The organism is Actinomyces bouchesdurhonensis (genome assembly GCF_900128465.1).
Taxonomy (GTDB): domain Bacteria; phylum Actinomycetota; class Actinomycetes; order Actinomycetales; family Actinomycetaceae; genus Pauljensenia; species Pauljensenia bouchesdurhonensis.
Window position 1 is genome coordinate 188909 of sequence record NZ_LT635868.1, and the last position, 198084, is coordinate 386992.

Below are 198084 nucleotides of genomic sequence, written 5' to 3' on the forward strand. Positions count from 1 at the left end.
ACGATCACTGACGCGGTATGCGAGGCCGTCTTGGAGTGGCAGCACCGCCCCCTAGAAGCGTTCTACCCGGTGATCTACCTGGATGCGATCCGCATCAAAGTCCGATGCGATCACAGGGTGGAGAACCGGGCCGCTCACCTGGCGGTCGGAGTGGACATGGAGGGCGTCAAGCACGTGCTGGGCATCTGGGTCCAAGCCGATGAAGGCGCCTCCTTTTGGGCCCACGTGTGCGCCGAGCTGGCCAACCGAGGCCTACGCGATGTCCTGATCGTGTGCTGCGACGGGTTGACTGGCCTGCCCGAAGCCATCGAAGCGACCTGGCCCCAGTCCATGGTCCAAACCTGCGTCGTTCACTTAATCCGCGCCTCCATGCGTTTCGTGTCCTACAAGGACCGCAAGAGCGTCGCCACCGCTCTAAAGCGGGTCTACAGCGCGCCCAACGAGGAAACCGCCCGAGAGGCGCTGGAAGACTTCGCGGCCAGCGACCTGGGAGCGCGCTACCCCCAAACCGTTGCCACCTGGCAGCGCGCCTGGCAGCGCTTCACGCCGTTCCTGGCGTTCCCGCCCATGCTGCGCCGCGTCGTGTACACCACCAACGCTATCGAGTCCTTGAACTACCAGCTACGCAAAATCACCAAGAACCGCGGGCATTTCCCCAGCGAAGAAGCCGCCGTCAAACTCTTGTGGCTCGCCATCTGCAACATCGAAGACAAAAGAGCCGCCCAGCGCCTCACAGACGCCGGGAAACCCGCCAACAAACGAACAGGACACACCCGCCTCATCCAAGGACACACCACCACCAACTGGAAACAAGCCCTCGCCCAACTCACCACCGCCTACCCCGACCGAATCACCCCCTACCTCTAACCCCCATACACAGAAAAATTGACAGGCTNACGCCTGCTCCGAGGCTCGCATGCACGGGTTCGGTCGCGGGAGGCTCCGCTGGTGCGCCGGCCCTCCTAGGCCTCATCGGCGCTGGGGTGATCGCCCTGCGCAGGTGCCGCGCTTGATAGCAGGGGCCAGTTGCGGCCGATAGCATAGGTCTGTGCCTGACGCGATGCGAACGTGGCTCGGGTGCATCGCGTGAGGCCGAGGCCGGGGTTATCCACGAGGTGCCCCGGCCTCGTCGTCTGCGACGTACCCACCATCGCGCGCAGTTGACGTGCGCCGGTGACTCAACGGTCTATCCGCGAGCGAAGAGCTGTCTTGCGGTGCGCTCCGCGTCAACCCGATGGCAGGGTCGCCCAGGCGCACAATATAGGGCCCACGTGCGCGTTGGTAGCGCTCGCTCGGAGCAGTTTCGCATGCAATTTGATTTGGTGAACTTTCAACAGTTTCTACAAACGTTGCAATTCCAACGATGTGGATGTGTGGTGCGATGCGGTGCTGGGGGAATTGCATGCGAAACTTCTGGATAGACCGCCCGGTGGTGGCCTTGCGGTGCTGCTGGGGGCCATCGTGACGAAGGGTGTTCTGGCGGGAGTGCTGGTGCCGCATGCCGGGCCTCGAGGGCGTGTTTAATTGTCTGTGTATCCGTCTTCTTGTTTGAAAGGATTGATGCATGATGAATGATGATGATGTTGTTGTGGCTCGCGCTAGTGGGCGTGAGGCTGTGGAGGAGCTTCGCAGCTCGGGGGCGTTGGATGCGTTGTTTGAGCGTCTTGATGCTGGCGAGGTCGAGATGACGGGCAGCCAGGGCTTGTTGCCGGCGTTGCTCAAGGAGGCCTTGGAGCGCGGGTTGGCCGCTGAGCTGACCCAGCATTTGGGGTATGAGAAGGGCCAGACCAGTGGGCAGGCGCGCTCGAACACGAGGAACGGCACGACGAAGAAGACCGTGATATCGGAGGTGGGAGCCTTCGAGATCGAGGTCCCCCGGGACCGGGCAGGCTCGTTCACCCCGCGCCTGGTGCGTAAAGGACAGCGGCGCCTCGATGGCTTGGATTCGATGATTATCAGCTTGTATGCCGGGGGGATGACGGTACGCGATATCCGCCATCACCTGGCCTCCACCCTGGGCGTGGAGGTCAGTGCCGGGACGATTTCAACGATCACTGACGCGGTATGCGAGGCCGTCTTGGACTGGCAGCACCGCCCCCTAGAAGCGTTCTACCCGGTGATCTACCTGGACGCGATCCGCATCAAAGTCCGATGCGATCACAGGGTGGAGAACCGGGCCGCTCACCTGGCGGTCNCACACCGATCAGAAACGCCACGGAATCCCGGAAGGAACCCCCACCCCAGAAGAAGGACTCTGGCCACGCAAAGGCTGGGCCGGACGCGCCCACTAGACCCACGACACGCCGTCTAAAGCACCACGTTTGCGCCTATAGCCCGTCCTATAACCCCCTAATCCCGGGTGTGCGGTCTGTCGGCGGCCCCGACCGCCTGGGCTGGCCGGGCCGGGCATGCGAAAAGCCGACGACCTGAAGGCCGTCGGCTATCTGTGCGTCATGGGGGACTTGAACCCTCAACCCGCTGATTAAGAGTCAGCTGCTCTGCCAATTGAGCTAATGACGCGGGACTCTCGCCAGCCGAAGCCGGGAAAGCTGTGCGTCATGGGGGACTTGAACCCTCAACCCGCTGATTAAGAGTCAGCTGCTCTGCCAATTGAGCTAATGACGCGGGGGTCTTGCAACCGAGAAGTAAATATACAGGCCCGGTAGGGTCGGTGCAAGTCAGTGGGGGTGCTCGTGTCCTATGTCGCATCCTGCGCGGGCGACTAGGTCGGTCTTGCCTACAATGGGAGTTTGAGCGAAAGGGGAAGCCATGCCGGAGGCGTCGAGCGAATACTCAGCAGTCGTCGAGGACATCCTCAAGCTCGTGTGGAGCGCCGAGGAAGCTGGCCGTGATGGCGTTAAGCCGAAAGACATCGGCGAATACATGGGCGTGGTCCCTTCGACGACGACGGAGAATGTCCAGCGCCTCGCCCGGCAAGGACTCGTGACACACGAGCGCTATGGGCGTGTGCGTCTGACGGAGGAGGGGCGTGCCGTCGCCCTGGGCATGGTGCGACGCCACCGCCTGCTCGAAACCTACCTGCACGAGGCCCTCGGCTTTTCGTGGGATGAGGTGCACGAAGAAGCGGAGATCCTCGAGCATGCCGTCTCTGAGCGCCTGCTTGACCGCCTCGACAAGGTGCTCGGCTATCCGACTCGCGACCCTCACGGCGACCCCATCCCGCGCGCGGACGGTTGCAGCGATGAGGTCCCGGGNACTCTCGCCAGCCGAAGCCGGGAAAGCTGTGCGTCATGGGGGACTTGAACCCTCAACCCGCTGATTAAGAGTCAGCTGCTCTGCCAATTGAGCTAATGACGCGGGGGTCTTGCAACCGAGAAGTAAATATACAGGCCCGGTAGGGTCGGTGCAAGTCAGTGGGGGTGCTCGTGTCCTATGTCGCATCCTGCGCGGGCGACTAGGTCGGTCTTGCCTACAATGGGAGTTTGAGCGAAAGGGGAAGCCATGCCGGAGGCGTCGAGCGAATACTCAGCAGTCGTCGAGGACATCCTCAAGCTCGTGTGGAGCGCCGAGGAAGCTGGCCGTGATGGCGTTAAGCCGAAAGACATCGGCGAATACATGGGCGTGGTCCCTTCGACGACGACGGAGAATGTCCAGCGCCTCGCCCGGCAAGGACTCGTGACACACGAGCGCTATGGGCGTGTGCGTCTGACGGAGGAGGGGCGTGCCGTCGCCCTGGGCATGGTGCGACGCCACCGCCTGCTCGAAACCTACCTGCACGAGGCCCTCGGCTTTTCGTGGGATGAGGTGCACGAAGAAGCGGAGATCCTCGAGCATGCCGTCTCTGAGCGCCTGCTTGACCGCCTCGACAAGGTGCTCGGCTATCCGACTCGCGACCCTCACGGCGACCCCATCCCGCGCGCGGACGGTTGCAGCGATGAGGTCCCGGGAGTTCCCCTGGATAGCCTGGCGGTGGGGGACGGCGGCATGGTTGAGCGCCTGCCTGACCGTGACCCGCAGGCCCTGCGGGCCTGGGAGGAGGTCGGCCTCGTGCCGGGTGCCGACGTGGTCCTCGTTGGCCGCGCCCCGGGGGCGATCACCGTGGCCCTCGATGATGGGCAGATGGTGCAGTTGGGGGAGGCCCTGGCCTCGGGCATCGGCGTGCGCGCTTAGCGCGACCCGCGCGGGCGAGGTCGTGGTTGAGCGGTGGTCCTCCAGTTGTGCATCACCGATTAGCGTGACCCGCGCGGGCGAGGCCGTGACCCCGCCCCTGCGTTCCGCTCGATGCGGCGGGGCGATGCCACTGCCAGACGTCAGGGGAGGGTACTTAGTTCAGGTCCGCGCTACCCATCGCCGGGGGAACGTGGGCCTTGTGACCGGCGACGAGGAGGGCCTCGCGCAGGGATGTCATGGCGGCGTCGAGTTCCTCGTCAGTGGCGGGGGCTGCTTTGGAGAGGAGAATGTCGGTCTCGTCGCGCAGTGGGATGACGTGCAGGTGCGTGTGAGGCACCTCGAAGCCTGCGATGGCCATGCCTGCGCGCGGCACGCCGAAAGCCGCTTTCTGCGCCAGGCCAATCGCGCGTGCCACCTTCATCAGGTGCGCTGCCACGTCCGAGGGGGCGTCGGTCCACGCCTCGTAGGGGCAGCGCGGGACGACGAGGACGTGCCCGGGGGAGGTCGGTTCGATCGTGGCGAAGGCGACGCACAGGTCGTCGGCCCACACGAAGCGTCCGGGCCACACGCCCGAGATGATGTTTTCAAAGACAGTGCTCATGCGACTATTGTCACCTATTTGCGCTCGCTTCGGTAGGTGGGCGCGTCCGGCGGGGCGGGCGGGGGTGAACTACGCTGGTGGGGAGTATTGTTACGCGACCCATCGTTAAGCGAGGAACGCACAGATGAGCGAAAATCCGCAAGGTGCCCCGGCCCAGCGCTACACCGCGCAGCTTGCCGGTCAGATCGAGACGAAGTGGCAGGAACGCTGGGAGGAGCTGGGCACGTTCTACGCGGACAACCCGACGGGTGACCTAGCTGGCCCGCTGGCGTCCAGCAACCCCTACTTCATTCTCGACATGTTCCCCTATCCCTCGGGGAAGGGCTTGCACGTGGGGCACCCGCTCGGTTACATCGCGACCGACACGCTGGCGCGCTACCGCCGCATGAAGGGCGACAACGTCTTGTACACGATGGGCTATGACGCTTTTGGCCTGCCCGCTGAGCAGTACGCCGTCCAGACCGGTCAGCATCCGGCTATCACGACGAATCAGAACATCGCGAACATGCGCCGCCAGCTGCGCCGCATGGGTCTGTCTCACGACTCGCGCCGCTCGTTTGCGACGACCGACATTGAGTACGTGCACTGGACGCAGTGGATCTTCCTGCAGGTTTTCAACTCATGGTTCGACCCCGAGGCCACGGCACCCGACGGCTCTTCCGGCGCTGCCCGCCCGATCGGTGAGCTGATCGCCAAGCTCGAGTCAGGTGAGATCCGGCCGGAGGATGGCTCGGACTACAACTCCCTGGACCGCGCCTCCCAGGCCAAGGTCGTCGACTCCTACCGCCTCGCCTACGTTTCCGAGGCCCCCGTCAACTGGTGCCCCGGCCTCGGCACGGTCCTGGCCAACGAAGAGGTCACCGCGGACGGCCGCTCAGAGCGCGGCAACTACCCGGTGTTCAAGCGCAACCTGCGCCAGTGGATGATGCGTATCACCGCTTACGGCAAGCGTCTGGTCGACGACCTCGACACCATCAACTGGCCCGAGAAGGTGCGCACCATGCAGCGCAACTGGATTGGCCGGTCCGAGGGGGCTACCGTCCGCTTCGACGTGCCAGGCGCGCGTGAGGCTGGTGCCACCCCCGATTTCCTAGACGTGTACACGACGCGCCCCGATACCCTCTTCGGCGCGACCTTCATGGTCGTNTGGTTGAGCGGTGGTCCTCCAGTTGTGCATCACCGATTAGCGTGACCCGCGCGGGCGAGGCCGTGACCCCGCCCCTGCGTTCCGCTCGATGCGGCGGGGCGATGCCACTGCCAGACGTCAGGGGAGGGTACTTAGTTCAGGTCCGCGCTACCCATCGCCGGGGGAACGTGGGCCTTGTGACCGGCGACGAGGAGGGCCTCGCGCAGGGATGTCATGGCGGCGTCGAGTTCCTCGTCAGTGGCGGGGGCTGCTTTGGAGAGGAGAATGTCGGTCTCGTCGCGCAGTGGGATGACGTGCAGGTGCGTGTGAGGCACCTCGAAGNGTCGTGCGTACCATCGGCCCCGCGGACGACCCCTACGGCCCCGACCTCGAGGCCGGCGCCTACACGGGCGACGGCGTGGCCGTCGACTCCGCGAACGACGAGATCGACCTGAACGGCCTGGCCAAGGACGAGGCCAAGGCCGCCATGATCGAGTGGCTGGTCGCCAAGGGTCTGGGCCACGCCACCGTCACCTATCGCCTGCGCGACTGGCTCTTCAGCCGCCAGCGCTACTGGGGCGAGCCCTTCCCGATCGTGTGGGACGAGGACGGTGTCGCGCACGCCCTGCCCGAGGAGATGCTGCCCGTCGAGCTGCCCGAGGTCAGCGACTACAGCCCCCGCACCTTCGACGCCGACGACGCCGAATCCTCGCCCGAGGCGCCGCTGGGCCGCGCCGAAGAATGGGTGAACGTCACCCTCGACCTGGGCGACGGACCCAAGCGCTACCGCCGCGAGACCAACACGATGCCCCAGTGGGCCGGTTCGTGCTGGTACGAGATGCGCTACACCGACCCCACGAACTCCGATCGCTTCGCCGACGCGGAGAACCTGAACTATTGGATGGGGCCGCGCGAGGGTAAGGCTAGCGGCGGTACCGACATGTACGTCGGCGGCGTCGAGCACGCGGTCCTGCACCTGCTCTACGCCCGCTTCTGGCAGAAGGTCCTGTTCGACCTGGGCCACGTGCCCGACTCCGAGCCCTACCACACGCTCTTCAACCAGGGATACGTCCAGGCCTACGCCTACACGGACTCTCGCGGCCAGTATGTGCCCGCCGACGAGGTCGAGGGCGACGAGACCAGCGGCTTCACCTACAAGGGCGAGCCCGTGGGCCGCGAGTACGGCAAGATGGGCAAGTCCCTGAAGAACATCGTCACGCCCGACGAGATGTACGACGCCTACGGCGCCGACGTCTTCCGCGTGTACGAGATGAGCATGGGTCCCCTCGACCTGTCGCGCCCGTGGGAGACCCGCGCGGTCGTCGGCTCTCAGCGTTTCCTGCAGCGCCTGTGGCGTAACGCCGTCGACGAGGAGACCGGCGAGCTGACGGTCACTGACGAGCCCTCGGATGAGGCGACGCGCCGCCTGGTGGCGCGCACGATCGCCGAGGTCACTGACGAATACGAGAACCTGCGTATCAACACGGCGATCTCCAAGCTCATCGTCCTCAACAACCACCTGACCAGCCTGGATACTGTCCCGCGTGACGCGATCGAGCCGCTGGTCCTCATGCTCGCCCCCGTCGCCCCGCACGTGTGCGAGGAACTGTGGAGCCGCCTCGGCCATGAAAACTCCCTGGCCCGCGAGCCTTTCCCGGTCGTCGAGGACGCCTCGCTGCTGGTCGAAGACACGGTGACGGCCATCGTCCAGGTCAACGGCAAGGTGAAGGCCCGCATCGAGGTCGCCCCCTCCATCTCCGAGGAGGATCTCATCGCGGCAGCGCTGGCCGAGGCGCCGATCGTGAAGGCCCTCGGTGGGGCGCAGCCTCTCAAGGTGATCGCCCGCGTGCCGAAGCTGGTTAACGTCGTCGTCAAGAAGTGAGGTCTCATGCCTGAAGGCGATGCAGTCCGTCGCCTAGCCGGTACCCTCGACGAGCTTTTCGTCGGGGGTATCGTCTCGGCATCGTCCCCGCAGGGGCGCTTCGCGTCCTCGGCCGCCCTTCTGGACGGGTGGGTCATACAGCGTGTGCGCGTGCATGGCAAACACATGTTCATCGGTTTTGTCGCGCCCACCCCGGGTGAGGTGTACGAGGCCGGGGTGGACCTCCTCGAGGGCGCCGCGGCCGGCAGTGGTGAACCCCTCCTCGGCGAGGATGCTCCCTGGCCGGACCGGTGGGTGCACATCCACCTGGGCCTGTACGGCTGGTGGCGCTTCAACGGTGACGAAACTGTTGTTGATGAGGGGCACGGTGTCGCCCACCGCATCCCCAACGCCCAGAAGGGGGAGTGGAACGGACACTCCGAGACCCGCTGGGGCGAGGGGTTCGGCGAGGCCAAGGCGGGCGAGTGGGAGCCCCCGGAACCGGTCGGAGCCGTGCGCCTGCGCCTGTTCAACGACCACGCCGTCGCCGACCTCGTGGGTCCTAACCGCTGCGACCTCATCACGGATGAGGAACGAGTCGTAGCCGAATCGAAGCTGGGGCCCGACCCCCTGGACGCCGGGGCTCGCTCCGACGCCGAGGCTATGGAGCGTTTCGCCAAGGTCGCCCACTCGAAGAAGCGCGCGATCGGCGAGATCGTCATGGACCAGTCGATCATTGCGGGCGTGGGTAACATCTACCGTGCCGACGCCCTGTTCCTCGCGGGTATCTCACCGCACCGCAAGGGTGCCAACATCTCCCTCAAGCGCCTGCGGGAGTTGTGGGTCCTCATCTGTGACCTCATGAACCGCGGCCTGGCCGCCGGGCGCCTAGACACGATGGACCCGCAGGAGGCACCCAACCCGCCGATCGAAGGGGACGAGGAGGCCTCGCGCTGGTACGCCTACCACCGCACAGGCCGTCCGTGCCTGCGCTGCGGGACGCCGATCCGCGAAGCTCTCATGCAGAACCGACGCCTGTTCTGGTGTCCGTCCTGCCAGCGCTGAGCGCAAGGATTCCTGCGGGGGGAGCGCGGGCCGCGGCTCGCGCTCCTGCCCGTGCAGATCAGGCGATTTCCTCGAATCCGAGAACCGAGTAGAGTTCTCGAGCGCCGCCGTGGCGCCTATCCAAGCGCAGGGCAAGGGAATCGAAACCCCAGTTCGTGCACCTGGAGGCCACCTCTGAGATGAGTGCAGTCGCGATGCCCCGCCGACGGTAGTCCGGCGCAACGATCAGGTCAACGACGAAGGGGCCATCGGGGGCATCATCCCAGGGTGACTCACGCACGACGAGGATCGCGCCGACGAGTGTGCCGCCGTCCCATGCGCCGACGAAAGAATCTTCGGTTGTTTCGCCGAAGGCGCCTTCGAAGGTGAGACGGAGTTCCTCGGAGGTTTCAAGAAGTGCCTCGGGCGTGACAGCGTCGTCGTACGCCTCGAGGGTGAGCGCCGCAAGAGCGGGAATGTCGAATGTTGTGAGCGTGGCGATCTCAATACCCTGGGGCCGATCCGCCGCTGACAACGCGTCCAATGGGGCATGTAGAGTTCGAGCGTCCATAAACCAACTATAGGTGAGGGTGCTCACTTTGTCGCGGTTCGTGAACGAATTCTCGACGGGTATTGCCCCAGACGAGCCGACAGGCTCAGATGTAGAGCGCCGGCTCCTCAAAGAAATAGCTCGGATCGACGATCAGATCGCGGTCGCGGGTATCCTTTTCTGGCTTGGGCAGCAGACGCGCGGGCACGCCGATCGCTACGTTGCCGCAGGGTACATCCTTGACGACGACGGCGTTAGCGCCAATCTTGACGCCGGTCCCAACAGTGATAGGACCTAAGACTTTTGCTCCTGCGCCGATCATGACATGGTCACCGACTGTGGGGTGGCGCTTACCCGGCGTCATGGCGACGCCGCCCAGGGTGACACCGTGGAAAATGACGACGTCATTGCCGACCTGCGCGGTCTGGCCGATGACGACGCCCGTCGCGTGATCGATGAACACACGTCGACCGATCTGAGCCTCGGGGTGGATGTCCACCCCGGTGACAGCACGGACAACAGAAGACAAAGCGCGAGCAGGCGTGTGAGCGCCGAACTGCCACAGGGCGTGGGACACGCGGTGAGTCCACAGGGCGTGCACGCCCGGGTAGGTCAGGGCGATCTCCAGAGAGGACGTGGCCGCAGGGTCACGCCGACGCGCGGTCATCAGGTCTTCGTGGAACAAACCGAGCGCCCTCGTGGGGAACACGCCAGAAAAAATGCGCGACAGGGCGTGGACGGTGAGCTTCACGGGTTCCTCCTCCGGTGGATGGATACGGCGAGTGCGCAAGTGGCCCCGGACATTCTATCCGGGGCCACTCTAACGCGTCATGACGGGGTGTTCAGTCTTCAAGACCGGCGAACAGTGCCGTCGAGAGGTAACGCTCACCCGTGTCAGGCAGCAGTGTGACAATCTTCTTGCCGACCAGTTCGGGGCGAGCCGCGACCACGGCGGCCCCCGCCAGGGCAGCACCCGAGGAAATTCCCACGAGCAGGCCCTCTTCGGCGGCGGCGCGGCGCGCGAATTCAAGCGCGGTCGCGGTCTCGACGGAGACGACTTCGTCGATGAGAGCCGCGTCGAAGGTGTCGGGCACAAAGTTAGGCATGAGGCCCTGAATACCGTGAGGGCCGGGGGCGCCGCCGGTCAGCAGGGGAGACTCGGCGGGCTGCACGGCGACGATGTGCACGTTCGGGTTCTTGTCTTTCAGGACGCGCGCGACGCCCGAGATGGTGCCGCCCGTACCCACGCCGGCGACGAACACGTCGACCTGGCCGTCGGTGTCCGCCCAGATCTCCTCGCCCGTGTGAGCGATGTGCGCGGCGGGGTTCGCGGGGTTCGTGAACTGGGAGGCGATGATCGCTCCGGGGCGCTCGGACGCGATGCGCTCAGCCTCGGCGACCGCGGCGGAGACGCCGCCCTTCGGGTCGGTGAGGACCAGTTCGGCGCCGAAGGCGCGCACGATCGCGCGGCGCTCCAGGGACATGGAGGAGGGCATGACGATGACGACCTTGTAGCCCCGCGCCGCGCCCACCATCGACAGGGCGATGCCCGTGTTGCCGGAGGTAGCCTCGACGATCGTGCCGCCGGGGGCCAGGGCTCCCGAGGCCTCGGCAGCGTCGATGATTGAGCGCGCGATGCGGTCCTTGACGGAAGAAGCAGGGTTGAAGGACTCGACCTTCGCGACGACGTCCACGTCGTCGCCAGCGATGCGGTTAATGCGAACGAGGGGGGTGCCGCCAATCAGATCGGCGACGGTGGAGGCGATGCGAGCCATGAGGGGTCCTTCCAAGAAAGTGGTACCCCCGAATTGTTATCCCCCGCTCGGAGCCTCGTCTAGTTCAACCCGGCGCGTTTCCACGTAGCGAAACTTTGCAACACCCGACGAGGCCTGGGCCAGGCACGCGTCAAAGGCGTCACGCTGCGCGGGGTCGATACCAATCGTGAGCGTCACCTCTTGAGTCCACGTGGCGTCCAGGATTGAGGCTCCACGCGCGCGCAGCTCCGCTTCGATGCGACCAGCATCAGCGGGATTCAAGCATGTTTGCAGCACATCGCGTTCCACGAGGTAAGCGATGGGAGCTGCGGCCACCGCCTCGGACACGGAGGTTGAATAGGCGCGTACGAGGCCGCCCCCGCCGAGCAGAATCCCACCGAAGTAGCGAGTGACGATCGCCGTCGCATTCCACGTGTTGGAGGCGCGCAGAGCTTCCAGCATGGGGGTTCCCGCCGTCCCCGATGGTTCCCCGTCATCGGAGGAATGCTGCAGGGCGGCGGCGTCCGGCGGATCAATGAGGTACGCCGAGCAGTTGTGACGCGCCTGAGGATGCTTCGTTTTCACCTCGTCAATGAGCGCACGAGCCTCCTTCGGAGTGTCCGTCCTGGCCAGTGTCGTGATAAAGCGTGATCGCTTGATCTCGATCTCGTGTGTGAGGAGCGTGCCTTGGGCGAGGGTGCGAAGAATAGGCATGAGGAAAGTCTAGGGGAGCCCCGCCGTTCCCAGTCTGTAACCAGAATCGCAGCCATGCTCCTGCGCGCAATATGCCGCACGAGCGGGCTCCGTGGTAGTCTAGTCGGGTTGTCGCCGTGCGCCCGCGTGGCGCACCGATCAAAATAGTCGTCGAGAAAGAAGAGGAGCGGTAAGACATGGCAGTTCCGAAGCGCAAGATGTCCCGTGCGAACACCCGCACCCGCCGGTCTACTTGGAAGGCTGATCTTACCGAGCTGAACACCATCAAGGTTGCCGGCCGTGAGATCCGCGTGCCCCGCCGCCTGGCCAAGGCATACAAGAACGGTCTCCTGGACGTCGAGGGCTGACCTCGCATCCATGCACGGGCCCGGGACTCGTCGTCCCGGGCCTTCGTTATGCCCTACTCTCGTGCCACACGCCTGAGGGCACCGTGTGCCCGAGCGTGACACACGCAAAGGAACGCACATGAATCTGACGACCACAGTCCTCGCCGCGAGTTGGGGAGCGAGCCACGGCCTCGTCGCAGTGTCCGGAACCACCGACACCGGAGGGGCGATTGTGTCCCTCTTTGTCATCGCAGCAGTGGCAGCGCTCACACCATTGTTGGCCTCCCTCACACGCAAGCGCGTACCCGACGTTGTATGGCTCCTCATCCTAGGGGTTATCGTCGGCCCGGGCGTGCTCGGGCTAGCAACCCTGACAGAGCCGATCTCAGTGTTTCGTGAGGTCGGCATGGGCATGCTTTTCCTCATCGCCGGAACCGAGATCGACGTCGCACAGGTGCATGGGCAGGCCGGTCGGCGTGCCCTGGTTACGTGGCTCGCCTGCTTCGCCATCGGACTCGGCGCGTCGTGGGGCGCCGTCGCGGCCGCCGGGACGACGGGCGTGGAGAACTCAACTTACATCGCGCTGGCTATTGCACTCACCTCCACCGCGCTGGGCACCCTGCTGCCTATCCTCATGGAAGCCGGCGTCATGGGGACCACGATCGGCAAGGCCGTCCTAGTTCACGGGGCTATCGGCGAACTCGCGCCCATCATCGCGATGTCCCTGCTACTGTCAGCGCGCAGCCCCTGGCTTTCCTTCGCCGTGCTCATGTTCTTCGTGCTCGCCACCATCGTCGCCGTCGCGATCCCCACCCGCTTCGTGCTGCGCCACCCCGAGATTGGGCGCACTATCCTTCATGGCGCCCAGACCTCACAAAAGACCCTCATGCGCGTCGTCATGGTCATCCTGACAGGCCTCATGGCCCTGTCCGCCGTCTTGGATTTGGACATGGTGCTCGGCGCGTTCGCCGCCGGCGTCATCGTGCGCGCCCTGGCCCCCGGTAATTTCACGATGATCGAGGGAGAGTTGCGCACGCTCGGCTTTTCTTTCCTCATACCCCTCTTCTTCGTCACATCCGGCATGACGATTTCGCCGGGCGCCGTTACCACCCACCCGTTCCTGCTCGTCTCTTTCATCGGGGCGATCCTCCTCGTGCGCGGTCTGCCCATCGTTGTGTTAGAGCGCTTCCACGGGACCGTCGAGAGAGTTAACTGGGCCGATGCAACGCGCATCGGCCTGTACAGCGCGACTGGCCTACCTATCATTGTCGCTGTCACCGGCCTGGCCTCTTCCACGGGGATCATCCCGACCTGGCTGGCATCCCTGTTGGTCGTCGCCGGTGCACTGTCGGTGCTCCTCTTCCCGTTGCTGTCCTTCCTGTTGGGCCGCGCCGTTGGAAAGCGCGACTAACCTCCGCTAGTCTTACAAGCAGCGCACATGCGCCACGCCTCCGTAGCTCAATGGATAGAGCAAGGGCCTTCTAATCCCGAGGTTGCAGGTTCGAGTCCTGTCGGAGGCGCCACCGATCCACACCGCATGAGTGTCGCCGTGCACACGCCCGCGTGAGACGCGCCGACGACGAGCGTGGAGTCGATCATCCGACGTTGTCCGGATCCCCGGCTCTGTGTGCTCTCAACGCTGCTCAATGGGAACGATGGGCCGGGCGCGTCGCTGGTCCTCAGTCAGCGGAGTGATCACGTCGGCGAGGGTATCGGCCATCGGAGTGTGATCGTGGTAGTCCTGGAAGTAGTAGCGCGCCGCGACGAAACGTTCACGAACAGGGTTCGTGACGCCAGCCAGTCGATCCTCGCGACTCGGAGGTAGGAATGCTCTCGCATCCAGGTGGTAGCCAGCGTGGTGGGCGAGTTCGGAGAAGAACACGAGCTGCGAGCGCGTGTTTCCCTCGCGGAAGGAATGCACGACGTTGAGAGACACCCAGCGTAATGCTAGGTTGTCGACGAAGTCGCCCAGTGCCAGTCCGCGTAGATAATCGGCCTCCTTGAGGAGAGCGTACTCGTGTGTCGCGGCCTCGGTCAGCTCCCGCCCTGCTGACGTATATTCGTGCGGGACCGAATAGTCGCGCGGATCAAACTTGGGGAACGCTGACACATCGGGGCCGAACTTAATCATTGGCCCGCCCATGGGTGCGCTGCGTTCCTGGCCCGCCCACACGAAGGTGTCCTGGAAGATGTGACGATGAATTGCCTTCATGTGGTCGTAGTCGAAGCGGCCCAGGAGAGGGGAGCGTGTAAGTTCCATCAGACGCAGCCGCGCCCAATGCTCCTCCAACGCACCGACCACCACCATCGACGGTATGCCGTTGGGGAAACGTCCTCCGCGAGTGAACTTGTTACGCATCGTGTGGGTCCCTGGGATGAAATAGGCATCCCACGACGGATCACTCATGATCCACGCCAAACTTCGCGCAGAGGTATTCCTCACCGAGACGCCCCGCTTCCTCGACGGTGATCTCGCCGGTCGCTGCCTTTGCGTGAAGCTCACGCAGATAAGGATCCGAGACCGTATGCCCCGCGAGATACAGGGCAGCGTCAGCAAAATCCAAGCAGTCTTGCGGTGTCACAGACGCTACCGTGCGGATGTTGGACATATGAATCCTCCTCATCGGGTGACCGGCGTCCATACTGGAAAAGTTCTCAGAGGTTCGACAATAGCTCAGCCGTACGAGGTCGTGGCCCCCTTCGGGGGACACGTGCGGCGCTCGCACAGCGGCGTGGGGCGTTCCGTTGTCAGCTCTCCACATGATACTCGCGAACCAGGCCAGGAGAGTGAGTGGATGGGTACGAGACTGAGCCGCCGGGGCTGGACTTGCCGCTTAGGAAAACTCGTCGCCGGGGGAGCATGAGCGAACCAACTACTGGCAGGAGTCCATCTCGGGTCACGTGAAATCGCGCTGTCACAAACTCCCGTTACGTGGACTGCCCCTGCGTGACCTGCACGAAGGTGGAGATACTGGGGTCATGAACGCGCGAACGAACATCATCCGTCGCATGTGCGGGTCGATTCGTGCCCGAATGCGCAGCTGACAACGACGTCCGCCATCCATAGGCCCCGACCCGCCGTCACAACATCAGATGCACGCACGTGCACGCAGGCGGGACGATGCCGCGACCGAAGAGTTTATTGTGTCATTCTCCGACGACGATTACGCCTGTCCTTGCACCCACGACCACGAACCCACGCTCTTGTCCTTCGAGGTCATGCCTCCACGCAAGCCCTCCCTGGAAGCCTCGTTCTGGGACACGGTTGACCATCTCCTTCAGGTGCGTCCCGATTTCATGTCAGTGACCTACGGCGCGGGTGGCAAGGACCGCAATAATGCCCGCGCAACGGTTCAACGCCTCGTGCGCGACACCCCGATTCAGCCGATCGCTCACCTGACCTGCGTGGGCAATTCGACAGCCGAAGTCGTCTCGACCGTGTACGACTACTTAGAGTCGGGCGTACGAACCTTCCTCGCTCTGCGCGGCGATCCGCCGGCCGGTCAGGAGGACTGGACGCCCGGACCCGGCGGTGTCGCCAGCGCCACCGAACTCATTCACCTGATTCGCACGGTTGAAAAGCGCCGCTGCGACGCACACCCGGGCGAGGCTCTCCGCTCCGCCTTCAAACCCCTGACCATTGCCGTCGCCGCGTTCCCCGCGGGCAACCCCGCCGCAGGAACGACCCCTTCACAGGAGGTGGAGCGTCTCCTCGTCAAGCAAGCGGCAGGCGCGTCCTTTGCGATCACCCAACTATTCTGGGACGCCGACGTCTATTCCGCCTTCGTCGAGCGCGCCCGCCGGGCAGGCGTCACCATCCCGATTGTTCCGGGAATCCTTCCCGCGACCGACCCGGCGCGCCTGCGCCGCGTCCAGAGCCTCACAGGTATTGAAGTTCCCGAGCAACTCCTATCCACCCTCGCCGGATGGGATGACCAGGAACGCCGCAATGAATTCGGCGCTGCCTTTGGTTCCCGCCTCATTCACGCAGTCCTGGACGCGGGCGCCCCGGGCGTCCACCTGTACACCTTCAACAGGGCACGGCCTGTCCTCGACATTCTGGCTCTCATGGGAGTGACGCCGGACCCGCAGTGGTCCCCGGCCTCGCACCCCTTGACGCGCGACTGAACGCGCCCCTTTATCCACCCCGCGGCCGGGTGCGGGCCAAGCCCGCGTGCGCCGCACGAGTAGCACACCCAAGGAGAACACCATGTCCGCTGCCACCGCGCAGTTTCCCACCGCCACGATCCTGGCCTATCCGCGTATAGGCCGCGAACGTCAGCTCAAGCGTGCCCTCGAGGCCCGCTGGGCGGGTCGTATAACCGACGCCGAATTGCTTGACGCGGCAGACGAGCTGCGCAAGGAAAACCTGTCGCGCCTGGTCGCCCTTGGTCTTGACGCATCCGATGCTTCGCTTGCCGATGCGCCCTCCCTGTATGACCACGTCCTGGATGCCACGGTTCTCCTGGGTGCCGTCCCCCCGCGTTTCGCTGGACGTGAGGGCCTTGACCTCTACTTTGCTCTCGCTCGCGGCGACGACAAGGTCGGTCCCGAAGAAATGACGAAGTGGTTCGACACGAACTACCACTATCTGGTCCCCGAGATAGGACCCGACACGCCTCTGCGCTTCGCGGATGACACGGTCGTGCGCCGCTTCACGGACGCCCGTGAGTGGGGCTACGTGACCCGCCCCGTCCTGGTTGGTCCCGTCACCTACCTGGCCCTGGCTAAGGCCGACCCAGCTACCCCCGACTTCGATCCGCTCACCCGCATCGACGAGGCCGTGGCCGCATACGCGGAGGCACTGGCCTCCCTGCGCGCAGCGGGTGCCCCGTGGGTTCAGCTTGACGAACCCGCCTTGACATCCGACAACCTTTCGCACAGTCGCGCCGAGCTAGGCGAATTGGCTGTCCGCGTCTACGAGCGCCTCGCAGCCGCGACCGAGCGCCCCCAGATCCTGCTCACCACCCCCTACGGCGATGCCTCCCACGCGGTGGGCGCGCTGGCAAAGACTGGAGTCGAGGCCCTCCACGTCGACACGCTGCGCGGTTCCCTGCCCAAAGGAGCGGATCTGTCCGGGGTTACCCTCGTTGTCGGCGCTATCGACGGTCGTTACGTTTGGCGCGCCGACCTCGCCCAGGCGCGCGAGACCCTGAAGGCAGCGCAGGCCCTGAGCGCTGGCCGCGTCACCGTCGCCACCTCCAACTCCCTGCAGCACGTGCCCCACGACACCGCGCTGGAGACCTGGGACGACGCGACCCTCAACGAGAACCTGCACGCCTGGCTTGCTTTCGCTGATCAGAAGGTCGTCGAGGTGGTGACCCTGGCACGCGGACTGGATGAGGGATGGGAAGCCATCGACGACGAGGTCGCCGAGGCGTCTCGCGTCCTCGCCCAGCGCGCTGCCACTCCTGGCGTCGTGCGCCCCGAGGTCCGCGCGCGTGCAGCTGGACTGACTGAGGCTGACCGCACCCGCGAACCTTACTTGGAGCGTGAGGCCGCCCAGGCCGAGCGACTGCACCTGCCCCCGCTACCCACGACGACGATCGGGTCCTTCCCTCAGACCACCGACATCCGTAAGGTTCGCGCCGCCAACGCCCGTGGTGAGCTGTCTGACGCGGACTACGAGGCGCGCATGCGTGAGGAAATCGCCTCGGTGATCACCCTCCAGGAAGAGTTGGGCCTGGACGTTCTCGTCCACGGTGAGGCCGAGCGTAACGACATGGTCCAGTACTTTGCGGAACTGCTTGACGGTTTCGCTGCGACACGCAACGGCTGGGTACAGTCCTACGGCTCTCGTTGTACGCGTCCGTCCATCCTGTGGGGCGATGTGTCCCGCCCTGCACCCATGACCGTGAGCTGGACTACCTACGCTCAGTCTCTGTCGGATAAGCCCGTCAAGGGCATGCTCACGGGTCCGGTTACGATCATCGCGTGGTCCTTCCCGCGAAATGACCTGCCCCTGGGCGAGATCGCTGACCAGATCGGCCTGGCTCTGCGCGACGAGGTCGCCGACCTCGAGGCCGCCGGTATCGCCGCCATCCAGGTCGACGAGCCCGCCCTGCGTGAACTCCTGCCCCTGGATGCCGACCGTCACGCCGACTACCTGAACTGGTCGGTAGGGGCCTTCCGTCTTGCCACCTCTTCGGTACGACCCGACACTCAGATCCACACCCACCTGTGCTACTCCGAGTTCGGCCAGATCATCGACGCCATCAAGGGCCTGGACGCCGACGTGACCTCGATTGAGGCGGCGCGCTCGAAGATGGAGGTCGTCCCCGAGCTAGCGGAGGCCGGCTTTGATCACGGTATCGGCCCCGGCGTGTGGGACATTCACGCTCCCCGCGTGCCTAGCGTCGAAGAACTCGCTGAGCTGATCGGCCTGGCTGCTGACGCTGTTCCGGTCTCGCGCCTGTGGGTTAACCCCGACTGTGGCCTGAAGACGCGTGGCTATGCGGAAACGAAGGCGTCGCTGGACAACCTTGTCTGCGCTACTCGGCAAGTGCGTGCCCAGCGTGGCCTGGACGGCTGAAACGTCGCCTAGGCGTTGAGGTGAGGGGCGGGACCGAAAGGTCTCGCCCCTTGCCATAGCAGCATCATCGCAGGCCACCCACGGCAACGAGGCCGAGACGGAGTATGGGAGGTGGTAGTTCTCGTCATGCGCCGTGCGATGACATCGAAGAACACACACTCATCCGACGCACATGCCTGTTACACAATCTCACCTATTGAACATAGTGTTGCTGCCTTGGCCAGGCTTCGACAAACTAGAGCCATGACGACCTTCGCGAACCCTATGTGCTGCCCCTCCGGCGGCATGATCTCGCGAATGTGTATGTGATTGACGCCCCAGATACACCTGTCAATCACCGCCGCAGTGATATACCCACGTCGATAGTGGGAGTGCGGCCCCGAAGAATCGGATACACCCATGACTCTCGTCAACGCCCCCGCCCCCTCCGTCCGCAACGCCGACGACCGCCCCACCTCCTATGAGGAATTTCTGGATGTCCTAGCTGGCCTGCGTCTAAGTTCCTCCCGCATCGACATTGACATCGACCGCGGACAGGTCACTCTCGATGGGCGCGATGCGGGACTGTCCGCCAAAGAACACGACCTCCTCGCATACCTGGCCGCTAACGCCGACCGCGCTGTCACCCGCGACGAACTGTTCGCATCCGTGTGGGTCCACGCGGACCTCGGAGCCGACTCGCGCACCGTCGATGCTCACATTCGTCGCTTGCGCAAGAAGCTCTCCGCGGCTCCCGACCTCATCTCGACGGTGCGCGGCGAAGGCTACCGCTTCAACTCCANAGATACCCGAGGCCTGACTTCCCCCACGCATCAGCATTCGGCGGCATCCCGGTGAGGGGTGCCGCCACGCGCGAGTCCTGCATGCGCTGCGTGTCCACAGGGGATGGTTCGTGTCACGTTTTCCACAGGGGGTCGCGGGTGTCTGCATCTATCCACAGGACGCGTCTCCTGGCTTGAAAGACGGAGGATCGCGGGGTTTCCTGGAGGTATCCGGCACTCGCCGGGCAGTATCGGAAAGGGAAGCAATGATGCAGGACATTTCAACGACCCTCAAGGGGCGTATCGGTTCGGTCCCGACGATGAAACATATCAAGGGAGACACGTGCGTGACGACGTTTCGCCTGGCAATTCCCCGCTGGCGTTTCACGGTCGATGCGCGCACGGGCAACGCCTCCTACGTGGAGGATGGCGCCTACTGGTACACGATTGAGACGTGGGACAAGCTAGCCGACAACGTGGTTCGCTGCTGCTGCAAGGGCGATCCGGTGATCGTGGTGGCCCGACCTGTCCCGAACGCGTGGGTGGACGCGAACGGGCAGATCCGTTCGTCTATTGTGTTCCGTGCCAGCGCTGTTGGGCATGACATGGCGAAGGGCACGTCGCGGTACACGAAGAACGGGGCTCATTCGACGCAGGAGCCGGCTGCTGGCAGCCCGAATGATCCTTTTTCGACGAGGACCGAACATTCTGGGCGCGAGCCGCTTAGCGAGACGGAGACGGTGTGCTGTACCCCCGTGCCGGACGGAGACATAGCGGGTGAAGGGGCGCATGGGTTGGTTGGTGCGCAGCCGCAGCACACTTGCGCTCTGGCAGAGAACCCGGTCGATGCGCGAACTGGTGACGCAGGCCAGGAACCGGCTGCGGTGCAAGGAGTGCCGACCAGTACGGCCTTGCAGGTGCGCGACGGGTGCCCACCAGTCGCCCCTGCCCCGTATACGCACGACGGGTCCGAGGAGGACTCCTCGGACCCGTGTTGGCAGTCGGTGTCGCGTTTCGATTATTCGGCGGTGAAAGGGACCCCGAAGGCCTCGGATGAGACTGGAGAAGAGCCGGAGGAACCCGCGCCGCCCGAGGATCTTTATTAGCCTGGCGTGTCGGCGATGATCACTTGAGCGATCGCGGTTGGTCCGTCGTGGCTGATCGAGACGAGTGCCTTCCACGATGAGGAGGAACCCAGCGATTCCACGCAGGCGGCACTGACACGACCGTGTAACGCGATGGCGGGTCGGTTCCACTCATCGTGGATGACCTCGATCTCGCGCCAGTCGACCTCGTCTGTCCCGATGAGGGGAGACTGACCAAAGAGCGCGCACGACCACGCCTTGATGAAGGCTTCTTTCGCGGCCCACAGGCCGCCCGCGTGACGAGCCACGGCAGCGTCGTAGCGGGCGGAGCCGGGATGCGCGCCTGAGGTGGAGGCGGCGCGTGCGCGGACCCGGCGGGCCTCCCGGGGCGTCAGTACGCCCGCCAGGAAGGCCGAGCCTGGCTCCCTCACCTGAGCGGCAAACTCAGGGAGGGACACCAGGTCAACGCCGAGTCCGCGCATCACTCACTTGCTTTCCGGCATGTGATAGAAGCCGTCCTCGCCGAGGCGAGCGTTCGGATCCAGCAGGATCGCGGCCTCGACCTCGTGCGCATCACCCGCGACGCCGACAGCCGGATCGTCGGGCAGTCGTCGTGCATCAATCGAGGTGAACAACGGGGCGTGGCCCAGCATACCCATCTCGATGTGACGCTGACCGCTTCGTAGGCGACGATCGGAAGCAGCACGCCAGGCATCGAGTGCGTCGCGACCGAACTCGCGCTCCACGATGGCCTCGAAGGCCGCGGGGTTGACAAGGGCCAGGAAGCCGGAGACATGTCCGAAGCCGAGCGAGGTCGCGAACGCCGCGCGCACCGGACCGCGCGAGTTCAGATTCAGCGGGGAACGCAGCCACACGAGCGGGCTGTACTGTTCCATCGCGTCGTCAACGCAGTCGAGTGCGACGTTCGCGGGGATCATGCCCGTGCGGAACACGTCGATGATACCGCCGACCTGGAACACGCAGGCACCGCCCTTCGTGTGACCAGTGAGGGTCTTCTGCGAGACGACGAGCAGCGGGTTACCGGGGGTGCGGCCCAGCGCCTTGCCGACGCGGGTGTGCAGGTCCGACTCATTCGGGTCGTTGGCGTTCGTTGACGTATCGTGCNGCGTGCGCGCGGCCAGGTTCGCCAGGGTTGGGGCGGCGCCGAGGCCGACCTCAATGACCTGATCGACGCCCAGGCCGACAACGCCGGGGGCGGCCTCTTCGGTCGAGAGCAGTACGCGCTGCGTCTCGATCCAGCGCACCGGGGAGGCAAACTGCCAGCACAGCAGCTCGATGAGCAGTGTGCGGGTCAGAGCGCCTGGGTTGGCCAGAGCCGCGTCCCACGCGCCGGGAGCCTCAAGCAGCTCGCGCACCGTCTCGGAGGGGACCACGTCGAGGATGGACTGGGCGAACTCGCGGGTGAGTTCGAAGGGACGCGCCACCAGGTTGGGGATGTAGCGGCCCACGAGCTTCGCGGGATCGATCTCTGCGGGAATACGCTCGTCAAGCTTCGTGCGGAAGTCCGCCACGCCGCCTCGCAGAACGGTGGAGTGGAAGGGCACGTCGATGCCGGGAACATACATGAAGGGGCGCTTGCCGCCGCGCTCGGCGGCGCGCTTGGATGCGTCCCCCTCGAGAGCCTTCAGGCCCGCGACCGTACCCGCGACCGCGTACTGCTGGTCGGCCAGGTTGAAGTTCACGATCTGGAGGAACTCACCCGAGGCCTCGGCGATCGAGGCGACGTACTCCACGACGTGAGCGTCGTCCACGCCGAACTGGTTGGGACGCAGGGCGCCCATACGGTAGTTCGAACGGCCGTTCTCGTCGCGGGGCACGAGCNTCGGTGGCGAAGCGTGCGACGTCCTCACGAGCAGAGGCCCAGCGGTCGTCCAGGAGGACGGCACGGGCAGCATCGAAGCGAGGCTCGACCAGGTCAACCCAGCCGGACCCCAGTTCGGCGGTGACGGCGTCGATGACGCGCGCGTCGTCGTTGGATTCTTCGCCCGTGGGGGCGGGCGCATTCAGGCCCAGCTCGGACAGGATCGTGCGAGCCGTCTTGGCCAGGACACCGTTCTCGCCTGTCACGGATGCGGCGTAGGCGTCCAGTGCCGCGGAATCCACGACACCGCCACCACTTGTGCCACCGGTGCTGGGCAGGGACACGGCAATACCTTCGCGGGCAGCGACGGCGGCCACGGCCGCGTCGATGAGTGCATCGACACCCGCGCTGTTCGTCGGCGCATCCACCGGCAGGGTTGCCAGGTCACCATCGCGTGTCGAGGCACCCTCGCGGGTTCCCAGGACGATCTCGGCGGTGACGTGCTGGGCCCAGCCGGCACCGAGCTGCCACGTGCCGGTGACGCGCTCGGCGATGCGGGTGGCCTTAACACCAGCGGCACCGAATAGCTTGCGCGTGCGCTCCTTGACGGCTTCGGCCAGGACCGGACCGAAAGGCTTGTATCCCTTGGCGGCCTTGTCGACCGTGGCGGATAGGGTGGCCACGTCGGCCTCACCGGCGCCGTCGATAGAGTTCAGCCCCAGCTCGGAGGACATGTCCATGAGGAGCTGATTGCGACGCGAGGACACGCCNAGCTTCGTGCGGAAGTCCGCCACGCCGCCTCGCAGAACGGTGGAGTGGAAGGGCACGTCGATGCCGGGAACATACATGAAGGGGCGCTTGCCGCCGCGCTCGGCGGCGCGCTTGGATGCGTCCCCCTCGAGAGCCTTCAGGCCCGCGACCGTACCCGCGACCGCGTACTGCTGGTCGGCCAGGTTGAAGTTCACGATCTGGAGGAACTCACCCGAGGCCTCGGCGATCGAGGCGACGTACTCCACGACGTGAGCGTCGTCCACGCCGAACTGGTTGGGACGCAGGGCGCCCATACGGTAGTTCGAACGGCCGTTCTCGTCGCGGGGCACGAGCGAGTGCATCGTGGAACCGCGCTGGAAGACCAGGTCGAGGACCGTCTCGAGCGGGAAGACCTCGGCGTAGGCGGCCAGCGCGTCGTACTCGCCCAGCGAGTGACCGGCGAAGGCAGCGCCGGGGACCAGGACGCCCTCTTCGCGCAGGCGAGCCGTCTGGCCGATCGCCAGCGTCGCGAGCGCGACCTGCGTGAACTGGGTGAGGTTCAGGACGCCCTCGGGGTGGCGGTAGGTCACGCCACGCGCCACGATCTCGGTCGGGTTATCGCGCACAATCGCCAGGATGGAGAAGCCCATCGCCGAGCGCGTGTGCGCATCCGCGCGGCGCCAGACCTCGTCCACAGCCTTGGACTTAGCGCGCTCGTCCAACCCCATGCCGGCACTCTGGATGCCCTGTCCGGGGTAGACGTAGGCAACCTTCGGGGCGAAGGTGTAGGCCGACGCGCGAGACACAACCTGCTTGTCGATACGGCAGGTGACCTCGAGGGACAGACCGCCGCCGACGACGCGACCAACGCGCTCGACAGTGATCTCAACCTCGTCATTCAGGTCCACGGTGCCGTACATGTAGTAGGTCCAGCCGGCGATCTGGGCACCGCCCTGGTCACCAACAACGGCCTCGGCGGCGTGCTGAGCAGTGGCCGACAGCCACATGCCGTGCACGAGAGGCGCGTCCATGCCAGCGACCTTAGCGGCCGCGTAGGAGGTATGGATCGGGTTGTAGTCGCCAGAGACGATCGCAAAGGGCGTCATGTCGTCCGGGGCCTTCACGTTCACGCGGCGCAGGACCGAGCGGGGCGTGTCAACGACCTCGACAGTCGCGCCACCGAAGGGAGCGGCCTCGGAGGGGGCGCGGTTGCCGGTGGCGCGACCACGGATCGCGAAACGCTCCTGCGTGGAACCCACGTGCTCGCCGTTGGCGGTTAACTCGAGCGCGACTGTGACGATGCGACCGGAGGAGGATTCGTCGACAGCGGCCACGTAGCTGGTCACATCAATCGTGGTGATACCGCGATCAAGCATCTGCTCGGGCGTGCACTCCAGTGTGATCGAGTGATCGAGGTGGACGGCGTTCAGAAGACCCTCGATGACTGGGTAGTCATTGTGGATGGCCGAACCAAGAGCCGCGTAAATCGCGGGCCATGCGGGGCCGAGCAGGGCGTCGGGCGCCCAGGCGGCTAGCTCGTAGGTAGCGGGCAATGCGGCGCCGGTCGCCTCTGCGTGGTCAAAGCCCAGGGTCGGAGCCAGCGTGAAGGAGTAGTGGGCCTCGCCGAAGGCAGACTTGGTGGAGGAAATCATGAAGGGGAGCGCATCGACGGTGTCGCCCGCGACTGACACGGAGGTCACGCCCGCGGTGGCCGCGAGCATCGCGTACATGTGCTGAGGCAGCTTGGCCTCGTCGATGACGGGAACCGCGCCATCCTCACCGGACAGGACGAGCGGGAAGATCAGCTCGCGCACCGCGTGCTTCTCGGCGCCGCGCGGATCGGAGTCCCAGGCGGTGTCCAGGTGGATGACCATGTCCACGCCGGTGTCGGTCGCCTTCAAAGACACGCGCTCCTCGTCGAGGATGGCTGCAGGGTTGGTCATGAGGTGGCCGGTCCACGAAATGAACGGAACCTTACGCAGCCACTCCTCGCGGGTCGCGGCCGGTTTGCCGTTGCCCAGGCGCGAAGCGACGGGGGTTGCCACCACGCCGGAGTCGGCCAGACGAGAAGCAGCTGCGGCCTCGAAGCGGCCCAGCAGGGAGGCGACGGGTTCGTCGACACGATCGATACCGGCTACGGAGACCGGGCCGGGGATGATACGGACCTGATCGGCGGTGTAACGCTCGTCCTGCGCCNCCCCGCCCCGCACCGCCCCCGCCGCAGCACCCGACCCGGCCACCGCGCGCACGGCCCATGCGACAATCCCGGGCGGCTCCCATCCCAGACACGCGCCCGCGGACAGCAATAAAAGAGAGGGGCCACGGCCTCGTCCACCGAAGCCGCGCCCCTCTGCGACGCCGAGCCCTCTCTTAAATCACGAGCCGCGTGATCTCAGAATCCAGCGGCAGCTCCTCCACGTGCAGGGGAGAGGCCTCCATCCGATGCCGAAGCCCGTTGATGTCATCCGGGTTGGTCAGATCGATGCCTACGAGAGCGGGTCCGAGTTCACGGTTGTTCTTCTTCGTGTACTCGAAGTGCACGATGTCGTCCGCCGGTCCCAAAACATCCTCCAGGAACATGCGCAGCATGCCCGGCTGCTGAGGGAACGTCACGAGGAAATAGTGGCGCAGGCCTTCGTGGCGCAGCGAACGCTCCATGACCTCCGCGTAACGCGTCAAATCGTTGTTACCTCCTGACACAACGCACACGATCGCGCCGTCGCTGCGACCCAAAAGTGCCTTGCGATCGGACGGATCCGTCAAGAATACGTGCGCGGCTGTCGAAGCGAGGGCACCAGCGGGTTCGGCGATAACGCCGTCGGACTGGTAGAGCTCCAGCATTTCCGTGCAGACCGCACCCTCGGGTACGACAAGCACGCAGTCAACGAACTGAGAGGCAATGTGGAAGGGCAGTGCCCCCGCGCGACCCACTGCCGTACCGTCCACGAAAGGATCCACCTTCGCCAGAGACATCGGCTGGCCCGCCTCGAGGGCCGCATGCATCGACGCTGCGCCCGCAGGCTCCACACCGATGATCCTAACCTCCGGACGATTCGCACGCAGCCACGTCGCGATGCCCGCCACGAGGCCACCGCCGCCCACCGGGATCAGGACAGCCGCCGTATCCGTCGGCATCTGCTCTTCGAGTTCAACGCCGATCGTTCCCTGGCCCGCGATCGTGAATGGGTCGTCGTAGGGATGAACGTACGTGCGTCCCGTCGCGCGAGCCGCCTCCTGGGCGAGAGCATTGGCTCGATCAAAGGTACCGTCTACGATGACCTGCTCGACCCACTTTCCGCCGATCGTCGCAATGCGGCGACGCTTCTGTCGGGGAGTATTCGACGGCAAATAGATGGTGCCCCGCACGCCCAGATGCGCGCACGCATAAGCCAAGCCCTGCGCGTGGTTACCGGCCGAGGCACACACAACACCGCGTTCACGCTCAGCGGGTGACAGGAGCGACATACGCGCATACGCTCCGCGAACCTTGAAAGAACGGCACTTTTGCTGATCCTCACGTTTGAGGAGAATATCGACGCCGGCCTCGGAGGACAGGCGCTCCGAGCGCTCCAGGTTCGTACGCACGGCCACCCCTTCCAGGGCGGTCGCAGCCTGACGGATGTCCTTGGGTGTGGTCACGTGAGAACTAGCGGGCATGAAAACTCCTTCCAATACCCTTCCAGTGTAGTAGTGGCCACCGCAGCCGCGACCCGCCCAACCGTATGACGAGTCGCGCACTAACATAGAGGGCGTGAAAACTCTGAAAGACCCCCTGGTCTGGATTGACTGCGAAATGACAGGCCTTGATGTCGCGCGTGATGCCCTCATCGAAGTGGCGGTTGTTGTCACCGACGGCGACCTGACAATCGTCGACCCCGGCATGGACGTTCTCATCACACCTCCTGCGGACGCGTTGGAGAACATGAATGACTTCGTGCGCAACATGCATACCTCCTCCGGACTGCTTGATGACCTGCACACCTGTGGCGTGTCGATGGAAGAGGCAACCGAGCAGGTCCTGTCCTACATCAAGCGTTTCGTGCCCCAGCAAGGCAAGGCCCTCCTGGCTGGTAACTCGGTGGGCACCGACAAAATGTTCCTCGAAGCGAACATGCCTTCCGTCGTCAACCACCTGCATTATCGCCTCGTGGACGTCTCCTCCATCAAGGAGCTTGCTAAGCGCTGGTACCGCGCGGCCTTCGCCGAGTCGCCCGAGAAGCATGGTGGTCACCGTGCTCTGGCCGACATCCTGGAGTCTATTCAGGAGCTGGAGTACTACCGTCGCGTTCTGTTCCCCTCCGAGCCCGTCACAACGGAGCATGCCCGCGAGGTTGCACGCGAGGTCATTGCTCTGGGTATTCCAGCGACGTGCGAGATACCCGAGGCCTGACTTCCCCCACGCATCAGCATTCGGCGGCATCCCGGTGAGGGGTGCCGCCACGCGCGAGTCCTGCATGCGCTGCGTGTCCACAGGGGATGGTTCGTGTCACGTTTTCCACAGGGGGTCGCGGGTGTCTGCATCTATCCACAGGACGCGTCTCCTGGCTTGAAAGACGGAGGATCGCGGGGTTTCCTGGAGGTATCCGGCACTCGCCGGGCAGTATCGGAAAGGGAAGCAATGATGCAGGACATTTCAACGACCCTCAAGGGGCGTATCGGTTCGGTCCCGACGATGAAACATATCAAGGGAGACACGTGCGTGACGACGTTTCGCCTGGCAATTCCCCGCTGGCGTTTCACGGTCGATGCGCGCACGGGCAACGCCTCCTACGTGGAGGATGGCGCCTACTGGTACACGATTGAGACGTGGGACAAGCTAGCCGACAACGTGGTTCGCTGCTGCTGCAAGGGCGATCCGGTGATCGTGGTGGCCCGACCTGTCCCGAACGCGTGGGTGGACGCGAACGGGCAGATCCGTTCGTCTATTGTGTTCCGTGCCAGCGCTGTTGGGCATGACATGGCGAAGGGCACGTCGCGGTACACGAAGAACGGGGCTCATTCGACGCAGGAGCCGGCTGCTGGCAGCCCGAATGATCCTTTTTCGACGAGGACCGAACATTCTGGGCGCGAGCCGCTTAGCGAGACGGAGACGGTGTGCTGTACCCCCGTGCCGGACGGAGACATAGCGGGTGAAGGGGCGCATGGGTTGGTTGGTGCGCAGCCGCAGCACACTTGCGCTCTGGCAGAGAACCCGGTCGATGCGCGAACTGGTGACGCAGGCCAGGAACCGGCTGCGGTGCAAGGAGTGCCGACCAGTACGGCCTTGCAGGTGCGCGACGGGTGCCCACCAGTCGCCCCTGCCCCGTATACGCACGACGGGTCCGAGGAGGACTCCTCGGACCCGTGTTGGCAGTCGGTGTCGCGTTTCGATTATTCGGCGGTGAAAGGGACCCCGAAGGCCTCGGATGAGACTGGAGAAGAGCCGGAGGAACCCGCGCCGCCCGAGGATCTTTATTAGCCTGGCGTGTCGGCGATGATCACTTGAGCGATCGCGGTTGGTCCGTCGTGGCTGATCGAGACGAGTGCCTTCCACGATGAGGAGGAACCCAGCGATTCCACGCAGGCGGCACTGACACGACCGTGTAACGCGATGGCGGGTCGGTTCCACTCATCGTGGATGACCTCGATCTCGCGCCAGTCGACCTCGTCTGTCCCGATGAGGGGAGACTGACCAAAGAGCGCGCACGACCACGCCTTGATGAAGGCTTCTTTCGCGGCCCACAGGCCGCCCGCGTGACGAGCCACGGCAGCGTCGTAGCGGGCGGAGCCGGGATGCGCGCCTGAGGTGGAGGCGGCGCGTGCGCGGACCCGGCGGGCCTCCCGGGGCGTCAGTACGCCCGCCAGGAAGGCCGAGCCTGGCTCCCTCACCTGAGCGGCAAACTCAGGGAGGGACACCAGGTCAACGCCGAGTCCGCGCATCACTCACTTGCTTTCCGGCATGTGATAGAAGCCGTCCTCGCCGAGGCGAGCGTTCGGATCCAGCAGGATCGCGGCCTCGACCTCGTGCGCATCACCCGCGACGCCGACAGCCGGATCGTCGGGCAGTCGTCGTGCATCAATCGAGGTGAACAACGGGGCGTGGCCCAGCATACCCATCTCGATGTGACGCTGACCGCTTCGTAGGCGACGATCGGAAGCAGCACGCCAGGCATCGAGTGCGTCGCGACCGAACTCGCGCTCCACGATGGCCTCGAAGGCCGCGGGGTTGACAAGGGCCAGGAAGCCGGAGACATGTCCGAAGCCGAGCGAGGTCGCGAACGCCGCGCGCACCGGACCGCGCGAGTTCAGATTCAGCGGGGAACGCAGCCACACGAGCGGGCTGTACTGTTCCATCGCGTCGTCAACGCAGTCGAGTGCGACGTTCGCGGGGATCATGCCCGTGCGGAACACGTCGATGATACCGCCGACCTGGAACACGCAGGCACCGCCCTTCGTGTGACCAGTGAGGGTCTTCTGCGAGACGACGAGCAGCGGGTTACCGGGGGTGCGGCCCAGCGCCTTGCCGACGCGGGTGTGCAGGTCCGACTCATTCGGGTCGTTGGCGTTCGTTGACGTATCGTGCTTGGACACGAAGGACACATCGTCGATACCGACGCCGAGTTCAGCGAGGTTACGGGCGATAACGGAGTGTGCTCCGCCGCGTGCCACCGCGAGGGCACCCAGGCCGGGGGCCGGGATCGAGGTGTGTGCGCCGTCGCTGAAGGTCTGCGCGTGAGCGACGACCGCCAGGACCGGCAGGCCCATCTCGAGCGCGATCGAACCGCGGGTCAGCAGCACCGTTCCGCCACCCTGCGCCTCAACGAAGCCGCCGCGGCGGCGGTCGTTGGCGCGCGAGACGAAGCGCGGGGAGATTCCGCGAGCGAGCAGCTCGTTCGAGTTCGCGGTCGCGTTCATTGCTCCGAATCCCACGATGGACTCGACCTGGATGTCGTCGATGGCGCCAGCCACGACGAAGTCGGCCTTACCTGCCTTGATCTTGTCGAGGCCCTCCTCGATGGATACCGCGGCGGTCGCACAGGCGCCAACCGGGTTGATCATCGAGCCGTAGCCGCCCACGTAGGACTGCATGGTGTGGGCTGCGACCACGTTGGGCAAGGTCTCCTGCAGGATGTCCTGCGGGTAGTCTTCGCCCAGGAAGCGGTCAACGAAGAGCTTGTGCATCGACCTCATGCCACCGAAACCGGTGCCCTGCGTGGAGGCCACGGTCGCCGGGTGGACGATGCGCAGCAGTTCGGCGGGGCTGAATCCGGCGGACACGAAGGCGTCAACGGTGGAGACCAGATTCCACACGGCGATCGGGTCGATCGAGTCCAGCATAGAGGCCGGGATGCCCCAACGCGACGGGTCAAAGTCCGTGGGGAACAAGCCACCGATGCGGCGGTTGAGGGTCGCGCGACGCGGCACGCGCACCTGGGCGNGAACGGCACAGGGCCGGGAACCATGCGGCGTCGATCGGTGTAACGTGCGTGGTCGCCGCGTTCGGGTAGGCGGCCATCAGGCGATCGGCGGCGGCGTGGGCGTCGGCGACGTCCTCGACGGTCGGGAACAGAGTCTCAACCTCGCCGTGGTCCACGGGGGCCAGACGCGCCTCGACGCGCTGGAGCAGATCGTGGTAGCGGATCTGCCACGTCGGATCAACCCACGGGAAGGACAGGTCAGCGAAGCGACGCACCCAAGCCTCGTAGGTCATCTCTTCGAGGTCACCGAAGTAGGGCTTGGCCGTGTGGGAGAGGATTTCGATGATCTCGTCCTTGCGGGCTCGCACCTGTGCTCCGTCGGAGCCGATCTCCGCGATGATGCGGGCTGCAGCGGCAGCCGCGTTGGATACCTCGTGCATGTCGGCGCGCAGGTGGGACAGGCCCGACGTCATACCGCCGCGGGTCACGCCCTCGCCGACCCAGCCGTCGAACTCGTCGCCGGCGGGCACGCCCGGTGTGGCCACGAGCAGCTCCTTGACAGCCTTTGTCGTGTGCGCTTCTTTCGTCGTCATCGCGGCGGTGCCAACGAGAACGCCGTCGACGGGCATCGGCGGGCGACCGTAGCGTGCCGACCACTGTCCGGTCAGGAAGTCAGCGGCGCGTTCGGGTGTGCCGATGCCGCCGCCCACGGTCAGGACGATGTTGGACTGGGCGCGCAGCTGAGCGTAGGTGGCCAGCAGCAGGTCGGACAGGTCCTCCCAGNGGCCAGTCAACGGGGGTAGTCAGAACGGCAGCTGCCAGGCGGTGAGCGAGTTCAGCGTCGATGCCGCACTGCGCTGCCCACTCGTCAACCTGGGTGAGGGCGTCGGCCAGCATGGGGGAGTGGAAGGGCACGTAGACCGGAAGGTACTCGCACACAGGACTCAGCGGGCGACCGCCGCGCTCGTGCGCGTCGTGCGCCGCCTTGTCTTTAGCGGCCGCGCGCTCAATGGCGGCAACCAGCGACGCCAGGTCGTTCGGGGCGCCCGAGACGACGTGTGTGTCCGTATCGTTACGCAGCGCGATCGACAGCGGATGGGACGTTGAGGGCAGGGAAGAGACAATGCGCGATAGGACAGCATCCTTTACGCCCCGCACGGACACCATGTAGGTTGCGTCTCCCGCGTGGGGGGCGCGAGCACGGCGCGTCACGCGTGCAGCAGCCGCACCGATTAGGCGAGCGAGCGCGAAAACAGACGCAGCCCGCGCTTCGTCCCCTGCGATCCAGGCGCGCGCGATTTCCACACCGAGCACACCCTGCGAGTGACCTTCAAAAGCGGTGGGCCGGTTCGCCACGATGTTCAGGCCAGCGCGCGTCAGGTCGATGAGCGCGCCCAGCTGTGCGGCGACGATACCCGGAACCGACAGGGCGGCCTCGTCGGGGCCAGTTACCTCGCGGGTCACGGCCACTTCACCGTCAGGAGCGGGCAGCGCGAAGGGTAGAACCGACACGGACTGCGTGGCCAGCGAACGGCGCACGGGGGAGAGCACCTTATCCGACGCTTCGATGACGCCAGCGACGATCGCGGCGATCTCGGGATCGTGGGCAATCTCGTCGAGCGCGGCGCGCCACGGGGTCGCCTGACCGGCGAAGGTCAGCGCGTAGGGAGTCTCGTTCAGAGAGGACACAAACGACATGTTCATACTTTCGATCGGGAACAATACTTCTCAAACGGCAGCGGTCACAGGGGACCGTTGTCGTGACGCTTCACATGGGGGGCGCGCTGGTCCTTCGAGGCCAGCAGATGCAGGGAATCGATGATGGTCTGACGGGTGTCGGCGGGGGCGATAATGCCGTCGAGCTGGCCTGAGGACACGGACACCTCCGGGTTAACGGTCTCTTCCTCGTAGCGAGCGACCAGCTCAGCCTTCGTCTCCTCAAACGTGCCGTTCTCGCGGGCAGCGGCCAGCTCACGGCGATACATGATCGACGCTGCGCCTTCCGCACCCATGACAGCGATCTGCGCGTCCGGCCAGGCAAACGCCAGGTCTGCGCCTATCGACTTCGACCCCATGACGATGTAGGCGCCGCCGTAGGCCTTACGCAGGATCACGGTCACCATCGGAACCGTCGAGTTCGCGTAGGCGACGATCACCTTCGCGCCGCGGCGGATGATGCCCGCCTGCTCCTGCTCGGTGCCGGGACGGTAGCCGGGCACGTCCACGAAAGTAACGATCGGCAGGCCGAAGGCATCACAGAAGCGGACGAAACGCGCGGCTTTCTCCGACGCATCAACATCGAGGGTGCCCGCGTCGTTCATTGGCTGGTTTGCCACGACACCCACCGACTGGCCATCTACGCACGCGAAACCAATCGTCACGTTGGGGGCAAACAGGTCTTGGATTTCCACGTACTCGCCGTGATCGACCAGAGAACGCACGACATCTCGGACGTCGTAGGGCTGACGCGCTGAGGTCGGAACCAGGTCCGCGACCGCGCGTGCCGCAGCCTCGTCCTCCGGGTTTGTAATGTACTCGTACTTCGGGGGATCGACCTCGCACGAGGATGGGAGGTAATCCAGGAGCGAACGCACGTAGTCGATCGCTTCTTCCTCCGTGTCCGCCATGTGGTGGGCCACTCCGGAATGGAAGTTGTGGATAGCGGCACCACCGAGCTGGTCGAGCGTCACCTTCTCACCCGTCGTCGCGGCCACAACGTCCGGGCCGGTGACGAACATGTGCGAGTTTTCGCGCGTCATGACGATGAAGTCGGTCAGCGCCGGCTGGTAGACGGCGCCACCCGCGCACGGACCCAGGATGATCGAAATCTGAGGAACCAGCCCCGAAGCCTCGCACGTCTTCTTAAAAATGCGCCCGTACTGAGCCAAGGCGACGACGCCCTCCTGGATGCGAGCACCGCCCGAATCCTGAATGCCGACAATCGGGATGCGCATGCGAATACCCAGGTCGATCAGGTCGACGATCTTGTCGCCCTCGACTTTGCCCAGGGTTCCACCCATCACCGAGAAATCTTGCGCGTAGGCGGCCACCATTCGGCCCTGCACGCGACCGTATCCGGCGGCCACAGCCGACCCTATGCGTCCGGCGCGCACCGACCCGCCGATGAACTGACCGACCTCGTGCCACACGCCGTCGTCGAAGAACAGGGCGAGGCGCTCGCGGGCCGTCAGCTTGTGCTTGGCGTGCTGGCGCTGAGCGGCCTTTTCTTCAGCTGCTTGGGCGATCGCGTCTTGCGCCTGGATGAAACTGTCACGCGTGGCGGTATTTGTCGTGCTCATTTGGCCTCCTCGGTGGCGATGTGGGCGATGCGCGTCCCGGCCGTGACAGTGTCCCCCTGGGCGATGGCAAGGGAAGTGACGGTGCCAGCGCGGGGCGCCAGCAGCGGCTTTTCCATCTTCATGGCCTCGAGTACGGCCACGAGCTGGCCTTCCTCCACGCGGTCTCCTTCCGCGANTCGGCGGGCGACCGTAGCGTGCCGACCACTGTCCGGTCAGGAAGTCAGCGGCGCGTTCGGGTGTGCCGATGCCGCCGCCCACGGTCAGGACGATGTTGGACTGGGCGCGCAGCTGAGCGTAGGTGGCCAGCAGCAGGTCGGACAGGTCCTCCCAGGAGTGGTGGCCGCCGGAGTGGCCGTCTTCTACCTGGACGATGACCTTGATCGGGTCGGCCTCGCGGGCGATCGCAATCACCTTGCGGATCTGGTCGACCGTGCCGGGCTTGAAAGCTACGTAGGGGAAGCCGTCGGCGCGTAGCTGCTCAATGAGGGCCAGGGCCTCGTCCTTCTCGGGGATGCCCGCGGAGACGACGACACCGTCAATGGGGGCCCCGGACGCGCGTGAACGTGACACGATGCGGGCCTGGCCGAACTGCAGGTTCCACAGGTAACGGTCCAGGAACATGGAGTTGAACTCGGCGGTGTGGCCGGGGCGCAGCTGGGCGCGCAGGCCCGCCAGGTTCTCGTTGTAGACCTCTTCGGTCACCTGGCCGCCGCCCGCCATCTCGGCCCAGAAGCCGGCGTTCGCGGCGGCGGCAACGATCTCGGGATCGACGGTCGTGGGGGTCATGCCGGCCAGCAGGACGGGGGAGCGGCCGGTGAGGCGCGAGAAGGCGGTGTCCACGACGGTCTTGCCGTCGGGCAGGGTCACGAGGCCGGGGCGCAGGTGCGACCAGTCGGTGCCCGGCTCGGGGGTCCAGCCGGGGGTCGCAGCCTTGTCNCGCGTGGCGGTATTTGTCGTGCTCATTTGGCCTCCTCGGTGGCGATGTGGGCGATGCGCGTCCCGGCCGTGACAGTGTCCCCCTGGGCGATGGCAAGGGAAGTGACGGTGCCAGCGCGGGGCGCCAGCAGCGGCTTTTCCATCTTCATGGCCTCGAGTACGGCCACGAGCTGGCCTTCCTCCACGCGGTCTCCTTCCGCGACTGGCAGGGCGACGACGATGGCTTGCATGGGTGCAACAATGTCGCCGGGGGCACCCTGGTGGGGTCCAGAGTGGGTAGCGGTCGCGCTGGTGCGGCGCGGGGTTGAGCGCAGCGGTTGGGATGGGCGTGGCGCGTGGGCTGCAGGCGCGTTGAACATGCCGGCCGGCAGAGTCAGGGAGACTCGGCGCCCGTCGAGCTCGATGATGTAGGTTTGGCGCGGCAGGTCCGCCGTGGCTGAGGCTTCGTCGGGGGTCGCCAAGTCCGAATAGTCGTGGTGAGGCATGAACGTGGTCTCGAACCAGCGTGTCGAGACGTTAAAGCCGCCCACGCCGCAGAAGTCCGGGTCGTTGATGATGTCCTGGTAGACGGGGACGGGGGTGGCTACGCCCTGAACAGAGAACTCGGCGAGTGCGCGGCGCGAACGTGCCAGTGCCTGCTCACGGTCTGCGCCCGTCACGATGATCTTCGCAATCATGGAGTCGAAGGCCGTCTGGACGGAGTCGCCCTGGTCGATGCCGAGTTCGAGGCGAATGCCGGGTCCCAGGGGCCAGTGAACCTCGTCGAGGCGGCCCGCGGTGGGCGTCAGATCCTTCGAGGGATCTTCGGAAGTGACGCGGAATTCGAAGGAGTGACCGCGGGGCTCGGGGGGAGTCGTGAGTGCCAGGCCCTGAGCGATACGGATCTGCTCGCGCACCAGGTCGATACCCGTGACCTCTTCGGAGACAGGATGCTCGACCTGCAGGCGAGGATTCACCTCAAGGAACCAAATATTGCCATCCGGCTCGAGGAGGAATTCGACGGTGCCGACGCCGACGTAGTCCACGTGCTCGAAGAGTGCACGCGAAGCGGCGACGAGCGTCTCGTGGGCGCCCTCAGGTAGGAAGGGCGCGGGTGCCTCCTCAACGAGCTTCTGGTTGCGGCGCTGGACCGAGCAATCACGGGTCGAGATGACGTGGAAGTTACCTAGGGAGTCACGCGCGGACTGGGTTTCGACGTGGCGGGCAACCTCGACGAAACGTTCGACGAAGTAAGCGGCCAGATCCTCGGCGTCTGTGTGGCGAGCGAAGAAGAGATCAAGGTCGGATGCCGAACGGATGATGCTGATGCCTCGACCGCCGCCACCGTCGGCGCGCTTGAGCACCACGGGGTAACCTGCTGACGCGATGAATTCTTCAACCTCTGCTCGTGAGGACACGGGTTCGGACACTCCGGGAACCGGGGACACGCCACATTCGTGCGCGATACGGCGAGCGTTGATTTTGTCGCCCAGGGCATCGATGACGGAAGAAGAGGGGCCAAGCCACGCGATACCGGCATCCTCGACGGCGCGCGCAAACTCGGAGTTTTCGGAGAGGAATCCGTACCCGGGGTGAATCGCGTCAGCACCTGTTTCGAGGGCGATGGCCAGGATTTTTTCACCGTTTAGGTATGTGGACGCGGCGTCGTCTCCGCCCAGCGAGAGTGCCTCGTCGGCTTCGCGTGTGTGGGGCGCGGCCATGTCTTGATCGGCGTAAACGGCGATCGTGGAGATGCCCATGTCGGTGGCGGTGCGGCACACACGCAGGGCGATTTCGCCACGGTTAGCGACGAGGATTCGGTTAATTGTTCGCACGCTTCTCCTTGGTGTCGTGAACGAGAGTCAGGGGGGTGCCGGTCGTGAGGACGTCTCCGGCGTTGATTTCCTCGGTCGTACCGTCATCTGTGCGCAGCAGGAGTGCACCGGTGGGGGCCAGACCGAGCGCGATCCCTTCGCGCGCGGGCGTACCGTGCGCGTCTGTGGGGCTGGCGAGGACGATTCGTGTGCCGATGAGGGGCATGGCTTGCTCGGCTTCAGTGAGCAAGCCAGCGTTCGCGGCGTCACCGTGGGTGATGAGGGAGCGGATGCGTTCGTCTAGGCCTGTGAGGATTGAGCCGAGGAGTGCGTGGGCGACGCTCGTGGGGGCGGTTCCGGCCTGTTTGTCGCCTTCTGCCAGTAGGGAGGTGGCTTGGGCGGTGGGCATAGTCCCGGCTTCCTGGGCGATGTTGATGCCGTAGCCGAGAATCGCGGCGGTCATGTACGGGGACGAGGCTGGGGCGAGTTGGGCGAGGATGCCACAGATTTTCCGTGTCCCGTCTACTAGGACGTCGTTGGGCCATTTCAGGGTGACAGTGTGGCCGAGGGGTTCCAGGCGAGCTGTCAGGGCGTCGCGCACGGCGAGGGCGCAGGCGTGGACGGTCCATCCGAGGGCTTCGGCGGGAAGGGAGGAGGGGAGTGAGACGATGGTTGAGGCCAGGAGTGCTTGGCCGGGCGGGGTGATCCAGGAGCGCCCGAGGCGACCGCGTCCGGCGCTTTGACTATCGGCGATGATGGTCGTCAGGTGCGGGGTAGCTGTGGCGGTGTCGGCCAGGAGGGTGGCAGCCAGGTCGAGAGTGGAGGGAGTGTCGGTCACGTGATAGATGGGTGCGCGCACCGCGTCCATGGTGATGCGCGTCGGGGTGACCATGTGCGTTCCTTCCGGTGTGTGGCAGTTTGACGGGGGCACGCAGGTGCCCCGGTACTTAAAAGTTTGTCTTAAAAGTCGAAGAGATGCACGCACTTTTTAAAAAATTGCAATAGTTTCTAATGAATCATTACGGAGGCGTAACCAAGCACGATGCCCGTGACTGTGCGGAAGTGGCGAAATTCCCGCGATTTTGCCCTGAGATGAGGATCACCGACCTCGTCGTTGCTCTGGGCCTCGTCCTGGCGCGCGAGGGATCGGTACCATAGGGGAGATCCCGCGCGCGTGAGCGCGTCCCCAACCACCCGAACGGAGTAACGTGGCGGAGTTTATTTATCAGATGATCAAGGCCCGCAAGGCCATCGGTGACAAGGTCATCCTTGACGATGTCACCATGGCTTTCTATCCGGGCGCCAAGATCGGTATGGTTGGTCCCAACGGCGCCGGTAAGTCCTCGATCCTGAAGATCATGGCCGGTCTGGACGAGCCCAGTAATGGCGAGGCTCGTCTGACTCCCGGCTACTCGGTTGGAATCCTCATGCAGGAACCCATCCTGGATGAAACGAAGACGGTCATCGACAACGTGCGCCTGGGTGCCGCCGGTATTTTAGGCAAGCTCGCCCGCTTCAATGAGATTTCTGAAGAGATGGCCAACCCTGACGCTGACTTCGATGCCCTCATGGATGAGATGGGCAAGTTGCAGACTGAGATCGATGCCGCCAACGCATGGGATATTGACTCGCAGCTCGAGCAGGCGATGGATGCGCTGCGCTGCCCGCCGCCGGATCAGCCGGTCTCCGTGCTTTCCGGTGGTGAGCGTCGCCGTGTCGCCCTGTGTAAGCTCCTCATTGAAGCGCCCGACCTGCTGCTGCTCGATGAGCCGACGAACCACCTGGATGCTGAATCCGTTCTCTGGCTCGAAAAGCATCTGGCCTCCTATCCGGGGGCAGTTATCGCCGTCACCCACGACCGCTACTTCCTTGACCACGTCGCCGGCTGGATCGCTGAGGTTGACCGTGGCCACCTCTACCCCTATGAGGGCAACTATTCGACCTACCTGGAGACCAAGGAGAAGCGTCTGCAGGTTCAGGGGCAGAAGGATGCCAAGCTGGCCAAGCGCCTGAAGGAAGAGCTCGAGTGGGTTCGCTCGAACGCCAAGGGACGTCAGGCCAAGTCCAAGGCGCGCTTGGCCCGCTACGAGGAGATGGCCGCCGAGGCCGAACGTACCCGCAAGCTCGACTTCGAAGAAATCCAGATCCCGCCGGGTCCGCGCCTGGGTAACGTGGTCATCGAGGCCAAGGATCTTCAGAAGGGCTTTGGTGATCGCTCGCTCATCTCCGGCCTGTCGTTCTCCTTGCCGCGCAACGGTATCGTTGGTGTTATCGGCCCTAACGGCGTTGGTAAGACCACGTTGTTCAAGACCATCGTTGGTCTTGAACCTCTCGATGGCGGTGAGCTGACCATCGGCGAAACTGTGAAGATTAGCTATGTCGACCAGACTCGTGCCGGCATTGATCCGGACAAGACCCTCTGGCAGGTCGTTTCCGACGGACTCGACTTTATTCAGGTTGGCAATGTTGAGATGCCCTCTCGTGCGTATGTGTCGGCATTTGGTTTCAAGGGTCCAGATCAGCAGAAGCCGGCTGGTGTCCTCTCCGGCGGTGAGCGTAATCGCCTGAATCTGGCGCTGACCCTCAAGCAGGGTGGAAACCTACTGCTGCTTGATGAGCCCACCAATGACCTTGATGTTGAAACTCTGGGTTCTTTGGAGAATGCTCTACTTGCGTTCCCGGGCTGCGCCGTCGTTGTCACCCACGATCGTTGGTTCCTTGACCGCGTCGCCACTCACATTCTCGCCTGGGAGGGGACTGAGGAACAGCCTGACAAATGGTACTGGTTCGAAGGTAACTTCGAGGCGTACGAGAAGAACAAGGTGGAACGCCTGGGTGAGGCTGCTGCCAGCCCGCACCGTGTCACGCATCGTAAGCTGACGCGCGATTGATGTTCATCGCTCAAGCGGGGGAGGGTCTGTGGGCCTTCCCCCGCTTGAGCGTATGTCCGGGGTGTTGATGCCTCGGGGGCTGCGTTTTTGGTGAGAGTCGAAGGTTCACATTGAGATGTCACGTAACTTGACAGTATAATTTGTGAGTGTATTTGATCGTTGGGACCGTTGGGTTAATTATTTATTGAGCGGCTTGACAGTGTGGATGTTCATGTTGCGGACCCCACTTGCCTTTTGTGCAGGTCACATCTACTATGTGATACGAATCGCAAAAAGCCGATGGCGTGAAAGGGGCTCCGATGGCGATTGAACAAGCGCTCATCGACGCGCTGGGAGGATACCTCAACATCGTTGAGATCGAACCCTGCACGATGCGTATCCGTGTTCAGGTGAAGACTCAGCGGGCAGTTGATGAAGCCGCGCTGCGTGTCGATGGTGTGTTGGCCGTCGTTCGTTCGGGCGATGTTGTTCAGATTGTTTGCGGGGCTTCCTCCGACGATATTGCGAGCGCAATGATCGCCTCCATCAAGAGCGTGGCCCATGACACCCCCTTGGATTCTTTGTCACAGCGGGCACACGCATAAAATTGTTTGTGTCCTCAGCCCACAACGTAGAGAGCTTTGTTCCGTGGATACCCATTCCCCCGCATCTGACAATATTGATCTGCTGCGACATGTCGCCGATGTCAACGGTGTCGCGACCGGTTTCTGGGATTGGTACGGGAATTGGATAGGTGTCGGTGCGCCAACCCTCCTGAAAGTCCTCGGAGCACTTGGACTCCCCCTGGATGAGTCTTCGACAGTCGGAGACGTTGAGAACGCAATGCGCCTGACCGATGAACGCGAGTGGCGCCGTACTCTCCCGCCGACCATTGTGGCTCGCCAGGGAGGTGGCTACGAGTTCCGGGTGCACGTGCCCGATGGCTCGTGGGTCAATGTGCAGTGGGTTCTCGAGGACGGACGCAAAGGGCAGTGTGAGCAACTCGATCGCTATGTGCCGCCGCGCATGATTGATGGGCAGCTCGTGGGCCGCGCAACCTTCGACGTGCCTCACTGGCTGCCGCTGGGCTGGCATCGGCTCGTGGCCACCGTTGAGGGCGGCCACGTTGAATCTGCGACACTCATCATTGTGCCGAACTCTCTGTCTCTGCCGCTCCTGGAGTCATCGCGGCGCGTGTGGGGCGTCAATGCACAGCTCTATTCGACGCGCTCAGCTTGCTCCTGGGGAATCGGCGATGCGACCGACTTGGCTGATCTGGCTGCCGTCTGCGCAGACAAGGGGGCTCAATTTCTCCTGATCAACCCGGTGCATGCTTCGCAGCCTGTTTCTCCGCTGGAGGATTCGCCCTACCTGCCGGTGTCCCGACGCTGGGTCAACCCAATCTATATTCGTCCCGAGTCTATTGAGGAGTATGCGTCGCTGCCTCAGGCATCGCGTGACGCTATCGAGCAGCTGCGTGATGAGACCCGTCAATTCGCCATCCGTGAAGACCTCATCGACCGTGATCGTGCGTGGGAAGCCAAGCGTAAGGCTCTCGACATCATTTTCACCGCGCCGCGCTCCTATCACCGCCAGTCCCAGTTCGACCACTTCGTTGAAAACGGTGGTTCGGAGCTGTCCAACTACGCGCTGTGGTGTGCCCTCGTTGAACGAGAAGGTGCCATCAAGCTGCCCGAGGATCTTGAGCGTTCGTCCTCGCCGCGCGTCGAGCTCGAGCGCCTCGAGCTGGCGGACCGTGTGAACTTCTTCGAGTGGTGCCAGTGGATCGCCTCCGAGCAACTAGCTCACGCCCAAGAAGTCGCCCACGAGGTCGGCATGGAAATCGGTATCATGGCTGACTTGGCCGTGGGCGTGCATGGCTTCGGCTCTGAAAAATGGAGTCGTCCCGAGCTTTTCGCGACGGGCATGAGTGTGGGTGCGCCGCCGGATGTTTACTCTCAGCAGGGTCAAAACTGGTCACAGCCGCCGTGGTCGCCGCGTTCCCTCGCAGAGACGGGCTACACGCCGCTGCGTGACATGGTGCGCGCTGCGCTGGCTAACGCCGGTGCCGTCCGCATCGACCACATCTTGGGTATGTTCCGCCTGTGGTGGATCCCGGAGGGTTGCGCGGCCACCGAGGGGACGTACGTGTACTACGACCACGAGGCCATGATGGGCGTCATCCTGCTGGAGGCACAGCGTGCAGGCGCTGTCGTCATTGGCGAGGACCTCGGTGTCGTCGAGCCGTGGGTGCGTGACTACCTGCGCGACCGCGGCGTGTTGGGAACGTCGGTCGTGTGGTTTGAGAAGGACGGCGGCGGATGGCCGCTGCGCCCCGAGCACTACCGTGATCGCGCGCTCGCTGCAGTCAACATCCACGATTTGCCGCCGACTCTTGGATACATCCGAGGCATCCAGACGACGCTGCGTAGCGAGCTGGGCTTGCTGACGGATGACATCGAGATCGTGCGTGCAAGCGATCGACTAGAGCTTGAGCAGATTGTGGAGCGCCTGCACGAGTACGGGTGCATCGACGGATCGGAGCCAAGCGAGCGCGAGATCGTCGAGGGCCTGTACCGTTACGTCGCCAAGGTTCCGTCCAAGCTCGTCGTTGCTTCTCTCGTCGATGCGGTGGGAGACGTCCGGCCGCAGAATATGCCGGGCACGGGCGCGGATCAATACCCGAACTGGCGTGTGCCGCTGTGCGACTCTGATGGCGAAGAGGTTTTCATCGATGATCTGCCCAGCAACGAGCGCTTGACGTCGCTTTTCGCTCTGCTGACCGGATCGGTGAACTAGAAACGGACCAGCATGCGTGGCCCCGTACGCCCTGTTGGGCGTACGGGGCCATTCCATCCGTGAGGCGTTATCTCATCCCATCGCGGGCGGATGAGCTGTTCTTCGTACTGGTCTAGCAGAAGGTTGATTGATCGGGTTATAGGACAAAGTGTATTGGTCGGGATTCGGTCCCCGGCATCGTCGAGGGAGGCGTCGGTGGCGCTGGCGTTCTCGCGCCGCCGATGGGTGCTGGCTGCGGCGTGTGTTTCTGTCGTCCGTTAGGGTGCTTGCGCGGGCATGCCGCCGATGGGGGTCGGCCCCATCAGGATGATTCCATCTGATCGGGGTAGTCCTCGAACATGGCGGGGTCGGTGGGTGTTGGCTCTATTGGGAGGGTTCCATCTGATTGGGTGTAACACCTCATCGGTAATAAGCAATATGGTGGAATCGGTGCTTCTCGCTCCCTTCGGTGTGGTCTTGGTGCTGCCTGTCACTTGCCGTGTGGCACGATCGGCGCGAGGTCGAACGTGAAATCGGCACGTGTCACCTGCTGCTTCGTGTTACGTGAGAGAGTGTTGTAGTGCCGCTCAGGTCCGAGCGATTCGCGTCGCAGTTGGCTCGTGACTGGTGTGAGCGCCTCGGATCTGTGGATGTGTGGGGCTTCGTGGGGCTGGTGCGTGCTTGGCCTGTGGCGGCCTGGCCCCATGGGTGGCTGTGTCAACCCTTCAGTGCGCAGCTGGACCCTACTAGTGGAGTATGGGCACACCTGCCCACGCTCCACTTAAGGGGTTAACGTGCGCATTGAGGGGTTGAGGGTGCCAGTTGTCGGGTTAACAGGCTCTTCGCATTTAAGGGTGTAGGAGGTGTTGGAATCCGCCGGAGTGGAGGAGGCAGCGTAGGCGGTAGTTTCGGTGGTTGATGAATCCTTGGGCGATGCCGCGGAGGTGTTCGAGGCGTCCGTTGATGGCTTCGGTGGGGCCGCCTGTGGTGTGGGGGTGGTCGAAGTAGGCCAGGATGTCCCTGGCTCTGCGTTTGAGGGTTCTGCCCATGCGGGCTAGTTCGATGCATGTGTGTGGCAAGTCCGGGCGGGTGATCGTCGTGATGAGCTGGCGGAGGGTGTTTTTGCCGCGCCTGGGGTCACGATCACGGTAGGCTGCTAGGAGGTCCTGGTAGATTCTCCAGGTGGTGTGCACGTCAGCGTGGTTGGGGCAGGCGAATAAGGCATCCAAGCGCGCCTGGGATGTGTCGGTGAGGATGTCAGTGCCGGTCAGGAGCGTTTTACGCGCCGCGTACAAGGGGTCACCCTTGCGGCCGCGATGCCCCAGGGTTTCTTGCTGGACGCGCTGGCGGCACTGCTCTAGGGCGTCGATAGCGATATGAACAACATGGAAGGGATCCATCACCGCCACCGCCCCTGGAAGCTGGCTGACTGCTGCGCTTTTATAGCCGCTGAACCCATCCATCGCCACGATCTCGATGTTGTCCTTCCATTCTTGGGGGCGCGCGGCCAGCCAGGAAGACAAGACGCGTTTGGAGCGGCCTTGCGCCACGTCCAGGAGGCGGGCCGGGCCAGTATGGTCGCGTACAGGGGTCAAGTCCACGATCACCGTGGGGCGTGTTCAATTGTCTGTGTATCCGTCTTCTTGTTTGAAAGGATTGATGCATGATGAATGATGATGATGTTGTTGTGGCTGGCGCTAGTGGGCGTGAGACGGTGGAGGAGCTGCGTCGCTCGGGGGCGTTGGATGCGTTGTTTGAGCGTCTTGATGCTGGCGAGGTCGAGATGACGGGCAGCCAGGGCTTGTTGCCGGCGTTGCTCAAGGAGGCCTTGGAGCGCGGCCTGGCTGCGGAGCTTTCCGAGCATTTGGGGTATGAGAAGGGCCAGACCAGCGCGCAGGCGCGCTCGAACACGAGGAACGGCACGACGAAGAAGACCGTGATATCGGAGGTGGGTGCCTTCGAGATTGAGGTTCCCCGGGACCGGGCGGGCTCGTTCACCCCGCGCCTGGTGCGTAAAGGACAGCGGCGCCTCGATGGTTTGGATTCGATGATTATCAGCTTGTATGCCGGGGGGATGACGGTGCGCGATATTCGTCATCACCTGGCCTCCACCTTGGGCGTGGAGGTCAGCGCTGGGACGATTTCCACGATCACTGACGCGGTGTGCGAGGCCGTCTTGGAGTGGCAGCACCGCCCCTTAGAAGCGTTCTACCCGGTGATCTACCTGGACGCGATCCGCATCAAAGTCCGATGCGATCACAGGGTGGAGAACCGGGCCGCTCACCTGGCGGTAGGAGTGGACATGGAGGGCGTCAAGCATGTGCTGGGCATCTGGGTCCAAGCCGATGAAGGAGGGGCTTTTTGGGCCCACGTGTGCGCCGAGCTGGCCAACCGAGGCCTACGCGATGTCCTGATCGTGTGCTGCGACGGGTTGGCTGGCCTGCCCGAAGCCATCGAAGCGACCTGGCCCCAGTCCATGGTCCAAACCTGCGTGGTTCACTTAATCCGCGCGTCCATGCGTTTCGTGTCCTACAAGGACCGTAAGAGCGTCGCCGCGGCTTTGAAGCGGGTGTACAGTGCGCCCAACGAGGAAACCGCTCGAGGGGCGCTGGAGGACTTCGCGGCCAGTGACCTGGGAGCGCGCTACCCCCAAACGGTTGCGACCTGGCAGCGCGCCTGGCAGCGCTTCACGCCGTTCTTGGCGTTCCCTCCCATGCTGCGCCGCGTCGTGTACACCACCAACGCTATCGAGTCCTTGAACTACCAGCTGCGTAAAATCACCAAGAACCGCGGGCATTTCCCCAGCGAAGAAGCCGCCGTCAAACTCTTGTGGCTCGCCATCTGCGACATCGAAGACAAACGAGCCGCCCAGCGCCTCACAGACGCTGGCAAACCTGCCAACAAACGAACAGGACACACCCGCCTCATCCAAGGACACACCACCACCAACTGGAAACAAGCCCTCGCCCAACTCACCACCGCCTACCCCGACCGAATCACCCCCTACCTCTAACCCCCATACACAGAAAAATTGACAGGCTCTCACCGTGGCGTACTTGTCCCCACCCCGATGACGCCACACGTGCTCATCAACCCCAATGACGCGCACGTCTTCAAAGCGAGTTGAATCCGCGAGCAGGAGTTCGTCGCCATAGGCCAGTATCGCCTCGTTGGCAGTATGCCAGGCTACCGCCAGGTGAGCGGCGATCCGGTTCATGGACATATTGTCAGCGATCAAGCACACAAGCCCCCAGCGCAAGGCCCCAAAGGAGAGCTTGGCGCGTGGGGGAGCCGCCTGGCTGATGTCATCACACCAGGAACGAGAACACACGCGACAGCGGTACCGTCCCACATACACCACCGGCGTCATGGGCTGATGCCCCCGCGGTTCGTGCGCTAAGCGCCGGGTACGCGACCCCAGCGAATACCCCGGGCGCCCCACTCAACTCTGAAGAGCCGGATTAGCCGCACGGCACTTCAGGGCGAACCCGCCCTCCTGGCAGCGCATACCCACAGCCATCAAGCCCAGCTCCTCCAACCCGCAATAGGCCGTCATATCCACAGCGGAAAAGGTAGCATTAGATATGTCGGGGCCTCCCAGCGTTTGAAGTGTCGCAACCTCAATCATCGGGCAGCCCCCGACCCTATGCCAACACCACCCCCCACACCCCAAAATGCGAAGAGCCAGTAAACGCTCGACCGCGCCCACAAACATCGCAATACTAACGATTGAGATTCGCGCCGCACAAACCCCACGACAATCGCCTGCCCAATCAAGAGAGCCCGCCCAACAGGGAGCCTCGCGGCACTGCCGGGGGCACCGCCGACGTGTCGGGGTTCCGCCCACTGGATGCCGCCAACGATGACGGCGTCCGCCTCGCTGCCCAGCGAACCACCAGACCCCAACAGACGCGATCGCACGCGACGACTCGCGACGGTATCAATGGCGGGACACACCGACGTGCCCAGCCGACACAACGGCCCTCAGTGCCCGAAGGCGAGCGCCCCCAGGCACATCCGCCTGACGCCGACGCCTCACCAGCCACGCCACGAACACACCACGCTGCATCGCCCCGGAACTAATGCGGCTGACCTGGCCGATAGCTCACCAGCACACCGAAAAATCGGAACAAAACCAACACGTTTTGTCATATAACCCGATTGATCTCATCCCATCGCCGACGGAGGAGCTACTCACCGGAAGTCGAGGCCGTGAACAGCAGGTCGAGCGCAGCGCAGTCGCCGGGAGTCGCCCGACTGGCAATCGTTGGGCTGGGTACACTGACAACGATGACGGGTACGTGGGGAGACAGCGATGCTTCGCGCGCGGGTGCGAGGTCCCAGTGAATGAGCGGGTGACCTACCGGCACGATCTCCCCCTCATCGACGAGGGCGGCAAACCCTTTGCCGTGCAGACTCACTGTGTCGATCCCGAGGTGGATGAGGATCGACATGCCTCTCGTGGAGGTAACGATGACGGCGTGTGGCTTGAGCTTGGTGACGACGCCGTCGATGGGGGAGCGCACTGTTAGGCATCCTGTCCCGGCCTGTGGAACGAGCGCACAGCCGCCCCCGACGACGCCGCTCGCAAACACAGGGTCGGGTACCTCACTCAGAGGTACGATACGTGCTGCGAAGGGCGCACGAACGCTAAGCGTCACCGGCTCGCGAGCATCTCATCAACGAGGTCTTCGGAATCGGGTCCCATGACGACCTGCACTGCATCACCGACGATCACAACGTCGAAGGCTCCCGCGGCACGCAGCGCGGCCTCGTCGATGAGGTCGGTGTTCGCCGCGTCCAGGCGAATACGAGTGATGCACGCTTCGAGGTTGGAGATATTCTTCCAGCCGCCCAGGGCCTCGACAATGGTCGTTGCGGTGCTCATAGTGTCCTCCTTTGGCGTATGCGGCTTGTCTCACATATATGGTATCGCGGAGCATGCGGTGGTGGCACCAAACAAGCCTCGACGCGCATCACATTATGAGACCACCGGATCTGCGCTGGCGCCTCGAATGCGTGCAGCTGGAGTGAAACACATGGCGACTCCAGCCGCGATCGCCAGGGCGATAAAGGAAGTCATAGCGGCTTCGACCCCTATCCAGGACGCAACGACACCGGAGGCCAGGGAACCTAGCGGCATGACACCCCAGACCGCGAATCGAAAGATCGCGTTCATGCGCCCGAGCATGTCGGGTGGGCAGATCTCTTGGCGCAGGCTCATCTGGGTGATGTTGTAGATGGTGAGAAAGTAGGAGGAGACGATACCCGAGGCCGCGATGATCCATGAGGCCCAGTCAGGCACGTGAACGGCGGCTGGCTGGACAGCCAGGATAGCGACCCCGGCGATGTTGGTGATCACGATGCATCGTCCAATGCCTAGGTGGGCAATCCACGCGGGGCGAGTGAGTGCTCCGAGGATTCCACCGACGGCGCCGGCACTCAGTAAGAGACCGAGCTGTGTGGCGCTCATGCAAAGGGTTCTCAGGACCAGGAGTGGGAGCAGGACCTGGATGCCTGCGCTGGCGAAGGCGGCGATAGCGATGCAAGAAAAGAGGGGAAAAAGCAGACGCTGGCCGCGCACGAACGCCAGTCCCTCGCGAATCTGCGCGATGAGCGTGGCACCAGTGGGTTTGGGGACAGGCTCCTGAGTCGAGATATGCCAGATGGCCCACGTAGAGGTGACGTAGGTGGCGGCGGTGGCCAGGTAGACCAGGGGAGGAGCGACCACGCCGAGCAGCCACCCACCCAGGCCTGGTCCTCCTGCACGGCCCACCTGGTAGGAGGCTTCAAGGCGACCGTTTGCTGCTCCGATGTATTGCTTAGAGGCGATGAGTGGCACGTAAGACTGATAGGCGACATCGAAGAAAACGGTGGACAAACCTAGAGTAGCCGTGACTACCATCAGGTGGGCCAGGGTCAGGGAGCAACAGACGTAGGCGAGGGGAATCGACACTAAGGCGCCAATGCGCGCGAGGTTGGCTACGATCATGACTTGGCGCTTGCGCCACCCGTCCACCCACGCGCCCGCCGGTAGCCCGACGAGGAGGAATGCGAGCGTTTGCAGCGCGGAAAGTACTCCGATCTGCGTCTCGCTCGCGTGCAGAACCGTGATCGCGATCGCCGACGTGGCGAGCGTACCCACCTGGAAGCCCACTTGTGCGGCGGTTTGGCCGCCCCACAAGTGCATGAAGGCTGAGTTACGCGTGAGGGGGTGACTGAGCCAGGTTCGCAGGGTGGAGGTCATGCGTCATCGCCGAGGCCTAGGCAGGGTTCGAGGCCTCGTTGATGAGTCCGGCGGCGGCTAAAGCCCAGGCGAGGCCGTCGTCGGCGACCACAGGAGCGACGATGTCTGCGACGTTGACGAGGGCCTCACACCCGTTGCCGATACTGATACCAACCGCGGCACGAGCCACGGCCTCGACGTCGTTATTGGAGTCTCCGATGGCCACGGAGCGCGACAGGGGGATGCCGATGTGCTCGCAGACAGCTTCGATTCCTACTGCTTTGGAGAGGTGGGTGGGGAGGACTTCGAAGGGGACGTAACCGGCAGCACCCACGGATCCGATAATCGCCCGGTAGCCGGGTGGCAGTGCCGCGTTCACCCGTTCCACGGAGGCATTTTCCGGGGGAACGTAGGCCGTTACCTTGGTGAAAGACCCGCTCTCAATGTCGACGATGAAAGGCGTGATCGACGTAGCGTACTCGATCCAGTCCTCCGGTGAGATGCCTGCCCGCGGCACGAAAAAGTCGAGGTACCCCTCGGAGGGCCCCATCTGGTCGGGACCCTGCCATACATAGAAGGCATCGAGGTCCTCCCACAGGGCGGTGAGGACTCGGACGTGCTCGGTGGGCATGCGCTCGTCAAGCAGGACGGTTTCGCCCACGGCTACGTATCCCCCAGCACCGCCCACGATGCCTTCGAAGCCCAGGTCGATGAAGCGCGGGTAGACCTCCGGAACTGACCGTCCCGTGCAGATGAAGAGACGGTGACCGTTCTCGCGCGCCTGGGCGAGTGCTGATGCGGCAGAATCGGGTACACGCTGACGAGAGTCGCACAGCGTGCCATCCACGTCGACGAATACAGCGTGAGGAATGGCGTCTTCGTCTTGCTGGTAATTGACCTCGTCATTGTGTCGCATAGTGACATGGTAGCCCAGCCGGATCGCAACCAGGGACGCAAAATACGGCCCCGAAACGACAAATCGTGCCGACAGTCGATTATTGTCTCCGTCGGCAAGCCACACTAGAAGAACCAAGATCGGGCCGAGCACGAAAGGCAGTTCACGCCGATGGAACACCACACACTGACGGACGCCAATGACCTCACCCTCCTGCAGGCGGCAGCCCTTCTGTCGGGTGCCAGCGCCTGGGACTCGCGCGCGATCCCCGCAGCTCTCGTCCCCTCCTTCGTCATGAGCGATGGCCCCCACGGCGTGCGCCGCCAGCTCGGTGATGCGGATCACCTGGGCATCGCGGAGTCCGAGAAGGCGACCTGCTTCCCGACGGCCTCCGCGCTCGCGGCGACCTGGGACCCGGACCTGGCGCGCGAGATGGGCGAGGCGCTGGGCTTGGAGGCGCGCGGCCTCGGCGTGGATGTCCTGCTCGGTCCGGGCCTGAACATCAAGCGTTCACCCCTGTGTGGACGTAACTTCGAGTACTTCTCCGAGGACCCGATCCTTGCCGGACGCATGGCTGCGGGTCTCGTCGATGGCATTCAGTCGACGGGAACCGCCGCCTGCCCCAAGCACTTCGCAGTGAACTCTCAGGAGCTGCGTCGCATGGCGTCGGACTCGATCGTGGACGAGCGTACGATGCGCGAAATCTACCTGACTGGCTTTGAGATCGTGTGCCGGGACGCGGGGCCGCGCGTGATCATGAGCTCCTACAACCTCGTGAACGGTACCCACGCCCACGAGAATAGGCACTTGCTCACCGAAATCCTGCGCGACGAGTGGGGATTTGACGGCATGGTCGTCTCCGACNCCGGGCTCGCCGCCGCCACCGGTACGCACGTGCGCGTCGTTGATTCCGATGACTGGCTGGACCGCCGTGCGACGAACGCCGTGCTCGACGTCCTGCGCGAGGAACGCGAGGCCGGGCGCGACCTGGACCTGCTCGTCACCAACTACGTGTACGACAAGCAGGGCAAGGCTCACAAGGCCGTCATCCGCTACCGCAACGTCCTGCCGCGTGGGCGCACCTTCGGCTGGGTGGACCTGCGCCGCTGCCGCTACGACCAGTACCTCATGATGCACGCCCTGACGATGCGCACCGAGGTCGTTCGTGCCTCCGGCCTGGTCATGCCCGAGCACACGTTCTACGTGGACTATCTCTACTCGTTCGTGCCGCTGCCCTACATCTCCACGATCCGCTACCTGGACGTGGACCTGTACCACTACTTCATCGGCCGCGACGACCAGTCCGTCAACGAGAAGGTCATGATCACGCGCTTGGATCAGCTCGCGCGGGTGAACGAGGCGATGACCCGTGCGCTGCCCCCGCGCGCCGACGTCGAGGACAAGCTCTGGCGCTACATGGTCCACTACCTGCGCATCAACGCCGTCGTCTGCTCCGTCATGGCTCAGCTCTCGGGCACCCCCGAGCACCTGGCCCTCAAGGAACAGATCTGGGAGACCATGGACCAGATCAATCCCGAGGCAACGGATCGACTGCGCCAGGACCTGCTCGCCGGCCTCGTGCGCCACGCGTCGTCGAAGGTCGTTCGCGGCGGCTACAAGGTCGCGGCGGCGGTCCTCGGCTTCAACTAAGGGACGCCGTCAGCGCCCGGCGAGCACCAGCTCCGTCCAATGGACGGTCAGGCGCTTGCCGATGAGAGGGTATTCCACGTCCTCCTCGCGCTTGTGCCATGCAAAGNACGTCGCCTCCGCGAGCGCCGGCCTGCCCGCTCCCACGCCCTACGACGTCGATGAGCACCACAAGCTGGCCACGCGCATCGCCTCCGAGGCGATCACGCTCCTGCGCAACGAGGACGATCTCCTGCCTCTGAGCGCCGGCACGCGTGTCGCCCTCATCGGCGATCTCGCTGACACGCCGCGCTTCCAGGGATCGGGTTCCTCCCAGGTCAACCCCACGCGCGTCGAGGCTCCGCGTGAGCTGCTCGAGGCGCAGGGAGAGGATGCCCGAGGCCTCGTTGCGGCAGGGTACGCCCGCGGTTATGAGCGCCACGGGGGAACGAGCGACGCTCTCATCGCCGAGGCTGTGGACCTCGCGAAGAGTGCCGACGTTGCGCTCCTCTACGTGGGCCTTGACGAGCTCGCTGAATCCGAGGGGCTGGACCGGCCCCACATGCGCCTGCCCGAGGGACAGGATCGACTCATCGAGGCCGTCGTGGCCGCCAATCCGCATACCGTCGTTGTCCTGACCGGCGGTGCCAGCGTCGAAATGCCGTGGGCTGACTCGGTACCCGCGCTCGTCAACGGCTACCTGACCGGGCAGGGAGGGGCCGCCGCGATGCTCGACGTCCTCACCGGCGCCGTGAATCCCTCGGGGCGCCTGGCCGAAACCTACGCGCGGTCCTACGAAGACCATCCGACGGCCGCCTGGTACCCGGCAACCGGCCCGCTGTCCTACTACCGCGAAGGCCCCTTCGTCGGCTACCGCTACTTCACGACCGCGGGCATCGACGTCGCCTTCCCCTTCGGCTACGGACTGTCCTACTCGCGCTTCGAATACTCCGATCTCGAGGTGGACCAGGAGGGCGCGACCCTGACGGTCACCAATACGTCCGAGCGAGACGGCGCTGACGTCGTCCAGCTCTACGTGAGCGCTCCCGGCGGCGTGTTCGGCCCCTCCCGCGAGCTCAAGGGCTTCGCCAAGGTGGAGGTTCCCGCCGGTGGGTCGGTGCGCGTCACCATCCCCTTCGATCGCTACACCTTCCGCCACTGGGAGACCTTGCGCGGCGCATGGGAGACCGAGGCCGGGACGTGGACAATCTACGTCGGGCCCAATGTGGAGGACACACCGCTGAGCGCCACCCTCGACGTCGAAGGAACCACGCCCCCGCCAATCGACCCGGCCCTCGGCCACTATCTGAGCGCCGACGTCGCGGGCATCACCAACGGGGAGTTCGCAGTTCTCCTCGGCCGCACCATCCCCACCGCTCACCCGACGGATGAGATCACCGCGTCCGACCCAATGTCAGAGCTGATCCGCGCCAAGAGCTGGCTCGCGCGCCTGGCAGGCCGCAAACTCCACGCAGACAAAGCCAAGGCAGATGCCAAGGGCGATCCCGACCTCAACGTCCACTTCGCGCTGAACATGCCGCTGGGGTCGATCGCCAAGTTCACCAACGGAGCGGTGAGCGCAGACATGATCGATGCCGCCGTCGAGGTGATCAACGGCCACTTCTTGCGCGGTGTGACACGTACCGTGATTCGTTACATCGCCAACGCGCGGGCCAACAAGGCGACCCAGCGTGAACTCGACCAGGCCCGATGAGGCGGCCCCAGCCTCGTTACTCCGAACTGACGTAAAGGAACACTCATGCAGGCTCTTTCCCGCTGGTGGAAAAACTTTGAAACCAAGCATACGACGGTTGCCCAGTTCATCGTCTTTTTTGTCCTGTCCAACGGCATCACGGTCCTGCAGCTGATCCTCATGCCGGCCTTCAAGGCGGCGTTCGCGCACACGAGCCTCGTCGACACGCCCTTCCAGTTCCTACCCGTCGGCGTCTCGCACGGACACACGGTCTTCCTTTTTGACTATCCAGCGGGTGCCTTGTCGACCGGCGGTGGCGGGGGACTCGCTTACTTCCTGGCGGTCGAAATCACCCTGCTGATCGCGCAGGTCATCAACTTTTTCGCCCAGCGCAACGTCACTTTCAAATCCAACTCGTCGGTGGGCAAGGCGGCCTTCTGGTACGCGGTCGCCTACGTCGTCATCACGATTGCCGCTGCCGCCCTTCAGGTTCTCTACAAGGACCCGATCTACGCCTGGGCGATCTCGGCGATGGGGTCGGGTGGTGAAACCATTGCGGATGTGGTCACGATGATCATCAACGCAGCTATCTCCTTCTGGGTGTTCTTCCCCATCTTTAAGGTGATTTTCAAGCAGGACCCCTCGAAGGAGGACGCGCAGGCCAGCGACGCACAGTAGACTACTGGCAGACTTCACGAGAGGAGACGCCATGAGCGCGCCGCTGCTAACGGTGATCGTGCCCGCTTACAACTCCGAGGACTACCTCGACCGGGCGCTGACCACACTCGTCGGATACGGCGACGAACTCGAGACGATTATCGTCAATGATGGTTCCAAGGACAACACCGCCCAGATCGCCGACGAATGGGCCGCTCGCTACCCCTCCGTGAGGGTTATCCACCAGGAAAACAAGGGCCATGGCGGNGCCGCCGCGTCGGGCGTCGGGACCGCGCTCATCTTCGCGCTGGTCGCGCGGCTTTTCCTGCGCCTGACGCGCGGGGAGATCGCCTTGGGGGCCATGGCCTCGTCACTCAATAACGGCGCGTACATCGGCATCCCGATTGCCGTCTACGTGCTGAACGACGCCTCCGCGGTTGTTCCCATCCTGGTGTTTCAGTTGGGTTTTTTCACCCCGATGTTCTTCGTCCTGGCCGACCTGGTAGGGTCGTGTCAGCGGCCATCGATTGCCGGTATTGCCCGTGTTGTCGCGCGCAACCCCATGGTCATCGCGGCGGTGTGCGGCTTCTTGTTCTCCGCGGTGGGGTGGCCGATGCCCACGCTCGTGGACGTGTCGACGTCCATGCTGGGAGCTGCCGCGCCCCCGATGATTCTCCTGTCTTTCGGTGCCTCGCTCGTGGACCGCCGATCAGCCTCCGGCGACTCGGGTGCTGCAGCGACCGCCTGCGCCATCGTCGGCAAACTTGTCGTTCAACCCGCGATCGCGTGCGGCGTCGGAATCCTGCTCGGTCTCACCGGCCCTGCCCTCATGTCCGTCGCCATCATGGCGGCCCTGCCCTCCGCGCAGAACGCCTACATCGCGGCCACCCGCGCCAGGGCGGGGGAGCGCATCGCCCAGGGAACCGTCCTCGTCACAACCTTTGCGTCGTTGCCCGTCGTCGTCGGTATAGCCGCGATATTCCACGGCCTCGGCCTCATCCCCTAGTCCGCCTTCCTAGTGCCTGACTTTGGCCAGCGTGCCTCCTCACTCAGCCACAAACCCGCCATTGCCTCGGCAAAAAGAGGTCAAAAGAACAGTCTATATCGTGGACTGTGGCTGACATTTAGATACAACGGCCATAGTCTGACTGAGCATTATCCCAAATACATACGAATGCAAGGAACTCGATTCATGTCATCCTCCGCATCCAGCTCCGCGCCCCGCGCGCGCGACTCATGGAGCGGCCAGACAGGCTTCCTCCTGGCAGCCATCGGCTCAGCCATCGGCCTGGGCAACATCTGGCGTTTCCCCGGCGTCGCTTACTCCAACGGCGGCGGCGCCTTTCTGATCCCGTACCTGGTCGCACTGGTGTTTGTCGGCATTCCCATGCTTTGGCTCGACTATGCAGTCGGCCATAAATTCCGTGGCTCACCGCCGTGGGCGCTGCGCAAGATCATCGGGGGTGGCGAGTTCATCGGCTGGTTCCAGACCTTCGTTTGCTTCGTCATCATGGTGTACTACGGCGCTGTCCTCGCATGGGGTGTGCAGTACACGATCTACTCCATGAACGCCGCGTGGGGCGACGACCCGACGACCTTCTTCACGGAAACTTTCCTGCAGGTCGTCCCTGGTGATACCTTCTCGTGGGCGCCCGCGTGGGCGGTTATGATCCCCCTGACTCTCGTGTGGATTCTCGTCCTTTTCGTGATTGGACGTGGGCTGTCCAAGGGTGTTGAGGCGGCCAACAAGGTCTTCCTGCCCCTCCTTGTCATTTTGTTCCTGGCGCTCGTGGTCCGTGCACTCTTCCTGCCCGGTGCCACCGAGGGCCTCAACGCCTTCTTCACACCGAACTGGGCGGCCCTCGCTGACCCCAAGGTGTGGCTGGCCGCCTTCGCGCAGATCTTCTACTCCCTGTCCGTAGGCTTCGGTATCATGCTGACCTACGCTTCCTACCTGCAGCGCAGGTCGAACCTGACCGGAACGGCCCTCGTCGCAGGCTTCGCGAACTCGTCCTTCGAGATCCTTGCCGGCATCGGCGTGTTCTCAGCGGTCGGCTTCATGGCTCACCAGGGTGGTGTCAGCGTGTCCGAGGTCGAGGGCTTGTCCGGTCCGATCCTGTCCTTCGTGACCTTCCCGAAGATTATTTCGATGATGCCCGGCGGACCGATCTTCGGCGTTCTCTTCTTCTCCTCCCTGGTTCTGGCTGGCGTTACCTCGCTACTGTCCCTGCTTCAGGTAGTCTCCGGCGGCCTTCAGGACAAGTTCGGATGGTCGCCCGCTCGTTCGGCCCTCGTTCTCGGCGTTCCCGCAACCGTCATTTCGCTGCTTCTCTTCGGAACGCGCTCGGGCCTGAATAACCTGGACATCGTCGACAACTTCATCAACTCGATTGGTGTCGTTTCCTCTGCGATCATGTTCGCCGTCCTGTGCGCGGTCGCCGGCCCCCGTCTGGGCGTGCTGCGCGCTCACCTGAACTCGGTGTCCAGCGTGAAGGTGCCCAGGGCATGGGAACCCCTTGTCGGCATCGTCATCCCGGTCGTTCTCTTCATCATGATGGCAATGTCCATCGTGGACCTGTTGACCAACGGCTACGGCAAGTACCCGAGTGGTTACGTGCTCATTTTCGGGTGGGGTTCGGTGGCTGTGGCCCTCATCGCGTCGCTGGTCTTCACGCTTATCCCGTGGAAACACCGTCCTGTCGACGCACGTGCGACAGTTGCTGAGATCCTCGATCGTGACAATGATGAGACCCCTGTGACTGAAGGAGATGCCCAGTGACTGCTCCCGCTATCGCCCTGATGATCCTCACGATCCTACTTGTGTGGGGTGGCCTCGTAGCTTCCGTCGTCATGCTGCAGATCCTCTCCGTTCCGTCGGAGGAGGAAACGGAGGCAGCACAGGAAGCCATTGAAGCCCAGCTGACTCTGCGCGACGCGAAGGAACGCTATGAGGCTTATCGCATTTGACCTTGACGATACGCTGGCCCCCTCGAAGTCGCCGCTCCCACCCCAGATGGACGTGGCGCTGCGCTCCCTGCTGGACCACGTGGAGGTGTGCATCATCTCCGGCGGCCAGATGGGGCAGTTCCGCACGCAGGTGCTCGATAACCTCCATGCCTCTGACGAGGAGCTTTCGCGCCTGCATCTGATGCCCACCTGCGGGACGCGCTACTACCGCTTCGAGGACGGCGCGTGGGTCGAGCGTTACGCCCACGACCTGGACCCCGAGGTAGCCGCCCGCGTCATCGAATCCCTGGAGCGCCACGCTCGTGAGCTTGGCCTGTGGGAGGAGAATCCGTGGGGCAACATCATCGAGGACCGTGGCTCGCAGATCACCTTCTCTGCCCTGGGCCAGGAGGCGCCGCTGGACGCCAAGCGTGCCTGGGATCCGGATGGGACCAAGAAAGCTGCCCTGCGCGACGCGGTGCAGCCTGACGTGCCGGAGCTGGATGTCCGTGGGGGTGGCTCGACCTCGGTCGACATCACGACGCGCGGCATCGATAAGGCCTACGGAATGGGCAAGCTGGTCGAGGAGACCGGTATCCCCGCGTCCGACATGCTCTTCATCGGGGACCGCCTGGACCCCGAGGGCAACGACTACCCGGTGATGGCAGCGGGCTACGCGACGCGCGCCGTGTCCGGGTGGGAAGAGTGCGTTCAAGTGATCGATCAGCTCGTGGAGTCTATGAGCTGACCCGTTAGACCAACAACGACGAGGCCGGGGCTGGGACACCAGCTCCGGCCTCGTTTTGTTGTCCCTGCGCAGGGGGAGGGCGTCGTCGCGTGCGTGGCGCTAGGAGGCGCCGATGCCGCGCGTCGCCCAGAAGACGACAGCCGAGGCGGCTGCGACGTTGAGAGAGTCTACCCCGTGGTCCATCGGAATTTTGACGGTGTAGTCGGAGGCGGTGATGGTTCGCCGTGCCAGGCCATCGCCCTCGGTACCCATGACCATTGCCAGGCGGGCGCCCGGTCCTTGGAGGGCTGGCAGCGTGGCGAAGTCGTCGAGTGAGATGGAATCGTCCGAGAGGGCCAGGGAAGCGACGGTGAAGCCGGATTCCTGAAGCGTCGTGATGCCGGCCGGCCAGGTCTCCAGGCGCGTCCAGGGGACCTGGAAGACGGTTCCCATCGAGACCCGGACGGCTCGGCGGTAGAGCGGATCGGCGCAGGAGGGGGTCACGAGGACGGCGTCCACGCCCAGGGCGGCGGCGCTGCGGAAGGCCGCGCCGACGTTCGTGTGGTCGACGAGGTCTTCTAAGACCACGACGCGGCGCGCGGGCATTCCTCCTCGAGCCGTCGCGAGCAACTCCTCGAGGCTGGGCAGAACCGGTCGCTGCATGGCGGCCAGTGCGCCGCGGTGCAGGTGGAAGCCCGTCATCTGCTCCAGGATGTTCTCGGGTGCGACGAAGATGGGCAGGTCGGCCCCGTCTGCTTTTCCCGTCGCAGCTTCGATGAGGGGGGAGAGCGTGGGCAGCCACCGGCTGGACATGAGGAAGGAACGCGGGTTGTGGCCTGCGCGCAACGCCCTTTCGATGACGTTGGTGGACTCCGCCATGTACAGGCCGCGCTCCGGTTCGAGTTTCGAGCGGAGCTTGACGTCTTTGAGGCGCGTATAGTCATCCAGTCGCGGATCGGCGGACAGATCGGCGCTGGTCAGCTCGATGATCATGGTGTCCTCAGGCGCGCTGGAGAGCGCGCGAGACTTCGCCTGGCCAGGAGGGACCTTCGAATATGAAGGCAGAGAAAGCCTCGACCAGGTCGGCGCCCGCACCGATCATGCGCAGTGCATCCTCCGGGGAGGAGATGCCGCCCGTGCCGATGAGGATTTGCTCGTCATTCAGGTGGCGTGCCACCAGCGAGACGACCTCGAGGGCGCGGGACAGCAGGGGAGCACCCGAGACACCGCCTTCACCCAGGTCGTGGTTGATCGTCGTGTTCGTGGCGACGACTCCTGCCNGGCGCGCAGCTCGCGCAGCTTCTTCGCGGCCGCGTCCGCGCCCGCGTTGTTGAAGCCCATTCGATTGCGCAGTCCCCGTTCCTCCATGAGACGCCACAGGCGCGGCGCTTCGTTGCCCGGCTGAGGGCGTGGCGTCACGGTGCCGATTTCGACGAAGGCGTAGCCCAGGGCGCACATGCCCAAGACGGCTTCGGCATCCTTGTCCATTCCCGCGGCTAGGCCCAGACGAGAGGACAGGGGACGGGGACCCAGCATGAGCGGGACCTCGACGCCTCCGATGGTGCGAGTTGGACGGTGTAGGGGATTCAAGTATCCCAGGGTCGCCCGCATGAGTCCGCGCGTGGGGGCGAAGCGCCCGGCGAGGGAAATAGCCCCCAGACCCAGGTGGTGTGCTCGCTCCGGGTCGGATCGGGAAATAAAGTGTCGGAATGTCCAGTTGTAGGCGCGTCGGATCATGGTTCCAAGGGTAGTTGATTAGTCCCACCATGCCCACCACCAGCGCGTGGTCGATGTGTCTCGCGCGAGGATGCGCATGTCGTCGGGTGGAGTCGCGTCGTCGTCCAAGCCGAGTACGTCGGCGAGAATGAGCCAGTGCTGATAGGTCGGGAAGGCGGTCTCGTCAATTGGTTGTCCCGTCTGGGCGATGATCGCGTTTTCTGGCACGCATACGGTGTCGATGCTGACGCGTTCGTCCCAGCGTGGAGCTCGGATGATGTAGCCGTCAAGGGCGAGTCCGTCGATGCGGGAGGCGGCGCGCAAAAGGTCGGTGATGCGCGGTGCGTTGTTCTGACGGTCTTCGCGGGCCAGGGGCGGCAGGAGGCTACTGAGCGTTCGTGCGTCCGCCCCGGAGAGGTCGGCGAAGCGTGCGTAGTCTCCCGTATCCCACCCGTCGCAGATGTAGGGCGCGAGCAGGGAACTAATGTGGCGGTCGTCGAGCCAGTGCATCGGCCCATAAAGGCCCTCGCGTGCGGGTTCGTCGTCAGTTGTGTCCTCGAGGGGGTTTTGCTGTGTTGTTGGTTCGGGCGAAACCGTGGAGTGGTGTGCGGGAGGTGTCGGCTCGTCGGCGCCGTCGACGACCGGGGCTGGGATCCTGTCCTCCTCGTCGACTGTGACCTGCGAGAAAGCGCTGAGTGAAACTGAAACGTGCATGGGGTGTCCTTCCTTTCGAAAACGGCATCGGTGCCGTTTCTCTTCCAGGATGACGCCGATGCCTCGGCCAACACCAGCCGCGTGCAGTCCCCTGTGGATAGGGGAGGTAAGCGGCGCGTCCTTGTGGACACACAAGCCGCGGTCCCACACCCTGTGGACGGGTGTGGGACCGCGGAAAGACGGGCAGGAGTTTACTTGGGGAACTCTCCGCGGGCTACCTGCGGGCGTGGGGAGCGCCAGCGGCGCGGCATAATCATGCGCGAGAAGGCGTAGTAGCCGGTGCCACGCGGGATGTCCTCGCGCGGGTGCTTCTGTGCGAACTGTGTCTTGATCGCTCGCCACACGAGGAAGGCCTCAATACCGGTGACGATGAAGGAGCCGTACATGAGGATCGTGGATCCGTAGATGAAGACCATGAGCATCTGTTCGGATACGGCATCCTTGAATATGGATGGTGCCATGAGGAAGATCAGGGCTGCCATCATGAAGGCCAGAACCCACTCGGCGAAAGAATGGCGCGCGTCGACGTAATCGCGCACGAAGCGCCGCGCGCGTCCCTTGTCTCGCGCAGGCAGGTGCTTCTCGTCACCCGTTAGAAGTGCACGCTGTTCGGCATCCCATCTGGCGTTTCGTGCGGCCCTCGCGGCGCGCTTGGCTTCCTTGCGGTCGGCGGGTACCAGCGGGTGGATGCGTGCGGCCTCGGCCGCCTTACGCTTGGGCGTAGGGCGGCCTTTTTTACCGGTGGGAGTCGTGGAGGCGACCGCGGTGGTTGCCGCGTCGTCCTCGCTCTTGTTCTTGCTTCGTCCAAACACGCTCCCAGGCTAGCGGAAAGCCCACCCGCCGTGCACTGTCATGGTCTACCCTGGGCGTATGGCTGATACTTCACATGAGTTGTCGACATCCGTTCTGCGAGAGCGCCTCGAGGCCGCTTTCCCCTCTCTCCTCGAAGAACTTACCCAGCTGGTGGCTATTCCTTCTGTGTCCTCGGACCCCGCGCACGCTGCCGATGTGGAGCGCAGCGCCGAGCACCTGCGTGAGCGTTTCGCTGCCCTGGGACTTCAGGCTAAGGTCCTGCGTGAGAACGCGGAGGATGGCACGGAGGGTAAGCCCGCGCTGATTGCTCACACGCCCCACATCGAGGGAGCGCCGACTGTTCTCCTGTACGCTCACCACGATGTCCAGCCGGTGGGGGAGCTGCATCGCTGGAGCTTGGATCCCTACAGGGCTGAGGTGCGCGGGGACCGCATCTACGGACGTGGTTCCTCCGATGACGGTGCTGGCGTGACTGTTCACCTGGGGTCGCTGTCGATTCTTGGCAAAGACTTGCCCGTCAACGTTGTCGTTTTCATTGAGGGCGAGGAGGAGATCGGCTCCCCGTCTTTCACTGCGTTCTTGGATGCTCACCGCGATGAACTCGCGGCCGATGTTATCGTCGTGACGGATTCGTCGAACTGGAAGCCGGGCGAACCCGCTGTGACGACGACGCTGCGCGGCAACGCGATTGTGACCGTCGACGTGACCGTCGCGGACCACGCGGTGCACTCGGGCGCATTCGGTGGCCCGTTGCTTGACTCGGTCGCGATCTCCTCGATGCTGATTGCGTCTCTTTTTGATGGGAAGGGCGACGTCGTGGTGCCGGGTCTGGGCGGCTCGGATCACGCGGACGTGGCTTGGCCTGAGGATGAGCTGCGTGAAGCCGCGGGCATGGTTGAGGGCCTTCAGCTGGCCGGTTCGGGCGACATCGCCGCACGCATGTGGACCAAGCCCTCGATCTCGGTCATCGGCTTTGATGCGCGCCCGGTGGCCAATGCCTCGAATACGATCGCCCCGCACACGCGTTTCCGCCTGTCGATGCGCACGGTGCCGGGCGTGGATCCCACGCAGGCACAGGCCGCGCTCGTCGACTACCTGCTCGCGAACGTGCCCTTCGGCGCGCGCGTCGAGGTGACGGCTGAGGATGCGGGTGCGGGCTACCAGGCGGACATGGACTCTCCGGTTACCGCGATGTTGCACGAGTGCCTGACCGAGGCCTGGGGCGTGCCGTCCGTGAACATCGGGGTGGGCGGCTCGATCCCCTTCATTTCCGATTTCCAGCGTATTTTCCCGGGAGCGCAGGTTCTCGTTACGGGAGTCGAGGATCCGCTCACCAACGCGCATTCGGAGGACGAATCGCAGTCGATCCCGGATCTGAAGGCAGCGATCCTCGCCGAGGCGCTGCTGCTGACCCGCCTGGCTTCCCTGTGAGGCGAGTCGTCGTTGCCGGTCGGTGGGATGGGGCGCGTCCCCTCCTGCCGACCGGCGTCGCATTGGAGCAGATCGGGCGCGGCCTGAGGGCGGGGGGCGACGGCCTCGACGTCGTCCTCGTTCCCTTCGGCTCCGGACCCACGTTCGACGAGGCCGTGGCCGCCTGTCGCTCCCAGGCCTCGTTCGTGCGGGTGCCCACCGAGGCTTCCTCGACCCGCCAGGTCGGCGAGCGCGTGGCGGCTGCGCTGGGGGAGCCCAGGGTCGTCGTCGAGGGCGGACACGGCGCTTCCCCCGACTGCGGACTCGGGTTCCTCGCGGGGCTTCTTGGCGTCGCCGAGTCCGATGTGAGCGGCGAGGGACTGGGTCCCGCCCTGACGCGTGCAGAAGACATGCTCGGCGCGAGCGGCACCGACCTGGTGTGCGCAGCATCCACGCCGCGTCCTCTCCTTGGTTTTGACTCGGTGCTGGCGGTTGCTCCCGACCTTAACCCTATTGAGGAACAGGACACATCGCTGACGGGGAACCTCATGCAGGCTTTCGCGCACCGGCCTCTGGGGCGCCGTCTGCTCCTGGAAGACTCGCAGGCTCATCCGGGGCGCATGTGGGGGTCCGGTGCCGGTGGTGGTGTCGGCGCGGTCATCGCGGCGATCGGTGGTCGGATCGTAGGCACGGGAGAGGTCCTCGCCGATCTGACGAGGCTTGGTGCTGCGCTCACGCCAGCTGATCTTGTTATCGTGGTCGAACCGGAGCTGTCCTCGCCTCTGCTGGCACAATCGACGATGGACACGATCACCAACGCTGCCGCCGAACTGGCCCTGCCGGTCGTTGCGGTGACCGTACGCTCCAGCCTGTCCCGCTACGAGCGAGCGCAGTGGGGCCTGCATGGGGTCTTCGAGACAGAGGCGCGCATCACACTGGAGAAAGCTGGGCGGCGCATCGCGCGCACCTGGTTACGCTAAGCGCACACCCCACCCCTGGCGCCAGGTGCGAAGGGGGGAGTAGTGTGTCAAGCGCATACGTCTTTTCAGCATCGTAAGGAGCGCCATGTCCGAGTCCGCAACTCAGGCTCCCACCCACGAGGTTATCCTCACCGACGTCGCAGCTGCGAAGGTGAAGAGCCTCCTGACGCAGGAGGGTCGCGACGACCTGCGCCTGCGCATCGCTGTGCAGCCCGGCGGCTGTTCCGGCCTGATCTACCAGCTGTACTTCGACGACCGCACGCTCGACGGAGACGCTATCCGTTCCTTCGACGGCGTCGAGGTTGTTGTCGACCGTATGAGTGTTCCCTATCTGAGCGGTGCAACGATCGACTTCGCTGACACTATTGAGCGTCAGGGTTTCACGATCGACAACCCGAACGCCAAGAACACCTGCGCCTGCGGCGAATCCTTCCACTGAGCCGAAAGAGACTCCACCTCATGATGTTCACCCTGCGCCGTTTCGGCGCCCTCGCTGGTGCGGTCGCTCTTGCCCTGGGCATGTCCGCCTGCACGGATCTGACTGCGTCTTCCTCGTCGTCTGCTATCGATTATTCTGCCTGCTCGACGAACGATTCCTCGCAGCAGACCCAAAACGTCGACCGTAGCGGCACGGGGAATTTCCCTGCTGTGTCGGGCGACGATAAGCCTGTCATCTCGGCGGGCAAGGGAAATGAGCCGACCGACAAGGTCCTGGTCAAGACCCTCAAGCAGGGCGATGGAGCAGTTGTGTGCCCAGGTGCAACGATTAAGGCTAATTACGTTGGTGCGCTGTGGGACGGAACTGTTTTCGATTCTTCTTTCGATCGCGGGCAGGCTGCGACGTTTTCCCTCGACCGAGTTGTCAAGGGATGGAGCTATGGCCTGGCTCACGCGCATGTGGGTGATCGTGTTCAACTCGTGATCCCTGCCACCCTGGGCTACGGCAGCCAAGCTGCGGGCAGTATTCCCGCGAACTCGACGCTGGTTTTCGTCGTTGACATCGTCAGTGCGAGTGTGGAAAACATCGCTGACGAGTCTGTCCTGACGGGCGCGACCGCGACCGGTGAGGAGCTTCCGGCCGGAATTACCGTTACTGGAGATCCGGCCCAGGAGCCGACTCTGTCGATCGATGACAACGCGGCGGCCCCGACCGAGCGTAAGGTCTACGTCATCTACCAGGGCAGCGGTGAGGAACTCACCGACGATCAGGCATTCCTATACAAGGCTGTCGGCGGAGTGTGGGGTACCAATGGACACACTGAATCCACGTGGGGGGACAGCATTCAACAAGGCGGTGTCGCTCAGGCTGGCCTCGCTGGCTACACGGTGGGTTCTCGTCTCCTCCTCGTGTTGCCCTCCGATAACGGCGCCGATCAGTCCGGCCAGTCGGGTGAGCAGCAGTCCGGTCAGTCCGGCCAAGCACCGAATGTGAGTGTTCTGGTCATCGATATTGTTGGAACGCTTTCGATGCAGTAATCGCCTGCGTATCGAGACCGTGTGCGGGCGGCTCCCAGTGGGGGAGCCGCCCGCTACCCGTTAGAATGAGGCCAATGCGTCGATTACGCCACATACTCAAGGAGAGTTTTCATGAGCGACGAAACCGTGTCGATCCTGGTTTTCAGCGATGACAAGGACAAACGTGCCGCTGTCATCAACGGTATCGGCCTGCGTGCCTCCAAGGACACGCCTCCCATCGACTGGGTGGAGGCCGCTACGGCCTTTGGCGTGCGCGACGCTTTCGATCAGCAGGATTTCTCGGTGCTCATCCTTGACGCGGAGACAAAGAAGGAAGGCGGAATGTCCGTCGCTCGGGACCTTCTTGAAACGCGCGAAGGCGTCCCCCCGATGGTTTTTCTGACGGCGCGCGCGCAGGACGAGTGGCTGGCTACCTGGGCTGGTGCGGTGGCCGCTGTCGCTGACCCGATCGACCCGATCATCCTGCAAGAGACCGTTGCCGACATTCTGCGTGAGGCTAACTGATGAGCAACAAGGAATGGGCACCCATCATCGCTTCGCTCAACGCAGGTCGCTCACTCGACTACGAACAGTCGTACTGGCTGATGGACCAGGTGATGAGCGGTGACTTGGGTGAGGCACGCCTAGCTTCGTTTCTGACGTCCATGGCGATCAAGGGCGCCACTATTGAGGAGATTCACGGCCTTGCGGACGGCATGCGCGATCACGCCGCGAGCGTGGATCTGCCCAGCCGCGCGCTTGACATCGTGGGGACTGGCGGGGACGGCTTTAAGACCGTCAATATCTCGACCATGTCCGCGATTCTTCTGGCAGCGATGGGGATTCCTCTCGTCAAGCATGGCAATCGCGCGGCGACCTCGAAGTCTGGTTCGGCGGATGTTATCGAGGCTCTCGGTATCAACCTCGACCTTGACGCTGATTCCCTGCGTCGCGTGTTCGACCAGGTTGGTATCGCGTTCCTGTTTGCGAACAAGATGCACCCATCCATGCGTTTTGCGGCACCTGTGCGCCGTGCGCTCGGCTTCCCCACGGCATTCAACGTGTTGGGTCCGCTGACCAATCCCGCGAAGGTGCAGGCGCTGGCGATCGGTGCCTCACGCGAGGACAATGCGCGCCTCATGGCGGGTGTCTTTGCGTCGCGCGGCAACTCTGCCCTGGTTTTCCGTGGTGCGACAACGGGTCTGGATGAGCTGACAACCGCTGACTCGAACCAGATCTGGATTGTGTCGGACGGTAGGGTCAGTGAGGTCGCTTTCGACGCTCGTGAATCCCTGGACATGGCCCCGTCCTCGATCGGGGAACTCGCCGGTGGTGAGGCCTCGCACAATGCGGTCGTGGCCCGTGACGTCTTGTCGGGTGGGGGAGCGGATGCCATTCGTGACGCGGTTGCCCTTAACGTGGGTGCCGGTCTCCTGGCCTGGGAGAGCCTGGACAAGGCGGTGACGCGGGACAACTTCGAGGAACGCATGGCCTGTGCCGTTGAACGCGCCCTGGGCGCGCTGGCTGACGGTAGTGGCGTGCGACTCATTGATCGTTGGGTGGATGCTTCCAACGCATGACACGCCTGCGCTAGGAGCGCTGGGAACGGCACGGATTGGCGGTTGCCTGAGCCAAGAGTTCGCGCAGCCGTCCCTCGCGTAGCGGGCTGAACACTGGCTGGGTCCACGGCAGGGGAGAATTCCACTCGATCAAGCGAATACCGGGTTCGCACAGTTGGGCACTGATTAGCGCTGTCTCCGCCCACGATGCGACCGTCGCCGCGAGTCCATTCACTTCGAGTGGGATCGTCGAAGTCATGACCTTGATCCACGGAGTGGGGTCGGTGCGCGGCGGCACCACGACCGAAGCCACATGGCGCCCGTAGGATGCGGCGTGTATCAGCCAACCCGGCTCACCTGTGTCCCTGCGCATCCCCCACACGATGCGCGGTGCCGCTAGTACCGGACGCATGGTCGCACGCTCCACGCCAGCGACGTAGGCGCTCAACTCGTCGCGCACGGTGGCTGCCGACTCGAATAGTCCCCGCTCCGACAGGCGCGTCATGATCGCTGTGAGCGCTGTCGGAACGGCGAGTGAGGAGGCGGCCACGGCCTCGTCGATGAGGGTGCTTACCTCGCAGCTGCCATGCTCGCCGAGTGCCCGAGCGATCGCGTTTGCCGCCCGCGTTGCATGCGCCCGCGTACCGAAAGGGCCGAGGGCGCGGGGAAGATCCTCCAGGGCTACGGTGGGGGTGACGATTGCGCGGTGTCCGTTGCGCACCACCCAATGCTGGCAGGCCTGGCGGCGCGACGCTGAGTTGTACGGGGGAGCCAGGCTTGCGATGTCGCGCAGTTCCCGAATGCGGGCCTCCAGGATTGATGACGTGGGAAAGGTACGCACCCCGGAAGCCACAGACACCATGCGCTGGATTTTCTGTCGTTTCTCCGCGCGCGTGTAGTAGCTGCTCACGCGTGATCGCAGAGACGAGGCTGACCCGACGTAGAGCGTGTCGCCAGACGCATTGATGAAGTGGTAGACACCCGGGGTGGTGGGCATCTCCGACACGAAGGAGGGGACGGTCGGGCGTCGCGCGGGGGCCTCTTTGCTGAGGGCCACCAGGTCTTCCACGTCCGTTACGCCCGCCGAGGTGAGCAGGTCGATGAAACCGAGCAGCACCTCCGCCGTGGCGCGAGCGTCTCCTAGGGCGCGGTGCCCCGGAGTGGTCGCCGTGCCGAAATATGATGCAATGGTCGCGAGCTTGTGGTTGCGCACAAGGGGTCGTGGCAGCGCCAGTCGCGCGAGCGCCAGCGTATCGACAACTGGCGGCTTGGGCCAGTGACGCCCCGCGGCGCGTGCTGCCCGGCGCAGGAACCCCACGTCGAAGGATGCGTTGTGAGCCACGAGGACGGGCGCGCGCTCATCCTCCAGGCCCGCCCAGTCGATAAAACGCTCCAGCACGGCTGCGATCGGCTCTGCGTCTTTCACGATCGCCGGAGTAATCCCCGTCAGTGACGTGATGAAAGGAGGAATCGGGCGCGAAGGGCACACTAGGGAGGAAAACTCATCCGAGAGGTGACCGTCGCGCACCCGAACCGCTCCGATCTCCGTGATTTCTGCGTCCGCACTGAGTCCAGTAGTCTCCAGGTCAACGATCACCCAGTGCCCGCCCGAGGCCGGGGTTCCCACCTCGTCGAGGCTCGGTTGAAGTTCCGGTCTCGCACTACGAGACAGGGCGTCAGAAACAATCGCGCGAGCAAAGCGTTTGTCAGACTCTTCGGGCGCGATGGTTTCCCCACAATTGCGCACGGGAGTCTGTTTCGTCATAGAGTTGATACTAATTCCAACGCGCGCCCGCGCGCCCGCTGACAATCGAGGAGTCACAGTGGCGTTCTATCAGGCACTCAAGGCTACCGGCAGCCCGATCCTGAAGGCTGCGTATCACCCATGGATTCGCGGCAAGGAAAATATTCCCGCGCAAGGTGCTGCGATCCTGGCCTCCAACCATAACGCTGTGTGGGATTCCGTGTTCCTGCCGATGATGCTCGACCGTGAGGTCGTCTTCATGGGAAAGGCCGACTACTTCACCGGCACGGGCGTTAAGGGGTGGATGACGAAGGAATTCATGCGCGCGGTGGGTACCATCCCCGTGGATCGCAGCGGTGGTCGTGCCTCTGAGGCTGCGCTCAACGCCGGACTCAAACGGTTGCGCTCCGGGGAACTGTTCGGCATCTACCCCGAGGGCACGCGCAGCCCAGACGGGCGCCTCTACCGCGGCAAGACCGGCGTGGCCCGACTGGCTCTTCTGTCTGGCGCTCCCGTTATTCCTGTCGCCATGATCGGCACTCACGCTGCACAGCCGATCGGTCAGAAGATTCCATCACGCACCAACATCGGCATGGTGATTGGCGAGCCCCTCGATTTCTCGCGCTATAAGGGCCTGCACAAGGACCGCTACGTGCTGCGCGCGATCACCGACGAGATCATGTACAACCTGATGCTCCTGTCCGGCCAGGAGTACGTCGACCTGTACGCCGCCGACGTCAAAGCACAGCTGGCAGCCGAGGGCGCCTTCGAGGGGCCGGTTCCCTCCAACGGTCGCCCCGCGCCCGGCGGACGCACAGCTCCCGACGTACCCGTGCCGACCGCTCCCGAGGAGGAGAGCGTCAAGGAGGACAAGGGCGCCGGCAAGGAGTAATCGGCTCGGATTCAACGCGGCGGTTGGTGGCGCGCATCGGTGTTTCGTGGGACGGGCGTCCTTGGCGAAAGGCGATGTGGGCCGGGTAGAATGAACTGTGCCCTGCACACGCGCGCGCCAGTGCACTAGGCAGCCCCATCGGGCAGCCAGGGTGACGCGGGCCGCGCATGCATGCGCGGGGCCGTCCCCAACCAACCTGAGAAAGGTGACATTCATGTCGGTCCGTCGTGTTGCCCTGCTGACCGCAGGTGGCTTCGCCCCGTGCCTGTCCTCCGCCGTCGGCGGACTCATTGAGCGCTACAACGAAATTGATCCCACCGTTGAGATCATCGCCTACCAGAACGGCTACCACGGCCTGCTCACCGGCAACTACGTGCTGGTGGACGAGGAAGCGCGCAAGCACGCCGCCGTCCTGCACCGCTTCGGCGGCTCGCCGATCGGTAACTCCCGCGTCAAGCTGACGAACAAGAAGAACCTCGTCGAGCGCGGCCTCGTGTCTGAGGATGAAGATCCGCTGCAGAAGGCCGCCGAGCAGCTGCGCGCCGACGGCGTCGACGTCCTGCACACGATCGGTGGTGACGACACCAACACGACGGCCGCCGACCTGGCCGCCTACCTGGAGGAACACGACTACCACCTCACCGTCGTGGGTCTGCCTAAGACGATCGACAACGACGTTGTGCCGATCCGCCAGTCCCTGGGCGCGTGGACCGCCGCTGAAGAGGTTTCGGAATACTCCCAGAACGTCATCGGTGAGCATCGCTCCAATCCCCGCATGCTCATCATCCACGAGATCATGGGCCGCCACTGCGGTTGGCTGACCGCCGCGGGTTCGCTGCGCTATCATGAGTGGCTCAAGACCCAGGAGTGGGTGCCCTCGATCGGCCTGACCAAGGAGCGTTGGGACATCCACGCCATCTTCGTGCCCGAGATGAAGATCGACCTGGACGCCGAGGCGAAGCGCCTGAAGGCGATCATGGACGAGCAGGGCAACGTTAACATCTTCCTGTCCGAGGGCGCCGGCGTCCCCGAGATCATTGCGGAGATTGAGGCTGCCGGTGGCGAGGTTCAGCGTGATCCCTTCGGCCACGTCAAGCTCGACACGATCAACCCCGGCCAGTGGTTCGCCAAGCAGTTCGCCGAGAGAATCAACGCTGAGAAGGTCATGGTTCAAAAGTCCGGTTACTTCTCGCGTTCCTCGCGCGCGAACGCCGACGACCTGCGACTCATCAAGTCGATGACGGACCTGGCCGTCGAGTGTGCGTTCAAGGGCGAGTCTGGCGTGATCGGTCACGACGAAGAGGACAACGATCGTCTGAAGGCCATTGCGTTCCCGCGTATCGCGGGCGGTAAGCCTTTCGACGTCTCGGCTCCGTGGTTCCTCGAGATGATGGCCGAGATCGGCCAGAGCGTCGAGCCGGCTGGCGAGTGAGTCGCTTCGCGTGATTCCTTCTATTACTCCTGGACGCGGCGGCGAGCCTGTGCGTAAGCCTTACTCCCGCCGCGTCCCTGAGCGTTTGTGGTCGCCCGAGTCTGGGGAGCGTGCTCCCTGGGACACGTGGCGCGGCCTGGACGCTGCTCAGCAACCTTCGTATGCGGATGCCGAGTCCGTGTCCGAGGTGACGGCTCAGCTTCGCCGTCAGCCGCCTCTCGTGTTCGCGGGCGAGGTCGATGACCTGCGCACGTGGATGGGGGCCGCGTCGCGCGGCGAGGCTTTCGTCCTGATGGGGGGAGACTGCGCCGAGACGTTCGCAGAGGCGACGGCCGACCACGTGCGTTTGAAGATCCAGACGCTGCTGCAGATGGCTGTTGTGCTGACCTACGGTGCTTCGCTGCCCGTCGTAAAGGTGGGGCGCATCGCCGGCCAATACGCCAAGCCGCGTTCCTCCGACGTAGAGACGCGAGACGGCGTGACGCTGCCCAGTTACCGCGGTGACGCCGTGAATTCGTTCGAGTTCACCCCCGAGGCACGCGAGCCCGACCCGCAGCGTCTCCTCGCTCTGTACAACCATGCGGCCTCGACGCTTAACTTGATTCGCGCCTTCACGAAAGGTGGCTACGCGGACCTGCGTCAGGTGCACCGCTGGAACCAGGGTTTCATGTCGAATCCGGCGTACGCTCGTTATGAGTCGTTGGCCGCAGACATTCATCGGGCCATTAAGTTCATGGGTGCGGCGGGCGTTGATTTTGAGACGTTGCGCGATGTGGATCTGTTTTCGTCGCACGAGGCTCTGCTCTTGGAGTATGAGTCGGCGATGACGCGCATCGATTCGCGCACGGGCGAACCCTACAACACGTCCGCTCACTTCCTGTGGGTGGGGGAGCGGACGCGTGAGGAGGAGGGTGCTCACATCGAGTTGCTCTCACGCGTGCGTAACCCGATTGGGGTCAAGCTGGGTCCGTCGACGACGCGCGATCAGATGCTCTCGCTCATCGACCGGCTGAACCCGGATGGTGAGGATGGGCGCCTGTCGTTTATTACCCGAATGGGTGCTGATCGTATTCGTGAGGTTTTGCCGCCACTGCTTGAGGCTGCCCGCGAGGATGGCCGCCCGCTCACGTGGATGACGGATCCGATGCACGGCAACACGATCACGTCGTCGACCGGCTTCAAGACGCGCCGCTTTGAGACGGTCATGGATGAGGTTCGTGGCTTTTTTGAGGCGCATGAGGCAGTGGGCACAGTCCCGGGTGGCCTGCACGTGGAGCTGACGGGTGACGATGTCACCGAAGTGGTCGGCGGGTCGGAGCACATTGACGATGAATCTCTGCGCGATCGCTACGAGACGCTCGTGGATCCGCGGCTGAACCACCAGCAGAGCCTGGAGATGGCCTTCCAGGTCGCCCAGTATCTGGCGAAGGGGTCTGCTTCCAACGAGGGGTGAGTTTTCTACTGCTCATACGCGATCCCGGCCTCGTTTGTGATGAACGAGGCCGGGCTTCGTCAGTGCAGCGTCATCGGTGAGTCGGTGCGCGCGACTCCTCAGACGATTGTGATCGTGACCGTGGATCCTTTTTTGGCCATCGTGCCGCCTGCTGGGTCGGTGGAACGAACGGTTCCAAAGAACCCGCCGAGGATGGCTTCCTCTTTAACGGTAAAACCGGCGGTTTCGAGTCGGTTCTTGGCGTCTTCTCGCTGGAGGCCGACCACATCGGGGACGGCCACTTGTTCGGGCCCCTTCGACACGGTGTAGGCGACGGAGTCTCCGCGGTAAAGTGTGGAGCCTTCGCGGGTTTGCTGGGAGATGACTTGGCCGGCAGCAACGGTGTCGGAGTAGGCTTCGGAGGGTGAGGCCACGAGGCCGAGGGCTTCGATTGTGGCTTTGGCTGCGTCGGCGCCGAGTCCGCTCAGGGAGGGAACGGTCAAGGGCTCGCGGCCTTTGGACAGGACAATGTCGACGGTTGAATCGTGTGCGATGGAGGTTCCAGCGCTCACCGACTGGGAGACGACCTGTCCCTGGGGCACGTCCTCGGAGTATGCGTCGGTGACAGAACCGATTCCGAGCCCGGCGTCGCTCAGGGTACGCCCCGCCTCGTCCTGGCTCTTGCCAGTGACATCGGGGACGGTCTTCATGTCTACGCCTTTTGATACGTACAGTTGGACAGTTGCTCGCTTGTGCACGGACTGTCCACCTTGCGGGTCGGAGCGGGTAACGGCGCCGCTGGAAACGTCGTCGGAGAACTCTTCTTCGACTTGGGAGGTCAATCCGAGGGCGCCCAGGTCCGTTTGCACGTCGGTGAGGGGACGTCCCGTTGTCTCGGGCATTGTCAGGTAGGAGCCGGGACCGTATTCGGTCCACCACCAGCGCCCGCCGATGCCAGCGACGATGAGGAGCAGAGTGACGAGCGCGATCCAGGTGAGCGCACGGCGGCGACTCTTCATGGCGGTCCTGGGCGCAGGCGGGGGCGGGGGAGCGGATGTGTGAACTGTCGCGATGGTTCGTGACGCGGGCACCGGCAGCGGCCTCGTGAATTGGGAGGATAAAACCTCGGTGTTGAGTGCGCTCGTCTGGGCACCATCCTGTGTGTTCTTCATTGCGATGTCGGCGCGTCGGTTGCTCAGTTCAGAGGGAATGGCTGCGGCTGCGCGCGTTACAAGGTCGATAGCCTCGGATGCGTCAGCTGGGCGATTCGCTGGGTTGCGCGCTGTGAGAGCGGCGACGAGGTCGTCGATTTCTCGGGGAATCCACGGTTGGGCGGTTGATGGGCTGGGCACGTCGTCGGAGACGTGATGGGTGGCGATCTGCAGGGGAGTCTCGTCTGCCCACGGCACGGAACCCGTGAGCATCTCATAGAGCATGATGCCCACGGAATAGATGTCGGAGCGTGCATCCGCCTCAGTCGTTGTCGCGATCTCGGGGGCGATGTAGGCGACGGTGCCCAGCATGTTGCCTGTGGACGACATCGATACCTCCGAGGCGGCCCGGGCCAGACCAAAGTCGGTGACCTTCGCGGGTCCATCGGAGGGAACGAGGATGTTTTCAGGCTTGATGTCGCGGTGGATGACACCGACGCGGTGGGCGGCGCGCAGCGCCTCGAGCGTGTCGGTCGTATAGCGCAGCGCCTGGGGGATCGTGAACGCTCCTTGTGCGCGCAGAAGCTGACGCAGGTTGGTACCGTCGATGAGTTCCATGACGAGGAACCCCTGGCCGGTGACGACGCCCTGGTCGAAGACGGAGACCACCCCCGGGTGGACGATGCGAGCGGCGGCGCGTGCTTCACGGCGGAATCGTTCGACGAAGGCATCGGAGTCCGCCAGGTGTGGGTGCATGACCTTGAGGGCAACGGGGCGGTCAAGGCGTTCGTCTTGCGCGATGTACACGGTGGCCATTCCTCCGCGGGCGAGCCTGCGGGTGACCCGGTAGCGTTCGTCGACCAAGAGCCCGATCAGTGGATCAGTTTGGTCAAATGTCTTCTCGTCGCTCACTTGTTTGATTCTATGGGAGTTTTCGGCAAATCATTGGAGGTGCGTGCATCGGTGCGGCGCCGCGATGGGGTAGTGTTGCGATCATGAGCAGTACTGATATAACCCTGTTGTCTAGCGATGAGGTGTGCCGTTTGCTCGGTATCGAAGAACGACGCCTGAAGCAGCTCCTTCGTGACCGTGTCCTCATTGAGGTACGCGGCGAGGGCGGAGAGCGTGGGATTCCCCGCGAGGTCATCGTCAAGGGGCCTAACGGCTGGGAACCTCTGCCTGTGCTGCAGGGCACGCTCACTCTTCTGGCGGACGATGGATTTACGCCTGAGGAGTCTGTCGCCTGGCTTTACGCGATGCAGGACGAACTCGGTGAACGCCCGATCGACGCGATGACGTCTGGACGTCACCATCGGGTTAACCGGATTGCGTCGACGCTGGCGTTCTAGGGGAGTCTTCCTTGCCGGGGCCTCTAGGCGCGCCGAGCGGTGAGGATGTCACACAGCTCTTGCAGCATGATGGCTGCGTCTGCGTCGATGCCACTTGTCTCCAGGGCTTCGCGACCGTCACGGACCAGTCGTGCGATCTCTGCTTCGTGGGCAGCGAGGCCGTTGCGTTCAACAATCTGCTTTGCTTCCTCGATCTGCTCAGCCGAGGCCTCGGCGACCCCGAGCACATCAGTGAGCGCGCGGCGCTCGGTGGGGGAGGACGCTTCCCAGGTGAGGGCCAGTAACGCGGTACGTTTGCCTTCGCGTAGGTCGTCGCCGGCAGGCTTGCCCGTGAGAGCGGGGTCTCCGAAGACGCCTAGGTCGTCGTCACGGAGTTGGAAGGCCAGCCCCCAGGGCGTGAGGATCCTTTCGAGGACCTCGATGAGTCCGAGGGCTTCGCTCAGTGACGCTGCCCCGCAGATTGCTCCGAGAACCGCCGGGTGGACGACGGAATACCGCGCTGACTTGTGGAGTGCGACCTCCAGGGAGTCACAGGTGTTCAGCGCGTCCGTGCGCTCCGGATCGAGTGGGGTCTGCTCAGCGACGATGTCGAGGTATTGGCCGAGTGCAACCTCGGCGTGCATGTCGGCGAAACGACGGGTGAATGCCCGCACGGAGTCGCCACGCAGGGCCAGGGCCTGCTCATCCGCCGCATTGACGGCAGCTGAAAAGAGGAAATCACCGACAAGGATGGCCGCATGATCGCCGAAATCGGTGGGTGAACCAATCCATGCGCTGGATACGTGATGGTCGGCCAAGCGGCGGTGCGGCGTGGGTGTGCCTCGGCGCTCGTCAGCGTGATCAATGATGTCGTCGTGGACGAGAGCACTCGCCTGGTAGAGTTCGAGGGCCGCGGACAGGTGTGGCAGGGAAGCTTGCGTGAGAGGCAGGCCGGATGTCAAAGACCAGCCGACGTGTGCCATGAGCGCACGAAAACGCTTGCCTCCGGATGTTGAGGCCACCACCGCCTCGGCGAAATTCGTTGAGCGTTGCGTGGTTCCCACGCGGGTGAGGAGGCTGGCCAGCGCGGTGGTTGTGGCCTCGTCGATGTGGGGACGCAGCATTGAGAAACTCTCGCTCAGACTCATATGGTTACTCTAATGGACGGTTGTGGGCGGGCGCGGCGCAGCTGGGAAGATTCACACCTACCGTCAGGAAAACTCGCGGGTAACGCACTAAAATGGGCGTGGTATGCCGATTTGCAATCGGCTCTGTTGTGCATACCCATCAACGAAAGGGACCCGTGTGAGTGCATCGCGCGCTTCGGCAAAGGACTCTGCGACCAACGAGGAGACCCCGGAGGTGAAGGCCCCCGCGAAGAAGACGACGCGTGTCGCCAAGGCTGCGTCGGCGAAGAGTGGGGCTGCCTCGGGTGCCGAGGACAAGTCGCCTGCCGCCAAGAAGCCCGCTGCGAAGAAGTCCGCTGCGAAGAAGGCTCCCGCGAAGAAGACTGCGCCTCGCAAGAGTACGAAGAAGGCGAGCGGCGCCCCCGAGGAGAAGGCCAACGGGGAGGCTGCAGCCAAGAAGCCGCGCGGACGCAAGAAGAAGGACGTCGAGGTTGTCGAGGAGGTTACGCCTGATCTCGAGACATCCGAGGAGGAATTCGAACCCATCGGCGAAGACCTGGAGGATCCTGATCTTGGCGCCGGCAGCGACGACGAGGAGGTGGTAGAGGCTGAGGAAGAAGCAGAGGAAGAAGACGCCAAGGTTTCCGAAGGGGCGGCGTTGCGTGAACGCACAAACGCGGGTATTCACGTGAAGGGTGGTTTCGTCGTCTCCGACTCTGATGAGACCGACGAACCTGTCCAGCAAGTGACGGTCGCCGGCGCGACCGCCGATCCGGTGAAGGATTACCTGAAGCAGATTGGCAAGGTTTCTTTGCTCAACGCCGAGCAGGAGGTTGACCTGGCCAGGCGTATTGAGGCTGGCCTGTACGCTGAGTACAAGTTGAAGAACCAGGCTGACGAGATGACCAGCCGGAAGCGTCGCGAGCTGCACTTCCTCGCCCAGGACGGCCAGCAGGCGAAGAACCACCTGCTCGAAGCTAACCTGCGTCTGGTCGTGTCGCTAGCCAAGCGCTACACCGGTCGCGGTATGCAGTTCCTGGATCTGATCCAGGAGGGCAACCTGGGCCTTATCCGCGCGGTCGAAAAGTTCGACTACACGAAGGGTTACAAGTTCTCGACTTACGCCACGTGGTGGATTCGCCAGGCGATCACACGCGCGATGGCAGATCAAGCACGAACAATCCGTATCCCCGTGCACATGGTCGAGGTCATCAACAAGCTCGCCCGCGTCCAACGCCAGATGCTGCAGGACTTGGGCCGCGAGCCGACGCCTGAAGAGCTGGCCAAGGAACTCGACATGACCGCTGAGAAGGTCGTGGAGGTTCAAAAGTACGGTCGCGAACCCATCTCGCTTCACACGCCTCTGGGCGAGGATGGTGACTCAGAATTCGGTGACCTTATCGAGGATTCCGAAGCTATCGTGCCTGCTGATGCCGTGTCTTTCACGCTGCTTCAGGAGCAGCTCCACCACGTGCTTGACACACTGTCCGAACGTGAGGCGGGGGTTGTTTCAATGCGTTTCGGTCTTGGGGACGGCCAGCCTAAGACCCTCGACGAGATCGGCAAGGTCTACGGTGTTACGCGCGAGCGCATCCGTCAGATTGAATCCAAGACCATGTCGAAGCTGCGTCACCCCTCGCGTTCGCAGGTGCTTCGAGACTATCTCGACTGACCGTACCTCATACGCCACGCACGGGCCGGGACCATCGCGTTCCCGGCCCGTGACATTATTGTCACAATGCGGTCAGTATCGGGTGGCACTCTCGCCGCTGAGCGTGCGGTAGGGCAGGATGAAGACATGCTTGAGGGTGCACTGATTCTTGTCGTGACTATCGTCCTTGTTCTCGTCGTTGCGGGTGGTGTCGTTGCCGCGCTCGCACTGTCGAGGCGCAGTGCCGACGATTGGAAGGGGGTCATTAGGCGTGAGGGCGAAGAGCTGAAGGAGGACGTCAAGAGCCATTCCCTGCCCAAGCGCGCCTCTGGCTCGGGTGACGGACCCGTGACACCGCGCACTGCTTCTTTGCAATCCCTCCTGCTCAGCGCTGACACTTCCAATGCGTATTTCGATGCCGACCGCCTCCCGGGCGTGGATCGCCTCGAAAACGTTACCGAGCGGATGAGCGGTCGCTTCGACCGAGGGCGTAAGGGAGGCCACGCGGAGGGGCGTTAAGGAACCACGAACTCACTGCCTCTTTCATCCGAATGTGTCCATGGGGGATAATGACCCCATGGACGCATTTGTTTCATTCCTTCACACGCCGTGGGCGGTTGTCGTTGCTGTGGTGTTCGCTGTGCTTATCGGCGTGGTTATTCGCCTCGCCGTCAGCGCCCGACGCCCTTCCACCGACGACGTAACCATCACGGTTGAGTCCCGGGTGTCCGCCCAAGGCGAGAGCCCAACGCCTATCGAATCTGAGGAGGAGCCAGCCGAGCAGCCGCGCGCTGGCCCGACCGCTGAAAACGCGAGTCCGGTCGCCGAGGAAGATGAGAGCCCGGTCGCCGAAGAAGAAGTTGCGCAGGAGCCAAGTGTCGAGCGCCCCGAACCTGTGCGTTCGCGCATGCAGCGCCTGCGCGAACGGCTTGCCTCGTCCGGTTCCCTGGGCCGCGCCATCCTTGGAGTACTCAGTCGTGGTCAGCTCAGCGCCGCCGATTGGGAGGAGATTGAAGAATCCCTCCTGATCGCCGACCTCGGCCTCGAGGCCACTGATTCCCTCATGGAGGCCCTCAAGCGTCGCGTCGCCGTCGAGTCCACGAGCGACGAGGCACGCATCCGCGAGATCCTGCGTGAGGAACTCCTGGCCCTCGTCGGTCCCGACATGGATCGTTCCCTCGACCTGACCCGTCCAGAGGCCGATGATGTCACCAAGCCCGCCGTCGTCCTGATGGTCGGTGTTAACGGTACCGGCAAGACCACGACCGTGGGCAAGCTTGCCCGCATTCTTGTCGCGGAGGACAAGACCGTTCTTCTGGGCGCCGCTGACACTTTCCGCGCGGCCGCCGCCGATCAGCTCGCCACCTGGGGTGAGCGCGTGGGTGTCGACGTCGTCAGGAGTGATCGTGAGGGTGCCGACCCGGCATCCGTCGCCTTCGAGGCCGTGCGCGAGGGAATCTCGCGCGATGTGGACGTCGTCCTCGTCGACACCGCGGGCCGCCTGCAGAACAAGTCGACCCTGATGGACGAGCTCGGCAAGATCAAGCGCGTTATGGAAAAGCAAGCGCCCGTCTGCGAGGTCCTCCTCGTCTTGGACGCCACCACCGGCCAGAATGGTATGAAGCAGGCCGAAGTTTTCGCGGAGGCGACCGGCGTGACCGGCATCGTCTTGACGAAGCTTGATGGCTCCGCAAAGGGAGGTATCGTCGTCTCGGTTCAGCGTGCCCTGGGTGTTCCCGTGAAGTTTGTCGGTCTCGGTGAAGGCGCAGATGATCTGGCCCCCTTCGATCCGCAAGGCTTCGTTGACGCGATCGTGGGCAACGCCTAGAGTCCCCTCCATGCTGCTCTCCTCGGCCCCGGTCCTACGACCGGGGCCGAGGTGCGCTACTCTGGCCTAGTACTGTCGCCATCTTGGGAGAGATCACGTGTTTGGAAACCTGTCAGATCGCCTGACCCAATCCTTCCGCACCCTGCGCAGCCGCGGGGTCCTGACCGAGTCGGACGTCGACAAGGCGATTTCCGACATTCGTCGCGCCCTGATCGATGCGGATGTCGCCCTCCCTGTCGTTCGCCAGTTCACGTCCCAGGTGCGCGAGAAGGCTTACGGCGCGGCTCGTTCGAAGGCCTTGAACCCCGGCCAGCAGGTCGTTTCTATTGTTCATGACGAACTCGTGGAGATTCTGGGCGGTGCGACTCGTGAGCTCTCCTTTGCTGACTCCGGTCCGACTGTTTTTATGCTCGCCGGCCTCCAGGGTGCCGGTAAGACGACGCTCGCTGGAAAGCTTGGCAAATGGCTGCGTGAGGAAGGTAGGACTGTCCTGCTCGTGGCCTCCGATCTTCAGCGTCCGAACGCTGTCCAGCAGCTCCAGGTTGTCGGCGGGCGCGCCGGGGTCAAGGTGTGGGCCCCTGAGCCGGGCAACGGCGTGGGCAACCCCGTCGAGGTCGCGAGAAGCGGCGTCGAGTTCGCCCGCCAGAGCGGCATCAGTGTCGTCATCGTTGATACGGCTGGTCGGCTGGGCGTCGACCAGGAGATGATGGGCCAGGCGATCGCGATCCGTGATGCGGTGAAACCGCACGAGATTATGTTCGTCCTAGACGCAATGGTGGGCCAAGACGCCGTTTCGACGTCCACAGCCTTTCGTGACGGTGTCGGTTTCACTGGAGTCGTGCTGTCCAAGCTGGACGGTGACGCGCGAGGTGGCGCAGCGTTATCCGTGCGCGGCGTCACAGGGGCGCCTATCCTCTTCGCCTCCACGGGTGAGGGCCTTGACGATTTCGAGCGTTTCCACCCGGACCGCATGGCCGGGCGGATCCTCGACATGGGTGACATTCTCACCCTCATTGAGCAGGCCGAAAAGAAGATGGATGCCGAGGAAGCCGAGAAGGTCGCCGCTAAGGCACTGGCCGGTGAGCTGACCCTCGCAGACTTCCTCAGTCAACTCCAGCAGATCAAGAAGCTGGGTTCCATGAAGAAGATGCTCGGCATGATCCCGGGGGCCGCGCAGCTGCGGGACCAGATCGAGAACTTCGACGAGCGCGAGGTTGATCGCGTCGAGGCCATTGTTCGTTCGATGACTCCCGCGGAGCGTGAGGACGTTTCTATCCTTAACGGTTCGCGCCGTGCACGTATCGCCCGAGGCTCCGGTACGACCGTCGCTGAGGTCAACCAGCTCGTCCAACGCTTCGAGGCTGCGCGCGACATGATGGGCCAGATGGGTGCTGGCGTGCCTGGCATGGGTGCTCTTCCTGGGCGCGGCGGCAAGGCCAAACAGAAGGCGAATGCTCGCAAGGCGCAGGCTCAGCGTGCGCGCGTGAAGAAGAAGGCTCGCTCCGGTAATCCGGCGAAGCGCCGCCAGCAAGAACTCGAGGCGATGCTACCCCCGTCGGAACGCAACGCCGCTCAGGGATCCTCGTTTGGCGCACCGACTGGGGTCCCCGCTCCGCGTCCGACTTTTGACGATCTGCCCGACGACGTCAAGCGAATGCTTGGGCGGCTCTGATCGTATGCTCGTCAGCGGCGTGTGCCTGTGGGCCGATGATGCGTCTGTTCGCCCGCAGTGGGTGAAGGGTACGTGGTCCGTCTCCAATGGGATTATTCGGCGGGTATGCGCCGAGGGGGACACTCGCGGGCAGTGTTCGTGCTTCATCGTCCCTGGATTGGTCGATGCTCACTGTCACGTCGGGTATTCCAAGGATGGTCCGGTCGACGCCGACGAGATGGTGCGTCAGGCTCGGGCCACAGTAGCCAGTGGCGTCACTCTCGTGCGCGACTGTGGCGTGCCTGTCGATAATTCTTGCGTCGCTTCCCTGGTTGGACCTCGGCTGATCCGCTGTGGGCGTCACGTCGCTCGTCCGAAGCGCTACATGCGGGGGTTGCCCGTCGATGTCGGGGAACAACGCGAGCTACCTGCTGTCCTGTCCGACATGGCGGCGCGCTCGGATGGGTGGGTCAAAATTGTCGGCGACTGGATTGATCGCTCGGGTGGCGTGGAAGCGGACCTCATGCCCCTGTGGGATCCGTCAGTTCTTCGCGAGGCTGTGGCCGCCGTTCACGAGGCCGGGGCTCGCATCGCGGTCCATGCTTTCTCTCACCGCGTCATCGACTCGCTTATTGAGGCTGGTGTCGATGACATTGAACACGGCAGCGGTATTGACGCTGACCAGGCCGCCGAGATCGCTAAGCGTTGCATCGCCGTGACGCCGACGCTTCGCCAGGTGGAGCTTTTCGCGGATTTTGCTGCCCAGGCGGGCACCAAGTACCCCGTGTATGCCGCCACGATGCGGGCTATGTATGAGCGGCGTCGCGAGCACTTTTTAATGCTCCTCGACCAGGGCGTCCTCCTGCTCCAAGGTACAGATTCGGGAGGTTACCAGGAGCATGGGTCGATCGCGGGCGAGCTTGACCTGTGGAAGCGATGGGGAGCAACCTCTCAGGCCGTCATCGATGCGTCCACGTGGATCAGCCAGCGCTACCTGGGGGGGCAGGGTCTCGTTGAGGGAGGGGAAGCCGACCTGCTGATTCTCGACGAGGATCCGCGCACCGATCCTCTTGCGCTCGCTCGCCCAACCGCCGTCTACGTCGGGGGAGTTCTCGCTTGGCAGCGTCCCTGACTCACATCATCGTAGTGATTGATCTAACCGTATCGCTGGGGGAGAGTCAGGGGTCCCATGTGGGAATTCGGCCCAATCTGTGGCATAATCGCTAGCTGTACCCGACGGTTCGTAGACCCTCTCACTGCGTATCGTCGTGTCCCGGTCCGATGCGACCCCTGTGTTTCCCACCTTGGGACGCGAAGGTCCACACCAATTCTGAAATGGAGAGACCACACAAGTGGCAGTTCGAATTCGCCTGAAGCGCGTGGGTAAGATCCACGCCGCCCAGTACCGTGTCGTCGTCGTCGATTCCCGCAAGAAGCGCGACGGACGCGTCATCGAAGAGGTCGGCTACTACGATCCTCAGCCCAACCCGTCGATCATCCGCATCGACTCTGAGCGCGCCCAGTACTGGCTCGGTGTCGGCGCTCAGCCCTCCGACCAGGTCCGCAACCTGTTGGTCCTGACCGGTGACATCGCCAAGTTCAACGGCAAGGCCGACGCGGTTTCCCGCGTGGAGGTCTCCGAGGCTGACAAGGCCGCCCAGGCCGAGCAAGCCGTCAAGGACGCCGAGGCTGCGGCTGAGAAGTCCAAGGCCGCCGCTTCCGCGAAGAAAGCCGAGGAAGAGGCCGCTGCTGCCGCAGCCGCCGCCGAGGCCGAGCAGGCTTCCGAAGAGGCCGCCGGAGAGGATGCCTGAGCATGCTCGCCGACGCGTTGGAGCACCTGGTCAGCGGCATCGTTGACCACCCCGAAGATGTCGAGGTGACCCCTCGTTCGATGCGACGCGGTCAGCTTCTGGAGGTTCGTGTGAACCCCGAGGATCTGGGTCGAGTCATCGGGCGTGGCGGTCGGACGGCTCGCGCGCTGCGCACCGTCATGGGTGCGCTGTCGACGCGCGGCACAGTCCGAGTCGACGTTGTTGACACGGATCGCGAGTAAGACTCGCACACGTCACGAAGGGGTCCGGCGATGCCGGACCCCTTCGTTGTATCCTTCGGACAGATCCCAGTTCATGATGAGGAGATCCCATGCAGCTCACAGCCGCTATCGTCGGCCCCGCCCACGGTCTGCGCGGCGAGGTCATTCTCGACGTTCGCAGCGACGACCCGGAGATTTTGACACCGGGTGCGCGCCTGGACGTCGCGGGACGCGGTGCCGTGGTGACGGTCCGATCCATCCGCGTCCACAAGGATCGCGTCCTGGCGTCTTTCGAGGAGTGCGTGTCGCGCGAGGATGCTGAAGCGTTGCGTGGCGCTCGACTGCTCGTTGAGGAGCATGAGGAGGAGGGCGCCTGGTATCCGCATCAGCTCAAGGGTCTTGCAGCCCGCACACCGAGTGGTGAGGCGCTCGGTACCGTCAGCGGCTTGACCCCCGGTGCCGCCCAGGACCTGTTGCTCGTCACGACTGAGGCTGGCACCGTCATGGTTCCCTTCGTCACTCAGCTTGTGCCGACTGTCGACGTGGAGGGTGGTTTCGTCGTCATTGACGCGCCTCCAGGCTTGTTCGATGACCAGGCCGTATCCGAGCGGGACGGCAAGTAGCGTGCGTTTTGATCTCATCTCCATTTTCCCCGACTATTTCGCGCCCTTGACCCTCTCCCTCATGGGCAAGGCGAAGGACGCCGGCCTCGTGACCCTCGCCGCCCATGACCTGCGGCAGTGGGCTACCGGTAAGCACCGCAGCGTCGACGACACTCCCTATGGCGGTGGCGCCGGCATGGTCATGCGCGCGGACGTGTGGGCGCGTGCCCTCGATGAGGTGCTCGCCATCTCGCTGCGCGCCGGTGACGAGGACACCGCCCCGGCCTCGTCCCGACGTATTCTCGCGATCCCGACTCCGTCGGGCACACCGCTCACTCAGCCTTTGGTTGAGGACTTGGCTCGCGCCAATCAGATTATCGTCGCGTGCGGGCGTTATGAGGGGATCGATGCGCGCGTTGCCGAGCACTATCGGGGAGTGGGTATCGAGGTGTTGGAGTTCTCCATCGGCGACTATGTGCTCAACGGTGGCGAGGTCGCGGCGATGGTGCTCACCGAGGCGGTCGCGCGCCTCCTCGACGGATTCATGGGCAACCCGGACTCTCTTGTTGAGGAATCCTACTCGGGCGCAGGTCTGCTCGAATACCCCGTGTTTACAAAGCCCCGGGAGTACCGTTCCCGCCCGGTCCCCNTCGTGGAGGCGGCGGCGAGCGACGCCGCCCACCGTGGGCACGCCTCCCTCGCGCTCGGGACGAACCGCGCCAACAAGAAAGCCCAGGCTTTCTATAAGCGCCACGGCTTCCGCAGACGCTCCACCAGGACCTTCGACGTCGGTGGCGTCCTCAACCACGACATCGTCATGGTGCGTGATCTCACCCCGACGGGCGGCGCAACGCTCCCCTGAACAAGGGGTCGCGTGGGATAATTATCAAGATTGTGCGCGGTTAATCCTGCCGCAGGGGGACACCGAGGCGCACGATCGGACGACCGAATGAGCGGGCACAGGCCCGCCCAACCAGGCGCCCCCGACCTGCGGCGAAGGCGTCAAGGAGAAAAAATGCAGAAGCTGGACGCCGTTGATGCGGCTTCGCTGCGCGATGACATCCCGCCGTTCCGCGCGGGCGACACCCTCAAGGTGCACGTGAAGGTTATCGAAGGCAACCGCTCCCGTATCCAGGTCTTCCAGGGTGTCGTGATCGCTCGTCGCGGCCACGGCGTGTCCTCCACGTTCACCATCCGCAAGGTTTCCTTCGGCGTGGGCGTCGAGCGTACCTTCCCGGTTCACGCCCCCACGATCGACCACATCGAGGTCGTCACCAAGGGCGACGTGCGCCGCGCCAAGCTCTACTACCTGCGTGAGCGTCACGGCAAGGCCGCGAAGATCAAGGAGCACCGCTCCGGCAAGGCCGAGTGAGGCCAGCGGCCACGCGCCTTGGCATTTTTCACGGAAAGGCCCGACACCGCGCGCCGGTGTCGGGCCTCGCCGTATCCTTGGAACGTTGACGAATTCAGGAGGAGGACGCATGAGCCCGACCGCAGGAACCGAGCTCGGACCGGTGCATGCTCCCTCGTTACGCGATCGTGAACGCGCCGAAGCGCGCGCCCGGCGTAACCCCCTGGTATGGCTGCGCGAAATCCTGATGATCATCGTCGTCGCACTGGTGATTTCCTCCCTCCTGCGCGCCTTCGTTGTCCAGGTTTTCTGGATTCCCTCTCCCTCGATGCGCAACACGCTGGTCGAGGATGATCGCATCGCCGTGTCTCGCGTGGACGCGTTACGCTCTAATATTCATCGCGGCGATGTCGTCGTTTTCGACGACACACTCGGATGGCTCGGAACGACGTCGGTTACCTCGCCGTCGGCGGCGCGCAGACTCGGGGAGTTCACGGGCTTTGTGCCCGGCGGCGGCGAACAGACCCTTGTCAAACGCGTCATCGGTGTCGGAGGTGATCGCGTTACCTGCGAGAGCGCGAGCGGCAAAGTGAGCGTCAACGGGGTCGAAATCAACGAACCCTACGTCGCCAATGGGCAAAGTCCGTGCGGCGAACGATCATTCGACATCACGGTTCCGGAGGGACACCTGTGGGTCATGGGCGATAACCGTTCAAACTCCGCGGATTCGCGCTATCACATGGGCGAGGGGCAGTCGCCTTACGTGCCCGTGTCCTCGGTCGTGGGTACCGTCCAGGCAGTGATCTGGCCAATCTCGCGCTGGTCCAGTGACGTCGGGCATCCGGAGGTGTTCTCCTCCGTCCCCGACCCATCATGATTACAGCCTCACGCGATCTTGAACTCTCCCTCGCGAAGCGGTGGGGAGTCGTCGCCGGCATGGACGAAGTGGGACGCGGCGCCCTAGCCGGCCCCGTCGCCGTCGGTGTCGCCCTCATCGGTGCAGATGCGCCGCCCGTACCCGAGGGACTCACCGATTCCAAGGCACTGACCGCGCGCAGACGCGAGAGCCTCGTCAAGCCCATCCAGGCCTGGGTGCTAGCGTCGTTCGTCGGCTACGCGTCCCCACAGGAAATCGATCAATGGGGGATTATCGCTGCCCTGCGCCTCGCCGGACGACGTGCCCTGGCCGAGGTCGCCAGCCACGGCCTCGTCCCCGGAGGCGTCCTATTGGATGGATCACACGATTGGCTCAGTGCCCCCGTTGATCTATTCGGGACACTCGACGGTCCGGATGACCCTTTCGGCGTTGACCTGCCCGTGCACATGCAGGTCAAAGCTGACCTAACGTGCGCGGTCGTCGCCGCCGCCTCGGTTCTCGCCAAGGTTTCGCGTGATCGCCTCATGAGTGAGGTGGAGGACCCCGGATACGGGTGGGCCTCCAACAAAGGATACGGTTCGGCCGCGCATGCACGTGCCATCGCGCACCTGGGTGTCAGCGATTTTCATCGCCGCTCGTGGAAGATGCCGACAAACCCCACAAAGTAGGGCGCGCCGGGTCAGCTCGGCGAGATGCAGCGACGCGCCCGGCATGATGGGTCCGTGAGCGAAGAAATCGAAGGTTACGAAAACAACCTGGAGCTGGAGCTTTTCAAGGAGTACCGGGACGTCATCGGCTTGTTTAAGTTCGTCGTGGAAACTGAGAGGCGCTTCTACCTGTGCAACCACGTCGATGTCCAAGCACGACCGGTAGGAGGGGACGTGTTTTTTGAACTCACGCTCACCGACGCGTGGGTCTGGGACATCTATCGCTCGTCGCGTTTCGTGCGTTCGGTACGAGTCATCACCTACAAGGATGTCAACGTCGAAGAGCTGTCAAAGCCCGAGCTTGACATCCCCTGACTCTCCATATCCACAGGCCCGCCGTTGCTGCGGGCCTATCCACAGCCACTATTGTTCGCCGCCCCCTATCCACAGGGGGCGGTTTCCGCGTTGAAGGGCCGTCTATCCCCGATGCAGTGTGGTGGTGGAGGTGAGAGAACATGGAATACTCAACACGGCCCGATCGGAAGGTCTTGGGCGCGGCCGGGGAATATACGGCACGCCTCATGATCGAAGAGGCTGGACTGCGGGTTCTGGAATGCAATTGGCGCGATGGAAGACGAGGTGAACTCGACATCATCGCACTTGACGACACTGACTCGGCTCAAGCGTGGACGGTGATAGTTGAGGTGCGCACCCGGGTGGGACGGGGGAAGGGCAGCGCGTTAGCCTCAGTCGATCCACGTAAAGTCGCTCGTCTTCGTGCGCTCACTGGAGCGTGGTGTCGGCAACGAGGCCATCTCGGGTCTCGGGTCCGCATCGACGTTGTCGCCTTGACCCTTAACGCGCGGGCACTGCGCGACTGGCCGACAGCACCGGGATCCGGCGTGGACCTGCGCACACGTGGGGCACAGACCTTATGGCTGCGAGGCGTGCAATGAACGGGCCGGGTCTTGCCCGCACCTACTCAATCAGTGTCGTCGGCATCGAAGGGCACCTGGTTGATGTCGAAACCTACGCGGGGGCGGGGCTTGTGGCCTTTACACTCGTGGGCCTGCTGGACACGTCGGTTCGTGAGGCTCGCGATCGAGTGCGCGCGTCTTTCGAATCGTGTGGCCTGGACGTGCTGGATCAACGCATCACCGTCAATCTCTCTCCAGCTGGCATCCCCAAATCCGGCTCGGGCTTTGACCTGGCCATCGCTTCGTCCATCGCGCTGGCCACTGGCTTGGTTTCTCCGCTGGCCTTCGAGGACAGTGTGATCATCGGTGAACTCGCACTGGACGGCAGCATTCAAGCCGTCCGCGGGGTGCTACCCGCTGTGCTCGCCGCCCGCTCACGCGGGGTACGCCGCGTCATTGTCCCAGCCTCATGCGCCAGCGAAGCAAACCTTGTTACCGGTATCGAAGTTATCAGCTTTTCGCACCTGGCCGATCTGATCTCCTGGGGTGGGGGACAAGCGCTCAAAGCTCCGTTCCGCGGACGAATGGGAACGCGCAAGGTCGTTCGCTCTGTGGATGCGCAGCCTCCGCTCGACATGGCGGATGTACGTGGACAACCAGAGGCTGTCGCAGCAATGGAAGTCGCGGCAGCGGGGGGCCATCACGTCTTCCTCCTCGGAGAACCCGGCTCTGGCAAGACGATGCTGGCCTCGCGCCTTCCCACGATCCTGCCGAACCTTGACCCGGACACCGCACTGGTGACCACCTCCCTGCATTCCGTTGCAGGGCTAGTACCAGCTGGTGTCGGTCTGGTCACACACCCGCCCTTCCAAGCCCCCCATCATTCCGTCACCATGGCGGCCCTCATCGGCGGAGGATCGCGCACGCTCACGCCGGGCGCTGCCTCGCTGGCCCACGGTGGAATCCTCTTCCTCGACGAAGCCGCGGAGTTCGCTCCCTCGGTCCTCGATTCCCTGCGTGAACCCCTGGAGACAGGGGTCGTCAACCTGCATCGCTCAGGAATCCACACGCGCTACCCCGCCTCGTTTCAACTGGTAATGGCCTCAAACCCGTGCCCGTGTGGAGGACGCAAGGGCGGCCGACGATGTACGTGTTCCTCCATTGCAAAGAGGCGATACATGGCGCGCCTATCCGGTCCACTGCTCGATCGCATGGACATCCGTATCGACGTGCACACTCCGACGCGAGCCGATATGGCAGTAGGCACAGTGCACGATTCTGCCGCCATTAAAGACCGTGTCTGTGAGGCGCGTGAACGCTCGCGGCATCGTCTTGCCGCGACTCCGTGGGTCTGCAACGGGCAGCTGCCAGGCGCGTGGATCAGGCGTCATAGCGGCATTGATGCGGGCCTGGTGGCCTACCTTGACCGACTCGTTGATGCCGGAGAGTCGTCGATGCGCGGCATTGACCGCATGCTGCGCCTGGCATGGACGCTGGCTGACTTAGAAGGCACCCGCCGCCCAACACTCGACCATATCGTTGCAGCGCAACAGCTGCGGAACGGACACGATCATGACACATGACGCTCACACATGGGAGGCCGCCTGGTGGTCTGCCGTGGCCGAACCAGCCGAAAACTCAGCACGTGTCGTGCGCACTCTGCTCGGAGACCGTGCGGGACGCGAATGGCTCCAGAACGATTGGAAAGGCGTGCCCCGCGAATTGAACGCCTACGGACACGTTGACTGGCACCACCAATGGGGTCGGTGGCGCGAGCGAGCATTGTCGGTCGATGCTGACCGCGACCTTGCGCGCATCGAGCGCGCCGGCGGTTCCCTGATCACCCCCTCCGATCCTCGGTGGCCTTCGCAGCTGTCGTGCCTCGGAGACAACGAACCTCTCGGCCTGTGGGTGCTCGGAACCCTACCTGAAAGCGCCCGGAGTGACGGACATGTGTCGATCGTCGGCGCTCGCGCCTCGACAGGAGCCGGGGGCAGGTGCGCGCGCAACATTGCCTACCACCTGGCGCGCGTCGGCTACACCGTCGTATCGGGAGGAGCTATTGGTATCGACATCGAAGCACACCGCGGCGCGCTTGCGGGTGGCGGTGCGACGGTGTGCATCCTGGCCGGTGGTGTCCTCAACCCTTACCCGGCGAGTCACACGGAGGACTTCCGCGCGATGATCGCGGGCGGAGGGGCGCTCATCTCTGAGGTGTCTCCCACGGCCAGACCCGCGAAGTGGCGTTTCCTCACTCGTAACAGGCTTATCGCGGCCTGGAGTGCCGCAACGATCGTTGTCGAGGCCGGGGCACGATCAGGTGCTCTCGCAACGGCACGCTGGGCAATGGTTAGCGGACGCGAGCTGGGAGCCGTTCCAGGGGCCGTCGATGCCCCCATGTCGGTGGGATGCCTCGAGCTGGCGCGTAACGGCGCGACGATCATTCGTGACGGGAAAGACGCCGCGGAACTGGCCGGTCCCATTTCGGTCGATAGCGAGACACCTCTGTTTGGTATGCCGGTTGAGGAGGACCGCGGAATCAGCGCGCTGGCTTCCATTCCGCGTCGCGTGTGGGAGGCACTGCCTCGTAGTTCGCCGGCCGACGTGGCGGCGATTTGCGTGTCCGCGGGACTCGAACGAGGCGAAGTTAACCGCGCTCTGATGGACCTGTCAGTGGCCGGACTTGTCACGAGTTCGACCCGTGGGTGGGCACGCAGACCGGGACCTGACACCGTAGGATGAGCGCATGAGTGAGTCCGTTGGCGATCAGTGGGGGAGATACTTGCGCCTGAGCCGTCGGATGAGCGAGCATACCGTGGACGCCTATCTGGGGGACCTGCGTTCGCTCCTGGAATTCCTCGGGCTTAGCCCGGATGCGTCGGTCGTTCAGCTTCGAGCAGTGCTCACGCAGCGTCGCATCCGTTCGTGGCTAGCAGACACGCTGACCAGAGGGGGTGCCCGCTCAACGATTGCTCGCCACACTGCTGCCATCCGTAATTTCACAGCGTGGGCGGTGCGCGAGGAAATCCTGGCCAACGACCCTGCGGCGGCGCTCACGAGTGCGCGTGCCGACCAGCGTCTGCCGGTGCCTCTCGACGAATCGGACGCGCGCGCCCTCATTAATACGGCACGCGACGAAGCACTCGGTGGCAGCCCTGCCAAAATGCGAAGCTGGGCGATCCTCGAGCTAACCTACGCGTGCGGACTTCGTGTCTNCATCTATCCTGGCCAACGACCCTGCGGCGGCGCTCACGAGTGCGCGTGCCGACCAGCGTCTGCCGGTGCCTCTCGACGAATCGGACGCGCGCGCCCTCATTAATACGGCACGCGACGAAGCACTCGGTGGCAGCCCTGCCAAAATGCGAAGCTGGGCGATCCTCGAGCTAACCTACGCGTGCGGACTTCGTGTCTCCGAGGTGTGTGCCCTTGACGTGTCCTCACTGAACCGTGATGCGCTGACAGTGCGCGTCCTTGGGAAGGGGAACAAGGAACGGGTGGTGCCCTACGGTCCTCCTGCGGCTCGGGCGCTTGATCACTGGCTCGTGCGCGGTCGGCCTCAGCTCATGGGGGATACCAGTGGTAACGCGTTGTTCTTAGGAGACCGAGGGGGGCGCATCGATCCGCGTGTCATACGCACAATGGTCCACAAAATGGCCGCTAGAGCGGGCGTGCACGACATTGCTCCGCATGGGCTGAGGCATTCCACGGCGACTCACCTCCTCCAGGGAGGGGCTGATCTGCGTGCCGTTCAGGAAATGCTGGGGCATGCGTCGCTGTCGACAACCCAGCGGTACACGCACGTCGACACCGCCAGGCTGAGCGCAATCTACCAGCGCGCTCATCCGCGCGCCTGAGGCGTCCGCTGGCTCTACCCGTCCCAGGGGAGGAGCCGAGGTCTTGTCACCGTCAGGCGGATAGGATCGACGTACGTTTTCGGCCCGATTTTCGCCCCCCAGTGCAGAGTTTCCGATTCCTCCTCGACGAGGCCGATCTGCGAGCCCTTCGTGACGGTATCTCCGACGTTTACGCTCGGCGTTACCGGAAGATATGTCGACCAAACGGTGCGCCCGCGCACATCGTGCTGGATCGAGACGACCCAGTGTCCGCCCACTTGGCCCGCAAACGTTACCGTGCCGGAATCACACGCGTGCACGGGTGAGCCGCCCGGATATGCCAGGGTGACGCCGCGCCTACCTGGCATCCAATCGTGGACGGGCGCAGCGAAGGAGGACACAACGGGAACGGGTGAGCCGCTCGGCCACTGCCAGCGCTCGCCACGGCGCGCAGATCGGGCGGGCATGCACACGACAAGCAAGAGGCAGCACGATACACATGCGGCGAGGACAGCGCTCAGCCGACGGTGGTAACAACGTAATGAACTCATCTCTTCACTCTGCGTTCGCCACCAGGCCGAATCCACCCGAACGAGTAAGCCTGTGCACAGGCTGCGACAGGTCCGGGTCCCTGTGGATAGCGGTCAATGCCCACTTCCGACTGTGCGTGACGGAGACAACCAACCCACGCCTCGTTCATCGACGTGAAAGTCAGCACACTCACACCCCTCCCGTGATCAGACAACGAGTGCCTGTGCGGTAACATTGTTGGGCACTTGCCTTGTGCAGGTGACTTCGCGTGCCATTTATCGCTGTCCGCACGAAACCGAGAAGGCAGTGAGGCGTGGCGGCTTCGGTCCCTTCGGGGATGGTCGCTGGTCATGGCACCAGGGTGCGCCAAGCGCACAGAAAACCGATAAACCCGGGGGAGACCCCACTGATCACTCGCGACTTGCGGGGAAAGGACGAACCATGGCGATCGTTACCATGCGTCAGCTCCTCGAGTCCGGTGTCCACTTCGGTCACCAGACTCGCCGTTGGAACCCGAAGATGAAGCGTTTCATCCTCACCGAGCGCAACGGCATCTACATCATCGACCTGCAGCAGACTATTGCTGACATCGACATTGCTTTCGACTTCGTGAAGCAGACTGTCGCCCACGGTGGCACCCTGCTCTTCGTCGGCACCAAGAAGCAGGCCCAGGAAGCCGTGGCCGAGCAGGCCCAGCGTGTTGGCATGCCCTACGTGAACCACCGCTGGCTCGGCGGCATGCTCACCAACTTCTCTACCGTTGCGACCCGTCTGCAGCGCCTGAAGGAACTCGAGCAGATTGACTTCGATGATGTGGCCTCCTCCGGTCACACCAAGAAGGAACTGCTCATGATGCGCCGCGAGAAGGACAAGCTCTCGCGCACGCTCGGCGGCATCCGCGACATGACCAAGGTTCCCTCGGCCGTGTGGATTGTCGACCCCAAGAAGGAACACCTCGCGGTTTCTGAGGCTCGCAAGCTGCGCATCCCGATCGTCGCTATCCTCGACACCAACGCTGACCCGGACGAGGTCGATTACCGTATCCCCGGCAACGACGACGCCATCCGCGCCGTTTCCCTGCTGACCCGCGTGGTCGCCGACGCCGTCGCCGAGGGCCTCATCGCCCGCTCCGACGTGCGCAAAGGCAAGGGCGAAGAGACCGCCGCTGAGCCGCTGGCCGAGTGGGAGCGCGAGCTCCTCGAGGGCGAGATTCAGGCTGACGAAGCTGTCGCCGCCGAGGTCGCCGAAGAGTCGGCCACCAAGCAGGACTGAAGTTTTTACTGAGAGGAATCATCCGATGGCGAATTTCACCGCTGCAGATGTGAAGGCGCTGCGTGAGCAGACCGGCGCCGGCATGATGGATGTCAAGAAGGCTCTGACCGAGGCTGATGGCGACGCCGAGAAGGCTCTCGAGATCATCCGCCTGAAGGGCCTGAAGTCCCTGTCCAAGCGCGAGGGCCGCCAGGCCTCCGCCGGCCTGCTGGCCGCTCAGACCGACGGCACCGTCGGCGTGCTGGTTGAGGTCAACTCTGAGACCGACTTCGTCGCCAAGAACCAGAAGTTCATTGACTTCTCCAACGAGGTCCTGGCCGCCGCGGTCGCTTCCGGCGCCGCCGACCTGGACGCGCTGCTCGCCGCACCCATGGGTGAGGGCACCGTCAAGGATCGCCTGGACGCCTTCGCCGCCGTCATCGGCGAGAAGCTGCAGGTTGGCCGTATCGTGCGCGTTGAGGGCGAGAACGTCGACCTCTACCTGCACCAGACGAACCCCGACCTGCCCCCGCAGGTTGGCGTCTTCGTCGTCACCGATGCCGCTGGCAAGTCCGTTGCGCACGACATCGCGATGCACGTCGCTGCCTACATGCCCGCGTACCTTGACCGCGATTCGGTTCCGGCCGACGTGCTCGACAAGGAGCGCGCCACCCTCGAGAAGATCACGCTTGAGGAAGGCAAGCCCGCCAACATCGTTCCCAAGATCGTTCAGGGGCGCCTGAACGCGTTCTTCAAGGACAACTGCCTTGTCGACCAGGCTTTCGCGCGTGACCCTTCAAAGTCCGTCGGCCAGGTCCTGAAGGAGGCCGGTGCAACGGTGACCAACTTCGTGCGCGTGCACGTTGGCGCCTGATATGAGTCTCTCGTCAGCTTGCTGACAGTTGGAAGCGGCTCCGCCTAACGGCGGGGCCGCTTCCCTTTTACCAGGTAGTATGGTTCCGAACCGTTCCGCCCGCCCTGGGCCGTCATAAAGGAGAAGCGTCATGTCGACGAAGCGCCGCGTTTTGCTCAAGCTTTCCGGAGAGGCATTCGGAGGTGGGTCGATCGGCTTGGATCCCAAGGTCGTGCGAAACATTGCTGAGCAGGTGGCCACGGCGGTGCGTGAGGGCGTGCAGGTCGCGATTGTTGTCGGGGGAGGCAATTTCTTCCGTGGGGCGCAGCTGGCGCGTGAGGGCCTCGAGCGTTCCCGCGCGGACTACATGGGCATGCTCGGAACCGTGATGAACGCTCTCGCCCTGCAGGACTTTATCGACCAGGCCGGTGTTCCTGCGCGCGTCCAGACTGCGATCACGATGGCGCAGGTTGCTGAACCCTACCTACCGCTGCGGGCGATTCGTCACCTGGAGAAGGACCGCGTTGTCGTGTTCGGCGCAGGCGCGGGCCTGCCCTACTTCTCGACGGATACCGTCTCAGCTCAACGTGCCTTGGAAATTCACTGTGATGAACTGCTGGTTGCCAAGAACGGTGTGGACGGCGTCTATGATGACGACCCGAATAAGAACCCCAACGCGCATCGTTTTGACACGCTGACCTACTCGGAAGCGTTGCGTCGTGACCTGAAGGTGATCGACGGATCGGCTTTGGCTCTGTGTCGAGATAATGGACTCACGACGCGTATCTTCGGTATGAGCGGTGACGGAGCCGTCACCCGCGCGCTGATGGGCGCTGAAATCGGTACCCTAGTGACGGCGTGATATAACCTTCACAGACCACTGACGTTAAGGAGCACATAGTGATCGACGATATTCTCCTCGAGGCTGAGGACAAGATGGACAAGGCTGTCGAGTCGGCCAGGCACGAGTTTACGAACATCCGTACGGGACGAGCGACATCCGCGATGTTCGAGCAGTTGCCGGTGGACTACTACGGCGCGCCCACACCGATGCAACAGCTCGCGAGTTTCCAGATTCCTGAGGCTCGTACGGTCCTGATCTCTCCCTTTGACCGCACTGCGACACAGGAGATCATTCGCACGCTGCGCGAGTCCGACCTGGGTGTGAACCCCACGGATGACGGCAATGTCGTGCGCGTGGTCCTGCCCGCCCTCACTGAGGAGCGCCGTAAAGAGTACGTGAAGCAGGCTAAGAGCAAGGCAGAGGAAGGCCGTGTTTCTGTGCGCGGTGTGCGCCGCAAGGCAAAGGATCAGCTTGATCGTCTGAAGAAGGATGGCGAGGCTTCTGAGGACGATGTTGAGCGCGCAGAGAAGAACCTTGATGCGATGACGAAGTCACACACGGAGCAAATCGACAAGATGCTCGCGACGAAGGAAAGCGAACTGCTGACGATCTGATGGCGTCAACGGATCCTTCACTGCTTGCTCGCATTTTCTCCCCGGGCCCCACACGCGACGATCATCCCGCGAGTGGGGCGACGGGGAAGGCCGGGCGTAATCTTACGCAGGCGATCACAACGGCTGTTGTCCTGATCGCCGCCGTTGCGGTCCCCCTGTTTACGTCGCTTTCTGCGTTCGTCGGGGTGATCGGTTTTGTCTGCCTGATCGGCATTTGGGAGTTGGCGGGTGCGTTCGCGCGCATGGGCATCACCCTGGCTGTGACTCCTCTGTACGTGGGCGCGATCGGTATGGTGACGTGTGCCTGGTGGCTGGGCAGCGAGGGTATGCTTTTCGCCCTGTATATCACCGTGTTCGTCTGTGCGGCGTGGAGATTGCTCGATCGGCGCCGTGCGTCGCGCATGAGCGATGTCGTTTCGACGACGTTCACCGCCGTGTACGTGCCTTTCTTGGCTTCGTTTGTCGTGCTGATGCTGGCTGCGTGGCGTAATCCGTGGGTCTTCGTGGTCTTCGAACTGATGGTCATTGCCAACGATACGGGCGGCTGGGCTGCCGGAGTGATGTTCGGGAAGCATCCGATGGCTCCTGCGTTGTCTCCGAAGAAGTCGTGGGAGGGTTTCGCGGGTTCCGCATTGACTGCTGTCGGCGTTGGGTGCGTCGGTCTGTGGCTGCTGGGTGCCGCCTGGTGGTGGGGCATTATTGCTGGCGTGTCGATTGCTTTCGTTGGAACGATGGGAGACCTGACGGAGTCTCTTGTGAAGCGTGAGGCTGGCCTCAAAGACATGTCGCAGCTTCTGCCTGGGCATGGTGGTGTTCTCGACCGAGTGGACGCGCTGTTGATGAGTGCGCCGGTCGCTTACTTCATTTTTGCGTGGGCGCTGCCGGGTATTTCTTGGGAGTCCAGTCATTGAGCCAGTTGACTAAGGGGTGCCGCGCACCGCAGGGTTTTGATTCCGACGTTGCCACAGCCTCGTCTGCGTCCCGCCGGGGGACACGCCGCGAGGTCCGTCCGACGGACCAGCCGCCGGAGGGTGCGACGCATGAGGGCGCTAAGCCTGTTCTGTCTTTTACCGCTAAGCGCAGGGGTAAAGCTCCGTCGCACTTGGCGGATTTGGATGCGGCTGGGCGTAAGCAGGTGCTGAAAGACTTAGGACTGCCGGCGTTTAGGGCTGATCAGCTGTCGCGTCATTTTTTCACTCACTTTGAGGCGGATCCGGAGCGGATGAGTGACATCCCAGCTGGTATGCGCGCGCAGGTGCGTGAGGCGCTTCTGCCGGTGCTGGTGTCGAAGGTCGTTTCACTTCAGGCTGATGGTGGTCGAACGATCAAGGACCTGTGGAGTCTGTATGACGGAGCCCAGGTTGAGTCGGTCCTGATGCGCTACCCGCACCGCACGACACTGTGTGTCTCCTCTCAGGCTGGCTGCGGGATGGCGTGCCCGTTTTGTGCGACCGGGCAGATGGGGTTGACCCGTAACTTGTCGACGGCTGAGATTGTCGATCAGGTTCGTTATGCGCAGGCTTCGTGCCGTGACGGTGTGCTGGCAGGCGGCCCTACGACGCTGTCGAACGTTGTTTTCATGGGTATGGGTGAGCCGCTCGCTAACTACAAGACCGTCGTTGGTGCGCTTCATCGCTTGATTGATCCGGCTCCCGAGGGTTTTGGGATGAGTGCTCGCAACGTCACGGTGTCGACGGTTGGTTTGGTTCCTGCTATTAGGAAGCTGGCGCGGGAGGGGCTGGCGGTGACGCTGGCGGTGTCTTTGCACGCCCCGGATGATGACCTTCGTGATGAGCTGATTCCAATCAATTCGCGGTGGAAGGTGGGGGAGCTTTTGGATGCTGCTCGCGCTTACTTTTTGGCGACGGGGCGACGCGTATCGATTGAGTACGCTCTTATTAAGGACATGAATGATCAGGAGTGGCGTGCTCAGTTGTTGGCGGATGAGCTTAATAGACGAGGCCATGGCTGGGTTCACGTGAATCCGATTCCTTTAAATCCGACGCCGGGTTCCATTTGGACGGCGTCGACCAGGCGTGCTCAGGATGCGTTTGTTCAGTGTCTGCGCGACAACGGGATTGCGACCTCTATCCGTGATACGCGTGGGTCTGATATTGATGGTGCGTGTGGTCAGTTGGCAACGGCGGTGGCCCAGGGTAAGCGGGTCACCGGAAAGGGGCAGGTGTGATGGTGGCAGAGTTTTCGCGTACTTTTTTACGTGAGGGGTACGACATGAGCGAGGTTCGCGCGTTTCTCGCTGATGTTGAGCGCACTCTCGCGGGTCAGGCGACGGATGACGAGCACATCGTGACTGCTCAAAAAGCGACGGAGATCGAGTTTTCTGTTAAGTTCCGGGGCTTTGACATGGAGCAAGTCGATGCTGAGATTGATCGACTGATTGGCGTTTTACGTGGGCTGGATCGTGCGCGTGAGTGGGAAGGCGAGCGAGAGGATGACAGGGAAGCGAGTGCTGATGCCTCGGCCGCTGGTGTGGGCAAGCTCGCAGTGGCGTCTGCGGCCTCGTCCGCATCCGTCCAGCCCCCGTCCGTATCCGTCCAGCCCCCGTCCGTATCCGTCCAGCCCCCGTCCGTATCCGTCCAGCCCCCGTCCGTATCCGTCCAGCCCCCGTCCGTATCCGTCCAGCCCCCGAGTGTGGCCGGGGTCCCTGCGCCTGACGTTGGTGTGCCCGTTCCTGATGCACAGCAGGCGGGGACCCTGGCGGCTCCGGTGTCCATGCCCTCGCGCGAGTCGTTCGTCGTCCCCGTTCACAGCTCGGATGTGGGCGCGTCACTCGTTCCGGGGGCTTTCAAGGCGGACCGCGTGCGTGATGCGTTGGTGGACGATTCGCCGATCACGACTGTTGTGGATCAGGTGGCCGCGCAGTTTGGCACCCAGGAGGCTGTCGATGAGATTCTTCGTTCCATGACTCAAGGTAAGGAGCAATGATGACTGAGTTCCCTAAGGTTGGTTTTTTCTCGAAGGGCTACCACCGCGGTCAGGTTGATGCGTTCTTTGAGGATGCGCGCCGGGCGTACGAGGGTGGTGTTCCTCCCGAGCAGTTCAGCGCGGAGCAGGTTCGTTTGGCGACGTTCGAACTCACACGCCGTGGTTACGACATTGAGGCTGTGGACGGCGCGATGAATCGCTTGGAGGCGGCGTTCGTTAACCGTGACCGCGCTGATTCTGTGGCGGTTGAGGGTGAGGCTGCATGGTATGACCGTATCGCTGATCGCGCGACTACTCTGTATCCGCGCCTTCAGCGCCCCCGCGGGGAGCGTTTTGCTCATCCCACTAGTGGGCGCGGTTATGACTGCGAGGCGGTAGATGATTTGCTTGACCGCATTGCCGCTTACTTCGACGAGGCCGGGGAGCTGACTGCGAATGAGATTCGCATGGCGACCTTCCGCCCTAAGCGTGGCAAGAAGGCTTACGCCGAGGGGCCGGTGGACGCCTACCTGGGGCGCGCGGTCGAGATCTTGCTCGCGGTCGACTGATGTCTGACCATCACGTGTTCGGGGTGGATCCCATCCCCGTTGTTCTGTTGGGCTCGACCGGCTCGATCGGCACGCAGGCCCGCGAGGTCATCGAAGCGAACCGGGGCCGTTTCGACGTGTTGGGTGTGAGCGCTGGCGGTTCGTCGATCGCCGAGCTTGCCGCGCAGGTCCTTGCCTTGAATCCCGCGTTCGTCGGTGTGGCTCGAGACGTGCGCGCGGAACTGGCTGCTGCCGTGGAGTCGATGGGCGGCACGTGCCCGGAGGTGTTCGTCGGCGAGGACGCCTCGGTCGAGGTCGTGTGTGCTTCGGTGCAGCGTGCGGAGGAGCTGTATCCGAGCGCGACTCCCGTGGTCCTCAACGGCATTACGGGTGGCGTGGGGTTGTCGTCGACGCTCGCGGCGCTGCGCTGCGGCGCCCGCCTGGCGTTGGCGAACAAGGAGTCGCTGGTCGTGGGCGGCGCGCTGGTGAAGAACGCGATGCGTTTCCCTGGGCAGATCGTGCCGGTGGATTCGGAGCACTCGGCGATCGCGCAGGCCCTGGCTTCGGGCGTGCACGAGCGCGGTCTGACGTCGCCGGTGGTGTCGGGGCGCTCGGAGGTCGCTGACCTGGTGCTGACTGCTTCGGGCGGGCCTTTCCGCGGTCGTACGCGCGACCAGCTGCGTGGGGTGCGCGCGGAGCAGGCGCTGGCTCACCCGACCTGGGACATGGGGCCGGTGGTGACGATCAATTCCTCCACGCTCATCAACAAGGGCCTGGAGCTGATCGAGGCCCACTTGCTTTTTGACGTGGAGCCGGAGCATATTGTGGCGACGGTTCACCCGCAGTCGATCGTGCACTCGATGGTCACGTGGCGCGACGGGGCGACGACGCTGCAGGCCTCCCCTCCGGATATGCGCTTGCCGATCGCGTTGGGGCTGACGTGGCCCGAGCGCCTCGATGGCGTGGAGGAGCCCCTGACGTGGGGCAGTCCCTCGCGGTGGACGTTTGAGCCGGTGGATGACCAGACGTTCCCGGCGATTGATCTGGCGCGCTTTGCCGTGGGCGCCTCGGCTACGCACCCTGCGGTGCTCAACGCCGCGAATGAGGTGATGGTCGACGCCTTCATCAAGGGCATCGTTCCGTGGCTCGCGATCGTCGACACCGTCTCAGCGGTCGTGGGTGAGCATGAGGGGGTCGCGGACCCCTCGATGGAGGATATTGTGGCCGTGCAGCGCTGGGCGGATCGGCGCGCACGCGAGTGTGTCGCGGCTGGCCAATGGAAGGATTTGTGAGCGTGGGTTCTATCGTCGGTATCGTCGTCATCATCGTGGGGATTTTGGCGTCGGTGGCGTTGCACGAGGTGGGGCACATGCTGCCCGCTAAGAAGTTCGGCGTCCTGGTGCCGGATTATGCGGTTGGTTTTGGTCCGGCCCTGTGGAAGAAGAAGATCGGGGATACGACGTACGCGCTGCGTGCGATTCTGCTTGGCGGCTATGTGAAGATCGTCGGCATGTACGCGCCGGCGCGCCCGGGCACGCGCCTGGTGGGGCGGGGCGGTAAGCCGACGCTCGCTCAGGAGGCTCGCGAGGCCTCGGCGGAGGAGATCCCCGAGGGGCAGGAGCATCGCGCGTTCTACCTGCTCAGTGCGCCCAAGAAGATTGTCGTGATGCTGGGCGGGCCCCTCATGAACCTGCTGATCGCGATTGTGCTCAGCGCCGTGACGATGATCGGGATCGGTGCCCCCACCGCCTCGCGCACCATTGCGGCCGTGCCAGCGACAATCTCTACGTCCTCTGGTGAGGTTGCTTCTCCTGCCTACGAGGCGGGGGTGCGTCCCGGGGACACGGTGGAGGCGTGGAACGGGCAGCCGGTCACTACCTTCGCGGAGCTTCAGCAGGCCGTGGGCGCGACCCCCGAGGGCGAGTCCGCGACTCTGACCGTTGAGCGTGACGGTGGACGCGTGGATCTCACGGTCACGCCGGTGACGGGCGCCCAGGGTGCGCGTTACGTGGGTGTGACAGCGAGCTACGAGTATGTGTCGGCCTCGCCCGCGGATGTCATCCACGCTGACTGGCAGATGTTCACTGGAACGGCTTCGGTTGTTGTGCGTTTGCCCCAGGCTGTGTGGCAGGTGGCTCGCTCGGTGTTCACTGATGAGCAGCGTGACGCGAGTGGCGTTGTGTCGGTCGTGGGCGTGGGCCGTATGGCTGGAGAAGTAACCGGTGATTCGCAGGCGTTGGGTTTGCGTGACACTCGTCAGGTGATAGCTGTTCTACTGAGTTTGCTCGCGTCGTTGAACATGGCGCTCTTCGTTTTTAATTTGATCCCGTTGCCACCGTTGGATGGTGGACACATCCTGGGCGCTGTCTATGAGGGTGTACGGCGCCAGGTTGCGCGTGTGCGCGGCGCACAGGATCCTGGTCCCGCCGACACAGCTCGGCTGGTTCCCCTCACGTGGGTGGTTGGGGGTTTGCTTGTTGCTATGAGTGTGGTGTTGATCGTCGCTGACATCGTCAAGCCCGTTTCGATTGGCTAAGCGGGTGTCGCGCCCGCTGTGGTGGGAGTGGGGAAAGCGACCCTTCCCACGTGGCTGCCGTCCGCGTGGGAAGGAATCGCCCGGGTGCGCGATAATGGGCGGGTGAGTGAAATCAATCTTGGTATGCCTTCAGTGGCTTCGTCGCCGTTTCCGCGCAAGCAGACGCATCGCCTGATGGTGGGAGATGTTCCTGTGGGCGGGGGCGCGCCTGTGTCTGTTCAGTCCATGACGACGACGAAGACGCATGATGTTGGCGCGACGCTGCAGCAGATTGCGGAGCTGACTGCCGCGGGCTGTGACATTGTCCGCGTGGCGTGCCCGACGGATAAGGATGCCGAGGCGCTGCCGATTATCGCGAAGCAGTCCCGTATCCCCGTCATCGCGGACATCCACTTCAAACCGAAGTATGTGTTCCAGGCGATCGAGGCGGGCTGCGGCGCCGTGCGCGTGAACCCGGGCAATATTCGCAAGTTCGACGACCAGGTGAAGGACATTTGCAAGGCTGCGTCTGATCACGGTGTTTCGTTGCGTATCGGCGTGAACGCGGGATCGTTGGATCCGCGCCTGCTGAAGAAGTACGGTCGTGCCACGCCCGAGGCCTTGGTTGAGTCGGCAATCTGGGAGGCTTCCCTCTTCGAGGAGAATGATTTCCACGACTTCAAGATCTCGGTCAAGCACCACGACGTGCTGACGATGGTCCAGGCCTATCGCATGTTGTCGGAGGCGGGGGATTGGCCGTTGCACCTGGGCGTGACGGAGGCTGGTCCGGCTTTCCAAGGCACCATCAAGTCCGTGTCTGCTTTCTCGATCCTGCTCGCCGAGGGCATTGGTGACACGATCCGTGTTTCCCTGTCCGCCCCTCCCGTCGAGGAGGTGAAGGTGGGCACCAAGATGCTGGAGTTTTTGGGCCTGCGCGATAAGACACTCGAAATTGTGTCCTGCCCGTCGTGCGGACGCGCCCAGGTGGACGTGTGGACGTTGGCCGAAAACGTCACCGAGGGGTTGAAGGACTTGAGTGTTCCGCTGCGCGTGGCCGTCATGGGTTGTGTCGTCAATGGTCCGGGCGAGGCACGTGAGGCCGACCTGGGTGTTGCGTCCGGCAACGGCAAGGGTAAGATTTTTATCCGTGGCGAGGTCGTGGAGACCGTTCCCGAGGATCAGATCGTCGAAACACTGATCCGTCGCGCAAACGTGCTGGCTGAAGAACTTGGCCTCGAACCCGGGTCGGGTACCGTTGAGGTTGCCCCCATCGCCACTCCCGATGTTAAGCTTCCGGGCATTGACTGCTGAGAACTCTAAGGAATTTCCGATGCGTTTTCGTACTTTTGTGTGTCTGTCCCTGCTCGGCGGCGCGTGCGCTCTGGCAGCGAGTGGATTCCCGCGTCGCATTGGCCTGACGGCATCGCAGGCTGACGTGTCGCTGCCCGGTGATCTGCTGCTTCCGGGCGCGAATGTCGTCGTTGATCGCGGAGTCTCAATTGATGCCCCCGCTTCCGTTGTGTGGGATGTGTTGGGGCATGCCTTCGAGCCTGCGGATGAGTCAACGATCATCGACATTGAGGACGGGGACCACGTCCTTATGCGGGTGGCCGCACCCTCTGCACCCGAGGGAGCCCCGGCCTCGGGAACGTGCGTGATTGCCCTGCTGCCCCTGTCTCCTTCACGCACTTTGCTTCATATTCGCGAGCGTCACCAGGCCTTCGGGCGCGAACGCGCGCTTGTGTGGGCCGGTGTTGCCGCAGAGTCGCTTTCGTCGCTGTCCATGCTGCGAGATTTGCGCGACGCGTGCGTGGCGCACGTGTCCGGCGCCTGACTCGCTCGATGCCACTGCTCCTCGGATGGCGCGCTCATCCCCGCGGTGTTGTAGTATCGAACTACACGCAACGCCGATGGGGATGTTGCGCTCTTAGAAGGAGGGGGATGGGATGGTCCTCAGTTCCGCCGCGCTGCTCGCCGTTGTTGGTCTACTCATTGCGCTCTTGTGGGCATGGGTATGGTCGGGGCTTTTTGCGAGCGCAAGGCGTGTCGCGATGCGCCTGGATTTGCGCGGTGGATCGACCAACGCGGAAGTGAACCGTGTTGTCTGGCCGCTCGTGCCTCTTCTCTCCCTCGTGTGGTTCGTGACCGCCCACCTGGTGAGTCACGAGGTTGCTGGCACCGACACGACGGGGTCGTGCGCGCTTCTGCTCGGCCTCTTTGGCGTCATGATTGCGGTTGCGATTCAATCCCTGTACCTGGGTGGGCTTCCTGAGTGGGCGTACCCGGGCTGGATGGCGCGTCGCTATTATGCGGCCCACCCGCATGCGCGCGAGCGAGAGCTGGGGGCCGGTGCTCTGATCTGAGGGGTGGCGCCCTGATGCGTGTTGACACGGCTGTGCCAGTGGCCTTCAAAGCCGCGCGTGCCGTACTCTTGAACCATGCTTCGAAATCTCTCGACTTTCTTCTTGCGGACCCTGCGTGAAGACCCGGCCGACGCCGAAGTCAATTCGCATAAGCTTCTGGTTCGCGCCGGTTATATTCGCCGCTGTGCTCCGGGTATTTACACCTGGCTTCCTCTCGGTCTGCGCACGCTACGCAAGATCGAGGCGATTGTTCGTGAGGAGATGGACGCGATGGGCGCTCAGGAGGTGCACTTCCCGGGCCTGATCCCCGCCGAGCCCTACAAGGCGACGAACCGCTGGGAGGAGTACGGCCCGACGCTGTTCAAGCTCAACGACCGTAAGGGCGGCGACTACCTGCTGGCTCCCACCCACGAGGAGATGTTCACCCTCCTGGTCAAGGACATGTACTCCTCGTACAAGGACCTGCCCGCGACGCTCTACCAGATTCAGACGAAGTACCGCGACGAGGCGCGCCCCCGCGCTGGCCTGATCCGCGGCCGCGAGTTCGTCATGAAGGATGCCTACTCTTTCGACATTGACGACCAGGGCTTGGACGCCTCCTATCAGGCTGAGCGTGACACCTACGAGCGCATCTTCCAGCGCCTGGGCCTGCGCTACGTCATTGTTTCCGCGATGAGTGGCGCGATGGGCGGCTCTCGCTCCGAGGAGTTCTTGCACCCTTCGCCGATCGGCGAGGATACGTTCGTGGCGTCCCCGGGCGGCTACGCTGCCAACGCCGAGGCCGTGACGACTCCCGTCCCCGAGGCCGTCGATGCGTCCGGCGTGCCCGCGCCCGTGGAGGTCCCCACGCCCGATGCCCCCACGATCGAGGCGCTCGTCGATCTGCTCAACGTTTCGTACCCGCGCGATGATCGTCCCTGGACCGCTGCCGACACGCTGAAGAACGTCGTCGTGACGCTCACCCACCCGGACGGGCAGCGTGAGCTCCTCGTCGTGGGCGTGCCCGGCGACCGCGACGTCGACATGAAGCGCCTCGAGGCCGCGGTGGCCCCCGCCGAGGTCGAGATGGCGTCGGATTCGGACTTCGAGCCGCACCCCGAGCTGGTGCGCGGCTACATCGGCCCCACGGTGCTGGGCCCCAACTCGCCGAAGCGCGTTGTGGATGAGGAAGGTAACGCCTCCGGTTCCGTGCGCTACCTGGTCGATCCCCGCGTCGTTGAGGGAACCGCCTGGGTGACGGGCGCAAACGCCGAGCAGCGTCACGTCCTGAACCTGGTCATGGGCCGCGACTTCACGGCTGACGGGACGATCGAGGCCGCCGAGGTGCGCGAGGGTGACCTGGCCCCCGACGGTTCGGGTCCCCTCCATCTGGAGCGTGGCATCGAGATCGGCCACATCTTCCAGCTGGGCCGCAAGTACGCCAAGGCCCTGGGCCTGACCGTCCTCGACGAGAACGGCAAGACCCAGGTCGTGACCATGGGCTCCTACGGTATCGGCGTCACCCGCGTCATGGCGGCGCTGGCCGAGGCGAACTGCGACGACAAGGGCCTGAGCTGGCCCGCGCAGATCGCGCCCTTCGACGTGCACGTCCTGGCCACCGGCAAGGGCGACGAGGTCTTCGAGACCGCACAGTCTTTGGGCGAGCAGCTTGACGCGGCCGGCCTGGATGTCCTGGTGGACGACCGCCGTAAGGTCAGCGCGGGCGTGAAGTTCAAGGATTACGAGCTTGTGGGCGTGCCCTTCGGTCTGGTCGTGGGCCGGTCGCTGGCCGACGGCCAGGTCGAGATCCGCGTGCGCGCCACCGGTGAGACGATGGTGGTGCCCGTCGAGGAGGCCGTCGAGCGACTGCGCGAGGCCCACGCGGCGGCCCTGAAGGGGGAGTGACATGGCTATTCGTCCCATCCGCATTATCGGCGACCCGGTTCTGCGCACCGTGTGTGACCCGATCACGGAGATCACGCCGAGTGTGAAGGCTCTCGTCGAGGACCTGCTCGAGGGCGTCGACATGGACGGGCGCGCGGGTCTCGCCGCCAACCAGATCGGCGTGAGCCTGCGTGCCTTCTCCTGGAACATCGACGGGGACATCGGCTACGTACTCAACCCCCGCATCGTCGCACTGAGCGAAGATGAGTATCAGGACGGTGATGAGGGCTGCCTGTCGGTCCCTGACCTGTGGTACCCGACCGAGCGTGCCTGGTATGCGCGCTGCGAAGGCACAGACCTGGACGGCAAGAAGGTTGTCGTCGAGGGCGAGGAGCTCATGGCTCGCTGCATCCAGCACGAGTGCGACCACCTGGACGGCCACATCTACATCGATCGTCTGGATCGCCCGACTCGAAAGAAGGCGCTGCGAGACATTCGCAAAGCTGGCTTCTGAGCTAGTCCCAGCGGTCATAGCGTGAGAACGCGCCGAACAATGGAGTGCATTGTTTGGCGCGTTCCACTATCCTGTAAATACATCGTGTGTGCCGATTAGGCACAGTTCATTGCAACTCGCGGCTACCTAGGACGTAGGGGAAGACGATCCTGACAAAGCCAACAGGAGGAACAATGAGAGGGTCATACACCCGCGGTGTACTTTTCGTGCACTCAACACCGCCCGCTCTGTGCCCGCACATCGAGTGGGCGCTGGGTACCGCGCTCGGCCAGGAGGTTCGCCTCCAATGGTCGGATCAGGAAGCGGCGCCGGGCATGGTTCGCTGCGAGTTTTCGTGGGTGGGACCGATCGGCTCGGGCGCTCGTTTGGCGTCTGCTCTGCGCGGATGGGAACACCTGCGCTACGAGGTGACGGAGGAAGCCACGGCCTCGAGCGACGGCGGTCGCTGGTGTCATACTCCTTCGCTGGGTATCTTCCACTCGCAGATGGACACCGTCGGTAACGTGGTAGTCCCGGAGGATCGTATCCGTGCCGCTATGAAGTCCGCCACCAACTACCAGGAACTGCGCGAGGGCCTCGACCTGGCGCTCGGCCAGGCCTGGGATGACGAGCTGGAGTCTTTCCGCCATGCCGGAGCTGGAGCGCCCGTGCGCTGGCTCAACAACAGGGTGGGCTGATGGGGTCCATCGCTGACCTGTTGGGCGACCAGCTGCGTGCAGGCTTAGCGCAGCTGGTCGATCCCGCGCCGGATGGCGATGCTGTCAGCCCTACCCAGGCCTCGTCTATCGACGCGATGGGGGAGAGCGCGACCGCGGAGGAACGAGCACGCGAAGCGGCCATGGAGGCTGTTCTCGATGAAAGCGGCATAGACCCAGCGGATGCCCGCGCTGAGCTGACGCTGCGACGGGACCTGGACATGGACGACGTGGCGCTGTACGCCGTCGTTGCGCGCGTCGAACGCGAGGCGAAAGTGACGCTCACCGATGCACAGATCGAGGGGTGGCAGACCCTCGGGGACCTACTGGGCGCCGTCGCGAATGGTGCGTGTCATGACTGACGCAAGCGCTCGTTAGGGTAGCGTCAAGGACCTTCCCGAGATTCGTAAAGTGCCTGACAGTCAAGGACTTCCGGCCTACCATGGAGGCGGATCGCCGGGGAATCCCCGGCATACACTCCTACGGAAGGAACGACGTTGACCCGCACCGAAGAGGACCTGCTCGGCACACGCGAAGTACCTGATGACGCGTATTGGGGCATCCACACACTACGAGCCATTGAGAACTATCAGATCTCTGGCCGAACTATCAATGAAGCACCCGAATTGATTCGCGCATTCGCGCAAGTGAAAAAGGCATGCGCCTTAGCAAACATGCAACTCAAGGCGATGAAGCCTGTGAAGGCTGAGGCAATTATCGCCGCGTGCGATGAGATCATCGAAAACGGTCGCTGCATGGATCAGTTCCCCGTCGACCAGTTCCAGGGCGGCGCAGGAACCTCCGTGAACATGAACGCGAACGAGGTCATTGCGAATCTTGCACTTGAGATTCTGGGGGAGCCTAAGGGGCGCTACGACGTCATTAATCCAAACGATCACGTTAACCGCTCACAGTCGACGAACGATGCCTACCCGACGGCCTTTCGCATCGCCCTGTGGCGCAAGGTGAATCGCCTGCGCAAGGCCATCGACGAGCTTGCCGACGCTTTTGATGAGAAAGGCGCGGAGTTCCGTAACATCCTGACGATGGGACGCACGCAGCTCCAGGACGCCGTCCCGATGTCGCTGGGCAGAGAGTTCTCTGCGTTCGCGCACACGCTGCGTGAGGAGGACGAACGCCTTGTCAACAACGCGGAGCTGCTCCTGGAGACGAACTTGGGTGCCACCGCGATCGGTACTGGCCTGAACACTCCGGACGGCTACCAACAGGTTGTTGTGCGCCACCTGCGTCGCATCACGGGAGCGCGTGTTGTCGGCTCCCCGGACCTGCTCGAAGCGACATCCGATACGGGTGCCTACGTGTCCATGCACGCCACGATTAAGCGCAGCGCGGTGAAACTATCGAAGGTCTGCAACGATCTGCGTCTGCTCGCGTCGGGTCCGCGAGCTGGCCTCAACGAAATCAACTTGCCGAAGATGGCGGCTGGTTCATCGATCATGCCGGCGAAGGTCAATCCTGTGATTCCCGAGGTGGTTAACCAGGTGTGCTTCAAGGTGATCGGTAACGACCAGACCGTCACCATGGCGGCCGAGGCCGGCCAACTTCAGCTCAATGTCATGGAACCTGTCATCGCTCAGGCCCTTATTGAGTCGATCAACCTGTTGGTCAACGCCTGCGATACGCTGCGTGAGCGCTGCGTCACGGGAATCACGGCGAACGAAGAAGTGTGCCGCTCCTACGTGGAGAACTCCATCGGCATCGTCACCTACTTTAACGACGTGATCGGCCACCACCTGGGCGACGTCGTCGGTAAGCGGGCTGCGGCCGAGGGTAAGACGATCCGTGAGGTGATCCACGAGATGGAACTTCTCTCCGAGTCCGAGGTGGAGCGTATTCTCTCCCCTGAGAATCTCGCGCACCCGAAGTATGCGGGCAGTGAGGAGGAATAAGCCCTCCGTGGTGCCGTTGTGAATCGACGAGGCCGGGGAACCCGCGTGGGAACCCCGGCCTCGTCAGTTGTCGTTAGGCGCTTAGGTGGAGGAAGAGGCGCCTAGCGGCGCTCACTCCTCGCCGGCGTGATCTGAGCCTGCGATGGCGTAGTTGAACAGGTCGTACTTCGCGATCGCTTGGCCGACGACCGACGGGTCGACCTGGCCTTTGTCGGCGAGGGCAGCCAGTGTGCGCACGACCATCGACTCGGCGTCGATGTGGTACCAGCGGCGGGCAGCACGGCGCGTGTCTGAGAAACCGAAGCCGTCCGCACCGAGCACGTGGTAGTCGCCGGGGACCCACTGGCGGATCTGGTCGGGGAGCATACGGTCGAAGTCTGAGGAGGCGACGAAGGGGCCCTCGCGACCCGCGAGCTTGGCCGACACGTAGGGCGTGCGGCGCGGCTCGGTGGGGTGCAGGTAGTTGTGCTCCTCGGCGTCCAGGCCGTCGCGGCGCAGCTCGTTCCACGAGGTCACGGACCACACGGCGGCGTCCACGCCCCAGTCGCGGGCCAGGAGCTCGCGGGCCTCGCGCGCCCACGGCACGCCGACGCCGGAGGCGAGCAGCTGAGCCTTGGGGCCGCCGAAGTTCTGGTGCTCATCGACGTTGTAGATGCCCTTGATGATGCCCTCGACGTCCACGTTCTCCGGCTCGGCCGGCTGGTGGATCGGCTCGTTGTACACGGTGATGTAGTACATGACGTTCGGGTCGCGGCCGCCCGCGTCGCCGTACATGCGCTGCAGGCCGTCCGCCATGATGTGGCGGATTTCGTAGGCGTAGGCCGGGTCGTAGGACACGAACGCGTGGTTGGTGGCGGCCAGGACCTGAGAGTGGCCGTCCATGTGCTGCAGGCCCTCGCCCGCGAGCGTGGTGCGCCCGGCGGTGGCGCCGATGACGAAGCCCTTGGTGAGCTGGTCGCCGGCGGCCCAGAACTGGTCGCCCGTGCGCTGGAAGCCGAACATCGAGTAGAAGATGTAGATCGGCACCATCGGCAGGTCGTGCGTCGCGTATGCCGTGCCGACGACCTGGAAGGCGGCCGACGAGCCGGCCTCAGTGATGCCCGTGTGCAGGATGCGGCCCTGCTCGGATTCACGGTAGGACAGCATCATGTCGGCGTCGACGGGCGTGTAGGACTGGCCGGTTGTGTTGAAGATCTTCGCCGACGGGAAGATCGCGTCCAGGCCGAAGGTGCGTGCCTCGTCGGGGATGATCGGCACGAAGTACTTGCCGGCCTGCTTGTCCTTCATGAGGTCCTTGATGAGGCGCACGAGGGCCATGGTCGTGGCGACCTCGAGCTTGCCGGAGCCCTTGGACAGCGCTTCGAAGGGGCGGGTGGGCAGGGTGGGGAGCTTGGGCGCACGGTCGGCTCGGCGCTCGGGCACCCAGCCGCCGAGGATTTCGCGGCGCTCCTTCATGTACTGCAGGGCCGGGTGGTCGGCCGGCGGCATGTAGTACGGGGGCATGTAGGGGTCGCGTTCGAGTTCTTCGTCCGTGATCGGGATCTGGAGGCGGTCGCGCAGCTGCTTGGCGTCCCCGAGTGTCAGCTTCTTCATCTGGTGCGTGGAGTTACGGCCGGCGAAGTGCGTGCCGAGCGCGTAGCCCTTGATGGTGTGGGCGAGGATGACGGTGGGCTGGCCGGTGTGCTCCATGGCGGCCTTGTAGGCGGCGTAGACCTTGCGGTAGTCGTGGCCGCCGCGCTTGAGCTCCCAGAGTTGGTCGTCGGTCCAGTTCTTGACCATTTCTTTGGTGCGCGGGTCGCGGCCGAAGAAGTGTTCGCGCACGTAGGCGCCGTCGTTCGCGCCGAAGGTCTGGTAGTCGCCGTCCAGGGTTTCGTTCATGACGTGGACGAGGGCGTCGTCCTTGTCGGCGGCGAGGAGCTGGTCCCAGCCTCGTCCCCAGATGACTTTGATGACGTTCCAGCCGGCGCCCTTGAAGAAGGCTTCGAGTTCCTGGATGATCTTGCCGTTGCCGCGCACCGGTCCGTCGAGGCGCTGGAGGTTGCAGTTGATGACGAAGGTCAGGTTGTCGAGGCGCTGCTGGGCGGCGAGCTGGAGCATTCCGCGGGATTCGGGTTCGTCCATTTCGCCGTCGCCGATGAAGGCCCAGGTGTGTTGCTGGGAGGTGTCCTTGATGCCGTTCATGTGCAGGTAGCGGTCGAACCACGCCTGGTAGATGGCTTCGGCGGGGCCCAGGCCCAGCGATACGGTGGGGAATTCCCAGAAGTGGTCGAGTTGGCGCGGGTGCGGGTAGGAGGGCAGGCCGTGAGCGGTGGAGACCTGCTGGCGGAAGCCGTCCATTTCTTCTTCGGAGAGGCGTCCTTCGAGGAAGGCGCGCGCGTAGGGGCCGGGGGAGGCGTGGCCTTGGAAGAAGACGTGGTCTCCGCCGCCGGGGTGGTCTTTGCCGCGGAAGAAGTGGTTGAGGCCGACTTCGTAGAGGGTGGCGACGGATGCGTAGGAGGAGATGTGTCCGCCGACCTTGACGCCGGGCCGCTGGGCGCGCGTGACCTGGACGGCGGCGTTCCAGCGGATCCAGCGGCGGTATTCGCGTTCCATGGCTTCGTCGCCGGGGAAGTACGGTTCTTGGTCAACGGGGATGGTGTTGACGTAGGGGGTGGTGTATTCCTGGGGGAGTTGAACGCCGTTGCGTCGTGCTTCGTCCAGCATGTGCAGCAGGATGTAGCGCGCGCGGGGGCCGCCTTTTTCGTTGATGAGTCCGGTCAGGGACTCGACCCATTCGGCGGTCTCCTGGGGGTCGTTGTCGGGGACTTGGGGGATCAGTCCGTTGACGACGACGGGGCGTGACTCGTGGAGTTGGCTCACGGTGTACCTTCTCGCTTGACTCGGAGCTGCGACGTGCAGCGTTCGTGGGCAGTGTCTTCGATCGACACCGCGCATATCGGGACTATTGTCCCACTTCTGGTGTGGCTTTGCGAGCGTTTGCTAGTGAGCGCATGTATGAGGTGCATATCACCGCTGATGGCTGTGTTGTGTGGGAGTAAATGCGCTGGTCAGAGGGGTGATGCCGTGCGGGGCTGTTTCGGCTGGTGTTATCCCTTGCATTCGACCTGCTTTCATGCCCTAGGATGAAGGCGTGAACGTTGATATGACACTGAGCGCCAGCTCGTTGATGGGTGGTGCTGCGTGATGGCAGTGAGCCTGGGTTTTGCGTCCGATGCGATCGTGCAGGAGTTTTACGTCGATGACGACGTGGATCAGGGTGTGCGTGACGCGGTTGAAGGGGAGACGGGGCATCCGCTCGTTGACGTCGATTACGCGGACGTCGTGGATGGTGCGATCGTCTGGTGGCGCGCGGATGACGCCGAGGAAGAGGATCTCGCGGACGTCCTGGTGGACGCCATGTCGAACTTGGATGACGGTGGCTTGATTTGGGTCCTGATTCCTAAGCCGGGGCGTTCTAATTCGGTGCGCGTGGGCGACGTGGAGGAGGCCGCGGAGATCGCGGGCTTGCACGCGACGACGTCGACGGCGTTGGGGCAGGACTGGGCGGGTGTGCGCTTGACCGCGCGTCCGCGTTCGCGTCGCTAGTTTCATCGACGAGGCCTGGGCGGGGCGGCGCTGTCCTGCGTCGTGTCGCTCGGCTTCGGATGACCGTGCGTGCCTCTTCTGGTAGATTGGCGCGTGCGTGGGGCCTTTAGCTCAGTTGGTTAGAGCGTCTGGTTTACACCCAGAAGGTCATCGGTTCGAGTCCGGTAGGGCCCACAAACGGCGGGGGCCGGAAGCGACAGCTTCCGGCCCCAACGCGTATCTGCTCGCGTTACTCGGCGGGTGTCGCATTCTCCTGCTGCTCCAGCTTCTGCTTGGCTGCTTCGAGTCTATCCCGCACCTCTATTGTCGATTCGTGGTCGGCCCCATAAATTTGTATATAGTCGTTGTGCAGGTCTTCGTACATGCTGATGGCTTTGGGAAGATCGCCTGCTTGTTCGTATGTCTGCGCGAGATCGTTGCGCGTGATACGCGTGTGGTGATGCGTGTTACCTAGGGTGCGGATGCGTGCTTCTAACACGTACTCGTACATCTTGATGGCATCCGTGAGGCGGCCGACGGATTTGTATGCATCGGCGAGATTGTTGCGGGTCACGAGGGTATGTTTGTGGTCCGGTTTCAGGACGCTGTCGCGGTCTTTGACGACCTGCTCGCCCAGAGCGATGGCACGCTCAAGCTGGCCATCGTCCGCGTATGCGAGGGCAAGGTAGCTGCCTGTCATGAGCGTGTCCTCGTGGTCGCTGCTCTGGATGCGCGTGCGGTCGTCGAGGACCTGCTCGAAAAGATCAATAGCCTTGCCGGTGTCGCCCTCCCAGTAGTAGGCGTATGCGAGGTTGTTGCGTGAGGCCAGGGTGTCACGGTGGTCGTGGCCTTGAATAGCTGTCCGATCATCGATGACCTGCGCGTATAGGTTGAACGCTTTGTCGAACTGCTCTGCATACATGTACGTGTATGCGAGCTGTTCCTTCAAATTGAGAGCGGCTATCTCGTCTAGCTGTTGTGCCATATTCAGAGTTGCCAGTACGGGTTCTTCGAGAGCGAGCGCTTCGTAGAGAATCCCGAGATCGCGTGCGTGCGAGAGGGTGTGGGAAAGAATCAATGCGATCTGTTCATATTTGAAGAGAGATTTGGAATGCCTCTGCTCACTAATGGCACGAATCTGTTCGATGAGTGAACGGGTCTCACGGAGGCGTGATTCCGTATCGGTTCTGTCGAAGCTGTCGATGTTCACAGAACCGAGCAGGGTAGCAGCTGATTCGCATGCTTGTTCACGTTCTTCTTTGCTCCAGGATTCGCGGAAAGCTCTCGCCTGGAGGCGATGAAGCATCGTCGTCGCTTTGTCTGCGCTCTGCTGAACGATAGACCTGCGAATGAGCTTGGTTAAAGCCTTATGTGCATCTTCATCTGCGGCTCGGTCGTGGTCTTGGAATTCTGCGTCGTTAGGCTCCTCTGACATGGGGTCGAGCCAGTGTGTGGGTACGCCGGACTCCGCGAGCAGTGCAAGCGCTCCTAATTGACGTCGAGCCGCGCGCCTCGTGCCTTCATCCAGGTTGTTGAGAGTGCCTCTGATGGCCATCCGCAGTGCTCCGTAGACATCGTGCGGATATTCGTCTCCGGGAATCGAGCGGATAACTTGTTCGCTTCTGTATTTTTCCAAAAGCCTCAGATATTGCGTCAGTGTCCAATCTTCGTTAAGTGCTGTTGCTGCTGCTTGAGCAAGAGCCAGCGGCAAATCGCCGAGCCGGCGCGCCAACGTGTCTGCGGCGTCGTGATCAGTGGAGTTGGTGACCGTAAGGAGGTAGTCGATCGACTTCTCGCGATCAAAGACCCCAATCCTAACGGTGTCCCACTGAAAGTTCCAACCATTGTCGTTCGTCGTTGTCGCGACCACGCGCAGGCCGTCACCGGTCGGTACAAGTCCGCAAATGTCGTTGATGTCCTCGACGTTGTCGAAGACGATGAGTCTGTCTGAGGGAACCGCTGATTTCAAACGGGTGAAGAGCCGATGAATAATGGCCTCGGCAGTGGGCTGGCCACTCGTGTCAATCTTAAGTTCTCTGGCAAGTTCGACCAGATCGCTCGTGATGGATTCGGTCGAACTTGCATTCACCCACGCGACGAGGCTCCAGTGTGCGTCCTCGCATTGCTCAGCGAGAGCAGCGGCAAGCTGTGTCTTGCCGCAGCCGCGCATGCCCACCAGGACCGTGGGTTGTTTCGTTGGGTTGGTGATCAGCGCATTCAACTGTTCCTGCTCGCTACGCTCGACAAACCGGTTCTCCGTCACCACGTTCGGTCGACTACCGAAAAAGACGCGGCTCGGCTTACTCTCGCTGGAGACGAGCTCGGCGACCTTGTGTGGGACATCAACTATTGTCTCGTGCATCTGTGCCCACGTTTCGCGATTCTCTCTGTCACTCTTCAACAACTGCTTGAGGGCGAGCTGTTGGTAGTTGGATGATCGCTCCGCATAAGTAATGTAAAGCTCAGTGACCGCTGTAATCAGTTCGTCGAAATACGGAACCAGGCGCTCATCTACCTGAATTCGGCTGTTTTGTGCTTGTTGTTCAAAAAATGCGCGAACAGCATTAGGGTCATGTACAGCTTGTTCGAGGAGCTGCTCATGATCATCGATAGCGTTTAATATCTCTTCAACTTCCGCGCATGGACTCGCTAGTCGATCGGAATTAATACCGTCGCTGTGGCAGCGTTCGGACATTTCGCGCATGCGCAGAGTTAGATCTTTGTGGATGGTACGTTCGATGTCTTTCTTCGTGCCGCGTCGACCGAGAATCGCCTGAGTAAGCAAGATTATGGGATCACGAGCGTCAGTTACGATAGCTGCAGCCTGTTGCTGCTGGGTGGCGTTAAGCAGCATTGAGGTCAGTGCGAGACCGACGTTAACTAGAGAAGTTGCTACAGGATCAACCATGAGTCAAATTGTATATCACAAGGTTTGACAGTCCTGGTGAAGCAGAGCTGAAAGAGCTATCGTTCTCTGAGTAGGTGTGGGGCCGGAAGCCCTCGCTTCCGGCCCCACACCGTGCCTGTCTGCCTGTTTGTCAGCGCGCGCTTGCCGTGCCCGAACGCGCGCCAGAATTAACCGTCAGAGCGTGAGGCGCTCAGGCCTCGTGCATGCGCTCCTCGACGACGTCCTCGCCGGCGACGAGCTTGCCGGACGCGCCCGCACCCAGCTGCTCCATCGCCAGGCGGCCCACCATCTGCTGGTTCGTCGTCGTGCGCTGCGAGCGCGCACCCGACAGGAAACTGAAGAACCAATTCACCAGCGTGCCCACCTGCGACTTAAAGNGCGCCCCGCGCGGTCCACTTCGGCGCCCGTCGCCTCGCCCAGGGCCCGGCCCAGCGGGCTCGCGGACACGCCCGCGGCCCACACCTTGCACACGGACTCGATCCGCTCCTCCTCGCCGGACTTGTACTTCAGGGTCACGCCCTCGGCGTCCACGTCCGTCACGAAGGCGTTCATCTTCATCTCGACACCCAGCTTCGCCAGCGCCTCCTCGGTCTTATGGCCGAGCTTCTCGCCGAACGGGGGGAGTGGATGAGCTGCGCCGTCCACCAGGATGACGCGCGCCTTCGTCGGATCGATGTTGCGGAACTCGCCCTTGAGTGTGTGAGAGGCGAGCTCGCGGATCTGTCCTGCCATCTCGACGCCGGTGGGGCCTGCGCCCACGACGACGAAGGTGAGGAGCTTGCCCACCAGAGCGGGATCGGTCTCGATTTCGGCCAGCTCGAACGCGCCGAAAATACGCGCGCGCAGCTCGAGCGCGTCATCGATCGTCTTCATGCCCGGCGCGAACACCGCGAAGTGGTCGTTGCCGAAGTAGGACTGGCCCGCGCCCGCCGCCACGATCAGGGTGTCGTACTCGGTGCGCTCGTACTTGTTGTGGTTGCGCCACTTCACGACGCGAGCCTCGACGTCGATCTCCTCGACGAGCGCCTGCAAGACCGTGACGTTCTTCTGGCGGCGCAGGATCTCGCGCGTCGTGGGGGCGATGTCGCCCTCGGAGAGGATACCCGTGGCCACCTGGTAGAGCAGAGGTTGGAACAGGTGGTGCGACGTGCGGGCCAGGATGGTGATGTCGGCGTCTGCCTTCTTCAGTCGGCGAGCAGCCGTGAGGCCAGCGAAACCGGAGCCAATAATGACGATGCGATGGCGGGGCATAAGACTCTCCTTTGATAAAGCAAGGCTAATCTTACCTAAATGTGGCGCACGCAAACTGTGAGGTCACTCGCACACGTCTCTAGCGTTCCGACGCCGAAAACAGCTCCGCCGCCGCGAGNTCACGAGGCCGAGGCGGCCTTCGCGGCTGCCATGGCCGCGTGACGCTCCGAGCGCTCCTTCAGGCGCGCCAGCACCGAACCGGCCTCCTGGAGCGTCGAGCCGGAATTGGCGATGTGGCGCAGCTGCTCGGGGATCTCGAAGCCGCGGGCACGCATACCCTTGGCCCACAGCAGGCCCGCGCGGTACGAGGAACGCACGAGGGGGCCGGCCATGACACCGGCGAAGCCCATCTCCTCGGCCTCGGCCGCCAGCTCGACGAACTCCTCCGGATGCACCCAGCGGTCAATCGGGTGATGCAGGGGAGAGGGACGCAGGTACTGCGTGAGCGTCAGCAGGTCACAGCCCGACTCATGCAGATCGCGCATGGCGGCGCTGACTTCCTCGCGCGTCTCGCCCATGCCCAGGATCAGATTCGACTTGGTGACCATGCCGCCGTCGTGGGCGCGCTTGATCATCGCGAGCGAGCGATCGTAGTTGAAGGCGGGACGTATCTTCTTGAAGATGCGTGGCACCGTCTCCAGGTTGTGCGCGAAAACCTGCGGGCCGGCCTCGATGACCATGTCGATTGACTCGGCCTGACCACGGAAGTCGTCCACGAGGAGCTCCACGCCCGTGCCCGGGTTGAGCTCGTGGATGAGGCGGCACGTCTGCGCATACAGCCAAGCAGCGCCGTCGGGCAGATCGTCTCGGGTCACGCCCGTGATCGTCACGTAGCGCAGGTCCAGGTCACGCACCGACTCGGCGATGCGGCGGGGCTCGTCCTTGTCGTACTCCGTGGGACGCCCCGTCGCGATGTCACAGAAGTCGCAGCGGCGCGTGCACAGGGCGCCGCCGAGCAGGAACGTCGCCTCGCGGTCCTGCCAGCACTCGTAGATGTTGGGGCACCCCGCCTCAGCGCATACCGTGTGCAGGCCCTTCGCGTGGGAAAGTGAACGCATGTCCTGGTAGTTCTCGCCGGCTTTAGCGGTCGTGCGAATCCACTCAGGCTTCTTCTCGATCGGCGTTTGCGAGTTACGCACCTCGATGCGCAGGAGCTTGCGTCCTTCGGGATCAGGCAGGGTACTCATAGGGGTGACCTCGTCGTGTAGGAAACGGAAGCGGGCTGGGTGGCCAGGCACGGGGAGATGTGCTCCACCATGCGCGGGATGAGCTGCGTCGCGGCCTCGGCAACGCTCGTGTGGACGCCTTCCCACGACAGGGAGGTCACGTCCGCGTCGGTCAGGCCGCAGGGGATGATCCCCTCGAAGGCATGGGCCGGGTCGATGTCCACGTTCAGGGCGACGCCGTGCAGGGTTGCGCCGCGCGCGACCTTTAAACCAATCGCGCAGATCTTGCGGTCGCGGCGCCCCTCCTCGGTCAGCCACACGCCCGCGCGCCCCGCGACGCGATGCACCGGCAGGCCCCACGCCTCGCGCACCGTGTCGATGACCGAGGCCTCAACCGCGCGGATCCACTGCACGAGATCGACGGGCTCCTTCAGGCGCACGACGGGGTAGACGACGAGCTGACCCGGCCCGTGCCAGGTCGCCGACCCCGCGCGATCCGTGCGGATCACCGGGATCCTCGCGGAGGGAATATCCTGCGGCTTCGTGTGGCGCCCAGCCGTCCACGTGGGCGCGAACTGAGAAACGATCAGCGTGTCCTCGCCGCCTGCGAGCACGTCCTCGTGCAGGGAGCGCTGGAGCGCGTCAACCCGCGAATAATCGACCAACCCCCGGTCGAGTAAGCTCAAAATCTGCACGGATGTGATCATAGTCGCGGGCATGGTCCCTTGCTTGTTGGGGGTCCGGTATGCTTAGCGCATGCGATTGTCCTCTCATTTTTCCGCGCGCGATGCCCACGACTCAGCCCAAGCCTCGTGGCGTGTCCGCGACGTGATGGCCCTCATGGAGTCCTGGTACCCGCAAGCGACCGCGCAGCCCTGGGACCGCGTCGGCCTCATCGTCGGCGACCCCGACGCCCCGGTGCGCTCACTCCTCCTCGCCCTTGACCCCACCAACGCCATCGCCGAGCAGGCCGTCGCAGGACCGGATGGAGACGGGCAACCCTACGACATCGTCATCACANCGCAGGTCCAGGTCACGCACCGACTCGGCGATGCGGCGGGGCTCGTCCTTGTCGTACTCCGTGGGACGCCCCGTCGCGATGTCACAGAAGTCGCAGCGGCGCGTGCACAGGGCGCCGCCGAGCAGGAACGTCGCCTCGCGGTCCTGCCAGCACTCGTAGATGTTGGGGCACCCCGCCTCAGCGCATACCGTGTGCAGGCCCTTCGCGTGGGAAAGTGAACGCATGTCCTGGTAGTTCTCGCCGGCTTTAGCGGTCGTGCGAATCCACTCAGGCTTCTTCTCGATCGGCGTTTGCGAGTTACGCACCTCGATGCGCAGGAGCTTGCGTCCTTCGGGATCAGGCAGGGTACTCATAGGGGTGACCTCGTCGTGTAGGAAACGGAAGCGGGCTGGGTGGCCAGGCACGGGGAGATGTGCTCCACCATGCGCGGGATGAGCTGCGTCGCGGCCTCGGCAACGCTCGTGTGGACGCCTTCCCACGACAGGGAGGTCACGTCCGCGTCGGTCAGGCCGCAGGGGATGATCCCCTCGAAGGCATGGGCCGGGTCGATGTCCACGTTCAGGGCGACGCCGTGCAGGGTTGCGCCGCGCGCGACCTTTAAACCAATCGCGCAGATCTTGCGGTCGCGGCGNCCTGGGTGGCGCGGGGGACAGCGCACTGGACGCGGCGCGCGCCGCCGACGTCGACGTGTACCTGACTGCCGACCTGCGCCACCACCCGGCCTCCGAGCACCTCGAGGGTGGTTCCCCCGCGCTGCTGTGCGGCTCACACTGGGCCACCGAATACCCGTGGTTGCCCGTCCTCGCACGAAAGCTTCGTGAGGCCGCACGCAGCGCCAATGTGGAACTTCGCGTCGAAGTCTCTACGATTGTCACCGAGCCATGGACCAGCCACCGAGTCACTCAGGGAGAACTAGCGTGAAAGCGACGCACACCGACCAGCTCGACCTTCTCGAGCTGCAGAAGCTTGACCAGAAGGAATCGGCGCTGCGCCATAAGCGCGACTCTCACCCCGCCCACGCGACCGTTCGCGAATTCGCGGGCCGCATCGCCGATCTGAAACGTGCTGCGATCAGTCAGAACGCCCTCATTGCGGACAGTGGCCGCGAGGTTGCGCGCATCGAGGACGAGATCGCCAAAGTTTCCGAGCGCCGTAAGCGCCAGCAGGGTCGCATCGATGCCAACCAGGTACCTCTGCGTGACATCTCCGCCATGGAACACGAGATCGCGCAGATGGACCGCCGCCTGGCCAAGCTTGAAAACGACCAGGTGGAAGCTGAGGAACGCATTGAGACCGCCCAGACAGCGCAGGAGAAGATGAAGGTCGAGGCCCAAGCCATCGCCGACGACATCGAGCGGCTTAAAGCCGAATTTGAAGCAGATGTCGCCGAAGCTGACGATGAGCTTCGGCGCGTCATTGCGGCCCGCCGGGAGCTGGTCGAGCGTCTGCCGCACGCACTCTTGGAGGAATACGAGGAGGCGCGTCGCCTCAATGGCGCACTGGCGGTTATTGAGGTGCGCGACGGCTATGGCATCGGCGTTGCCGCCGACCTGAGTCCCATGGAGCTTGAGCGAATCCGCTTGACCCCCGCCGACGAACTCTACTTGACCGAGGACACTTCCCAAATCGTCGTAAGAACGTCGGCGAACACGCCCCGCTGAGGACGAGGACACGGATGACGTCGTCCATGCGCGACCAAACGTATGTTTAGCCTGCGTCGTGGGTTCCCCGGCCAGATACCGCCCCGCAGGTTTCCAGCACAGCTCGGCGGTTAATTGGTCACCAACGTGAGCGCGCGTGTCGTACCGCCGTCTTTTGTTTTCTTCTCAGCGCCGAATTCGACGTCCGTGACGCGGTGTTCGCCCCCGCGAGCATCGCGCAACGTCACGGAATGAGCAGCGTCCGTCAGTTGCTGTTCACATTCGACAGTGTCGGCAGCTGCGTAGCCGCCCGAGGCCAGGAGCCTGCCCGTGACAGCACCCCTCCAGCGCTTCGCGTCATGAGAGACGACTCTCCTCTTCCCGCCTGCTTCACGCACGACGCGCAGCTCCCACACGCGTGCCCAGGGAGCCTTGCATGCCGCCCGGTAGGGACCCGAGCGCGCGTCGAGGACGACCTGCCCCGAAGCCTCTTCACGCAGTGCCGCATCGAGCCGCGGTGCCCACCAGGTGGACAGTACGCCGAATCCAGGCAGAGACACGCCCATGGCTAGGCGGTGATCAGGAATGGCGTCAGTGGGGCACAGCACCCCGAAGAGACCGGAAAACACTGAGACGGCTTCCGTGCCCGTGCCCTCCCAGGCATCGGGCGCGGCAGCCATGATCGCTTCAAAAAGAACGCCGGTGAACAGGGACGAGGCCGGGGCGCAGGGTGCGCTCATGAGAGTCTCGTTCACGGAGAGGTCGATGCGATCGCCGACTTTGAGTGTGCTTGCCGCCTGCGAACCTGCGCCCAGCTCGATGAGAGCGTCGGCGACCTTGCGGCGATCGGCGGTCAAACCCGGGTGAGAGAGGGACTCCAGCGACAGGGCGGACCCGACCGCGGGCGCGTTCTTCCCCTCCGACGGGGGTAACCAGATCAACATGTATTCACCCTATCGCGCGCTGGTCGCTCGGCGCGCTAGAATCAATGCGGATCTGCCGGTCGGGCGGCCGCGCGCGGAAACGCTCGAGGAACGTCCGGGCTCCGTAGGGCAGGGTGATGGCTAACAGCCACCCGGGGTAACCCGCGGGAGAGTGCCACAGAAAAGAAACCACCTCCACGATTCGTGGGGGTAAGGGTGAAAAGGCGAGGTAAGAGCTCACCAGCGGCGCGGGCGACCGCGTCGGCTAGGTAAACCCCACCCGGAGCAAGATCGAGCAGCAGGCAGGGCGGCCCGCCTCACGCCTGCGGGTAGGTTGCTGGAGGCCGTCGGTAACGACGGTCCTAGATAGATGGTCGCCACCGCGTGTCCGGTAACGGCGCGAGGAACAGAACCCGGCGTATAGGCTGACAGATCCCGGAAGGACCCCGACGTGCGTCGAGGTCCTTCCGTTTGCGTGCACTGTGCGCGTGTGCTCAGGCGTGCTGCGCCGCGTAGTAGGCTGCGCCGACGATGCCAGCGGTGTTCAGTAACTTCGCCGGAATCATCGGGGTCTTGAGCTTTAGGAGCGGCATGAACTTTTCGTGGTTTTCCGATACTCCGCCGCCCACAACGAACAGATCGGGATTGAGTAAGAACTCCACGTGGCTGTAGTAGCGTTGCAGACGCTGTGCCCACTGTTCCCAGTTCAGCCCCTGCAAAGTCTTCTGGCCCGAGGACGCGTTCTTTTCCGCATCGGTGCCATCGATCTCCAGGTGCCCCAGCTCCGTGTTAGTTAGCAGCATGCCGTTCACGATGATCGCCGATCCAATGCCCGTGCCCTGGGTTGTGAAGACGATAACGCCGTCACGGCCTTTCGCTGCACCATAGGCGACCTCGGCGATGCCCGCGGCATCCGCGTCGTTGAGAGCGACGACAGCTCGTCCGAGGTAACGCTGCATGAGGTCGTCAACGTTGATGTTGACCCACGACTGATCGAGGTTCGCCATGTAGGGGATGACACCGTTAAAGACAGGGGCGGGGAAAGTAACGCCGATTGGTACGCCGACCTTGACGTCGAGCTTGTCGATGACTTGACGGCAGACCGCTGCGACTGCTTCAGGAGTGGCGGGATTGGGGGTGGGGATACGAATCTGGTCGCCGATATACTCACCGGTCTCCAGATCAACCAGCGCACCCTTCACGCCGGATCCGCCGATGTCGATGCCGCAAGCGACCTGAACCATGACCCCTCCTCGGGTAATGCGTATCTTTTTGAACGCGGGCCCCTGGGACCCGACGTATCTAAATTGTAACGGACGCCACCGCAAAAAGAACAATCCGTTGACGATATGAGCGCGGCCCGCCTCATATCGTGAGAAAACGAGGCGGGCCGTGGGGGAGTGGTACTCAGGGAAGGGTCAGGATCTCGGCCCCGTCCTCGGTCACGACGATCGTGTGCTCGAACTGCGCGGTGCGCGAGCGGTCGGCGGTCACGATCGTCCAATCGTCGTCCCAGCGCTCCCACTCGACGGTGCCCAGCGTCAGCATGGGCTCGATCGTGAAGACCATCCCGACCTCCATGACCGTGTCGTAGGCGGGGGCCGCGTCGTAATGGGGGACGATGAGGCCCGAGTGGAAGGCCTCGCCGACACCGTGGCCCGTGTAATCGCGCACGACCCCGTAGTCGAATCGTTTCGCGTATGCCTCGATGACGCGCCCGATCACGTTGATTTCGCGGCCCGGACCCACGGCCTTGATGCCGCGCATCATCGCGTTCTTGGTGCGCTCGATGAGCAGGTGCGACTCCTCGTCGACAGTGCCGACCTCGAACATAGCGCAGGTGTCACCGTGCACACCGTCCTTGAAGGCAGTGATGTCAATGTTGACGATGTCGCCGTCTTCGAGCGGACGGTCGTCGGGGATGCCGTGGCAGATAACCTCATTGATTGATGAGCACAGGGACTTGGGGAATCCCATGTAACCCAGGCACGAGGGATAGGCATCGTGGGCGATGAGGTACTCGTGACCGATGCGATCTAGTTCGTCCGTGGTCACGCCCGGGGCGATGGCGGCGCCCACGGCCTCGATGGCGCCCGCGGCGATGCGCCCGGCCTCGCGGATTTTCGCGATCGTCTCGGGGCTCTTGATGTCCGAGGTCGTGACGCGCTCGGGGCCGTCGTGGAACATGTATTCGGGGCGCGCGATGTGCTCAGGCACGGCGCGTCGGGCCGAGACACGTCCGGGCTTCAGCGTGCCCAGGGGTGCACGGCGTGCCAGCGGTGATGCTTCCATGGTTGCTTTCTCCTGTTTAGGTGTCGCGGTCAGGCGTTTTTGTAGTTCTCGGGTCCGGGGAAGGTACGTTCGCGTACCGCCTCGACGTAGTCGGAGGCGGCCTCGTGTAGGGCTGCTCCGAGCGTCCCGAACGTGCGTACAAATGAGGGCGTCCAGTCGGAGTAACCGGCCATGTCGGACCAGACCAGGACCTGGCCGTCTGTGTTCGGGCCGGCGCCAATGCCGATTGTCGCGATAGACAGTGTGCGCGTCAGCTCGGTGGCGATGGCTGCCGGCACCATTTCGAAGACAACGGCGAAAGCTCCGGCCTCCTGGACCGCGAGCGAGTCTCGTCGCAGTTGATCGGCTCCGTCTCCTCGGCCCTGCATACGCGGCCCACCCAGTGTGTTTTCGGACTGCGGCGTGTAACCCAGGTGGGCGCACACGGGGATGCCGGCGTCGGTCAGTGCGGAGATGATGTGCGCGCGTGCTTCGCCGCCCTCGAGCTTGACCGCGTGGGCGCCGGCCTTCATGAGGCGGGTGGCCGAGGCAAAGGCATGCTCGGGGGAGTCCTCGTAGGTACCGAAGGGTAGATCTGCGACGATCATTGCGCGCGAGGTCGAACGGGCCACTGCGCCCGTGGCGCGTTCCATATCTTCAAGAGTGACGGGAAGGGTGGATGAGTGTCCCAGGATGACGTTGCCCAGCGAGTCGCCGATGAGAAGCATGTCGACGCCGGAAGCTTCGAGAATCGGTGCGGTGAGTGCATCGTAGGCTGTGAGCATGGTCAACGGGATGCCCTCGGCCTTGGCTCGCGCAATGTGCTGGATGCGCACTCGGCGGGCGTTGAACAGGGGGGAGACGGAGGACGAGGTGGGAGCCGATCCGTCAGGATTCGTGATGTGAGACATGGACTTCCTGTCATGAGACAACGGGTGGCGCTGACGCGCATTCACGGCTTCCAGGGTAGCGCGGTGGCGAACCCAGTGAGCTGTGAGGATAGGCGAACAGGTAGGATGGAGGGCGGTGCGCGTGGTGCGCGCAGTAATGACCCCAGTAGGAAAGAAGGAAGCAGGACATGGCTGGCATTGCCCCTGACCTTGATCCTCTTGACGAGGCCGCCGTCGACGCGGTTCGCGCCCAGGGCCTCGTCGATATTGAAGAAGCCGATTCGCTGGACGCTCTCAAGACCGTCCGCGCTGCGCTTCTCGGAGATCAAGCACCGCTCGTGAGCGCGAACCGTACGATCGGTTCACTAGAGCCCTCCCAGCGTGGTCTGGCTGGCAGGAACCTTGGGCAGGCGCGCAAGGCGTTGACCGAGGCGCTCGAGGCCCGCAAGGAGGTTCTCGCCGCCGAGCACGAGGCCCGCATGCTCCTCGAGGAATCCGTGGATGTCACGGTTCCCACGCGTCGGCGTCACGCCGGTGCCCGTCATCCCCTGGAGACGCTCATGGAAGAGGTCGCTGACTTCTTTGTCGCCATGGGCTGGGACATTGCTGAAGGCCCCGAGATTGAACACGAATGGTTTAACTTTGACTCGCTGAACTTTGATATTGACCACCCTGCTCGTCAGATGCAGGACACCCTCTACATTGACGGCCGCAGCGTGGGCGGTGAGAAGGAGGAGGACGGCCACCTCGTCATGCGCACGCACACCTCGCCCGTGCAGTCCCACTCGATGCTGGCACGCGGCGTGCCGCTGTACGTGGCGTGCCCGGGCAAGGTGTTCCGCTCCGACGCGCTAGACGCGACGCACACGCCGGTGTTCCACCAGGTTGAGGGCCTCGCGGTCGACAAGGACCTGACGATGGCGCACCTGAAGGGTGTGTTGGACCACTTCGCCAAGGCCATGTTCGGCCCCGAGGCGAAGACCCGCCTGCGTCCCTCCTATTTTCCCTTCACCGAACCCAGTGCCGAAATGGACCTGTGGTTCCCGCAAAAGAAGGGTGGTCCTGGCTGGATCGAGTGGGGTGGCTGCGGCATGGTCAACCCCAACGTTCTGCGCGCCAACGGCATCGATCCTGAGGTCTACTCGGGCTTCGCGTTCGGTATGGGGATCGAACGCACGCTGATGCTGCGTCACGGCATCGCTGACATGCACGACATTGTCGAGGGAGACGTCCGTTTCTCCCAGCAGTTCGGCATCAATGGAAGGGGAAACTGACATGCCTATGGTTCCGCTGAGCTGGCTGGCCGAGCACGTCGACATCGTCGACGGCACGAACGCGCAGGCCCTTGCTGCTGCCCTGGTCAAGGTCGGTCTCGAGGAAGAAGAGATCCACCCCGCGCGCGTCATCGGCCCCCTCGTCGTGGGCCGCGTCCTGACGCGGGTGGAGGAGACCGCCTCGAACGGGAAGACTGTTAATTACTGCCGTGTGGATGTCGGCGAGTACAACGATGCCCCCGGCACGGGTAAGGAGCCTTCGGAGCTGCCCAGCCGTGGCATCATCTGCGGCGCGCACAACTTCGACGTGGGCGACCTGGTGGTCGTCTCGCTGCCGGGAGCCGTGCTGCCGGGCGACTTCCAGATCGCCGCGCGCAAGACCTACGGTCACGTCTCCGACGGCATGATCTGCTCCGCCCGAGAATTGGGCCTGGGCGAGGACCACAGTGGCATCATCGTCCTGCCGCAGTACTTCCCGGATCGTGAGATCCCCGCGGTGGGCACCGACATCGTGTCCTGGCTCGGCCTGGGAGAGGAAGTCCTGGAGATCAACGTGACTCCGGACCGCGGCTACTGTTNCGTGAGGCCTTGCGTCTGCGTAACCCAATGGCGGACGATGCACCTTGGCTGCGTACCTCGGTCCTCGACACGCTGCTAGATGTCGCTGGCCGCAATGTTTCACGCTCCAATGCGGACGTCGCTGTCTTCGAAATCGCCAAGGTTGCCCGACCCCACGGAACCGTTCCTTCGCTGCTTCCCGGGGCGAAGGAGCGCCCCTCCGACGAGGTGCTCGCAGCGCTCGAGGCAGGCATCCCCGCCCAGCCGTGGCACATCGGTGGTGTTCTCACCGGCGCGGCAGAAGCTACGGGCGTCCTGTCCTCGCCTCGTGCCTACGACTGGGCTGATGCTCTCGAATACGTTCGCCGCGTCGCCTCCGATCTTGGTGTGCGCGTCGAGGTGACACGCGCGTGGGTGGATCACGTGTCCGCCCACAAGGGTGCTCCGATGCCTGCGCCTGCAACTGATCCTGCGGATGTTGCCCCCTTCCACCCGGGTCGCGTTGCCCGCGTCTTTGTGCGTGCCGGACGCGATCTGGTGGACGTGGCGCTGGCCGGCGAGCTCTCGCCTTCGGCCTGCCGTGCCTTCGGCCTGCCGGCGCGCTCCTGTGCTTTCGAGATTGACGTGGACGCGCTGATTGCGCACATGAGTGTCGATCCGATCCAGGTCAAGGCCGTCTCGACGTTCCCGCTGGCCAAGGAAGACATCGCGCTGGTCGTCCCGTCGGATATTCCGGCAGCGCGGGTCGAACAGATCGTTCGTCAGGGCGCTGGTCCCCTCGCCGAGTCTGTCACCCTCTTTGACATCTACGAGGGCGACCAAGTGCCCGACGGCTATCGTTCGCTTGCCTTCGCCCTGCGTTTGCGCGCTGCCGATCACACGTTGACCGCTAAAGAATCCGAGGCTGTCCGCAAGAAGGTGGTCACTAAGGCTGCCAAGGTGCTTGGAGCCTCGCTGCGCGCCTGACGACGCCGCACGAAGGCCGGTCGAATCTCACTGTGGTCCCCCACTCATTTGGGGCGTTGCGCCCGCTGATTCGACCGGCCTTCGCTTTAGTATGTGGCTATGCACATCCTTGTAACTGCAGCATCCAAGCATGGGGCGACGGATGAGGTCGCCGACGCGATTGCCAAACGCATCGAAGCGAGTGGCATCACCGTTGATCGTCTCGCACCCGCCGATGTCACCTCGGTTGCGGACTACGACGCCGTGATTGTTGGCTCCGCCACGTATATTCTCCAGTGGATGCCCGAGGCGCACGACTTCATGGAACGCTTCAAGGACCAGCTCCCTGTCGGGCAGGTGTGGGCTTTTTCGGTCGGCATGAACGGTGTCCCCAAGCATTCCAAGCAGGACGGCTCTCGCGTCGGCCCGCTGTTGACGCACGTGAAGTGTCGTGAGCTGCGTACTTTCCCGGGCCGTTACAAGCCATCGCTTCTCTCACTGCGCGAGCGTTCCGTCGCCCGTCTGGCTGGCGTTGTCGAGGGTGACTTCCGTGACTGGGAGGCCATTGAGCGGTGGGCCGATGAGATTGTTGATGCTCTGAAGGGCTGACAGCATCGTTTATGAGGTGCACAGAGCACGCCTCTCATCCGCTTGTGCAAACATATGCATGAATATGTATAATCATGCATATGAGTTCAGCAGCCGCGTTCCCGAGCACAAAGAGCGCCAGGCATGAGATGATCCGTGACCTCCTTGCCTCCAAATCCATCGGAAGCCAGGAAGCACTCCGCTCGCGCTTGGCGGAGCGAGGCATCGATGTCACGCAGACGACTCTCTCGCGCGACCTCATGGACCTGCGGGCAACAAAAGTACGTAACGCCTCCGGTGCGCTCATCTACACGGTGCCCGACCATGACGGCGGCGCGACCCACGACGCCGAAGCCGCACATGTGCGGCTTGCACGGTGGTGCCAGCTACTCCTCGTCACCTCCGTCAAGGTCGATAACCAGCTTGTGCTGCGCACCCAGGTCGGCGCAGCTAACCTGCTAGCCTCCTCCATCGACGCTGTCCGGCGAGAAGAAGTCGCAGGAACGATCGCCGGCGACGACACCATCTTGGTCATCTGCCGCTCCGAACAGGACGCCGCCACCATGGAACGCGTGCTCCTCGCCCTCGCGGAACCCGGTGCTCTCCCCGACAACTAGCCCCGGCCTCGTCCGCACGAGCGGGCACACGAACCCACGAAAAATACCCCCGGAAGGAACCCACATGTCGAGCAAAGACCGCGTTGTCCTAGCCTACTCAGGAGGCCTGGATACCTCCGTCGCCATCGGATGGATCGGAGAACAGACCGGCCGCGAGGTCGTCGCTGTTGCCGTCGACGTTGGCCAGGGTGGCGAGGATCTTGAGGTCATCCGTCAGCGAGCGCTCGACTGTGGCGCTGTGGAAGCGTACGTCGCTGACGCCCGCGATGAATTCGCAAACGAATACTGCATGCCCGCGCTGAAGGCCAACGCGCTCTACGAGGGTAAATACCCTCTTGTTTCCGCGCTCTCACGCCCCGTCATCACCAAACACCTGGTCAAGGCGGCCCGCGAATTTGGTGCATCCACCGTCGCTCACGGCTGCACCGGCAAGGGAAACGATCAGGTTCGCTTCGAGGTCTCGATCACGTCGATGGCCCCCGACATGGACTGCATCTCCCCGGTGCGCGACCTTGCCCTGACCCGCGACGTCGCCATCGAGTACGCCGAGAAACATAACTTGCCGATCGAAACCACGAAGCATAACCCCTTCTCGATCGACCAGAACGTGTGGGGCCGAGCCATCGAGACCGGCTTCCTCGAGGACCTGTGGAACGCTCCCACCAAGGACGTCTACGTCTACACCGACGACCCGACCTACCCACCGCTGCCCGACGAGGTTGTCATCACTTTCGATAAGGGCATCCCCGTCGCCATCGACGGACGCCCGGTCACCCCGCTTGAGGCGATCCAGGAGATGAACCGCCGCGCCGGCGCCCAGGGCATCGGTCGCATTGACATGGTCGAGGACCGCCTCGTGGGCATCAAATCCCGCGAAATCTACGAGGCGCCCGGCGCAGTCGCTCTCATCGAGGCTCACCAGGCCCTCGAATCCATCACCCTAGAGCGCATGCAGCACCGCTACAAGCGCCAGCTCGAGCAAACCTGGGGTGAACTCGTCTACGAGGCCCAGTGGTATTCGCCACTGAAGAAGTCGATGGATGCTTTCATCGAGCACACGCAAAGCTACGTGAGCGGCGACATCCGTATGATCCTGCACGGTGGTCGCGCCACCGTCAATGGCCGCCGCTCGGAGTCCTCTCTGTACGACTTCAACCTCGCGACCTACGAGACGGGCGATACCTTCGACCAGTCTTCCTCGCGCGGATTCATCGACATCTACGGTCTGCAGTCCAAGCTTGCGGCGGCGCGCGACGTTCGTTTCGGTGTCAATATGGGGTACTGAGTACTTATTGAGGGTTCTCTCACAGGGAATGTCTCAGTTGGGTTTCAAGAGGCGGGAGCGTCGGCGAGGGCGCTCCCGCCTCGCTTACTGTGTCGTATATGACGTACGAAGCGAGCGCAGCGATCGAGGCTACCGCGGGCATCGATTCAGAACAGGCCACGCGCGAGCGGATGATGCGCTACACGGTCGCGGGCATGTTCTTTGTCGGATTCGCGGGCAAGGGCATTCGCGGAATCTTCGGCGACATCGGGTCCCTCGTGCCGATGCTGATACTTCTCGTGGCTTTCGTGATTCTTTTCCGAACGTCCGGTCGTTCCCTGTCACTGCGCCGATTCCCGACGACGATCAGTTTCTTTGTTGCCTGGTGTGCACTGACTAGTGTCTGGTCGATTGATCCGCTGCTCAGTGCCCAGTATTCCGTGATGCAGATCGTGTTGACGCTCGTATCGATATCGGTTGCCGTGGCGCTGCCCCTCACAGCCCTCGTCGAAACACTCATTCTGGCCTTTCAGTGGATTATTTCCTCCTCATTCATTCTCGAGGCTGTGGTCGCTTTCGCTCACCTGGGACCTCTCGCGCCCCCGACCTTGTGGGGCAGAGGCCACCTTCCAGCGTCCTCATACTGGGTGGACGGTCGATTGCTGGAGGGAGGGCCGATCCAGGGTTTTCCTGGAAACCGCAACCCTCTGGCGTTTGTTGCGCTTCTCCTGGCAGTGTGCCTGGTGTTGCGCTACATGCAGACGCGGCGGGCCCTGCCATCGACGCTCGTGTGGCTCGCTGCATGCGGGGCAACAATGTTGCTGACCCAGTCCGCGACGGTGGCCCTGTCGACCGCAGGTTGTTTCATCGTCATCGCGGGCCTGGTCGTCCAACGCCGAGTGCCCGTGCACATGCGCTTGAAGGTCGTCGCAATCTTCGCTGGCATGGGTGTGGTTGCAGGCATCGGCGCGTTCTTTGCGCGGCATTGGATCGCTGATTCCTTCGGACGCAGCCCCGATATGAGCGGACGCTCAGTCATCTGGCACGCCGCAGAACCCCTCGTTGTCGAGCGCCCGATCGGCGGCTGGGGCTGGTTTATCGGTTGGCCGACGTGGCTCGACCCCTTCGCTGGCTTGGTCGTGCGCGAGGATGGAACCTCGACGAACCAGGCACATAACGTCTTCGTGGAGGCAGCGCTGACGACAGGCTTCGTCGGTGCATTCCTCGTGAGTGCTGCGATCATCTGGACCCTGTACCGAGTCGTCAAGGTGGCGGTTGCCCACATCGACGACAACCTGTGGGATGTTATCCCCGCGGTTCTCATGATCGCGATGTTCATCCAATCCTTCACCGAGTCCCGCCTGCTGTTCGAAGGCAACTGGATGCTCTTTGTCATTATCGCGACCTGGGTGAAGGTGCGTGGAGAAGTACCCGTAGTGTGGCCGTCGGCGGCCCGCCAGTATCTCGAATACTCTTGAGTCATAGCTGTATTTCCGTTGTTGATCCTGGGAGGTCCACCATGTCGCAGTCCGAAACGCACGTGTCCCTGTGGGGTGGCCGCTTCACTGGCGGCCCATCGCAGGCGCTTGCTGCCCTGAGCGTGTCAACCCATTTCGATTTCCGTCTCGCCCACGTCGACATCGCCGGGTCGCACGCGCACGCTGACGAGCTGCACCGCGTCGGCCTTCTGACCGACCAGGAGTGCGCGGACATGCACGATGCCCTCGCCAGGCTCGATGCTGACGTTACGTCCGGAGGATTCGTGCCTAGCCCCGACGATGAGGACGTTCACACGGCGCTCGAGCGCGGTCTCATCGACCGTGCTGGAGCGACTTTGGGCGGCAAACTGCGTGCGGGTCGCTCGCGTAATGATCAAATCGCGACCCTTATCCGCGTGTACCTGCGTCAGGAGGCGCGTCACCTGGCCGGGAGAATTCTCGACATTGCTAGCGCCCTCCTCGGCCAGGCCGAGCGTGCGGGAGACGCCGTCATGCCGGGACGTACCCACATGCAGCACGCGCAGCCCGTCCTCGTTGCTCACCACCTGCTGGCACATGTGTGGCCGCTCCTGCGCGACGTGGCCCGCCTGCGCGACTGGGACAAGCGCGCCGCCATCTCGCCCTACGGCTCCGGGGCTCTGGCCGGCAATACTCTCGGCATGGATCCGCGTCGCGTCGCCGCGGCTCTCGGCTTTACCGACTCCGTTGAGAACTCAATTGATGGCACCGCCGCGCGCGACGTCGTCGCCGAGTTTTCCTTCATCTGCGCCCAGATCGGCATCGACATCTCCCGCCTGTCCGAGGAGATCGTCATCTGGAACACGAAGGAGTTCGGCTACGTCACCCTCGACGATTCCTACTCGACCGGTTCCTCGATCATGCCGCAGAAGAAGAATCCGGACGTCGCCGAGCTCGCGCGCGGCAAGGCCGGTCGGCTCATCGGTGATCTCACCGGTCTCCTCGCCGTCCTCAAGGCTCTTCCTCTCGCCTACGACCGTGATCTCCAGGAGGACAAGGAGCCGGTCTTCGACCAGATCGATACCCTCGACGTTCTGTGCCCCGCCGTCGCCGGCATGATCGACACGATGACCATCCACCTCGAGCGCCTCGCTGAGCTGGCTCCTCAGGGCTTCTCGTTGGCCACCGACATCGCCGAATGGCTCGTCAAGCGCGGGGTTCCCTTCCGCGATGCCCACGAGATCTCGGGCGCCTGCGTGCGCCTCGCCGAAGCCAGGGGAGTGGAACTCGCCGACCTGACGGACGCCGAACTCGCCCAGGCCTCGTCCCGCCTCGACCCCGAGGTACGCTCCGTGCTCACTGTCGAGGGATCGGTCGGCGCCCGCCTCGGCCGCGGCGGCACCGCCCCCGTGCGTGTCGCGGAACAGCTCGACGAGGCCAAGGATCGACTCGCGGACGCCCGTGGCTGGGCGGCCGCTGCGTTGCGCTAACGCCGCTGGCTGGGAAGCCGATACACTGACAACCACAACAACCAGTTAAATCCGCAAGGAAGGACAACTTTCGTGACAGACATCCTGGACGACCTGCAGTGGCGTGGGCTGATCGCGCAGCACACCGACCTCGATGCGCTTCGCGCGCACCTGAACGCCGGACCTGTCACCTTCTATTGCGGCTACGATCCGACGGCGCCTTCCCTACACCACGGTCATCTCGTCCAGCTGATCGTCATGCGCCACCTGCAGCTCGCCGGGCACCGTCCACTCGCACTCGTGGGCGGTGCGACCGGCCAGATTGGCGACCCCCGCCAGAGCGGCGAGCGACAGCTCCAGTCGACCGAGGTTGTGCGTGGCTGGGCGGAGCGCCTACGCGCTCAGATCTCGAAGTTCTTGGACTTCGAGGGACCGGCCGCCGCAAAGATGGTGAACAACCTGGATTGGACCCAGGAGATGAGCGCCATCGACTTGCTGCGTACCGTTGGCAAGTACTTCCGCGTGGGGACCATGCTGAACAAAGACATCGTCGCACGCCGCATCGCCTCCGACGAAGGCATCTCGTACACGGAGTTCTCCTACCAGGTGCTCCAGGCCAACGACTTCCTCGAGCTGTACCGTCGCAATGGTTGCACCCTCGAGACCGGCGGCAACGACCAGTGGGGCAACATGGTGGGCGGCGTCGACCTGATCCGCAAGGTCGAAGGCGTCGACACGCACGTGATGACCACGCCGATCATCACCAAGGCCGACGGTACGAAGTTCGGCAAGTCAGAGGGCGGCGCCATCTGGCTCGACCCGGAGATGATGACCCCCTACGCGTTCTACCAGTTCTGGCTGCAGGTTGCGGACGAGGACGTCGTGCGCTTCCTGAAGATCTTCACCTTCAAGTCTCGAGAGGAGATCGAAGCCCTCGCTGTCGAGGTCGCCGAGCGTCCCCACCAGCGCGCCGCGCAGAAGGCGCTGGCCGCCTCCGTGACCGAACTCGTGCACGGCGAACAGCTTGAGCGCGTTCTGGAGGCAACCGATGCCCTCTGGGGTGGAGGTGACATCCGCGATCTTGACGAGACCACCCTGGCCGCCGCGACCGCCGACCTTCCGCGTGCGTCTGTGACCATCGGTGAGTCAACCGTGGCGGACGCTCTCGTCGCCCTCGGCTTCGAAAAGGGCAAGACTGCGGCCCGTCGCACCATCTCTTCAGGTGGCGCCTCCGTCAACAATGTCAAGGTGGAGGATCCGGAAGCTGTCTTGAGCGAAAGTGACGTTCTTGCAGGTGGTTTGGCTCTCATTCGCAAGGGACGCAAGAATCTGGCGGTCGTTGAACTGAGCTGATTGACCCGTCGAAGAGGGCATCCGATAATTTTCGGATGCCCTNCCACTCGACGGGCTCGGCCTTCCGCGACCCGGGCCTGCCCGGCGTCGTTGCAGCCGAGCCGCCTGCACCCAATGCCGACGGCTTCCCCGTCGTCTTCTCCGACGATGCGCCGATCCGTGGGCGAGCGGGCGTCGACCGTTTTGTGGCCCGCATTGTTCGCGGTACGAACCCCGCCGCCCCCACCCCGCGGTGGATGGTGGAGCGCCTCGAGGCCGCCGGTATGCGCTCCCTGTCGCTGCCCGTCGACATCACGAACTACGTCATGCTCGACCTGGGGCAGCCGATGCACGCCTACGACCTGGGAGCGCTCGCGTCTCCTATCGTCGTGCGTCGTGCCCGCGCGGGCGAAACGCTCGTGACCCTGGATGAGGAGAAGCGCGAGCTGGATCCCCAGGATCTGCTCATCACCGATTCACCCCAGGGCGAGGGTTCTCGCATCATCGGCATTGCCGGTGTCATGGGCGGCGCCTACTCCGAGGTGGAGGAGGGCACCACCGACATCCTGTTCGAGGCCGCTCACTTCGATGCCGTCTCGATTGCACGCAGTGCCCGCCGCCACAAGCTTCACTCCGAGTCCTCGAAGCGTTTCGAGCGTGGAAGCGATCCGGCTCTGCCTCAGGTCGCCGCACAGCGTGCCGTTGAACTGCTGGTTGAGTACGGCGGTGGCACGATCGATATGGGAGTGACTGACGTGGACGAGCGTCAGGGTGCGACCGTCATTTCGCTGCCCGTGGGTGAAGTGAAGCGCCTCACCGGTGTCGAGCACTGCCCCGAGCGCATCGCGGAGTTGCTGACCACGGTTGGCTGCCGTGTTGAGGGTCCTTGTGATGGTCTCTTCACGGTGACGGCTCCCTCGTGGCGCCCCGATTTGACGGCGCCCGCCGACCTGGTTGAAGAGGTCGCACGTCTCGATGGCTATGACAATATCCCCGTTGTTATGCCCGCCGTCCCAGCGGGTCACGGCCTGACAACAGCACAGAAGGCTCGTCGCCTCGCCGCGTCGGCGCTGGCACAGGGCGGCCTTGTTGAGGTTGAGTCCTACCCCTTCGTATCCGATACGTGGGACCGTCAGGGTATTCCCGTTTCCGATCCGCGCCGTGAGGCCTTGCGTCTGCGTAACCCAATGGCGGACGATGCACCTTGGCTGCGTACCTCGGTCCTCGACACGCTGCTAGATGTCGCTGGCCGCAATGTTTCACGCTCCAATGCGGACGTCGCTGTCTTCGAAATCGCCAAGGTTGCCCGACCCCACGGAACCGTTCCTTCGCTGCTTCCCGGGGCGAAGGAGCGCCCCTCCGACGAGGTGCTCGCAGCGCTCGAGGCAGGCATCCCCGCCCAGCCGTGGCACATCGGTGGTGTTCTCACCGGCGCGGCAGAAGCTACGGGCGTCCTGTCCTCGCCTCGTGCCTACGACTGGGCTGATGCTCTCGAATACGTTCGCCGCGTCGCCTCCGATCTTGGTGTGCGCGTCGAGGTGACACGCGCGTGGGTGGATCACGTGTCCGCCCACAAGGGTGCTCCGATGCCTGNTGCCCTGTTGTGGGGTGGTGGGTGTGGGTGCGTTGTGGGGTTGGGCATAAGCGTTGTGACGGATGAGCACGCTGTCGGGTTCACGTTCAACACCGTGTGAGCGTCTGCTGCCCTGTTGTTGGGTGGTGGTTGCCTGCGCAGCTGGCCTGAAGGGTTTGACTTTGGGTGTGGGTGTGTGTGGTGGGTTGTTTGTGTTGTGTATAGTGGTTGCGAGCGTTTTTGTTTTGTACTGTTTTTTGTGTTTTGTTTAGTTTTGTTGGGCATTCGGTGGATGCCTTGGCATCAAGAGCTGATGAAGGACGTTGCGGCCTGCGATATGCCTCGGGGAGTTGGCGAGCGAGCGTTATTATCCGAGGGTGTCCGAATGGGGGAACCTAACCTGGGTTGTGCTGGGTTACCATCATCTGAACGTGTATAGGGTGGTGGGGGGAACGCGGGGAAGTGAAACATCTTAGTACCCGTAGGAGAAGATATTCCGTGAGTAGTGGCGAGCGAAAGCGGAGGAGGCTAAACCAGATGCGTGTGTGAGGCGGCAGCTGTTGCGTGTTTGGTGTTGTGGGGCCATGTTGGATCTTTCTGCCGGGGGGTCGCGTCGTGTGTTGCTGGGAGTTGAACAGTTTGGGATGGCTGACCGTAGAGCGTGAGAGTCGTGTAAGCGGACCGGTGGCGTGTGGTGTGGATGTGGTGCCCGAGTAGTGCGGGACTCGTGGAATCTCGTGTGAATCTGCCAAGACCACTTGGTAAGCCTAAATACTACTTGATGACCGATAGTGCATAGTACCGTGAGGGAATGGTGAAAAGTACCCCGGGAGGGNGCATTTTGCGCTCGTGGTCGACGGTCAGGAGGTCTCGACATATGGGGCAGATGGCATGATCTTGTCGACGCCGACGGGATCAACTGCGTATTCGTTTTCAGCGGGCGGTCCCGTCGTCTGGCCGGATACGGAGGCGATTGTCGTCGCTCCGCTGGCCGCGCATGGCCTGTTTACTCGCCCGCTCGTGGTGGGTCCCTCCGCCTGCGTGGAGATCATCGTGTTGGATGATATGTGGACGGCCCCTGAGATGTGGTGCGATGGTTTGCGCCGGATGACGGTTCCCGCAGGGGCAGTGGTTCGTGCGCGCGTGGGATCGGCACCGGTGCAACTGGTACGCGTGGACGATACGCCGTTTTCGGCGCGTCTCGTACGCAAATTTAATCTTCCTGTGCGCGGGTGGAGGGACGGCCCACGGTGATTGAGTCTCTCGATATTGCCAACCTGGGCGTCATCGCGTCGGCGCACGTCGATTTTGGCGGCGGCCTGGTCGTGGTGACGGGTGAAACGGGTGCAGGCAAGACGATGGTTCTGTCGAGCCTGCAGCTCCTGCTGGGGGCCAGGGCGGACGCGGCGCTCGTGCGAAGCGGCGCCGATCGATTGTCGGTGGACGGTATCTTTTCTGTCGGCGATGACGTCGCTTCTCGCGTCGAGGAGGCCGGGGGCGTCGTCGAGGGGGGCGAACTCATCGTTGGCCGCTCCGTCCGCGCTGCCGGCAGGTCGCGCGCGCACCTGGGGTCGCGGCCCGTTCCCGCGTCCGCGCTGTCCGAGATCGTCGGGTCGATGGTCACGATCCACGGGCAGTCGGATCAGATTCGCCTGACCGGCGAGGCCGCCCAACGCCGCGCACTCGACCAGTTCGGCGGGGCCGCTCACGCCGCGCTGCTGGAGGAGTATCGCGCGGCCTTTCGCGAGGCGGTCGACGCGAAGCACCGACTCGACTCGCTGCGTGGGGATGCGAACGATCGCGCGGAGGAGCTCGAGGACCTGCGCGGCGCCCTCGCCCAGATCGAGGCGTTAAACCCGCAGCCCGGCGAGGAAGAAGAGCTGGTCCGCGAGGCGTCCCGCTTGACGAACGCTGAGGATCTGCGTGCGCTCATGGGGGTCTCTCTCGGCTACCTCACGGGTGACGATCGTGGCGACTTGGCGGGGGCGGTCGAGTCCGCGCGCGGCGCCTACGCGCAGCTGGACGACGCTTCTCGTTTCGACGAGGCCGTAGCGGAGTTTGCCGCTCGCGCTCGCAGCCAGGCCCTCGAGCTGGACGCACTGGCCGACGACGTGTCCNAACGCCCAGCACCATTCCGAACCTGGAAGCTAAGCCCGGCAGCGCCAATGGTACTGCAACCGATAGGTTGTGGGAGAGTAGGACACCGCCACAACACAACAAAACCCGAGGGACGGCACCGCCACACGGCGTGCCGTCCCTCACCATTCCAACACCCACCACAAGCCACCAGGCCAAACGTCGTCTAACATTGGGTAGTTGAACGCGCTTCGTGCGCACCACAGACAAGAGCGCGAGCGAGCGCAGGAATAGAGGTTTAGCACCATGGCAGAAGAGACTCAAGGACGCGGCGGATTCGGCCGTGGTGACTACTCGAAGCGTCAGCCTCAGTGGCGTGAGCGCGGTGAGCGTGGGGGTTACCAGCGTCGTGATGATCGTCGCGGTGGTTATGACCGCGGAGCAGACCGCGACTACCAGCGTCGTGATGGGGAACGTCGTGACTTCGGCGGCCGCGACGATGCTCGCGGTGAGCGTGGGGGTTACCAGCGTCGTGATGATCGACGTGGTGGCTATCAGCGTCGTGATGGGGACCGCGGTTTCCAGCGTCGCGATGGTGATCGTCGTGAGTTTGGTGGTCGTGANGGCGACGAGTCGCTGCGCGCCGTGGAAGCGGACGCTGAGCGCGGGCTCGGCCACCCCGAGAAGGCCGTGGAGATCATCGACGCGACCGACTCCTCGTCTCTGGATCTCGCCGAGCAGGTCGAGCTCGTGCTCGTTTCTTCGGGCGCCCGCGCTGACCTCGGCCAGTCCGACGTCGGCCTCGTGATCGTTGATGATGCTTTGGCCGCGCTTCCTGCCTCCGCTGAGGACGAGCTGCGCCGCCGTCTCATGGCGGTCAAGGCTGAGCGCCTGACCGAGCTCGGTCGCACCGAGGAAGCCGAGGAGGTCATCGCCTCGATGCCCGAAGAAGTGGAAGATACCGACATCATCGACGTTGCCCTGTACCAGGATGCTGACGTCGACAACAAGCGCTCGCCGCTGCGCGGCTCGGAAACCGCGTTGGCTGAGGAGTTCGACTGTGCCCTGCTCGATCTGGACGGCACCGCCTGGTCCGGCGATGAGCGCATCGAACATGCGGCCTCCTCCGTCATCGAGGCTCGAACGATGGGCATGGCCTCCGCGTTCGTGACGAACAACGCGATGCGCACGCCGCAGCAGGTCGCAGACAAGCTCAACGGCATGGACTTCGAGGCGACCCCGGACATGGTCATGACCTCGGCGATGGACATCGCCGCGATCATGGCGGAAGAACTCGAAGAGGGCGCCAAGGTCTTCGTGCTCGGCGGCCCGGGCCTGCGCCTCGCCCTCGAGGAGCGGGGCTTCGAGCTGGTCGACAGCGCCGACGATGAGCCCGCCGCCGTCGTCCAGGGCCTCGATAAGGAGGTCAACTGGACCCTCCTGTCCGAGGGAGCGTTCGCCATCGAACGCGGTGCAGCCTTCTACGCCTCCAACCTCGACGCGACCCTGCCCGTTGAGCGCGGCCAGGCCCTGGGCAACGGCTCGCTCGTGCGCGCGATCCAGCACGCCACCCGCAAGCGTCCCACCGCGGGAGGCAAGCCCGAGCCCGGAATCTACCGCCGCGCGAGCGAGCTCGTCGGCGCAACGAACCCCGTGGCTGTGGGCGATCGCCTCGAGACCGACATCATGGGTGCCGTCGCCGCCGGTGTGCCCGCCATGCACGTCTTGACCGGCGTTCACCGTGCCCGCGAAGTCCTGCGCGCCCCGCGCGGCCAGCGTCCCGCTTACCTCGCGATCGACATGCGTGGTCTGCTTGAGTCGCACCCGGCGCCCAAGCACCACCGCGATGGAACGTGGACCTGCGGCCTGTCCCAGGTGGCCAAGGTGACGCGCGCGGGTGTGCTGACCCTTGACGACATCGAGCTGACTGACGCGGTCACGATCTCTATCGACTCCTACCGCGCGCTCGCCGCGGCGGCGTGGGAATGGGCCGACGGCTCCGGAAACCCGGTGACGTGCCCCGAAATTACGGTCGTTGCGAACGACGACCCGTCCGGCATCGTGACCGCCCCGGAACCGGTTGCCGACGCGGATGACGAGTTCGTCGAGGGAGCCGACGCTGACGCGCTGCCCGAGCCCGGCGAGGACACCCCCGCCTTCCTGCCCGGTGAGGAGGAACTCGAGGCGCTCCTGGAGTCGACGGCCGACATGGATGACGAGGCCTGATGGCCCTGAGTGAACAGACGGCGGCCCGCCTGGTCGGTTTCGATGAGCTTGGCGCGCAGATGCAAATCTCGACGCTCACGGCGATCGAAGCCGACCTGCGGCGGGTACTGTCGGCCGACGTGCCCCCGGGTGCGCCAGTTCCGCGTGTGGGTGTCGGATCGCGAGAGGACGGGAGGGCAGACACGTGAAGCTGAGAAGGATCGACTCCGAGCTCGTGCGTCGAGGCCTGGCGAAGTCGCGCTCGGACGCTGTGCAGATGATTGAGGAGGGCCGCGTCAAACTTGACGGACAGGTTGTCCTGAAGGCTGCGCGACAAATGGACCCTGCGCAGGCGATTGTTGTTGCCCCCTGCGATGATCCTGAGTACGTGTCGCGTGGCGCGTACAAGCTTGCTGGCGCCCTTGACGCGCTCGGTGACAAGGCTCCCCTCATTGAGGGGCGCCGAGTCCTGGATGCTGGTGCATCGACGGGTGGCTTCACAGATGTCCTACTGAGGAGGGGTGCAGCCTCCGTCGTCGCTGTCGACGTTGGCTACGGTCAGCTCGCATGGAAGCTTCAGTCAGATTCGCGTGTAGAGGTCCACGATCGGACCAACGTGCGCACGCTGGATCCCGCCTCGGTGGCGCCCGCCCCCGGCCTCGTCGTGGGCGATATGTCCTTTATTTCGCTGACTCTCGTCCTGCCCGCGCTGGTTGCAGCGGCTGCTCCCGACGCCGACTTCCTGCTCATGGTCAAGCCTCAATTTGAGATCGGCAAGGAGCGCCTCGGACACGGGGGAGTGGTTCGTAATCCCGAGCACCACGTCGAAACGGTCGGCAATGTTGCCAGATGCGCGATCGATCTGGGACTTGACATTGCTGCGATCGAGGCGTCCCCGCTGCCGGGTCCGGCCGGTAACGTTGAGTATTTTCTTTACATGCGTCGCGCGTATCCCGATCCTATTGATCCGCGCGAACTGACGGACTACATTCGCCGAGCAGTCGCCCAAGGACCCGCTGGAGGATCGTTATGACCCGTGTGCTCATGGTGCGTCACCGTCATCGAGTGAACGCCGTCACCAGTGCGGTGGCGCTTACACAGGCGTTGGCAGAACGAGGAATCGCTGTCGTCGAGGACGCGTCGAGCCGCGACATTGACATGGTTGTATCGATCGGCGGCGACGGCACTTTCCTCGTGGCGGCCTCAAGCGCGCGTGCGCTGGGGGTTCCTCTGCTTGGTATCAACGCGGGGCATATGGGGTTTCTAACCGAGCTTGGGACGACCGGCGTCGGCGACCTCGCACGCAAGATCGCCGAGGGAGATGTCACTGTTGAGCGCCGCATGACCCTGGACGTGACGATGGAGCGTTCCGACGGGTCGAAGGCTTCTGATTGGGCCCTGAACGAGGCCGTCATTATGCATACGGATGTCGCGCACCCGGTGCATTTTGCGCTCGTGGTCGACGGTCAGGAGGTCTCGACATATGGGGCAGATGGCATGATCTTGTCGACGCCGACGGGATCAACTGCGTATTCGTTTTCAGCGGGCGGTCCCGTCGTCTGGCCGGATACGGAGGCGATTGTCGTCGCTCCGCTGGCCGCGCATGGCCTGTTTACTCGCCCGCTCGTGGTGGGTCCCTCCGCCTGCGTGGAGATCATCGTGTTGGATGATATGTGGACGGCCCCTGAGATGTGGTGCGATGGTTTGCGCCGGATGACGGTTCCCGCAGGGGCAGTGGTTCGTGCGCGCGTGGGATCGGCACCGGTGCAACTGGTACGCGTGGACGATACGCCGTTTTCGGCGCGTCTCGTACGCAAATTTAATCTTCCTGTGCGCGGGTGGAGGGACGGCCCACGGTGATTGAGTCTCTCGATATTGCCAACCTGGGCGTCATCGCGTCGGCGCACGTCGATTTTGGCGGCGGCCTGGTCGTGGTGACGGGTGAAACGGGTGCAGGCAAGACGATGGTTCTGTCGAGCCTGCAGCTCCTGCTGGGGGCCAGGGCGGNACGTCGGCGCACGCCTGACGAAGGGCCGCGCCCGCCTGGCCCGCGAACTCGCGGCTGGAGTCAACGACGAGCTGCATGCCCTGTCGATGCCCGACGCGACTCTGCAGATCGACCTGGAGTCAACGAAGCCGAGTTCTCACGGATGCGAAACGGTCGTTTTCCGTCTCCAACCTCATCCGCACGCCCCCGCTCGCCCGCTTGGTCAGGGAGCCTCCGGCGGCGAGTTGTCCCGCGTCATGCTCGCCCTCGAGCTCATGCTGGGGCGCACCGAGGCCTCCTCCACCTTTATTTTCGACGAGATCGACGCCGGCATCGGCGGGCAGACGGCGACCGAGGTGGGGGCGAGGCTCAAGAGGCTCGCTGCCAGTCGGCAGGTCATCGTCGTCACCCACCTGGCGCAGGTCGCCGCCTTCGGGGACCAACACCTCGTCATCGAGAAACACGACGGCACAACGAGCGTCAGAGAGGTGACGGGGGCGCAGCGCGAGGCGGAACTCACCCGAATGATGGGTGGGGATCCGCACTCGCAGGCGGCGCGCCGCCACGCTTCGCAGGTCTTGGCCTCCGCCGTGTCACAATCGCAGGGATGAGTGACACACATTCAAAGACCGCACAAGCCCGGACGGGGCGGATCCGCATCGACGACCGCCCCACGCATCTGGCAACACGCTTGGAGCACGGTGAAATCGCCGTTATTAACGTCGCAGACCTCGACAAAGAGAGCGCTGCTGCGCTCGTTGCGGCGCGACCCGCCGCAGTTCTTAATGCGCAGCCCTCGTTGACGGGCCGCGTGGCCGCGATGGGTCCCAAGCTCATTCTCGATGCCGACATTCCCCTCGTGGATGATCTCGGACAGGACATCATGTCCCTGCGTGAAGGGCAGGAAGTTACAGTCACGGGGGGCAAGGTTCTCCTGGACGGTACCGTGCTCGCTACAGGAACGCGGGTCTCGGCCGCGGACCTGGATATTGCAATCGCGGATTCGACTCCGTTGTTTGCCGGTTTCGAGGGCGCAATCGAAGACTATCTGGCTCAGGATGGGGCGACGGTTCTACGCGGCGAGGGGGTGCCTTCCCTTCCGGGTCTCGGTTCTCGCCCGGTCCTGCTCGTGACAGGTTCATCCGATGCTGCTGCGGCCCTGCACGCTCTTGCTCGTTGGCGCTCCGAGGCTGCGCCTTTCGTTGTCGCAGTTGACGCGGGTGCGGACATCGCGCTCAAAGCGCGCCTCAGTCTTGATGCCGTCGTGGGTGACGCTGACCTCATGAGTGAGAAAGCGATCCGGCAGGCGCGTTCTTTTGTCGTCCGTGTTGGCAGTGATGGGCTTGCACCTGGAGCGGAGCGTCTCGACCGCATGGGCATCGTCTACGAGACCGTGTCGATGGCTGGGACGTCGCTCGATGCCGCGATGGTTGTGGCGGCCCATTCGTCGGCTTCTGCCGTTATCACTGTGGGCGTGTCCTACGGTGAGGCGGAGCTTGTTGATGCCGGTCGCGCGCTGGTCGCTCCTTCTTTTTTCTCGCGTCTGGCTTGCGGTTCGCGTCTTATTGGCGCAGACGCTGTGGCCGCTACGTTCCGCCCTCGCCCGCGCGGGTGGACGCTCGTTTTGCTCGCGCTCGTCGCGCTTGCCCTGATGGGGGTGGCCCTGTGGTCGACTCCGTGGGGCAATGACCTGCTGTACCCCGTGACGTCTTTATTCTCGTCGCTTACGCACGCTGTTGGAGGAGCCCAATGATTAACTTCCGCTACCACGTTGTCTCGATCATCGGGATCTTTATTGCCTTGGCCGTTGGTGTTGTCCTGGGAGCAGGACCGCTTCAGCGGACGATTAACGCTGGAGTCAATCCGTCGTCGTCGCAGGTGTCCTCGGACCCGCAGCTGGTTGCTCAGGCCGACGCCGAAGCCGCTGGTTTGAAGGCTCTGGCTGCGTCGACTCTGTCAGGGTCGCTCACCGGCTCTCAGATTGCTCTCGTCGTCATGCCCGGTGCATCGGATGACGACGTGGCTGCGATTCGCTCAACGCTGACTGACGCGGGCGCATCGATCGTGGGGCGGGTGACGCTGAGCGAGAACTGGCAGTCGACGTCGATGAGCCAGTACCGCACGACACTATCGACGACGCTCGCGTCCCACCTCGAGTCGGGTGCCGCGAAGACGGCTAGTGCCGACGGTGTGGTGGGCTACTCCATCGTCCAGGTCCTGACATCAACTGGTTCGGAAACGGACCTGTTGCGTCAGATTCTCACCGATAAGTCGACGCCTTTGATGACGATTGATGAGGATCCTGCCGGCACGGCGACCACACTTGTTGCGGTCGGTCCGCGCGCTCAGACGGGCGCCACGGATACGTCTGTGAGTCCGAGTCCCGACGCGTGGAGCGGTCTTGCCTTGGCGGTGGGGTCTACTTCCGGTGTTCTCGTGGGCGATGCGTCGTCACGCGACGCTATGATTTCGAGGGTTCGTAGCTCTGCAACGCAGGTGACGACTGTCGATTCGGTCGGTACGACGCTCGCGTGCGTCAGCACGGCGCTCGCCCTGTCTCAGAAGAGCGCTGGTGCTCACGCCTACGGCGTGGGAAATGGTGCACAATCCGTTCTTCCGACGGTTAAGTAAAAGCCGCGGTTGCGCGTTTTTCTTCGTCGGCCTCGTCGCATCGTCCCTGATCGGCGGGGCCGAGGTCTGTGTGCAGTGTTAAGCTGAAGTTCCATGGTGAACACGTCGATGCGCGCGGTGCGCGCAGATCATTCTATGACCAAGCATATTTTCGTGACCGGCGGTGTTGTGTCGTCACTGGGGAAGGGTTTAACGGCTTCCAGCCTGGGACGGCTGCTACGCTCGAGAGGCCTTCATGTTGTCATGCAGAAGCTGGATCCGTACATCAACGTGGACCCGGGTACGATGAACCCCTTCCAGCACGGTGAGGTTTTTGTCACAGAGGATGGCGCGGAAACCGATTTGGATATCGGACACTACGAGCGCTTTCTCGATGTGAATCTGTCGGGTGCGGCTAATGCGACGACGGGCCAAGTTTATTCGACGGTGATCGCTAAGGAACGCCGGGGGGAGTATCTCGGGGATACGGTGCAGGTGATTCCGCACATCACCGATGAAATCAAGCGTGTTATGCGTCGTCAGGCTGAGCCCGATCAGTTTGGGCGACGTCCGGACGTGATCATTACGGAAATCGGCGGGACCGTCGGCGACATTGAATCGCAACCTTTCCTGGAGGCTGCTCGCCAGGTCCGACACGATCTGGGGCGCAGCAATGTTGCTTTCGTGCATGTCTCTCTTATTCCTTTCCTGCCTGCCGCCGGTGAACTCAAGACAAAGCCAACGCAGCACTCGGTGAGCGCGCTGCGTTCGATCGGAATTGCGCCGGATGCGCTGGTTCTTCGCACTGATCGTGCGCTGCCTGAGGGGATTAAAGCGAAGGTCGCCCTCATGTGTGACGTCGAGCGGGATGCTGTCATCGAGTGCGCGGACGTTTCCTCAATCTATGAAGTTCCGCCGACGCTGCATCGTGAGGGGCTTGACGCCTACCTTGTTCAGCGTCTTGGTCTTTCCTTCCGCGATGTTGATTGGAAGGAATGGAAGGGACTCCTGGAGCGCGTCCATTCACCTAAGCATCGCGTTGAGGTCGCACTTGTCGGTAAGTACATCGACTTACATGATGCCTACCTGTCGGTGTCGGAAGCCATTAAACATGGCGGCTTTGCAAACAATGCGCGCGTCGATATTCGTTGGGTCGCTGCAGATACGTGTGAGACGCCTGCAGGGGCGGCGCGTGAGCTGTCGGGCGTCGATGCAATCGTTGTTCCCGGTGGGTTCGGGATTCGTGGCATCGAGGGCAAGCTGGGTGCGCTGCGGTGGGCGCGGGAGCACCGCGTGCCGACTCTTGGTCTGTGCCTGGGTTTGCAGTGCATGGTGATTGAGGCGGCGCGCAACCTCGCTGGATTACCCGATGCTTCATCGACCGAAATGGATCCGGAAACCTCTGAACCTGTCATCCATACGATGGCGAACCAGCGTGAGTTCGTTGACGGCGAGGGTGATTTGGGTGGGACGATGCGCTTGGGAGCGTATCCTGCGACGCTGCGTGACGGCTCGGTCGTTGCTCGTGCGTACGGGACAACCACGGTTAGTGAGCGCCATCGTCATCGTTACGAAGTCAACAATGTGTATCGTGAGCGTCTCGAAGAAGCGGGACTCATGATCTGTGGTACCTCTCCGGACGGGTCGCTCGTGGAATTCGTTGAGCTGGACGGCGCGCTTCACCCTTACTATGTTGGCACGCAGGCGCATCCAGAATTCAAGAGCCGTCCCACGCGGCCTCATCCCTTGTTTGCTGGGTTGATTGAGGCTGCGCTGAAGCGTCACGTGGGTCGTTACTCGTCGCGCGCAGATAAGAAGGAATGAGGATGGGGATGCATATCCTGTCGAGTGGACAAGCGAGCGGTATCGAGGACCGCCACACGCTTCACACGGTTGTTGACAGCTCTATCGAGTGGAGCGGTCGCATCGTCGACATGGTGGAGGATCGTGTCGTGGTGGTCGAGGGGGAGCAGCCGGTTGTTCGCCAGTACACGCGCCACCCTGGGGCTGTGGCGGTGGTTGCTATGCGAGGGGAGGTCGGTTGCGAGGAAGTTCTGCTTGAGCGCCAGTATCGTCACCCGGTACGCGCGTCGCTGTGGGAGATTCCCGCTGGGCTGTTGGACATTCCGGGAGAGGACCCCCTGGTCGCGGCTGAGCGAGAACTCGCGGAGGAGACTGATCTGAAGGCTGGGTGCTGGGACGTGCTCGTCGACTTTTTTACTTCTCCGGGTGGCTCGACGGAGCCTATTCGCGTCTTCCTGGCTCGAGACCTCGCGCCCACGGGTACGACCTTTGAGCGTGAGGACGAGGAAGCCACCATGGAGTACGCATGGGTGTCGCTCTCTGACGCGATGGAGTGGGTGCTCGCCGGTCGCCTTCATAATCCCTCGACCGTCATCGGCATCATGGCTGCGCACGCTGCGCGAGGCCGTGGTTGGGAGGGGCTGCGTGCTCCGGGTGCGCCGTGGCTTCATTGATTGTCAGGTAATAGGTCATAAGTCCCTCGACGTGTGGGTCGTGTAACACTCTGACGAGCTTTTCGTAACGCCTATCTATTCAAATTAGCGTAGACTTCTTCCCAGAGAAAAGCACGGATTGTCGCGCGGGATGCGCGTCGGAGCGGAGGACAGGTGGCCGAAGAAGGAGATGCCACAACCCGTCAACAGGTGCTCGATCTCATTGTCGAAAAAGGACCGGTCACGGCCTCGTCGATCGCCAAGGTCCTGGGCCTGACGACTGCAGCCGTTCGTCGTCACATCACGCTCCTGTTGGAATCCATGGAGATCGCTGAGCACGAGCCTGGTATGCCCTCTAAACGGGGCCGCGGACGTCCCGCGCGGCATTACGTGGCCACCGAACGCGCACACATCCATCTTGCAGACGGATACTCTGACCTGGCATCCAAGGCTCTCGGGTACCTGGGACAGGTGGGAGGAGAAGCGGCCGTCGAGTCCTTTGCGGCCGCGCGCTCACGCGAAATCGAGCGCCGCTACGCGCCCATCATCCGGGACGCCGGTTCCGACCCGCGGGTCCGTGCCCAGGCGCTCGCCGACGCGCTCACGCAAGACGGCTATGCCGCGACCGTTCGTGACATCGGTGGAGGCACGTTGGCTGTTCAGCTGTGCCAAGGGCACTGTCCGATACAGAACGTTGCGGGAGACTTCCCCCAGCTGTGCGATGCAGAGACAGTAGCCTTTGGCAAACTGCTCGACGTGCACGTTCAGAGACTTTCCACGCTTGCAGGCGGGGGGCACGTGTGTACCACCCACATTCCGGTGGGGATGCCGATCATCCGCCCCGGCGCGAGGAATGTGCGACGCAAGTAGCACACAGGTAAGAACGAGAGGTTGATACAACTATGACGCAGGCACCCGCCTCGGGCGCTGACGACCGTCGTATGACCGATGATGAGATCATTGAGTCAATCGGCGGTTACGAATACGGTTGGCATGATTCTGACGACTATTCGAAGGATGTTCCCACCGGGATTAACGAAGAGATCGTCCGTTTTATCTCGGACGTTAAGGATGAGCCGCAGTGGATGCGGGATCGTCGCCTGAAGGCGCTGGAGCTCTTCGAGCGCAAGCCCATGCCAGCGTGGGGGCCGGATCTGTCCCACGTGGACTTTGATGCCTTCAAGTACTACGTACGTCCCACAGATCGCCAGGTCAACGACTGGGATGACCTGCCCGACGAAATCCGCGACACCTACGATCGCCTGGGTATTCCCGAGGCTGAGAAGGCCCGCCTGGTTTCTGGTGTTGCCGCGCAGTACGAGTCCGAGGTTGTCTACCAGCAGATCCAGGAGGACCTGGAGCGTCAGGGCGTCATCTTTACCGACACAGACACGGGCCTGCGCGAATACCCCGAGATCTTTGAGGAGTACTTCGGCAAGTGTGTGCCCGCGGGCGACAATAAGTTCTCCGCGTTGAACACTGCCGCCTGGTCCGGTGGCTCGTTCGTGTACGTTCCCAAGGGCGTGCACGTGACCATTCCGCTACAGGCCTACTTCCGTATTAATACCTCGGCGATGGGGCAGTTCGAGCGCACGCTCATCATCGCTGACGAGGGCTCCTACGTGCACTACGTGGAGGGCTGCACCGCCCCGATTTACGACGAGAACTCGCTGCACTCCGGTGTCATCGAGATCTTCGTGAAGAAGGACGCGCGCGTGCGTTACACGACCATTCAGAACTGGTCGACGAACGTTCTCAACCTGGTCACTCAGCGTGCCATCGTCGAAGAAGGCGGAACCATGGAATGGGTCGACGGCAACATGGGTGCCGCGATCACCATGAAGTACCCCGCCTGCTTCCTGATGGGCGAACACGCCCGCGGTGAGACCCTGTCCATCGGCTTTGCTGGTCCCGGCCAACAGCAGGACACGGGAGCCAAGATGGTGCATATGGCGCCCTACACCTCGTCATCCATCGTGTCGAAGTCCGTCTCACGCGGCGGCGGTCGCACCTCCTACCGTGGCCTCGTCCAGATCAACGCGCGCGCCCGCAACTCCAAGTCGAACGTGCTGTGCGATGCTCTGCTGGTGGACAAGATCTCGCGGACCGACACCTACCCTTACGTGGACGTACGCACCGACGACGTCGAAATGGGGCATGAGGCGACTGTTACCAAGGTGAGTGCCGATCAACTCTTCTACCTCATGAGTCGAGGCCTGGATGAGAACGAGGCCATGGCGACGATCGTGCGCGGCTTCGTCGAACCCATCGCCAAGGAGCTGCCCATGGAGTATGCCCTCGAGCTTAATCGCCTCATTGAACTGCAGATGGAAGGATCCGTCGGCTGATGACGACCCCCAACACTATTGTCGACACCATGAACAAGGCCCACTCCCATGGGGGCGGACCCGAGAAAGCGAACCCCTCGCGCGCCGATCGCCCGACGTCCTTCGAGTTGACTGACATCGCTGTGCCGCACGGACGCGAAGAGGATTGGCGCTTTACGCCGATGCGTCGCATCGAGCGCCTCTTCGATCCCGCCAACTATGACGCGGGCGACGCGCCGGTGACCGTCGAAGCTCCTACCCCGGTCACCGTCGAAGCTGTCGCGCGCGATGATAAACGCTTGGGTACCGTCCTGGCTCCCGGCGACCGCACGGCCGTCGTGGCGTGGAACGGCTTTCGGCAGGCGACCATCGTTGAGATTCCTGCCGGGGTCGAGCTTGATGCGCCGGTGCGTATCAACGTGGCGGATATTGAGGGTACCCGCGCCCAGCACATCGTGATACGTGCGGGTGCCTTCGCTAAGGCAACCGTCATTCTCTCCCATACTGGTTCCGCCAATGCTGCGCTCAACCAGAGCGTCGAGGTCGAGACGGGCGACAGCGCTGATCTGACTGTCGTGTCGCTTCAAGAATGGGATGATACGACCCTGCATGCGTCGAACCAACGTCTCGCGCTGGGCCGCGACTCGAAGCTCACGCACATCGTTGTAACGTTTGGTGGCGACCTCGTGCGTCTGTGCGCGGACACAGACTTCCGCGGCCCCGGCGCCGAGCTAACCATGCTGGGCATCTATTTCGTGGACGGCGGACAGCATCTGGAGCACCGAGTCTTCGTTGACCATTCGCAGCCTAAGTGCTTCTCGCGCGTGACCTACAAGGGTGCTCTGCAGGGCAAGGATGCGCACTCGGTGTGGATCGGCGATTGCCTGATCCGCGAGGCCGCCGACGGCACGGATACCTACGAGCTGAATCGTAACCTCGTGCTGACCGAGGGAGCCAAAGCCGACTCTGTGCCTAACCTTGAGATCGAAAACGGCGAAATTGAGGGTGCGGGCCACGCGTCTGCCACCGGTCGCTTCGACGACGAGCAGCTCTTCTACCTGATGAGTCGTGGCGTCCCCGAGTATGAGGCACGCCGCTTGGTTGTGCGTGGCTTCTTCGCTGAGCTAATCAACCAGATTGGCGTCCCCGAGGTGGTCGATCACCTCATGGCAACCGTCGAGGCCGAGCTGGCCAAGTCCCGTAACAACTGAGCTGTAAGGAATACACATGTCCACTCTGCGTATTAAGGATCTGCACGTTTCGGTAGAGACTGCCGAGGGTCCCAAGGAGATCCTCAAAGGCGTCAACCTTACGATCAACTCTGGCGAAATCCACGCCATCATGGGTCCTAACGGTTCCGGCAAGTCCACCATGGCCTACGCGCTGGCCGGTCACCCCGCCTACGAGATCACGTCGGGTGAAGCGTGGCTCGACGACCAGCTCATCACCGAGATGAGCGTCGACGAGCGCGCCAAGGCCGGTCTTTTCCTAGCCATGCAGTACCCCGTCGAGGTCGCAGGCGTGTCTGTCTCTAACTTCTTGCGCACCGCCAAGACCGCCATCGATGGTCAGGCTCCCGCTCTGCGCTCGTGGGTTAAGGAGATGAAGACGTCCATGGAAAACCTGCGCATGGACCCCGACTTTGCTGAGCGAGACGTCAACGTTGGCTTCTCCGGCGGTGAGAAGAAGCGCCTGGAAATCCTCCAGATGGAGCTTCTGAAGCCTTCCTTTGCCGTCCTTGATGAGACGGATTCCGGCCTCGACGTCGACGCGCTGCGCATCGTCTCCGAGGGCGTCAACCGCGTCCACGGCCAGACGGGCTGCGGCGTCATGCTCATCACGCACTACACCCGTATCCTGCGCTACATCAAGCCGAGCCACGTCCACGTGTTCGTTGATGGCCACGTCGCCGCCCAGGGCGGCCCCGAGCTGGCCGACGAGCTCGAGGAAAACGGCTACGACAAGTATCTGGGACTCTGATACCCGTGCCCACGGATTTCACCGCCGCCGAGCTCGACGCGATCCGATCGGACTTCCCGATTCTGGGCCGCGTCGGGCGCGGCGGCGCGCCCATCGCGTACCTCGACGCGTCGGCGACCTCGCAAAAGCCCGAGGCCGTCATCAGTGCCGAGGCCGACTTCTACCGACGGTCCAACGGTGCGGTCCACAGGGGCACGCACCTGCTGGGCGATGAGGCGACCGACGCCTTCGAAAGCGCGAGGGGCACCCTGGCCTCGTTCGTGGGCGCGCGCCCGGACGAGATCGTGTGGACGAAAAACGCCACCGAGGCCATCAACCTGGTCGCCCTGTCGATGGGCAACGCGTCCCAGGGCTTGGGCGGTGCACAGGCCGCGCCCATGCGCGTGGGGCGCGGCGACCGCATCGTGTGCACGCGGGCCGAGCACCACGCGAACATCGTTCCGTGGCAGCAGCTGTGCCAGCGCACGGGGGCCGAGCTCGCCTGGCTCGACCTGACCCCCGACGGGCGCATCGACCTTGACACCTTATCGGTCATCACCCCGAACACGAGGCTCGTCGCCTTCACACACGTCTCCAACGTGACCGGCGCCGTCTCGCCGGTCCCCGAGATCACGGCCGCCGCTCGCGCGGTGGGAGCGCTCATCCTGCTGGACACCTGCCAGTCGAGCTCTCACATGTCCCTCGACCTGTCCGCCCTCGACGTGGACTTCGCGGTGTTCTCTTCCCATAAGATGCTCGGCCCAACGGGCGCGGGCGCCCTGTGGGGGCGGCGCTCGCTCCTGGAGGCGATGCCCCCCGTCCTGACCGGCGGCTCCATGATCGAGTGGGTCACCATGGAGTCCTCTACGTTCATGGCGCCGCCCGAACGCTTCGAGGTCGGCTCCCAGCCCGTCGCGCAGATCGTCGCGTGGTCCGAGGCGCTGCGGTACATGTCGGCACTCGACATGACCCGCGTCGAGGCCCACGAGCACGCACTCACGCGCCTCATGCTGGAGGGCATCTCCTCGATCGAGGGCATCACGGTCTTGGGACCCGACACAGCCGCGGGTCGTATCGGGGTCGTGGCCTTCGCGGTTGACGGCGTGCATCCGCATGATGTTGGCCAGTTCATGGACTCCGTGGATGTCGCCGTGCGCGTTGGGCACCACTGTGCGATCCCGCTGCACTCGTTTTTCCAGGTCCGGTCTTCGGCACGAGCATCGGTGGCTCCGACCACCACGCCGGAGGAGATCGAGCGTCTGGTGGACGGCCTGTCGAAGGTGCGGGCCTTCTTCGGTCGGTAGGATCATTGATGGTTGTCGGATTTTTGAGGAAAGGTAGCTATGGGCAGTCTCGAGCAGTTGTATCAGCAGGTGATCTTGGACCATGCGCGCGAGAAGCATGGGGAGGGTGACCCTTCCGGTCAGGATGCGTCCTCGCACCAGGTCAATCCGACGTGCGGCGACGAGGTAACCTTGGGCGTCACGCTGGATGGTGACCATCTCGCCTCCCTGCGGTGGGACGGTGACGGCTGCTCGATTTCGAGGGCGTCGCTGTCTATGATGACGGACTTAACCCAGGGTAAGAGCACCGAGGAGATCAGTCGACTCTATCGGGACATGGAGGTCATGATGCATTCGCGGAACCTGGGCGTCGACGATGACATTCTCGACGAGCTGGGTGACGCGGCCGCCTTGGAGTCGACCTCCCAGTTCGCAAACCGCGTCAAGTGTGCGTTGCTGGGTTGGTATGCGTTGCGTGACGCGATGGCCAAGTCCGGTATTGATATTTCCGCAGCGGGCGAAACCGCCGAGTAGTAAAGGAATAGCTATGAGTAACCCGATGGCTCAGTCCGAGCCGGTCGAGCAGCGTTTCGCTGTCCCTGCCTCGAACGAGGCCGTGGATGCTGGCGTGCCCACCCGACAGATTGATGGCACTGACGTCGTTGAGTTGGGGACCTTGGCCGCTGAGAACGTCTTGGAGGCCCTGAAGGATGTCATTGATCCCGAGCTGGGCATCAACATCGTTGACCTGGGCCTCGTGTACGGAGTTGTCATTGGTGCCGAGAATCAGGTTCGTCTTGACATGACGCTGACGTCGGCAGCTTGCCCGCTGACGGATGTCATTGAGCGCCAGGCTCACTCGATCCTCTCGGGCGTCACCGACGAGGTCCAGATCAACTGGGTGTGGATGCCACCGTGGGGTCCTGATCGCATTACTCCGGACGGACGTGAGCAGCTTCGCGCGATCGGATTTAACGTCTAAGACGTGATTCGTGCATGCTGTCCCCGGAGCCACACGGTTCCGGGGACACATGTTTGTTGTCGTACGTGAGTGCGCCACATAGTTCCTTTTCGCCTCTGTGGGGGCCTTCGGCGTCGTGCGTTCCCATCCTTGTACTGTTCCGGTAACCTAGTGTGAGGTATGGCATGGAGGAGAGGAGTCGTGCTCGTGGAAATACTCGATAATACCGAGGGCAGATGCCTGGGGGATTCTCTGCGTGCCAGCCTCGACGACGACGCAAAACTGTCGATCATCAGCGCGCACTTTAGCCTGTTCGCCTTTGGTGAGCTGCGCGAGGAACTTGAACGCGTCGACTCTGTGCGTTTTTTGTTCAATGAGCCGACTTTTATTCAAGAAATGAGAGGGGGTATGGACGCCCCGGAACCCGACATCGCGCGACGAAAACAGGGCGAGAGAGAGAAAGCACTCGCTGATTCGGACTTGGAACTCACGCTGCACAACAAGCTGAACCAGCGTGGTCTCGCACGGGCATGCGCGCGCTGGCTCCGCGAGAAGGTAACGTTACGCTCCGTGCGGCGTGAGCACATGTTCCAGTATCAGCCGAGTTACGTCATCGAAGGCTCGCGTGTGAGTCCCCACTTGTTTGCGGGGCTTGGAGCCAGCTTCACCCTCGAAGGGCTAGGAGTTGAGCGCCGTCCTGAGACACTCACGATGATCAGCCATGGCGCGGGGGATGAGGCCAGTGAACAGGTCGCATTCCTCATGAAACATTTTGAGGACGTGTGGGCGAACGATGCGATGACCTGCGACGTGACTGAACAGGTCGCTTCGCAGGTGGAGGCACTTCACGCGGACAATGCCCCTGAATTCATCTATTTCTTGACTCTCTACCACATCTTCCGGCATTTCCTTCAGGATGCTCTGGACCATAATCCGCGTGAAGATACGGGTTTTTTCGAGTCGGTGATTTGGGGCAAGCTCTACGATTTTCAGAAGGACGCCGTTATCGGCGCGATTCGTAAGCTGGAGAAGTATAACGGCTGTATCATCGCCGACAGTGTCGGCCTTGGGAAGACCTTCGAGGCGCTCGCCGTTATCAAGTACTATCAGCAGCTCAACAAGAATGTGCTGGTGCTGTGCCCGAAGCGCCTGCGGGAAAATTGGATGCTGTGGACGCATGGAGGCGACGAACGTAACCCCTTGGCTGCTGATCGCCTAACCTACACGGTGCTCAACCATACGGACCTGACGCGCCGGGGAGGTAAGAGCGGAGACATCGACCTCGAACACCTGCGGTGGGGGACCTTCGATCTGCTTGTCATCGATGAGAGCCACAATTTCCGCAATAAGAGTTCGAACGCGAAACGCACGGATCGCTACACGCGTCTCATGAACGACGTGATCCGGGCCAATGGGCGCACCAAGGTCCTCATGCTATCGGCGACTCCGATCAACAACCGTCTCACAGATCTGCGCAACCAGATCGAACTCATCACGGAGGGACGCGACGACTACCTCGAGAAGACCGACGGCATCGCTTCCATCGATGCGGTCATGCGCCTGGCGCAAAAGCGCTTCAATCTGTGGAGCTCGCAGGCGCATGGACGACACACGACGCAGAGCTTTGCCGAGTACGTCAACGCGGACTATTTCAGGCTCCTCGATGCGCTGACAATCGCGCGAAGCCGCAAGCACGTAGCGAAATACTACGGCAGAGCGACGGGGACATTTCCTGCGCGCCTCGCTCCACGTAATGTCCAGGAACCCATTGATCGCGATGATGCGCTGCCTCCTATTGGGGATCTTTACGACATGATCGGTGAGTTGACCTTCGCCCAGTATCAGCTTCTATCCTACGTGCGTGAGGATGTGAGAGCTGTCTACGAGGCCGACTACCAGGAGGGGTTCGGCAACGACTTTGGCAGTGAGCTGCATCGCACGAATGCGGTCGCGCAGCTCATGGGAGTTAACCTGCTCAAGCGTTTGGAGTCCTCCGTCCATGCCTTCCACCAGACGCTGAGCCGCGTGCGTAAGTCCTGCGCTGACATTCTGGGCCGACTTGCGGCTCTTGATGCCTGCCAAACCGATGACTCCGGCGACCGCGGCGTAGTGGGATACGGAATCGACGGGCTCGACGACGGACTTGACGATCGGGATGCCGAGATGTTTGAGGTCGGAGCCAAGATTCGCGTGAACTTGCGTGATGTGGATCGTGAGGCTCTCGCCGTTGATCTCACCCACGACATTGAGATCCTCGATGAACTAATCGGTTATGCCAGCGCAGTGACTCCCGATCGGGATGCCAAGCTTGACGCTTTACGGTGCTTGATCGCACAGAAAACCGGAGTGGGTCAGATCAATACGGGTAACAAGAAGGTACTTGTCTTCAGCGCCTTCGCTGACACCGTCACCTACCTGTATGACCAGTTGGCGCCGAGTCTACGAAAGGCTTATGGCCTCACGTGCGCGCAGGTGACGGGAACACGTAATCGCGTTGTCGGCACGTACCAGACGCGAGGCGGCTTTGAGGGTATCCTCGGACGTTTTTCGCCACGCTCGAAGGAAACCACCGCGCTTGCGGAACGTGAAGGTGACATTGACATCATCTTTGCTACGGATTGCATCTCTGAGGGGCAGAACTTGCAGGACTGCGATTGCGTGGTCAATTATGACGTTCACTGGAACCCGGTTCGCATCGTTCAGCGTTTCGGTCGTGTCGACCGCCTCGGTTCGACGAATGAGCGTATCCAGATGGTAATCTTCTGGCCGGACATGGACCTCGAGTCCTACATCAAGCTTGAGTCGCGTGTCAAGGCACGCATGGCGTTGGGGGATGCGAGTGCCTCCGGCGAAGAAAACCTACTCACCCCGTCGGAGGACATGAACGACCTGGAGTATCGCTCAGATCAGTTGCGGGCGCTGCGCAGCGAAACCCTCGACTTGGAGGATATGCGGCGAGGAATCTCTATCACGGACTTCGCGTTGGACGACTACCGAATCGAGTTGGAGCGCTACATGAGCGCGAATCCGGGCAAACTGGAAAGCACGGCGACAGGACTGCACGCGGTCGTGCCGATCCCGGATGAACTACGCGATCAGGTGAGTCCGGGTGTGATCTTCTGCCTTGAACAGCGTCATAGCAACGCAGATGCCAGCGGTGCACCTGTGTCGCCTTGTCTCATCTACGTGCCACAGGATGCGCGATGCGCACGTATGCTGTCCCACCCGACACACTCGTTGGACCTGCTCAGGCAGCTGTGCGAGGGGAAGCAGGAACCATTTGCTGCCCTGTGTGCGCGATTCAACCGCGTCACACGCGATGGCGAGGACATGAGCGAATACTCGGCGCTGCTCACCAGGGCGGTCGCTGCAGCTATCGGTCGGGGAGAAGAAACATCCCTCGAATCACTGTTTACACCGGGAGTTATTGCCCAGGGAGCATCGTCAGAAGGGGACTTTACCCTGGTGAGCTTTGTGGTGCTCCAATGAGTCCCCTTGACTGGCAATCGATACTGGCCTTGCCCCCTGCTGTGCGCCGCTTCGAGCGCCCCATTCCTCCGTGCGTGCTACTGCGCGAGGCGAACCTGACGTGTACGCAGCAACATGGATTGGACAAGGTATCAGACCTGATGCTTCTGGGGGTTGTACAGGAGTCCACGACTTGCATTCCTGCGACAGTGGCGAATGATCGTCGTGTCGATGCGGTGTTGTTCTTGCGCGCATCCCTCGGTCGTACGCGGGCGTTAGAGTCGAGTGCCGCTCTTGTGCACGGGTGCTTTCCGCATCCATCAGTTCTGATCCAGGAGAACGCCCGTGGCGACGTCAGTCTGTCGGCTGCGCTCACGTCACGCCGTACGCGGGCGATGGGACTACGCATCGATCGCATGGAGTCGGACTGCCGTATCGGTTCTTGGCGGCGCACGGAACAGGGGAAGAGGTTCCTTTCCTCGCTAGCATTTGATGCTCTCGATCAGCGCTCGCTGGCGCTACTGGCCGAGGACATCATGGCGCGAATTCGCCTGGCGCGTGTCGCACGTCTTGTTGGCTTCTATCCCGATCCGACCGTTTGCCGGACGCCGGATGTGGTGGCGCTCATAGAGCGGGTGTTCGAGTTCCAGAGCAAGGAAAACCAACTGCGTGCGACGTGGAAGGCGCACGGCACTTCGCAGCGTGAACGTCTGCGTCTACGGATTCCCCTCGGCGAGGCCATTGGCCACAAGCGCGCGGCCATCGATGAGCTTTCGAGGCGTTGGCGCGGTTAAGGTTGGCTTAGCGTCCGATCCTCTCGCGCACGATCTGGGCGACCTTGCGGCGCAGAATCTTACCCATCTGATTGCGCGGTAGCTCAGCGATGAAGACGATCTGGCGGGGGAGGGCGTAGTGGGCGATGGATTTCTCAGCCCACTCACGAACCTGCTCGAGGGTGAGGCGCTGTGCCCCCTCCTCCATAATGATGGCTGCGGTCACCTCTTCGGTCGCGTCGGCGACGGGCACGCCCACGACAGCGACGTCCGCGACGCCCGGCAGTGAACGAATCGCGTCTTCGACCTGCGAAGGGTAGACGTTGAAGCCGCCCGAGAGAATCAGTTCCTTCTTACGGTCAGCCATGGAGATGAAGCCGTCTCGGTTGACTCCGACGTCGCCGGTTTTGAACCATCCTTCTGAGGTGAACACGCGTGCGCTCTCCTCGGGCGCGTTCAGGTACCCCTCGAAGACCTGCGGTCCGCGCACGATGATTTCGCCGGGCGTGCCGTCCTCGACATCGCGGGTGTCGTCCTCAAGGGAGACCAGGCGAAGCTGCGTGGAGGGGAAAGGAACGCCTAACACGCCGTGACGGCGCTTGTCAGACAGAGGAGCACCTGTGAGAACGGGCGCGGTCTCGGACAGGCCGTAGCCTTCGACGATTGTGCCGCCGGTTGTTGCTTCCCATTCCTCGGCCAGCGTGGTGGACAACGGCATAGCACCCGCGACCGAGTACCGGATCGTTGAGATGTCAGTACCGCTTGTTATCGCCCGGGCAAGGATACGCTCAAACATGGGAGGGACGCCCACGAAGAATGTGACGGGGCGACGCTTGTGCGCGTCGAGTGCCATCTGCGCGTCGAACTTGGGGAGGAGCACCTGGGTAGCCGCTTTGCGTACGGCCGCGCACAGGAAAAACGTGAGGCCAAAAGCGTGGAAGTAGGGCAGCAGGGAGAAGAATGTCTCGGCCCCCTCGTGCAGCTTCCACACCCAGAATATGCACTGGTTGACGTTGGCGCCGATGTTGCGGTGTGTTAGCGGCGCGGATTTAGGGACGCCATTCGTTCCTGACGTGTGCNCCCGCTGGCTCCCGCCGCTCAGATCGACGGACAGATCATGCGTCACGGTGGCCGGGTCGCCATTGTGTGGGAAAAGTGTGTAGATGCTTTCCCCCTGGATCGCCTCGATTGCGTTTTCACGGTGGACATTTCGTACGGCATGCCGTACGAAATGTCCACCGTGAAAACGCAATCGAGGCGATCCAGGGGGAAAGCATCTACACACTTTTCCCACACAATGGCGACCCGGCCACCGTGACGCATGATCTGTCCGTCGATCTGAGCGGCGGGAGCCAGCGGGTTATGTTGGGCTGCTACCGCACCGATGCGCATGCACGCATAAAATGCTACAAAAGCCTGCGGACAGTTCGGTAGCGCGATCGCAACTGTGTCCCCCGCGCGAACCCCGGCCTCGTGAAGGACACGTGCGGCGCGCAGGACCTGATCACGCACCTGGGCGTAGGTCGTTGTCGCCCCGAAGTAATCGAGAGCAACGCGTTGGGGATACAGGCGAGCGGTCGTTTCGAGGAGTTCGTAGAGGCACGTGTCGGGCACGGGCACCTCGTAGGGCACTGAGTCGTAGAAGTCGTGCGCTTGTTCAACGATGCTGCGTGTCATGACGTCCTCTCGTGATCGGCCTCAACAATTGTAGCGACCGGCACGGGCGCGCTCACACGCGAGAGGCGCTCCAGGTGTCGCACGTCGCAATATCGCCGGAATCCAGGCCCTTGCGTAGCCATGTTGCGCGCTGGTTCGCGCTGCCGTGCGTCCACGACTCGGGGTTGGTTGTGCCCTGGTATTTGGTTTGCAGGCGGTCATCACCGATAGCCTCAGCCGTGCGCAACGCACCGTCAATCTGTTCGGTCGTCGGCGTCTGAAGATAGGGCGTGCCCGTCGCCGGATCGGGAGTCGTAGACGCCCAGTGCATCCAGACACCCGCATAGCAGTCCGCCTGTAACTCGGAGCGTACGCCTGCACCTTGCTCGCCCGTCTCGCGTGTGTCGTACGTGCGGAAGATGCCCTGAAGGTTCTGAATGTGATGCCCCCACTCGTGGGCAACCACGTACTCCTGAGCGAGCACGGAATCCGACGCCCCATACTGGGTGACCATGTCGGTAAAGAAACCGATGTCAAGGTACACGGTTGAATCGCCGGGACAGTAGAAAGGACCGACTGCGCTCGTCGCGGATCCGCACGCCGTGGACACCGAGTCCGAGAAGATTTGGAAATCTGGGGGTTCATAGGCAGTGCCAGTGTTCTGTTCCTCCAGCTGTTCTTTCCACACCTCATCCAAGGACTGTGCTGTGGCAACCATGCGACACTCGACGCGAGCATTCGCATCCGCCCCCGTGCGACACGTCGAAACATCAACTGAGGAACCGGACGTGGTTGAGGAGGACGTGGGGGAGGAGATCAGGCTCGTTAAGTCGATCCCAGTAAAATACGAGAAACCCACGATCAGTAGGACAGCCAGGAATGAGCCTCCGCCCGCGCCGGCAGCCTTGCGGCCAATCCCCGACGTTCTCACACGCGAAGGATCCAAGTGAATATTGTCGTTGAAGCTCATCGGTGCTCCTTGCTGTCAGGGTCGGCGACCGGCCTGGTAGCGGCCGAGCATGTCGGAACGGAACTCCTCGAAGCAACCGTCCTCAATGGAAGCACGGATGGCGTCCACGAGGCGCAGCGTGAACCACTCGTTGTGGATCGTGGCCAGCGTCGAGGACAGGATTTCCTTCGCCTTGAAGAGGTGGTGCACGTAGGCACGCGTGTAGTGCGTGCACGTGTAGCATTCACAGCCCTCAACGAGCGGTTTGAAGTCGCGTTTGAAGCGCGCATTCGTGATGTTGAACCGGCCGTCGGGGGTGTAGATCGCCGCATTACGTGCCACGCGCGACGGGTTCACGCAGTCGAAGGTGTCTGCGCCAGCCGCGACGCCAGCGAAAAGATCCTCGGGTTCGGAGATACCCAACAGATGGCGGGGGCGATTCTCGCCCAGCTCTTCGCACACCCACGAGACGATCGTGCCGAGATTCTCCTTCTCGAGCGCTCCGCCGACGCCGAAGCCGTCGAAGCGCTGCCCGTCCACCTCCATGTCAGCCATGGTGCGGGCTGCCTGGCGGCGTAGGTCTTCCCACTGAGCTCCCTGAATGACACCCCACAGTTGCTGATAGGGCTTGTCTGAACGTGCTTGTGTCAGCTGCTTGTGTTCGGCTAAACATCGCGCGGCCCACGCATGAGTGCGCTCGAGCGAGTCAACCTGGTAGGAACGAGGGTGCAACAGGGAGGTGAGCTCGTCAAAAGCGAACATGATGTCGGCGCCCAGCTGGTGCTGAATACCCATCGACACCTCGGGGTTAAAACGGTGCTTCGTGCCATCAATGTGGCTGGAGAAGACCACGCCGTCGTCATCTACGACAGCGTTCGAGGCCTTGATTGCCTGCATCTGGACGGCCGGGTCACTCGGATCGGCCTGGCCAGAAAACTCCTGCGAAAGAACCTTTTTGAAGCCCGCACCCAGGGACAAAACCTGGAAACCGCCCGAATCCGTGTATGTGGGTCCCGACCAGTTCATGAAAGAAGCGAAGCCGCCCGCTTCGTCGACAATGCCTGAGCCCGGCTGAAGGTAGAGATGATAGGCGTTGGCCAGGACTGCCTGCGCGCCGAGGCTGCGAACCATCTCGGGAGTAAGTGCTTTGACGTTTGCCTTCGTGCCCACGGGAATGAAAGCGGGGGTACGGATCGTGCCATGCGCTGTGTGGATGATGCCGGTGCGACCCAGGCCACGCTCAGCACCCAGGCGGACCCCGACCTCGAACCCCCTGTCGGGGAAGCACGCCCCAGACGAGGCCGTGGTGTCGAAGGGTGCGATCTGCTCTGGAGAGGGAGAGGAGAGCCAGTTAGTATTCATCGATCAAACACCTCATCGTTCTTCAAGCCTTCCACGCGGCGGATCGTGGCAATCACAGGATAGGTCAGCGGTAGCAGGACGACTTCGAGGAGCACCTTATAGAAGTAGCCGGTGACCGTATAGTTAACGAAGTTACCGAGCGTCATTTGCCCGTAGAACAGGATCGTGCAGAACAGGATCGTATCCGCAGCCTCACCGACGATCGTCGAACCGATCAGACGTGCCCACAAATGCTTGGTACCCCAGCGACGACGAATCCACACGAGCACGTAAGAGTTCAGAAGTTGACCAGCCAGGTAGCCAACAAGCGAGGCAACGACCGCGCGCCATACAACGCCTAAGACTGCAGCGAATGCCTCCTGGTTCTCGTAGTCCGGTGCCGGAGGCAGATATTGGACAATGAAGAAGGTCAGTGACGCTAGGAACGAGGCCACGAATCCCATGATGATGACCCGCCGCGCACGGGCAAAACCGTAGACCTCCGACAGCACATCGCCAATGATGTACGTCAAAGGGAAGAGGATAGCGCCCCCATCGAAAATCAAATAGTAAGTGGATGAACCCACCATAAACGCCTTCGTTGCGGCGATATTGGAAATGAGCAGCAGTGCAACGAAAGCGACAGAAATGATGTCGAGGGCGCGCGCGGGGCGCGCCGATCCAGACGGGACCGGGCTATCTGACATGTGAAAAGTCCTCACAATGAGAAAACGGAATGGTTATGTGCACCACCCATTGTGCCCGTAAATCGCGCTATGTGGCGTCGCGGGGGGAGCGACGGGGCGGGTTGATTCGCCCACAGCGATGCCTCCCTCTACTCTTGGAGCGTGATCAACGTCCAGGATTTCTCGCTGCGAATCGGTGCCCGCGAACTCGTTAACCATGCCAGCTTCCGTATTGACAAAGGAATGTGCATCGGCCTCGTCGGTCGTAACGGTGCCGGTAAAACCACGACGATGCGCCTGCTCGCCGGCGAAGCCGACCGCGGGGGAGCGGCCGAATACACCGGTACTATCACGTCCAACGGCACCATCGGCTACCTCGCTCAGGACACGCACGTCGGCGACCCTGATATGAAGGCGCGCGATCGCATCATCTCCGTGCGCGGCATCGACTCGATCATCGCGCGTATCCGCAAGGCAGAGCACGAGATGTCCACGACCGAGGGTGCCCGCCAGCAGCGTGCCATGGAACGCTACGTCAAACTCGACCAGCAGTTCACCAACTCCGGCGGGTGGGCCGCCAACGCTGAGGCAGCCCAAATCGCTCACTCCCTCGGCCTCGAAGATCGCGTGCTCGACCAGACCCTGGACACTCTCTCGGGTGGACAGCGTCGCCGCGTCGAACTCGCCCGCGTGCTCTTCTCCAACGCCGACGTCCTCCTCCTCGACGAGCCCACCAACCACCTCGACCACGACTCCATCGTGTGGCTGCGCGACTGGATCAAGACCTTCCCCGGCGGCGTCATGATCATCTCCCACGACGTCAAGCTGCTGGGCGACACCGTCAATCAGGTGTTTTACCTGGACGCCAACCGCGCCCACGTCGACATCTACCATCTCGGCTGGGCCGCCTACCTCAAGCAGCGCGAGGAAGACGAGCGCCGCCGCCGCAAGGAACGTGCCAACGCCCTGAAGAAGGCCGAGCACCTCAAGGCCCAGGGCGAAAAGATGAGGGCCAAGGCCACCAAGGCCGTCGCCGCCCAGCAGATGCTGCGCCGCGCTGAAGAACTCTTCGCCCAGGCGGGACGGGAGATCGTGCAGGAAAAGGTCGCGCGCTTGCGCTTCCCCGACCCCGCTCCCTCCGGTCGCGTTCCCCTCACCGCCGAAGGCCTGTCCAAGTCCTACGGCTCCCTCGAAGTCTTCACCGGCGTCGACCTGGCTATCGACCGCGGATCCAAAGTCGTCGTCCTCGGCCTCAACGGCGCCGGAAAGACCACTCTGCTGCGCCTCCTGTCCGGCATCGAAAAACCCGACTCCGGCCGGGTCGTCCCCGGTCACGGCCTCAAGATCGGCTACTACGCGCAGGAACATGAAACACTCGACGACACGCGAACCATCCGCGAAAACATGGCAGACGCCGCCCCCACGCTCGACGACACGCACGTGCGCAACATCCTCGGACAATTTCTCTTCCAGGGAGACGACGTCGACAAGCCCGTCTGTGTCCTCTCCGGCGGCGAAAAGACGCGCCTCGCCCTGGCCACCCTCGTTGTTTCCGGCGCCAACGTCCTGTTGCTCGACGAACCCACCAACAACCTCGACCCCGCCTCACGAGAAGAAATCCTCGCCGCTCTGCGCGACTACGAAGGTGCCGTCATCCTCGTCACCCACGACCCCGGCGCCGTCACCGCGCTCAACCCGCAGCGCGTCCTCCTCCTGCCCGACGCCGACGAAGATCTCTGGGACGACAGCTACCTCGACCTCGTTACCCTCACCTGACCGGGCGAGCCACCCGCCCGCGCGCTCCGCACGAGACGGTCGCGCCCACACTGCCCGAAGACACACACGACGAGGCCGGGACTGGAGAACACCAGCCCCGGCCTCGTTCGTCAGATGAATCAGAGAACCTTAGAGAAAAACTCCTTGGTACGATCCTCCTGCGGATTGTCGATCACGTCAGCGGGGGAACCCGCCTCAACGATTACTCCGCCGTCCATAAAGAGAACCTGATCGGCAACCTCGCGGGCAAAACCGATCTCGTGTGTGACGACGGCCATGGTCATGCCCGACGCCGCCAAGTCCTGCATGACCTGCAGGACCTCGCCCACCAGCTCTGGGTCAAGCGCGGAGGTCGGCTCATCAAAGAGCATGATTTCCGGCTCCATCGCCAGCGCGCGGGCAATCGCCACACGCTGCTGCTGCCCGCCCGAGAGTTCTGCAGGATAGTGATCCGCGCGATCCGCCAGCCCCACTCGATCAAGGAGCTCCAGGGCCTGAACGCGAGCTTCCTTCTTCGAACGCTTCAGCACCTGGACAGGAGCTTCCATCACGTTCTCCAGAGCTGTCATGTGCGGGAACAGGTTGAAGCGCTGAAACACCATGCCGATGCGGGAACGCTGCGCGGCGATCTCCTTGTCGTGGCGTTCAAAGAGCACGCCGTTCGCATACTCTCGATAGCCCAACAGTTCGCCATCGATGTATACGCGTCCCGCGCTGATACCCTCCAGCATATTTAGGCACCGCAACAGGGTCGATTTACCCGACCCCGAGGGACCCAAAATGACACAGACCTCGCCCTGGGCAATGTCCAGGTCAACGCCGCGTAGCACGTGCAAATCGCCGAAAAACTTATGGACTCCGCGCACGCTGACCATGGGCACAGCGTCTTGCGCCGTCGCCTCCACAACCGTATCTGTCATGGTGTCACATCCAAAAACTTGTGGGTGATCGATGTCTTCTTGTCCTCATTCCCCGACGCATTCTCCGTGTTCGAGGCATAAGTCCCGGCATTGTCGCGGCGCTCGAAGCCCTTGCCGAAGTGCTTCTCGATCATTGACTGGATCACCATCAGCAGGCTCGTGATGACCAGATACCAAATCGCAGCCGCAATGAGGAGCGGGACCGGCGCAAAAGTCGCCTGGCCGCGTTGACGCGCGATGAAGGTGAGTTCAAGCGTGAAGGGAATCGCCGACACCAGCGAGGTGGTCTTGAGCATCGAGATGGTCTCGTTGCCGATCGGTGGGACGATGACGCGCATCGCCTGCGGCAGGATGATTCTGCGGAAGATCGTCGCCCTCGGCATACCCAAGGCCGTCGCGGCCTCCCACTGTCCCTTCGAAACGCTCAGCAGACCCGCTCGCATAATCTCGGCCAGGTATGCGCCCTCGTTGAGTCCCAGACCTAGGAAGGCCATCCAGAAGGGCGTAAAGTAGGTTGCCGTGTCGAAGCTGACCTCCCAACCCAGCAGCGAGCCGAGGAACGGCACCCCAACGGACAGTGACGGGTAGAGCGTGGGCAGCAGCGACCAGAAAATGAGCTGCGTGTAGATAGGCGTCCCACGGAAGAACCAAATGTAAGCCATGGCCACCCAGCGCAGGACCGGGTTAACCGACTGGCGCATGATCGCCATCGTGATCGCCAGGACTGTGCCGACCGTCATCGCGAGGACCGTCAGGATGATCGTGAAGGCGACGCCCTGCATGATCGAGACGGAGAATAGCCACTGGAAGACAACGTTCCATTGGAAGTTGGGATTCGTCATCAGTGCATGGATGGCCATTGCCGCGAAGACCGCGACAACGAATGCGCTCACCCACCTCCCCGGCCGGGGGACGGGTTTAGCGTCGAGTAGTTCGACGCCGTCTTTGATGTGTGCCATGAGTGCCTCAGTCGGTGGTTGCGGGATTGAGTTCCGCCGTCGTCAGGGCGGCTTCCTTCGCGCCGTAGGTGTCGAGGATGTCGGCCAGGTAGCCATTGTCCATTAGGTACTGCATGGCTTTCTGGACGGCTTCGCTCAGCTGCGCGTCGTTCTTGTTGACGGCCACGCCCTGGGGCGCGGACTCGACGACGTCGCCGACCTGCTCGATCTGGCCATTCGATAGTGTCGCCGTGTACCCGATGACGGTGGAGTCGGCGAAGGTCGCGTCGTACTGGCCGCCGATCACCTTGGTGGTGATGTCTGTTTGCAGGTCGTGCGGCATGATCGTGATTTTGTCCAAACCGCTGGCCACGCACTTTTCGGACAATTCGGTTGCGTAGTCTTCCTGCGCGGTGCCGGTCTGGACGCCGATGGTCGTGCCGCATGGGTTGGCGGGGTCAAAGTTCTTGGGGTTTCCCTTGGCGACGCCGTAGGCAGAGCCGACCTCGACGTAGGAGATCAGGTTGGCCTGCTCCTCGCGCTCGGAGGTGATCGTGAAGGAGGAGATGCCCACGTCAAACTTGGTGCCCAAGGCCGGGATGATCGTCGGGAATTCAGCGTGGCTGGTGGTCCCCTCCTTCAGGCCCATGACTTTGGCGAGAGCGCGGTTAATGTCCACGTCGTAGCCCTGGGGAGTCTGGGAGTCATCTCCGAGGAATTCTGCGGGCGCGTAGTCCGCCGAGGCTCCGTTGCGCAGGGTGCCTCGCGTCTTGACCTCATCGGGCACCAGGGCAGCGATCTCGTCGACCGTTGGGATCGACGAGACGTCGTACGAGGTCGTGGCCGCGCTTGCGTCAGTCGCGTTGGCCCCGGTGGTCGATCCGTTGGACGACGTGTTCGGGTCCGCGCACGCTGCCAGGGGGAGTGCGGCTGCGGTTGCGAGAGCGATGAGGACGTGTGCCTTCGTGATGGTCATGATGTGCCTTCCGATGGGGTGGGACGTTGTGCCCCTGCATTGCTTCCATTATGCGCCGATATGCACATGAGTGCATATTATGCGTTGAGTGTCACGTGATTAGTTAACCGTTGGGTTGAGTTCAGCCGTGGTCAGTGCGGCATCCTGTGCGCCGTAGGACGCCAAGATGTCCGCCAGGTAGCCGTTATCCATGAGGTATTGCATGGCAGCCTGGATTGCCTGGGTGAGTTCCTCGTCGTCCTTGTTGATCGCGACGCCCTGGGGCGCAGATTCGAAGGTCTCTCCGAGTTGGACGATCTTGCCCTCCGACTGGGCGCTCGTATAGCCGATGACGGTGGAATCGGCCAAGGTCGCGTCATACTGTCCACTGATAATCTTCGTAGCAATATCTGTCTGCAGCTCGTGCGGCATGACGCTGATCTTCTCCTTACCGTCGGCGACGCACTGGGTCGACAATTCCTCAGCGTATGTTTCCTGCGCGGTGCCAGTCTGGACGGCGATCGTCGTGCCGCAGGGATTTGACGTGTCGAAATTCTTGGGGTTTCCTTGTGCAACACCCCATGCCGATCCGACATTGAGGTAGGAGACCATGTTGACCTGCTGCTCGCGTTCGGGGGTGATGGTGAAGGAGGAGATGCCGACATCAAACTTGGTGCCCAGTGCGGGGATGATCGTCGGGAACTCGGAGTGCTTCGTTGTTCCCTCCTTCAGACCCATGACCTTGGCGAGCGCTTTGTTGATGTCCACGTCGTAGCCGATTGGAGTCTGTCCGTCGGAGGCCATGTATTCGGCCGGTGCATATCCTGTTGAGGCACCGTTGCGCAATGTGTCCCGCTTCTTAATGTCCTCGGGAACCATTGCGGCGATTTCGTCGACCGTGGGGATCGAAGAAATATCGTAGGAGGATGTGGAGGTCGAATCGGTGGAATGACTCTGTGCGCTGTTCGTCGTGTTTGTCGCTGGGTCGGTACAAGCGGTCAGCGTGATCGCTGCTGTAGCGGCTGTCATGGCTGCGAAAATCTTCGTCGTGTGCATGGTTATGTTCCTCGGTATCTGTATTGCGGGTCCTTGTCGATAATGAATATGCAAACAGATGCATACTATGCATGTCGAGGGGGTCTCATATCCTGGATGCACAAGTGGGCGAGCACATCGTGCTCGCCCACTTGACTATGTGACTCAGTGCCCGCGCAATGCTCTCCTCGAGGCTCGCGCGCGAAGCGGATCGATTCCCTTTGGAATAGGTGGCTCGTTCGAACGCAGTGCGTTGATGCGCGCAGATACCTGGGGAACCTCCTCGGCAGTGAGAACATTCTTCAACTTACGCAGTTCACTTCGCAGGTCCTTCAGAGCAACCTGCCCCTCCTCGCGACCCACCTGAATCTGGTGGACGGGAACGTTACGCATGATTTTAGTGACGCGCTTAGCCTCAGTGGACAGGAGTGGACGCACGTGGGAAGCCGAACCCTCAGAGATAAGAACGATGCCGGGACGACCGACGATGCGCCACACGAGGTCTTGTTCGCGCGTAACTGCAACGGGCTGTTCGGGGATGATCCAACCACGCTGGATCTGTGAGAGTGCCACTTTGACGGCGCCCGCCGTCTCCTCGACCTGGGCAAAGAGTGCACGGCGAGCCAGGAAACTCAGGATGGCGAGTGCTGCGGTGATGGACCCCAGGATGCCGATGATGAGCCAGCCAATCCAGGAGGTGTTCGTCAGGAATGCCACCAGGACAAACAGGGCGATGACGAGCGCGGCTGTGCCTAGGAGGATCCAGGGCAGTGCCGGATACGTGCGTGCGGTCAGTCGATACGCGTCAAGGACGTTCTGATAGAAGCGTCTCTTGGCGGGGGGATTCTTTTCACTCATAGCGTCACTATTCTACGTGTATACACCCAGAGAACGTCCATGCATCCGACTGGGCACTATGTGAAATGAGTTGCATCACATTGTATGAGTTTGGACAATATGACCATGAATATCGGCGGATACCAGCTCGGTCAGGTGTTCCACATCGGTGCGCGAGGTCCCCTGTGGAGGACTCAATCGAGCGCCGGGGAAGCACTTTTTGCACTGCGATCATCAAGCGATGGTGAGCGTTCCTTAGAGCGCTGGAAGGCGTGGGCATCGCTCACCTCACGCCACGTGGTTGCCTTACGTGATGTCGTGCGCTCCGACGACGGTCGTTGGGGAATCGTCCAGGACTTCGTCTACGGGCGTCCCCTCGATGTTGAAATAGGATCGGCCGACCTGCGCCCCAAAGCTACCCGCCGCCAGATCATCGAAGGCATATCAGCGGGCCTGAGCGCACTACACCGCGTCGGTATTGTTCACGGGGACCTGACACCCGCCAATATCATGATCACTCCGCAAGGCAGGGCGGTCATCATCGATCTCATTGATGAGATCGAAGAGGGGCAAGGAACTCCCGGGTGGAGCCTCGACACCACTGGAATGACGGGGGACCTGCAGTGCTTGCGTCGAATAGCCTCGCTTCTCCAGATGGACGAAGCCCTGGCTGAGCTGGGGCTCGACGAGGCCTCGGTGCCAACGGGTTCGCGCACACCAACGGTTGACGATCCTAATGAACATGTCATCTCTCGCGAACCTGCCGATCCGCAACAGGTCATCGCCGATCTGCGCGCGGCTGCTTTGCGTGAGGACACGATCAATGACTACGAATCGGGATCGGAGCGACCTATCCATGGGTGTGTGGCTGACGGACCATGCGAGGAGTTACCCCGTCGCGCGTGGCGCTCCCGAGCACTCCTGGCGGGCGTCGCCGTTCTTGTCCTCCTCGCATCTACCCTCGGCTACTGGAGGTGGTCAAGCATGTGGGCACCGGCGGTGCCTCCCAGTGCGCAGAGTAGTCACATAATCCCCGAGCCGACGGTCGATCTATGCAATGCGACCCACGTGGAAGATCTGCTGAATCATGCCATCGCGACGCGTGACCAGGCCGTCATTACCGGGGATGCATCAGCACTCGAAGCCGTTCTGGGCGGCGAGCTCCTCGAACAAGACACGAAGCGTATCGAAGCGATGCAAGCCGAGGACGTGCAGGTTCTCGCCCTGTCTTCCGCTGTCGAAGACGTGCGGGTCGTGTCCTGCGAAGCTGGCAGCGTGGACGTAAACGCCACACTCGTGGTCTCCACCTCCCAGACCTGCAAGGCGGACGTGTGCGACGACCACGGTGCGCCCACGTCGAGTGAGCTTGTCTTGAGGGTTGATCCCGTGTCCGGCAAGGTCGTTGCAGCCTCGCTCGCGACGCCTTCGGCGCAGGGAGAATCCGAATCGGGCCAGGAGAGCTAGACGCAGCGAGGCGCGCAAGCCGCCGAAGAGGTGGACTGTCGAGCACGCGACGATTGGTTACCCTTCTGCACCCACTGGATGCACTGATGGGGTGGGTCAACTGGACCCACCCCATCACGATGCGTGTGAGTCAATCAGAGAGACAGATCGGCCTCGAACGCGCCAGCCTCGAGACGCTTCTTGACATCCATGAGGAAACGGGAGGCGTCCGCGCCGTCGACCAGGCGATGGTCATAGGACAGTGACAGGTAGACCATTGAACGAATCGCAATGACATCAGCGCCGTCGTCACCCTTCATGACAACGGGACGTTTGACGATCGTGCCGACGCCCATAATCGCGGTTTCCGGCATGTTCAGGACGGGCGTGTCGAAGAGTGCGCCGCCGGAACCGGTGTTCGTCACCGTAAAGGTCGAGCCGGACAGTTCGTCGGGACCGATCTTGGCGTCGCGCGTGCGTGCGGCCAGGTCATTGATGGACGTGGCGATACCCGGGATGTCCTTCTCGCCCGCATTCTTTATGACGGGCACGAGTAGGCCGCGCGGCGTGTCAACAGCGATGCCGACGTGCTCGTGATCGAAGTACGTAACTTCCTTGTCGTTGATGGTCGCGTTGATCTTTGGGTGGTAGGCCAGAGCTTCCGTTGCTGCCTTCACGAAGAAGGGCAGGAACGTCAGCTTCGTGCCGTGCGTGGTCAGGAACGCGTCTTTCGAGCGGGCTCGAAGTGCGACAACCTTAGTGACGTCAACCTCGATGATGGTGGTCAGTTGGGCGGCCGTCTGCAACGATTCCACCATACGGCGGGCGATCGTCTGACGCAGACGCGACATCTNGGCGTCGCCGATGCGTGCGATCGCGGTGCCGACCTCGACGGTTTCATCCTCGGGAACCAGAATTTCGAGGAGGACGCCCGCGACGGGGGAGGGGACCTCGGAGTCGACCTTGTCGGTGGACACCTCAACGATGGGCTCGTCAAGCTCGACGGTATCGCCGACCTGCTTGAGCCACGTCGTCACGGTGCCCTCGGTCACGGATTCACCCAGAGCGGGCATGGTCACTGACGTTGCCATGTGTGTTCTCCTAATAAAAGCTGTATCAGTTGTGGACGTGAAGGGGCTTGCCAGCCAGCGCCATAGCTGCCTCGCCGAGCGACTCGTTCTGACTCGGGTGCGCGTGGATCAGCGAGGCGACATCCGAGGGGTACGCCTCCCAGTTCACCATGAGCTCGCCTTCACCAATCTGCTCTCCGATGCGTGCCCCGATGCCATGGAAGCCCACGATCGGACCATCCTTGACCGAGACCAGTTTGATGAGACCCGACGTTGCCAGGATAGACGACTTTCCGTTGCCGGCGAGGTTGTACTCGACTGTGCGCACCCGATCGCCGTACTTTTCGCGAGCCTGCTTCTCTGTCATACCGACCGAGGCGATCTCGGGTTCGCAGAAGGTCACGCGCGGGATGTTGATGTCAGCCTGCATGCTCGGGTTCAGACCGGCGATCTCTTCGGCGACGAAGATGCCTTGCATGAAGCCGCGGTGGGCGAGTTGCAGGCCGGGAACAATGTCGCCGACCGCATAGATGTTGCCAACACCGGTGTGTAGGCGCTCGTTGGTGATGACGAAACCGCGCTCCAGTGTGATTCCGACCTGTTCGTAGCCCAGGCCTTCAGTGACGGGGCCGCGACCGACTGCGACCAAGAGGACCTCGGCGTCGAACGCTTTCCCATCTTCGGTTGTTATGTGCACGCCCTGCTCGGACTGCGTGGCCGAAGCGAAGCGGGTGTTCGTGTGGAACTTGATGCCGCGCTTGCGGTAGGCGCGCTCAAGCTGCTTGGAGATGGCTTCGTCTTCGTTGTTGGCCAGGTGGGGCAGCGCCTCAATGATGGTGACCTCGGCGCCGAAGCTGCGCCAGACAGAGGCAAACTCGAGGCCGATGACACCGCCGCCGAGAATGACGACGGAGGAGGGAACCCAGTTCATCTGCAGTGCCTGGTCGGAGGAGATGATGCGTCCGCCGATGTCGAGGCCAGGAATCGAGCGCGAATAGGAACCGGTGGCTAACACGATGTTGCGACCGGTGATTCTCTGGCCGCCTACCTCGATGGTGTTGGCGTCGGCCAGGTGCCCCCAACCGGAGATCAGCTCAACCTTTCGCGATTTGAGCAGGCCCCGCAAGCCCTTGTAGAGGCCCGAGATGACGGAGTCGCGATATGCGCCAACCTGCGCCACGTCGATGCCATTGAAGGTGGAGTTGACGCCGAACTTCGCGGATTCGCGTACGGCCTCGGCAGTCTCGGCGGCGTGCAAGTACGCCTTCGTGGGGATGCAGCCGCGGTGTAGACATGTGCCACCGACCTTATCGCCGTCGATGAGGGCGACCTTCATGCCCAGCTGCGCTGCACGCAGGGCGGTCGCGTAACCGCCGGAACCCGCACCCAGAATGACGATGTCGTAGATCGATTCGCTCAAGGTTGACAACTCCTCGTTGACGAGCTTAACGCTCAGAATTGTAGATTTCATGACGGGCCTCACGGTCCATATAGGCCTATTGTCCCACGTTTGTGCGGTGATGTCCCACAGGTCGCTGTCTCGACTTGGTGTATCGGGCCACACGCCTCGGTGGGTGTGGCTTGCTCCCTGGAATGCGGTGCGACGCGATGATGTGATCGGTAGGATCGAATCGTGTATGAACAAGACGCGACTAATGGCGGTGACAGTGCGCGCGATCAACGCCCGCCTTCCCTTGGTCTGGGACGTATCATCATTGCCCTGTTTTGGGTGCTTGGCGTCTGGATTTTCGTGACGGCAGTCATTGATCTTTTTCATGGGCAGGATAAGCCGTGGGGTCCCCAGCTTGTTGCGCTCCTCGCAGGCGTTGACTACCTTGTCGCCGCCACGGCTTTGACGCATAACGGCAGGCGTATGCGCATGGTTGGCTGGGTGAGTATCGCGTTGTCGATCGCCGTTCCGATCGTTCTGTGGGTCGCTTCCCTTGGCCTCGACGAGCTGAACTCTGCACGCTCTGCGTGGACCGGCATGGGGGTGGATTTCTACTACATTCCCCTCGTCGTCTCTCTTGTCGGCATTGTGTGGATGTGGCGCTCGAATCCGCGCAGAATCGTCTCGCTCGCCGAGCAGGTCGAACGCCCAAGTCCGCCGTGGAAGACTCATTGACCTGGGCATCGGCTCAGCGATGGTGAGACAGAGCGAGGCCCGGCGGAGCGATTCTACCCGGGCCTCGTTCCTTTCAAGTCTCCGAAAGCGTTGGGGAACTAGGTTAGACTCCGCCCGGGAATCCCAGCTGACGCCAGGCTTCGTACAGGACGATCGAAGCGGAATTGGCCAGGTTGAGAGAGCGTATGCCCTCGCGCATGTGAATACGGATGCGCTTGTTCACGCGCGGATGATTCATGGCTTCCTCGGACAGACCTACCGATTCGCGCCCGAACAGCAGGCCGTCGCCGTCCTGGTAGGCGACATCTGAATACATGGAGTGTGTGTGTCCCGTCAGTGCCCACACGCGTCCCGGAACCTGCGCGAGCGCGTCGTCGAGGTTCTTGTGGACCATGACGTGCGCGAGGTCGTGATAGTCGAGGCCCGCCCGGCGCAGCTTGGCGTCATCCATGTCGAAGCCCAGGGGTTCCACGAGGTGCAGCATGGACCCGGTGCAGGCCGACAGTCGGATCGCGGCCCCCGTGTTACCGGGGATTTCGGGCTCCCAGAAGATGATGTGCAGCATGTTCTCAAGCCTGGTGGGTGACGGTCAGGGTGGCGCGTGCGATCGTGTGCTCGAGCGCGGCGAACGAGGCCATGGCGGGGGTTGCGTCGTCATCCAGTCCCAGGGTGTCCACGTCGAGTGCATGCACCGTGAAGATGTAGCGGTGAGGGCGGTCGCCGACCGGCGGGGCGGCTCCGAAGTAGGAGGCCTCGCCTGCGTCGCCGCGCAGGTGGAACGCGGGGCCATCGAGGGTGAGATCGGATGCGCCCGCGCCTTCGTCCAGGTGTGTCATCGAGGCGGGGATGTCCAGGATCGTCCAGTGCCACCAGCCCGAGGGGATGGGGGCGTCTGGGTCGAAGCAGGTCAGCATGAAGCTGGCTGTCCGCTCGGGGAAGCCTTCCCATGTCAGGTCGGGGGAGAGTGAGCCTGCGCGCGCGGTCGCTGACTCCGGCATGGGTGCGTCGTCGGTGAGTGTGGACGAGGTCAGGGTGAAGCTGGGCAGATCGATGCCCTCGAAGGGAGTGGGGGCCAGGGGGCGAGTATCGATGGTCATGAGTGCTCCTTTTCTCTCCTCTCTATTGTTGCGTATTGTTGCGTATGAGGCAGGCAACGTGCGCTCGGAACGCAGATGTGCGACCGTGCTTCTAGACTTCCCCTATCGAACAGATGTTCTATCTATGTGGCAGGGGGAGAGATGTCCGATGCTCGCGTGCGTTTGCTGAAAGCACGAGAGGCCCTGAGTCGCGCCGAAGATTCTGTTGGTCTGCGTGGTCGGGTCGACATCGAGGTGCCTCGTGCATCGGGTGTGTCCGCACCGGTACTCCTGGGCCCACAGGAAAGGGGACGGCTGATACGGATCCTCATCGACGCGTGCCCGCCAGACGGGTGGATCGGATTGTGTGGTGTGCGTCATGTCGGGTGGGAATGGGCCGCGCGTCAGGGGATGGACTTGGAGCGGGTGCTCGTTCTAAATCCCGACCAGGGAGCGAACATGGGCGAGCTGTGTGCACTCCTGCTCGACGCGTGCGACGTCGTGTGTCTCGACGTCGCAGGATTGACCCGCTTCGAGCAACGTGGCCTGACGGCACGCGCCCGGTCCCTGGGGCGTACCCTCGTGACGCTGCGCGCATGGCCGGGTCTCTCGCGCAGCATGAGAGACGCAGAGCGTATGCGCCTGGTGGTTTAGATGCGCTACATGGTGGTGTGGGTGCCCGATTGGCCCGTGAACTGTTTGGTGGTTGACCTGCCACCGGGCGGGAGTGGGGCTGTCGTTCACGCTGATCGTGTCGATGTTGCCAGCGCTGCCGCACGGCGCTGCGGGGTGCGTGCGGGAATGAGTGTGCGTGAGGCAACCTACCTGTGCCCGGAACTGGTGTGTCTGCCGCGTGACCCCGACCGGGAGGCTCGTGCCTTCAGTGCGGTTATTGATGCTTTCGACTCGGTCGCTGCGGGGGTCGAGTGCCTGCGCCCGGGATTGGCCCGGTGCCGGGCGCGTGGTCCAGCACGCTGGGCGGGGGGTGAGGAGCAGGCGGCCTCCCTACTCGTCGAGGCGATTGAAGAGAAAGTGGGCGTTGAGTGCTTCGTTGGGGTCGCTGACGGGCCCCTGGCGTCCGTCGAGGCTGCCAGAGCAGGGCGCATTGTGCTCAGCGACGACACGCGTTCCTTCCTGTCGTGCATCGGTGTGACGCGTGCGTTGGCCTGTGTGCCGCCGTCGATGCGGGAACGTGCATCCGGTGCTGTGGAACTCATGGCTGGGTTGGGCATCGTGAGTTGTGCGGATCTGATCGCGCTTGGCCGGGGCCCCGTGTGTGAGCGCTTCGGCGACATCGGCGAGCGCCTGTGGGTACTTGCTTCGGGAGAGGACGTGTCTGTCGCGTCCGCAAAGCGAGTCCTGTCTGACATATCGGTTGGCCGCGACATTGAGAGCGGGGGTGAAAGCATCGATATGATGATGGTCCCCGTGACTCAGGCAGCCGCGGAGCTTGCGCATCATCTCTTTCAGGAGGGACTCGTCTCGTACACGCTGCGTATCGACGTGCAGGACGAGGGAGGAGATGGGCGCAGTCGGACATGGAGCGGGTGCGACCTATCGAATCCCGCCGACATCGCGTTGCGTGTCCGATGGACCCTGGCTGGGTGGCTGGCAGGTGGCCAGGAACCCTCCGGTCGGGTGTGCTCGTTCTGTCTGACGGCCTGCGACCCACGTTTTGGGGACTCTTCATCGTCCCTGTGGGGGCGTGGACATCGAGAGGGGGATGTATTACGTAGCGCCGTGCGTATTCAGGGGCTGGCGGGGCCGGACTCGCTTCTGGTTCCTCGAGTGCAGGGCGGCTATGATCCGCGCAGCCGCATCGTCATGGCGCGCTGGGGTGATCAGGAGTCGTGTCGCTCTCAAGAGGGGGAGTGGGAGGGGGCCGTGTCTGGTTCGCCGGCCACCCTTTTCGATGAGCCTGTGCCAGTTTCTCTTGCTCCAGAGCGCGGAGCGGGTGGCGACGTGCGCGTCGATCATCGAGGGACGCTGACGGCGTGTCCTGCGTATCTACTGGTGTCCTGTACTCAGGACCGCCTCTTCGATCATTCTCAACGTGATGGGCTACCGGGAATCGGCCAGCGCGCGAAGATTCGTACCGTTGCTGGTCCGTGGCCCGTGAGCGGACGCTGGTGGGCGGGGGAGCATGCCCGTGCCTACATGCGTGTCACACTCGAAGACGGTCAGGTTGTCTTGCTGGTGTGGAGCAAGGGGCAGTGGATGGTAGAGGGAATGGATAGCTGACGGCGACGCGCGCGAGAGTGTGCCGTAGACTGAAAGGATGGTAACTCTCTCCTTGAGCGAGACCCTTGCGTCGATGTCCGATGATGACATCATGGCTCTTGTCGGTCCTGCGACCTGGGCAAACGGGCTGCGCCTCGAGCACGCGGGCGCGGTGCGCGAGTTGTCCTGGAACCAGGACGGCAACCTCCTTGAGGCACGTGTGAAGGAGGCAGGGCTGACCTATCGTGCGTGGATTTCCCAGGGAGCTATCCGCCCCTCACTCAAGTGCGCGTGCGCTCTGCGCACGGATTGTCCGCATGCCGCGGCTGCGTTGATTGCCGGGCGCGCTGAGGCTCTCAAGCGCCAGGAGTCTGTGCCTGAGTGGAGTCGTGTCCTGAAACAGGTGTTGGGCGGTATCCGCGAGCGCAGCGGGGAACCACTTGCCCTTGTCATCGATGCACATGATCCGGCGGTGGAGGCCGCGTTGATTCCGTTGCGCCGGGGATCGTCGTTCGCGTGGACGACGAAGCGCGCATCGTGGCTTGATCTGACGGCGACGCAGTGGGCGTCAGTGACGGATGGGCTTGATCCGACTCATGTGTCGTTGTTGCGTGAGGGGTATCGGCTTTCGCGTGAGTCTCGGTCGTGGCATTCGCGGACGGAGGTGACGCTTAGTTCGTTGGAGGAGCATGCGTATGCGTGGCTGGAGCGCCTTGTGCGCGCAGGGGTGGAACTTTTTGTTTCGGAGGATGGGCGTGAGTCCTTCGTGCTGTCGCATGCGACGTGGGATGCCGATATTGATGTGGTGGCTTCGGAGGCGGGTTTGGAGGTTCGCGTCGTGGCGCGCAACGGGGATCAGGTATTGGCATCCCCGCGTATTGATCGTGAGGCTGGGTTGCTTCTCCTGGATGGGGGGACGCGTGCGGCGCGCATTGAGGGGGTGGATGCGCTGGAGGGTTTTCCACTGGATAGGCCTCTCGTTGTGCCTGCGTCGGATGTGGCGGAGTTTCGTGCGTCGTGGCTACCATCGTTGCGTAGGCGTTTCGTCATGAGTTCATCGGATGGGAGTTTCGATCCTGACGCGAGGCCACAGATGAGGGTCGTGGGCACGGTGCGGCGTGACGGCGGCGGCGTCGTCGTGCGGTGGTGGGTGGAGTACGACGAGGGGGAGTCTCGCTCGCGCGTTCCTCTTGCGCAGGCCTTGGGAGACGAGGCGGTGGCTGGTCTCGTGGGTCGTATCAACGGATGGGGCGCCGCGCTGGGAAGCGACCTGTGGCCGACGTTGCCGACTGTGGGGCGCCTTGATCCGTGGCGTGTGCCAGAGTTCCTCTCGGCCTGTGTGGAGGGTGAGACCGTGGATGGACTCGTTTGGGATGTTGCGCCGGACGTGCGGGCGATCGAAGTCTCGCAGGATGGGATGGGCGTGGAGCTGGCTGTGGACGGTGCCACGTCGGATTGGTTTGACTTGAATGTACGCCTGCGCGTTGGGGATCACTATCTGAGTGTGCGCGAAGCGTTGGAGGCCATTGGGCGTGGGAATGAGTATGTCGAGGTGGAGGGCGTGTGGGTGCGCCTGGATGGTCCTCGTATCCGCGCCTTGCATGCACTGTTGGACGAGGCTCGGGCGTTGACTGGCTGGGAGGGGGAGGGGCTACGCCTATCGGTTGCGGCGGCTGGCATTGTTGACCTATTCGAGAATCAGGTGGATTCTGTTTCTCTGTCGAAGGCGTGGAGGGAGCGTGTTGCGTCGTTGCGGGGTGAGGGACGTCAAGGGAGTCTCGCACCCGTGTCGGCTTTGGCCAAGGTGTTGCGTCCCTATCAGCGCCAGGGGCACGCCTGGCTAACGTCCCGCTTGTCTGCGGGATTGGGTGGTGTTCTTGCCGATGACATGGGTCTGGGTAAGACCGTGCAGATCTTGTCGGCGATCGCTTCGCTGCGCGCTGCGGGTGGTCAGAAGGGTCCGGTGTTGGTGGTTGCCCCGACTTCGGTTGTAGGCGTGTGGGCGGAGCAGGCCACGAAGTTTACGCCCGGCCTGCGTGTGCGTTGTGTTGGTGAGACAGCCGCGCGCAGGGGGACGACGATCGTGCAGGAGGCTCAGGCCTCGGACATTGTCGTCACTTCCTATACGCTGGCGCGCCTGGAGGCCGATCAGTGGCGCGAGGTGCGTCTCTGTGGCGTCGTCATCGATGAAGCCCAGGCGGTCAAGAACCCGCGAACGGCCACCTATCGCGCGCTGCGCAGCATGGATACACCCTGGTGCCTGGCGGTCAGTGGCACGCCGATCGAAAATTCTCTGGGTGATCTGTGGTCAATTCTGTCTCTGACCTGTCCTGGACTCTTGCCTGCGTGGGATACCTTCACCCAGAAGGTGCGCCGCCCGATCGAGAGCGGCGATGTCGATATGCTCGAGCGCTTGACTTCCTACGTCGCTCCCTTTATTTTACGCCGAACGAAGGAGCAGGTAGCCACTGATTTACCTGACAAAATCGTCGATGTTGTGCGCGTTGAACTGGGGAAGGAACACCGCCGCATCTATGACCAGTACCTGGCTCGTGAGCGGGCTCGTATCCTTGACCTATTGGCTGAACCGGACGCGAATCGCATGAGCGTGTTGGCCTCGATCACGCGGCTGCGTCAGCTGGCACTCGACCCGGCTTTGGTTGAGGATTCCTACGCACACGTGGGGTCAGCGAAGGTCGAGTACGTGGCTGATCGTCTTGATGAGATTGTGCCGCTGGGGCATCGAGCTCTGATCTTCAGCCAGTTCACGTCGTTCTTGGCGCGCATCCGACACGTCTTGGAGCGGCGCGGTGTGTCCGTCGTGCAGTTGGACGGATCGACGCGCAACCGTGAGGAGGTTGTTGAGCGTTTCCGCTCTGGTGTGTCCCAGGTCTTCCTCATTTCATTGAAGGCGGGGGGTTCCGGTCTGACACTGACGGAAGCTGACTACGTGTACATCATGGACCCGTGGTGGAATCCTGCGGCTGAGGAACAGGCAATTGACCGTGCCCACCGTATCGGACAGACGAAGAAGGTCAACGTCTATCGACTGGTTGCCGCTGATACGATCGAGGCGAAAGTGGTGGAGCTGCAGGATCGCAAACGCCGCCTCATTTCCTCTGTCATGAACGGAACGGGAAGCGCTCCTCTGAGCGTTGCTGATGTGCGTGGTCTCCTTGGCTAACGCCAGGAGGGCCGAATTGATGTCGCGTTCGGTGGGGTGATGCGCGGCAGGGCGTGTTCGGGTACTCGGATCATGTTGGTACCCTCCACCACCTTCGAACATACGTTCGATATAATGTGTGGGTGAGTGATGAACCTCGATACGCGGAGCTGCATGCACACAGCGCTTTCACTTTCCTGGAGGGCACCGACGAACCCGCCGACATGGTGGACGAAGCATCGCGCCTGGGTCTTGATGCCCTCGCCGTCCTCGATGTTGATGGCGTATATTCGAGTGTTCAGACGACGATGGCGGCGCGGCGTTGCGGGCTGCCGATCGTCTATGGGGCCGAGGTCACTCTCGATCCTTACGCGCTGCGATCTGTTGTCCCCGGCGCTCATGTCTCCGGATGGGGACTCGCGTCAGGCGCGGAAGAACCGGGGGTCAGAGTCCCGATCGTGGCTGCGAGTCCGCTTGGATATGAGAACCTCGTCGGCATGATGAGCGAGCGGGCCCTCGCGCAGGAGGGGGAGCGTGCGCCGCGCATCACCCTCGAGGATGTGAGTGAGGCAGGGGGTGACCTGATTATTTTGACTGGTGGAAGGCGAGGCCCCCTCATGCGAGCCCTGCGAGCAGGCGGGCCTGCGTGGGCGCGACGGGTCACAAGCGCTCTCGCGGAAGCTGCTGGTGGGATGGAGCACGTCCTCGTGGAGTGGCAGGCGGCCTCGGGAGACGCGCCGGAAAAAGGGGACACGCTGGCTGAACTCGCACGATGTGTCGGGGCTAGACTCCTCGCCACCACGGGGGCGCGCATGTCCTCGCCCTCCAAGCAAGCGCTTGGTGACATCCTGACAGCGACCCGTTTGCGTTCCTGCCTAGACGAGGTTGTGGCGCACCTGGGTGCGCATCGTTCTTTCCTGCGATCGCCGCGGGAGATGGCTCGCCTGCACGCCGACCACCCCGAGGCTCTTCTCCATTCGTGCGAGGTCGCCGCGCAGGTGTCCTTCGACCTGAGGATGGTTGCTCCCAGACTGCCGCGGACGAGCGTGCCGCAGGGGTACACGCCTCAGACGTGGCTGGCACACCTAGCCTGGCGAGGTGCCCGCGAGCGTTACGGCACGCGCGACCAATATCCGCGGGCGTGGGAGACGATTGAACGCGAGCTGGGAATCATTGAGCGTCTCGAATTTGCGGGTTATTTCCTGATCGTTAAAGAGATCGTCGACTTTTGCTCCCAGCACGGCATCCTGTGTCAGGGACGAGGTAGCGCTGCGAATTCGGCCGTGTGCTTTTGCTTGGGGATCACGGCTGTAGACGCGGTGCGTCACAACTTGCTCTTCGACCGTTTTCTCTCGGAGGCGCGCTCAGGGCCACCCGATATTGATGTCGATATTGAGGCGGGCCGACGCGAGGAGGTTATCCAGCATGTCTACGACCGCTACGGGCGTGATCGTGCGGCCCAGGTGGCCAACGTCATCACGTATCGGCCGCGATCAGCCATGCGCGATGCGGCGCGGGCTCTGGGTTATCCGGCGGGCAGCGCGCAGGCCTGGGCGCGGGGTAAGGGTGAGGTTCCGCCTCTGGTTGCCGAAGCAGCACGGGCACTGTCGCGCCTTCCTCGACACATGGGCATCCATTCGGGTGGCATGGTGCTCACCGACCAGCCGGTCTCGCGTATCTGTCCGGTGGGTTGGGCAGCCATGCAGGGACGTACCGTGTTGCAGTGGGATAAGGAAGACTGCGCGGACGCGGGCCTGGTGAAGTTCGACCTGCTCTCTCTTGGGATGCTCACGGCATTGCGCATCGCTTTCGATGAGCTCAGGGGCGGGGAGCGCAGCGCGGAACTCCCGCCCTTGCGTGGATGGGCCTCGCGCATGTTGGTAGGGGACGCAGATCGGCCGCTTGGCTTGCACACGCTTCCTCCAGACGATCCGCGCGTCTACGATTTGCTATGTGCGGCAGATACCGTGGGTGTATTTCAGGTGGAGTCGCGCGCACAGATGAACACTCTGCCGCGTTTGAAACCTCGCTGCTTCTACGACATCGTCATCGAGGTTGCTCTCGTGCGCCCGGGCCCCATCCAGGGCCGCGCGGTCAACCCGTATCTGCGTCGGCGTGCGAGCCGCGAGCCGGTCACTTACCTGCATCCACTGCTCGAACCTGCTCTGCGTCAGACTCTAGGTGTGCCTCTTTTTCAGGAACAACTCATGCGCATTGCCACGGATGCTGCGGGCTTGTCGGGCTCCCGTGCCGATCAGCTGCGGCGTGCGATGGGAGCCAAACGCAGCCCTGAACGTATGGAGGCCCTCAAGGGGGATCTGATGGCTGGGATGGAGGAACGCGGGATCGACGCTTCCACACGTGAACGTATTTTTGAGCAGCTCAAAGGATTCGCGGATTTTGGGTTCCCAGAGTCGCACTCCTTCTCCTTCGCGCACATCGTGTACGCGTCCGCGTGGCTGAAAGTCCACGCGCCCGAACACTTTTACGCCGCGATCCTGGCCGCACAGCCGATGGGCTTCTATACGCCGGCGACGCTGGTACAGGACGCGCGCAGACACGGGGTTGCGGTCTTGGGTCCCTCGGTCAACGAGTCGTTCGTGGACGCGGGCGTGCAACGCACGCCGGTCGGTACGGAGGAGTACCGGGAGGGGCATTCCGATCCGCTTCCATCCCGGCAGAACATACCCTTGGATGTTGACCGGGAGCTGGCGGTGCGCATCGGCCTGTCGTCGGTACGAGGCCTGGGCCGGGCTGCCGAGCGCGTCGTGGCAGCCAGGGGAGCGGGGCCTTTTACGAGTCAGGCAGACCTGGCCGAGCGCGCTCACTTGTCTGCCTCGGACATGGAGCGCCTGGCCATGGCAGGTGCTCTCGAGTGCCTGGGGGTGAGCAGGCGCGGGGGAGCCTGGTCTGCCGGCGCTCTGGCCGCGCCATCGACGCGAGAGGGGCAGTGGCAGCCTTTCTTGCCTGGCACCGAGGTCGGTACCCGCGTCCCCGCACTGGCACCCCTGACCCACGTCGAGCAGATGCGCGCCGACATTGCGGCCACGGGGCTGACCCCCGGGCATCACCCCTTCTCCTATCTGAGGGCGGGTCTGCCGCAGGGCGTCCTGCGTGCTACCGACCTGGGATCCCACCTCGACGGGAGAATCGTCGACGTTGCCGGTCTGCTCACGCACCGCCAGCGACCTCACACGGGAAGGGGTACCGTCTTCTTGTCCCTCGAAGACGATAGCGGGTATGTCAATGTTTCAGTGAGTAAAGGCACCTGGAATAAGTTTCGGCGCGTTGGCCTGGAGTCTGACGCCCTGCTCGTGCGGGGCACTCTTGAGTGGGGTGATGGCGCGATCAATGTGCGAGCGTTTCGCCTCACACACATTCATCTGCCCATCAAGGTGCGATCGCGTGACTTCCGCTAGCACCTCAGCGAGCAGCTGGCACGAGCAGCGCACGCAGGTCATTGACAGAGTCACACACAGCGTCGGCATCGTCCAGTCCGTCTTCCGTCGCGTAACCCCACCCGACCCCGACCACCGGAATCCCTGCCTCATGACCGCCGCGCACATCCCATATCGAGTCGCCGACGATGACGGGATACGACACGTCGGCACCCTTGGCGCCCAGCCGAGCCACGGCCTCGTGAATGACCGTCGTCTTCGTGGACCCCGGGTCCGGCGTTGCCCCCGCAATGACGTCAAAGGCCTCCGATAGACCCAAGTGCTCCATCTGCGCGATCGCCATGGGCGCCTGTTTCGACGTGGCCGTCGCCATCGGGATTCCAGCGCGATGGAGGTCCCACAGCAGCTCGGGTACCCCGTCAAATGGCTCCGGATCTAAGTAGTGATCCATGTAGCGTTCACGGTACCGTGTCACCAGCTGCGCACGCAGCTTCCCCGAGTATCCCAGGTCACCAAATGCGTACCACAGGGGAGGACCCACATACGTACGAAGCCGCTGATCCTCAGGGATCGGCAGTCCGAAATCTGCCAGCGTCCTTCGAAACGCGCACAGTACGACGGGAGCAGAATCGACAATTGTCCCGTCAACATCGAAAAGAACAGCTGAAATATGTAAAGACACTGAATCCCCCGCGTTGTTGGTGCTTTCTTAGTCACTATGCCCTATTATCCCGAGAGAAGCATCCGACACAACTATGAGAGAGACAGACGTGGAATCACGAGCACGGCTCACGCCGATCGTTCAAGCCAATAGTGCGCGTGCTGCCGCGTGGCGAGTTTTCTTCGAAGCGTCAGGTCGTCTTCAGGGGATCCTTGAAACGCGCTTAAAGCGCACCTACGGCGTTTCCATGCCCGACTACAATATTCTCCTTGCCCTATGGGAAGCACCCGCCCACCGCCTGCGCATGGGTGAACTGGCCGACCGCGTCGTCTACTCCCCGTCGCGCGTCACCTACCTGGTCTCCAACCTTTCTCGCGATGGCTGGGTCGAACGCATTGCGTCCAAGGTTGATCGACGTGGCTATGATGCATGCCTGACCACGCAAGGAATCCAAACTGTGCTTGCTGCCACAGAGTTGCATCAACAGACGGTCAGCGAGTACCTACTGGACGGGATGACGGACAGCGACATTGACGCAATTGCAAGGGTTTTCTCAACCTTGGACTCCCGTCTGAAGGGTGAAAAAGTCGAGTCCTAGTTTCAATTGGCGCACGCCGCCCGCGGTGTGTTAAGCTTCTACTCGCTTGCGGATCGCAGCGGTTCGCATCGCTCACCTGCGCGGGTGGCGGAATAGGCAGACGCGCTAGCTTGAGGTGCTAGTCCTCATTTAACGAGGGTGGGGGTTCAAGTCCCCCTCCGCGCACGACATACCCCGGGGCCGAAAGGCTCCGGGGTTTTCCATATCGCCGAACAGGAGAAACCGTGCGTATTGATATGTGGCTCGACACGTGCGACCCGTGGAGTTACCTGGGACTGCGACACCTGCGCGCGGCCATAGCCAGTTGTGATCACGGCGATAACATCGAGGTCTATCTGCACGCCTACCTGCTCGACCCTGACCTGGAGGTCGCCGCTGAAACGCCGCGCATCGTTGCCCTCGTCGAATCCGGCGCAGCAAGCCTGGACGAGATCCGCGAGGCTGACGAGCGCATGTGCGCGCTCGGTGCCCGCGAAGGCATTCGTTTCAACTTCGACTCCTTGATAATCGCGCCCACGTCGCGTGCGCACCGCGTGATCGCCGCCGCCCACGACGGCGATATTGACGCGTACACGGTCGCCGGGCCGAATTCGCTCCATCTCAAAGTTGCCGAGGCCATCATGCGCGCTCACTTCGAGATGGGTCTGGACGTGTCCAACCCCGAGGTGCTCATCGGCTGCGCTCAGGACATCGGCATGTCCGCTCACTTGGCGGCCCTGGCGCTGGGTGAAGAGGAATGGGCTTCGAAGGTCTATTCCGACTATCAGATGGCGCTGCACATGGGGGTAACAGCCGTCCCCACCTACGTGCTGAACTCTCAGTTCCTCGTTGATGGCCACCAGACCGTCACAGCATTTTCCAACATCCTGGCCACTGCCTGGGATAACGCGAGAAAGGACCGCTCATGAGCGATAAAGACACCCAAGCCTCGGCCCCTACGGCTGCACCCAGCCCAATGGAACTAGTCATGCAGTTCCACCACACCTACTCCGTGCCCATCCGTCCTGTTACAGACCCAACACTGGACTATGAACGCATGACGATGCGTATGAGCCTGATTGCAGAGGAGTTCGCCGAACTCATGGGGGCTGTTTACGGCCCGCGCGCCCGCAAAATTATCGAAACTGCAACGAGGCAGGCGCTGGCGGCTGATGACGGCGAACGTGATCTCATCGAGTCGGCGGACGCCCTTGCTGACTTGGTCTACGTTATCTACGGCATGGCCATCGAGTCTGGCATAGACCTGGACTCAGTCTTGGCTGAGGTGCAGGCATCGAACCTGTCCAAGCTCATGCCTGACGGATCTGTCAAGCTGCGCGAGGATGGCAAGGTTCTCAAGGGGCCCAACTTTTTCCAGCCCAACATTGCGCGCGGACTAGGCCTGACGACAGACAAGAAGCCACTCGAAGCGGACTAAAGTCCCTATCGCGCGCATTTGTAGGCGTGAGGTGACACAATAGACGCCGTCCGTTCAAAAGGAGGAATGTCATGGCACGCGTCGCAGTCATCGGCGGAGGATATGGGGGTGTCACGGTCGCCAAGGGACTCGACCCCCTCGCAGACGTTGTCCTCATTGAACAAAAGGACCAGTTCGTCCATCACGCGGCTGCCCTGCGCGCCGCTGTGGACACCGTGTGGGAACATGCGATCTTCATGCCCTACACGAACCTCCTGAACCGCGGCGAGGTCGTGCGCGGAACCGTTTCCGCCGTGAATGGAACCACGGTCCATGTCTTTGGTCACGATCCCATCGAAGCAGACTATGTTGTCTTCGCCACGGGGTCGACTTACCCCTTCCCGGCCAAGTACTCCTCTTACCGTTCCTCCGTGGCCAAGGCTCGTCTCGAGCAGCTACACGAGAATCTTTCGTGCGCCAGGTCCGTCATGATCGTCGGCGGCGGCACCGTCGGCATCGAGCTAACCGGCGAGTTAGCCAACGCCTTTCCGGGTCTGGACATCACGATCGTCGAGGCCACCAATCAGATCCTGGGTACGCCCGGCTACACCGACGCGCTGCGCAGTGAAATCAGCGAGCAGCTAGCCACCCTCGGCGTCCGCGTCGTGACCGGCTCGGAGCTGGCATACCTGCCGCCGCAGAACGTTGGCGACCTCGCGCACTTCATGGTTGAGACCAAGAACGGCGATGTCATCGAGGCTGACCTCTGGTTCCAGTGCTACGGAGCGCGCGCCAACACCGGGTTCCTGATCGGCAGCGAGTACGAATCCCTCCTGCACCCCGATGGGACGATTCGCGTTGAACCCACCATGCAGGTAGCGGGGCACTCCACCGTTTACGCCGTCGGTGACCTGACCGACGTGCGCGAATCCAAGCGTGCGGATGCTGCCCGCCAGCAGGCCCGCGTCGTCATCGCGAACATCACCGCACAGATCGAGGGGGAGACCCCCGATGCACATTACGTGCCTACGAAAGAATGGGTCATCCTTCCCCTCGGACCGAATATGGGTGCCTCGCAGCTACTGGACAGCGATGGGCAGACACGCATCCTGGGTGCCGAGCAGACGGCGGAAATCAAGGGCACGGACCTCATGGTGTCCGTTATTCGTTCACAGCTCAACCTGCCCTGAAAGAGTGTGCGGTCTCACGGTAGACTGGTGGTCATGACTGGAGATGCCCGCCGCGCGCTGACGCGCCTGCTGAACGCATTCGAGAACCACTTCGACATCGCACGCGATGGAGACGAGGCCGATGACGCCGCGCTCGAAGCCGCCGAACTGGCGCTGCGCGACGCCTTCTTCACCTACGACGACATCCTCTTCACCCAGCTGGGCGTCGAGCTCCCCTTCGACATCCTCGAGGACATCGACGAGGACGACGATGAGGATGACTACGACGACGAGGACGACGACTTCATCGAAGTCGACGAATAAGAGTACATCTTCTCGCTCAGGAGATAAGTGTGGGTGACATCGACGTTGATACAGACCTCCTACGATGGCAAGCAATATCGTGCGATAACGGAGAGCAGGCACTCAGCGAAGTCTGTCAGCTCATAGCGCCAGATGTTGGAAACGCATCATCGTCGTGCGCGAGCGTAGCTGCAATGTTCAATGATGCCGCAACGTGCCTCGAGTAGCGGACACGTGAACTTGCTGCTCGTATCCGAGCTGTCGCCGACGATTTTGACTCGAACGAGGGCCGCTCGACGGTGACTATCGCTGCGTCAGGTGAGGGGGGATCGTAATGGCGTCAGTGCAGGGACTTGAATGCGTGTGTCCTGTCGACGCTGCTCCGGTCTATCAGTTCGCGGAGTCTTTGAAAGACCAGAATAAGACCTTTGAAGATGCGCGTGGGGATCTGCACAATGCTCGCACAACCATCACCTCAAGTATGACAAGCCGGGCCACCGATAGCCTCATCGACGAGCTTGATCGGCAAATCGCTCGGATCGATGAGACTGTCACGCACCGTCAAACACTCATCGATGCCACAATGACATTTCACGATGAGATTGTCACGTGCAAAGCTCGTTTCTCAAATATAATATTCCAAGCTTTATGTAACGGGCTCACGGTTGATGACAATACGATTATCGACCCTGCGCTGTCCGGTACTTCGCAATCGGGTGCTGCTTCTCTTAGTCCGAGCTACGAGGTTGCTCGTGAAGCCGCCTATCACGCATACAGCGATTTTTCGGCAGCGGAAGAAACGTATCGGCAGGCCTGTTCATCACTGATTGGAGTCTTGTCGTGGCTCGACGACCACCTCGGAGTTGATGCTGATCTTAAAGCGATCCCGACCATTACTGGTTACGCTAGTACTATCGCTGATGCTTCAGTCTGGGGGACTATTGCTTACCGTCATTCTGTTTTCCGTCCGAGGAATCCTGTCACTGGGACCTTCGTTAGTAAGCAAGAGATGGGAGCTGTGAGGCAGGCCTGGGAACGAACAAAGCCGAACAATTGGTCCGCCTCTCCGGGGCGTGGCAAAGACGCGTTGAAGTTTAAAGGTTGGGCGGCGCAAGGAAGCAGGTACCTTAGCCGTGCAGCCGTCGTTGGCGCAGTCGTTGATGGTGGTATCGCAGCCTGGACTCAGTGGGAAGCTGATTCTGCTAATCCCGCAATGGGGCAGGGAGAGAGTCGCGCGAGCTACCACATCAGGTACGTTGTCGGGTGGTGGAGCGCTAGGAGGTGCTCTAGCTGGCGCAAAGTTTGGGGCATTTCTCGGCAGTTTCACTGCGAATCCCATTGGTATCGCCGTTGGTGGTGCTGTCGGTGGAATCGTCGGAGGATTAATTGGGTCCGGCCTCGGGCAGTGGGCAGCTAACGGAATTAATTCATTTATGTCGGATCAGATTCATGGATGAACTAGTCGCTTTTCTCTTTTCCTGTGCGCTTATTGCCGTATGGGGCCTTGAGATGTTTTGCGATTCACCGCGGCTCGACTACTTTCATGCCATTCGACCGACAAAGAACATGACGGCGCTGACCATTCCGAGTTTCGCCTTTGTTATTCTTGTTGTTGCCGCAGCGAAGACTCTCGAGAAGTACTGCGGAAAACTTCCTCACGCGGTATCTGCCGGTGTTCTGGCATTGTGCGCAATTGGTATGTTTGTTTTCCTCATCTCGTTATTTCCGATCAATCTGCCACGCGCCATGTACCCCGAGTACCAAGCCGAGAGACGTCGGCTCAAACGCCTGCAGCGCGAGTACGAACACGATCCCATGTTTATGCGTCGGGGCCCCTCGCTCGCTCAAACGCGCGAATGCCACTGCACGGCGCAGCCCAGCGACGGGGAGAAGACATGGCGCGAATGAACACAGAGTTCGGACGTACCGTGGTGACGGTAACGGACGGCGAATACGCGATTATCGCGCAGATCGCCACGGCCCTGCGGCGAGGAGGTGAGGACGGTCTGCGTGCGCTCTTGTCCACGCAGACCACAGACTCGCGGATGCTCGTCTACGGCGGAGTCGCCACATACGACCACCGACTCAGCGCGCAGATCGAGCAAAACCACCCCGGCCTCGTCCAAGGAATGTACCGCATCGACCTGTACCGCTTTGACACAAACGGTCCGTCACGCGCTGCCATCTACCCCAGCGAGAACAGGTGGAGCGCCGCAACCTCACACAAAACGGAGCGACGGATCACGAGCATCGAGCCCGAGGACGGCCTGTCGATGATCATCTCAATGCTCGGCCTGGCGGCACGCACGGGAGAGACCTATCCACCCCACACATTGCCCCTCAGCGTCCTTCACCTTCTCCATGAGTCAGCTGAATCTCCCGGAGGATACCCCGTGCCTGCGCCCACCATGGTACGTGCAGAAAAGCCGCTGCTTGCCATGCGCAAGAAAAACCGCTCCGACACGCGAGCGGCCAGCGGTCGATACCCGAGCCGCACACCACTGTTCACAGCCATCACCGAGCGCAGCTGGAGCCTGTCGTACGCGGCACTGTGGGATAACGAAGCGGGAGACTACACGGACATTATCCACCTGTTCGCCATCCCCGATTGTCTCTACGAATACGGGGCGCCGAGCGATGTACGCAACGGTACAGAGCTCCTTGAACTCACGCCCGTGTCGAGCACCGCAGCTGTTACGCGCGTGATTTCGTGGCTTCCTCACAGCCCCACGCTCGACGCACTCTACAACGCTGTATCGGAGGAACTATCATGATGGACATGCTCCCTGACGGCTGGGCACTCATCGACCCAGGCGAAGCCCGGTCGGGCAGCCCCCTCGCCGACATATCAGCGACTCCTGGCATCCAACGCGTCGGTGTCGCCGTACAGGGTTCGGACGATTGGCACGACACCGTCGTGCTCACCAGTACCGATGTCCCCGATGATATGACCGACCGGCAGTGGCTCTCCGCCGCAGTGGATGAGAGCAGTCGCACGCTCCCGGGTTCGTACGTTGTCGACGTTACCCCCTGGAGTATGGATGCCGACACAGCCATCGTGGCGACGCTCGTCTCAATCGTCGACGGCCGAAGCCTCACCACTTTCCAATGGACCTGGGTAGCAGGTGAGCCTCGCCGCGTGTCCTACTGCCTGACGGGTACATGTCGAACCGAGGACTGTGGGTTGGCGCTCGACACCTTTGTTGACATTCTTGGCACGATCGGAGAAGGCCAATGATTCACATCCTCCCGGGTGTCGACGCGCCCTACGCGCTCATGACACAGGCTGACCTGAACGCGCTAGCAGCCGCGGGACAATCAACGCGCACCTTCGAGTCGAAACCGACAGATCAACCTGGGACCAGCGACGAGCACGTCACGGCGCACATTGGGGACACCCTGGCGAACACATGCACGGTCGTCACCTCTTGGACTGCGACGGCTACCGCCATGAGGCGCTTCCAGTTTTTCATCGGGGAAACTCACGGCGTCGTTGTTCGGTGCGAGGGAGGAAATCAATACCCACGCGGAGACGATGACATCTCTGTGTGGCGGCTGGAGGCCTGCGAGGTCCCCAGCGCTTTCCTGGCGTGCAGCGAACTGCGTCGGCGAGGAGCAGACCTGCCCTTCCCGGTGATTGTGCCCTCATCGCTGATGGCGGCACTAGAGAGCGCTCACCTGCCGACAATCGCCTCCAACATGAGGTCTTTTGCGCAGGGAATGCACGAGTACGTCAGAGAAATCGGGGACGAGGCAACCGACCAGTTCGCTCATGACATTCTTGCGGATGAATGGGCAACACAGTCAATCGTGTTCGATACGAGCGCGCGCAACAGCAACGAAGACGTGAGCAGTCTCTTCCTCCTATCAACTACGCACGCGCTGTGCGCACTCATCTCCGACGATGAGTTTGCTGCCATGTATCCCGGCATGGACGCAATAGACCTGCCACGGCGATTGTTTGAGCGTCATTCCCGCGTCGTGGCCTGTGCGATGAGGCCCATGCTCGTCTGGACAAGAATCGCCGACAAGCTGGTCGTCTGATCCGGGTTGCTACTGGGCGACCTCGGACAGCACCTCGCGAATCGGGGCGGGCAGGGCCGCAGTGTACTCCAGAAGCGTGTCAAGCTGGCGCACGGTGCGTGGGCCAACGAGGGCGGAGCTGACACCCGGGTAGTCGCGCACCCACGCCAGCGCCACGTCCGCAGTCGAGCGGTCCAAGCCGGAGGCTGCACGATGCGCCGCCTCGATGACCCCTCGGGCAAAGCCCGACAGGTACGGTTCCACCATGTGGCGCAGATGCGGGGACGCGGCGCGCGAGTCAGCGGGGGTGGAATGACGATACTTACCCGTCAACGCACCCCCCGCCAGCGCGGACGCCGCTACGACACCGACCCCCCGGCTGGCGAGCTCGCCCACTGTGCCCGCGTATTGGGCATCGACCAGTGAGAAAGGCATCTCGACGAGCGTGATCGGCGCACTGGCGCCCACGACGCCGCGCGTCACGGCCTCGGCCAACTGCCAGTGCGAAGCACGCGAGAGACCCACATAGCGGGCGCGACCGCTACGGTAGGCCAGCGTCGCAGCATCCAGTGTTTCCTCGAGCGGCACCTCGGCGCGGGGTTCCACCAACCATACGTCCACGTAGTCGGTATTCAGGCGTGCCAAAGCATCATCCAGGCTGCGCAGCAGATCCCCGCGCCCCGCGGCACCCACCCAAGCCCCATCGGCTCCGCGTCGCATGCCACCACGCCAGGCGAGAACCACGCGGTGTCTGCCCACCGAGGCCACGGCCTCGGACACAACATCCACGGCCATCCCGTCCCCGTGGGATGGAGCGCATTCAACGAGGGAGCCGCCGGCATCCACGAAGTGCGTGAGCATTTCGATGGCCTCAGGAGCATCGGTGTCGCGCCCCCACGTGAGGGTTCCCAAACCGATCTCTGACAGATAGAGGCCGGTGCGCCCGCATTGCTTTGAATTCATGACCCCTAGCCTAGCTGAGTCCGAGCCAACCACCGCGCATGCTCAGCCGGCATCGGGGGCGTGGCGCCCCCGAAAATCGGGCAGAGGGAACGCACGCCACACCAATTGCACAGCGGATTCTTGCGCGGAGCGAAGGAATCGTTGGCTATATCGGAGGCGATGCGTGTCCACAGTTCATCGATGTGGTGTTCGAACGCGCGGATGTCCTCGGAAACCGGGTCGAAGGTAATAACCTGACCCGCGCGCAGGTACACCAGCTGCATGCGCGCTGGCAGTACGCGAGTGCGTGCCAGGAGGAGCGCATAAAAGCGCATCTGGTACAGGGCTTCGTCGACGTAACGCGGACCAGGTGCCTTACCGGTCTTATAGTCGACCACGCGCAAACGACCGTCGGGGGCTGCGTCGATTCGATCGATAAATCCGATGAGGCGCACGCCTCCCTCAGTCGTCGTGCGAACGCGCTGCTCGCGGGCGGCAGGAGCGATCCACTGGGGCTGCTCAATCGCGAAGTAGCCGTCAATGACCCCGCGGACGTCGGCGAGCCAAGCCTCGCGATCCGCATCATCGACAAAAAGCTGAGCAATCGCCGGTGCTTTCGCGACAACCGTCTCGTAAGCGGGTGTGACCCGCGAGCGGGCGGCCTCGGGGGTGCGCTCGTTCGGAGCAAGCCCAAACAGCTCCTCAAGGACAGCGTGCACGACCGTGCCCAGAGCCTTCGCGCGTGTCTCTGGTTCGCGGTAACCATCCAGGACATGCAGGCGGTACTGAAGCGGGCAGCGTTCGTATTCCTTGGCGCGCGACGCAGACAGTGCGGGCTCCCACGTACGCGGACCGGGCAAGGGGGCGATCAGGTCTGTCATGAATACCACGCTAACCCCCGCCGCCCCCATCTGCGTCCTGCAAGGGGTGCGAAGGTTCGAGGCGCTATTCTTTACGTAATGACTATTCAGCGTAATAATTTCGAAACGGCCACCGACTTAGGCCAGTCCGTCCGCCGGGGTCTCCTTTCCGAGGGCGACCGCGTTCAGGTCCGCGATCCGAAGGGGCGCTTCCACCAGGTCATCCTGGTACGTGGCGGACGCTTCCAGTCTAACCGCGGCGGATTCAACCACGACGACGTGATCGGCTGCCCGGACGGTCAAGTCATCGTGACAGACGAAGGCCGCCAGTTCCAGATCCTGCGTCCCCTCCAGGTCGACTACGTCATGTCGATGCCGCGCGGAGCCGCCGTCGTCTACCCGAAGGACGCCGGCGTCATCACCCACATGGGCGACATTTTCCCAGGTGCCACGGTCATCGAGGCCGGGGCCGGGTCGGGTGCCCTGTCGATGGCGCTCCTGGACGCCGTCGGCCCGCAGGGGCACCTGATCTCCGTGGAGCGTCGCCAGGACTTTGCCGACATCGCCACGGCGAACGTGGACCTGTGGTTTGGACACCGTCATCCCGCGTGGGACCTGCGCGTCGGCGACGTCGATGCGGTGCTGTGGTCCGCCAAGCAGGGTAGCGTGGACCGCGTGGTCCTCGACATGCTGGCCCCCTGGGAGAACATTGAGGCGATTACCCACGCGCTCATTCCCGGCGGTGTGCTCATCTGCTACGTGGCAACCGTGACCCAGATGTCGCGCCTTGTGGAGGATCTGCGTGCGTCCGAGCGCTTCACGGACCCGATTGCGTGGGAGGACATGCGCCGCGAGTGGCACCTTGACGGCCTGGCTGTGCGCCCCGAGCACCGCATGGTCGCGCACACCGGATTCCTCGTCGTCACCCGACTTCTTGCCCCCGGCGTCACGCCGCAGGAGCGTTCGACCCGCCCCGCTAAGGCCGCGGAGGGCCAAGGTGGAGCCTGGGACGACGAGGCGGACTGGTCCCTGGAGAAGGTTGGCCAGCGCGTGAACTCTGAGAAGAAGGTCCGTAAGGTGCGCCGCGACGTCGTCGCGCAGGCCGACACGTGGGCCAGCGAAGGACGAGAGGCACAGACCGATGAATGACACCGACCAGCGCCTCTCGCTCGAACGACGCGTCGTCTCGCTGGNGTGCGCATCCGGGTGGCCCGCCCCGACCGTGCGGGCGCGCTCGACATCTTCTCGAAGTACCTGACCCCTCGGGTCCCGATCCACGCCTCCGAAGTCGCCCGCTTCGGCAGCCTCGACGAGGCCGTGGCGGGGATGATCGAACGCGCCGTGGACGCGCTGTACACCCGCGATGAGACGACCGCTTTGTTCCTCGCGACGCTCGTGAGCGGCGAGCACAAGCGCATCTACCTCGCCGACCTCGTGTCCGGAGCGCTCATCGCTGGCATCGTGGAGCGTGCTAAGAAGTATGCGATTAAGGATGCACTAACGGGAACTGCGTCGGGTCTGACCATGGATCACCTGTTGCGCGGCGTGCACGAGGAAATGAACGAATCGTTAGAGTTGGCAGCGACGTCCTCGCCGGAGGACTGGGCTCGCACGAGCGGACTCGCGCCCGAAATTGTCAGCGTGAAGCCGATTGGAGTGGTGAGATGAGCAGCGAACGCATCATCGGGACCGAAACCGAGTTCGGCGTCTACCGCCCGGGCGACGCGTGGGCCAACCCGATTGCTTTGTCCACCCGCGTTGTGTCCGCATACGGCGAAATTTCGCGTGTTGGCACCCCGTCTGAGGGCGCTGGCATCGTGCGGTGGGACTACACGGGCGAAGACCCGCTCAACGACCTGCGTGGGATGCGCATGTCGCGCGCCGCCGTCGACCCGTCTCTGCTCACCGATGACCCCTATCACTTGGCCCCTTCGGGAGGCTCCGAGCGCATCGCTCGCCCCACCGCGGAGGAGCTCGCTCTACCTGCGGCAACGACCGCGGTGCTTACCAACGGCGCGCGACTCTACGTGGACCATGCACATCCGGAATACTCGGCTCCTGAGACCCTTGGGGCGCGCGACGCCCTCCTGTGGGATCGGGCGGGCGAAGTCATTGCTCGACGCGTCATGGAGCGTTTGGATGCCCTCGGTGAGGAACCCATTGTCCTGGTGAAGAACAATACGGACGGCAAGGGCGCGGCCTACGGGACCCACGAGAACTATCAGATGCCTCGCATCACCGACCTGGACACCATCATCCGTGGCTTGATCCCCTTCATGGTTACCCGACCCGTGATCTGTGGCGCGGGCCGGGTCGGGCGCGGGCAAAAGAGCGAGGTACCGGGCTTCCAGATGTCCCAGCGCGCCGACTTCGTCGAGAACGAGGTCGGACTTGAGACGACCTTCAACCGCCCGATCATCAACACGCGCGACGAACCCCACGCCAACCCCGCACACTTCCGCCGCCTGCACGTGATCGGCGGCGACGGCAACATGTTCGACGTGTCCGCCTTCTTGCGCTTCGGGACGACCTCCTTGGTCCTGTGGGCCATCGAGCAGGGCACCGACCTGCGCTGGGATGCGCTCGTCATGGACGATCCTGTCCAGGAGACGTGGAACGTGTCCCATCACCCTGACCTTGACTACACAATCGGCACAGCTGGTGGCTCGTACACGGCAGTTGAGCTTCAACAGATCTATCTGGACCTCGTCCTCGGTGTTTTTGAAGAGACCGGAACCACACCTACGGCGGCGGACCGGGAGATCCTCACGCTGTGGCAGTCCGTCCTCGACCGCATGCGCGCTGACCTTTTCTCGGTGGCAGCAGACGTTGAGTGGGTCGGAAAGTACCAGATCGTCAAGCGCCAGAAGGAACGAGCTGGCTTGGAATGGAACGATCCGCGCCTGGCTGCCATCGACCTGCAGTGGGCGGACCTGCGTCCCAGCCACGGCCTCGTCTACCGTCTCGCGAAGGCCGGCATGGTCACGCGCCTGGTGACGGACGAGCAAGTCGAACGTGCCGCCGACGTAGCACCAACGAACACGCGCGCGCACGTGCGAGGGTGGGCGGTCGGGAACCGCCCGGACCTGGTCAAGGCCTCGTGGTCATCGCTCGTCTTCGACCCCGGGGAAGGTGACCTTCTCCGATTCCCGATCGCCGATGCCCGCGACACCTCCACACGCTGAGACGACGACAGAAAGAAGAACACACCATGTCGAACCAGATTTTTGCCGGCGGCCCCACGCCCGACGACGACGCCACCGAGGCGGCGGGCCAGGTGCAGGCACGTACCGCATCGATTGATTCACTCCTTGACGAGATCGACTCCGTCCTCGAGACGAACGCCGAAGCCTTCGTGCAGGGTTTCGTCCAGAAGGGCGGCCAGTGACGTGAGGCGGAGAGTTTTCGGCATCGAAACGGAGTACGGGCTGACGGCCGCGTCCCCGTCCGGGGCGGCGCCGATGGACGCCGAGCACGCCGCTCGCCAGCTGTTCGAGCCGCTCTTACACCAGGGCCGTTCCTCCAACCTGTTCCTTCGTAACGGCGGACGCCTCTACTTGGACGTGGGCGCCCACCCCGAGTACGCAACAGCCGAGTGCGACCGCCTGGAGGACCTTCTCGAGCAGGACCGCGCGGGTTCCGTCATACTCGCCGACCTGGCGGTCCAAGCCGACGAAGCGCTCTTAGAGCTCGGCACCGACCTGCACATACACCTGTTCCGCAACAATCTGGACTCCCAAGGCAACTCGTATGGCTGTCACGAGAACTATCTGCTGCACCGACGCCGTGACTTCCGCCAGGTCGCCGACGCGCTCGTCGCTTTCTTTGTGACACGTCAGATCCTGGTGGGCAACGGGTGGATCAACACGTCTGCTGCCACGCCGCGACTACAGTTTTCTCAGCGAGCGGACCAGATGTGGGATGCCGTCTCTTCCGCGACGACCCGCTCGCGTCCGATCATTAACACGCGCGACGAGGCCTTGGCCGATTCAGGCGCATACCGGCGCATGCACGTGATCGTTGGTGACACAAACGTTGCTGAGCCGACGACAGTTTTGAAGGTCGGCATGACCGATCTTCTCATCCACGCCATCGAAGACGGACTCCAGATCGAGGATCTCGCGCTCGCTGATCCGATGCGAGCGATCCGAGAGATCAACGCGGATCTGACCGGCTCCACGCCGATAGAGCTGGCCTCGGGCCGCACCACCTCGGCCGTCGCCCTGCAGCGCGAAATCCGCGAGCGCGTGCTCGCTCGCATCCCCGTCGCCGAGCTCGACCCGATGCGCGCCTACGTCGTCGACCTGTGGGGTCGTGGCCTCGACGCGATCGCGAGCGGCAACTGGAGCGGGGTCGACACCGAACTCGACATCGCCATCAAGCGCTCACTGCTCGACTCCTACTGCGCGCGCACCGGCGCTGCCCTGAGCGACCCGCGAGTGGCCCGCCTCGAACTGTCCTATTCGGACATCACGGCGCAGGGTCTGCGTGAGCGCATGGAACGCGCCGGCCTCATGCGACGCCTCACGACGCCGGAGGGGGTGGCCCGCGCCACCACCGTTGCGCCGACGACGACACGCGCTCACCTGCGCGGTCGCATCATCGCGGCGGCGGAGGATGCACGCGCTGACCTCAGCGTCGATTGGGTGCACGTACGCCTGGACGATTCCACGGCGATTCCGCTCTCCCTGCAGGATCCTTTGGCCACTTCCGACCCGCGCGTTGATGGACTCATCGAGCAGATCAACGCGTCGTCTCCTACGATTCCCGCATGAGCCCTGCTGCACAGACCCCTGACTCCGTGAGTCCCCGACGCTCGAAAGGCTCCTCGCGGCGTGCTGCTGCGAGAGGCGGACGCTCCCGGGGTGCCTCGCGTGCCTCATTGCTGGGACGCCTTGTGATCGCGTTGGTTCTCATTGCTGCGGGAGTCGGCGTCGCCTGGTGGGCCGTCCAATCAACGGATCGGTCCCAGGTTGAAGTCCCAGCCGAGACCAGTGCCCAGTCGACGACGTTGCCTCTCTTCGAGCGGGTGAGTGTGTCCGGTCGCGTGGGCGCAACGCCGACTATTGAAATCAAGGCTCCTTTGGAGGTTGACGGGACGAAGGCAACCACCATCGTCGACGGCAGCGGTCGCGATATTACAGAAGGGTCGCCTGTTCTCGTTGCGATTACGGCATTCGATGGAGCGAGCGGACAGACACTGTCAGAATCGGGACGTCCCCAGCTGAGCCTAGGAATCGTCGGCACGGACGCGATCGGTGATGAGCTGACGCGCATGGTCGTGGGCAAGCGCGAGGGTTCCCGTCTGGTTGCTTTCCGGACTATTGCGGCCGGAGCGGGCGCGCCCGGCTCGAGTAGCAATATCGAGGTTGATGTCATCGACATCCTGCCCAACATTGCGGTCGGCACCAGTGTGGATGCAACGGTGGGTCCTTTGAGCGTTGAGATGAGTCCTGAAGGTCCCATCGTCACGCACTCAGCGACCGTGCCCGACGGTGTGACGACTCAAGCCCTCATCAAGGGGGACGGTGTGCAGGTGCACGAGAGCGATCGGGTCGTCGCCCAGTTCACCGTGCTGGGCTGGACAGACGGCGTTGTTCGTGTATCCACGTGGGAGACGGGCATCCCGCAGGTCATTAACCTCGGGACTGCTATGCGTGGTCTTCAGTCGGCTCTGGTTGATCAGAAGGTTGGGTCGCGTTTGGCCATCACGATTCCACCGGACCTGGCGGCCGGTGACGACACGCTGTGCATCGTTATTGACATCCTGGGTACTGAACCGAATCTGTCCGGAGCCGCACAGTCCTCCTCGTCCTGATCGTTCACCCCGTGAGAGACGGCAGGCATGGGCACTTGGCCTTGTGGGACACTGGGGGACATGCTGAGATGGATGACCGCCGGAGAATCGCACGGGCCCGCACTGCTTGCCATGATCGAGGGGCTTCCTTCGGGACTGCATGTCACGACTGATGACCTGCGACGTGCCTTGGCCAGACGCCGCTTGGGCTATGGGCGCGGTGCTCGTCAGAAGTTCGAGACCGACGAGGTGTCGATCCTCGCGGGTGTACGTCACGGGGTGACCACGGGTGCTCCCGTTGCTATTCGGATTGGAAACTCGGAGTGGCCCAAGTGGGAGACCGTCATGAGCGCGGACCCCGTGGATCCCTCGGCTCTTCTCATTGATGCCGGTGCCGGCGACGAGCGCGAGGTCGCGCGTAACCGCCCGTTGACGAGGCCTCGCCCGGGTCACGCCGACCTGC

The 198084-nt window shown here is 63.1% G+C and carries 163 protein-coding genes, 6 tRNA genes, 1 rRNA gene, 1 other RNA gene, 24 pseudogenes and 1 other annotated feature; of the genes and pseudogenes, 134 read left to right on the forward strand and 61 right to left on the reverse strand.

Annotated elements, in window-relative coordinates; genetic code table 11:
- On the forward strand, positions 1-867 hold an 867-nt coding region (locus BQ7477_RS05645; protein ID WP_129582528.1), incomplete at its 5' end, for an IS256 family transposase.
- Positions 868-1564: 697 nt separating this feature from the next.
- Positions 1565-2194 (forward strand): annotated as a pseudogene (locus BQ7477_RS05655) (transposase); the annotation flags it as partial.
- Between the two features lie 253 nt (positions 2195-2447).
- Here BQ7477_RS05655 and BQ7477_RS05660 read toward each other — a convergent pair.
- Together BQ7477_RS05660 and BQ7477_RS05665 are read right to left on the reverse strand one after the other, a co-directional pair.
- Positions 2448-2520: transfer RNA gene (locus BQ7477_RS05660), tRNA-Lys, on the reverse strand.
- A gap of 32 nt (positions 2521-2552) precedes the next feature.
- Positions 2553-2625: transfer RNA gene (locus BQ7477_RS05665), tRNA-Lys, on the reverse strand.
- Positions 2626-2769: 144 nt separating this feature from the next.
- Between BQ7477_RS05665 and BQ7477_RS05670 the strand changes: the two are divergent.
- Positions 2770-3210: pseudogene (locus BQ7477_RS05670) on the forward strand (metal-dependent transcriptional regulator); the annotation flags it as partial.
- Positions 3211-3245: 35 nt separating this feature from the next.
- Here the strand turns inward: BQ7477_RS05670 and BQ7477_RS05675 are convergent.
- Positions 3246-3318 (reverse strand) — tRNA-Lys (locus BQ7477_RS05675).
- A 144-nt stretch (positions 3319-3462) separates the two neighbouring features.
- Here BQ7477_RS05675 and BQ7477_RS05680 point away from each other — a divergent pair.
- Entirely contained in the window at positions 3463-4131 is a 669-nt protein-coding gene (locus BQ7477_RS05680) for a metal-dependent transcriptional regulator (RefSeq protein ID WP_073983137.1), read from the forward strand.
- A gap of 154 nt (positions 4132-4285) precedes the next feature.
- On the opposite strand, the gene BQ7477_RS05685 is transcribed toward BQ7477_RS05680, so the two are convergent.
- Positions 4286-4732, reverse strand: coding sequence for an HIT family protein (locus tag BQ7477_RS05685; RefSeq protein WP_073983138.1), 447 nt, complete (start codon positions 4730-4732; stop codon positions 4286-4288).
- A gap of 124 nt (positions 4733-4856) precedes the next feature.
- Between BQ7477_RS05685 and BQ7477_RS13020 the strand changes: the two are divergent.
- Positions 4857-7740, forward strand: a pseudogene (locus BQ7477_RS13020) (leucine--tRNA ligase).
- 6 nt (positions 7741-7746) lie between these two features.
- A complete protein-coding gene (locus BQ7477_RS05705) occupies positions 7747-8784 on the forward strand; it encodes an Fpg/Nei family DNA glycosylase (RefSeq protein WP_073983139.1) in 1038 nt (345 codons plus the stop codon).
- Between the two features lie 58 nt (positions 8785-8842).
- Here BQ7477_RS05705 and BQ7477_RS05710 read toward each other — a convergent pair whose 3' ends face one another.
- The 4 genes from BQ7477_RS05710 to BQ7477_RS05725 form a co-directional block, all read right to left on the reverse strand.
- Complete coding sequence (locus BQ7477_RS05710; protein ID WP_073983140.1) at positions 8843-9334, reverse strand: GNAT family N-acetyltransferase; 492 nt, start codon at positions 9332-9334, stop codon at positions 8843-8845.
- 85 nt (positions 9335-9419) lie between these two features.
- Complete coding sequence (cysE, locus tag BQ7477_RS05715; protein WP_073983141.1) at positions 9420-10064, reverse strand: serine O-acetyltransferase; 645 nt, start codon at positions 10062-10064, stop codon at positions 9420-9422.
- A gap of 91 nt (positions 10065-10155) precedes the next feature.
- Positions 10156-11088 (reverse strand): cysteine synthase A, encoded by a 933-nt coding sequence (cysK, locus tag BQ7477_RS05720; RefSeq protein ID WP_073983142.1) that lies wholly within the window; start codon positions 11086-11088, stop codon positions 10156-10158.
- A gap of 36 nt (positions 11089-11124) precedes the next feature.
- The gene (locus tag BQ7477_RS05725; protein WP_073983143.1) at positions 11125-11781 is read right to left on the reverse strand and encodes a YigZ family protein; all 657 of its coding nucleotides are present in this window, start codon (positions 11779-11781) and stop codon (positions 11125-11127) included.
- 176 nt (positions 11782-11957) lie between these two features.
- Between BQ7477_RS05725 and rpmF the strand changes: the two genes are divergently transcribed.
- The 3 genes from rpmF (at position 11958) to BQ7477_RS05740 (ending at position 13630) form a co-directional block, all read left to right on the forward strand.
- Positions 11958-12128, forward strand: coding sequence for a 50S ribosomal protein L32 (gene rpmF, locus BQ7477_RS05730; RefSeq protein WP_073983144.1), 171 nt, complete (start codon positions 11958-11960; stop codon positions 12126-12128).
- Positions 12129-12246: 118 nt separating this feature from the next.
- Complete coding sequence (locus tag BQ7477_RS05735; protein WP_073983145.1) at positions 12247-13518, forward strand: cation:proton antiporter; 1272 nt, start codon at positions 12247-12249, stop codon at positions 13516-13518.
- Between the two features lie 36 nt (positions 13519-13554).
- Positions 13555-13630 (forward strand) — tRNA-Arg (locus BQ7477_RS05740).
- Between the two features lie 110 nt (positions 13631-13740).
- Here BQ7477_RS05740 and BQ7477_RS05745 read toward each other — a convergent pair.
- Together BQ7477_RS05745 and BQ7477_RS05750 are read right to left on the reverse strand one after the other, a co-directional pair.
- On the reverse strand, positions 13741-14514 hold the full coding sequence (locus tag BQ7477_RS05745) for a Fic/DOC family protein (protein ID WP_234968707.1): 774 nt from the start codon (positions 14512-14514) through the stop codon (positions 13741-13743).
- On the reverse strand, positions 14507-14716 hold the full coding sequence (locus BQ7477_RS05750; RefSeq protein WP_073983146.1) for a hypothetical protein: 210 nt from the start codon (positions 14714-14716) through the stop codon (positions 14507-14509). The genes BQ7477_RS05745 and BQ7477_RS05750 overlap by 8 nt, the downstream gene beginning before the upstream one ends.
- Positions 14717-15251: 535 nt before the next feature.
- Between BQ7477_RS05750 and BQ7477_RS05755 the strand changes: the two genes are divergently transcribed.
- The 4 genes from BQ7477_RS05755 to BQ7477_RS05775 all read left to right on the forward strand — a co-directional run bounded on the left by BQ7477_RS05755 (position 15252) and on the right by BQ7477_RS05775 (position 20506).
- Positions 15252-16235, forward strand: coding sequence for a methylenetetrahydrofolate reductase (locus tag BQ7477_RS05755; RefSeq protein ID WP_073983147.1), 984 nt, complete (start codon positions 15252-15254; stop codon positions 16233-16235).
- Between the two features lie 82 nt (positions 16236-16317).
- Positions 16318-18639, forward strand: coding sequence for a 5-methyltetrahydropteroyltriglutamate--homocysteine S-methyltransferase (gene metE / locus BQ7477_RS05760; protein WP_073983148.1), 2322 nt, complete (start codon positions 16318-16320; stop codon positions 18637-18639).
- Between the two features lie 399 nt (positions 18640-19038).
- Positions 19039-19476, forward strand: a complete 438-nt coding sequence (locus BQ7477_RS05770; RefSeq protein WP_073983150.1) for a winged helix-turn-helix domain-containing protein — start codon at positions 19039-19041, stop codon at positions 19474-19476.
- Between the two features lie 190 nt (positions 19477-19666).
- Positions 19667-20506: a single-stranded DNA-binding protein gene (locus BQ7477_RS05775; RefSeq protein WP_234968708.1), complete on the forward strand. Its 840-nt coding sequence runs from the start codon at positions 19667-19669 to the stop codon at positions 20504-20506.
- On the opposite strand, the gene BQ7477_RS05780 is transcribed toward BQ7477_RS05775, so the two are convergent.
- The 5 genes and pseudogenes from BQ7477_RS05780 to ilvA form a co-directional block, all read right to left on the reverse strand.
- Complete coding sequence (locus BQ7477_RS05780; RefSeq protein ID WP_073983151.1) at positions 20503-20967, reverse strand: holo-ACP synthase; 465 nt, start codon at positions 20965-20967, stop codon at positions 20503-20505. The genes BQ7477_RS05775 and BQ7477_RS05780 overlap by 4 nt on opposite strands.
- 3 nt (positions 20968-20970) lie before the next feature.
- Positions 20971-21636 carry a hypothetical protein gene (locus BQ7477_RS12395; RefSeq protein ID WP_234968738.1) on the reverse strand — a complete coding sequence of 222 codons (666 nt, stop codon included), beginning with the start codon at positions 21634-21636 and terminating at the stop codon, positions 20971-20973.
- Positions 21613-22326: pseudogene (locus BQ7477_RS12400) on the reverse strand (hypothetical protein); the annotation flags it as partial. The pseudogene BQ7477_RS12400 and the gene BQ7477_RS12395, both read right to left, overlap by 24 nt.
- 256 nt (positions 22327-22582) lie before the next feature.
- A pseudogene (locus tag BQ7477_RS05790) lies at positions 22583-25252 on the reverse strand (acyltransferase domain-containing protein); the annotation flags it as partial.
- 175 nt (positions 25253-25427) lie between these two features.
- Complete coding sequence (gene ilvA / locus BQ7477_RS05795; RefSeq protein WP_073983153.1) at positions 25428-26714, reverse strand: threonine ammonia-lyase IlvA; 1287 nt, start codon at positions 26712-26714, stop codon at positions 25428-25430.
- Positions 26715-26799: 85 nt separating this feature from the next.
- On the opposite strand from ilvA, the gene orn reads away from it, so the two are divergent.
- Together orn and BQ7477_RS05805 are read left to right on the forward strand one after the other, a co-directional pair.
- The gene (gene orn, locus BQ7477_RS05800; protein WP_129582516.1) at positions 26800-27447 is read left to right on the forward strand and encodes an oligoribonuclease; all 648 of its coding nucleotides are present in this window, start codon (positions 26800-26802) and stop codon (positions 27445-27447) included.
- Positions 27448-27675: 228 nt separating this feature from the next.
- Positions 27676-28515: a single-stranded DNA-binding protein gene (locus BQ7477_RS05805; RefSeq protein WP_234968708.1), complete on the forward strand. Its 840-nt coding sequence runs from the start codon at positions 27676-27678 to the stop codon at positions 28513-28515.
- Here the strand turns inward: BQ7477_RS05805 and BQ7477_RS05810 are convergent.
- The 6 genes and pseudogenes from BQ7477_RS05810 to BQ7477_RS05845 form a co-directional block, all read right to left on the reverse strand.
- Positions 28512-28976: a holo-ACP synthase gene (locus tag BQ7477_RS05810; protein WP_073983151.1), complete on the reverse strand. Its 465-nt coding sequence runs from the start codon at positions 28974-28976 to the stop codon at positions 28512-28514. The two genes, BQ7477_RS05805 and BQ7477_RS05810, sit on opposite strands and share 4 nt — an antisense overlap.
- Positions 28977-28982: 6 nt before the next feature.
- Positions 28983-32152, reverse strand: a pseudogene (locus BQ7477_RS11070) (fatty acid synthase subunit beta domain-containing protein); the annotation flags it as partial.
- A gap of 44 nt (positions 32153-32196) precedes the next feature.
- Positions 32197-33753: an acyl-CoA carboxylase subunit beta gene (locus tag BQ7477_RS05830; protein ID WP_073983158.1), complete on the reverse strand. Its 1557-nt coding sequence runs from the start codon at positions 33751-33753 to the stop codon at positions 32197-32199.
- A gap of 177 nt (positions 33754-33930) precedes the next feature.
- A pseudogene (locus tag BQ7477_RS11485) lies at positions 33931-34695 on the reverse strand (fatty acid synthase subunit beta domain-containing protein); the annotation flags it as partial.
- Positions 34696-34712: 17 nt separating this feature from the next.
- Positions 34713-36503, reverse strand: a complete 1791-nt coding sequence (locus tag BQ7477_RS05840) for an acetyl/propionyl/methylcrotonyl-CoA carboxylase subunit alpha (RefSeq protein ID WP_073983159.1) — start codon at positions 36501-36503, stop codon at positions 34713-34715.
- Positions 36490-37374 carry a biotin--[acetyl-CoA-carboxylase] ligase gene (locus BQ7477_RS05845; RefSeq protein ID WP_073983160.1) on the reverse strand — a complete coding sequence of 295 codons (885 nt, stop codon included), beginning with the start codon at positions 37372-37374 and terminating at the stop codon, positions 36490-36492. Before BQ7477_RS05845 ends, BQ7477_RS05840 begins: the two co-directional genes overlap by 14 nt.
- A gap of 316 nt (positions 37375-37690) precedes the next feature.
- Between BQ7477_RS05845 and ettA the strand changes: the two genes are divergently transcribed.
- From ettA to malQ, 3 genes are all read left to right on the forward strand, one after another.
- A complete protein-coding gene (gene ettA, locus BQ7477_RS05850) occupies positions 37691-39373 on the forward strand; it encodes an energy-dependent translational throttle protein EttA (RefSeq protein WP_073983161.1) in 1683 nt (560 codons plus the stop codon).
- A 299-nt stretch (positions 39374-39672) separates the two neighbouring features.
- Positions 39673-39957: a PTS sugar transporter subunit IIB gene (locus BQ7477_RS05855; RefSeq protein WP_073983162.1), complete on the forward strand. Its 285-nt coding sequence runs from the start codon at positions 39673-39675 to the stop codon at positions 39955-39957.
- Positions 39958-40000: 43 nt separating this feature from the next.
- Positions 40001-42151: a 4-alpha-glucanotransferase gene (malQ, locus tag BQ7477_RS05860; protein WP_073983163.1), complete on the forward strand. Its 2151-nt coding sequence runs from the start codon at positions 40001-40003 to the stop codon at positions 42149-42151.
- Positions 42152-42978: 827 nt separating this feature from the next.
- Here malQ and BQ7477_RS05865 read toward each other — a convergent pair.
- Positions 42979-43740 (reverse strand): annotated as a pseudogene (locus BQ7477_RS05865) (ISL3 family transposase); the annotation flags it as partial.
- Positions 43741-43793: 53 nt separating this feature from the next.
- On the opposite strand from BQ7477_RS05865, the gene BQ7477_RS05870 reads away from it, so the two are divergent.
- Positions 43794-45143: an IS256 family transposase gene (locus BQ7477_RS05870; RefSeq protein ID WP_073983165.1), complete on the forward strand. Its 1350-nt coding sequence runs from the start codon at positions 43794-43796 to the stop codon at positions 45141-45143.
- A 1177-nt stretch (positions 45144-46320) separates the two neighbouring features.
- Here the strand turns inward: BQ7477_RS05870 and BQ7477_RS05880 are convergent.
- The 4 genes and pseudogenes from BQ7477_RS05880 to BQ7477_RS05895 form a co-directional block, all read right to left on the reverse strand.
- On the reverse strand, positions 46321-46791 hold the full coding sequence (locus BQ7477_RS05880) for a PTS sugar transporter subunit IIA (RefSeq protein WP_073983167.1): 471 nt from the start codon (positions 46789-46791) through the stop codon (positions 46321-46323).
- Positions 46788-47021: pseudogene (locus tag BQ7477_RS05885) on the reverse strand (PTS sugar transporter subunit IIB); the annotation flags it as partial. The gene BQ7477_RS05880 and the pseudogene BQ7477_RS05885, both read right to left, overlap by 4 nt.
- A 90-nt stretch (positions 47022-47111) precedes the next feature.
- Positions 47112-48377: an MFS transporter gene (locus BQ7477_RS05890; protein WP_200783480.1), complete on the reverse strand. Its 1266-nt coding sequence runs from the start codon at positions 48375-48377 to the stop codon at positions 47112-47114.
- A 16-nt stretch (positions 48378-48393) separates the two neighbouring features.
- Positions 48394-49272, reverse strand: a complete 879-nt coding sequence (locus tag BQ7477_RS05895; RefSeq protein ID WP_073983539.1) for an HAD hydrolase family protein — start codon at positions 49270-49272, stop codon at positions 48394-48396.
- A 273-nt stretch (positions 49273-49545) separates the two neighbouring features.
- Here BQ7477_RS05895 and BQ7477_RS12405 point away from each other — a divergent pair, with 273 nt between their 5' ends.
- From BQ7477_RS12405 to BQ7477_RS05930, 7 genes are all read left to right on the forward strand, one after another.
- Entirely contained in the window at positions 49546-50901 is a 1356-nt protein-coding gene (locus tag BQ7477_RS12405) for a glycoside hydrolase family 3 N-terminal domain-containing protein (RefSeq protein WP_338072953.1), read from the forward strand.
- Positions 50902-50962: 61 nt separating this feature from the next.
- Positions 50963-52591 carry a glycoside hydrolase family 3 C-terminal domain-containing protein gene (locus BQ7477_RS05905; protein WP_234968710.1) on the forward strand — a complete coding sequence of 543 codons (1629 nt, stop codon included), beginning with the start codon at positions 50963-50965 and terminating at the stop codon, positions 52589-52591.
- Between the two features lie 45 nt (positions 52592-52636).
- Entirely contained in the window at positions 52637-53248 is a 612-nt protein-coding gene (locus tag BQ7477_RS05910; protein WP_073983169.1) for a hypothetical protein, read from the forward strand.
- 31 nt (positions 53249-53279) lie between these two features.
- Complete coding sequence (locus BQ7477_RS05915) at positions 53280-54233, forward strand: AEC family transporter (RefSeq protein WP_073983170.1); 954 nt, start codon at positions 53280-53282, stop codon at positions 54231-54233.
- Positions 54234-54419: 186 nt separating this feature from the next.
- Positions 54420-56006 carry a sodium-dependent transporter gene (locus BQ7477_RS05920; RefSeq protein WP_073983171.1) on the forward strand — a complete coding sequence of 529 codons (1587 nt, stop codon included), beginning with the start codon at positions 54420-54422 and terminating at the stop codon, positions 56004-56006.
- The gene (locus BQ7477_RS05925) at positions 56003-56194 is read left to right on the forward strand and encodes a methionine/alanine import family NSS transporter small subunit (protein WP_073983172.1); all 192 of its coding nucleotides are present in this window, start codon (positions 56003-56005) and stop codon (positions 56192-56194) included. The genes BQ7477_RS05920 and BQ7477_RS05925 overlap by 4 nt, the downstream gene beginning before the upstream one ends.
- Positions 56175-56921: an HAD-IIB family hydrolase gene (locus tag BQ7477_RS05930; RefSeq protein ID WP_073983173.1), complete on the forward strand. Its 747-nt coding sequence runs from the start codon at positions 56175-56177 to the stop codon at positions 56919-56921. The genes BQ7477_RS05925 and BQ7477_RS05930 overlap by 20 nt, the downstream gene beginning before the upstream one ends.
- A gap of 99 nt (positions 56922-57020) precedes the next feature.
- Here BQ7477_RS05930 and BQ7477_RS05935 read toward each other — a convergent pair whose 3' ends face one another.
- The 4 genes and pseudogenes from BQ7477_RS05935 to BQ7477_RS05950 form a co-directional block, all read right to left on the reverse strand.
- Positions 57021-57893, reverse strand: coding sequence for a TrmH family RNA methyltransferase (locus BQ7477_RS05935; protein ID WP_073983174.1), 873 nt, complete (start codon positions 57891-57893; stop codon positions 57021-57023).
- A gap of 7 nt (positions 57894-57900) precedes the next feature.
- Positions 57901-58637 (reverse strand): annotated as a pseudogene (locus tag BQ7477_RS05940) (dihydroorotate dehydrogenase).
- An 18-nt stretch (positions 58638-58655) separates the two neighbouring features.
- Positions 58656-59330 carry a hypothetical protein gene (locus tag BQ7477_RS05945; RefSeq protein ID WP_073983175.1) on the reverse strand — a complete coding sequence of 225 codons (675 nt, stop codon included), beginning with the start codon at positions 59328-59330 and terminating at the stop codon, positions 58656-58658.
- Between the two features lie 191 nt (positions 59331-59521).
- Positions 59522-60142 carry a DUF3043 domain-containing protein gene (locus BQ7477_RS05950; RefSeq protein ID WP_073983176.1) on the reverse strand — a complete coding sequence of 207 codons (621 nt, stop codon included), beginning with the start codon at positions 60140-60142 and terminating at the stop codon, positions 59522-59524.
- 58 nt (positions 60143-60200) lie between these two features.
- Here BQ7477_RS05950 and BQ7477_RS05955 point away from each other — a divergent pair, with 58 nt between their 5' ends.
- From BQ7477_RS05955 to trpD, 6 genes are all read left to right on the forward strand, one after another.
- Positions 60201-61574, forward strand: coding sequence for a M20/M25/M40 family metallo-hydrolase (locus tag BQ7477_RS05955; protein ID WP_234968711.1), 1374 nt, complete (start codon positions 60201-60203; stop codon positions 61572-61574).
- On the forward strand, positions 61571-62533 hold the full coding sequence (locus BQ7477_RS05960) for a glycerate kinase (RefSeq protein ID WP_073983177.1): 963 nt from the start codon (positions 61571-61573) through the stop codon (positions 62531-62533). Before BQ7477_RS05955 ends, BQ7477_RS05960 begins: the two co-directional genes overlap by 4 nt.
- 85 nt (positions 62534-62618) lie before the next feature.
- Positions 62619-62972, forward strand: a complete 354-nt coding sequence (gene erpA, locus BQ7477_RS05965; protein WP_073983178.1) for an iron-sulfur cluster insertion protein ErpA — start codon at positions 62619-62621, stop codon at positions 62970-62972.
- Positions 62973-62992: 20 nt separating this feature from the next.
- Positions 62993-64009 carry an FKBP-type peptidyl-prolyl cis-trans isomerase gene (locus BQ7477_RS05970; RefSeq protein ID WP_073983179.1) on the forward strand — a complete coding sequence of 339 codons (1017 nt, stop codon included), beginning with the start codon at positions 62993-62995 and terminating at the stop codon, positions 64007-64009.
- Between the two features lie 111 nt (positions 64010-64120).
- Positions 64121-64513, forward strand: a complete 393-nt coding sequence (locus tag BQ7477_RS05975) for a response regulator transcription factor (RefSeq protein ID WP_073983180.1) — start codon at positions 64121-64123, stop codon at positions 64511-64513.
- On the forward strand, positions 64513-65568 hold the full coding sequence (gene trpD, locus BQ7477_RS05980; RefSeq protein WP_073983181.1) for an anthranilate phosphoribosyltransferase: 1056 nt from the start codon (positions 64513-64515) through the stop codon (positions 65566-65568). The genes BQ7477_RS05975 and trpD overlap by 1 nt, the downstream gene beginning before the upstream one ends.
- Before the next feature lie 10 nt (positions 65569-65578).
- Here trpD and BQ7477_RS05985 read toward each other — a convergent pair whose 3' ends face one another.
- Positions 65579-67312 carry an exonuclease domain-containing protein gene (locus tag BQ7477_RS05985; protein WP_084795690.1) on the reverse strand — a complete coding sequence of 578 codons (1734 nt, stop codon included), beginning with the start codon at positions 67310-67312 and terminating at the stop codon, positions 65579-65581.
- A gap of 58 nt (positions 67313-67370) precedes the next feature.
- On the opposite strand from BQ7477_RS05985, the gene BQ7477_RS05990 reads away from it, so the two are divergent.
- The 3 genes from BQ7477_RS05990 (at position 67371) to BQ7477_RS06000 (ending at position 71068) form a co-directional block, all read left to right on the forward strand.
- Entirely contained in the window at positions 67371-68183 is an 813-nt protein-coding gene (locus tag BQ7477_RS05990) for a lysophospholipid acyltransferase family protein (protein WP_073983182.1), read from the forward strand.
- 214 nt (positions 68184-68397) lie between these two features.
- Complete coding sequence (locus BQ7477_RS05995) at positions 68398-69615, forward strand: pyrophosphate--fructose-6-phosphate 1-phosphotransferase (protein WP_073983183.1); 1218 nt, start codon at positions 68398-68400, stop codon at positions 69613-69615.
- 10 nt (positions 69616-69625) lie between these two features.
- On the forward strand, positions 69626-71068 hold the full coding sequence (locus tag BQ7477_RS06000; RefSeq protein ID WP_073983184.1) for a class II 3-deoxy-7-phosphoheptulonate synthase: 1443 nt from the start codon (positions 69626-69628) through the stop codon (positions 71066-71068).
- Between the two features lie 98 nt (positions 71069-71166).
- Here BQ7477_RS06000 and pknB read toward each other — a convergent pair whose 3' ends face one another.
- Entirely contained in the window at positions 71167-73110 is a 1944-nt protein-coding gene (pknB, locus tag BQ7477_RS06005; RefSeq protein WP_073983185.1) for a Stk1 family PASTA domain-containing Ser/Thr kinase, read from the reverse strand.
- 83 nt (positions 73111-73193) lie between these two features.
- Here pknB and BQ7477_RS06010 point away from each other — a divergent pair, with 83 nt between their 5' ends.
- Positions 73194-73547 carry an Rv2175c family DNA-binding protein gene (locus BQ7477_RS06010; protein ID WP_073983186.1) on the forward strand — a complete coding sequence of 118 codons (354 nt, stop codon included), beginning with the start codon at positions 73194-73196 and terminating at the stop codon, positions 73545-73547.
- Between the two features lie 23 nt (positions 73548-73570).
- On the opposite strand, the gene BQ7477_RS06015 is transcribed toward BQ7477_RS06010, so the two are convergent.
- Positions 73571-74674, reverse strand: coding sequence for a polyprenyl synthetase family protein (locus BQ7477_RS06015; protein ID WP_073983187.1), 1104 nt, complete (start codon positions 74672-74674; stop codon positions 73571-73573).
- A 103-nt stretch (positions 74675-74777) separates the two neighbouring features.
- Between BQ7477_RS06015 and BQ7477_RS06020 the strand changes: the two genes are divergently transcribed.
- From BQ7477_RS06020 to BQ7477_RS06105, 18 genes and pseudogenes are all read left to right on the forward strand, one after another.
- Entirely contained in the window at positions 74778-76325 is a 1548-nt protein-coding gene (locus BQ7477_RS06020) for an RNA polymerase sigma factor (protein ID WP_073983188.1), read from the forward strand.
- Between the two features lie 126 nt (positions 76326-76451).
- A complete protein-coding gene (locus BQ7477_RS06025; protein ID WP_073983189.1) occupies positions 76452-76823 on the forward strand; it encodes an ABC transporter in 372 nt (123 codons plus the stop codon).
- Positions 76824-76881: 58 nt separating this feature from the next.
- Complete coding sequence (gene ftsY, locus BQ7477_RS06030) at positions 76882-78132, forward strand: signal recognition particle-docking protein FtsY (protein ID WP_073983190.1); 1251 nt, start codon at positions 76882-76884, stop codon at positions 78130-78132.
- Between the two features lie 97 nt (positions 78133-78229).
- Positions 78230-79804 carry a signal recognition particle protein gene (gene ffh / locus BQ7477_RS06035; protein ID WP_073983191.1) on the forward strand — a complete coding sequence of 525 codons (1575 nt, stop codon included), beginning with the start codon at positions 78230-78232 and terminating at the stop codon, positions 79802-79804.
- Between the two features lie 4 nt (positions 79805-79808).
- Complete coding sequence (locus BQ7477_RS06040) at positions 79809-80915, forward strand: amidohydrolase family protein (RefSeq protein WP_073983192.1); 1107 nt, start codon at positions 79809-79811, stop codon at positions 80913-80915.
- 220 nt (positions 80916-81135) lie between these two features.
- Positions 81136-81594, forward strand: coding sequence for a 30S ribosomal protein S16 (gene rpsP / locus BQ7477_RS06045; RefSeq protein WP_073983193.1), 459 nt, complete (start codon positions 81136-81138; stop codon positions 81592-81594).
- 2 nt (positions 81595-81596) lie between these two features.
- Positions 81597-81836: an RNA-binding protein gene (locus tag BQ7477_RS06050; RefSeq protein ID WP_003792828.1), complete on the forward strand. Its 240-nt coding sequence runs from the start codon at positions 81597-81599 to the stop codon at positions 81834-81836.
- Positions 81837-81925: 89 nt separating this feature from the next.
- A complete protein-coding gene (gene rimM, locus BQ7477_RS06055) occupies positions 81926-82438 on the forward strand; it encodes a ribosome maturation factor RimM (RefSeq protein WP_073983194.1) in 513 nt (170 codons plus the stop codon).
- Position 82439: 1 nt separating this feature from the next.
- Positions 82440-83096: pseudogene (gene trmD / locus BQ7477_RS06060) on the forward strand (tRNA (guanosine(37)-N1)-methyltransferase TrmD); the annotation flags it as partial.
- Between the two features lie 336 nt (positions 83097-83432).
- Positions 83433-83789 carry a 50S ribosomal protein L19 gene (gene rplS / locus BQ7477_RS06065; protein WP_009059185.1) on the forward strand — a complete coding sequence of 119 codons (357 nt, stop codon included), beginning with the start codon at positions 83433-83435 and terminating at the stop codon, positions 83787-83789.
- A gap of 109 nt (positions 83790-83898) precedes the next feature.
- Positions 83899-84645, forward strand: a complete 747-nt coding sequence (gene lepB, locus BQ7477_RS06070) for a signal peptidase I (RefSeq protein WP_073983196.1) — start codon at positions 83899-83901, stop codon at positions 84643-84645.
- Entirely contained in the window at positions 84642-85313 is a 672-nt protein-coding gene (locus BQ7477_RS06075) for a ribonuclease HII (RefSeq protein WP_073983197.1), read from the forward strand. Before lepB ends, BQ7477_RS06075 begins: the two co-directional genes overlap by 4 nt.
- A 54-nt stretch (positions 85314-85367) precedes the next feature.
- Positions 85368-85667 carry a DUF2469 domain-containing protein gene (locus BQ7477_RS06080; RefSeq protein ID WP_021611788.1) on the forward strand — a complete coding sequence of 100 codons (300 nt, stop codon included), beginning with the start codon at positions 85368-85370 and terminating at the stop codon, positions 85665-85667.
- A gap of 140 nt (positions 85668-85807) precedes the next feature.
- Positions 85808-86248, forward strand: coding sequence for a YraN family protein (locus BQ7477_RS06085; protein WP_073983198.1), 441 nt, complete (start codon positions 85808-85810; stop codon positions 86246-86248).
- Positions 86245-87792 carry a YifB family Mg chelatase-like AAA ATPase gene (locus tag BQ7477_RS06090; RefSeq protein WP_073983199.1) on the forward strand — a complete coding sequence of 516 codons (1548 nt, stop codon included), beginning with the start codon at positions 86245-86247 and terminating at the stop codon, positions 87790-87792. Before BQ7477_RS06085 ends, BQ7477_RS06090 begins: the two co-directional genes overlap by 4 nt.
- Entirely contained in the window at positions 87782-88951 is a 1170-nt protein-coding gene (dprA, locus tag BQ7477_RS06095; RefSeq protein WP_073983200.1) for a DNA-processing protein DprA, read from the forward strand. Before BQ7477_RS06090 ends, dprA begins: the two co-directional genes overlap by 11 nt.
- Positions 88952-88955: 4 nt before the next feature.
- The gene (locus BQ7477_RS06100; RefSeq protein WP_084795692.1) at positions 88956-89528 is read left to right on the forward strand and encodes a site-specific integrase; all 573 of its coding nucleotides are present in this window, start codon (positions 88956-88958) and stop codon (positions 89526-89528) included.
- A pseudogene (locus BQ7477_RS06105) lies at positions 89431-90063 on the forward strand (tyrosine-type recombinase/integrase); the annotation flags it as partial. The gene BQ7477_RS06100 and the pseudogene BQ7477_RS06105, both read left to right, overlap by 98 nt.
- A 14-nt stretch (positions 90064-90077) precedes the next feature.
- Here BQ7477_RS06105 and BQ7477_RS12795 read toward each other — a convergent pair.
- Entirely contained in the window at positions 90078-90593 is a 516-nt protein-coding gene (locus BQ7477_RS12795; protein ID WP_084795694.1) for a peptidoglycan DD-metalloendopeptidase family protein, read from the reverse strand.
- A gap of 421 nt (positions 90594-91014) precedes the next feature.
- Between BQ7477_RS12795 and rpsB the strand changes: the two genes are divergently transcribed.
- The 18 genes from rpsB to aspA all read left to right on the forward strand — a co-directional run bounded on the left by rpsB (position 91015) and on the right by aspA (position 107468).
- Positions 91015-91845, forward strand: coding sequence for a 30S ribosomal protein S2 (gene rpsB, locus BQ7477_RS06115; RefSeq protein WP_073983202.1), 831 nt, complete (start codon positions 91015-91017; stop codon positions 91843-91845).
- A 25-nt stretch (positions 91846-91870) separates the two neighbouring features.
- A complete protein-coding gene (gene tsf, locus BQ7477_RS06120; RefSeq protein ID WP_073983203.1) occupies positions 91871-92698 on the forward strand; it encodes a translation elongation factor Ts in 828 nt (275 codons plus the stop codon).
- Positions 92699-92828: 130 nt separating this feature from the next.
- Entirely contained in the window at positions 92829-93539 is a 711-nt protein-coding gene (pyrH, locus tag BQ7477_RS06125; protein WP_073983204.1) for a UMP kinase, read from the forward strand.
- A 38-nt stretch (positions 93540-93577) separates the two neighbouring features.
- Complete coding sequence (gene frr, locus BQ7477_RS06130) at positions 93578-94135, forward strand: ribosome recycling factor (RefSeq protein WP_073983205.1); 558 nt, start codon at positions 93578-93580, stop codon at positions 94133-94135.
- On the forward strand, positions 94135-95046 hold the full coding sequence (locus BQ7477_RS06135; RefSeq protein ID WP_073983206.1) for a phosphatidate cytidylyltransferase: 912 nt from the start codon (positions 94135-94137) through the stop codon (positions 95044-95046). Before frr ends, BQ7477_RS06135 begins: the two co-directional genes overlap by 1 nt.
- On the forward strand, positions 95043-96323 hold the full coding sequence (rlmN, locus tag BQ7477_RS06140; RefSeq protein WP_073983543.1) for a dual-specificity RNA methyltransferase RlmN: 1281 nt from the start codon (positions 95043-95045) through the stop codon (positions 96321-96323). The genes BQ7477_RS06135 and rlmN overlap by 4 nt, the downstream gene beginning before the upstream one ends.
- The gene (locus BQ7477_RS06145; protein ID WP_073983207.1) at positions 96323-97081 is read left to right on the forward strand and encodes a DivIVA domain-containing protein; all 759 of its coding nucleotides are present in this window, start codon (positions 96323-96325) and stop codon (positions 97079-97081) included. Before rlmN ends, BQ7477_RS06145 begins: the two co-directional genes overlap by 1 nt.
- Positions 97081-97629: a DivIVA domain-containing protein gene (locus tag BQ7477_RS06150; protein WP_073983208.1), complete on the forward strand. Its 549-nt coding sequence runs from the start codon at positions 97081-97083 to the stop codon at positions 97627-97629. Before BQ7477_RS06145 ends, BQ7477_RS06150 begins: the two co-directional genes overlap by 1 nt.
- Positions 97629-98900, forward strand: coding sequence for a 1-deoxy-D-xylulose-5-phosphate reductoisomerase (dxr, locus tag BQ7477_RS06155; RefSeq protein ID WP_073983209.1), 1272 nt, complete (start codon positions 97629-97631; stop codon positions 98898-98900). The genes BQ7477_RS06150 and dxr overlap by 1 nt, the downstream gene beginning before the upstream one ends.
- 2 nt (positions 98901-98902) lie before the next feature.
- Entirely contained in the window at positions 98903-100144 is a 1242-nt protein-coding gene (locus BQ7477_RS06160; RefSeq protein ID WP_073983210.1) for a M50 family metallopeptidase, read from the forward strand.
- Positions 100145-100267: 123 nt separating this feature from the next.
- Positions 100268-101434: a flavodoxin-dependent (E)-4-hydroxy-3-methylbut-2-enyl-diphosphate synthase gene (gene ispG / locus BQ7477_RS06165; protein ID WP_073983544.1), complete on the forward strand. Its 1167-nt coding sequence runs from the start codon at positions 100268-100270 to the stop codon at positions 101432-101434.
- A gap of 19 nt (positions 101435-101453) precedes the next feature.
- Positions 101454-101957 carry a hypothetical protein gene (locus BQ7477_RS06170; protein ID WP_073983211.1) on the forward strand — a complete coding sequence of 168 codons (504 nt, stop codon included), beginning with the start codon at positions 101454-101456 and terminating at the stop codon, positions 101955-101957.
- Between the two features lie 112 nt (positions 101958-102069).
- On the forward strand, positions 102070-102486 hold the full coding sequence (locus BQ7477_RS06175) for a hypothetical protein (protein ID WP_073983212.1): 417 nt from the start codon (positions 102070-102072) through the stop codon (positions 102484-102486).
- A 75-nt stretch (positions 102487-102561) separates the two neighbouring features.
- Positions 102562-104370: a proline--tRNA ligase gene (locus tag BQ7477_RS06180; RefSeq protein ID WP_073983213.1), complete on the forward strand. Its 1809-nt coding sequence runs from the start codon at positions 102562-102564 to the stop codon at positions 104368-104370.
- Position 104371: 1 nt separating this feature from the next.
- Complete coding sequence (gene def / locus BQ7477_RS06185) at positions 104372-104863, forward strand: peptide deformylase (protein ID WP_073983214.1); 492 nt, start codon at positions 104372-104374, stop codon at positions 104861-104863.
- A 173-nt stretch (positions 104864-105036) separates the two neighbouring features.
- Positions 105037-105540 carry a DUF3145 domain-containing protein gene (locus tag BQ7477_RS06190; RefSeq protein ID WP_073983215.1) on the forward strand — a complete coding sequence of 168 codons (504 nt, stop codon included), beginning with the start codon at positions 105037-105039 and terminating at the stop codon, positions 105538-105540.
- Entirely contained in the window at positions 105540-105920 is a 381-nt protein-coding gene (locus BQ7477_RS06195; protein ID WP_073983216.1) for an acyl carrier protein, read from the forward strand. Before BQ7477_RS06190 ends, BQ7477_RS06195 begins: the two co-directional genes overlap by 1 nt.
- Before the next feature lie 135 nt (positions 105921-106055).
- On the forward strand, positions 106056-107468 hold the full coding sequence (aspA, locus tag BQ7477_RS06200; RefSeq protein WP_073983217.1) for an aspartate ammonia-lyase: 1413 nt from the start codon (positions 106056-106058) through the stop codon (positions 107466-107468).
- A 111-nt stretch (positions 107469-107579) separates the two neighbouring features.
- Here the strand turns inward: aspA and aceE are convergent, their stop codons facing one another.
- A complete protein-coding gene (gene aceE / locus BQ7477_RS06205) occupies positions 107580-110327 on the reverse strand; it encodes a pyruvate dehydrogenase (acetyl-transferring), homodimeric type (protein WP_073983218.1) in 2748 nt (915 codons plus the stop codon).
- Positions 110328-110651: 324 nt separating this feature from the next.
- Between aceE and BQ7477_RS06210 the strand changes: the two genes are divergently transcribed.
- Together BQ7477_RS06210 and BQ7477_RS06215 are read left to right on the forward strand one after the other, a co-directional pair.
- Positions 110652-111053 carry a DUF3052 domain-containing protein gene (locus BQ7477_RS06210; RefSeq protein ID WP_073983219.1) on the forward strand — a complete coding sequence of 134 codons (402 nt, stop codon included), beginning with the start codon at positions 110652-110654 and terminating at the stop codon, positions 111051-111053.
- Between the two features lie 100 nt (positions 111054-111153).
- Positions 111154-111227, forward strand: a tRNA-Val gene (locus BQ7477_RS06215).
- A gap of 55 nt (positions 111228-111282) precedes the next feature.
- On the opposite strand, the gene BQ7477_RS06220 is transcribed toward BQ7477_RS06215, so the two are convergent.
- From BQ7477_RS06220 to lipB, 4 genes and pseudogenes are all read right to left on the reverse strand, one after another.
- Positions 111283-113940: a tetratricopeptide repeat protein gene (locus tag BQ7477_RS06220; protein WP_084795697.1), complete on the reverse strand. Its 2658-nt coding sequence runs from the start codon at positions 113938-113940 to the stop codon at positions 111283-111285.
- 190 nt (positions 113941-114130) lie between these two features.
- Positions 114131-115191, reverse strand: a pseudogene (locus BQ7477_RS06225) (NAD(P)/FAD-dependent oxidoreductase).
- Positions 115192-115310: 119 nt separating this feature from the next.
- Positions 115311-116378, reverse strand: coding sequence for a lipoyl synthase (gene lipA / locus BQ7477_RS06230; protein ID WP_073983221.1), 1068 nt, complete (start codon positions 116376-116378; stop codon positions 115311-115313).
- On the reverse strand, positions 116375-117052 hold the full coding sequence (gene lipB / locus BQ7477_RS06235) for a lipoyl(octanoyl) transferase LipB (RefSeq protein WP_073983545.1): 678 nt from the start codon (positions 117050-117052) through the stop codon (positions 116375-116377). The genes lipA and lipB overlap by 4 nt, the downstream gene beginning before the upstream one ends.
- A gap of 61 nt (positions 117053-117113) precedes the next feature.
- On the opposite strand from lipB, the pseudogene BQ7477_RS06240 reads away from it, so the two are divergent.
- Positions 117114-117377: pseudogene (locus BQ7477_RS06240) on the forward strand (Nif3-like dinuclear metal center hexameric protein); the annotation flags it as partial.
- 3 nt (positions 117378-117380) lie between these two features.
- Here the strand turns inward: BQ7477_RS06240 and BQ7477_RS06245 are convergent.
- Both BQ7477_RS06245 and BQ7477_RS06250 read right to left on the reverse strand, forming a co-directional pair.
- Positions 117381-117731, reverse strand: a pseudogene (locus BQ7477_RS06245) (lipoyl synthase); the annotation flags it as partial.
- Positions 117728-118009 (reverse strand): annotated as a pseudogene (locus BQ7477_RS06250) (lipoyl protein ligase domain-containing protein); the annotation flags it as partial. The pseudogenes BQ7477_RS06250 and BQ7477_RS06245, both read right to left, overlap by 4 nt.
- Before the next feature lie 2 nt (positions 118010-118011).
- Between BQ7477_RS06250 and BQ7477_RS06255 the strand changes: the two are divergent.
- Both BQ7477_RS06255 and BQ7477_RS06260 read left to right on the forward strand, forming a co-directional pair.
- Positions 118012-118299, forward strand: a pseudogene (locus tag BQ7477_RS06255) (Nif3-like dinuclear metal center hexameric protein); the annotation flags it as partial.
- Positions 118296-119039, forward strand: coding sequence for a zinc ribbon domain-containing protein (locus BQ7477_RS06260; protein ID WP_073983222.1), 744 nt, complete (start codon positions 118296-118298; stop codon positions 119037-119039). The pseudogene BQ7477_RS06255 and the gene BQ7477_RS06260, both read left to right, overlap by 4 nt.
- A gap of 110 nt (positions 119040-119149) precedes the next feature.
- Here BQ7477_RS06260 and BQ7477_RS06265 read toward each other — a convergent pair whose 3' ends face one another.
- Positions 119150-119962, reverse strand: a complete 813-nt coding sequence (locus tag BQ7477_RS06265) for a YaaA family protein (RefSeq protein WP_073983223.1) — start codon at positions 119960-119962, stop codon at positions 119150-119152.
- A gap of 51 nt (positions 119963-120013) precedes the next feature.
- Here BQ7477_RS06265 and rnpB point away from each other — a divergent pair.
- Positions 120014-120378, forward strand: an RNA gene (gene rnpB / locus BQ7477_RS06270) — RNase P RNA component class A.
- 57 nt (positions 120379-120435) lie between these two features.
- Here rnpB and ppgK read toward each other — a convergent pair.
- The 3 genes from ppgK to panB all read right to left on the reverse strand — a co-directional run bounded on the left by ppgK (position 120436) and on the right by panB (position 123123).
- The gene (gene ppgK / locus BQ7477_RS06275; RefSeq protein ID WP_073983224.1) at positions 120436-121185 is read right to left on the reverse strand and encodes a polyphosphate--glucose phosphotransferase; all 750 of its coding nucleotides are present in this window, start codon (positions 121183-121185) and stop codon (positions 120436-120438) included.
- A 163-nt stretch (positions 121186-121348) separates the two neighbouring features.
- Complete coding sequence (gene map / locus BQ7477_RS06280; RefSeq protein ID WP_073983225.1) at positions 121349-122233, reverse strand: type I methionyl aminopeptidase; 885 nt, start codon at positions 122231-122233, stop codon at positions 121349-121351.
- 29 nt (positions 122234-122262) lie between these two features.
- Positions 122263-123123, reverse strand: a complete 861-nt coding sequence (panB, locus tag BQ7477_RS06285; RefSeq protein ID WP_073983226.1) for a 3-methyl-2-oxobutanoate hydroxymethyltransferase — start codon at positions 123121-123123, stop codon at positions 122263-122265.
- Positions 123124-123290: 167 nt separating this feature from the next.
- On the opposite strand from panB, the gene pheS reads away from it, so the two are divergent.
- The 32 genes and pseudogenes from pheS (at position 123291) to BQ7477_RS06435 (ending at position 156305) form a co-directional block, all read left to right on the forward strand.
- Entirely contained in the window at positions 123291-124376 is a 1086-nt protein-coding gene (gene pheS / locus BQ7477_RS06290) for a phenylalanine--tRNA ligase subunit alpha (protein ID WP_073983227.1), read from the forward strand.
- 1 nt (position 124377) lies between these two features.
- Positions 124378-124953 (forward strand): annotated as a pseudogene (locus BQ7477_RS13245) (phenylalanine--tRNA ligase subunit beta); the annotation flags it as partial.
- Positions 124954-124982: 29 nt separating this feature from the next.
- Positions 124983-125900 carry a phenylalanine--tRNA ligase subunit beta-related protein gene (locus BQ7477_RS13250; RefSeq protein ID WP_478209457.1) on the forward strand — a complete coding sequence of 306 codons (918 nt, stop codon included), beginning with the start codon at positions 124983-124985 and terminating at the stop codon, positions 125898-125900.
- Positions 125901-125999: 99 nt separating this feature from the next.
- Positions 126000-126488, forward strand: a complete 489-nt coding sequence (locus BQ7477_RS06300; RefSeq protein ID WP_073983228.1) for a flavodoxin domain-containing protein — start codon at positions 126000-126002, stop codon at positions 126486-126488.
- Between the two features lie 74 nt (positions 126489-126562).
- Positions 126563-127084 (forward strand): arginine repressor, encoded by a 522-nt coding sequence (argR, locus tag BQ7477_RS06305; RefSeq protein ID WP_073983229.1) that lies wholly within the window; start codon positions 126563-126565, stop codon positions 127082-127084.
- A gap of 64 nt (positions 127085-127148) precedes the next feature.
- A complete protein-coding gene (locus BQ7477_RS06310) occupies positions 127149-128369 on the forward strand; it encodes an argininosuccinate synthase (RefSeq protein ID WP_073983230.1) in 1221 nt (406 codons plus the stop codon).
- Between the two features lie 98 nt (positions 128370-128467).
- On the forward strand, positions 128468-129826 hold the full coding sequence (locus BQ7477_RS06315) for an O-antigen ligase family protein (protein WP_073983231.1): 1359 nt from the start codon (positions 128468-128470) through the stop codon (positions 129824-129826).
- Positions 129827-129867: 41 nt separating this feature from the next.
- Positions 129868-131295, forward strand: coding sequence for an argininosuccinate lyase (gene argH, locus BQ7477_RS06320; RefSeq protein WP_073983232.1), 1428 nt, complete (start codon positions 129868-129870; stop codon positions 131293-131295).
- Positions 131296-131367: 72 nt separating this feature from the next.
- Positions 131368-132627, forward strand: coding sequence for a tyrosine--tRNA ligase (gene tyrS / locus BQ7477_RS06325; RefSeq protein ID WP_073983233.1), 1260 nt, complete (start codon positions 131368-131370; stop codon positions 132625-132627).
- A gap of 35 nt (positions 132628-132662) precedes the next feature.
- Entirely contained in the window at positions 132663-134300 is a 1638-nt protein-coding gene (locus BQ7477_RS06330) for a phenylalanine--tRNA ligase subunit beta (RefSeq protein WP_478209458.1), read from the forward strand.
- Between the two features lie 174 nt (positions 134301-134474).
- Positions 134475-135015 (forward strand) — a sequence feature (23S ribosomal RNA rRNA prediction is too short).
- Between the two features lies 1 nt (position 135016).
- Positions 135017-135433: pseudogene (locus tag BQ7477_RS06335) on the forward strand (diacylglycerol kinase catalytic domain-containing protein); the annotation flags it as partial.
- Positions 135430-136014: pseudogene (locus BQ7477_RS13255) on the forward strand (AAA family ATPase); the annotation flags it as partial. The pseudogenes BQ7477_RS06335 and BQ7477_RS13255, both read left to right, overlap by 4 nt.
- 263 nt (positions 136015-136277) lie before the next feature.
- Positions 136278-136391 (forward strand): 5S ribosomal RNA (gene rrf / locus BQ7477_RS13260).
- 803 nt (positions 136392-137194) lie between these two features.
- Positions 137195-138481, forward strand: coding sequence for an HAD-IIA family hydrolase (locus tag BQ7477_RS06345; protein WP_478209461.1), 1287 nt, complete (start codon positions 137195-137197; stop codon positions 138479-138481).
- Complete coding sequence (locus tag BQ7477_RS06350) at positions 138481-138669, forward strand: dUTP diphosphatase (RefSeq protein WP_073983234.1); 189 nt, start codon at positions 138481-138483, stop codon at positions 138667-138669. The genes BQ7477_RS06345 and BQ7477_RS06350 overlap by 1 nt, the downstream gene beginning before the upstream one ends.
- Complete coding sequence (locus BQ7477_RS06355) at positions 138666-139493, forward strand: TlyA family RNA methyltransferase (RefSeq protein ID WP_073983235.1); 828 nt, start codon at positions 138666-138668, stop codon at positions 139491-139493. The genes BQ7477_RS06350 and BQ7477_RS06355 overlap by 4 nt, the downstream gene beginning before the upstream one ends.
- Complete coding sequence (locus BQ7477_RS06360) at positions 139490-140320, forward strand: NAD(+)/NADH kinase (protein WP_073983236.1); 831 nt, start codon at positions 139490-139492, stop codon at positions 140318-140320. The genes BQ7477_RS06355 and BQ7477_RS06360 overlap by 4 nt, the downstream gene beginning before the upstream one ends.
- Positions 140317-140424: pseudogene (locus BQ7477_RS13025) on the forward strand (AAA family ATPase); the annotation flags it as partial. The gene BQ7477_RS06360 and the pseudogene BQ7477_RS13025, both read left to right, overlap by 4 nt.
- A 49-nt stretch (positions 140425-140473) precedes the next feature.
- A pseudogene (locus BQ7477_RS06370) lies at positions 140474-141058 on the forward strand (DNA repair protein RecN); the annotation flags it as partial.
- The gene (steA, locus tag BQ7477_RS06375; RefSeq protein ID WP_073983547.1) at positions 141055-142200 is read left to right on the forward strand and encodes a putative cytokinetic ring protein SteA; all 1146 of its coding nucleotides are present in this window, start codon (positions 141055-141057) and stop codon (positions 142198-142200) included. The pseudogene BQ7477_RS06370 and the gene steA, both read left to right, overlap by 4 nt.
- A complete protein-coding gene (locus BQ7477_RS06380; RefSeq protein WP_073983237.1) occupies positions 142197-143078 on the forward strand; it encodes a copper transporter in 882 nt (293 codons plus the stop codon). Before steA ends, BQ7477_RS06380 begins: the two co-directional genes overlap by 4 nt.
- A gap of 108 nt (positions 143079-143186) precedes the next feature.
- The gene (locus tag BQ7477_RS06385) at positions 143187-144881 is read left to right on the forward strand and encodes a CTP synthase (protein ID WP_129582529.1); all 1695 of its coding nucleotides are present in this window, start codon (positions 143187-143189) and stop codon (positions 144879-144881) included.
- A gap of 8 nt (positions 144882-144889) precedes the next feature.
- Entirely contained in the window at positions 144890-145534 is a 645-nt protein-coding gene (locus tag BQ7477_RS06390; protein WP_073983548.1) for an NUDIX domain-containing protein, read from the forward strand.
- Positions 145535-145687: 153 nt separating this feature from the next.
- Positions 145688-146383 (forward strand): helix-turn-helix transcriptional regulator, encoded by a 696-nt coding sequence (locus BQ7477_RS06395; RefSeq protein WP_073983239.1) that lies wholly within the window; start codon positions 145688-145690, stop codon positions 146381-146383.
- Positions 146384-146415: 32 nt separating this feature from the next.
- The gene (sufB, locus tag BQ7477_RS06400; protein WP_073983240.1) at positions 146416-147861 is read left to right on the forward strand and encodes a Fe-S cluster assembly protein SufB; all 1446 of its coding nucleotides are present in this window, start codon (positions 146416-146418) and stop codon (positions 147859-147861) included.
- The gene (sufD, locus tag BQ7477_RS06405; protein ID WP_073983241.1) at positions 147861-149051 is read left to right on the forward strand and encodes a Fe-S cluster assembly protein SufD; all 1191 of its coding nucleotides are present in this window, start codon (positions 147861-147863) and stop codon (positions 149049-149051) included. The genes sufB and sufD overlap by 1 nt, the downstream gene beginning before the upstream one ends.
- Before the next feature lie 16 nt (positions 149052-149067).
- Positions 149068-149820 (forward strand): Fe-S cluster assembly ATPase SufC, encoded by a 753-nt coding sequence (gene sufC, locus BQ7477_RS06410; protein WP_073983242.1) that lies wholly within the window; start codon positions 149068-149070, stop codon positions 149818-149820.
- A 5-nt stretch (positions 149821-149825) separates the two neighbouring features.
- Positions 149826-151103 (forward strand): SufS family cysteine desulfurase, encoded by a 1278-nt coding sequence (locus tag BQ7477_RS06415; protein WP_073983243.1) that lies wholly within the window; start codon positions 149826-149828, stop codon positions 151101-151103.
- Positions 151104-151142: 39 nt separating this feature from the next.
- A complete protein-coding gene (gene sufU / locus BQ7477_RS06420) occupies positions 151143-151616 on the forward strand; it encodes a Fe-S cluster assembly sulfur transfer protein SufU (protein WP_073983244.1) in 474 nt (157 codons plus the stop codon).
- Between the two features lie 13 nt (positions 151617-151629).
- Positions 151630-152064, forward strand: coding sequence for a metal-sulfur cluster assembly factor (locus BQ7477_RS06425; protein WP_073983245.1), 435 nt, complete (start codon positions 151630-151632; stop codon positions 152062-152064).
- 186 nt (positions 152065-152250) lie between these two features.
- Positions 152251-155532: a helicase-related protein gene (locus BQ7477_RS06430; protein ID WP_073983549.1), complete on the forward strand. Its 3282-nt coding sequence runs from the start codon at positions 152251-152253 to the stop codon at positions 155530-155532.
- Complete coding sequence (locus BQ7477_RS06435) at positions 155529-156305, forward strand: DUF4391 domain-containing protein (protein ID WP_073983246.1); 777 nt, start codon at positions 155529-155531, stop codon at positions 156303-156305. Before BQ7477_RS06430 ends, BQ7477_RS06435 begins: the two co-directional genes overlap by 4 nt.
- Before the next feature lie 7 nt (positions 156306-156312).
- Here the strand turns inward: BQ7477_RS06435 and BQ7477_RS11075 are convergent.
- The 4 genes and pseudogenes from BQ7477_RS11075 to BQ7477_RS06460 form a co-directional block, all read right to left on the reverse strand.
- Positions 156313-157961, reverse strand: a pseudogene (locus BQ7477_RS11075) (AMP-binding protein).
- A 52-nt stretch (positions 157962-158013) separates the two neighbouring features.
- Positions 158014-158910 (reverse strand): KPN_02809 family neutral zinc metallopeptidase, encoded by an 897-nt coding sequence (gene ypfJ / locus BQ7477_RS06450; RefSeq protein ID WP_073983248.1) that lies wholly within the window; start codon positions 158908-158910, stop codon positions 158014-158016.
- A gap of 15 nt (positions 158911-158925) precedes the next feature.
- Positions 158926-160251 (reverse strand): tRNA guanosine(34) transglycosylase Tgt, encoded by a 1326-nt coding sequence (tgt, locus tag BQ7477_RS06455; protein WP_073983249.1) that lies wholly within the window; start codon positions 160249-160251, stop codon positions 158926-158928.
- Positions 160248-160937 carry a queuosine precursor transporter gene (locus tag BQ7477_RS06460; protein ID WP_073983250.1) on the reverse strand — a complete coding sequence of 230 codons (690 nt, stop codon included), beginning with the start codon at positions 160935-160937 and terminating at the stop codon, positions 160248-160250. Before BQ7477_RS06460 ends, tgt begins: the two co-directional genes overlap by 4 nt.
- A gap of 141 nt (positions 160938-161078) precedes the next feature.
- Here BQ7477_RS06460 and BQ7477_RS06465 point away from each other — a divergent pair, with 141 nt between their 5' ends.
- The gene (locus BQ7477_RS06465; protein WP_073983251.1) at positions 161079-162692 is read left to right on the forward strand and encodes an ABC-F family ATP-binding cassette domain-containing protein; all 1614 of its coding nucleotides are present in this window, start codon (positions 161079-161081) and stop codon (positions 162690-162692) included.
- A 119-nt stretch (positions 162693-162811) separates the two neighbouring features.
- Here the strand turns inward: BQ7477_RS06465 and BQ7477_RS06470 are convergent, their stop codons facing one another.
- The 5 genes from BQ7477_RS06470 to BQ7477_RS06490 form a co-directional block, all read right to left on the reverse strand.
- The gene (locus tag BQ7477_RS06470; protein ID WP_073983252.1) at positions 162812-163612 is read right to left on the reverse strand and encodes an amino acid ABC transporter ATP-binding protein; all 801 of its coding nucleotides are present in this window, start codon (positions 163610-163612) and stop codon (positions 162812-162814) included.
- On the reverse strand, positions 163609-164571 hold the full coding sequence (locus tag BQ7477_RS06475) for an amino acid ABC transporter permease (RefSeq protein ID WP_073983253.1): 963 nt from the start codon (positions 164569-164571) through the stop codon (positions 163609-163611). The genes BQ7477_RS06470 and BQ7477_RS06475 overlap by 4 nt, the downstream gene beginning before the upstream one ends.
- Positions 164572-164578: 7 nt before the next feature.
- Positions 164579-165526 carry an ABC transporter substrate-binding protein gene (locus tag BQ7477_RS06480; RefSeq protein ID WP_073983254.1) on the reverse strand — a complete coding sequence of 316 codons (948 nt, stop codon included), beginning with the start codon at positions 165524-165526 and terminating at the stop codon, positions 164579-164581.
- A gap of 99 nt (positions 165527-165625) precedes the next feature.
- A complete protein-coding gene (locus BQ7477_RS06485) occupies positions 165626-166561 on the reverse strand; it encodes an ABC transporter substrate-binding protein (RefSeq protein WP_073983255.1) in 936 nt (311 codons plus the stop codon).
- Positions 166562-166705: 144 nt separating this feature from the next.
- Positions 166706-167398, reverse strand: a complete 693-nt coding sequence (locus BQ7477_RS06490; protein WP_073983256.1) for a DUF4191 domain-containing protein — start codon at positions 167396-167398, stop codon at positions 166706-166708.
- 105 nt (positions 167399-167503) lie between these two features.
- Between BQ7477_RS06490 and BQ7477_RS06495 the strand changes: the two genes are divergently transcribed.
- Complete coding sequence (locus BQ7477_RS06495; RefSeq protein ID WP_073983550.1) at positions 167504-168841, forward strand: protein kinase domain-containing protein; 1338 nt, start codon at positions 167504-167506, stop codon at positions 168839-168841.
- 134 nt (positions 168842-168975) lie between these two features.
- Here the strand turns inward: BQ7477_RS06495 and BQ7477_RS06500 are convergent, their stop codons facing one another.
- Together BQ7477_RS06500 and lpdA are read right to left on the reverse strand one after the other, a co-directional pair.
- Positions 168976-169911, reverse strand: coding sequence for a 2-oxo acid dehydrogenase subunit E2 (locus tag BQ7477_RS06500; protein WP_084795698.1), 936 nt, complete (start codon positions 169909-169911; stop codon positions 168976-168978).
- Positions 169912-169936: 25 nt separating this feature from the next.
- Positions 169937-171310 carry a dihydrolipoyl dehydrogenase gene (lpdA, locus tag BQ7477_RS06510; protein WP_073983551.1) on the reverse strand — a complete coding sequence of 458 codons (1374 nt, stop codon included), beginning with the start codon at positions 171308-171310 and terminating at the stop codon, positions 169937-169939.
- A gap of 213 nt (positions 171311-171523) precedes the next feature.
- Between lpdA and BQ7477_RS06515 the strand changes: the two genes are divergently transcribed.
- Positions 171524-172015, forward strand: a complete 492-nt coding sequence (locus BQ7477_RS06515) for a hypothetical protein (RefSeq protein WP_073983257.1) — start codon at positions 171524-171526, stop codon at positions 172013-172015.
- Between the two features lie 103 nt (positions 172016-172118).
- Here BQ7477_RS06515 and BQ7477_RS06520 read toward each other — a convergent pair whose 3' ends face one another.
- Both BQ7477_RS06520 and BQ7477_RS06525 read right to left on the reverse strand, forming a co-directional pair.
- Positions 172119-172580, reverse strand: coding sequence for a tRNA (cytidine(34)-2'-O)-methyltransferase (locus BQ7477_RS06520; protein ID WP_073983258.1), 462 nt, complete (start codon positions 172578-172580; stop codon positions 172119-172121).
- Between the two features lie 4 nt (positions 172581-172584).
- Positions 172585-173112 (reverse strand): YbhB/YbcL family Raf kinase inhibitor-like protein, encoded by a 528-nt coding sequence (locus tag BQ7477_RS06525; RefSeq protein ID WP_073983259.1) that lies wholly within the window; start codon positions 173110-173112, stop codon positions 172585-172587.
- A 141-nt stretch (positions 173113-173253) separates the two neighbouring features.
- Between BQ7477_RS06525 and BQ7477_RS06530 the strand changes: the two genes are divergently transcribed.
- The 4 genes from BQ7477_RS06530 (at position 173254) to BQ7477_RS06545 (ending at position 181893) form a co-directional block, all read left to right on the forward strand.
- Positions 173254-173745 carry a hypothetical protein gene (locus BQ7477_RS06530; RefSeq protein ID WP_073983260.1) on the forward strand — a complete coding sequence of 164 codons (492 nt, stop codon included), beginning with the start codon at positions 173254-173256 and terminating at the stop codon, positions 173743-173745.
- Between the two features lie 36 nt (positions 173746-173781).
- Entirely contained in the window at positions 173782-175332 is a 1551-nt protein-coding gene (locus BQ7477_RS06535; RefSeq protein WP_234968714.1) for a DNA polymerase Y family protein, read from the forward strand.
- 37 nt (positions 175333-175369) lie between these two features.
- Positions 175370-178495, forward strand: coding sequence for a DEAD/DEAH box helicase (locus tag BQ7477_RS06540; RefSeq protein ID WP_073983261.1), 3126 nt, complete (start codon positions 175370-175372; stop codon positions 178493-178495).
- A 122-nt stretch (positions 178496-178617) separates the two neighbouring features.
- Complete coding sequence (locus BQ7477_RS06545; protein ID WP_073983262.1) at positions 178618-181893, forward strand: error-prone DNA polymerase; 3276 nt, start codon at positions 178618-178620, stop codon at positions 181891-181893.
- A gap of 4 nt (positions 181894-181897) precedes the next feature.
- Here BQ7477_RS06545 and BQ7477_RS06550 read toward each other — a convergent pair whose 3' ends face one another.
- Complete coding sequence (locus BQ7477_RS06550) at positions 181898-182554, reverse strand: HAD family hydrolase (protein WP_084795700.1); 657 nt, start codon at positions 182552-182554, stop codon at positions 181898-181900.
- Between the two features lie 73 nt (positions 182555-182627).
- On the opposite strand from BQ7477_RS06550, the gene BQ7477_RS06555 reads away from it, so the two are divergent.
- From BQ7477_RS06555 to BQ7477_RS06600, 10 genes are all read left to right on the forward strand, one after another.
- Positions 182628-183131: a MarR family winged helix-turn-helix transcriptional regulator gene (locus tag BQ7477_RS06555; protein ID WP_472925108.1), complete on the forward strand. Its 504-nt coding sequence runs from the start codon at positions 182628-182630 to the stop codon at positions 183129-183131.
- Between the two features lie 78 nt (positions 183132-183209).
- Positions 183210-183296, forward strand: a tRNA-Leu gene (locus BQ7477_RS06560).
- Positions 183297-183355: 59 nt separating this feature from the next.
- The gene (locus BQ7477_RS06565; RefSeq protein ID WP_234968715.1) at positions 183356-184039 is read left to right on the forward strand and encodes a DsbA family oxidoreductase; all 684 of its coding nucleotides are present in this window, start codon (positions 183356-183358) and stop codon (positions 184037-184039) included.
- Positions 184036-184548 carry a pyrophosphohydrolase domain-containing protein gene (locus tag BQ7477_RS06570; RefSeq protein WP_073983264.1) on the forward strand — a complete coding sequence of 171 codons (513 nt, stop codon included), beginning with the start codon at positions 184036-184038 and terminating at the stop codon, positions 184546-184548. The genes BQ7477_RS06565 and BQ7477_RS06570 overlap by 4 nt, the downstream gene beginning before the upstream one ends.
- Positions 184549-184619: 71 nt before the next feature.
- A complete protein-coding gene (locus BQ7477_RS06575) occupies positions 184620-185717 on the forward strand; it encodes an NAD(P)/FAD-dependent oxidoreductase (protein ID WP_073983265.1) in 1098 nt (365 codons plus the stop codon).
- A gap of 33 nt (positions 185718-185750) precedes the next feature.
- On the forward strand, positions 185751-186020 hold the full coding sequence (locus BQ7477_RS06580) for a DNA primase (RefSeq protein WP_073983555.1): 270 nt from the start codon (positions 185751-185753) through the stop codon (positions 186018-186020).
- 1428 nt (positions 186021-187448) lie between these two features.
- Positions 187449-187907 (forward strand): hypothetical protein, encoded by a 459-nt coding sequence (locus BQ7477_RS06585; RefSeq protein ID WP_073983266.1) that lies wholly within the window; start codon positions 187449-187451, stop codon positions 187905-187907.
- Positions 187895-188773, forward strand: coding sequence for a hypothetical protein (locus tag BQ7477_RS06590; protein WP_073983267.1), 879 nt, complete (start codon positions 187895-187897; stop codon positions 188771-188773). The genes BQ7477_RS06585 and BQ7477_RS06590 overlap by 13 nt, the downstream gene beginning before the upstream one ends.
- Positions 188770-189237 (forward strand): hypothetical protein, encoded by a 468-nt coding sequence (locus tag BQ7477_RS06595; protein ID WP_073983268.1) that lies wholly within the window; start codon positions 188770-188772, stop codon positions 189235-189237. The genes BQ7477_RS06590 and BQ7477_RS06595 overlap by 4 nt, the downstream gene beginning before the upstream one ends.
- Complete coding sequence (locus BQ7477_RS06600; protein WP_073983269.1) at positions 189234-190043, forward strand: hypothetical protein; 810 nt, start codon at positions 189234-189236, stop codon at positions 190041-190043. Before BQ7477_RS06595 ends, BQ7477_RS06600 begins: the two co-directional genes overlap by 4 nt.
- Positions 190044-190052: 9 nt before the next feature.
- Here the strand turns inward: BQ7477_RS06600 and BQ7477_RS06605 are convergent, their stop codons facing one another.
- Both BQ7477_RS06605 and BQ7477_RS06610 read right to left on the reverse strand, forming a co-directional pair.
- Positions 190053-190985: an aldo/keto reductase gene (locus BQ7477_RS06605; RefSeq protein ID WP_073983270.1), complete on the reverse strand. Its 933-nt coding sequence runs from the start codon at positions 190983-190985 to the stop codon at positions 190053-190055.
- Positions 190986-190990: 5 nt separating this feature from the next.
- Positions 190991-191845 (reverse strand): RecB family exonuclease, encoded by an 855-nt coding sequence (locus tag BQ7477_RS06610; RefSeq protein WP_073983271.1) that lies wholly within the window; start codon positions 191843-191845, stop codon positions 190991-190993.
- Between the two features lie 78 nt (positions 191846-191923).
- Between BQ7477_RS06610 and BQ7477_RS06615 the strand changes: the two genes are divergently transcribed.
- From BQ7477_RS06615 to BQ7477_RS06645, 7 genes and pseudogenes are all read left to right on the forward strand, one after another.
- Positions 191924-192973 carry a tRNA (adenine-N1)-methyltransferase gene (locus tag BQ7477_RS06615; protein WP_073983272.1) on the forward strand — a complete coding sequence of 350 codons (1050 nt, stop codon included), beginning with the start codon at positions 191924-191926 and terminating at the stop codon, positions 192971-192973.
- 45 nt (positions 192974-193018) lie between these two features.
- A pseudogene (locus tag BQ7477_RS06620) lies at positions 193019-193492 on the forward strand (proteasome ATPase); the annotation flags it as partial.
- Positions 193489-195009, forward strand: coding sequence for a depupylase/deamidase Dop (dop, locus tag BQ7477_RS06625; protein WP_073983273.1), 1521 nt, complete (start codon positions 193489-193491; stop codon positions 195007-195009). The pseudogene BQ7477_RS06620 and the gene dop, both read left to right, overlap by 4 nt.
- A gap of 26 nt (positions 195010-195035) precedes the next feature.
- On the forward strand, positions 195036-195212 hold the full coding sequence (locus tag BQ7477_RS06630) for a ubiquitin-like protein Pup (RefSeq protein WP_073983274.1): 177 nt from the start codon (positions 195036-195038) through the stop codon (positions 195210-195212).
- A gap of 1 nt (position 195213) precedes the next feature.
- A complete protein-coding gene (gene pafA / locus BQ7477_RS06635; protein ID WP_073983275.1) occupies positions 195214-196599 on the forward strand; it encodes a Pup--protein ligase in 1386 nt (461 codons plus the stop codon).
- Positions 196596-197642 carry an FKBP-type peptidyl-prolyl cis-trans isomerase gene (locus tag BQ7477_RS06640; protein ID WP_073983276.1) on the forward strand — a complete coding sequence of 349 codons (1047 nt, stop codon included), beginning with the start codon at positions 196596-196598 and terminating at the stop codon, positions 197640-197642. The genes pafA and BQ7477_RS06640 overlap by 4 nt, the downstream gene beginning before the upstream one ends.
- A 60-nt stretch (positions 197643-197702) precedes the next feature.
- On the forward strand, positions 197703-198084 hold a 382-nt coding region (locus tag BQ7477_RS06645), incomplete at its 3' end, for a chorismate synthase (protein ID WP_129582530.1).

Excerpts from the sequence above, each read along its gene's own strand:
- BQ7477_RS05930 (WP_073983173.1), top strand. The coding sequence starts at position 56,175 with ATGAGGCTTATCGCATTTGACCTTGACGATACGCTGGCCCCCTCGAAG.
- tgt (WP_073983249.1), bottom strand. The coding sequence starts at position 160,251 with ATGAATACTAACTGGCTCTCCTCTCCCTCTCCAGAGCAGATCGCACCC.
- ilvA (WP_073983153.1), bottom strand. The coding sequence starts at position 26,714 with ATGCCCGCTAGTTCTCACGTGACCACACCCAAGGACATCCGTCAGGCT.
- BQ7477_RS06595 (WP_073983268.1), top strand. The coding sequence starts at position 188,770 with ATGATGGACATGCTCCCTGACGGCTGGGCACTCATCGACCCAGGCGAA.
- ppgK (WP_073983224.1), bottom strand. The coding sequence starts at position 121,185 with ATGGTTCAGGTCGCTTGCGGCATCGACATCGGCGGATCCGGCGTGAAG.
- rplS (WP_009059185.1), top strand. The coding sequence starts at position 83,433 with ATGCAGAAGCTGGACGCCGTTGATGCGGCTTCGCTGCGCGATGACATC.
- BQ7477_RS06300 (WP_073983228.1), top strand. The coding sequence starts at position 126,000 with ATGCACATCCTTGTAACTGCAGCATCCAAGCATGGGGCGACGGATGAG.
- BQ7477_RS06640 (WP_073983276.1), top strand. The coding sequence starts at position 196,596 with ATGAGCCCTGCTGCACAGACCCCTGACTCCGTGAGTCCCCGACGCTCG.
- BQ7477_RS06475 (WP_073983253.1), bottom strand. The coding sequence starts at position 164,571 with ATGGCACACATCAAAGACGGCGTCGAACTACTCGACGCTAAACCCGTC.
- BQ7477_RS05920 (WP_073983171.1), top strand. The coding sequence starts at position 54,420 with ATGTCATCCTCCGCATCCAGCTCCGCGCCCCGCGCGCGCGACTCATGG.
- BQ7477_RS06265 (WP_073983223.1), bottom strand. The coding sequence starts at position 119,962 with ATGTTGATCTGGTTACCCCCGTCGGAGGGGAAGAACGCGCCCGCGGTC.
- BQ7477_RS06530 (WP_073983260.1), top strand. The coding sequence starts at position 173,254 with ATGTCCGATGCTCGCGTGCGTTTGCTGAAAGCACGAGAGGCCCTGAGT.
- BQ7477_RS06460 (WP_073983250.1), bottom strand. The coding sequence starts at position 160,937 with ATGTCAGATAGCCCGGTCCCGTCTGGATCGGCGCGCCCCGCGCGCGCC.
- def (WP_073983214.1), top strand. The coding sequence starts at position 104,372 with ATGGCTATTCGTCCCATCCGCATTATCGGCGACCCGGTTCTGCGCACC.
- BQ7477_RS06190 (WP_073983215.1), top strand. The coding sequence starts at position 105,037 with ATGAGAGGGTCATACACCCGCGGTGTACTTTTCGTGCACTCAACACCG.
- BQ7477_RS06580 (WP_073983555.1), top strand. The coding sequence starts at position 185,751 with ATGACTGGAGATGCCCGCCGCGCGCTGACGCGCCTGCTGAACGCATTC.
- BQ7477_RS06485 (WP_073983255.1), bottom strand. The coding sequence starts at position 166,561 with ATGCACACGACGAAGATTTTCGCAGCCATGACAGCCGCTACAGCAGCG.
- pyrH (WP_073983204.1), top strand. The coding sequence starts at position 92,829 with ATGTCGACGAAGCGCCGCGTTTTGCTCAAGCTTTCCGGAGAGGCATTC.
- BQ7477_RS06085 (WP_073983198.1), top strand. The coding sequence starts at position 85,808 with ATGGAATACTCAACACGGCCCGATCGGAAGGTCTTGGGCGCGGCCGGG.
- ispG (WP_073983544.1), top strand. The coding sequence starts at position 100,268 with ATGCCTTCAGTGGCTTCGTCGCCGTTTCCGCGCAAGCAGACGCATCGC.
- BQ7477_RS05935 (WP_073983174.1), bottom strand. The coding sequence starts at position 57,893 with ATGATCATCGAGCTGACCAGCGCCGATCTGTCCGCCGATCCGCGACTG.
- BQ7477_RS06020 (WP_073983188.1), top strand. The coding sequence starts at position 74,778 with ATGCCGATTTGCAATCGGCTCTGTTGTGCATACCCATCAACGAAAGGG.
- BQ7477_RS06025 (WP_073983189.1), top strand. The coding sequence starts at position 76,452 with ATGCTTGAGGGTGCACTGATTCTTGTCGTGACTATCGTCCTTGTTCTC.
- BQ7477_RS05970 (WP_073983179.1), top strand. The coding sequence starts at position 62,993 with ATGATGTTCACCCTGCGCCGTTTCGGCGCCCTCGCTGGTGCGGTCGCT.
- rpmF (WP_073983144.1), top strand. The coding sequence starts at position 11,958 with ATGGCAGTTCCGAAGCGCAAGATGTCCCGTGCGAACACCCGCACCCGC.
- BQ7477_RS06470 (WP_073983252.1), bottom strand. The coding sequence starts at position 163,612 with ATGACAGATACGGTTGTGGAGGCGACGGCGCAAGACGCTGTGCCCATG.
- BQ7477_RS06480 (WP_073983254.1), bottom strand. The coding sequence starts at position 165,526 with ATGACCATCACGAAGGCACACGTCCTCATCGCTCTCGCAACCGCAGCC.
- BQ7477_RS05870 (WP_073983165.1), top strand. The coding sequence starts at position 43,794 with ATGATGAATGATGATGATGTTGTTGTGGCTGGCGCTAGTGGGCGTGAG.
- BQ7477_RS06350 (WP_073983234.1), top strand. The coding sequence starts at position 138,481 with ATGGCCCTGAGTGAACAGACGGCGGCCCGCCTGGTCGGTTTCGATGAG.
- ypfJ (WP_073983248.1), bottom strand. The coding sequence starts at position 158,910 with ATGAGCTTCAACGACAATATTCACTTGGATCCTTCGCGTGTGAGAACG.
- BQ7477_RS05895 (WP_073983539.1), bottom strand. The coding sequence starts at position 49,272 with ATGCGACACAATGACGAGGTCAATTACCAGCAAGACGAAGACGCCATT.
- BQ7477_RS06220 (WP_084795697.1), bottom strand. The coding sequence starts at position 113,940 with ATGGTTGATCCTGTAGCAACTTCTCTAGTTAACGTCGGTCTCGCACTG.
- BQ7477_RS05975 (WP_073983180.1), top strand. The coding sequence starts at position 64,121 with ATGAGCGACGAAACCGTGTCGATCCTGGTTTTCAGCGATGACAAGGAC.
- BQ7477_RS06630 (WP_073983274.1), top strand. The coding sequence starts at position 195,036 with ATGTCGAACCAGATTTTTGCCGGCGGCCCCACGCCCGACGACGACGCC.
- map (WP_073983225.1), bottom strand. The coding sequence starts at position 122,233 with ATGGAAGCATCACCGCTGGCACGCCGTGCACCCCTGGGCACGCTGAAG.
- BQ7477_RS05845 (WP_073983160.1), bottom strand. The coding sequence starts at position 37,374 with ATGGTCACCCCGACGCGCATCACCATGGACGCGGTGCGCGCACCCATC.
- BQ7477_RS06360 (WP_073983236.1), top strand. The coding sequence starts at position 139,490 with ATGACCCGTGTGCTCATGGTGCGTCACCGTCATCGAGTGAACGCCGTC.
- argH (WP_073983232.1), top strand. The coding sequence starts at position 129,868 with ATGTCGCAGTCCGAAACGCACGTGTCCCTGTGGGGTGGCCGCTTCACT.
- BQ7477_RS06540 (WP_073983261.1), top strand. The coding sequence starts at position 175,370 with ATGGTAACTCTCTCCTTGAGCGAGACCCTTGCGTCGATGTCCGATGAT.
- BQ7477_RS06605 (WP_073983270.1), bottom strand. The coding sequence starts at position 190,985 with ATGAATTCAAAGCAATGCGGGCGCACCGGCCTCTATCTGTCAGAGATC.
- BQ7477_RS06615 (WP_073983272.1), top strand. The coding sequence starts at position 191,924 with ATGACTATTCAGCGTAATAATTTCGAAACGGCCACCGACTTAGGCCAG.
- BQ7477_RS05890 (WP_200783480.1), bottom strand. The coding sequence starts at position 48,377 with ATGACCTCCACCCTGCGAACCTGGCTCAGTCACCCCCTCACGCGTAAC.
- BQ7477_RS06520 (WP_073983258.1), bottom strand. The coding sequence starts at position 172,580 with ATGCTGCACATCATCTTCTGGGAGCCCGAAATCCCCGGTAACACGGGG.
- BQ7477_RS05745 (WP_234968707.1), bottom strand. The coding sequence starts at position 14,514 with ATGAGTGATCCGTCGTGGGATGCCTATTTCATCCCAGGGACCCACACG.
- BQ7477_RS13250 (WP_478209457.1), top strand. The coding sequence starts at position 124,983 with ATGGCGGACGATGCACCTTGGCTGCGTACCTCGGTCCTCGACACGCTG.
- BQ7477_RS06050 (WP_003792828.1), top strand. The coding sequence starts at position 81,597 with ATGCTCGCCGACGCGTTGGAGCACCTGGTCAGCGGCATCGTTGACCAC.
- BQ7477_RS06075 (WP_073983197.1), top strand. The coding sequence starts at position 84,642 with ATGATTACAGCCTCACGCGATCTTGAACTCTCCCTCGCGAAGCGGTGG.
- tsf (WP_073983203.1), top strand. The coding sequence starts at position 91,871 with ATGGCGAATTTCACCGCTGCAGATGTGAAGGCGCTGCGTGAGCAGACC.
- BQ7477_RS06040 (WP_073983192.1), top strand. The coding sequence starts at position 79,809 with ATGCTCGTCAGCGGCGTGTGCCTGTGGGCCGATGATGCGTCTGTTCGC.
- lepB (WP_073983196.1), top strand. The coding sequence starts at position 83,899 with ATGAGCCCGACCGCAGGAACCGAGCTCGGACCGGTGCATGCTCCCTCG.
- BQ7477_RS05810 (WP_073983151.1), bottom strand. The coding sequence starts at position 28,976 with ATGCGCGGACTCGGCGTTGACCTGGTGTCCCTCCCTGAGTTTGCCGCT.
- steA (WP_073983547.1), top strand. The coding sequence starts at position 141,055 with ATGAGTGACACACATTCAAAGACCGCACAAGCCCGGACGGGGCGGATC.
- pheS (WP_073983227.1), top strand. The coding sequence starts at position 123,291 with ATGGCTGGCATTGCCCCTGACCTTGATCCTCTTGACGAGGCCGCCGTC.
- BQ7477_RS05735 (WP_073983145.1), top strand. The coding sequence starts at position 12,247 with ATGAATCTGACGACCACAGTCCTCGCCGCGAGTTGGGGAGCGAGCCAC.
- BQ7477_RS06170 (WP_073983211.1), top strand. The coding sequence starts at position 101,454 with ATGCGTTTTCGTACTTTTGTGTGTCTGTCCCTGCTCGGCGGCGCGTGC.
- BQ7477_RS05750 (WP_073983146.1), bottom strand. The coding sequence starts at position 14,716 with ATGTCCAACATCCGCACGGTAGCGTCTGTGACACCGCAAGACTGCTTG.
- BQ7477_RS06425 (WP_073983245.1), top strand. The coding sequence starts at position 151,630 with ATGAGTAACCCGATGGCTCAGTCCGAGCCGGTCGAGCAGCGTTTCGCT.
- BQ7477_RS12795 (WP_084795694.1), bottom strand. The coding sequence starts at position 90,593 with ATGAGTTCATTACGTTGTTACCACCGTCGGCTGAGCGCTGTCCTCGCC.
- BQ7477_RS05985 (WP_084795690.1), bottom strand. The coding sequence starts at position 67,312 with ATGACGAAACAGACTCCCGTGCGCAATTGTGGGGAAACCATCGCGCCC.
- BQ7477_RS06380 (WP_073983237.1), top strand. The coding sequence starts at position 142,197 with ATGATTAACTTCCGCTACCACGTTGTCTCGATCATCGGGATCTTTATT.
- rpsB (WP_073983202.1), top strand. The coding sequence starts at position 91,015 with ATGGCGATCGTTACCATGCGTCAGCTCCTCGAGTCCGGTGTCCACTTC.
- BQ7477_RS06490 (WP_073983256.1), bottom strand. The coding sequence starts at position 167,398 with ATGAGTGAAAAGAATCCCCCCGCCAAGAGACGCTTCTATCAGAACGTC.
- metE (WP_073983148.1), top strand. The coding sequence starts at position 16,318 with ATGTCCGCTGCCACCGCGCAGTTTCCCACCGCCACGATCCTGGCCTAT.
- trpD (WP_073983181.1), top strand. The coding sequence starts at position 64,513 with ATGAGCAACAAGGAATGGGCACCCATCATCGCTTCGCTCAACGCAGGT.
- sufC (WP_073983242.1), top strand. The coding sequence starts at position 149,068 with ATGTCCACTCTGCGTATTAAGGATCTGCACGTTTCGGTAGAGACTGCC.
- BQ7477_RS05775 (WP_234968708.1), top strand. The coding sequence starts at position 19,667 with ATGATGCAGGACATTTCAACGACCCTCAAGGGGCGTATCGGTTCGGTC.
- rimM (WP_073983194.1), top strand. The coding sequence starts at position 81,926 with ATGCAGCTCACAGCCGCTATCGTCGGCCCCGCCCACGGTCTGCGCGGC.
- BQ7477_RS05955 (WP_234968711.1), top strand. The coding sequence starts at position 60,201 with ATGGCTGATACTTCACATGAGTTGTCGACATCCGTTCTGCGAGAGCGC.
- dprA (WP_073983200.1), top strand. The coding sequence starts at position 87,782 with ATGACACATGACGCTCACACATGGGAGGCCGCCTGGTGGTCTGCCGTG.
- BQ7477_RS05945 (WP_073983175.1), bottom strand. The coding sequence starts at position 59,330 with ATGCACGTTTCAGTTTCACTCAGCGCTTTCTCGCAGGTCACAGTCGAC.
- BQ7477_RS06570 (WP_073983264.1), top strand. The coding sequence starts at position 184,036 with ATGAGCGATAAAGACACCCAAGCCTCGGCCCCTACGGCTGCACCCAGC.
- BQ7477_RS06315 (WP_073983231.1), top strand. The coding sequence starts at position 128,468 with ATGACGTACGAAGCGAGCGCAGCGATCGAGGCTACCGCGGGCATCGAT.
- BQ7477_RS06555 (WP_472925108.1), top strand. The coding sequence starts at position 182,628 with ATGAGAGAGACAGACGTGGAATCACGAGCACGGCTCACGCCGATCGTT.
- sufD (WP_073983241.1), top strand. The coding sequence starts at position 147,861 with ATGACGACCCCCAACACTATTGTCGACACCATGAACAAGGCCCACTCC.
- cysK (WP_073983142.1), bottom strand. The coding sequence starts at position 11,088 with ATGGCTCGCATCGCCTCCACCGTCGCCGATCTGATTGGCGGCACCCCC.
- BQ7477_RS05910 (WP_073983169.1), top strand. The coding sequence starts at position 52,637 with ATGCAGGCTCTTTCCCGCTGGTGGAAAAACTTTGAAACCAAGCATACG.
- lipA (WP_073983221.1), bottom strand. The coding sequence starts at position 116,378 with ATGAGTACCCTGCCTGATCCCGAAGGACGCAAGCTCCTGCGCATCGAG.
- sufU (WP_073983244.1), top strand. The coding sequence starts at position 151,143 with ATGGGCAGTCTCGAGCAGTTGTATCAGCAGGTGATCTTGGACCATGCG.
- BQ7477_RS06575 (WP_073983265.1), top strand. The coding sequence starts at position 184,620 with ATGGCACGCGTCGCAGTCATCGGCGGAGGATATGGGGGTGTCACGGTC.
- BQ7477_RS06015 (WP_073983187.1), bottom strand. The coding sequence starts at position 74,674 with ATGAGTCTGAGCGAGAGTTTCTCAATGCTGCGTCCCCACATCGACGAG.
- BQ7477_RS06590 (WP_073983267.1), top strand. The coding sequence starts at position 187,895 with ATGGCGCGAATGAACACAGAGTTCGGACGTACCGTGGTGACGGTAACG.
- erpA (WP_073983178.1), top strand. The coding sequence starts at position 62,619 with ATGTCCGAGTCCGCAACTCAGGCTCCCACCCACGAGGTTATCCTCACC.
- BQ7477_RS05685 (WP_073983138.1), bottom strand. The coding sequence starts at position 4,732 with ATGAGCACTGTCTTTGAAAACATCATCTCGGGCGTGTGGCCCGGACGC.
- BQ7477_RS05710 (WP_073983140.1), bottom strand. The coding sequence starts at position 9,334 with ATGGACGCTCGAACTCTACATGCCCCATTGGACGCGTTGTCAGCGGCG.
- BQ7477_RS06010 (WP_073983186.1), top strand. The coding sequence starts at position 73,194 with ATGAGCAGTACTGATATAACCCTGTTGTCTAGCGATGAGGTGTGCCGT.
- BQ7477_RS05725 (WP_073983143.1), bottom strand. The coding sequence starts at position 11,781 with ATGCCTATTCTTCGCACCCTCGCCCAAGGCACGCTCCTCACACACGAG.
- BQ7477_RS06195 (WP_073983216.1), top strand. The coding sequence starts at position 105,540 with ATGGGGTCCATCGCTGACCTGTTGGGCGACCAGCTGCGTGCAGGCTTA.
- BQ7477_RS06585 (WP_073983266.1), top strand. The coding sequence starts at position 187,449 with ATGGATGAACTAGTCGCTTTTCTCTTTTCCTGTGCGCTTATTGCCGTA.
- BQ7477_RS06600 (WP_073983269.1), top strand. The coding sequence starts at position 189,234 with ATGATTCACATCCTCCCGGGTGTCGACGCGCCCTACGCGCTCATGACA.
- BQ7477_RS06180 (WP_073983213.1), top strand. The coding sequence starts at position 102,562 with ATGCTTCGAAATCTCTCGACTTTCTTCTTGCGGACCCTGCGTGAAGAC.
- BQ7477_RS06385 (WP_129582529.1), top strand. The coding sequence starts at position 143,187 with ATGCGCGCGGTGCGCGCAGATCATTCTATGACCAAGCATATTTTCGTG.
- BQ7477_RS06090 (WP_073983199.1), top strand. The coding sequence starts at position 86,245 with ATGAACGGGCCGGGTCTTGCCCGCACCTACTCAATCAGTGTCGTCGGC.
- BQ7477_RS06150 (WP_073983208.1), top strand. The coding sequence starts at position 97,081 with ATGACTGAGTTCCCTAAGGTTGGTTTTTTCTCGAAGGGCTACCACCGC.
- sufB (WP_073983240.1), top strand. The coding sequence starts at position 146,416 with ATGACGCAGGCACCCGCCTCGGGCGCTGACGACCGTCGTATGACCGAT.
- BQ7477_RS06435 (WP_073983246.1), top strand. The coding sequence starts at position 155,529 with ATGAGTCCCCTTGACTGGCAATCGATACTGGCCTTGCCCCCTGCTGTG.
- BQ7477_RS05780 (WP_073983151.1), bottom strand. The coding sequence starts at position 20,967 with ATGCGCGGACTCGGCGTTGACCTGGTGTCCCTCCCTGAGTTTGCCGCT.
- BQ7477_RS06175 (WP_073983212.1), top strand. The coding sequence starts at position 102,070 with ATGGTCCTCAGTTCCGCCGCGCTGCTCGCCGTTGTTGGTCTACTCATT.
- BQ7477_RS05830 (WP_073983158.1), bottom strand. The coding sequence starts at position 33,753 with ATGAGCACGACAAATACCGCCACGCGTGACAGTTTCATCCAGGCGCAA.
- BQ7477_RS05705 (WP_073983139.1), top strand. The coding sequence starts at position 7,747 with ATGCCTGAAGGCGATGCAGTCCGTCGCCTAGCCGGTACCCTCGACGAG.
- BQ7477_RS05995 (WP_073983183.1), top strand. The coding sequence starts at position 68,398 with ATGTCGGTCCGTCGTGTTGCCCTGCTGACCGCAGGTGGCTTCGCCCCG.
- BQ7477_RS06145 (WP_073983207.1), top strand. The coding sequence starts at position 96,323 with ATGGTGGCAGAGTTTTCGCGTACTTTTTTACGTGAGGGGTACGACATG.
- BQ7477_RS06310 (WP_073983230.1), top strand. The coding sequence starts at position 127,149 with ATGTCGAGCAAAGACCGCGTTGTCCTAGCCTACTCAGGAGGCCTGGAT.
- BQ7477_RS06495 (WP_073983550.1), top strand. The coding sequence starts at position 167,504 with ATGAATATCGGCGGATACCAGCTCGGTCAGGTGTTCCACATCGGTGCG.
- argR (WP_073983229.1), top strand. The coding sequence starts at position 126,563 with ATGCATATGAGTTCAGCAGCCGCGTTCCCGAGCACAAAGAGCGCCAGG.
- dxr (WP_073983209.1), top strand. The coding sequence starts at position 97,629 with ATGTCTGACCATCACGTGTTCGGGGTGGATCCCATCCCCGTTGTTCTG.
- BQ7477_RS06390 (WP_073983548.1), top strand. The coding sequence starts at position 144,890 with ATGCATATCCTGTCGAGTGGACAAGCGAGCGGTATCGAGGACCGCCAC.
- BQ7477_RS06345 (WP_478209461.1), top strand. The coding sequence starts at position 137,195 with ATGCCCGAAGAAGTGGAAGATACCGACATCATCGACGTTGCCCTGTAC.
- BQ7477_RS06210 (WP_073983219.1), top strand. The coding sequence starts at position 110,652 with ATGGCAGTGAGCCTGGGTTTTGCGTCCGATGCGATCGTGCAGGAGTTT.
- panB (WP_073983226.1), bottom strand. The coding sequence starts at position 123,123 with ATGTCTCACATCACGAATCCTGACGGATCGGCTCCCACCTCGTCCTCC.
- BQ7477_RS05855 (WP_073983162.1), top strand. The coding sequence starts at position 39,673 with ATGGCGATTGAACAAGCGCTCATCGACGCGCTGGGAGGATACCTCAAC.
- BQ7477_RS06610 (WP_073983271.1), bottom strand. The coding sequence starts at position 191,845 with ATGACAGACCTGATCGCCCCCTTGCCCGGTCCGCGTACGTGGGAGCCC.
- BQ7477_RS05680 (WP_073983137.1), top strand. The coding sequence starts at position 3,463 with ATGCCGGAGGCGTCGAGCGAATACTCAGCAGTCGTCGAGGACATCCTC.
- BQ7477_RS05805 (WP_234968708.1), top strand. The coding sequence starts at position 27,676 with ATGATGCAGGACATTTCAACGACCCTCAAGGGGCGTATCGGTTCGGTC.
- BQ7477_RS06135 (WP_073983206.1), top strand. The coding sequence starts at position 94,135 with ATGGCGTCAACGGATCCTTCACTGCTTGCTCGCATTTTCTCCCCGGGC.
- dop (WP_073983273.1), top strand. The coding sequence starts at position 193,489 with ATGAGCAGCGAACGCATCATCGGGACCGAAACCGAGTTCGGCGTCTAC.
- BQ7477_RS06525 (WP_073983259.1), bottom strand. The coding sequence starts at position 173,112 with ATGACCATCGATACTCGCCCCCTGGCCCCCACTCCCTTCGAGGGCATC.
- ftsY (WP_073983190.1), top strand. The coding sequence starts at position 76,882 with ATGGACGCATTTGTTTCATTCCTTCACACGCCGTGGGCGGTTGTCGTT.